The organism is Modicisalibacter sp. MOD 31.J (assembly GCF_020147985.1).
GTDB classification, from domain to species: Bacteria; Pseudomonadota; Gammaproteobacteria; order Pseudomonadales; family Halomonadaceae; genus Modicisalibacter; species Modicisalibacter coralii.
Window position 1 is genome coordinate 1 of the sequence record NZ_JAGXFF010000002.1, and the last position, 223,809, is coordinate 223,809.

The 223,809-nt window shown below is 66.0% G+C and carries 208 protein-coding genes, 6 tRNA genes and 1 pseudogene (1 of these 215 only partly in view); 127 read left to right on the plus strand and 88 right to left on the minus strand.

Going from position 1 to position 223,809, the window contains the following annotated elements; genetic code table 11:
• Positions 1 to 460 precede the first annotated feature (460 nt).
• From KGR00_RS05435 to KGR00_RS05450, 4 genes are all read right to left on the minus strand, one after another.
• Positions 461 to 871 (minus strand): hypothetical protein, encoded by a 411-nt coding sequence (locus KGR00_RS05435; RefSeq protein WP_224417372.1) that lies wholly within the window; start codon positions 869 to 871, stop codon positions 461 to 463.
• A gap of 677 nt (positions 872 to 1,548) precedes the next feature.
• Positions 1,549 to 2,913: a TrkH family potassium uptake protein gene (locus KGR00_RS05440; protein ID WP_224417371.1), complete on the minus strand. Its 1,365-nt coding sequence runs from the start codon at positions 2,911 to 2,913 to the stop codon at positions 1,549 to 1,551.
• A 24-nt stretch (positions 2,914 to 2,937) separates the two neighbouring features.
• Entirely contained in the window at positions 2,938 to 3,594 is a 657-nt protein-coding gene (locus KGR00_RS05445) for a TrkA family potassium uptake protein (protein ID WP_224417370.1), read from the minus strand.
• Positions 3,595 to 3,633: 39 nt separating this feature from the next.
• On the minus strand, positions 3,634 to 4,116 hold the full coding sequence (locus tag KGR00_RS05450) for a MarR family winged helix-turn-helix transcriptional regulator (protein WP_129138266.1): 483 nt from the start codon (positions 4,114 to 4,116) through the stop codon (positions 3,634 to 3,636).
• Between the two features lie 377 nt (positions 4,117 to 4,493).
• On the opposite strand from KGR00_RS05450, the gene KGR00_RS05455 reads away from it, so the two are divergent.
• From KGR00_RS05455 to KGR00_RS05470, 4 genes are all read left to right on the plus strand, one after another.
• Entirely contained in the window at positions 4,494 to 5,954 is a 1,461-nt protein-coding gene (locus tag KGR00_RS05455; protein ID WP_129138267.1) for a sodium-dependent transporter, read from the plus strand.
• A 173-nt stretch (positions 5,955 to 6,127) separates the two neighbouring features.
• Positions 6,128 to 7,006 carry a uroporphyrinogen-III C-methyltransferase gene (gene cobA / locus KGR00_RS05460; RefSeq protein WP_224417369.1) on the plus strand — a complete coding sequence of 293 codons (879 nt, stop codon included), beginning with the start codon at positions 6,128 to 6,130 and terminating at the stop codon, positions 7,004 to 7,006.
• A gap of 67 nt (positions 7,007 to 7,073) precedes the next feature.
• Positions 7,074 to 8,987, plus strand: coding sequence for a putative nucleotidyltransferase substrate binding domain-containing protein (locus KGR00_RS05465; protein ID WP_224417368.1), 1,914 nt, complete (start codon positions 7,074 to 7,076; stop codon positions 8,985 to 8,987).
• Between the two features lie 5 nt (positions 8,988 to 8,992).
• The gene (locus KGR00_RS05470; RefSeq protein WP_224417367.1) at positions 8,993 to 9,715 is read left to right on the plus strand and encodes a 3'-5' exonuclease; all 723 of its coding nucleotides are present in this window, start codon (positions 8,993 to 8,995) and stop codon (positions 9,713 to 9,715) included.
• Positions 9,716 to 9,836: 121 nt separating this feature from the next.
• On the opposite strand, the gene KGR00_RS05475 is transcribed toward KGR00_RS05470, so the two are convergent.
• Both KGR00_RS05475 and KGR00_RS05480 read right to left on the minus strand, forming a co-directional pair.
• Positions 9,837 to 11,468 (minus strand): BCCT family transporter, encoded by a 1,632-nt coding sequence (locus tag KGR00_RS05475; RefSeq protein WP_224417366.1) that lies wholly within the window; start codon positions 11,466 to 11,468, stop codon positions 9,837 to 9,839.
• 214 nt (positions 11,469 to 11,682) lie between these two features.
• Positions 11,683 to 12,147 carry a flavodoxin family protein gene (locus KGR00_RS05480; protein ID WP_129138272.1) on the minus strand — a complete coding sequence of 155 codons (465 nt, stop codon included), beginning with the start codon at positions 12,145 to 12,147 and terminating at the stop codon, positions 11,683 to 11,685.
• Between the two features lie 137 nt (positions 12,148 to 12,284).
• On the opposite strand from KGR00_RS05480, the gene KGR00_RS05485 reads away from it, so the two are divergent.
• The 15 genes and pseudogenes from KGR00_RS05485 (at position 12,285) to KGR00_RS05555 (ending at position 27,892) form a co-directional block, all read left to right on the plus strand.
• The gene (locus KGR00_RS05485) at positions 12,285 to 14,108 is read left to right on the plus strand and encodes an acyl-CoA dehydrogenase C-terminal domain-containing protein (protein WP_224417365.1); all 1,824 of its coding nucleotides are present in this window, start codon (positions 12,285 to 12,287) and stop codon (positions 14,106 to 14,108) included.
• 114 nt (positions 14,109 to 14,222) lie between these two features.
• Positions 14,223 to 15,356 (plus strand): GGDEF domain-containing protein, encoded by a 1,134-nt coding sequence (locus KGR00_RS05490; RefSeq protein ID WP_224417364.1) that lies wholly within the window; start codon positions 14,223 to 14,225, stop codon positions 15,354 to 15,356.
• Between the two features lie 657 nt (positions 15,357 to 16,013).
• Positions 16,014 to 17,321 carry an urea ABC transporter substrate-binding protein gene (gene urtA / locus KGR00_RS05495; protein ID WP_224417363.1) on the plus strand — a complete coding sequence of 436 codons (1,308 nt, stop codon included), beginning with the start codon at positions 16,014 to 16,016 and terminating at the stop codon, positions 17,319 to 17,321.
• A 111-nt stretch (positions 17,322 to 17,432) separates the two neighbouring features.
• Positions 17,433 to 19,055: an urea ABC transporter permease subunit UrtB gene (gene urtB, locus KGR00_RS05500; protein WP_224417362.1), complete on the plus strand. Its 1,623-nt coding sequence runs from the start codon at positions 17,433 to 17,435 to the stop codon at positions 19,053 to 19,055.
• Between the two features lie 3 nt (positions 19,056 to 19,058).
• Complete coding sequence (urtC, locus tag KGR00_RS05505) at positions 19,059 to 20,180, plus strand: urea ABC transporter permease subunit UrtC (RefSeq protein WP_224417361.1); 1,122 nt, start codon at positions 19,059 to 19,061, stop codon at positions 20,178 to 20,180.
• A complete protein-coding gene (gene urtD, locus KGR00_RS05510) occupies positions 20,177 to 21,001 on the plus strand; it encodes an urea ABC transporter ATP-binding protein UrtD (RefSeq protein WP_129138278.1) in 825 nt (274 codons plus the stop codon). Before urtC ends, urtD begins: the two co-directional genes overlap by 4 nt.
• Entirely contained in the window at positions 21,001 to 21,699 is a 699-nt protein-coding gene (gene urtE, locus KGR00_RS05515) for an urea ABC transporter ATP-binding subunit UrtE (protein ID WP_129138279.1), read from the plus strand. Before urtD ends, urtE begins: the two co-directional genes overlap by 1 nt.
• On the plus strand, positions 21,696 to 22,604 hold the full coding sequence (locus KGR00_RS05520; RefSeq protein ID WP_224417360.1) for an urease accessory protein UreD: 909 nt from the start codon (positions 21,696 to 21,698) through the stop codon (positions 22,602 to 22,604). Before urtE ends, KGR00_RS05520 begins: the two co-directional genes overlap by 4 nt.
• A 52-nt stretch (positions 22,605 to 22,656) precedes the next feature.
• Positions 22,657 to 22,959: an urease subunit gamma gene (locus KGR00_RS05525; RefSeq protein ID WP_129138281.1), complete on the plus strand. Its 303-nt coding sequence runs from the start codon at positions 22,657 to 22,659 to the stop codon at positions 22,957 to 22,959.
• Between the two features lie 10 nt (positions 22,960 to 22,969).
• Positions 22,970 to 23,272 (plus strand): annotated as a pseudogene (locus KGR00_RS05530) (urease subunit beta); the annotation flags it as partial.
• Positions 23,273 to 23,376: 104 nt separating this feature from the next.
• On the plus strand, positions 23,377 to 25,092 hold the full coding sequence (gene ureC, locus KGR00_RS05535) for an urease subunit alpha (protein WP_224417359.1): 1,716 nt from the start codon (positions 23,377 to 23,379) through the stop codon (positions 25,090 to 25,092).
• Positions 25,093 to 25,201: 109 nt separating this feature from the next.
• On the plus strand, positions 25,202 to 25,711 hold the full coding sequence (gene ureE, locus KGR00_RS05540) for an urease accessory protein UreE (RefSeq protein WP_129138621.1): 510 nt from the start codon (positions 25,202 to 25,204) through the stop codon (positions 25,709 to 25,711).
• The gene (locus KGR00_RS05545) at positions 25,701 to 26,387 is read left to right on the plus strand and encodes an urease accessory protein UreF (protein ID WP_224419802.1); all 687 of its coding nucleotides are present in this window, start codon (positions 25,701 to 25,703) and stop codon (positions 26,385 to 26,387) included. The genes ureE and KGR00_RS05545 overlap by 11 nt, the downstream gene beginning before the upstream one ends.
• Positions 26,388 to 26,589: 202 nt before the next feature.
• On the plus strand, positions 26,590 to 27,258 hold the full coding sequence (ureG, locus tag KGR00_RS05550) for an urease accessory protein UreG (protein ID WP_224417358.1): 669 nt from the start codon (positions 26,590 to 26,592) through the stop codon (positions 27,256 to 27,258).
• Between the two features lie 28 nt (positions 27,259 to 27,286).
• Positions 27,287 to 27,892, plus strand: a complete 606-nt coding sequence (locus tag KGR00_RS05555; protein ID WP_224417357.1) for a HupE/UreJ family protein — start codon at positions 27,287 to 27,289, stop codon at positions 27,890 to 27,892.
• A gap of 73 nt (positions 27,893 to 27,965) precedes the next feature.
• Here KGR00_RS05555 and KGR00_RS05560 read toward each other — a convergent pair whose 3' ends face one another.
• The 4 genes from KGR00_RS05560 to argF all read right to left on the minus strand — a co-directional run bounded on the left by KGR00_RS05560 (position 27,966) and on the right by argF (position 31,162).
• Positions 27,966 to 28,769, minus strand: coding sequence for a DUF1206 domain-containing protein (locus tag KGR00_RS05560; protein ID WP_224417356.1), 804 nt, complete (start codon positions 28,767 to 28,769; stop codon positions 27,966 to 27,968).
• Between the two features lie 44 nt (positions 28,770 to 28,813).
• Positions 28,814 to 29,221: a hypothetical protein gene (locus tag KGR00_RS05565; protein WP_224417355.1), complete on the minus strand. Its 408-nt coding sequence runs from the start codon at positions 29,219 to 29,221 to the stop codon at positions 28,814 to 28,816.
• Between the two features lie 708 nt (positions 29,222 to 29,929).
• Positions 29,930 to 30,109, minus strand: a complete 180-nt coding sequence (locus tag KGR00_RS05570; protein ID WP_162500799.1) for a DUF2188 domain-containing protein — start codon at positions 30,107 to 30,109, stop codon at positions 29,930 to 29,932.
• 135 nt (positions 30,110 to 30,244) lie between these two features.
• A complete protein-coding gene (argF, locus tag KGR00_RS05575; protein WP_224417354.1) occupies positions 30,245 to 31,162 on the minus strand; it encodes an ornithine carbamoyltransferase in 918 nt (305 codons plus the stop codon).
• A gap of 315 nt (positions 31,163 to 31,477) precedes the next feature.
• Here argF and KGR00_RS05580 point away from each other — a divergent pair, with 315 nt between their 5' ends.
• Positions 31,478 to 31,825: a Grx4 family monothiol glutaredoxin gene (locus KGR00_RS05580; RefSeq protein WP_129138616.1), complete on the plus strand. Its 348-nt coding sequence runs from the start codon at positions 31,478 to 31,480 to the stop codon at positions 31,823 to 31,825.
• Between the two features lie 120 nt (positions 31,826 to 31,945).
• On the opposite strand, the gene rnt is transcribed toward KGR00_RS05580, so the two are convergent.
• Complete coding sequence (gene rnt, locus KGR00_RS05585; protein ID WP_129138615.1) at positions 31,946 to 32,611, minus strand: ribonuclease T; 666 nt, start codon at positions 32,609 to 32,611, stop codon at positions 31,946 to 31,948.
• 215 nt (positions 32,612 to 32,826) lie between these two features.
• Here rnt and KGR00_RS05590 point away from each other — a divergent pair, with 215 nt between their 5' ends.
• The 5 genes from KGR00_RS05590 (at position 32,827) to KGR00_RS05610 (ending at position 36,837) form a co-directional block, all read left to right on the plus strand.
• A complete protein-coding gene (locus KGR00_RS05590; RefSeq protein WP_129138614.1) occupies positions 32,827 to 34,047 on the plus strand; it encodes an argininosuccinate synthase in 1,221 nt (406 codons plus the stop codon).
• Between the two features lie 43 nt (positions 34,048 to 34,090).
• Entirely contained in the window at positions 34,091 to 34,381 is a 291-nt protein-coding gene (locus KGR00_RS05595) for an HlyU family transcriptional regulator (RefSeq protein ID WP_129138613.1), read from the plus strand.
• Positions 34,382 to 34,515: 134 nt separating this feature from the next.
• Positions 34,516 to 35,181 carry a glutathione S-transferase gene (locus tag KGR00_RS05600; protein WP_224417353.1) on the plus strand — a complete coding sequence of 222 codons (666 nt, stop codon included), beginning with the start codon at positions 34,516 to 34,518 and terminating at the stop codon, positions 35,179 to 35,181.
• Between the two features lie 79 nt (positions 35,182 to 35,260).
• The gene (locus KGR00_RS05605; protein ID WP_224417352.1) at positions 35,261 to 36,313 is read left to right on the plus strand and encodes a DUF3524 domain-containing protein; all 1,053 of its coding nucleotides are present in this window, start codon (positions 35,261 to 35,263) and stop codon (positions 36,311 to 36,313) included.
• A gap of 35 nt (positions 36,314 to 36,348) precedes the next feature.
• The gene (locus KGR00_RS05610; RefSeq protein WP_224417351.1) at positions 36,349 to 36,837 is read left to right on the plus strand and encodes a DUF1161 domain-containing protein; all 489 of its coding nucleotides are present in this window, start codon (positions 36,349 to 36,351) and stop codon (positions 36,835 to 36,837) included.
• 25 nt (positions 36,838 to 36,862) lie between these two features.
• On the opposite strand, the gene KGR00_RS05615 is transcribed toward KGR00_RS05610, so the two are convergent.
• Positions 36,863 to 41,143, minus strand: a complete 4,281-nt coding sequence (locus tag KGR00_RS05615) for an ExeM/NucH family extracellular endonuclease (protein ID WP_224417350.1) — start codon at positions 41,141 to 41,143, stop codon at positions 36,863 to 36,865.
• Positions 41,144 to 41,370: 227 nt separating this feature from the next.
• On the opposite strand from KGR00_RS05615, the gene KGR00_RS05620 reads away from it, so the two are divergent.
• Entirely contained in the window at positions 41,371 to 42,315 is a 945-nt protein-coding gene (locus KGR00_RS05620) for a DnaJ C-terminal domain-containing protein (protein WP_129138608.1), read from the plus strand.
• Between the two features lie 3 nt (positions 42,316 to 42,318).
• Positions 42,319 to 42,627, plus strand: a complete 309-nt coding sequence (locus tag KGR00_RS05625) for a chaperone modulator CbpM (RefSeq protein ID WP_224417349.1) — start codon at positions 42,319 to 42,321, stop codon at positions 42,625 to 42,627.
• Here the strand turns inward: KGR00_RS05625 and nth are convergent.
• From nth to KGR00_RS05655, 6 genes are all read right to left on the minus strand, one after another.
• A complete protein-coding gene (gene nth / locus KGR00_RS05630; protein ID WP_224417348.1) occupies positions 42,624 to 43,262 on the minus strand; it encodes an endonuclease III in 639 nt (212 codons plus the stop codon). The two genes, KGR00_RS05625 and nth, sit on opposite strands and share 4 nt — an antisense overlap.
• Positions 43,259 to 44,242, minus strand: coding sequence for an RnfABCDGE type electron transport complex subunit B (locus KGR00_RS05635; protein ID WP_224417347.1), 984 nt, complete (start codon positions 44,240 to 44,242; stop codon positions 43,259 to 43,261). Before KGR00_RS05635 ends, nth begins: the two co-directional genes overlap by 4 nt.
• Before the next feature lie 76 nt (positions 44,243 to 44,318).
• Positions 44,319 to 45,905: a diguanylate cyclase gene (locus KGR00_RS05640; RefSeq protein WP_224417346.1), complete on the minus strand. Its 1,587-nt coding sequence runs from the start codon at positions 45,903 to 45,905 to the stop codon at positions 44,319 to 44,321.
• A 205-nt stretch (positions 45,906 to 46,110) separates the two neighbouring features.
• A complete protein-coding gene (gene metG, locus KGR00_RS05645) occupies positions 46,111 to 48,153 on the minus strand; it encodes a methionine--tRNA ligase (protein WP_224417345.1) in 2,043 nt (680 codons plus the stop codon).
• A gap of 118 nt (positions 48,154 to 48,271) precedes the next feature.
• Positions 48,272 to 49,429 carry a carboxynorspermidine decarboxylase gene (gene nspC, locus KGR00_RS05650; RefSeq protein ID WP_224417344.1) on the minus strand — a complete coding sequence of 386 codons (1,158 nt, stop codon included), beginning with the start codon at positions 49,427 to 49,429 and terminating at the stop codon, positions 48,272 to 48,274.
• A 6-nt stretch (positions 49,430 to 49,435) separates the two neighbouring features.
• Positions 49,436 to 50,635 carry a saccharopine dehydrogenase family protein gene (locus KGR00_RS05655; RefSeq protein WP_224417343.1) on the minus strand — a complete coding sequence of 400 codons (1,200 nt, stop codon included), beginning with the start codon at positions 50,633 to 50,635 and terminating at the stop codon, positions 49,436 to 49,438.
• 357 nt (positions 50,636 to 50,992) lie between these two features.
• Here KGR00_RS05655 and KGR00_RS05660 point away from each other — a divergent pair, with 357 nt between their 5' ends.
• Positions 50,993 to 53,344, plus strand: coding sequence for a DNA polymerase II (locus KGR00_RS05660; RefSeq protein WP_224417342.1), 2,352 nt, complete (start codon positions 50,993 to 50,995; stop codon positions 53,342 to 53,344).
• 91 nt (positions 53,345 to 53,435) lie between these two features.
• Here KGR00_RS05660 and KGR00_RS05665 read toward each other — a convergent pair whose 3' ends face one another.
• Both KGR00_RS05665 and thiI read right to left on the minus strand, forming a co-directional pair.
• Entirely contained in the window at positions 53,436 to 53,954 is a 519-nt protein-coding gene (locus KGR00_RS05665; protein ID WP_224417341.1) for an Hsp20 family protein, read from the minus strand.
• 153 nt (positions 53,955 to 54,107) lie between these two features.
• The gene (gene thiI / locus KGR00_RS05670) at positions 54,108 to 55,583 is read right to left on the minus strand and encodes a tRNA uracil 4-sulfurtransferase ThiI (RefSeq protein ID WP_224417340.1); all 1,476 of its coding nucleotides are present in this window, start codon (positions 55,581 to 55,583) and stop codon (positions 54,108 to 54,110) included.
• Between the two features lie 131 nt (positions 55,584 to 55,714).
• Between thiI and KGR00_RS05675 the strand changes: the two genes are divergently transcribed.
• Positions 55,715 to 56,266, plus strand: coding sequence for a YetF domain-containing protein (locus KGR00_RS05675; RefSeq protein ID WP_224417339.1), 552 nt, complete (start codon positions 55,715 to 55,717; stop codon positions 56,264 to 56,266).
• A 257-nt stretch (positions 56,267 to 56,523) separates the two neighbouring features.
• Entirely contained in the window at positions 56,524 to 57,237 is a 714-nt protein-coding gene (locus tag KGR00_RS05680; protein WP_224417338.1) for a DUF2238 domain-containing protein, read from the plus strand.
• A 9-nt stretch (positions 57,238 to 57,246) separates the two neighbouring features.
• Here KGR00_RS05680 and KGR00_RS05685 read toward each other — a convergent pair whose 3' ends face one another.
• Positions 57,247 to 57,867 (minus strand): rhomboid family intramembrane serine protease, encoded by a 621-nt coding sequence (locus KGR00_RS05685; RefSeq protein WP_224417337.1) that lies wholly within the window; start codon positions 57,865 to 57,867, stop codon positions 57,247 to 57,249.
• Positions 57,868 to 58,023: 156 nt separating this feature from the next.
• Here KGR00_RS05685 and KGR00_RS05690 point away from each other — a divergent pair, with 156 nt between their 5' ends.
• A complete protein-coding gene (locus KGR00_RS05690) occupies positions 58,024 to 58,491 on the plus strand; it encodes a TerB family tellurite resistance protein (RefSeq protein WP_129138593.1) in 468 nt (155 codons plus the stop codon).
• 3 nt (positions 58,492 to 58,494) lie between these two features.
• Here the strand turns inward: KGR00_RS05690 and KGR00_RS05695 are convergent, their stop codons facing one another.
• Positions 58,495 to 59,385 (minus strand): YihY/virulence factor BrkB family protein, encoded by an 891-nt coding sequence (locus tag KGR00_RS05695; protein WP_129138592.1) that lies wholly within the window; start codon positions 59,383 to 59,385, stop codon positions 58,495 to 58,497.
• Between the two features lie 219 nt (positions 59,386 to 59,604).
• On the opposite strand from KGR00_RS05695, the gene KGR00_RS05700 reads away from it, so the two are divergent.
• The 7 genes from KGR00_RS05700 (at position 59,605) to dcd (ending at position 65,351) form a co-directional block, all read left to right on the plus strand.
• Positions 59,605 to 60,180, plus strand: a complete 576-nt coding sequence (locus KGR00_RS05700; protein ID WP_224417336.1) for an exopolysaccharide biosynthesis protein — start codon at positions 59,605 to 59,607, stop codon at positions 60,178 to 60,180.
• Positions 60,181 to 60,233: 53 nt separating this feature from the next.
• Positions 60,234 to 60,590, plus strand: coding sequence for a HopJ type III effector protein (locus tag KGR00_RS05705; RefSeq protein WP_129138590.1), 357 nt, complete (start codon positions 60,234 to 60,236; stop codon positions 60,588 to 60,590).
• A gap of 52 nt (positions 60,591 to 60,642) precedes the next feature.
• Positions 60,643 to 61,056: an alternative ribosome rescue aminoacyl-tRNA hydrolase ArfB gene (gene arfB, locus KGR00_RS05710; RefSeq protein WP_129138589.1), complete on the plus strand. Its 414-nt coding sequence runs from the start codon at positions 60,643 to 60,645 to the stop codon at positions 61,054 to 61,056.
• Positions 61,057 to 61,167: 111 nt separating this feature from the next.
• Positions 61,168 to 62,406 (plus strand): hypothetical protein, encoded by a 1,239-nt coding sequence (locus KGR00_RS05715; RefSeq protein WP_224417335.1) that lies wholly within the window; start codon positions 61,168 to 61,170, stop codon positions 62,404 to 62,406.
• A 165-nt stretch (positions 62,407 to 62,571) separates the two neighbouring features.
• Positions 62,572 to 63,756 (plus strand): Xaa-Pro peptidase family protein, encoded by a 1,185-nt coding sequence (locus KGR00_RS05720; protein WP_224417334.1) that lies wholly within the window; start codon positions 62,572 to 62,574, stop codon positions 63,754 to 63,756.
• Positions 63,757 to 63,852: 96 nt separating this feature from the next.
• Positions 63,853 to 64,671: an iron-sulfur cluster carrier protein ApbC gene (gene apbC / locus KGR00_RS05725; protein ID WP_267899202.1), complete on the plus strand. Its 819-nt coding sequence runs from the start codon at positions 63,853 to 63,855 to the stop codon at positions 64,669 to 64,671.
• 113 nt (positions 64,672 to 64,784) lie between these two features.
• Complete coding sequence (dcd, locus tag KGR00_RS05730; RefSeq protein WP_224417333.1) at positions 64,785 to 65,351, plus strand: dCTP deaminase; 567 nt, start codon at positions 64,785 to 64,787, stop codon at positions 65,349 to 65,351.
• A gap of 212 nt (positions 65,352 to 65,563) precedes the next feature.
• Here dcd and purN read toward each other — a convergent pair whose 3' ends face one another.
• Positions 65,564 to 66,298 (minus strand): phosphoribosylglycinamide formyltransferase, encoded by a 735-nt coding sequence (gene purN, locus KGR00_RS05735; protein ID WP_129138584.1) that lies wholly within the window; start codon positions 66,296 to 66,298, stop codon positions 65,564 to 65,566.
• Complete coding sequence (gene purM, locus KGR00_RS05740) at positions 66,295 to 67,371, minus strand: phosphoribosylformylglycinamidine cyclo-ligase (protein WP_224417332.1); 1,077 nt, start codon at positions 67,369 to 67,371, stop codon at positions 66,295 to 66,297. The genes purN and purM overlap by 4 nt, the downstream gene beginning before the upstream one ends.
• Positions 67,372 to 67,520: 149 nt before the next feature.
• Here purM and KGR00_RS05745 point away from each other — a divergent pair, with 149 nt between their 5' ends.
• The 3 genes from KGR00_RS05745 to KGR00_RS05755 all read left to right on the plus strand — a co-directional run bounded on the left by KGR00_RS05745 (position 67,521) and on the right by KGR00_RS05755 (position 70,160).
• The gene (locus tag KGR00_RS05745; protein ID WP_129138582.1) at positions 67,521 to 68,600 is read left to right on the plus strand and encodes an AI-2E family transporter; all 1,080 of its coding nucleotides are present in this window, start codon (positions 67,521 to 67,523) and stop codon (positions 68,598 to 68,600) included.
• Entirely contained in the window at positions 68,597 to 69,298 is a 702-nt protein-coding gene (gene hda / locus KGR00_RS05750) for a DnaA regulatory inactivator Hda (RefSeq protein ID WP_129138581.1), read from the plus strand. Before KGR00_RS05745 ends, hda begins: the two co-directional genes overlap by 4 nt.
• Before the next feature lie 154 nt (positions 69,299 to 69,452).
• Positions 69,453 to 70,160, plus strand: a complete 708-nt coding sequence (locus KGR00_RS05755; protein WP_129138580.1) for a metal-binding protein ZinT — start codon at positions 69,453 to 69,455, stop codon at positions 70,158 to 70,160.
• A gap of 60 nt (positions 70,161 to 70,220) precedes the next feature.
• On the opposite strand, the gene KGR00_RS05760 is transcribed toward KGR00_RS05755, so the two are convergent.
• Together KGR00_RS05760 and KGR00_RS05765 are read right to left on the minus strand one after the other, a co-directional pair.
• Positions 70,221 to 70,640, minus strand: coding sequence for a secondary thiamine-phosphate synthase enzyme YjbQ (locus KGR00_RS05760; RefSeq protein ID WP_224417331.1), 420 nt, complete (start codon positions 70,638 to 70,640; stop codon positions 70,221 to 70,223).
• 97 nt (positions 70,641 to 70,737) lie between these two features.
• Positions 70,738 to 71,316 (minus strand): carboxypeptidase-like regulatory domain-containing protein, encoded by a 579-nt coding sequence (locus KGR00_RS05765; protein WP_224417330.1) that lies wholly within the window; start codon positions 71,314 to 71,316, stop codon positions 70,738 to 70,740.
• Positions 71,317 to 71,514: 198 nt separating this feature from the next.
• On the opposite strand from KGR00_RS05765, the gene KGR00_RS05770 reads away from it, so the two are divergent.
• On the plus strand, positions 71,515 to 72,894 hold the full coding sequence (locus KGR00_RS05770) for a class II fumarate hydratase (protein ID WP_224417329.1): 1,380 nt from the start codon (positions 71,515 to 71,517) through the stop codon (positions 72,892 to 72,894).
• Positions 72,895 to 72,983: 89 nt separating this feature from the next.
• On the opposite strand, the gene KGR00_RS05775 is transcribed toward KGR00_RS05770, so the two are convergent.
• The 3 genes from KGR00_RS05775 to KGR00_RS05785 all read right to left on the minus strand — a co-directional run bounded on the left by KGR00_RS05775 (position 72,984) and on the right by KGR00_RS05785 (position 76,602).
• Positions 72,984 to 74,057: an endonuclease/exonuclease/phosphatase family protein gene (locus KGR00_RS05775; protein WP_224417328.1), complete on the minus strand. Its 1,074-nt coding sequence runs from the start codon at positions 74,055 to 74,057 to the stop codon at positions 72,984 to 72,986.
• Between the two features lie 71 nt (positions 74,058 to 74,128).
• Positions 74,129 to 75,634, minus strand: coding sequence for a glycerol-3-phosphate dehydrogenase (gene glpD, locus KGR00_RS05780; protein ID WP_224417327.1), 1,506 nt, complete (start codon positions 75,632 to 75,634; stop codon positions 74,129 to 74,131).
• A 164-nt stretch (positions 75,635 to 75,798) separates the two neighbouring features.
• The gene (locus KGR00_RS05785) at positions 75,799 to 76,602 is read right to left on the minus strand and encodes a DeoR/GlpR family transcriptional regulator (protein WP_224417326.1); all 804 of its coding nucleotides are present in this window, start codon (positions 76,600 to 76,602) and stop codon (positions 75,799 to 75,801) included.
• 304 nt (positions 76,603 to 76,906) lie between these two features.
• On the opposite strand from KGR00_RS05785, the gene KGR00_RS05790 reads away from it, so the two are divergent.
• Positions 76,907 to 76,983, plus strand: a tRNA-Val gene (locus KGR00_RS05790).
• A gap of 23 nt (positions 76,984 to 77,006) precedes the next feature.
• Positions 77,007 to 77,083, plus strand: a tRNA-Val gene (locus KGR00_RS05795).
• 120 nt (positions 77,084 to 77,203) lie between these two features.
• Here KGR00_RS05795 and KGR00_RS05800 read toward each other — a convergent pair.
• From KGR00_RS05800 to KGR00_RS05810, 3 genes are all read right to left on the minus strand, one after another.
• Entirely contained in the window at positions 77,204 to 78,160 is a 957-nt protein-coding gene (locus tag KGR00_RS05800; protein ID WP_224417325.1) for an alpha/beta hydrolase, read from the minus strand.
• 94 nt (positions 78,161 to 78,254) lie between these two features.
• Positions 78,255 to 78,731, minus strand: coding sequence for a GAF domain-containing protein (locus KGR00_RS05805; RefSeq protein ID WP_224417324.1), 477 nt, complete (start codon positions 78,729 to 78,731; stop codon positions 78,255 to 78,257).
• Between the two features lie 69 nt (positions 78,732 to 78,800).
• Positions 78,801 to 79,604 carry a MetQ/NlpA family ABC transporter substrate-binding protein gene (locus tag KGR00_RS05810; RefSeq protein ID WP_224417323.1) on the minus strand — a complete coding sequence of 268 codons (804 nt, stop codon included), beginning with the start codon at positions 79,602 to 79,604 and terminating at the stop codon, positions 78,801 to 78,803.
• Between the two features lie 246 nt (positions 79,605 to 79,850).
• Between KGR00_RS05810 and KGR00_RS05815 the strand changes: the two genes are divergently transcribed.
• On the plus strand, positions 79,851 to 80,600 hold the full coding sequence (locus KGR00_RS05815) for a FadR/GntR family transcriptional regulator (protein WP_224417322.1): 750 nt from the start codon (positions 79,851 to 79,853) through the stop codon (positions 80,598 to 80,600).
• Positions 80,601 to 80,774: 174 nt separating this feature from the next.
• On the opposite strand, the gene KGR00_RS05820 is transcribed toward KGR00_RS05815, so the two are convergent.
• The 5 genes from KGR00_RS05820 to KGR00_RS05840 all read right to left on the minus strand — a co-directional run bounded on the left by KGR00_RS05820 (position 80,775) and on the right by KGR00_RS05840 (position 86,224).
• Positions 80,775 to 82,028: a M20 family metallo-hydrolase gene (locus tag KGR00_RS05820; RefSeq protein ID WP_224417321.1), complete on the minus strand. Its 1,254-nt coding sequence runs from the start codon at positions 82,026 to 82,028 to the stop codon at positions 80,775 to 80,777.
• Positions 82,029 to 82,137: 109 nt separating this feature from the next.
• Entirely contained in the window at positions 82,138 to 82,842 is a 705-nt protein-coding gene (locus tag KGR00_RS05825) for a DUF1028 domain-containing protein (protein WP_224417320.1), read from the minus strand.
• 9 nt (positions 82,843 to 82,851) lie between these two features.
• Positions 82,852 to 84,240, minus strand: a complete 1,389-nt coding sequence (locus KGR00_RS05830) for a TIGR00366 family protein (RefSeq protein ID WP_224417319.1) — start codon at positions 84,238 to 84,240, stop codon at positions 82,852 to 82,854.
• A gap of 306 nt (positions 84,241 to 84,546) precedes the next feature.
• Positions 84,547 to 85,200, minus strand: coding sequence for a methionine ABC transporter permease (locus KGR00_RS05835; protein ID WP_129138552.1), 654 nt, complete (start codon positions 85,198 to 85,200; stop codon positions 84,547 to 84,549).
• Entirely contained in the window at positions 85,181 to 86,224 is a 1,044-nt protein-coding gene (locus KGR00_RS05840; protein ID WP_129138551.1) for a methionine ABC transporter ATP-binding protein, read from the minus strand. Before KGR00_RS05840 ends, KGR00_RS05835 begins: the two co-directional genes overlap by 20 nt.
• Before the next feature lie 405 nt (positions 86,225 to 86,629).
• On the opposite strand from KGR00_RS05840, the gene KGR00_RS05845 reads away from it, so the two are divergent.
• The 7 genes from KGR00_RS05845 (at position 86,630) to KGR00_RS05875 (ending at position 92,723) form a co-directional block, all read left to right on the plus strand.
• Positions 86,630 to 87,244, plus strand: a complete 615-nt coding sequence (locus KGR00_RS05845; RefSeq protein WP_224417318.1) for a riboflavin synthase subunit alpha — start codon at positions 86,630 to 86,632, stop codon at positions 87,242 to 87,244.
• Positions 87,245 to 87,447: 203 nt separating this feature from the next.
• Complete coding sequence (locus tag KGR00_RS05850; protein ID WP_129138549.1) at positions 87,448 to 88,761, plus strand: NCS2 family permease; 1,314 nt, start codon at positions 87,448 to 87,450, stop codon at positions 88,759 to 88,761.
• Complete coding sequence (locus KGR00_RS05855) at positions 88,761 to 89,309, plus strand: adenine phosphoribosyltransferase (RefSeq protein ID WP_129138548.1); 549 nt, start codon at positions 88,761 to 88,763, stop codon at positions 89,307 to 89,309. The genes KGR00_RS05850 and KGR00_RS05855 overlap by 1 nt, the downstream gene beginning before the upstream one ends.
• A gap of 81 nt (positions 89,310 to 89,390) precedes the next feature.
• Positions 89,391 to 89,885, plus strand: a complete 495-nt coding sequence (gpt, locus tag KGR00_RS05860; RefSeq protein WP_129138547.1) for a xanthine phosphoribosyltransferase — start codon at positions 89,391 to 89,393, stop codon at positions 89,883 to 89,885.
• Between the two features lie 37 nt (positions 89,886 to 89,922).
• Positions 89,923 to 90,609, plus strand: a complete 687-nt coding sequence (ung, locus tag KGR00_RS05865) for a uracil-DNA glycosylase (protein WP_129138546.1) — start codon at positions 89,923 to 89,925, stop codon at positions 90,607 to 90,609.
• A 122-nt stretch (positions 90,610 to 90,731) separates the two neighbouring features.
• Entirely contained in the window at positions 90,732 to 91,361 is a 630-nt protein-coding gene (gene upp / locus KGR00_RS05870; RefSeq protein WP_129138545.1) for a uracil phosphoribosyltransferase, read from the plus strand.
• Positions 91,362 to 91,472: 111 nt separating this feature from the next.
• Positions 91,473 to 92,723: a uracil-xanthine permease family protein gene (locus KGR00_RS05875; RefSeq protein ID WP_224417317.1), complete on the plus strand. Its 1,251-nt coding sequence runs from the start codon at positions 91,473 to 91,475 to the stop codon at positions 92,721 to 92,723.
• 4 nt (positions 92,724 to 92,727) lie between these two features.
• Here the strand turns inward: KGR00_RS05875 and KGR00_RS05880 are convergent, their stop codons facing one another.
• Positions 92,728 to 93,309, minus strand: coding sequence for a cupin domain-containing protein (locus KGR00_RS05880; protein WP_224417316.1), 582 nt, complete (start codon positions 93,307 to 93,309; stop codon positions 92,728 to 92,730).
• Between the two features lie 233 nt (positions 93,310 to 93,542).
• Here KGR00_RS05880 and mobA point away from each other — a divergent pair, with 233 nt between their 5' ends.
• The 7 genes from mobA (at position 93,543) to KGR00_RS05915 (ending at position 98,791) form a co-directional block, all read left to right on the plus strand.
• Positions 93,543 to 94,130 carry a molybdenum cofactor guanylyltransferase MobA gene (mobA, locus tag KGR00_RS05885; protein WP_224417315.1) on the plus strand — a complete coding sequence of 196 codons (588 nt, stop codon included), beginning with the start codon at positions 93,543 to 93,545 and terminating at the stop codon, positions 94,128 to 94,130.
• 129 nt (positions 94,131 to 94,259) lie between these two features.
• Positions 94,260 to 94,829: a molybdopterin-guanine dinucleotide biosynthesis protein B gene (gene mobB / locus KGR00_RS05890; protein WP_224417314.1), complete on the plus strand. Its 570-nt coding sequence runs from the start codon at positions 94,260 to 94,262 to the stop codon at positions 94,827 to 94,829.
• Entirely contained in the window at positions 94,826 to 96,073 is a 1,248-nt protein-coding gene (glp, locus tag KGR00_RS05895; RefSeq protein WP_224417313.1) for a gephyrin-like molybdotransferase Glp, read from the plus strand. Before mobB ends, glp begins: the two co-directional genes overlap by 4 nt.
• Positions 96,070 to 96,894, plus strand: a complete 825-nt coding sequence (gene moaC, locus KGR00_RS05900; protein WP_224417312.1) for a cyclic pyranopterin monophosphate synthase MoaC — start codon at positions 96,070 to 96,072, stop codon at positions 96,892 to 96,894. Before glp ends, moaC begins: the two co-directional genes overlap by 4 nt.
• Positions 96,895 to 96,896: 2 nt before the next feature.
• Positions 96,897 to 97,349, plus strand: a complete 453-nt coding sequence (moaE, locus tag KGR00_RS05905) for a molybdopterin synthase catalytic subunit MoaE (RefSeq protein ID WP_224417311.1) — start codon at positions 96,897 to 96,899, stop codon at positions 97,347 to 97,349.
• Positions 97,346 to 98,335 (plus strand): GTP 3',8-cyclase MoaA, encoded by a 990-nt coding sequence (gene moaA / locus KGR00_RS05910; RefSeq protein WP_224417310.1) that lies wholly within the window; start codon positions 97,346 to 97,348, stop codon positions 98,333 to 98,335. The genes moaE and moaA overlap by 4 nt, the downstream gene beginning before the upstream one ends.
• Positions 98,336 to 98,503: 168 nt before the next feature.
• Complete coding sequence (locus KGR00_RS05915; protein ID WP_129138536.1) at positions 98,504 to 98,791, plus strand: hypothetical protein; 288 nt, start codon at positions 98,504 to 98,506, stop codon at positions 98,789 to 98,791.
• A 148-nt stretch (positions 98,792 to 98,939) separates the two neighbouring features.
• Here the strand turns inward: KGR00_RS05915 and KGR00_RS05920 are convergent, their stop codons facing one another.
• The gene (locus KGR00_RS05920) at positions 98,940 to 100,526 is read right to left on the minus strand and encodes a ribonuclease J (protein WP_224419801.1); all 1,587 of its coding nucleotides are present in this window, start codon (positions 100,524 to 100,526) and stop codon (positions 98,940 to 98,942) included.
• Positions 100,527 to 100,750: 224 nt separating this feature from the next.
• Between KGR00_RS05920 and purU the strand changes: the two genes are divergently transcribed.
• Positions 100,751 to 101,602 carry a formyltetrahydrofolate deformylase gene (gene purU, locus KGR00_RS05925; RefSeq protein WP_129138535.1) on the plus strand — a complete coding sequence of 284 codons (852 nt, stop codon included), beginning with the start codon at positions 100,751 to 100,753 and terminating at the stop codon, positions 101,600 to 101,602.
• Between the two features lie 73 nt (positions 101,603 to 101,675).
• Here the strand turns inward: purU and dinB are convergent, their stop codons facing one another.
• Together dinB and lexA are read right to left on the minus strand one after the other, a co-directional pair.
• Positions 101,676 to 102,722 carry a DNA polymerase IV gene (gene dinB / locus KGR00_RS05930; protein WP_224417309.1) on the minus strand — a complete coding sequence of 349 codons (1,047 nt, stop codon included), beginning with the start codon at positions 102,720 to 102,722 and terminating at the stop codon, positions 101,676 to 101,678.
• Positions 102,723 to 102,737: 15 nt separating this feature from the next.
• Positions 102,738 to 103,391 (minus strand): transcriptional repressor LexA, encoded by a 654-nt coding sequence (gene lexA, locus KGR00_RS05935; RefSeq protein ID WP_224417308.1) that lies wholly within the window; start codon positions 103,389 to 103,391, stop codon positions 102,738 to 102,740.
• 258 nt (positions 103,392 to 103,649) lie between these two features.
• On the opposite strand from lexA, the gene KGR00_RS05940 reads away from it, so the two are divergent.
• The 6 genes from KGR00_RS05940 to KGR00_RS05965 all read left to right on the plus strand — a co-directional run bounded on the left by KGR00_RS05940 (position 103,650) and on the right by KGR00_RS05965 (position 108,569).
• Entirely contained in the window at positions 103,650 to 104,309 is a 660-nt protein-coding gene (locus KGR00_RS05940; protein WP_129138532.1) for a TetR/AcrR family transcriptional regulator, read from the plus strand.
• 2 nt (positions 104,310 to 104,311) lie between these two features.
• A complete protein-coding gene (locus KGR00_RS05945) occupies positions 104,312 to 104,830 on the plus strand; it encodes a L,D-transpeptidase (RefSeq protein WP_224417307.1) in 519 nt (172 codons plus the stop codon).
• Positions 104,831 to 104,900: 70 nt separating this feature from the next.
• On the plus strand, positions 104,901 to 105,938 hold the full coding sequence (nagZ, locus tag KGR00_RS05950; RefSeq protein ID WP_224417306.1) for a beta-N-acetylhexosaminidase: 1,038 nt from the start codon (positions 104,901 to 104,903) through the stop codon (positions 105,936 to 105,938).
• Positions 105,939 to 105,940: 2 nt separating this feature from the next.
• Positions 105,941 to 107,212, plus strand: coding sequence for a mechanosensitive ion channel family protein (locus tag KGR00_RS05955; RefSeq protein ID WP_224417305.1), 1,272 nt, complete (start codon positions 105,941 to 105,943; stop codon positions 107,210 to 107,212).
• A complete protein-coding gene (locus KGR00_RS05960) occupies positions 107,205 to 107,783 on the plus strand; it encodes a hypoxanthine-guanine phosphoribosyltransferase (RefSeq protein WP_129138528.1) in 579 nt (192 codons plus the stop codon). The genes KGR00_RS05955 and KGR00_RS05960 overlap by 8 nt, the downstream gene beginning before the upstream one ends.
• Positions 107,784 to 107,840: 57 nt before the next feature.
• Positions 107,841 to 108,569, plus strand: a complete 729-nt coding sequence (locus KGR00_RS05965) for an S-methyl-5'-thioinosine phosphorylase (protein ID WP_129138527.1) — start codon at positions 107,841 to 107,843, stop codon at positions 108,567 to 108,569.
• Positions 108,570 to 108,645: 76 nt separating this feature from the next.
• Here the strand turns inward: KGR00_RS05965 and KGR00_RS05970 are convergent, their stop codons facing one another.
• A complete protein-coding gene (locus KGR00_RS05970; RefSeq protein WP_224417304.1) occupies positions 108,646 to 110,358 on the minus strand; it encodes an AMP-binding protein in 1,713 nt (570 codons plus the stop codon).
• A gap of 58 nt (positions 110,359 to 110,416) precedes the next feature.
• A complete protein-coding gene (locus tag KGR00_RS05975) occupies positions 110,417 to 110,863 on the minus strand; it encodes a MerR family DNA-binding transcriptional regulator (RefSeq protein ID WP_129138525.1) in 447 nt (148 codons plus the stop codon).
• A 151-nt stretch (positions 110,864 to 111,014) separates the two neighbouring features.
• Between KGR00_RS05975 and KGR00_RS05980 the strand changes: the two genes are divergently transcribed.
• The 5 genes from KGR00_RS05980 (at position 111,015) to KGR00_RS06000 (ending at position 115,368) form a co-directional block, all read left to right on the plus strand.
• The gene (locus KGR00_RS05980; protein WP_224417303.1) at positions 111,015 to 112,181 is read left to right on the plus strand and encodes an acyl-CoA dehydrogenase family protein; all 1,167 of its coding nucleotides are present in this window, start codon (positions 111,015 to 111,017) and stop codon (positions 112,179 to 112,181) included.
• A gap of 55 nt (positions 112,182 to 112,236) precedes the next feature.
• Positions 112,237 to 113,343 (plus strand): enoyl-CoA hydratase/isomerase family protein, encoded by a 1,107-nt coding sequence (locus KGR00_RS05985; protein ID WP_224417302.1) that lies wholly within the window; start codon positions 112,237 to 112,239, stop codon positions 113,341 to 113,343.
• Positions 113,344 to 113,422: 79 nt separating this feature from the next.
• Positions 113,423 to 114,334 carry a 3-hydroxyisobutyrate dehydrogenase gene (gene mmsB, locus KGR00_RS05990; RefSeq protein ID WP_224417301.1) on the plus strand — a complete coding sequence of 304 codons (912 nt, stop codon included), beginning with the start codon at positions 113,423 to 113,425 and terminating at the stop codon, positions 114,332 to 114,334.
• On the plus strand, positions 114,331 to 114,729 hold the full coding sequence (locus tag KGR00_RS05995; RefSeq protein WP_224417300.1) for a rhodanese-like domain-containing protein: 399 nt from the start codon (positions 114,331 to 114,333) through the stop codon (positions 114,727 to 114,729). Before mmsB ends, KGR00_RS05995 begins: the two co-directional genes overlap by 4 nt.
• 63 nt (positions 114,730 to 114,792) lie before the next feature.
• Entirely contained in the window at positions 114,793 to 115,368 is a 576-nt protein-coding gene (locus KGR00_RS06000) for a DJ-1 family glyoxalase III (RefSeq protein ID WP_224417299.1), read from the plus strand.
• 10 nt (positions 115,369 to 115,378) lie between these two features.
• On the opposite strand, the gene KGR00_RS06005 is transcribed toward KGR00_RS06000, so the two are convergent.
• Positions 115,379 to 116,212 carry a pyruvate, water dikinase regulatory protein gene (locus tag KGR00_RS06005; RefSeq protein WP_224417298.1) on the minus strand — a complete coding sequence of 278 codons (834 nt, stop codon included), beginning with the start codon at positions 116,210 to 116,212 and terminating at the stop codon, positions 115,379 to 115,381.
• Between the two features lie 232 nt (positions 116,213 to 116,444).
• Between KGR00_RS06005 and ppsA the strand changes: the two genes are divergently transcribed.
• Positions 116,445 to 118,817 (plus strand): phosphoenolpyruvate synthase, encoded by a 2,373-nt coding sequence (gene ppsA / locus KGR00_RS06010; protein ID WP_129138519.1) that lies wholly within the window; start codon positions 116,445 to 116,447, stop codon positions 118,815 to 118,817.
• Positions 118,818 to 118,894: 77 nt separating this feature from the next.
• On the opposite strand, the gene KGR00_RS06015 is transcribed toward ppsA, so the two are convergent.
• From KGR00_RS06015 to acnB, 3 genes are all read right to left on the minus strand, one after another.
• A complete protein-coding gene (locus KGR00_RS06015; RefSeq protein WP_224417297.1) occupies positions 118,895 to 120,727 on the minus strand; it encodes a glycerophosphodiester phosphodiesterase family protein in 1,833 nt (610 codons plus the stop codon).
• A gap of 140 nt (positions 120,728 to 120,867) precedes the next feature.
• Positions 120,868 to 121,470: a porin family protein gene (locus KGR00_RS06020; RefSeq protein WP_129138517.1), complete on the minus strand. Its 603-nt coding sequence runs from the start codon at positions 121,468 to 121,470 to the stop codon at positions 120,868 to 120,870.
• A 286-nt stretch (positions 121,471 to 121,756) separates the two neighbouring features.
• Entirely contained in the window at positions 121,757 to 124,360 is a 2,604-nt protein-coding gene (gene acnB / locus KGR00_RS06025) for a bifunctional aconitate hydratase 2/2-methylisocitrate dehydratase (protein WP_224419800.1), read from the minus strand.
• 227 nt (positions 124,361 to 124,587) lie between these two features.
• Between acnB and KGR00_RS06030 the strand changes: the two genes are divergently transcribed.
• The 3 genes from KGR00_RS06030 to KGR00_RS06040 all read left to right on the plus strand — a co-directional run bounded on the left by KGR00_RS06030 (position 124,588) and on the right by KGR00_RS06040 (position 129,634).
• Positions 124,588 to 125,040 carry a DUF1289 domain-containing protein gene (locus KGR00_RS06030; protein WP_129138515.1) on the plus strand — a complete coding sequence of 151 codons (453 nt, stop codon included), beginning with the start codon at positions 124,588 to 124,590 and terminating at the stop codon, positions 125,038 to 125,040.
• A 6-nt stretch (positions 125,041 to 125,046) separates the two neighbouring features.
• On the plus strand, positions 125,047 to 125,673 hold the full coding sequence (locus tag KGR00_RS06035; protein ID WP_129138514.1) for a tRNA-(ms[2]io[6]A)-hydroxylase: 627 nt from the start codon (positions 125,047 to 125,049) through the stop codon (positions 125,671 to 125,673).
• 61 nt (positions 125,674 to 125,734) lie between these two features.
• Positions 125,735 to 129,634: an AAA family ATPase gene (locus KGR00_RS06040; protein ID WP_224417296.1), complete on the plus strand. Its 3,900-nt coding sequence runs from the start codon at positions 125,735 to 125,737 to the stop codon at positions 129,632 to 129,634.
• A gap of 97 nt (positions 129,635 to 129,731) precedes the next feature.
• Here KGR00_RS06040 and KGR00_RS06045 read toward each other — a convergent pair whose 3' ends face one another.
• On the minus strand, positions 129,732 to 130,466 hold the full coding sequence (locus tag KGR00_RS06045) for a UDP-2,3-diacylglucosamine diphosphatase (RefSeq protein WP_224417295.1): 735 nt from the start codon (positions 130,464 to 130,466) through the stop codon (positions 129,732 to 129,734).
• 66 nt (positions 130,467 to 130,532) lie between these two features.
• Entirely contained in the window at positions 130,533 to 131,027 is a 495-nt protein-coding gene (locus KGR00_RS06050; RefSeq protein WP_129138511.1) for a peptidylprolyl isomerase, read from the minus strand.
• A gap of 144 nt (positions 131,028 to 131,171) precedes the next feature.
• On the opposite strand from KGR00_RS06050, the gene KGR00_RS06055 reads away from it, so the two are divergent.
• Positions 131,172 to 132,851 (plus strand): glutamine--tRNA ligase/YqeY domain fusion protein, encoded by a 1,680-nt coding sequence (locus KGR00_RS06055; RefSeq protein WP_224417294.1) that lies wholly within the window; start codon positions 131,172 to 131,174, stop codon positions 132,849 to 132,851.
• A 2-nt stretch (positions 132,852 to 132,853) separates the two neighbouring features.
• Positions 132,854 to 134,236: a cysteine--tRNA ligase gene (gene cysS / locus KGR00_RS06060; RefSeq protein ID WP_224417293.1), complete on the plus strand. Its 1,383-nt coding sequence runs from the start codon at positions 132,854 to 132,856 to the stop codon at positions 134,234 to 134,236.
• Between the two features lie 78 nt (positions 134,237 to 134,314).
• On the opposite strand, the gene mtnN is transcribed toward cysS, so the two are convergent.
• From mtnN to folD, 3 genes are all read right to left on the minus strand, one after another.
• Positions 134,315 to 135,040, minus strand: a complete 726-nt coding sequence (mtnN, locus tag KGR00_RS06065) for a 5'-methylthioadenosine/S-adenosylhomocysteine nucleosidase (RefSeq protein WP_129138508.1) — start codon at positions 135,038 to 135,040, stop codon at positions 134,315 to 134,317.
• A 25-nt stretch (positions 135,041 to 135,065) separates the two neighbouring features.
• Positions 135,066 to 135,530 (minus strand): S-ribosylhomocysteine lyase, encoded by a 465-nt coding sequence (locus KGR00_RS06070; RefSeq protein ID WP_129138507.1) that lies wholly within the window; start codon positions 135,528 to 135,530, stop codon positions 135,066 to 135,068.
• A 63-nt stretch (positions 135,531 to 135,593) separates the two neighbouring features.
• Positions 135,594 to 136,463, minus strand: coding sequence for a bifunctional methylenetetrahydrofolate dehydrogenase/methenyltetrahydrofolate cyclohydrolase FolD (gene folD, locus KGR00_RS06075; RefSeq protein ID WP_224417292.1), 870 nt, complete (start codon positions 136,461 to 136,463; stop codon positions 135,594 to 135,596).
• Positions 136,464 to 136,662: 199 nt separating this feature from the next.
• Here folD and KGR00_RS06080 point away from each other — a divergent pair.
• From KGR00_RS06080 to KGR00_RS06125, 10 genes are all read left to right on the plus strand, one after another.
• Positions 136,663 to 136,739, plus strand: a tRNA-Pro gene (locus KGR00_RS06080).
• Positions 136,740 to 136,826: 87 nt separating this feature from the next.
• Positions 136,827 to 136,903: transfer RNA gene (locus KGR00_RS06085), tRNA-Arg, on the plus strand.
• 68 nt (positions 136,904 to 136,971) lie between these two features.
• Positions 136,972 to 137,046 (plus strand) — tRNA-His (locus tag KGR00_RS06090).
• Positions 137,047 to 137,084: 38 nt separating this feature from the next.
• Positions 137,085 to 137,159: transfer RNA gene (locus KGR00_RS06095), tRNA-His, on the plus strand.
• 281 nt (positions 137,160 to 137,440) lie between these two features.
• On the plus strand, positions 137,441 to 138,796 hold the full coding sequence (gene tig / locus KGR00_RS06100; RefSeq protein ID WP_224417291.1) for a trigger factor: 1,356 nt from the start codon (positions 137,441 to 137,443) through the stop codon (positions 138,794 to 138,796).
• Positions 138,797 to 138,911: 115 nt separating this feature from the next.
• Complete coding sequence (gene clpP / locus KGR00_RS06105; protein ID WP_129138504.1) at positions 138,912 to 139,532, plus strand: ATP-dependent Clp endopeptidase proteolytic subunit ClpP; 621 nt, start codon at positions 138,912 to 138,914, stop codon at positions 139,530 to 139,532.
• Between the two features lie 67 nt (positions 139,533 to 139,599).
• Positions 139,600 to 140,877, plus strand: a complete 1,278-nt coding sequence (gene clpX, locus KGR00_RS06110) for an ATP-dependent Clp protease ATP-binding subunit ClpX (RefSeq protein ID WP_129138503.1) — start codon at positions 139,600 to 139,602, stop codon at positions 140,875 to 140,877.
• 148 nt (positions 140,878 to 141,025) lie between these two features.
• The gene (gene lon / locus KGR00_RS06115; protein ID WP_224417290.1) at positions 141,026 to 143,434 is read left to right on the plus strand and encodes an endopeptidase La; all 2,409 of its coding nucleotides are present in this window, start codon (positions 141,026 to 141,028) and stop codon (positions 143,432 to 143,434) included.
• A gap of 177 nt (positions 143,435 to 143,611) precedes the next feature.
• Complete coding sequence (gene hupB, locus KGR00_RS06120) at positions 143,612 to 143,884, plus strand: nucleoid-associated protein HU-beta (protein WP_129138501.1); 273 nt, start codon at positions 143,612 to 143,614, stop codon at positions 143,882 to 143,884.
• 177 nt (positions 143,885 to 144,061) lie between these two features.
• A complete protein-coding gene (locus KGR00_RS06125; RefSeq protein WP_224417289.1) occupies positions 144,062 to 145,900 on the plus strand; it encodes a SurA N-terminal domain-containing protein in 1,839 nt (612 codons plus the stop codon).
• A gap of 179 nt (positions 145,901 to 146,079) precedes the next feature.
• Here KGR00_RS06125 and KGR00_RS06130 read toward each other — a convergent pair whose 3' ends face one another.
• The 4 genes from KGR00_RS06130 to queC are packed head-to-tail and all read right to left on the minus strand — an operon-like array spanning position 146,080 to position 148,569.
• Positions 146,080 to 146,388 carry a YkgJ family cysteine cluster protein gene (locus tag KGR00_RS06130; protein ID WP_224417288.1) on the minus strand — a complete coding sequence of 103 codons (309 nt, stop codon included), beginning with the start codon at positions 146,386 to 146,388 and terminating at the stop codon, positions 146,080 to 146,082.
• Positions 146,385 to 147,236, minus strand: a complete 852-nt coding sequence (locus KGR00_RS06135; RefSeq protein WP_224417287.1) for a 6-carboxytetrahydropterin synthase — start codon at positions 147,234 to 147,236, stop codon at positions 146,385 to 146,387. Before KGR00_RS06135 ends, KGR00_RS06130 begins: the two co-directional genes overlap by 4 nt.
• The gene (queE, locus tag KGR00_RS06140) at positions 147,236 to 147,877 is read right to left on the minus strand and encodes a 7-carboxy-7-deazaguanine synthase (RefSeq protein WP_224417286.1); all 642 of its coding nucleotides are present in this window, start codon (positions 147,875 to 147,877) and stop codon (positions 147,236 to 147,238) included. Before queE ends, KGR00_RS06135 begins: the two co-directional genes overlap by 1 nt.
• On the minus strand, positions 147,877 to 148,569 hold the full coding sequence (gene queC / locus KGR00_RS06145; protein ID WP_224417285.1) for a 7-cyano-7-deazaguanine synthase QueC: 693 nt from the start codon (positions 148,567 to 148,569) through the stop codon (positions 147,877 to 147,879). Before queC ends, queE begins: the two co-directional genes overlap by 1 nt.
• Positions 148,570 to 148,797: 228 nt before the next feature.
• Between queC and KGR00_RS06150 the strand changes: the two genes are divergently transcribed.
• A complete protein-coding gene (locus KGR00_RS06150; RefSeq protein ID WP_129138495.1) occupies positions 148,798 to 149,208 on the plus strand; it encodes an SRPBCC family protein in 411 nt (136 codons plus the stop codon).
• A 9-nt stretch (positions 149,209 to 149,217) separates the two neighbouring features.
• Here the strand turns inward: KGR00_RS06150 and KGR00_RS06155 are convergent, their stop codons facing one another.
• The 4 genes from KGR00_RS06155 to flgA form a co-directional block, all read right to left on the minus strand.
• A complete protein-coding gene (locus tag KGR00_RS06155; RefSeq protein ID WP_224417284.1) occupies positions 149,218 to 150,681 on the minus strand; it encodes a diguanylate cyclase in 1,464 nt (487 codons plus the stop codon).
• Between the two features lie 165 nt (positions 150,682 to 150,846).
• Positions 150,847 to 151,299, minus strand: coding sequence for a flagellar protein FlgN (locus KGR00_RS06160; RefSeq protein ID WP_224417283.1), 453 nt, complete (start codon positions 151,297 to 151,299; stop codon positions 150,847 to 150,849).
• 61 nt (positions 151,300 to 151,360) lie between these two features.
• The gene (flgM, locus tag KGR00_RS22395) at positions 151,361 to 151,630 is read right to left on the minus strand and encodes a flagellar biosynthesis anti-sigma factor FlgM (RefSeq protein ID WP_129138492.1); all 270 of its coding nucleotides are present in this window, start codon (positions 151,628 to 151,630) and stop codon (positions 151,361 to 151,363) included.
• A gap of 265 nt (positions 151,631 to 151,895) precedes the next feature.
• The gene (gene flgA / locus KGR00_RS06170) at positions 151,896 to 152,636 is read right to left on the minus strand and encodes a flagellar basal body P-ring formation chaperone FlgA (protein ID WP_162500796.1); all 741 of its coding nucleotides are present in this window, start codon (positions 152,634 to 152,636) and stop codon (positions 151,896 to 151,898) included.
• Between the two features lie 180 nt (positions 152,637 to 152,816).
• Between flgA and flgB the strand changes: the two genes are divergently transcribed.
• The 11 genes from flgB (at position 152,817) to flgL (ending at position 163,707) form a co-directional block, all read left to right on the plus strand.
• Positions 152,817 to 153,230 carry a flagellar basal body rod protein FlgB gene (gene flgB / locus KGR00_RS06175; protein WP_129138490.1) on the plus strand — a complete coding sequence of 138 codons (414 nt, stop codon included), beginning with the start codon at positions 152,817 to 152,819 and terminating at the stop codon, positions 153,228 to 153,230.
• A gap of 4 nt (positions 153,231 to 153,234) precedes the next feature.
• The gene (gene flgC / locus KGR00_RS06180) at positions 153,235 to 153,642 is read left to right on the plus strand and encodes a flagellar basal body rod protein FlgC (protein ID WP_129138489.1); all 408 of its coding nucleotides are present in this window, start codon (positions 153,235 to 153,237) and stop codon (positions 153,640 to 153,642) included.
• 176 nt (positions 153,643 to 153,818) lie between these two features.
• Complete coding sequence (locus KGR00_RS06185) at positions 153,819 to 154,502, plus strand: flagellar hook assembly protein FlgD (protein ID WP_224417282.1); 684 nt, start codon at positions 153,819 to 153,821, stop codon at positions 154,500 to 154,502.
• 76 nt (positions 154,503 to 154,578) lie between these two features.
• On the plus strand, positions 154,579 to 155,823 hold the full coding sequence (gene flgE / locus KGR00_RS06190; protein ID WP_224417281.1) for a flagellar hook protein FlgE: 1,245 nt from the start codon (positions 154,579 to 154,581) through the stop codon (positions 155,821 to 155,823).
• A 77-nt stretch (positions 155,824 to 155,900) separates the two neighbouring features.
• On the plus strand, positions 155,901 to 156,635 hold the full coding sequence (flgF, locus tag KGR00_RS06195; protein ID WP_129138486.1) for a flagellar basal-body rod protein FlgF: 735 nt from the start codon (positions 155,901 to 155,903) through the stop codon (positions 156,633 to 156,635).
• Positions 156,636 to 156,658: 23 nt separating this feature from the next.
• Positions 156,659 to 157,441: a flagellar basal-body rod protein FlgG gene (gene flgG, locus KGR00_RS06200; protein ID WP_129138485.1), complete on the plus strand. Its 783-nt coding sequence runs from the start codon at positions 156,659 to 156,661 to the stop codon at positions 157,439 to 157,441.
• Positions 157,442 to 157,471: 30 nt separating this feature from the next.
• Positions 157,472 to 158,161: a flagellar basal body L-ring protein FlgH gene (locus tag KGR00_RS06205; protein ID WP_224417280.1), complete on the plus strand. Its 690-nt coding sequence runs from the start codon at positions 157,472 to 157,474 to the stop codon at positions 158,159 to 158,161.
• Between the two features lie 29 nt (positions 158,162 to 158,190).
• A complete protein-coding gene (locus KGR00_RS06210; protein ID WP_129138484.1) occupies positions 158,191 to 159,315 on the plus strand; it encodes a flagellar basal body P-ring protein FlgI in 1,125 nt (374 codons plus the stop codon).
• On the plus strand, positions 159,315 to 160,412 hold the full coding sequence (flgJ, locus tag KGR00_RS06215) for a flagellar assembly peptidoglycan hydrolase FlgJ (RefSeq protein WP_224417279.1): 1,098 nt from the start codon (positions 159,315 to 159,317) through the stop codon (positions 160,410 to 160,412). The genes KGR00_RS06210 and flgJ overlap by 1 nt, the downstream gene beginning before the upstream one ends.
• Before the next feature lie 94 nt (positions 160,413 to 160,506).
• Positions 160,507 to 162,456: a flagellar hook-associated protein FlgK gene (gene flgK / locus KGR00_RS06220; protein ID WP_224417278.1), complete on the plus strand. Its 1,950-nt coding sequence runs from the start codon at positions 160,507 to 160,509 to the stop codon at positions 162,454 to 162,456.
• Positions 162,457 to 162,477: 21 nt separating this feature from the next.
• Positions 162,478 to 163,707, plus strand: a complete 1,230-nt coding sequence (gene flgL, locus KGR00_RS06225) for a flagellar hook-associated protein FlgL (RefSeq protein ID WP_129138481.1) — start codon at positions 162,478 to 162,480, stop codon at positions 163,705 to 163,707.
• 257 nt (positions 163,708 to 163,964) lie between these two features.
• On the opposite strand, the gene fliR is transcribed toward flgL, so the two are convergent.
• From fliR to fliF, 13 genes are all read right to left on the minus strand, one after another.
• Complete coding sequence (fliR, locus tag KGR00_RS06230) at positions 163,965 to 164,750, minus strand: flagellar biosynthetic protein FliR (RefSeq protein ID WP_129138480.1); 786 nt, start codon at positions 164,748 to 164,750, stop codon at positions 163,965 to 163,967.
• 12 nt (positions 164,751 to 164,762) lie between these two features.
• The gene (fliQ, locus tag KGR00_RS06235) at positions 164,763 to 165,032 is read right to left on the minus strand and encodes a flagellar biosynthesis protein FliQ (RefSeq protein WP_129138479.1); all 270 of its coding nucleotides are present in this window, start codon (positions 165,030 to 165,032) and stop codon (positions 164,763 to 164,765) included.
• A 52-nt stretch (positions 165,033 to 165,084) separates the two neighbouring features.
• Positions 165,085 to 165,816 (minus strand): flagellar type III secretion system pore protein FliP, encoded by a 732-nt coding sequence (fliP, locus tag KGR00_RS06240; protein WP_224419799.1) that lies wholly within the window; start codon positions 165,814 to 165,816, stop codon positions 165,085 to 165,087.
• A gap of 35 nt (positions 165,817 to 165,851) precedes the next feature.
• Complete coding sequence (gene fliO / locus KGR00_RS06245; protein ID WP_224417277.1) at positions 165,852 to 166,307, minus strand: flagellar biosynthetic protein FliO; 456 nt, start codon at positions 166,305 to 166,307, stop codon at positions 165,852 to 165,854.
• Complete coding sequence (gene fliN, locus KGR00_RS06250; RefSeq protein WP_129138477.1) at positions 166,304 to 166,816, minus strand: flagellar motor switch protein FliN; 513 nt, start codon at positions 166,814 to 166,816, stop codon at positions 166,304 to 166,306. The genes fliO and fliN overlap by 4 nt, the downstream gene beginning before the upstream one ends.
• Complete coding sequence (gene fliM / locus KGR00_RS06255; RefSeq protein WP_129138476.1) at positions 166,809 to 167,849, minus strand: flagellar motor switch protein FliM; 1,041 nt, start codon at positions 167,847 to 167,849, stop codon at positions 166,809 to 166,811. The genes fliN and fliM overlap by 8 nt, the downstream gene beginning before the upstream one ends.
• A gap of 6 nt (positions 167,850 to 167,855) precedes the next feature.
• Positions 167,856 to 168,344, minus strand: a complete 489-nt coding sequence (fliL, locus tag KGR00_RS06260; protein WP_224417276.1) for a flagellar basal body-associated protein FliL — start codon at positions 168,342 to 168,344, stop codon at positions 167,856 to 167,858.
• Between the two features lie 200 nt (positions 168,345 to 168,544).
• Positions 168,545 to 169,999 (minus strand): flagellar hook-length control protein FliK, encoded by a 1,455-nt coding sequence (locus KGR00_RS06265; RefSeq protein ID WP_224417275.1) that lies wholly within the window; start codon positions 169,997 to 169,999, stop codon positions 168,545 to 168,547.
• A gap of 11 nt (positions 170,000 to 170,010) precedes the next feature.
• On the minus strand, positions 170,011 to 170,481 hold the full coding sequence (gene fliJ, locus KGR00_RS06270) for a flagellar export protein FliJ (protein ID WP_129138473.1): 471 nt from the start codon (positions 170,479 to 170,481) through the stop codon (positions 170,011 to 170,013).
• Positions 170,482 to 170,544: 63 nt separating this feature from the next.
• Positions 170,545 to 171,954: a flagellar protein export ATPase FliI gene (fliI, locus tag KGR00_RS06275; protein WP_224417274.1), complete on the minus strand. Its 1,410-nt coding sequence runs from the start codon at positions 171,952 to 171,954 to the stop codon at positions 170,545 to 170,547.
• Positions 171,951 to 172,691 (minus strand): flagellar assembly protein FliH, encoded by a 741-nt coding sequence (gene fliH / locus KGR00_RS06280; RefSeq protein WP_129138471.1) that lies wholly within the window; start codon positions 172,689 to 172,691, stop codon positions 171,951 to 171,953. Before fliH ends, fliI begins: the two co-directional genes overlap by 4 nt.
• The gene (gene fliG / locus KGR00_RS06285; RefSeq protein ID WP_129138470.1) at positions 172,684 to 173,679 is read right to left on the minus strand and encodes a flagellar motor switch protein FliG; all 996 of its coding nucleotides are present in this window, start codon (positions 173,677 to 173,679) and stop codon (positions 172,684 to 172,686) included. Before fliG ends, fliH begins: the two co-directional genes overlap by 8 nt.
• Positions 173,676 to 175,451 (minus strand): flagellar basal-body MS-ring/collar protein FliF, encoded by a 1,776-nt coding sequence (gene fliF, locus KGR00_RS06290; RefSeq protein WP_224417273.1) that lies wholly within the window; start codon positions 175,449 to 175,451, stop codon positions 173,676 to 173,678. The genes fliG and fliF overlap by 4 nt, the downstream gene beginning before the upstream one ends.
• A gap of 330 nt (positions 175,452 to 175,781) precedes the next feature.
• Between fliF and fliE the strand changes: the two genes are divergently transcribed.
• Entirely contained in the window at positions 175,782 to 176,117 is a 336-nt protein-coding gene (gene fliE / locus KGR00_RS06295) for a flagellar hook-basal body complex protein FliE (protein WP_129138468.1), read from the plus strand.
• Positions 176,118 to 176,445: 328 nt separating this feature from the next.
• On the opposite strand, the gene KGR00_RS06300 is transcribed toward fliE, so the two are convergent.
• From KGR00_RS06300 to KGR00_RS06335, 8 genes are all read right to left on the minus strand, one after another.
• Positions 176,446 to 179,226 (minus strand): EAL domain-containing protein, encoded by a 2,781-nt coding sequence (locus KGR00_RS06300; protein ID WP_224417272.1) that lies wholly within the window; start codon positions 179,224 to 179,226, stop codon positions 176,446 to 176,448.
• Between the two features lie 8 nt (positions 179,227 to 179,234).
• Positions 179,235 to 179,612: a flagellar protein FlaG gene (locus KGR00_RS06305; protein ID WP_224417271.1), complete on the minus strand. Its 378-nt coding sequence runs from the start codon at positions 179,610 to 179,612 to the stop codon at positions 179,235 to 179,237.
• Between the two features lie 198 nt (positions 179,613 to 179,810).
• Positions 179,811 to 180,362 (minus strand): FlgO family outer membrane protein, encoded by a 552-nt coding sequence (locus tag KGR00_RS06310; protein WP_224417270.1) that lies wholly within the window; start codon positions 180,360 to 180,362, stop codon positions 179,811 to 179,813.
• An 11-nt stretch (positions 180,363 to 180,373) separates the two neighbouring features.
• Entirely contained in the window at positions 180,374 to 181,033 is a 660-nt protein-coding gene (locus KGR00_RS06315; RefSeq protein WP_129138464.1) for a hypothetical protein, read from the minus strand.
• A 370-nt stretch (positions 181,034 to 181,403) separates the two neighbouring features.
• Positions 181,404 to 182,234 (minus strand): hypothetical protein, encoded by an 831-nt coding sequence (locus KGR00_RS06320; RefSeq protein WP_224417269.1) that lies wholly within the window; start codon positions 182,232 to 182,234, stop codon positions 181,404 to 181,406.
• Positions 182,234 to 182,821: an acyltransferase gene (locus tag KGR00_RS06325; RefSeq protein ID WP_224417268.1), complete on the minus strand. Its 588-nt coding sequence runs from the start codon at positions 182,819 to 182,821 to the stop codon at positions 182,234 to 182,236. Before KGR00_RS06325 ends, KGR00_RS06320 begins: the two co-directional genes overlap by 1 nt.
• A gap of 51 nt (positions 182,822 to 182,872) precedes the next feature.
• Positions 182,873 to 185,743 (minus strand): tetratricopeptide repeat protein, encoded by a 2,871-nt coding sequence (locus tag KGR00_RS06330; protein WP_224417267.1) that lies wholly within the window; start codon positions 185,741 to 185,743, stop codon positions 182,873 to 182,875.
• Positions 185,744 to 185,907: 164 nt separating this feature from the next.
• Positions 185,908 to 187,095, minus strand: coding sequence for a FliC/FljB family flagellin (locus KGR00_RS06335; protein ID WP_224417266.1), 1,188 nt, complete (start codon positions 187,093 to 187,095; stop codon positions 185,908 to 185,910).
• A gap of 302 nt (positions 187,096 to 187,397) precedes the next feature.
• On the opposite strand from KGR00_RS06335, the gene KGR00_RS06340 reads away from it, so the two are divergent.
• Positions 187,398 to 187,637 (plus strand): DUF2835 family protein, encoded by a 240-nt coding sequence (locus KGR00_RS06340; protein ID WP_224417265.1) that lies wholly within the window; start codon positions 187,398 to 187,400, stop codon positions 187,635 to 187,637.
• A 180-nt stretch (positions 187,638 to 187,817) separates the two neighbouring features.
• On the opposite strand, the gene KGR00_RS06345 is transcribed toward KGR00_RS06340, so the two are convergent.
• From KGR00_RS06345 to KGR00_RS06360, 4 genes are all read right to left on the minus strand, one after another.
• Positions 187,818 to 188,861, minus strand: coding sequence for an asparaginase (locus tag KGR00_RS06345; protein ID WP_224417264.1), 1,044 nt, complete (start codon positions 188,859 to 188,861; stop codon positions 187,818 to 187,820).
• 133 nt (positions 188,862 to 188,994) lie between these two features.
• Positions 188,995 to 189,579, minus strand: coding sequence for a hypothetical protein (locus KGR00_RS06350; protein ID WP_224417263.1), 585 nt, complete (start codon positions 189,577 to 189,579; stop codon positions 188,995 to 188,997).
• Positions 189,580 to 189,807: 228 nt separating this feature from the next.
• On the minus strand, positions 189,808 to 190,422 hold the full coding sequence (locus KGR00_RS06355) for a CBS domain-containing protein (protein ID WP_224417262.1): 615 nt from the start codon (positions 190,420 to 190,422) through the stop codon (positions 189,808 to 189,810).
• Between the two features lie 62 nt (positions 190,423 to 190,484).
• Positions 190,485 to 190,988 (minus strand): hypothetical protein, encoded by a 504-nt coding sequence (locus tag KGR00_RS06360; RefSeq protein WP_129138455.1) that lies wholly within the window; start codon positions 190,986 to 190,988, stop codon positions 190,485 to 190,487.
• 236 nt (positions 190,989 to 191,224) lie between these two features.
• On the opposite strand from KGR00_RS06360, the gene fliD reads away from it, so the two are divergent.
• The 25 genes from fliD to KGR00_RS06500 all read left to right on the plus strand — a co-directional run bounded on the left by fliD (position 191,225) and on the right by KGR00_RS06500 (position 219,670).
• Positions 191,225 to 192,631, plus strand: a complete 1,407-nt coding sequence (gene fliD, locus KGR00_RS06365; protein WP_224417261.1) for a flagellar filament capping protein FliD — start codon at positions 191,225 to 191,227, stop codon at positions 192,629 to 192,631.
• A gap of 18 nt (positions 192,632 to 192,649) precedes the next feature.
• Positions 192,650 to 193,045, plus strand: a complete 396-nt coding sequence (gene fliS, locus KGR00_RS06370; RefSeq protein WP_129138453.1) for a flagellar export chaperone FliS — start codon at positions 192,650 to 192,652, stop codon at positions 193,043 to 193,045.
• Positions 193,046 to 193,051: 6 nt separating this feature from the next.
• A complete protein-coding gene (gene fliT, locus KGR00_RS06375; protein WP_224417260.1) occupies positions 193,052 to 193,414 on the plus strand; it encodes a flagellar protein FliT in 363 nt (120 codons plus the stop codon).
• On the plus strand, positions 193,411 to 194,586 hold the full coding sequence (locus KGR00_RS22485) for a flagellar hook-length control protein FliK (RefSeq protein ID WP_224417259.1): 1,176 nt from the start codon (positions 193,411 to 193,413) through the stop codon (positions 194,584 to 194,586). The genes fliT and KGR00_RS22485 overlap by 4 nt, the downstream gene beginning before the upstream one ends.
• Positions 194,587 to 194,600: 14 nt before the next feature.
• Positions 194,601 to 194,885: an EscU/YscU/HrcU family type III secretion system export apparatus switch protein gene (locus KGR00_RS06385; RefSeq protein ID WP_224417258.1), complete on the plus strand. Its 285-nt coding sequence runs from the start codon at positions 194,601 to 194,603 to the stop codon at positions 194,883 to 194,885.
• Positions 194,886 to 195,184: 299 nt separating this feature from the next.
• Positions 195,185 to 195,523, plus strand: a complete 339-nt coding sequence (flhD, locus tag KGR00_RS06390) for a flagellar transcriptional regulator FlhD (protein WP_129138627.1) — start codon at positions 195,185 to 195,187, stop codon at positions 195,521 to 195,523.
• A gap of 3 nt (positions 195,524 to 195,526) precedes the next feature.
• Complete coding sequence (gene flhC / locus KGR00_RS06395) at positions 195,527 to 196,135, plus strand: flagellar transcriptional regulator FlhC (protein ID WP_129138449.1); 609 nt, start codon at positions 195,527 to 195,529, stop codon at positions 196,133 to 196,135.
• Between the two features lie 92 nt (positions 196,136 to 196,227).
• Entirely contained in the window at positions 196,228 to 197,100 is an 873-nt protein-coding gene (motA, locus tag KGR00_RS06400) for a flagellar motor stator protein MotA (RefSeq protein ID WP_129138448.1), read from the plus strand.
• Complete coding sequence (gene motB / locus KGR00_RS06405; RefSeq protein ID WP_224417257.1) at positions 197,097 to 198,041, plus strand: flagellar motor protein MotB; 945 nt, start codon at positions 197,097 to 197,099, stop codon at positions 198,039 to 198,041. The genes motA and motB overlap by 4 nt, the downstream gene beginning before the upstream one ends.
• Positions 198,042 to 198,058: 17 nt before the next feature.
• Positions 198,059 to 200,212 (plus strand): chemotaxis protein CheA, encoded by a 2,154-nt coding sequence (gene cheA, locus KGR00_RS06410; protein ID WP_224417256.1) that lies wholly within the window; start codon positions 198,059 to 198,061, stop codon positions 200,210 to 200,212.
• Positions 200,209 to 200,733, plus strand: coding sequence for a chemotaxis protein CheW (cheW, locus tag KGR00_RS06415; protein WP_224417255.1), 525 nt, complete (start codon positions 200,209 to 200,211; stop codon positions 200,731 to 200,733). The genes cheA and cheW overlap by 4 nt, the downstream gene beginning before the upstream one ends.
• Before the next feature lie 289 nt (positions 200,734 to 201,022).
• Entirely contained in the window at positions 201,023 to 202,711 is a 1,689-nt protein-coding gene (locus KGR00_RS22400) for a methyl-accepting chemotaxis protein (protein ID WP_224417254.1), read from the plus strand.
• A 149-nt stretch (positions 202,712 to 202,860) separates the two neighbouring features.
• On the plus strand, positions 202,861 to 205,044 hold the full coding sequence (locus KGR00_RS22405; RefSeq protein ID WP_275423119.1) for a methyl-accepting chemotaxis protein: 2,184 nt from the start codon (positions 202,861 to 202,863) through the stop codon (positions 205,042 to 205,044).
• Positions 205,045 to 205,100: 56 nt separating this feature from the next.
• The gene (locus tag KGR00_RS22410) at positions 205,101 to 207,266 is read left to right on the plus strand and encodes a methyl-accepting chemotaxis protein (protein WP_275423120.1); all 2,166 of its coding nucleotides are present in this window, start codon (positions 205,101 to 205,103) and stop codon (positions 207,264 to 207,266) included.
• A 77-nt stretch (positions 207,267 to 207,343) separates the two neighbouring features.
• Positions 207,344 to 208,168: a CheR family methyltransferase gene (locus tag KGR00_RS06445; RefSeq protein ID WP_224419798.1), complete on the plus strand. Its 825-nt coding sequence runs from the start codon at positions 207,344 to 207,346 to the stop codon at positions 208,166 to 208,168.
• Between the two features lie 63 nt (positions 208,169 to 208,231).
• On the plus strand, positions 208,232 to 209,293 hold the full coding sequence (locus tag KGR00_RS06450; RefSeq protein WP_129138441.1) for a chemotaxis response regulator protein-glutamate methylesterase: 1,062 nt from the start codon (positions 208,232 to 208,234) through the stop codon (positions 209,291 to 209,293).
• A gap of 37 nt (positions 209,294 to 209,330) precedes the next feature.
• Positions 209,331 to 211,028, plus strand: coding sequence for a methyl-accepting chemotaxis protein (locus KGR00_RS22415; RefSeq protein WP_343232790.1), 1,698 nt, complete (start codon positions 209,331 to 209,333; stop codon positions 211,026 to 211,028).
• Between the two features lie 45 nt (positions 211,029 to 211,073).
• Complete coding sequence (cheY, locus tag KGR00_RS06465; RefSeq protein ID WP_129138439.1) at positions 211,074 to 211,463, plus strand: chemotaxis response regulator CheY; 390 nt, start codon at positions 211,074 to 211,076, stop codon at positions 211,461 to 211,463.
• 25 nt (positions 211,464 to 211,488) lie between these two features.
• Positions 211,489 to 212,151, plus strand: a complete 663-nt coding sequence (gene cheZ, locus KGR00_RS06470) for a protein phosphatase CheZ (RefSeq protein ID WP_129138438.1) — start codon at positions 211,489 to 211,491, stop codon at positions 212,149 to 212,151.
• A 225-nt stretch (positions 212,152 to 212,376) separates the two neighbouring features.
• Positions 212,377 to 213,543, plus strand: coding sequence for a flagellar biosynthesis protein FlhB (gene flhB, locus KGR00_RS06475; RefSeq protein WP_224417253.1), 1,167 nt, complete (start codon positions 212,377 to 212,379; stop codon positions 213,541 to 213,543).
• Positions 213,540 to 215,621 (plus strand): flagellar biosynthesis protein FlhA, encoded by a 2,082-nt coding sequence (gene flhA / locus KGR00_RS06480; protein ID WP_129138436.1) that lies wholly within the window; start codon positions 213,540 to 213,542, stop codon positions 215,619 to 215,621. The genes flhB and flhA overlap by 4 nt, the downstream gene beginning before the upstream one ends.
• Positions 215,618 to 217,903, plus strand: coding sequence for a flagellar biosynthesis protein FlhF (gene flhF, locus KGR00_RS06485; RefSeq protein WP_224417252.1), 2,286 nt, complete (start codon positions 215,618 to 215,620; stop codon positions 217,901 to 217,903). Before flhA ends, flhF begins: the two co-directional genes overlap by 4 nt.
• A gap of 2 nt (positions 217,904 to 217,905) precedes the next feature.
• The gene (locus tag KGR00_RS06490; RefSeq protein WP_224417251.1) at positions 217,906 to 218,430 is read left to right on the plus strand and encodes a hypothetical protein; all 525 of its coding nucleotides are present in this window, start codon (positions 217,906 to 217,908) and stop codon (positions 218,428 to 218,430) included.
• Positions 218,427 to 218,828, plus strand: coding sequence for a flagellar protein FlhE (locus KGR00_RS06495; protein ID WP_224417250.1), 402 nt, complete (start codon positions 218,427 to 218,429; stop codon positions 218,826 to 218,828). The genes KGR00_RS06490 and KGR00_RS06495 overlap by 4 nt, the downstream gene beginning before the upstream one ends.
• A 131-nt stretch (positions 218,829 to 218,959) precedes the next feature.
• Positions 218,960 to 219,670 carry an RNA polymerase sigma factor FliA gene (locus tag KGR00_RS06500; protein ID WP_129138432.1) on the plus strand — a complete coding sequence of 237 codons (711 nt, stop codon included), beginning with the start codon at positions 218,960 to 218,962 and terminating at the stop codon, positions 219,668 to 219,670.
• 51 nt (positions 219,671 to 219,721) lie between these two features.
• Here KGR00_RS06500 and KGR00_RS06505 read toward each other — a convergent pair whose 3' ends face one another.
• Genes KGR00_RS06505 through KGR00_RS06515 form a run of 3 tightly spaced genes read right to left on the minus strand, consistent with a single transcriptional unit; the run spans position 219,722 to position 223,272 of the window.
• Entirely contained in the window at positions 219,722 to 220,339 is a 618-nt protein-coding gene (locus tag KGR00_RS06505) for a PqiC family protein (RefSeq protein WP_224417249.1), read from the minus strand.
• A 16-nt stretch (positions 220,340 to 220,355) separates the two neighbouring features.
• Positions 220,356 to 221,999 (minus strand): intermembrane transport protein PqiB, encoded by a 1,644-nt coding sequence (pqiB, locus tag KGR00_RS06510; RefSeq protein ID WP_224417248.1) that lies wholly within the window; start codon positions 221,997 to 221,999, stop codon positions 220,356 to 220,358.
• Complete coding sequence (locus KGR00_RS06515) at positions 221,992 to 223,272, minus strand: paraquat-inducible protein A (RefSeq protein ID WP_224419797.1); 1,281 nt, start codon at positions 223,270 to 223,272, stop codon at positions 221,992 to 221,994. Before KGR00_RS06515 ends, pqiB begins: the two co-directional genes overlap by 8 nt.
• A gap of 253 nt (positions 223,273 to 223,525) precedes the next feature.
• Between KGR00_RS06515 and KGR00_RS06520 the strand changes: the two genes are divergently transcribed.
• Positions 223,526 to 223,809, plus strand: partial view of a calcium/sodium antiporter gene (locus KGR00_RS06520; RefSeq protein WP_224417247.1) — the 5' portion only. 691 nt of this gene lie beyond the right edge of the window; only the first 284 of its 975 coding nucleotides appear in the window; the start codon lies at positions 223,526 to 223,528; its stop codon lies beyond the right edge, outside the window.

A 223,809-nucleotide genomic window follows, 5' to 3' on the forward strand; every position in this document is an offset into this window, starting at 1 on the left:
ACTCAGCAGTGAAACCGCTCAGCGCCGATGGTAGTGTGGGGTCTCCCCATGCGAGAGTAGGTCATCGTCAGGCATCTTTTCGGAAAACCCCAGCCAATCGGCTGGGGTTTTTGCGTTTCGGGGCGGCGAAAGTGCGCGTCAGGCCCATGAGCCGGGTACCCCCTGCGAGAGTCCCGGAGCGCCGGCCGCCGGAGCGCCGGCCGAGACATCGTCAGGCATCTTTTCGGAAAACCCCAGCCAATCGGCTGGGGTTTTTGCGTTTCAGGGCAGCGGAAACCGCGGGCCGGCCCTGGTGACCGTCGTTGCTTGAAGTTTGCGAGATTTCTTACATCGGCTGTGAGAGATCTCGGACAGCCCATGTCCCGAGCATCCCGTATCGTGACCCCGAGCGAGGGAGATGCTCAGGGAAAGTCCTCGGCCGGGATGGCTGAGGCACTACCCATCTCTGGCCTGCCGGCGGCTATCGCCGCGGTATCTCATCGAGCCCGGCCGCACGGAACAGCGCATTGAGCGTCTCGAGCAGCATCGCGTACTGGCGTTCCTCATGGGGCGTATCGGCCATCGCTAACAGGGTTTCCTGCGTCATCTCCGGCGGGATGCCGCCAAACCCGACGATGCGACGGCACAAGCGGTTGTACCAGCTTTCGAGTCTTTCATTGTCACGACCGCGCTCCGGTCGACGGGTAAGCGTCAGGCTCCTGGCCATCTGACGGAGGATCGCGGCGTAGGACGTCATGGTCAGGCCGTCGTGAGGTGCCAGTAAGCAGCGTGCAGCCTCGCTATCCGGGTGGCAGACATCGGCGATTTCCCCGTCTGGCGTATGAGCCGCCTGGCTGCGGTGCGGGGAAGCCTCGTCCTGCTGCGGAGTCATGTCGATCGTTTGCCGGACCATTGCCGAACATCCCTTTGTTGTATGACCTTCAATTCGCCTCGAGGTAATAATTGCGATAAGAAAAGATTCTTAGTGTAATCATTTGTCAGCATGATTGGCCAATCTACCGATGTCCTGGTTACCGCCTGCTGCCGATCGAGTCCGTCGATGCGGCGTGAGTTCTCAGCTCAGCCGTGTAACGCATTCGCGTCACGCAAAGACAAGGTCTCCGTGCGCCGACAGCTCAGGCAGGTGACGCAGGTGAGGGTACCGATGAGGGGCTGATGTTCGAACCTTGCCCACCGATGCGGCTCTCCGTTGGCAGGCTCCCGATTACCGCAGTCGCACATGAGTATCGGATTGCCCTGCGGATCGTAACTACTGACGATGCGTTTCATGGCGGTCCTCTCCCTGGTCATGGGGAGAGACTACGCGTGTTGCCGATAAGGTGTTGTCAGCCAGGGGCGGGAGAAAATGTAGGCGATTTCCTACAGATCGTTCGGGAATTCTCCTATCCTCTCCGGGCGCGTTATGCGCCATGATGTCATTGATCTGTCTGGATCAGGGCTTTCGAATGTGTCAGAAAGCTCAACGGCTTGAGTCCCTTTCTTGCCCCGCCTTCATGGCGGGGCTTTTTATTGACGGGATATTGCCACTGGTGTCCGCGCGAGGAGCGATCAGCCGATCTGTACGGAGCCGCGGGCGTACTTGAGTCCCCGCTGGCGGCGGGCTGCCATGAAATAACCCAGCGACAGAGGGCCGACACGGCCCAGCAACATGGTCACGATGAGTGCCAACTGACCCGGCATGGACAACTCCCCGGTGACGCCCCGCGACAGGCCCACGGTGCCGAAGGCGGAAACCGTCTCGAATGCCAGATCGAGAAATGGCTTGCCGGGTTCCGTCATCGTCAGTACGAACAGGCAGGTGAAGATCAGCAGCATCCCGGCCAGGGCCACGGCAACCGCCTTGATGACCGTCTCCTGGGGGATCGAACGACCGAAGACCACCGGCTGGGCGTTGCTGCGCAGGAAGGCACGCGCCACCAGCAGCAAAACGACGAAGGTCGTGACCTTGATCCCGCTGGCCGTGGAACCCGACCCGGCACCGATGAACATCAACAGCATGGTCAGCAGGGTCATGGGGTCGGTCAACGAACCGGTGTCGAGGGTATTGAAACCGGCCGTGCGTGGCGTGACGGCCTGGAACCAGGCGGCCTGAAGCTTGGCCCCGAGACCGTCCAGGGCTCCGAGCGTGGCGCTGTTGTCCCATTCCAGCAGCAGCATGGCTGCCATGCCGGCCAGAGACAGCCACAGCGTGGCATGCAGCACGATGCGTGCATGCAGGGAAAGCGATCGACCGCGCCGCCATTCGAGCAGTTCGCCGATCACCGTGAAGCCCAGTCCGCCGACGATGAACAGGGCGCTGACGACGACGTTGATCAGTGGATTGGCCACATGGTCGGTCAGGCTGTCGGGCCAGACCGAGAAGCCGGCATTGTTGAAGGCGGAAACGGCGTGAAAGAAGCTGACCCACAAGCCTCTTTGCAGCCCGTATTGTGGCACCCAGCTCAAGGCCAGCAGGGCGGTGCCGATGGCCTCGGCGATCAGGGCGAAGGCGATCACCAGACGCACCAGGCTCATCAATTCACCGAAGGAGGTGTGGTTGAGGCTCTCCTTGACCAGGTTGCGTTGATAGAGCGGCAGGCGCATGCCCATCAGGGCCAGCGTCAGTGCCGCGAACGTCATGAAGCCAAGACCGCCGACCTGGATCAGGCATAGCAGCACCCACTGGCCGAACAGGGTCAGGTCGGCGGCCTTGACCACGCTGAGACCGGTCACGGTGACGGCGGATGTGGCGGTAAACAGTGCCTCGTGCCAGGACAACGGGTCGCTCGCCGACATCGGTAACCATAACAGCAAGGTACCGATGCCGCTGAGCAGGGCAAAGCCGAGCAGCAGGATCTCGGGTGGCGAGAGCTGAATGATGCGACCGTGGGGCAGTTGACGCAGCGGATGGGCAATGCGTTGGCGATATCTCATGGTGGTGTATGGCTCAGATCGGCATCAGAGCTTCTTGCCCAGTTCGCGCAGATCATCGAGGTCGCCCATCAGCACCAGATGATCCTTGTCGTGAAGTTCCGCCTCGTTGCTCGGCGCGTGAAGGACCTCCTTGCCGCGCTTGATGGCGACCAGGGCCAGGTTGGCCTTGTCGAGTTCCAGGTCGGCTACGGTGGGGCAATTGTCGTTGAGCTTTTCGGTGGTCTGCAGTTCGACGATGAACTGGCGATCGCCGAGCTGAATGAAATCCACCATGGCACGATAGTGCAGGCTTTCGGCGACGCGCAGGCCGGTATCGTACTCGGGGTAGACGACATGGTCGGCCCCGATGTGCTTGAGCAGGCGATAGTGAGTATCGGAGTGGGCCTTGACCCAGATCTCCTGAGCGCCCTGCTCGCGGGCCAGCAGCGTGCAGATCATGCTGGCCTCGATGTTGTCGTCGACATCGACCACCACGGCGTCGTACTCACCGAGGGAGAGTTCGGCGAGTGCCTTCTCGTTGGTCACGTCGGCGACCACGGCATGGGTGAGCAGGTCGGACAGCGCATTGACGCGATCCTCGCTGTGGTCGACGCCGAGCACGTCGTTGTGTTGGCGACGCAGCTCCTGGGCAACGGTGACGCCGAAATAGCCCAGCCCCAGAATCGCGAACTGATGCGTCATGTGAACTCCTTTCGTCCCTGATGAGATGGCAGCGACCGGCTAGTCGTCGGGGATCGCCGGTGCCCGGGAATCCAGTCCGGCTTCGAGCTTGGCCAGCAGGCGGAAAAAATCACGATACTCCGCCTCGCTCAAGGTCGCCACCAGATCGCTTTCCCAGGCCAGGGCGCTGGGGATCACCGAGTCGAGCAGATCGTGGCCGGCATCGCTCAGGGTCAGCCAGCGCGTGCGCTGGTCGGCCTCGTCGCGGCGTCGCTGGATCAGGTCGCGCGCGAGCAGTTGGGCAACGGCGCGGGACACCCGGGCCTTGTCCATGGCCGTCAACTGGCAGATCCGCTTGGCAGTGAGCGGTTGAGATTGTTGCAACCAGGCCAGCACCCGCCACTGAGCGATGGTCAGATCGTACCGCTCGGCGTAGATGGTCGACAGTGCCTGGCTGATGCGTTCGGCCAGGTTGGCCAGGCGGTAGGGGAGAAAGGTCTCGAGGTCGAGTTCACTGCGCGGGGTCGACGGTGTCGGGGGCAAGTCACCCTCCTGAAAGCCGGTATCATGAACGTTACCCGAGTGTAGTGGGCGGTTCGGGGTGTGGCAGACGAGCCTCTCGATCGTATCAAAAACTTGACACTGGCGGGGCGTTTCTACGACCAACGGTAGACGCGGTTGGCTTGTGGCCGGCGCTGTCTTTCCATATGGTTTCAGATGAAACTTTATCGGGCGCTCGATGGGGCGCAGCCTGAACCGATGCCGTGCAGCTAGCGTTTTTCGCTGCAAAAGGTTCAAGTTCTGGCAAGACGGTGCGCTGCATTGGTGCACGATTCCCGGAAGGCGCTACAATCGGCGGCTTGTGCGCAAAAACGTGTTGGCGAGATTTGGCACAACAACAAAACCCGCAAGGTGTTTCTATGACGACGAGAGAGAAACCTCAGAACCTCTGGATAGGCCGCTGGGGCTTCGTGCTGGCGGCGACCGGCTCCGCGGTAGGGCTGGGCAATATCTGGAAGTTCCCCTACATGACCGGTGAGTACGGCGGCGGCGCCTTCGTGCTGGTCTATCTGCTGTGTATCGCCGCCATCGGTATCCCGATCATGATGGTCGAGATCGGCTACGGGCGCCGGGGGCGCGGCAGTCCCATCGACGCCATCCGCCGGGTGGCGCGTGAGTCGGGGCAGAGCGCGGGCTGGTCGCTGATCGGCTGGATGGCCATGCTCTGCGGCTTCATGATCCTGTCCTTCTACGTGGTCGTGGCCGGCTGGTCGGTCTCCTACCTGTGGAAGACCGTCACCGGCGGGCTGACCGCGGACAGCGTCGACGGCATGGCGGCGATCTTCGGTGCCAACAATGCCAATCCCCTGAACCTGGGCTTCTGGAGTACGCTGGTGACGGTGGTCACCATGCTGATCGTCGGCAAGGGCGTTCAGGAAGGCATCGAACGCAGCGTGCGCTGGATGATGCCCGGCATGGTGATCATGCTCGGGATCATGATCGTCTACGCCATGTTCTCCGGCGGTTTCGGTCAGGCGCTCGACTTCCTGTTCGCCTTCGAGATCGGCAAGCTCTCCAGCGCCGGTCTGCTGGCGGCCATGGGGCACGCCTTCTTCACGTTGTCACTGGCCTCGGGGGCGATCCTCACCTACGGCTCCTACCTGCCCGACGGCAAGTCGATCGCGCGCACCACCTTCACCGTGGCGGTCTGCGATACCCTGGTCGCCCTGATGGCGGGCCTGGCGATCTTCCCGGTGATCTTCGCCAACGGGCTGGATCCGGCGAGCGGCCCGGGGCTGATCTTCATGAGCCTGCCACTGGCCTTCGAACAGATGCCGCTGGGCCGGGTGCTGGAAGCGATCTTCTTCGTCATGCTGACCATGGCCGCGTTGACCTCGGCGATCTCGATGATCGAGGCCACCGTCGCCTGGCTCAACGAGAGCAAGGGCATCCCGCGCGCCAAGGCGGCGTGGGGCACCGGCATCGTGCTGTGGATCGTCAGCACGCTGGCCATGCTGTCGTTCAACATCGGCGCGGACTGGACCCTGGCCGGCAAGAATTTCTTCGACTGGCTCGACTATCTGACCTCGCGCTGGATGATGCCGCTGGGCGGTCTGGGCATGGCCATCCTGGCCGGTTTCGTGCTGCGTAACGAGATCTTCAAGTCCGAGCTGGGCCTGAGCGATGCCCAGCACGCCCTGTGGCTGTTCATGATCCGTTATGTCAGCCCACTGGGCATCGTGGTGATCTTCATCGATGCGCTGGGCCTGATGTCACTCGACATGGCCAGCCAGTGGCCCTGGTTCCTGGGGATCCTGGTGGCGATCACCCTGATCGGCGAGACACTCAGCCCACGGCTGCGTCGTCAGTCCGCCAAATGACGATCGCGCCACCCCTGTGTCATCGTGCCCCGGCCACGTGCCGGGGCACTCTTGCATTCGGACGTTGCGTTATAAGCTGGCAACCAGACGTTACTGGCAATCCACCCGGTTGATCATTATTTTGGCGTCTAAAGCAGGTTTTTCTCCTTTGATTTCGTTATATAGGCCGATCGATGACCCGGACGTCCTTCTCACCGGAAACCGCTTCGACCCCGACTCGGCTCGCGGCGCTCCGCGACTTTCCGCGGGGGCAGGTGTGCCTGGTGGGCGCCGGCCCGGGCGACCCCGAGTTGCTGACGCTCAAGGCCTTGAAGCGTCTCCAGGCCGCCGAGGTGATCCTGCATGATCGCCTGGTGAGTGGCGAGATCCTGGCCATGGCCAACCCGCGGGCGCGCTGTTTCTACGTGGGCAAGGCCCGCTCCCGGCACAGCCTGCCCCAGGAGGGGATCAACCGGGCGCTGGTCGACTGGGCGCGGCAGGGCAAGCGTGTCGTGCGCCTCAAGGGGGGGGATCCCTTCATCTTCGGCCGCGGCGGCGAGGAGCTGCAGACCCTGGCCGAGGCAGGTGTCGACTTCGAGGTGGTGCCGGGGATCACCGCGGCGTCGGGGTGTGCCGCCTATGCCGGGATTCCGTTGACCCACCGCGATCACGCCCAGTCGGTGCGCTTCGTCACCGGGCATCTCAAGAGTGGCAGCTGCGACCTGGACTGGGCGACGCTGGCCCGACCCGGTCAGACACTGGTGTTCTACATGGGGCTGGGCAGTCTCGAGACCATCCGTCGCGAACTGCTGGCCCACGGTCTCGCCGCCGAAACGCCGCTGGCGCTGATCGAGCAGGGCACCACGGCGCGCCAACGGGTACACGTCGGCTCGCTGTCGAGCTGGCCGCCGGGCTTCGACCGCGAGCGGGTCAAGCCGCCGACGCTGATCGTGGTCGGCAGCGTGGTCGCGTTGCACGAGTCGCTCACCTGGTTCGACGACAGCCGTTCGGCCAGTCGGGGCTGGGAAGAGGGCAAGCATCCCACGCCGCTGAACGATGCCGATAGCGCCTGAGCGGCGCGACATTGACGCCGCCGCAGGCGCTCCCGAGAATGAGGGTATCAGGGAAGTGGAGGGCGGCATGAACGTCGAACAACTGGATATCCGGGACCATCTGGCGCGCTACGCGCCGTTCGATAGTCTCCCCGACGCCTTGCTGGATCGCATCGCCGAGGGTATCGAGGTGCGCTATTTCCAGGCCGGTACCGATCTGCTGGTCAAGGACCAGGCGGTCGAGGAGCTCTGGTACATCCGTAGCGGTGCCGTGGAGATGTTCCAGCGTAGCGGACGGCTATTCAACCGCCTGGGCGAGGGCGACGTCTTCGGTTATTCGGATCTGCTGCGCAATCGTCGCGTGCGCTACCCCGTGCGGGCGCTCGAGGACACGCTGATCTATTTCATCCCCGCCGCGATCTTCGATGAGGTCTGCGAGCAGGACGACGACTTCGCCGAGTTCTTCGATACCGGCGGTCGGCGGCTCAAGGCCACGGTGGAGCAGCATCGCGACGACAGCGACATGATGTCCACCCGCGTTCGCAAGCTGATCGATCGCCCGCCGGAGATGGTCGACGTCGACACACCGCTGCAGACGGCCGCTCAGCGCATGCGCGACACCAATGCCACCAGTCTGCTGGTCCTCGATACGGCGCTGGAAGCGTCGGCGCGGACCTTCACCGACCGCGACGGTCACAATCGCCAACTGGTCGGCATTCTCACCGATCGCGATTTCTGCGCCCGGATGGCGGCCGGAGGGCTCTCGCCGGACGTGCCGGTGGGCGAGGTGATGTCCCGACGGGTGATCGTCGTGCAGTCCGACGAAACGGTGCACGAGGCCATGCTGAGCATGCTGCGCAACCAGGTGCACCACCTGCCGGTGCTGCATCGCCGGCAGCCGATCGGTGTGCTGCACATCTCCGACATCGTCCGCTACGAGACCCCCACCAGTCTGTTCCTGGTCAACAACATCTTTCTCCAGAACGACATCGATCAACTGGCCCGGCTGTCCGGTGAAGTGCGTACCGCCTTCGCGCGCATGGTCGCCGACGGCGCCAACTCGGAAATGGTCGGTCGTTCCCTGGCAACCATCGGCCGCAGCTTCACCCATCGCCTGATCGAGCTCGCGGAAGCCGAGCTGGGGCCGCCGCCGGTGCCGTACTGCTTCATGGTGCTGGGCTCGATGGCGCGTGACGAGCCGACCATCACCGCCGATCAGGACAATGCCCTGGTGCTCGACGATCGCTTCGATCCCGAGCAGCACGATGCCTATTTCGCGGCACTCGCCAAGTTCGTCAGTGACGGCCTGGCGGCCTGCCGCTACCCGTACTGCAAGGGCGACGTGATGGCCACCAACCCGCGCTGGCGTCAGCCCCTGGCGGTCTGGAAGCGCTACTTCACCGAGTGGATGGACGAGCCCAATCCCGAAAGCCTGCTGCACAGCTCGATCTTCTTCGACCTGGCGGCGGTACATGGCGACGAACCGCTGGTCGAGGCCCTGCAGGATCTGATCGCCGAACTTGCCCCCAAGCGGCCCTACTTTCTCGCCGCCATGGCGCGCAACGCCCTGGGGCGTACGCCACCGCTGGGCTTCTTCCGCACCTTCGTCATGGAACAGGACGGCAAGCATCGCAAGTCGATCAATCTCAAGCGGCGTGGCACCGCGCCGCTGGTCGATCTGGTGCGCGTGCACGCGCTCGCTTGCGGTTCCAAGGCGCAGAATACCTTCGCCCGGCTGGACGACATTGCCAGGACCCGGCTGCTGGCGGACGGCGTCAACGATCGGCTGCGCTACGCCTTCGAGTTTCTTTCCATGGTACGCATTCGCCATCAGGCCCATGACATCGAGCAGGGCGACGAGGCGGACAACAACGTCGAACCCGAGAACATCGCCAGTCGCGAACGTCACCACCTCAAGGATGCCTTCGAGATCATCAGTCATGCCCAGAAGTTCCTGGGCTTTCGCTATCCGATGCCCTCGAAGACCAAGAAGGCCCGCTGATCGACATGAGCAACGCGATGCGATTCGGCGAGCAACGCCCCGATTGGCCCGAATACCTGGCCGGACGGGCCAATCAGACCCGCAACCGGAAGCTGGCCGACTATTTCTCGACGGGCTCGCTTTCCGCCGACATGGCGATCGGCGAGGCACCGCTGGTGGCGCTGGATCTCGAGACCACCGGCCTCGACGCCACGCGCCACGACATCGTGAGTATCGGGGTGATGCCCTTCACCCTCGAGCGTATCCGGGTCAGCGACGGCCGTTACTGGGTCCTCTCGCCGCGCCGCGCCCTGAGCGACGAGTCGGTGGCCTTCCACCACATCACCCATACGGAAGTGGCCCAGGCGCCGGACTTTGCCACGATCATCGACGAACTGCTGGCGTGCCTGAAAGGACGCCTGGTGGTCGTGCACTACCGACAGCTCGAGCGCAGTTTCATCGATGCGGCGGTTCGCGAACGGCTCGGCGAGGGCCTGCTGTTCCCGGTGATCGACACCATGTCGCTGGAGGCGCGCATTCATCGTCAGTCATGGTGGGCACGACTGCGTCGCTGGGCGGGGCGGCCGGTTGCCTCGATACGGCTGCACGAGAGCCGGCTGCGCTATAATCTGCCGGCCTACACGGGTCACCATGCGCTGGTGGACGCCCTGGCCACCGCCGAGTTGCTCCAGGCGCAGATCGCTCGCCACTATCGCTGGGAAACGCCGGTCGGTGAACTCTGGCGCTGACCGGCCCGATCCTCCCTCGACGTCCGGTGGCCCCGGCCCAACTACTCATCAGGCCTGTCTGGCATAAAAAAGGAGCGGCCCCGAAGGGCCGCTCCCGCTGGTGATGCCAGGACGGCGAACGTCAGATCTTGGGTTCGGTGCGCAGTCCCTGGATGATGGCGTAGCAGGCCGCCAGCAATACCAGGGTGAAGGGCAGGCCGGTCGAGATCACCGCGGCCTGCAGGGCCGTCAGCCCGCCGCCGAGAAGCAGCGCGATGGCGATGGCGCCCTCGATCAGGGCCCAGAACACCCGCTGTGACTTGGGCGCGTCGACCTTGCCGCCGGCGGTGATCGAGTCGATCACCAGCGAGCCGGAATCCGACGAGGTGATGAAGAACACCATCACCAGCACGATGCCGACGAAGGAGGTGATGGCGGTCAGCGGCAACTGACCGAGCATGGTGAACAGCTGCAGTTCCAGCGCCGCATCCTTGACCCCCTGGAAGCCGTCGTTGACCAGCTGGCTGATGGCCGTGCCACCGAAAGCGGTCATCCACAGTACCGAGACCAGCGACGGTACCAGCAGTACCGCGATCAGGAACTCGCGCACCGTGCGGCCGCGACTGACGCGGGCGATGAACATGCCGACGAACGGTGACCAGGAGATCCACCAGGCCCAGTAGAAGGCGGTCCAGCCGTGCACGAAGTTGACGTCGTCACGCCCGAACGGATTGGACAGGGCCGGCAGGTATTTCAGGTAGGAGAACAGGTTCTCGAAGAAACCGGTGGCGATCATCAGCGTGGGGCCGACGAAGATCACGAAGGCCAGCAGCAGGAAGGCCAGGGCCATGTTGAGCTGCGACAGTCGTTGCACGCCCTTGTCGACGCCAGCGACCACCGAGCCCAGTGCCACCAGGGTGATCCCCATGATCAGGATGACCATGACCACGTTGTTGTTGGGCGTGTCGAACAGGTAGTGGAGCCCCGCGGACGCCTGGGTGGCGCCGAGCCCCAGCGAGGTCGCCAGACCGAACAGGGTGGCGAACACCGCCAGGATGTCGATGATGTGGCCCGGCCAGCCCCAGACGCGCTCACCCAGGATCGGGTAGAAGATCGAGCGCATGGTCAGTGGCAGCCCCTTGTTGTAGGAGAACAGTGCCAGAGCCAGCGCGACCACGGCGTAGATGCCCCAGGGGTGCAGGCCCCAGTGGAAGATCGTCGCGGCCATGCCCATCGAGATGGCACCCTGCTCGTTGCCCTGGGCGCCGCCCAGCGGGGCCCAGGAGTCCCCGGAGAGAGAGGTGCCGAAGTGGGTGATCGGCTCCGACACGCCGTAGAACATCAGGCCGATGCCCATGCCGGCGGCGAACAGCATGGCGAACCAGCCGGCGTAGCTGAAGTCCGGCCTGGCATGCATGCCGCCGATACGCACCTTGCTCAACGGCGTGAAGATCAGCACCACCGCGAGGATGACGAAGATATTGGCGGCCAGCAGGAAGAGCCAGCTCAGGTTGCTGGTCAACCACTGGCGAGTGCCGTTGAAGATCGGCCCCATCTGATCGGGCAGTGCCAGCGTGATGATCACGAAGAACAGGATCAGCAGCGACGAGATGGTGAAGACCTTGCCATGCAGGTCCACATCGAAGCCGAACTTTTTGGTGGTGATGTTGTCCTGACCGATCACGTAATCGGTATCGATGAGATTGGAAGGGCCTTCCGGCGCAGGAACGCCCTCCTGAGGCGGTTCCGGCTGGTTGTTGGTATTTCGATCCACGGGACTTCTCCGTTTTTCTGTACGATGTGCAAAGCGCCAAGCTCGAGACGGAATGCCGTCTTTGCAGGCCTCGCCGGGTCTCCTGGCTCGTCTCCGGCAAGGGCGCAGTAACAACAGGGATTATCCTGAAGCAATCTCTCGTCGCATGCCACCGCCAAACGCCTGACTGGCGCGATCGGCGATGAAGCGTGTCGCTGTCGGGGTTACCCGGTCGCTAGACGATGCCGGCGTCCAGCGCGGCGGCCAGATAGAGACCGAGTTCCTCCGTCTGGTCCGCGAAGGACGGCTGCCACTCCCCGCGCAGTCGCAGAGGCGGCTGCACCCACTGCCAGCCGAGGCCCGCCACGATCGCTTCCACCGCGCGACAGGTGCCGGTGCCGTCGTGACCGGCACGCACGTAGAGGGCACAAGGCAACCCGCGACATTCCTCGAGCAGCGGGTAGTAGCTGCGGTCGAAGAAGTCCTTGAGCGCGCCGCTCATGGTTCCCAGGTTCTCGGGGGTACCCAGCAGGATGCCATGGCAGCCCAGCACGTCGTCGGGGCCGGCCTCGAGCGGGGCTCTGACCGATACCGATACCCCCTCGATGGCCTCGTGGCGAGCCCCTCGCTCCGCGGCGTCGCGTAGCCGGCGGGTGTTGGGCGAGGGCGCATGGGCGACGATCAGCAGATGCCTGGACATGCGCCCATGGTGGCACGTCGCGGCCCGATGTCCAGCCAGGGCGCCACCGGCGTCGGCATGGGCGGGTGACGCTTCCCGGGGTTGTGGGCTATATTCAAGCGATCGTTTGAATACAGTCGTCCGGGAGAACAACAGCCATGGCTTACTATCAGGCGCCGTTGCGCGACATGCGTTTCGTGCTCAACGAGGTCCTCGAGGCCGGTGACGAGTGGGCAGCCATGCCCGCTACCGCCGAGGTCACCCCCGACCTTGCCGATGCCATTCTCGAGGAGGGCGCGCGGGTCACCCGGGCCGAACTGTTCCCGCTCAACCAGAGTGGCGATGCCGAAGGCTGCCGGTTCGAGGGCGGTCGCGTCAACACCCCATCGGGTTTCAAGGCCGCGTTGCGTACCCTGGCCGACGGTGGCTGGCTGGGGCTGGGCGGCAATCCCGATCACGGCGGACAGGGGCTTCCCAAGCTGTTGACCGTGGCTTTCGAGGAGATGCTCTACGCCACCAATGCCAGCTTCGCGCTATATCCGGCGCTGAACACCGGCGCCACGCTGCTGCTCGATCAATACGCCCCCGAATCGATCAAGCGCGTCTACCTGCCACGCATGTACGCCGGTGAATGGCTGGGCACCATGTGCCTCACCGAACCGCACTGTGGTACCGACCTGGGGCTGATAAAGACGCGTGCGGTGCCGCTCGACAAGGCCGGCGGCGAAGGGCCGAAGCGTTACGCGATCACCGGCAGCAAGATCTGGATTACCGGCGGTGAGCACGACATGGTCGACAACATCGTGCATCTGGTGCTGGCCAAGCTGCCCAATGCGCCGCCCGGGACCAAGGGCATCTCGTTGTTCCTGGTTCCCAAGTACCGGGTGAACGCCGATGGCGAGCCGGATGCCCCCAACGGGGTGAGTTGCGGGGGGCTGGAACACAAGATGGGCATCCAGGGCAGCGCCACCTGCGTGATGCATTTCGAGGGCGCCGAAGGGGTCCTGATCGGCGAGCCGCACCAGGGGCTGGCGGCAATGTTCACGATGATGAACTATGAACGTCTGTCGATCGGTCTCCAGGGGCTGGGGCTCGGCGAGGTGGCCCATCAGAGCGCCATGGATTTCGCCCGCGAGCGGCGCCAGAGCCGGGCGCCGGGCGGCGCGAAGGCACCCGATGCCGATGCCGACCCCATTCTGGTGCATCCCGACGTGCGTCGCATGGCGCTCAATGCGCGGGCCTGGAACGAGGGCGGCCGCGCCTTCGCCGCCTTCGTCGCCAGCCAGCTCGACCGCGCCAAGTTTCATGCCGACACCGAGGTGCGCGACGAGGCCGAGGCGCTGGTGGCGTTGCTCACGCCGGTGGCCAAGGCGTTTCTCACCGATCGCGGCTTCGACACCACGGTGGAGTCCCAGCAACTCTACGGCGGCAGCGGCTACTGCGTGGAGTGGGGCGCCGAGCAGTACGTGCGCGATGCGCGAATCGCGATGATCTACGAAGGCACCAACGGCATCCAGGCCATGGACCTGGTGGGGCGCAAGCTGTTCCGCAATCAGGGGCGTTACGTCAAGCGCTTCGCGAGTCTCATGCAGGCCGATCTGGGCGAGCGCCCCGACCCCGCGCTGGCCGATGCCCACACCCGCGCGACGCTGGCGCTGGTACTGCTCGAGAACGTCACCGTCGATCTGCTGCAACGCGCCAAGAATCGTCCCGAGGAACTGGGCGCCGCGGCCGCCGACTATCTCTCGCTGTTCGGCCATGTCGCCTATGCCTGGATGTGGTGGCGCATGATGCGCGCGGCCCAGCACGGTCTGGAGACTCAGGGGCCCTCCGGCGAGGCCTTCTACCGGGCCAAGCTGGCGGTGGGGCGTCACTATCTGACCCGCATGCTGCCGCGTATCGAAGCCCTCGAGCGTCAGATCGAGGCGGGCGCCGAGCCGCTGATGGCCCTGCCCGAGGAGGCCTTCCATCCGCAGGGCTGAGACGCCATGATCCCGCGCCCGAGACTCCATTAGCGGGGCGTGTTATAACGACGTCGGACTCGAGACGGCAGGCAGGGCGGGCCGACGGTGATCTGAGCGATGGGGCGGCGGGACATGGTGACAACGTGGCGGCGAATCCAGGCGGCGTGCTGGCGGCTCGTGGCGGGCGAGGCCTTGTCGCCGTTGCAACGCATGCACCTGGCTTTCCTGTTCGTCGCCGCCTTGACCGCCGCCATCTCCGGGGTCTTCAACGTCATCGTCGGGCTGAGTTCGCCGACCTATGCCCTGGTGCTCGAGGGCATCGCCCTGGCCGTGCTGTGGATGTGGTATCGCTCGCGCTGGCATGGCGACGTGGTGCGCATGGCCTGGTGGTTCTGCCTGCTGGCGATCTTCGGCATCATGCCGCTGAACTGGTTGTTCAACCAGGGCATGAGCGGCCCCACCTCGATGTTCTTCCTGATGGGCGCGGCCTACGCGCTGGGTGTGATCCCGTCCTGCGGCTTCCGGCGCTGGGTCGTGCTGGCGGGAATCGTGGGCATGCCGCCGCTGATGATTCTGCTCGAGTATCACCACCCGGGTTGGGTGACGGATTATCCCGACCGGTTTTCCCGGGCACTGGACCTGGGGGTGAGCTATCTGATGAACGTGGCCATTCTGCTGATCCTGGTCAGCGGTCATCTGAAGCGGGTCCGTCGCGAGCAGCGAGTGAGTCGCCGTTACGCCGAGCGGCTGCGGGAACTGGCACGACGCGACAGCCTGACGGGGCTTCTCAATCATGCGGCCTTCCACGAACGGGTCGCCATCCGGCAGGGCGAGTGTCGACACGAGGGCACCTCGGCGGCGCTGCTGACCTACGATCTCGATCATTTCAAATGGCTCAACGATACCCATGGCCACCCCTATGGCGACACGGTCATCGTCCGCTTCGCCGACTGTCTGAACGACGTCGCGCGCGATTTCGGTGCCGTGGTGGGGCGTTGCGGCGGCGAGGAGTTCTCGGTCCTGATCGCGCCGGCGACACCGGCGGAGATGCTGGCCTTCGATACCCGATTGCGTGAGACGTGTCGGGCGCGGCCGCTCGCCCACGGCGATATCCGGTTCAGCGGGGGTGGCGCCCTGCTGGAAACGGACGGGCCGGTCAGCCGCTGGTTCGAGCGGGCCGATCGCTCCCTGTATGCCGCCAAGTCGGCGGGCCGACAGCGTTTCTCGATGGATGACTCGCTGGATAACGAGTGCCTGCCCGGATAAGAGGGTGCTTACAAATTAGGCGAGCGAAGGCAAGACAAGGCAAAATCGGCCGAAAAAGCGGAGTTTACACGGGGTAAATGAGCATTTTGAGGCCGATTTTAACGCCGTATTGTCGAGCGCAGGCATTTTGTAAACACCCTCTAAGAACGCCTCTCACAACCGATAGACGAAGTGAGCTTCTCCGGCGGCAGGACGTCGCGAGGGCGCTGTGAACCCCTCCCTGGGCGCTACCTTTGCCATCCATGGCAAAGGACCCTCGCTTTGCCCCGCCACCGGTGCCCATCATCAGAGGGTTTGGAGATGCATTCCAAGCCCTCCTGCTCCTTTCCAGCCCTTGCCGTGGACGCGCCCGAATCCCCCGCGTTACCGGGGCGGGTGCGTCTTTCCAGGACGCCCGGCCGTCGCTGCACCACCATGGCGCGACGCGCTGCCCGATTTCGGGCGCTTTCCGAACCCGAGGCACACACCATGCACCATCATGGGGCGTCGAGGGGCCGCAGTGTGACTGTCATGATTCTGTAAGTCTCTAAATTCAAAGAGTTAATGGAGGATTCCAGGAGGTTGGCATGCCCCTTGCGCTTTGTGAGGTGATGGCTCCGTGAATGGGGGCGCTCGTCGCTGGACACGATGAACAACCATAAACGCAAGGAGACTCAAGTGAACGCATCCAAGTCCCATCGCTGGATCGCCGCCGGCCTGCTCGGCCTGGGTATCTCGGTTCCCGCCCTGGCCCAGGAGGACACCATCAAGGTCGGCATTCTCCACTCGCTGTCGGGCACCATGGCGATCAGCGAGTCGACGCTCAAGGACGAAATGCTGATGCTGATCCAGCAGCAGAACGACCAGGGCGGCCTGCTCGGCAAGCAGCTGGAGCCGGTGGTGGTGGACCCGGCCTCGGACTGGCCGCTGTTCGCCGAGAAGGCCCGTCAGCTGCTGGCCAAGGACAAGGTCGACGTGATCTTCGGCAACTGGACCTCGGCCTCGCGCAAGGCGGTCCTGCCGGTGGTCGAGGAACTCGACGGTCTGCTGTTCTACCCGGTGCAGTACGAGGGCGAGGAGTCTTCCGAGAACATCTTCTACACCGGCGCGGCGCCCAACCAGCAGGCGATTCCGGCCGTCGACTACCTGATGAACAATGTCGGCGTGCAGCGCTGGGTGCTCGAGGGCACCGATTACGTCTACCCGCGCACCACCAACAAGATCCTCGAGACCTATCTCAAGGAGCACGGGGTCGCCGACGACGACATCATGATCGACTACACCCCGTTCGGTTATTCGAACTGGCAGAACATCGTCTCCAACATCAAGCAGTTCGGCAGCCAGGGCAAGAAGACCGCCGTGGTCTCGACGATCAACGGCGACGCCAACGTGCCGTTCTATCGTGAGCTGGCCAACCAGGGCATCGACGCCGCCGACATCCCGGTCATGGCCTTCTCGGTGGGCGAACAGGAGTTGTCGGGTATCGATACCGCGCCCTTGGTCGGTCAACTGGCGGCCTGGAACTACTTCATGAGCGTCGATACCGACGCCAACTACGACTTCATCGACGACTGGATCGCCTACAACGACGGCGACGACACCGTGGTCACCAACGATCCGATGGAAGCCCATTACATCGGCTTCAACATGTGGCTGCAGGCGGTCAAGAAGGCCGGAACCACCGACGTCGATGCGGTCAAGGACGCGATCATCGGGGTCACCGTGCCCAACCTGTCGGGTGGCTACGCGACGATGATGCCCAACCACCACATCACCAAGCCGGTGATGATCGGCGAGATCCAGGACAACGGGCAGTTCTCGGTGGTCTGGCAGACGCCGTCCACCGTGGCCGGCGATGCCTGGTCCGACTACCTGCCGGGCTCGCGGGATCTGATCAGCGACTGGCGCAAGCCGCTCGAGTGCGGCAACTACAACGTGGTCGAAAAGACCTGCGGCGGCAGCGCCGAGGAAACCGCCAGTCAGTAAGACGGGCGCGATCCCCCGGCCGTGCCCGTCACGGCCGGTCCCGACAACCGTCGGAATCGGCAGCGTGCCCTCGGTGCCAATTCCGCGACACGCCACTCGAAGGATTCCCGCATGACGCTCTTGCGGACCATTACCGCGACCCTGATGCTGGGTTGTCTCATCGCCCTGGGCACGGGCAACGCCCTGGCTCGGGACGCCGCCTCGCCCCAGCAGGCGCCGGACGAATTGCGCGCCCTGGCCGCCGATTCCTACGCCGCCAAGGCCCGGGCCATCAAGGATCTCGTCGCCAGTCAGGCGCCGCGTACCCGCGTCTGGCTCCAGGCACTGCTCGACGGCAAGCTGCAGCGGCTGGAGGAGGACGGTCGCTTCGTGATCGTCACCGACAACCGAGGCCGTGACTGGACGGTAATCGATGCCGTCGACGACGCCCCGCTGGGCGAGGTCTCGCGGCGCCACATCGACCGCATCACCATCAACAACGCCCTGCGCAATCAACTGCGCAGCGCGATGGCGATTCTCGATCTCGATGCCGATGATCCGGCCGAACGCCTGGCCAGTGCCGATCGTCTGATCGGCGAGGTCGACGCCGACCTGGCCGAGCCCCTGGCAGCACGCCTCGACGCCGAGAGCGACGGCGACGTGCGCGCCAAGCTGGCCCAGGCGCTGGCCCTCTACCGATTGCAGTCGGGCGATGCCGCGCAGATCGATGCCGCCATCGACACCCTCTCCGGCAGCCTCAATCCCACCGTGCGCGCCGCGCTCGCCCAGGTCGCCCGGGGCGACGGCGAGGCCGCCGAGGCGGCCCGCCAGGCGCTGGCCGGCATCGAGCAGGCGCTCAAGCTCAACCACGCCGCCGAGACGCTCTATTTCGGCCTCAGCCTGGGCTCGGTGCTGGTGCTGGCGGCGATCGGCCTGGCGATCACCTTCGGCGTGATGGGCGTGATCAACATGGCCCACGGCGAGCTGATCATGCTCGGCGCCTACACCACCTGGATGCTCCAGCAACTGCTGCCCGGCCAGCCCGGCCTGGCGCTGATCCTGGCGATCCCCGCCGGCTTCCTGGTGTCGGCGCTGGTCGGCGTGATCATCGAGCGCAGCGTGATCCGCTTTCTCAAGGGGCGGCCGCTGGAAACCTTGCTGGCGACCTTCGGCGTCAGCCTGATCCTGCAGCAACTGGTGCGCACGGTGATCTCGCCGCTCAACCGTACCGTGGTCACGCCGGAGTGGATGAGCGGCTCGCTGGTGGTCAACGAGGCGCTGTCGCTGACCCTCAACCGGCTCTACGTGCTGGGCTTCGCGCTGGTGGTGTTCGCGGCGCTGATGCTGGTGATGCGCCGCACCCGGCTGGGCCTGGAAGTGCGCGCGGTGACCCAGAACCGCACCATGGCCCGGGCCATGGGGATTCACGCCACCCGCGTCGACATCCTCACCTTCGCCCTGGGCTCCGGGGTCGCCGGACTCGCCGGGGTGGCGCTGTCGCAGCTGACCAACGTCGGCCCCAACCTGGGCCAGAACTACATCATCGATTCCTTCATGGTGGTGGTGTTCGGTGGCGTGGGTAACCTGTGGGGCACGCTGGTGGCCGGCATGTCGCTGGGCGTGATCAACCAGGTGATCGAGCCCTGGGCCGGCGCGGTGCTGGCCAAGGTGATCGTACTGGTGTTCATCATCCTGTTCATTCAGAAGCGCCCGCGCGGGTTGTTCCCGCAGAAGGGCCGCGCGGCGGAGGGCTGAGCCATGAACTGGTTTCTCAAGCCGGCCACGGAGCGCTCGACGCAATGCTTCGTCGGCGTGCTGATCGTCGCCCTGGCGGTGGTCTGCGTGCTCAACCTGGCGCTGCCGACGGCCAATCCCCTGCATGTCTCGACCTACACGGTGGCACTGCTCGGCAAGTATCTGTGCTATGCGCTGCTCGCCGTGGCGGTCGATCTGGTGTGGGGCTACCTGGGCATCCTGAGCCTCGGCCACGGCGCCTTCTTCGCCCTCGGCGGCTACGCCATGGGCATGTACCTGATGCGCCAGATCGGCGATCGCGGCGTCTACGGCGATCCGGTGCTGCCGGATTTCATGGTGTTCCTCAACTGGGATCACCTGCCGTGGTACTGGCAGGGCTTCGACATGGCCGGATTCGCCTTCCTGATGGTGCTGCTGGCGCCGGGTCTGCTGGCGCTGGTGTTCGGCTTCCTGGCGTTTCGCTCGCGGGTCACCGGGGTGTATCTGTCGATCATCACTCAGGCGTTGACCTTCGCGCTGATGCTGGCGTTCTTCCGCAACGAGATGGGCTTCGGCGGCAACAACGGCCTGACCGACTTCAAGGAACTGCTGGGCTTCCCGATCAGTGCCGACGGCACCCGCCTGGGCCTGTTCCTGGCTTCCGGCGTTGCGCTGGGGCTCGGCTACTGGCTGTGTCGGGCGATCGTTGCCAGCAAGCTGGGGCGGGTCTGCGTGGCGTCGCGGGATGCCGAGGCACGGGTGCGCTTCATCGGCTATCGGGTCGAGCGCGTGCAGCTTTTCGTGTTCGTCGTCTCGGCGATGCTCGCCGGTGTCGCCGGCGCGCTCTACGTGCCGCAGGTGGGGATCATCAACCCCAGCCAGTTCTCGCCGCTGTTCTCCATCGAGATCGTCGTCTGGGTGGCGCTGGGCGGCCGCGCCACGCTCTACGGCGCGGTGATCGGGGCGATCCTGGTCAACTACGCCAAGACGGTGTTCACCGGGGTGATGCCCGATGCCTGGCTGTTCGCCCTGGGCGGGCTCTTCGTGGTCTGTACCGTGCTGTTGCCGCGCGGCCTGGCGGGCCTGATGCAGTGGCGCCGCAACGCGTCACGCCATGACGAGCGGACGACGGAGGCGACGGCATGAGCATCCTGCAATCACTGGCCGATCGCGAACGGGTCTTCGATTTCCTGATTCCCGACGCCTCGCCGGTCGACGTGCGCCACGGGCCGATCCTCTATCTCGAGGACGTCAGCGTCAGCTTCGACGGCTTCAAGGCGATCGACGATCTCAACCTGACCATCGACGACGGCGAGCTGCGCTGCATCATCGGCCCCAACGGGGCCGGCAAGACCACCATGATGGACATCATCACCGGCAAGACGCGGCCCGATCGCGGGCAGGTGTGGTTCGGCAGCCGCCACAACCTGCTGACGATGAACGAGCCCGAGATCGCCACCCTGGGAATCGGCCGCAAGTTCCAGAAGCCCACGGTGTTCGAGGCGCTCGGCGTGTTCGAGAATCTCGAACTGGCGATGAGCGCCGACAAGCGCGTGCTGCCGACGCTCACCGCGCGACTCTCCGGCGCGGCCCGCGATCGCATCGACGAGGTGCTGTCGCTGATCGGCCTCGATGCCCAACGCCGCCGACCGGCGGGAATCCTGTCCCACGGCCAGAAGCAGTGGCTGGAGATCGGCATGCTGCTGATGCAGCGCCCGCGCCTGCTGCTGGTCGACGAGCCGGTGGCGGGCATGACCGAACAGGAGATGGAGCGTACCGGCGAGCTGCTCACCAGTCTGGCCGGCAAGCAGTCCGTGGTGGTGGTCGAGCACGACATGGGCTTCGTGCGCTCGATCGCCCGCAAGGTCACGGTACTGCACCAGGGCAGCGTGCTGGCCGAGGGCAGCATGGATCAGGTATCCAGCGACCCGCGGGTGGTCGAGGTCTATCTCGGGGAGGAGGCGTGATGCTGGCCATCGACACGCTCAACCAGTTCTACGGCGAGAGCCACACCCTGTGGGATCTGTCGCTCGACGTGCCCAGTGGGCAATGCACCTGCGTGATGGGCCGCAACGGGGTGGGCAAGACCACGCTGCTCAAGTGCGTGATGGGCGAAGTGCCGATCAAGACTGGCGAACTCACCTATGATGGAGAGATCCCGCTGACCCGCCGGCGTCTCGAGGATCGCTCGCGCCTGGGGATCGGCTACGTGCCCCAGGGCCGCCAGATCTTCCCGCTGCTGACGGTGGAGGAAAACCTGCGCACCGGGCTGGCGGCGCGCCGCGACGGCGCGAAGCGCATCCCCGAGCGGATCTACGAGCTGTTTCCGGTGCTCTGGGAGATGCGCCATCGCCGTGGCGGCGATCTGTCCGGCGGCCAGCAGCAGCAGTTGGCGATCGGCCGGGCTCTGGTGCTCGAGCCTCGGTTGCTGATCCTCGACGAGCCGGGCGAGGGCATTCAGCCCAATATCGTCGCCGAGATCGGCGAGGTGATCCGCAAGCTCAATCGCGAGGACGGCATGACCGTGCTGCTCGCCGAACAGAAGCTGCCGTTCGTGCGCAAGTACGCCGATCGCTTCGTGATCCTCGATCGCGGCCGGCCGGTGGCGCAGGGCGCCATCGACGAGCTCGGCGACGACCTGATCAAACGACACCTGACCGTATGACGCTGTTTCACGATCTCACCCCGGCGCGATGCGCCGTCGCCCGCCACGACTCGGGCCATCGTTTCGATGCCGAGCGGCGCTGGGCGGCCTCGCTCGAACTGGGGTTCGCCGCCGGCGAGCGGGGTACGCGGCTGATCAAGACACGCCACGCCGGCCCGTTGCGCGTCCAGCGCCCCTTCTATCCGGAAGGGCGCGACGCCGGAGCCCCTTGCCATGTCTACCTGCTGCATCCCCCGGGCGGGCTGGTGAGCGGTGACGCCCTGGCCATCGACGTGGACGTCGCGGGGAATGCCCACGCGCTGCTGACCACGCCGGCCGCCGCCAAGCTCTACCGCGCCGACAGCCAGGGCGTGAGCTGGAGCCAGCACGTCCGGCTGGGGGTCGCCGAGGGCGGCACGCTGGAGTGGCTGCCCCAGGAGACCCTGGCCTTCGACGGTTCGCGTGGCAGTCAGTCGACGACCATCGAGCTCGCCGGTGGCGCCCGTTGCCTGGGTTGGGAGCTCATGGCGCTGGGCCGGCCGGCCAGCCGCTTGCCGTTCGCAAGCGGCCGGGTCGAGCAACGCTTTCGCCTGACCCGCGACGGCCTGCCCTTGTGGCTGGAGCGTCAGCCCCTCGATCCCCGGCATCCGCGTTTTCAGGGGCGCTGGGGGCAGGGCGGGGCGACGGTGCAGGCCACGCTGTGGGCGGTGGGCCTCGACGCGCCGCGCTCGGCCGTCGAAGCGTTGCGCGAGGCATTACCCGCGTCAGCGTGCTGGGCGGCGACCCAGCGCAACGACGTGCTGCTGCTGCGCTATCTCGGCGACTCCCGCAACGCCGCCTGGGATCTCTGCCGGCGCGCCTGGGAATGCCTGCGTCCGCGCCTCGTCGGCCGCGAGGCGCAGGCGCCGCGCATCTGGGCCACCTGACCCGACACGCCAGTATCAATCACGCAGAACAGCGACGAGAGGAACGATCACCATGGAACTCACGCCCCGCGACAAGGACAAGCTGCTGCTGTTCTCCGCCGCGCAGCTCGCCGAGCGCCGCCGCAACCGTGGCCTCAAACTCAATTACCCGGAGGCCGTGGCGCTGATCAGCTTCGAGATCCTCGAGGGTGCCCGCGACGGCAAGAGCGTCGCCGAGTTGATGAGCGAGGGTCGCGAGATCCTGACCCGTGACGACGTGATGGACGGCGTGGCGGAAATGGTCGACGAGGTACAGGTCGAAGCGACATTTCCGGATGGAACAAAGCTCGTGACCGTGCATAACCCAATTGTCTAAGGAGCTCGCCATGATTCCCGGTGAATACCAATTGAAGGACGGTGAGATCGAGCTCTGCGCGGGACGCAGCCGGATCACCGTCGAGGTCGCCAATACCGGTGACCGGCCGGTCCAGATCGGCTCGCATTACCATTTCGCCGAGGCCAACCCGGCGCTGGTCTTCGATCGCGCCGCCGCGCGCGGCTATCGTCTCGACGTGGCCGCGGGCACGGCGATTCGCTTCGAGCCCGGCCAGAGTCGCGAGGTCACGCTGATTCCCTACGTCGGTCGGCGGCATGTCTACGGCTTTCGCGGCGAGGTCATGGGCTCGCTCTCTAACGCGCCCGAGGCCGCGCGAACTGACGCGCCCGAGGCCGCGCGAACTGACGCGCCCGAGGCCGCGCGAAAAGCGCAAAAGCCTGATGAAGGAGGCCAACCATGAAGCCTGCTAGCACGATCACGCGCCAGGCCTATGCCGACATGTACGGCCCGACCGTGGGCGATCGCGTGCGCCTCGGCGACACCGAGCTGTGGATCGAGGTCGAGCGGGATCATACCCATTACGGCGACGAGGTGAAGTTCGGCGGCGGCAAGGTCATCCGCGACGGCATGGGCCAGAGCCAGCGCAACGACGCCGCGGTGATGGACACCGTGATCACCAACGCGCTGATTCTCGACTGGTGGGGCATCGTCAAGGCCGACGTGGGGGTCCAGGGCGGGCGCATCGCCGCCATCGGCAAGGCCGGCAACCCCGATACCCAGCCGGACGTGACGATCGTCATCGGCCCCGGCACCGAGGTCATCGCCGGCGAGGGCAAGATCCTCACCGCCGGCGGCATCGACGCGCACATTCACTTCATCTGTCCGCAGCAGGTGGAAGAAGCCCTGATGAGCGGCGTGACCACCATGCTCGGCGGCGGCACCGGCCCGGCCACGGGGTCGAACGCCACCACCTGCACGCCGGGCGCCTGGCACATCGGCACCATGCTCCAGGCGGTCGACGAACTGCCCATGAACATCGGCCTGCTCGGCAAGGGCAACGCCAGCCTGCCCGAGGCGCTGGAAGCGCAGCTCGAGGCCGGCGCCATGGGCCTCAAGCTCCACGAGGACTGGGGCACCACGCCGGCCTCGATCGACAACTGCCTGAGCGTGGCCGAGCGTTACGACGTGCAGATCGCCATTCATACCGACACGCTCAACGAATCGGGGTTCGTCGAGGATACCCTGGCGGCGTTCAAGGAGCGCGGCATTCACACCTACCACACCGAAGGGGCGGGGGGCGGCCATGCCCCGGACATCATCACCGCCTGTTCCAAGGACTACGTGCTGCCGTCGTCGACCAACCCCACCCGGCCCTACACGGTGAATACCATCGACGAGCATCTCGACATGCTGATGGTCTGCCACCACCTGGACCCCAACATTCCCGAGGACGTGGCCTTCGCCGACTCGCGCATCCGCCGCGAGACCATTGCCGCCGAGGACATCCTCCACGACCTGGGGGTGATCTCGATGATCGCGTCGGACTCCCAGGCCATGGGGCGGGTCGGCGAGGTGATCTGCCGCACCTGGCAGACCGCGCACAAGATGAAGGTCCAGCGCGGCCTGCTGGCGGAAGACGCCGAACGTGGCGCCGACAATGTCCGCGCCCGGCGCTACATCGCCAAGTACACCATCAACCCGGCGATCACCCACGGCATCGCCCACGAGGTCGGTTCGGTGGAGGTCGGCAAGCTCGCCGACCTGGTGCTCTGGTCGCCGGCCTTCTTCGGCGTCAAGCCGGCGCTGATCGTCAAGGGCGGGATGATCGCCGCCGCGCCGATGGGTGACGCCAACGCCTCGATCCCCACGCCGCAGCCGGTGCATTACCGGCCGATGTTCGGCGCCTTCGGCAAGGCGGCCAGTGCGACGCGACTGAGTTTCGTCAGCCAGGCCGCCATCGATGCCGGGATCCAGGCGCGGCTGGGGCTGGCAAGCCGCCTTTCGGCGTGTCGCGACGTACGTGGCGTGCGCAAGGGTGACATGAAGCTCAACGACGCCTGTCCGCAGCTCGAGGTCGACCCGCAGACCTACGAGGTGCGCTGCGACGGCGAGCTGCTGACCTGCGAGCCGGCCACCGAGCTGCCGCTGGCGCAGCGCTATCACTTATTTTAAAGCCACCACGCTCGAGGTTCGGTGGGAGGGAACTCGTTCCCGACGGTTTGACTGGCCAAATCGCGAATAAATTCGCTCCCGCACCTGACCTGCGGTGATGAGGTGAAACATGTGGAAACTGATCGAACGGCTGGGCCCCGTTGCCGCTGACGAGGCGGCCGATACCCTGACGTTGACCTATGAGTTGCGTATTCGCGGGCGTCTGCGGGCGACCAGCGATGGCGGACGCGATCTGGGGTTGTTCCTGGATCGCGGGCCGGTGCTGCGCGACGGCGAAGGGCTCCGCGCCGAGAGCGGCGAGATCGTGCGGATCGTTGCCGCCCCCGAACCGGTCGCCACCGCCTGGGTCACGGCGGGGCTGCCCCTGGCCAGGCTGGCCTATCACCTGGGCAATCGTCACGTGACGCTGGCGCTGGGCGGCGACGACCGCCAGGGCTGGGTGCGTTTCGCGCCGGATCACGTGCTGGAGGAACTGGCGCAACGGCTGGGCGCGCGGATCGAACACCACGCGGCGCCGTTCGATCCCGAACCCGGCGCCTACACGCTCGGTGGGCATTCTCACGGCCATGGGCATTCCCACGACCATGATCACGACCGGGCGCATGACCATGCCCACTGAGGCGCCACGTGATCCGTTGGCGCTGGCCGGGCTGCTGCAGCTTGTCAGCCCGGCGCTGCCGATCGGCGCCTTCGCCTGGTCGCAGGGGCTGGAAAGTGCCTTCGAGCTCGACTGGGTCCGCGACGAAGCCACGCTCGAGGCCTGGCTCGCCGGCGTGCTCGATGACGGCCTGACGCGTTGCGAGCTGCCGGTACTGGCCCGGGCGCAGCGCGCCTGGGCGGCGGGCGATGGCGAGGCGCTGGTCCATTGGAATGTCTGGCTCGCGGCCAACCGGGAAACCGCCGAACTGCTCGAGGAGGAGCGCCGCCTGGGTGCCGCGCTGGTCCGCCTGCTGGGGAATCTGGACCTGCTGCCCCGGACGGCACCGTTACCCGAGTCACCGGGTTATGTGGTGATGTTCGCCGCCGCCGCCGAGCGGCGCGGCGTGGCCATCGAGGAGACGCTGCTGGGGTTCGCCTGGGCCTGGCTGGAGAACCAGCTGACGGTGGCCTGCAAGGCACTGCCGCTCGGCCAGACCGCGGCGCAACGCATCATCGAGCGCCTGCGTCCGCGACTCGCCGAGGCGGTCGATACGGCACTCGCGCTCGACGACGAGGAACTCGGTCCGGCACTGCCGGGGCTGGCGCTGGCCAGCGCCCTGCACGAGACGCAGTATTCGCGACTGTTTCGAAGCTGATGATGCTGGGCGTTAAAAAAAGAGGGAAGAGGGAAGAGGGAAGAGGGAAGAGGGAAGAGGGAAGAGGGAAGAGGGAAGAGGGAAGAGGGAAGCCAGGCGAGTTCCGGATGTGAAGCGCCGTTCTGTCTTCTTCTCGCGGCATCGCCGCGCTTTCTTCATTTCTGTCTCTTATCGATGTGATATTCATGTAAGGAGCAAGACCATGACTCATTGTCTGCGTGTCGGCGTCGGCGGCCCGGTGGGCTCGGGCAAGACGGCGCTGCTGCGTCAGCTGTGCCTGGCGCTGCGCGAGTATTACGACATCGCGGTGGTCACCAACGATATCTATACCCGCGAGGATGCCGACTTCCTGCTCAAGCACGAGGCGCTGCCCGCCGACCGCATCCTCGGGGTCGAGACCGGCGGCTGCCCGCACACCGCGATCCGCGAGGACGCCTCGATGAACCTCGCCGCGATCGACGATCTCCAGGCACGCCATCCCGATCTGGAACTGGTGCTGGTCGAATCCGGGGGCGACAACCTCTCGGCGACCTTCAGCCCCGAGCTGTCCGACCTGACGCTCTACGTGATCGACGTCTCGGCCGGTGACAAGATCCCGCGCAAGGGTGGCCCCGGGATCACCAAGTCGGACCTGCTGATCATCAACAAGATCGACATCGCCGAGTACGTCCATGCCTCGCTGGAGGTGATGGATCGCGATGCCCGCACGATGCGCGGTGAACGGCCGTTCGTGTTCACCAACCTCCACGACGGCGTGGGGCTCGAGACCATCATCGCCTTCATTCTCGAACGCGGCATGCTGCCGGAGCGCCGGCCGCCGGAGCGCCGTCCGGAAGCGACCGCCGATTCGCGCACCACCGCCATCGACTGACACCGATTGACCCGACAAGGAGCTCGACATGCCCTCGCAAGCCCTCTCATCGCGTACCCTGGCCCGGTTTCTGGCCCCCGCGGCCCTGTTGGTCAGTGCCTCGGCTCTCGCCCATCCCGGCGCCCTGGGGCACACCCACGGCGGCAGTTTTCTGGCGGGATTGCTGCACCCGCTGACCGGGCTCGATCATCTGCTGGCGATGGTAGCCATCGGGCTGTGGAGCGTCCGTCAATCGTCGACGTTACGCCGCGTCATGCCGCTGCTGATCGCCCTGGGCATGATCGCCGGCGCCGCTCTTGCCTGGGCCGGCGTGCCGCTGGTGGGGGTCGAGTTCGGCATTGCCTCCAGCGTGTTGCTGGCCGGCATTCTGGTCGCCTGCCTGGTGCGCCTGCCGACGCTGGCCGGCGGCACGCTGGTGTTCGCCTTTATCCTGCTCCACGGCCATGCCCACGGCAGCGAGCTGGCGCCGGGCGCCTCGGCGCTGACCTATGCGGCGGGTTTCTTGATCGCCAGTGTGACGATCACCCTCGGCGGCAGGCTGCTGGGCGGTTGGCTCGAGCGGCATGACAGCCGCTGGGTGCGCGGCCTGGGCGTTGCCATCGCCGGCGCCGGTGGTGCGATGCTGATGAGCTGAGGGCCCCGCCGCTATACAAGGCCCCCTGCAAGGCCCCGGCTAGAGGATCGTCGCCGGGGCGTAGGCATCCGGTTCAGCGGCTCACGTCGCGAAAGCGCGCGTTGACGAAACAGTAGATGGCGTAGGCCATCAGCCCCAGGGCTACCAGCCCCAGCAGCCAGGGGCCGAAGGGCTGGCGCGCCAGGACGTTCAAGGCACCGCCGAGGCCCTGGGCCTGGCTGGGGTTGGCCTGGATGGCGGCGACGACCAGGAAGCCGCCGATGATCAGGAATACCGCTCCCCGGGCGCACAACCCCCAGCGAGTGGCTGCCTCGGCCAGGCGCTGCTGAGCCTCGCTCATCTCGATCATGTGCCAGTTCTTGAGATAGGAACGCTTGATCGCCCGCCAGACCTGGCGCAGGCCGACGCCGGCAAAGCCGATACCGATCGCCAGCACCAGCAGCACGCCGCCCGGGTGGCTCATCAGCTCCGCCGTACGGTCGGTGGTCGAGGTGCTGCCGGTGACGGCGTTACGCAGCAGGTTGGCGCAGTACAGTGCCAGCCCGGCATAGATGCCGCCACTGATCAGAAAGCCCAGTCGCGTGGCCAGGCCGCGAAGGCCATGCCCCAGATGCTCGGTATCCAGCAGGGCCTGAACCGCGCGCCAGATGGCGTAGCCCAGCAGGCCGATGCCCAGCAGGGCCAGCATCACGCTGCCGAAGGGCTGCCCGGCCAGGTGATTGATGGCCTCCTTGGTACCGACATTGCTGCCGCCGAGCCCGGCGGCAGCAAGGCTGGCGAGACCGCCGACGATCAGGTAGACCACCCCCTTGGCCACGTAACCGCAGCGGGCGATGACCTTGATGGCCGGCATCATGACGTGCGAATGAAGATTCACAAGCGCTCCTTGCTTGGTATCGTCCTTGCCTTGCCACGGCGAACTCAGGCTTGGCCGGCACCGGCGCCGCCACCGTCGGCCACCCAGCGCTTGTGGGTCGCCAGTGGCTGCAACAGGTCCAGGACGATCAGATACTCGGTGAGGTTATCGTCGACCAGCACATAGAAGCCCGACTGGGTGTCGGCCTTCACCTCGATCAGGTAGCGGACCCCCTCCAGCGCCGTTCGGTAGGCATCGTTCGGGAGTGCCTCGCCGGTCGACACGTGCACGGTATAGGCATCGGCGACGGTTTCATAGGGCCGGTACCCGGCCTTGTCGAGAAAGGCCGAAAACGACATCGGCTCGTTGGTCGGTTCCTCGTGGACCAGCTCGGCCAGGGTGTTGCAGCGTTTGACCAGCTTGCCGTCACTGTGGCGATAGACGCCCCAGCCCGGTACGTCGTCTCTCAGCATCGTCATTCTCCGGCAGCGTCAGGGTCGTTTCAGTGTAAGTGTCGCCGTGGGGCCGCACAAAGGGTGGTTTTCACGCTGGCAACCGACGGGCGCGCCTCGTCGCGAGTTGGCCACGACGGGATACGCGATTGCCACAAGGGTTCGTGTCGCCAGGGGGAGACATTGCAAGTCGTTGTTTTAGAGAAGATTAATCGATGGTTCATGGAGGGCGTCCTGTCCCGGCAACAGAACTTCGACCAAAGGCGAAAATACGTGGCTCAAGCGAGAGTCTTTGTAGCGATTTTTAATTTTAAATCATTGTTTTTATTGTTTTATTAAGGTTTCTGGCATGGCTTTCGCTATAGGTGGGGTGAGCGGCGAGGCGATGGCCCGGGTGTTACGCAAGACCCCGAAATCGCGTAGCAACTCGAGTGGTCGTCCTCTCGTTCATTGCGATGTGTGACTTAGGTTGCGATGAGACGGCACCGCCTTCGGGCAAGGAATGGTGCTTCGGGAACGGATTCCCCGGCAAGGACGCCACCCCGAATTGCAATGTCCCGCCCATGGCGGGGCGGCAATGGAAGCGTCGACATCTTCGGCGTTTCACCGGGCTTCGGCCCTCAGACATCCCGTTAGTCCCGGGGTGTATCGTGACCCTTCAGTTCCCTGCGTACCTGGGACCGCCACTTGGCGGTCCTTTTTTTCGTTGTCTCGAGACCTCTCGCACGGCTACTCGCGCCCGGGCTTTTCCCGCACCGTCCCATGGGGGCCATGAATCACCAGGTCGACGCCATCGCGCTCGGCCCAGGCCCGACCCTGGGCGATTGCCTCGGCGGGATCCGCGAAGTGCTCTTCGCGTCGTTCGACCTCGCCCTGACGAACGTCCCATTCCTCGTCGTGTGCTGTCACGTGGACTTCCGCTGTCATCTCACGGCCTCCCTTGACCGGTTGCGCAATGCTTCCAGCGTGGTTCGCCTGATCCGACAAGGCTGTAGCGATTTGTCAGCTGCGGGTTGAAATGGGTAAGCCGACACAGCGGTCGGCTTATTCCACGCGACCCAGCAGCAGGAATTCGAGCAGGGCCTTCTGAGCATGCAAGCGGTTGCCGGCTTCCTGCCAGACCACCGCACGCGGGTCGTCGAGCAGGGTCTCGCTGATCTCCTCGCCACGGTGGGCGGGCAGGCAGTGCAGGAACACCACGTCGTCGGCGGCGGTGTCGAGCATCGCCTCGCTGACCTGGAAGCCGGCGAAGGCCTTGGCCCGCTTGGCCTGCTCCTCCTCCTGACCCATCGAGGCCCAGACATCGGTGGTCACCAGGTCGGCGTCGATCACGGCCTGGCGAGGGTCGCGCAGGATCGTGACACGCTCGCCCGCCGTGGCGAGGATCGCCGGGTCGGGGTCGTAGCCTTCCGGGCAGCAGACGCGCAACTGGAAATCGAACTGGCGGGCGGCATTGATCCACGAATGGCACATGTTGTTGCCATCGCCGATCCACACCGCGGTCTTGCCTCGGACCGCGCCGCGGCACTCGGTCCAGGTCATCACGTCGGCAAGCAGCTGACAGGGATGGTAGTCGTCGGTCAAGGCGTTGATCACCGGCACCGTGCTCGCCGCGGCGAACGTCTCGAGGCCGGCATGCGAGAAGGTGCGGATCATCACTGCATCGACCATTTCCGAGAGCACCCGGGCGGTATCGCCGATCGGCTCGCCGCGGCCGAGCTGGGTATCCCGGGAGGAGAGAAACAGCGCATGGCCGCCGAACTGGGCCATCGCCGTCTCGAACGACACCCGGGTACGGGTCGAGGATTTCTCGAAGATCATCGCCAGGGTGCGGTTGGAAAACGGCGTATAGGTCGGGCCGTGGGTCTTGAGGCCGTTCTTGATGGTGATCGCCCGGCGGATCAGGTAGCCGAGTTCCTCCGGGGAGAGATCCAGCAGGGTCAGAAAGTGACGTGTGGCCATGGCAAGCTCCTGTGATCGGCGTGCCGCTAACGAAAAGGGCGCCGAGGGGGCTGGCCTGCCAGCACCTCTCGGCGCCCCGGCCGGAATCGAGAGCCGGCCGCGCGAAAAACGATCATCCTAGCGACAGCCGTGGGGCGGCGCAACGCCGGGACGCCTTTGCGGCACGCGCGAGGAGGCTGACGCGGGAAAGCAGGCGCGGGCCGCAGCAGGGCTGTTTTCAGGCCATTGCCCGCGTAGAATGGGGGGTATCGCGCAATCACTCATCACAAACGCGGCCGGCCGACGCTGTCGGCTGCCCCGGCAAGGAACGAGTTCATGAGCACTACCCTCGAGAACATCCAGCAGCAGATCAGCGAGAACCCGATCCTGATCTACATGAAGGGGACGCCGCAGCTGCCCCAGTGCGGTTTCTCGGCACAGACGGTGCAGGCGCTGATGGCCTGCGGCGAGCGCTTTGCCTTCGTCAACGTGCTCGACAATCCGGACATTCGCGCCGAGCTGCCCAAGTACGCCAACTGGCCCACCTTCCCGCAGTTGTGGGTCCATGGTGAACTGGTCGGCGGCTGCGACATCGTCGTCGAGATGTACCAGAACGGCGAGCTGGAAACGCTGATCAAGGACGCCGCGGCCAAGGCCAAGGCGGAGACCGGCGACGACGCCTGACCGGCATCGCCGTCGGCAAGTCGTCGCATCACCCCCGGCCAGTCGTACTGGCCGGGGGTGTTTTTTTGCTGTCACACGCCGCCATTCTCTTCTTACGGCTTACGGCTTACGGCTTACGGCTTACGGCTCGCCGACGCCCTGTTCGCGCTGGGCGAGGTCCCAGCCGCCGAGGTCCTTGAAGCGATTGACGATGGCGCAGAACAGCTCGGCGGTGCGTTCGGTGTCGTAGCGCGCCGAATGCGCCTCGGTGTTGTCGAAATCGATGCCGGCGGCCCGACAGGCGCGGGCGAGCACGGTCTGGCCGTAGACCAGCCCGGACAGCGTGGCGGTATCGAAGCTCGAGAACGGATGGAAGGGGTTGCGCTTGATGCCGCAACGGGACACCGCGGCATTGAGAAAACCGTGATCGAAGGCGGCGTTGTGGCCGACCAGGATCGCCCGGGTGCAGCCGCTGGACTTGATCGCCTTGCGCACCGGACGAAAGATCTCGCCGAGGGCCTCGCTCTCGGGCATCGACACCCGCTGGCGCAGCGGATTGTCGAGATCGATGCCGGTGAAATCCAGCGCCGCCTGATCGATGTTGGCACCTTCGAAGGGGTCGACGTGAAAGGCGTAGGTCTCGTCGGGCATCAGGTTGCCCAGCGGGTCCATGGTCAGGGTCACCGCGGCGATCTCGAGGATCGCGTCACGCTCGGCATTGAAACCACCGGTTTCCAGATCCACCACCACCGGCAGGAAACTGCGAAAACGCTGGGACATCAGCCCGGGGGCGTTCGCTTCGGCCATGCATCTCTCCCGTCAGAGTCGATTCCCTCGCGGTCGCCCCGCGTCACAATGGCCGGGAGTTTAGCATTTTGCACCACGGGCGTCCCCACCGGCGGTGTTCGCCACCCGGGCTGGACGCTATAATCGCTCGCATCTGCACGCGTCCCGGCTGCCGGCCGGCGCCCGTCGTCATCGCGTGCGACGATTCATTGATGACCCCAAAAGGAGCCCCCCTGATGTCCGATGTGAAAAAGGTAGTCCTCGCCTATTCCGGCGGTCTGGACACCTCCGTGATCGTCAAATGGTTGCAGGAGACCTACGACTGCGAGGTGGTGACCTTCACCGCGGACATCGGTCAGGGCGAGGAGGTCGAGCCAGCGCGCGCCAAGGCGCAGGCCCTGGGCGTCAAGGAAGTCTATATCGAGGACCTGCGCGAGGAGTTCGTCCGCGATTACGTCTATCCGATGTTCCGCGCCAACACCATCTACGAAGGCGAGTACCTGCTGGGCACCTCGATCGCCCGCCCGCTGATCGCCAAGCGGCTGATCGAGATCGCCAACGAGACCGGCGCCGACGCCATCTCTCACGGCGCCACCGGCAAGGGCAACGACCAGGTGCGTTTCGAACTGGGCGCCTACGCGCTCAAGCCGGGGGTCAAGGTGATCGCGCCGTGGCGCGAGTGGGACCTGACCTCCCGCGAAAAGCTGATGAACTACTGCGAGCAGCACGACATCCCGGTGGACTTCTCCAAGAGCAAGACGAAGTCGCCCTACTCGATGGATGCCAACCTGCTGCACATCTCCTACGAGGGCGGCATTCTCGAGGACCCGTGGGCCGAGGCCGAGGAAGACATGTGGCGCTGGAGCGTCTCGCCCGAGGCCGCCCCGGATCAGCCGACCTACATCGAGCTGACCTATGAAAGGGGTGACGTCGTCGCCATCGATGGCGAGCGCCTGGCGCCCCACGACGTGCTGTCCCGTCTCAACAAGCTGGGCGGCGACAACGGTATCGGGCGTCTCGATATCGTCGAGAATCGTTACGTGGGCATGAAGTCGCGCGGCTGCTACGAGACCCCGGGGGGCACCATCATGCTGCGTGCTCACCGTGCCATCGAATCGATCACCCTGGACCGCGAGGCTGCCCACCTCAAGGACGAACTGATGCCCAAGTACGCCGAAGTGATCTACAACGGCTACTGGTGGAGCCCGGAGCGCCGGATGCTCCAGGCGGCGATCGACGAGACCCAGACTCACGTCAACGGCGTGGTACGCATCAAGCTCTACAAGGGCAGCGCCACCGTGGTGGGCCGCAAGTCCGACGAGTCGCTGTTCGACGAGTCCATCGCCACCTTCGAGGATGACGCCGGCGCCTACGATCAGAAGGATGCCGAAGGCTTCATCAAGCTCAACGCCCTGCGCCTGCGGATTGCCGCCGGCAAGGGCCGCAGCGCGAACTGAGGCGTCCGCCCCGACTCGTGCGGGGCGAACGCGGGGAGGTGACATGCTCAAGAAACTGATCGGCGGGCTGTTTCGTGGCGGCGACGTCAACGACGAGGAGATGCCCGCCACCGACTATCGCGGTTACCTGATCACGCCCGACCCTCAGGACGCCGGCGGTCAGTACCGTGTCAGCGGCTGGATCCGCAAGCCCGTCGAGGGCGGCGAGACGCTGGAGCATCGCTTCGAGCGCTCCGACGTCCTCGCCTCGCGAGACGCCTGCGTCGAACTCACGGTGCACAAGGCCGAGCGTTTCATCGACGATCTGGGCGACGAGATCTTCGACAAGCGTTGAATGCCGGAGGCTGCTCCCGAAACGGCGCTTCGGCGCCGTTTTTTTCGTCTCGGGAATCGGTGGGCTCGCCGCTGCCGGCGATTGCCGTTAGAGTCGGACCTTGAAGTCGCGCCGACACCGACAGGGGGACGGGCATGATCGAGGTTCATCATCTGGAAAATTCTCGCTCGCAGCGCGTGTTATGGCTGCTCGAGGAGCTGGAACTCGAGTACCGGGTGGTCGAGTACCGCCGCGACCCGCAGACGATGCTGGCGCCGGATTCGCTCAAGCGGGTACATCCCCTGGGCAAGGCGCCGGTGGTCGTCGACGGCGACGTGACCCTGGCCGAATCCGGGGCGATCATCGATTACCTGGTCGAGACCTACGACACCGCGGGCCGGCTGACACCGACCCCGACGACCCCGGAGTGGCGGGCCTACCGCTACTGGCTGCATTATGCCGAGGGATCGGCGATGCCACTGCTGGTGATGTCGCTGGTCTTCACCCGGCTGGCCAAGCCGCCGGTCCCGGCATTGATGCGCCCCTTCGGTCGGCTGCTGGGCAATGGCGTCAAGGCCCAGTATCTGGAGCCCCGGCTTCGCGAGCATCTGGACTTCTGGGAGCAGACGCTGTCGGCGACGACGTGGTTCGCCGGCGAAACCTTCAGTGCCGCCGACATCCAGATGAGCTTTCCGCTGCTGGCGTGTGAATCGCGGGGCGGCCTGGGGAAACGGCCGCATCTCGAGGCCTTCATGGCGCGCATGCGCGAACGGCCGACCTACCGCCGGGCGGTGGAGAAGGGCGGGGAGTTCTCTCTCTGACGATGGTTCGCCAAGGGGACGTTTTTCACCCCGGATCACGACGGGATACGCTGGCCCGGCGTCCGTCGAGGAGTTCCACGTGAAAGCCCTGTTGCTCTCCGCCTATGCTGCCGTCAGCCATCGCCAGTGGGCGAGCGGACTGCAGGCCCAGTTCCCCGACATCGACTGGCAGGTGCTGGAACTGCCGCCGCGTCACTTTCAATGGCGCGTGCGCGGCAATCCGCTCACCTGGCTGGTCGAGGCGGGGGACACATTGAGCCAGGCCTACGACCTGGTCCTGGTGACCTCGATGGTCGATCTGGCGACGCTGATCGGGCTCTGCCCGTCACTGGCCCGGGCCCGCAAGGTGGTCTACTTCCACGAGAACCAGTTTGCCTTCCCGCTCGCCGAGGGGCAGACGCTGCGTCCCGAGCCGCTGATGGTCAATCTCTACAGCGCCCTGGCGGCGGATGTGGTGGTCTTCAACAGCGCCTACAATCGCGACAGCCTGGTCGACGGGGCCCGGCGCTTTCTCGCTCGCATGCCCGAACGACTGGCCGTCGACGCGCGTCTCGCCGAGATCGCCGCAAAGTCGACGATCCTGCCGGTCCCCTTGCCCGAGCGCCGGCCGACTGCCGCGTCGCCGGGCAACCGGCTGGTCTGGAACCATCGCTGGGAGTACGACAAGAACCCCGAGACCTTCTTCGCCGCCCTCGAGCGACTCGCCGAACGGGGCGTCGACTTCGAGGTGGCGGTGATGGGCCAGCAGTTCCGCCAGCGCCCGGCGGTCTTCGATGCCGCCCGCCAGCGCCTGGGCGAGCGCGTGGTGTGCTGGGGCGAGCAGCCCGGCGCGGCCTATCGCGAGATGCTCGAGGCCTCGGCCATCGTGGTCTCGACCACGCACCACGAGTTCCAGGGGCTGGCGATCATGGAGGCGGTCGGCCACGGCTGCCTGCCGCTGGTGCCCGACCGGCTGTGCTTCCCCGAGTACTATCCCGAGGCCTGCCGCTACGCCGGCGACCGGGCCGCGCTGGAGGCGCGGCTCGCCGAGTGGCTGACCCGGCCCGAGCGGCGCCCGGCGCTGCCCGACGCTCGGGCCTGGCAGTGGCCGGCCTGGCGCGACGGCTATGCCGCCGTGCTGGGGAAGCGTTGAATCAATCGGCGAGACGGAGAGATCAAGGAGTCATCATGCGTACCCCGACAGCAACCCTCATCGCCATCATCGGCGGGCTCTGCCTGGTCCCGACCACGGCCTGGACGCAGACCGAGTCCGGCAGCGCGACGTCCGGTCAGCCGCCGCAAACACGCCTGGCGTGCAGCAAGCTGCAGGCGCAGATCGAGCAGACGATTCGTGCCAATGGCGCGCGCCACTTCCTGCTGGCGATCGTCGACAACGCCCAGGTCGCAGACGGCGTGGTGCGGGCCGGCGAACCGTACGCCGGCGCCGAGGTGGTCGGCAGTTGCGATGGCGGCACGCACAAGATCGTCTATAGTCGCCACGCGGCGACCCGGAGCAGCGCGCCGGTGCCGGATACGGCCGTGGGCACCACGGCTGCGGCGTCAGCCGGTACCCAGCCGGATGGCGCGACGTCCGCCGGCGAACCGCCCGATGACAGGGGCCGCCAGGGCCCTGACGGGCGGGTGCGCGATACGCTGACGCCGGCCTCGTCGCCCTGAGGCAGGCGTCAGCGGGTGTGGCACGCTAGCCGATCATGGTGGCGGTTTCGGCGCTGCCGCCCAGATCGAGACCGACGACCACCGGGTCGTGATCCGAGGCGCGGTAGGGGCCGTCATCGTAGAAGGACGCCACCTGTGCGTCGGACTTGTACTCGGTGTTGTAGTCCAGCACCGTCGGCTCGTCGGCATTGATGTGCCAGGTGGTGGTGCCGGTCACCTGATCGGCGAGCGACGCGCTGGCCAGGGCGTGATCGAGCGATCCCCACTGGCCGTCGTAGCTGTACGAATAATCATCGTCGAGCAGCGTGAAGCCATCGTCCTCTAGTGTGGTGATCGGATCTTCGCTGGCGTAGCTGTTGAAGTCGCCGATCAGCAGTACGTCGCTGTCGCCACTGTCGGTCGGATCGCTGACGACCCACTCGGCGAGCTGCTCGGCGGCCTCGACGCGCGCCGGATTGTTGTTGCCCTGGCCGTCGCCGATGGCGTCCTGTCCGTCGATCACGCTGCCCTTGGACTTGAAGTGGTTGACCGCCACCGAGACGGTCTCGCCGGTGGCGTTGTCGCGGAAGGTCTGCAGGATCGGCACGCGGCTGCCCTCGGCGAAATCGCCGTCGTAGCCCGCGGCATTGCCTGCCGGCGTGACCGAGTCCGCCTTGTAGATCAGGCCCACGGCGATGGCATCGCCGCCCGGTGCCGCGATGTCGCCGTCGGCGTCCTTCGGCGTGACGTAGCGCCACTCGGCAGCGGGGTCGGCGGCATCGAGCGCGTCGACCAGGTGGGCGATGGCACTCTCGTCACCGTAGCCATCGTTCTCGATCTCCATCAGTCCGACCACGTCGGCATCGCTGGCGTTGATGGCGTCGACGATCTTGGCCTGCTGGCGGGTCAGTTCCAGGGCACTATCGGCGCCGCGCGGGTCGTGTTCGGTGCCCGCCGGGGTGGTGACGCTGTTGCCGTTCTCGTCGAGCGTGGTGAAGTAGTTGAGCACATTGAACGAGGCGACCTTGAGGGTGGCCTCGCCCAGCGCATCGGCGTCGGGCGTCTCCGGGCGGGCATTGCTGGGCCGGAAATCCTGGCCCTCGCTGCTCTGCAGGCGCCACTGCTGATGAGCGAAGTCGAGCACCCCGGTCGCCCGATCCAGGGTGTCGCCGCCGCGCAGGGTGTTCTCGGCGGAGAGGGGCTCGCCGTGGCGGGCGAAGATCACCTCGGCGGGGTTCTGCACGTTACTGGCGTCGTCGAGCACGATGGAGCGGCTGTCGCTGTCGTCCAGCCACTGCTGGTAGCCGGCCTGGTCGGGGGCGTGGTGCTCGGTGTATTGCTCGAGACGACCGCCGCTGGAGAGCGTGACGCTGCCGTAGCGGCCGAGCTCGTAGGTGTCGGTGACGGAGAGCGGCGAAGTGTCCTCGCCGGTGATGGCCACGCGCATGCCCTCGAAGGCGGCGAGCGTCGACTTGTCGGCGATGGGCAGCGTCACCTCGGTGATCGAGGGCAGGGCCTGATCCCGGGCCTGGACCTGCAAGTCGCCGACATCGGAGAGCTCGGTCTTGCCCTGGTACTGGGTCACGGTACCGGAGAGACGGACCCGGTCGCCAAGGGCGACATCGTCGGCGTTCGGCGCATAGACGAACAGGCCTTCGGCGGTCTGGGCGTCAGCGTCCCGATCGGCGTCTTCTTCCTGGATGAAAAAACCATCCAGTCCGTCCTGAGCGTCCAGGGTGACGATGGCATCGAGGGTGACCTGCCGGCCTTCCAGCGGGCTGACCATGCCGGTGCCCTGAACCTGGGAGATCAGGGTGACATCGCTCGTCGCGGGCGGGGTGTCGCTGCCGACGAGCCGGCCCGGCGTGGCGAGCGCCGGGGTTGCGTCGTCGTCACCGCCGAGGGCATCGCTGGTGACGCCACCGGCGTCGCGGGTGGTGAAACGCTGATTGGCGACGTCCCAGGAGGCCGCGTCGCTCTGCCGGGTATCCGGGTAGGCCTCGGTCGCCGCCAGGGTGGCGCGGCCCGGCTCGCCGAGCCACAAGGTGACCTGATCGCCGCCACCGCCGAGGCCCGCGGCACTGCCGGTATGGCCGATCTCCACGCCATCCAGGTCGGTGTCCGAACGCCATGCCTGACGGAATTCATCGGCCGCCGCGGCGTCGCCGTCGACCATCACGATGGCGGTGGCACCCGGCGCGAGGGTCGTCAATCCCTGAACCTGGACGGCGTCTTCGGGATCGGCGCTGTCATCGTCGTAGTAGAGCGGTGTCCGGCCGAAATCGATTGTCGAGTCGCCGGTGTTGGTGATCTCGAACCAGTCCTCGGTGACATCGCTGCCGGCCTGGCCGGGCCAGATTTCGCTGACGGCGATGCCGAGATCCCGAGCCTCGGGGTCCCCCAGCGGGGCATGGCCGGTCGCGACGCTGAAATCCGGGTTGCCGTCCGGGGCGTCACCCGCCTGCCAGGCAGCGGCGTTGCTCAGTTCCTGCCGCAGTGCCTCGGCAGTCCCCGCCGTGGCGCCGCTGTAGTGACCGCTCACACTGTCCGGCGGCAGGGTGAGGTCGGCAGCGTTATCGGCGCTGTTGCCGACCCGATAGAGGGGGGCGCCATCGGCGTCGCGGACCGTCACGCCGTCGGCGAGCGACAGGGTGAATGCGCCGTCGAATTGGTCGGCGTGGGTGGTCGTGTCGATCACGCTGCCGGCGGCCACGCCCTTCTGTGGCGCGGTCCAGGTGACCCGGCCGTCGGCGCTCTCGAAGACCAGCACGGCCCCCGGCGTGATCGCTTCCAGGGCGACGAAGCCGAAGCTCGCGTCGCTTTCGTCGAGTGCCGTGAAGGCGATGTCGCCGGCCTGCGGGGCGAGGCTCGGCAAGGCGTCGATACTGATCGTCGAGGAGGTGAAGGTCTGGATGGCGTCGTCCAGGTCCTTGGACTCGGTGCCGGTATCGGACCAGTCGGTGGTGCCGTTGTCGTAGTCGACATCGACGCTGACCGAGCCGTCGGCATGGACCTCGATATCGCTCAGCGTCTCGGCGGTGCCGCCGGTCGCCTCGGCATTGGTGTCGAGATCCACGCCGGCGACCCGAGCGGCCTTGTGGGCGCCGTCCCAGCGGTAGAGCTGGAAGTCGTCGTTGCCGTCATCGCCATCCTGGTCACCGGGGTTGGCGGGGCCGGCGCTGACCAGCCAGGTACCGTCGCCGACCGCCTTGATGTCGCGAATGGTGCGACCGCCGAGATCGAGCCCGAGCGCCTCGCCGAATCGGGCTTCGTCCGCGCTGCCCGCGGCCATCAGTGCATCGACGTTGGTCACCGGCAGCACCAGGGCGCGGCCGTCGCTGTCGATGGGCGCACGCAGGCCGAGATACAGCGTGCCATCCCGGTAGGCGGAACCCTCCACCTCGAAATCGTCGAAATCCAGCGCCGGGCGGTGGTCGGCGGCCCAGCCCATGACCGCCTCGTCGAGGCCGCTGAACTGCCCGGTCACCTCGACCTGCAGCGAGTCGGCATCGTGGCCGGTGATGCGCGTGCCGAAGACCATCGAGCGCTCGCCGTTGGACAGCGAGCCGAGCCAGTAGTAGGTAGCGTTGCCGGCATCGACCACCGATTCGATGTCGACTTCATCGCCGTCTTCGAGGCCGAGCGCCGCATCGAGATCGAAGCGTTCGAGCGGGGCGCCGGAACGGTCGTGGTCGTAGAGCCGCAGGGTCTGGTCTTCATCGTCGCCGACCAGGATCAGGCCGTCGCCGATCGCGATGGCCGCCGAGGTGTCCGAGGCGCCGGTATGAAAGCGCGCCGCGTTGTTGGTAGCGGTGCCGTCGGCGGCGGCGTAATCCAGCGTGTAGCGCGTCTCTTGCTCGCCGTCGTCGACGGTCACCGTGATGGTGGCCTCGCCGGCGCTCACCGGGGCGATACGCAGCACGTCGTCGTCGTCCAGCGCGGCGCGGGCGACGCTGGGATCGCTGCTTGCGACGCTCACCGTCAGGTCGCGGCGCGCGGTATCCGCATCGGCGATCTCCAGGGCGATGCCTTCGGTCAGGGCCGGGTCGGTGGGGTCACCGACCACGCCGCGAATCTCGCCACCGTCATCGGTCAGTGGCAGACGTTGCGTGGCCGTCTCGGCGAGATGGATGGTCGGCGCGGCGGGCTCGGCGGGCGTCTCCCCCGGGGTGCCGTGCCACCAGTCGAACAGGTCGTCCAGGAAACGCTCGACTCGCTCGAACAGGTCGTCGATCAGCCACTGGCCGTGCCAGGAAGCACCACCGAAAGTGGCCGTCGTGGCGTCGTCGTGAAAGCGGTAGGGCGAGGTGAGAGAGAACAGCGACATGACGGAATCCTTGTGTACGCGGCGAAATCAGGAGTGCACGCTTCACTTTGGACTCTAGGCCGCCAATGTTGTAACCCTGTTGCAGTGACATGAACGCGGCGCCGGCTGGCGAGCCTGTATCGCCGGGCTGGTCCGTCGGCCGTTGACCTGCATCAAGGCGCGACACGACGGCGGCGATGCACGATAGTGAAAACCGGGCCGACTCGGGCCGTGCGCGGGAAGGTGACATGGAATTCAAGGACTACTATCGGGTTCTGGGCGTCGAGCGCGACGCCTCGCAGGACGACATCAAGCGCGCCTATCGCAGAATGGCGCGCAAGTATCACCCGGATGTCAGCCAGGAGGCCGACGCCAGCGAGCGCTTCAAGGAGGTGGGCGAAGCCTACGAAGTGCTCAAGGACCCCGAGAAGCGGGCGGCCTACGATCAGCTCGGCCGGCAGTGGCAGCCGGGCGAGGAGTTCCGCCCGCCACCGGACTGGGATGCCGGCTTCGCCTTCTCGGGCGGTGGTTTCACCGAAGGCGACATGGGCGGGTTCAGCGATTTCTTCGAGACCCTGTTCGGTCACGGCTTTTCGCCGGGGGCACGTCGCGGCGGTTTCCACGCCCATGGCGAGGACCGTCACGCGCGCATCGAGATCGATCTCGAGGACAGCTATCGCGGCGCCAGTCATGTCATCACCCTGCGCCTGCCGCAGCACGAGGGACACGGACGGGTGACCTGGCACGAGCGCAAGCTCAACGTCACCATCCCCAAGGGGGTCGCCCCGGGCCAGCATATCCGTCTGGCCGGGCAGGGCGAACCGGGAATGGGCGAGGGCCGGGCCGGCGACCTCTATCTCGAGGTCGTCTTCCGGCCCCACCTGCTCTATCGCCTGGAGGGGCGCGACGTGCTGCTCGAGCTGCCGGTGGCGCCCTGGGAAGCGGCGTTGGGCGGGCCGATCAAGGTGCCCACGCCCAAGGGCAGCGTGGAGGTCAAGATCCCCGCCAACGCCACTCACGGCAGCCGGCTGCGCCTCAAGGGCCGCGGCCTGCCGTCGACGACGCCCGGCGATTTCCTGGTCGTGCTGAAGATCGTCCAGCCGAAACTGGAGAGCGAGGCCGATCGTGACGCCTATCGGCGTCTGGCCGAGCACTTCGCCACCTTCAAACCCCGCGCCCGGCTGGGAGGATAAGCGATGAGCGAGTCATCGAGCGTGACCGGCGAGATTCTCGAGGAGCAGACCGCACTGAGCCTGGCCGATCTGAGCCGGGCCTGCGCGGTGCATGCCGAGGCGATCGTCGAGCTGGTCGACGAGGGCATTCTGACGCCTAGCGGCCCCGCGCCCCATCGCTGGCGCTTCAGCGGACGCCATCTGGTCCGCGCCCGCGTGGCCCTGCGCCTGCAGCAGGATCTGGGGGTCAACCTGCCCGGCGCGGCGCTGGCGCTGGAGCTGATGGACGAGATCGAGCAACTGCGCCGGGGCAGTGTTGAACGGCGTGGTTAGACTGGTTCGGTCTTGTCCGGATATTCACACAGATCCTCGATCACGCAGCTGCCACAGCGGGGCTTGCGCGCCACGCAGGTGTAGCGGCCGTGGAGGATCAGCCAGTGATGGGCGTCGCGGCGAAATTCGCGGGGCACATGGCGCAGCAGCTTCTGTTCGACCTCGACGACGTTCTTGCCGGGGGCGATGCGCGTGCGATTCGCGACCCGGAAGATATGCGTATCCACGGCGATGGTCGGCTGGCCGAAGGCGGTGTTGAGGATCACGTTGGCGGTCTTGCGACCGACGCCGGGGAGGGCTTCCAGCGCGGCGCGGGTCTGAGGAACCTCGCCGTCGTGCCGGTCGACCAGGAGCCGGCAGGTCTTCATCAGGTTCTCGGCCTTGGTGTTGTACAGGCCGATGGTCTTGATGTAGCCCTTCAGCCCCTCGATCCCCAGGTCGAGGATCGCCTGCGGGGTGTTGGCCACCGGGAACAGTCGGGCGCAGGCCTTGTTGACACCGACGTCGGTGGCCTGGGCGGAGAGCAGCACGGCGACGAGCAGTTCGAACGGCGTCGACCAGTCGAGTTCGGTGGTGGGCTCGGGGGTGTGTTCGCGCAGGCGGGCGAAGATTTCGTGGCGTTTCTGGGCGTTCATGACGTTCCGGGACCGGGAGAGGGGGCGATGCGTTCTTCACGGGCGGCGTCACGCATCGTGCGGGCCTGTTCGCATTGCTCGCGGGCCGCGACGATGGCGGTCTCGTCCCCCTGGCGCTCGGCGTGGGCGAGCTGCGCGCGGGCGCGGCGCAGGGCCTGTTCGGCGGCGTTGATCGCCATGCGCCGGCGATGGGCCTGGCCCGTGGCGGCGGGCGCTGCGCCGTCGGCAAGCTGGCGCTCCACCGTTGCCAGACGCTCGCGATACTCGGCGAGTCGCCGCTCGATGTCGCCGGCCTGGGCGTCGTCGGTCTGCCGGTGCTGCCGCTCGAGGCGCTTGATGGCTGCCGTCAGTGTCGCGCGGGTGGTCTTCAGCGTCTGCACATCGGGCGCCGTATCGCGTGCCGGGGCCGGCCGGGGGGAGGCCGCGTGCGAGCGCATCGCCTGACGGCGTGCGCGGCGCGCTTCGGCCTGCTCGGCGAGGCGACGCTCGCGGGCCGCGTGACGGTGGCGGCCGAGCTCGGCGCGACGCGCCAGAAAGGCATCCTGCGCGGCGCTCGTCCCGGCCACCAGCCAGTCGGGATGGGGGACGATGTCGATGCAGTCCACCGGGCAGGGCGCCACGCACAGTTCGCAGCCGGTGCATTCGCCCGCGATGACGGTGTGCATGCGCTTGGCGGCACCGAGAATCGCATCCACCGGGCAGGCCTGAATGCACTTGGTGCAACCGATGCACTCTTCCTCGCGGATCACGGCGACCTGCGGCGACTCGGCCGGGCGTTCCAGCGGTGTCGCCGGCTGACCGGTGAGGTCGGCCAGCCGCCGCAGGGTCCGCTCGCCCCCCGGCGGGCACTTGTTGATCGCTTCGCCCTCGGCGATGGCTTCGGCATAGGGGCGACAGCCGGCGTGTCCGCACTTGCCGCACTGGGTCTGCGGCAGCTCGGCATCGATACGCTCGACACTGATGACGGCGGAATCGGGCAACGGCAGGCTCCTCGGTGAAAAGTCGCCATTGTAACCCCGCGTCGACGTCGCTTCGAGAGTGGCGCGGGCCGAGGCGTCAGGCCGTGGTGCCGTCCGCCGCCACGCGACTGGTGTTGCGCCCGCCCTGCTTGGCGGCATACAGCGCCGCATCGGCGGCGGCGATCAGACGGCTGGTCTGGCAGGGGGCCAGGGGCGAGTAGAGCGCCACGCCGAGGCTGATCGTCACCACACTGGCGATCGGCGAGTCGGCGTGAGGCAGGCCCAGCGCCTCGACGGCGCGGCGCAGGGCTTCGGCGGCATGCAGTCCCGACCCCTTGGCGTAGCCGGGGAGAACGATCATGAACTCTTCGCCGCCGGTACGTGCCACCAACTGGCCGGGCTGGTCGAACTGTCGCTGCATGCACTGGGCGATCGCTACCAGGCAGCGGTCGCCGGCGGGATGGCCGTAGCGGTCGTTGTAAGCCTTGAAGTGGTCGATATCCACCATCACCAGCGCGAGCCAGCTGCGGGTGCGGGCGGCATGGTCGAGGGCCTGGGTCAAATGGTCGTCGAACAGGCGCCGGTTGGCCAGCCCGGTCAGCGGGTCGTGCTGGGACAGGGCGACCAGCGACGAGGTCTGGCGTTGCTGGTGGTCGAGCAGGTGGCGAAATTCGCGCGACAGGATGCCGATCTCGTCGTTCCGCGTTTGCGCGATGAACGATATCTCGCGACTGCCATCGAGGCGGGCCTGCTGGGCGAACGTGGCGAGGCGGCGCAGGGGGGCGAGAATCATGGTCTCCAGCAGGACCAGGACCACGACGAGAACCACCATCAGCAGGCCCAGGGTCCAGTAGAGCGCGAAACGAAAGGTCTCGAGACTGGCCCGGAAACTTTCGCGGGGCAGGCGTGCGAGCAGTTCCAGATCGAAGGGCTTGGGATCGGCCTCGAGGCGGCGTGTCGCCAGCATGGTCTGGGTATCCGGGCGCGACAGGGTGGGGCCGAGACGGTGCGGGCCGAGTGACGAGACCGCGGTGAGGGATAGATCGACCCCGCTGCTCTGGTTCAACCGGGCGAGCCAGTCATCGTCCATTACCCGGATCATGGCCAGCCAGCCGGCACTGGGGCCGCCGCCGTCACTCTCGAGAATCGGCCACATGCTGACCATGGCCCGCTCGGGCTTGCTGATCAGCCAGGTGGCGCGGGAATCGTCGAACCCTTCCCGGGTCCGGCGGCGTACCGAGTCGACGAGCGGGGCGGCCCAGCGGCACGGCCCGTCGAGTCGGTAGCAAAGATGATAGGCGTCGTCGTCGGGGGCGAGGCCGGCCGCCAGGTAGAGTGACCCGTCCGCATGCAGAAAGACCATCATCCGCAGCTTGTCCTCCTCGAAGACCAGGCCGTCGGCGAGATTGCTGTCCAGATAGTCGGGTCTTTGCCCCTGAACGAACTCATAGCTGGCGTCCCAGTACGCCCAGTCCTTGGTCAGCAGGCTGAGATGGTCGAGCTCGCTGTCGATGGCCCGCTGGGCGCGATCGAGTTCGGCGCCAGCGTATTCGCTTTCCTTGTCGAGCAGTGCCGGCACCACCAGCAGCTTGGCGATCACGGCGAGTGCCATCACCGCCAGCAGCAGCACGCCCCCGAGTGCCAGGAAGAAACGACAGCGCAGTGAGGACAGCCTTCGTGACATGGCGGATCATCGTCGAGAAATGGAGCGAGTTTTGTAAGAGATTTCCTACAAACTCACTATCCTTATCGGCGACCGAGCGGGGAAGTTGAGTTGCGATTGGGGGCGGAAAGGCAAACAAGCGTGACAAGACGCCGTGCCCGACCGGTCGGTGGCGCGTGACGGCAGCCGGTGGCGAAACCGCCACCGGCCGGCGGGCGATCGCCCGTCAGGTCACGCGCTGGCCAGGTTCGGCGCCGCTGTGCGGTTCGAGCAGGTAGATGCCGTTGTCGTCGCCGGCGGCGAGCACCATGCCTTCGGAGATGCCGAAGCGCATCTTGCGCGGTGCCAGGTTGGCGACCATCACCGTGAGGTGGCCTTCCAGGGCCTCCGGGGCGTAGGCGGAGCGGATGCCGGAGAACACCGTCCGTGTCTCGCCGCCCAGATCCAGGGTCAGCTTGAGCAGCTTGTCGGCGCCCTCGACGTATTCCGCCTTGGCGATGCGCACGATGCGCAGGTCGACCTTGGCGAAGTCGTCGAAGCCGATCTCGTCGGCGATGGGGTTGTCGGCCAGCGGCCCCTTGGGGGTTTCCTTGAGTTGCTTCTCCACCGCCAGATCCTCCTTCGAGGTCTCGATCATCTGATCGATCCTGTCGCGTTCGATGCGCGTCATCAATGGCTTGAACTTGTTGATGGCGTGATCCTCGAGCAGCGTGTGACGGCTCTCCCAGTCGAGGCTGTCGAGGTTGAGGAAGGCCCGGGCATCTTCGGCCATGGCCGGAACCACCGGGGCGAGATAGACCATCAGCTGGCGGAACAGGTTGATGCCCACCGAACAGATGTCGAGGACCTCCTGCTCGCGCCCCTCCTGCTTGGCCAGTACCCAGGGCTCGGCCTCGGCGATGTAGGTATTGGCCTCGTCGGCGATCTCCATGATCAGGCGCATGGCACGGCCGAACTCGCGGTCGTCGTAGTGCCCGGCGATCTCGTCGCCGGCGTCGATGGCGCGTTGCAGCAGTTGCGGCTGGGTGCAGGTGGCGGAGAGCCGCCCGCCGCCGAGCTTCTTGACGAAGCCGGCACAGCGGCTGGCGATGTTGACCACCTTGCCGACCAGGTCGGCATTCACGCGGTAGGCGAAATCGTCGAGGTTGAGGTCCAGGTCGTCGACACCGGCGGTCAGCTTGGCGGCGAAGTAATAGCGCAGATACTCGGGATTCAGGTGTTCGGCGTAGGTCGCGGCCTTGATGAAGGTGCCGCGCGACTTGGACATCTTCGCCCCGTTGACGGTGACGAAACCGTGGCAGTTCACCGCGGTCGGCGTGCGCATGCCGGCGCCGTGCAGCATGGCCGGCCAGAACAGCGCGTGGAAGTAGACGATGTCCTTGCCGATGAAGTGATAGACCTCAGCGTCGGCGCCTTCGCGCCAGTAGGCGTCGAAGTCCAGTCCCTCGCGCTCGCACAGGTTCTTGAAGCTGGCCAGGTAGCCGATGGGCGCATCCAGCCAGACGTAGAAGTACTTGCCCGGGGCGTCGGGGATCTCGAAACCGAAGTAGGGCGCGTCGCGGGAGATGTCCCACTCGTTGAAGCCGGACTCGAACCACTCCATCAGCTTGTTGCGGATCTGCGGCTGGACGTGGTCGTCGTTGATCCAGCCCTGCAGGAAGGCCGCGAAGTCGGGGAGCTTGAAGAAGTAGTGGGTGGAGCTGCGCACCTCGGGCGTGGCGCCGCTGATCGCCGAGACTGGATCGATCAGCTCCGCCGGGGTGTAGGTGGCGCCGCACGCTTCGCAGTTGTCGCCGTACTGATCCGGCGTCCGGCACTTCGGACAGGTGCCCTTGATGAAGCGATCGGCGAGGAACAACCCCTTGACCGGGTCGTACATCTGCTCGATGTCGCGGGTCGCGATATGGCCCCGATCGCGCAGCCGGGTGTAGATCAGCTCGCTGAAGTGGCGGTTTTCCTCGGAATGGGTCGAGTGATAGTTGTCGAAGGCGACCCCGAAGCGCGCGAAGTCGGCCTGATGCTCCTCGCTGACACGGTCGATCAGCGCCTGGGAGGTGATGCCTTCCTGTTCGGCACGCAGCATGATGGCGGTGCCGTGGGCGTCGTCGGCGCAGACGTAGTGGCACTGGTGGCCGCGGCTCTTCTGGAAGCGCACCCAGATATCGGTCTGGATGTATTCCAGCAGATGGCCCAGGTGAATGGCGCCATTGGCGTAGGGCAGGGCGCTGGTGACCAGGATCTTGCGCTTGGCGTTCGCGGTAGTGGGCATGGCGGCTCTAGTAGCTGATTCGCAAGGACATGAGCGTCGCTGTGGACGAAAGGCACGATTGTAGCCCGCTTGCTCGTCGGCTGCATCCGGGAGGCGGCCGGACCGCCCCCGGATACGCTCAGCTCAGCCGTTGCATGTAGTCCACGTAGCCGAAGGTCCTGACCGTACGCACCTCGCGGCTCGTCTCGTCGACCCGGCAGATCGACGGCAGGCGGATGCCGTTGAAGGTGGTGGTCTTGACCATGGTGTAGTGGGCCATGTCGGTGAACACCAGGCGGTCGCCGATGGCCAGCGGCGCGTCGAAGGCGTAGTCGCCGATCACGTCGCCGGCCAGGCAGGTGGTGCCGCCCAGGCGGTAGGTGTGGGCCTTCTCGCCGGGCATGGCGGCGCCGATGATCTCGGGCCGGTAGGGCATTTCCAGCACATCCGGCATGTGCGCGGTGGCGGAGGTATCGAGGATCACGTTGGGAACGTCGTCGTCGATGACGTCCAGCACGCTGCACACCAGAAAGCCGGTGTTCAGGGCGATCGCCTCGCCGGGCTCGAGATAGACCTCGAGATGCGGATGGCGCGCCTTGAAGTCGCGGATCAGCCGCACCAGCCGCGCCACGTCGTAGTCGGCACGGGTGATGTGGTGCCCGCCGCCGAAGTTGACCCAGCGCAGGTCGGCCAGATACGGCCCGAACCTGGCCTCGAAGGCCGCCAGCGTCGCCTCGAGGGCGTCGCTGTTCTGTTCGCACAGGGTGTGGAAGTGAAGCCCCTCCAGCCCGTCGAGGTCGCCGGGGCCAAGGTTCGCCGCGCGGGTGCCCAGCCGCGAGCCCGGCGCACAGGGATCATAGAGCGCCACCTTGCCGGTGGAATGCTCGGGATTGACCCGCAGCCCGCAGGAGACCCGGCGCGGCGCCGCCGCGACGGTGTCGCGAAAGCGCCGCCATTGGCCCGGCGAGTTGAAGCTCAGGTGGTCGGCGTAGCGCAGTACCACGTCCATCTCCGGCGCGGTGAACGCCGGCGAATAGACGTGGACCTCGCCGCCGAAGGTCTCGGCGCCGAGGCGGGCCTCGTCCTGGCCGCTGGCGGTGGTGCCCACCAGGTACTCACGGACCAGCGGGAAGGCGTCCCACAGGGCGAAGCCCTTCAGCGCCAGGAGAATTTTCGCGCCGCTGTCCGCCTGCACCTGGCCCAGCCGCTCCAGGTTGCGGCGCAGCAGGGCGTCGTCGACCACGTAGGCCGGCGAGGGGCAGGCCTGAATGTCGAACGGGATGTCGTGATTCGCCATCGTCGATCAGGCCAGCGGGTCGGCGTCGGGGTCGAGCTCGACCACCTGCCACGGCAGGCCCATGTCGGCGATGCGCGCCATGAACGGGTCCGGATCGAGCTGCTCGACGTTGAACACGCCGTCGCCCTTCCACAGCCCTTCGAGCATCAGCATGGCGCCGGTCACCGCCGGCACGCCGGTGGTGTAGGAGATCGCCTGGGACTTGACCTCCTGGTAGCACTGCTGGTGGTCGCAGATGTTGTAGATGTGCACCTTGCGGCGCTTGCCGTCCTTGATGCCGTCGACGATCACGCCGATGTTGGTCTTGCCCTTGGTGCGCGGGCCGAGCGAGGCCGGGTCGGGCAGCACCGCCTTGAGGAATTCCAGCGGGGCGATCTCGCAGCCGTTCACGGTGATCGGCTCGATGCTCGTCATGCCGACGTTCTCGAGCACCTTGAGGTGGGTGATGTACTTCTCGGAGAAGGTCATCCAGAAACGGATCCGCTCCAGCCCCTTGATGTTCTGGGACAGCGATTCGAGCTCCTCGTGGTAGAGCAGGTAGATGTCCTTCTCGCCGATGCCGTCGAAATCGAACCGGCGCGACTCGGCCAGCGGCTCGGTCATCTTCCACTCGCCCTTCTCCCAGTAGCGACCGTTCGCGGTGATCTCGCGAATGTTGATCTCCGGGTTGAAGTTGGTGGCGAACGGGTAACCGTGGTCACCGCCGTTGGCATCCAGGATGTCGATGGTGCGGATCTCGTCGAACAGGTTCTTCTGCGCGTAGGCGCAGTAGATGTTGGTCATGCCCGGGTCGAAACCGCAGCCCAGGGTGGCCATGTTGCCGGCGCCCTTGTAGCGCTCCTGGAAGGCCCACTGTTCCTTGTACTCGAACTTGGCCTCGTCCGGATGCTCGTAGTTGGCGGTGTCCAGGTAGGGCACGCCGGTACGCAGGCAGGCCTCCATGATGGTCAGGTCCTGATAGGGCAGGGCCACGTGAATCAGCACGTCGGGTTCGAACGACTCGATCAGCGCCACCAGCGCCTCGACGTCGTCGGCGTCGACCCGGGCGGTCTGGATGGGGCGATCCAGCTGGTCGGCGATCGCCTTGCATTTCGCCTCGTTGCGGCTCGCCAGGCAGATCTCGCTGAACACCTCGGGGTGCTGCGCGCACTTGTGGGTCACGACACCGCCGACGCCGCCGGCACCAATAATCAGGACTTTGCTCATGAGTTCGCTTCCAGATCGGGTAAAGTCAACAGTGAAGGTCTTATCGGTAGTGGGCAACTCACCTGTCATGCAGATGCAGCGCACCCCGACCCGATGCCACCCCGGTCTCGATCCCTCGGCCGTTCAAGCATGCCGAGAGGGCGCCGATAATGGCCTCGTCCGGGGCCGCTCTCAAGTATTTTTCACCGCCAATATGAAACGGCGTTGACGCCAACCCTAGCACAGGCGTTGCCGGCGGGTACCCGTGCGGGCGGCCTGGATCGGCGGGGCGGTCGATACGGGGCGCGCCGTGAATCGCTTGGGTCGGATGACGTGGCGGTTTACCCTTCTTCGCAAACCCTGGAGCGATCGAACCGCGTGGAACGACTGGGCTTCGTCCTGACCCGCCATTGGCGCGACACCCCCGACGGCATCGAGGTCGATCTCTGGCTGGCGACCGACGCCGGGGCGCAGCGTCTGCGCCTGTCCGGACAGACGGCGGTGGCGTTCGTGCCGGCCGCGCAGCGCCGCCGGGCCGAACGGATGGTCAACGGCGAGCCGGGCGTCGAACTGCGGGCGCTGGACCTTCGCGACTTCCATCGGCGCCCGGTCGTGGGGCTCTATTGCCGTCAGTATCGTCAGTTGCTGGGCCTGGAGCGCCGGCTGAGGGAGGCGGGCGTCAGCGTCTACGAGGCCGATGTCCGGCCGCCGGATCGCTATCTGATGGAGCGCTTCGTCACCGCACCGGTGGCCTTCGCGGACCACGGCGCGCCGAGCGGAACGCAACTCAGGCCCGCCCCGGACTATCGACCGCGGCTGCGCTGGGTGTCGCTGGATATCGAGACCAGCGAGCGCGGCGAGCTGTACTCCATCGCCCTGGAGGGCTGCGGCGAGCGTCAGGTCTATATGCTCGGACCCGCCAACGGGCCGGGCGACGCCGGTGGCGGGTTTTCGCTGGACTACCGCGACAGCCGGGCGGAACTGCTCGGGGCGCTCGATGCCTGGCTGGCGCGTCACGATCCGGACGTCATCATCGGCTGGAACCTGGTGCAGTTCGATCTGCGCGTGCTGCAACGCCATGCCGAGGCGCTGGGCACGCCACTGCGATTCGGGCGGGGCGGCGAGGCGCTGGAATGGCGCGCCCACGGCCACAAACCGGGATACTTCTTCGCCTCGGCGGCGGGGCGGCTGATCGTCGACGGCATCGAGGCGCTGCGCTCGGCGACCTGGCACTTCGATTCCTTCAGCCTGGAACACGTCGCCCAGACCCTGCTGGGCGAGGGCAAGGCGATCGACAACCCCTATCAGCGCATGGCCGACATCAAGCGCATGTTCGCCGAGGACAAGCCGGCCCTGGCGCGCTACAACCTCAAGGACTGCGAGCTGGTCACGCGGATCTTCGCGCACACCCGGCTGATCGACTTCCTGCTCGAACGCGCCGCCGTCAACGGCCTGCCCGCCGATCGCAGCGGCGGCTCGGTGGCGGCCTTCTCGCATCTCTATTTGCCGCAGATGCACCGGCTGGGCTTCGTCGCCCCCAACCTGGGTGACACCCGGGGCGAGGCCAGCCCCGGCGGCTACGTGATGGATTCGCGTCCCGGGCTCTACGACTCGGTGCTGGTACTCGACTTCAAGAGCCTCTACCCGTCGATCATTCGCAGCTTTCTGATCGATCCGGTGGGGCTGGTCGAGGGCCTGCACCAGCCGGACGAGGCCCACTCGGTGGCGGGCTTTCTCGGGGCGCGCTTCTCGCGCACGCGTCACGCTCTGCCGGCGATCGTCGAGCGGGTCTGGCAGGGTCGCGAGGCCGCCAAGCGCGACGGCAATGCACCGCTCGCCCAGGCGCTGAAGATCATCATGAACGCCTTCTACGGCGTGCTGGGCTCCCGGGGTTGCCGTTTCTTCGACCCGCGCCTGGCGTCGTCGATCACGCTGCGCGGCCACGCCATCATGAAGCGCACCCGTGAACTGATCGAGGCGCAGGGATATACCGTCATCTACGGCGATACCGACTCGCTGTTCGTGTGGCTGGGGCGAGCCCACGAGGAGACCGAGGCGGCACGCATCGGCCGGGGGCTGGTGGATCGGGTCAACACCTGGTGGCGCGAGCGGCTGCGCGAGGACCACGCACTGGAGAGCGCCCTGGAGCTGCAGTTCGAGACCCACTACCGGCGGTTCCTGATGCCCACCATCCGCGGCGCCGAGGCGGGCAGCAAGAAGCGCTACGCCGGGCTGATCCGCGAGGCCGATGGCAGTGAACGAGTGGCGTTCAAGGGCATGGAGACGGTGCGTACCGACTGGACGCCGCTGGCCAAGGTCTTCCAGCAGGAACTCTACCGGCGCGTGTTCCTCGGCGAGCCGTATCGTGACTTCGTGCGTGACTACGTCGATCGCACCCTGGCCGGCGAATTCGACGAGCGACTGGTGTATCGCAAGCGACTGCGGCGACGCCTCGACGACTATCAGCGCAACGTGCCGCCCCATGTGCGTGCCGCGCGCCTGGCCGACGCCGTCAACGATCGGCTGGGTCGACCGCGCCAGTATCAGAGTGGCGGCTGGATCCGCTATCTGATCACCATTGCCGGCCCGGAGCCACTGGAGGCGCACCGATCGGCCATCGATTACCCGCACTACCTGGATCGTCAGCTCCAGCCCATCGCCGACGCCATCCTGCCGTTCGTCGGCGACGACTTCGCGGCGCTCGTCGACCGGCAGATGGGGCTGTTTTGAGCGGTTGCAAAAAACATGGCCCCGCCGAAGCGGGGCCCGATTCTGTCGTCGGCGTGCTTGCCGACGCAGCCTGTCTCGTGGGTCGAGACGTTCAGACCGAGGCGCGCTCGCGCAGCGGTTCCTCGAGCGGCTCGGTCGTGGCCTCTTCCAGTCGCCTGACCCCTGAGCCATCGGATTCGCTGGAGCCGATGGCAATGCGCCGCGGCTTCTCGGCCTCCGGGATCTCGCGGCGCAGGTCGATGGTCAGCAGGCCGTTTTCCAAGTGCGCGCCCTGCACCTCGATATGGTCCTCCAGCCGATAGGTCAGCTTGAAGGAGCGCTGGGCAATGCCCTGGTGCATGTAGCGGACCTTGGTATCGTCCTGGCTGGCCTGCGGCTTGGCGCCGGAGACCGTCAGCACGCCGCCTTCGAGCTGGATGTCGAGATCCTGCTCGCTGAAGCCGGCCACCGCCAGCACGATGCGGTAGTCGTTGTCGCCGTGCTTCTCGACGTTGTACGGCGGGAAGCCGGTACTGGCGTTGCCGTCGAAGGCGCGTTCGAACAGGTCGTTGAAACGGTCGAAACCGATCGAATGGCGGAAGAGCGGTTCCAGAGAAAATGCGCTACTCATGGTCGTCACCTCCTACTCGTTAGCGAAGTTCGGCCTTCCCGACGTGGAACCCGCTTGGCGGCATCCCTGGGGAAGGCATTGCCGCTTGGCAATTCATGAAGTAGGGGCGGGTGCAACCGTTTCAAGTCGCCTTTTTGTAAAAAAATGTAACCATCATTGAGTGTGGCGATAGACGCCGAAGTGGCGCAGTCCGCGGTCCGCGAGGTGCATGGCCTGCATGCGACTCATTACACCCTGGGCGCAGTAGAGCAGGTAGCGGCGATCGTCCGGCAGCGTCGGCGCGCGCTCGGCCAGTTCGAAGAAGGGGATCGCCAGCGGTTCGCCGTGGGGCAGTTCCAGGGGAGCGGCGTCGCGCTCGTCGGGATGGCGAATGTCGATCACCGTGGCGTCGTCGGCCGCGATCAGCGCCCGGGGCGAGTCGATCTCGACGATCTCGGGCAGCGCGGTGCGACTCGTCGCCAGCCGGTCGCTGCGGGTCAGGGTGGCCGCCTCGACCGCGGCGTCGAGCACCGCGAGATCGAAATCGGCCTCGCCGCGTTCGACCTGATCGGCACGCGGCTTGACGTTGGGGCGCCGGGACATCGCACCGCAGTATTCCGGCAACCCCTCGGCGATCTCGGCGGTACCGATGTGCCGGGCCTCGGCGATGATCGTCTGCTTGTCGCTGGCGATCAGCGGGCGCAGGATCGGGCGCTCGCTGACCGCGTCGATCAGCCCCAGGTTGACGAGGCTCTGGCTCGAGACCTGCGCCAGGGCGTCGCCGGTGATCAGCGCCGGGATGCCCGCGCGCTGGGCCACGCGGTTGGCGGCGCGCAGCATCATGCGCTTGAGCACCACGCCGGCCACGCCGTCGGGCACCCGGCGCTGGATCTCGTCGACCACGGCGTCGAAGGGCACGCTGATGAAATTGACGCGGTGCGAGGCGCCGTAGCGTCGCCACAGGCGATGCACGGCCTCGCGTACCGCCCGTTCGTGGGCCGGCCCGCCCAGGTTGAAGAACACGAAGTGGACCTTGAGACCGCGGCGCAGCAGGCGCCAGGCGGCGACCGGCGAATCGTAGCCGCCGGAGATCAGCGCCAGCGCCTGACCCTGGGTTCCCATCGGATAGCCGCCGAGCCCGGGCAGGCGGCGAGTGACCAGGCGCAACTGGCGGTCGGTGAGTTCGACGCGCACGTCGACCTCGGGGCGCTCGAGATCCACCGAAGCGCCCTCGGCGGCGGCGAGCAGCGCGCCGCCCAGACGGCGTTCGAGATCCTCGGAGGTGAAGTCGTGTCGGCCACGGCGCTTGACGCTGACCCGGAAGCGCTTGCCGGCCAGCGCGTCGCGCCACAGCGCGACCAGTCGCTCGGCGGCCGCGTCGCCGGTGGTGAACGGGTGCGATTCGACCACCTGCACCTCGTGGATGCCGGAAATGCGGGTCAAGGCGCTTTCCAGCGTCTCCCGGGTGGCATCGTCGAGGGCCTCGCGGGGGCGTACCTCGAGGGCATCCCAGCAATCGGGGACGCGCACCTCGATGCCGTGGCGGGCGAGGGCGTTGCGGATGTTGTTGCGCAGGCTGCGCACCATCTCGCGACGGACCGAGCGCGACTTGATGACGATTTCCGGAAACAGCTTGACCCGATAGCGCATGGAGGTGTCGGTGGCGGTCAGGATGGGCGGTACAGGGTAACAAGCCGCCGGCCGCGGCTCCACCGCGCGGCTTTCGCCATCCCGGCGTGGCGCTTAGGCTGAGTGGACGATGAGCATCGCAGGGAGGCGTCATGGATCCGATCTTCTTCGACGGCGGGGCGGCGTTGTGGCGCGTCGCGCTGTCCAGCGTGCTGGCCTACATCGGTCTGGTGGCGATGCTGCGCGTATCGGGGCGGCGCACGCTGTCGAAGATGAATGCCTTCGACCTGGTGGTCACCGTGGCGCTGGGCTCGATTCTCGCCTCGATCGTGTTGAGTCGCGACGTGACTCTGGCTCAGGGCGGGTTGGCCCTGGCGCTGCTGATCGGCATGCAGTATCTGGTGACCTGGAGCAGCGTGCGCCTGCCGTGGGTGCGTCGGCTGGTGACCGGCGAACCGGCCCTGCTACTGCATCGCGGCGAGCTGCTGCCCGGCGCGCTGCGCGTTGCCCGGGTGACGCCGGCGGAGATCCGCGCGGCGGTGCGCTCCGCCGGTCTGGCCTCGCTGGACGAGGTCGAGGCGGTGGTTCTCGAGACCGACGGCGAGCTGAGCGTGGTCGGCCGCGTCGAGGGTGACGAGGCGTCGAGCCTGGCCGACGTGACGCGTCCCGGTCGGCGCGCCGATCGCGCCCGCCGAGCGCCGTGAACGACCCGGGCACGCGGGATGAGGCGCGATGGCGGGCGGCGAGTCCCGAATGGTCGCGTGCCCCGGCGCGGGGTAGACTGCTCGGCTAAGGAAATGCTGAATAAATCGACGAGCGGGATGAAGCGCGAGGCGCATGGAACGCAGAAAACGAGACATAACATGAAGTTAGGCGAGTTTTCGAGTACCACGCAACGAAGCGATTCGCTCGCGCAGGCATTTATGCAGCGTTTCCCTAATCATGGCCAGGGGCGAAGACGATGATCGGACGCGGGTATCGGGGAATCGTGCTGGGGATCTTCGTCGGCGTATCCGCGTGGCTCGCCGTCGCGCCGAGCGACCGCGCCGACTGGGCGCTGGAAAACGTCCTGGTCGTGCTCTTCGTGATGCTGCTGGGGCTGTCCTGGCGGCGCTTTCCGTTATCGCGGGTTTCCTACACGCTGATCGCGGTGTTCCTGACCCTTCACGAGATCGGCGCCCACTACACCTACTCGAACGTGCCCTATGACGCCTGGTGCCGGCAGTGGCTGGGATTCAGCCTCGACCAGGCGCTGGGCTGGCGGCGCAACAACTTCGACCGTGTCGTTCACTTCGCCTACGGCCTGCTGCTGACCTACCCGATCCGCGAGTTCTACTTTCGCGTGGCGGATTCCCGTGGCGTATGGGGCTATCTCCTCCCGCTGCAGTTGGTGATGGCCACCTCGATGCTCTACGAGCTGTTCGAATGGGGGGCCGCCGAGTGGTTCGGCGGCGATCTCGGCATGGCCTATCTGGGCACGCAGGGCGATATGTGGGACGCCCAGAAGGACATGGCGCTGGCCAGCCTGGGGGCGTTGGTCGCCATGCTGATCACGCTGGGCATCAATCTGGCGACCCAGCGTGACTTTCATCGCGAGTGGCGCCGCAGTCTCGCCGTCAAGTATCCCGAGCCGCTCGGCGAAGAGGCGATCCGGCGCCGCCTGTCCGGGCAGTGACGCTGCGGCTCACAAACCCACTTGCTGGAGGAAGTGCGGCAGGGCGACCGGATCGAGCAGCAGGATGATCGCCACGCCGCCGATGGCACCCCCGAGATGCGCCTCGTGAGCGAGCCCCCCGGCCTGGCCGGGGCCCCGATGGCTCATCGCGTACATCGAGACGGCGACGAAGCCGATGGCGAAGAGAATGGCGGGAATCGGGATGGCGAAGAACAGGTACAGCATCCGGAACGGCTCGTAGACGCAGAAGGCGAACACGATGCCGGTGATCGCCCCGGAAGCGCCCACCGCGGAGTAGCGGCGGTTGCTGCGCTGAATGATCAGCGCCAGCCCCTGGGCGGCGAGGTCGGCGCCGAGGTACAGGATCAGATAGCGCAGCGGACCCAGGTACAGTTCGAGCCAGGGGCCGAAGAAGTACAGCGTCAGCATGTTGACCAGCAGGTGTGCGCCATGGACGTGCAGGAAGCCGGCGGTCAACAGCCGGTAGAGTTCGCCGTGGCGCAGGATGCGCTCGGGCTTGAAGGCCAGCTTGTCGAGCCACCCGGGCCGGCGGTGCAGCACGTAGAGGCTCGCCACCACGTTGATGACGATCAGCACCAGGGTGACCGGGGTACGGGTCAGGTCGATCATGGAATCTCCATTCGAGTCGATGTTGCCCCGACGATACCCGCCGGTGCGCTCCTGGCAAGCGTGTCATGCCGGGGAGCGGTCAGTGGCGCCCGTCATGCAACATCCCGGGCTCGCGTCGGTCGTATAGGATACGACGCCCGAGGAGGAGACCGACGCATGCTCGACGCCATTCAGGACTTTTTCCACCGTGCCCTGGCGGTGCCCGACGACCACGGTCAGCGTGAACTGACGCTGGAACTGGCCACCGCCGCGCTGTTCTGCGAGATCGTGCGCGCCGATAATCACTTCGATGACCGTGAGCGTCGGGCGCTGCGCGAGATGCTCATGGCGCGCTTCTCGCTGTCCGCTACGGCGGTCGACGAATTGGTGCAACTCGCCGAGGATGCGACGGACCAGGCGGTGGATCACTTCCAGTTCGTGCGGCTGGTCAACGAGCACTACGGCTACGACGACAAGGTCGCCCTGGTCGAGCTGATGTGGCGCCTGGCCTACGCCGATGACGAACTGGACGCCCAGGAGGAGCATCGCATCCGCAAGCTGGCGGATCTGCTGTTCGTGCGCCACAGCGATTTCATTCGCACCAAGCTGCGGGTCCAGGAGGCGCGGGGCCCGTCGCGCCATTGAGTGTCAATGGCCGGGCCGGTGCCGCGGCGTCTCGTACCAGTGCAGGCCGGCGCGCGCGCTGGCTTCCAGTTCGGCGATCACCTGGGCGCCGAGCAGCAGGATGATCGCGCCGATCTCGAGGCTCAGCAGCACCACGATCAGGGTCGCCAGCGAGCCGTAGACGGCGTTGACGTAGGAAATATTGGCGAAGTAATAGCCCAGCACCAGACGCACGCTCTCCCACAGCAGGGCGGCGACGAAGCCGCCGATCAGCGCTCGGCTGGGGGCGATGCGCACCACGGGCATGATCTTGTAGATGGCGCTGAACAGACCGACCAGCCCGATGAAGCTGAGCAGATTCAGGGTCACCGTGGCAACGATCGCCGACGGAAGCTCGACGTCGTACAGCGCCAGCAGCAGCTGGTTGAAGGCATCGCCCATCGCCAGCAGCACGGTCAGCGCCAGCAGCCCGGCACCGAGTACCAGCATGAAAGCGTAGGGCAGCAGGGCGGAGACCCAGAAGCGACGCTTCTTCGGGTCGTCGGGCTGATGGAAGATCAGCGCGATCGAGTCCTCGAGCATGCGAAAGGCGAAGGAGCTGAAGAACAGCAGCACCAGCGTGCCGACCACCCCCACCACGTCGCGTGAATCGACCAGGGTGCGTACCGAGTCGAGGATCACGTCGGCGTGGGCCGGGGCGAGATGCTGGGCCTGAATGGCGATGATCTCGAGCAGGCGCTGCTCGCTGACCACGTGGGTCAACAACACGCAGAGCATGGCGAACAGCGGTACCGTCGACAGCAGCACGTTGTAGCCGACCCCGCCGGCCAGCAGGATGCCGCGATTCTTGAAGAAGGCGCCCAGGACTCGCAGCGAAAAGCGCCAGAGCCGGGCCGTCAGGACCAGACGTTGCATCGCATTTCCTTTGCAGGCGGTTTCCGCCACCGGAAGAATGGGCCGGATGCCGTGGCGGCGTGTCCCGGTTCTTGCCTCAGTATCCGACACGCCGGGCGTTACCTCCAAGCCCGGTGCCGGGGTGGCCCCGTGAAATCGTGGGCCGAGTCGTCCGGCGAGCGGTCGTCGAGCGGCCGGGTGAGGCGTCGTCCGGACGCGATGGACAGGGAGATGCGCAGGATGAATGGACTCGAGGCATTGTTGACGCGACTGTTGGCCAGCGCCGAAGGCGAGGGGGATGTCACCCTGGAGCGCATGCTGGCGGCGCTGGGCGAGCGGGCATTCGGCCCGGTCATGCTCTTCGCCGGGCTGGTCACGGTGATGCCGCTGCTGGGTGACATCCCCGGCGTGCCGACCCTGATGGCACTGCTGGTCGCCCTGACCGCCGGGCAACTGCTGTTGCAGCGGCGGCGCTTCTGGCTGCCGCGCTGGTTGCTGCGCCGCTCGATGGCGAGCCGCCATGTACGCAGCGGTGTACGGCGTCTGCTGCCGCTGGCGCGCCTCATCGACCGCGGATTGCGGCCGAGATGGTGCGTGCTGACCGGCGAGGTCGGCAGTCATCTGATCGCCGTCGCCTGCCTGGCGATCGCCGCGGCCATGCCGGTGATGGAGTTCATCCCTTTCTCGGCGACCGGCGCCGGTATCGCCCTGGTCGCCTTCGGGCTGGCGCTGGTGGCCCGCGACGGGGTTCTCGCCCTGCTGGCCCTGGCCTGCACCGGGGTGACGGCGGGGCTCGTCGGCCACTGGCTGTGGTGAGCGCGGGGCGTCTTGCGTAGAGTACGGGCTTTGCCCGTTGGCCGGATACGCCCATGACCCTCGACGATTTCCTGCATCGCCTGCGCAACGCCCCCGACACGCTCGCCTTCGCCGACACCCTGGCGGTGATCGATCGCCATTACCGCTTCACGCCGGTGGGGTTTCGCAACGGCGAGGTGACCAATGCCCCCGGCGAGAACGCCGGTTCCTGCCGGGTGCTGGCCTTCGCCCGCCGGCATGAGCTGGACGTCGAACAGACGCTGCACTGCTTCGGCGAGGTGTATCGTGATGAGGTACTGGGCGATCCGCAGGGCCACGGCCATCGCAATATCCGCGAATTCCGCCGCCGGGGCTGGGCCGGCGTGGCGTTCGACGCCGAGCCCCTGGCGCCCCGCGATGGCGCCGAGTGAGGTCGACGTCTCGCCCCGGCGGGAAACGCATCGCTATCCAGAAGGTTATTCCATGTTGCAGATATCTAGGCAGGTCAGCCTGCCCGACGACGAGATCGAGATGCAGGCGGTCCGCGCCCAGGGGGCCGGTGGCCAGAACGTCAACAAGGTGGCCTCGGCGGTGCACCTGCGTTTCGACATCGCGGCTTCCTCGTTGCCGGCGGTCTACAAGGAGCGCCTGCTGGCGTTGCGTGACCAGCGCATCACCCGTGACGGGGTGGTGGTGATCAAGGCCCAGCGATATCGCACCCAGGAGCAGAATCGCGCGGACGCCCTCGAGCGGCTGCACAGCCTGATCCGCGGTGTGGCGGTACCGGCCAAGAAGCGCATTCCCACGCGCCCCACCAAGGCGTCGAAGCGGCGCCGGCTCGATGCCAAGAGCCGCAAGGGTCAGCGCAAGGCGCTACGTGGCAAGGTGGACCACTGAGCGCCGTCCCGGGCTCTGCCGCGACAGCTCGACTAGAGATTTCGTCTTGCCCCGAGGGACGGAGATGGTCATGGTGTAAGACGGTACGCCTCGAACCAGAAGGAGACATCCATGGCAGAGCCGTCTTCGACCCCGGCCGATCCGCAGCCGGGCCAGCCGTTCAAGGACAATCGGGTCCGCGCCGTCGTCGTGGTCGCCGTGGTGGCGGTCATCGCGGCAATCTATATCGCCTCCAGCGCCAGTTCCCAGGAGGACCAGTGGGAGAAGCAGCGGGCGTCGCTGGAATCGCAGATCGACGACCTGCAGAACCAGAAGCAGGCCCTCGAACAGCGTAACGCCAGCTTCGAGAAGGCCTACGCCAGCGTCGAGCAGGCGCAGGACGCCCAGAAGTCGCTGCAGCAGCAGAACACCCAGGCGCAGCAGCAGCTCGAGCAGGTGCAGTCGCAGCTCAACGACGCCAAGCAGCGTCTCAGCGAGCAGCAGAGCCAGATCCAGACGCGCGATCAGCAACTGCAGTCGCTGCAGGGCCAGGTCGAGCAGACCCAGTCGAAGCTCGACGATCTCAATGAGCAGGTCGACAGCGGCCAGCAGAAACTCGCCCAGGCTCAGAAGGATCTCCAGCAGGCTCAGGACAAGACCGCCGAGGTCGAGGGGCGTCACGCCGAACTGCAGAAGAAGGTGCAGTCCCAGGAAGATCGCCTGAGTGCGCTCGAGAAACAGGTCAAGACGCGGGAATCCGAACTGGCCGATCTGCAGGGCCAGACCGCCGAGGCCAAGGAGAACCTCGAGCAGGTTCGTCAGTCTCTCGAGGAAACCCGCCAGCAGCAGCAGTCGCTGGCTTCCCAGGTCGACGAGACCCGCCAGCGTCTCGATCAACTGAATGCGCAGATCCAGACCCGGGTCCAGCGTCTCCAGGCCCTGCAGGATCACCTGGGCAACGTCCAGCAGGAGCTCTCCAGCATCGTCGGCATGCAGCAGACCCTGAAGCAGTTGTCGCAGCGCATCGACAGCGTGCAACAGGAAACCGGCAGCGACCAGTCCGAGGCGGCGGGCGAGGAGCCGGACGCCGCTCAGGGCCAGAACCAGGGCGGACAGACTCAGAGCGGCCAGTCCAGCGACCCGAAGACGACTCGAGATCAATCGCCGTCGAGCGAATCGCGGGATCAGACCCAGGGCCAATCGAATGGGAGCGAAAGCACCCAGGGCCAACAGGGGCAGGACGCGTCGGGCTTTTCTGAGCAAGACGACTCTGAGCAAGGCGGCGAGCAGTCCCAGAACGAGAGCGCGCCGGATGACGCGAGCACGTCGCAGCAAGAGGACGCGCCCGCCGCTTCCGCGCCATCCTCCTGATAGCGCCTCGCGACGCACGCTGCATCGACACCGGCCGGGCTTGCCCCGGCCGGTGTCTTCTTGTGGGGCCTTTCTCGTCCCGGGTGTGCGGTGGTCTTGGCGAGTCAGGCCCGCCAGCGTCTAGGCTGGGGAAGATGGTCGCCAGCCACGACGAGGAGATCAGCCATGGAGCATACGGGATATCGCCGCCAGCTCGAGCCGCTCGCCGGCAGCGAGTGCGTGTTTCCGCGGGCCGAACTGCAGCGCCGGCGAGACGCGGTGCGACAGGCGATGCAGGCCGCCGAGGTGGAGGCCCTGCTGCTCACCGCACCGGCCGACATCTTCTACCTGACCGGTTACAGCACCTTCGAGGTCTCCGTGCACACGGCGCTGGTGGTGACCCTGGATCACCTGATGCTCCAGGTGCCGTCGATCGAGGTGGGGCCGGCGGTCACCTGTACCCGGGTCGACGACATTCGCAGCTATCGCTGGGAGAATCTCGCCGAGGTCATCGAGCCGCTCGCCGAAGTCCTGGCCATGGCGACCGGGCGTATCGGCATCGACCCCTGGCACGGGTCCTTGCGCCAGGGCGTGCTGGCGGGGCTGCGCGAACGACTGCCCGGTCGTGAGTTCGTCGATGCTGCCGATCTGCTGCACGGCGTGAAGCTCGTCAAGTCGCCGCTCGAGCTCGACTATCTCGGCGAGAGCGCGCGGATCACCGGCACGGGCATCGCCGCGGCGGCCGAGGCCGTGCGTGCCGGGGCCACGGACAGCGAGATCGCCGCGACGGGCGCTCGGGCCATGCACGAGGCCGGCAGCGAATTCATGAGCATGCAGCCGATCGTCGTCGCCGGCGCGCGCAGCAGCGTGGGGCATCTCAACCATCGGCGGCGCCCGGTCGGTATCGACGAATCGGTGTTCATGGAGTTCGGCTCGGCCTGGAACCGCTACACGGCGCCGATGATGCGCACCGTGGTGGCGGGCCGGCCGAGCGCGCGGATGATCGAGGTCTTCGATACCTGTCGGCGGATCTACGACGCCCTGCTCGGCGCCATGCGTCCCGGGCGGTCCTTCGAGAGCGCCGCCCGGGCCGCGGAGCAGGCCTTCGCACCGCTGAGCGACGATGCCTATATCTCGGGCGTCTACGGCTATGCCGTGGGGGCGCAGTTCCCGCCGTCCTGGGTCGAGGGCTCGGGGTTCATCGCCCGCGGTCAGACCCGCTGCTTTGCACCGGACATGGTCTTCCACCTGCCGATCTGCCTGCGCCTGCCGGGGCAGTGGGGTATCGGCTGCAGCGACACGGTGCGCGTCACCGAAACCGGCGGCGTGGCGCTGACGGCCAACCCCTGGTCGCTCGGCGTCGACGCTTGACCCGAAAAGTCGACTATCCTGCTTGGTTATGCCCGGCGACGGCGGGTTATACTGGCGTCGGCGAGGCGTGAGCATGTTCGGCGCCGATACGTTGCAATCAAGGAGTCAGTCGTGATCGAGGGAGTCAAGCATATCGTCGCCGTGGCCTCCGGCAAGGGCGGGGTCGGCAAGTCCACGGTGACCGCCAACCTGGCGCTGGCGATGGCCGCCGAAGGCTATCGGGTCGGCCTGCTGGACGCCGATATCTACGGGCCCAGCCAGGCGCAGATGCTGGGTATCGCGGAAGGGACGCGTCCCGAAGTGGTGGGCGAGAAGAGCTTCAAGCCGATCCAGGCCCACGGTCTCCAGGCGATGTCGATGGCGCTGATGGTCGACATCAGCGAACCCATGGTGTGGCGCGGGCCGATGGTTTCCGGTGCTTTCCAGCAGCTGCTCAATCAGACGGTGTGGGACGATGTCGACTACCTGTTCATCGACATGCCGCCGGGCACCGGCGACATCCAGTTGACGCTCGCCCAGAAGGTGCCGGTCTCGGGGGCGGTGATCGTCACCACGCCGCAGGATATCGCGCTGCTCGACGCGCGCAAGGGCATCGAGATGTTCCGCAAGGTCAACGTGCCGGTACTCGGCGTGGTCGAGAACATGAGCCTGCACATCTGCTCCCACTGCGGCCATAGCGAGCCGATCTTCGGCAGCGGCGGTGGCGAGCGCATCGCCGAGCAGTACGACACCCGCCTGCTGGGCCAGCTGCCGCTGCAGTTGTCGATCCGCGAGCAGGCGGACGGCGGCCGGCCCAGCGTGGTCGCCGAGCCGGACGGCGAGGTCGCCGCGACCTTCCGCGCGGTGGCCAGGGAGGTGGCCGCCGGGGTCGAGGGCCAGAGCGACGAAGGGCCCAGCATCTCCTTCAGCGAGTGATCGCGGGGCGAGAGGCGCGTCGCGCGCTTTCACCGAGCCGACGGGGTCGTTATGATAACGGCCCCGTTTTTCGACCGCGGGCCCCTGACCGTGGCAGTGCAAGGACTTCCCCGATGAGCATCAAATCCGACAAGTGGATTCGCCGCATGGCCGAGCAGGAAGGCATGATCGAGCCGTTCGAGTTCGATCAGGTCCGTCACGTCAATGGCCAGCGGGTGATCTCCTACGGGACCTCCAGCTACGGCTACGACGTGCGCTGCGCCGACGAGTTCAAGGTCTTCACCAACATCCATTCGGCGGTGGTCGACCCCAAGGGCTTCGACGAGAAGAGCTTCGTCGACATCAAGGGCGATGCCTGCGTGATCCCGCCCAATTCCTTCGCCCTGGCGCGCACCGTCGAGTACTTTCGCATCCCGCGCAGCGTGCTGACCATCTGCCTGGGCAAGTCGACCTACGCGCGCTGCGGCATCATCGTCAACGTCACGCCGCTCGAGCCCGAGTGGGAAGGGCACGTGACACTCGAGTTCTCCAACACCACCAACCTGCCGGCGCGCATCTACGCCAACGAGGGCGTGGCGCAGATGCTGTTTCTCGAATCCGACGAGGAGTGCGCGATCTCCTACAAGGATCGCGGCGGCAAGTACATGGGCCAGCGCGGCGTGACCCTGCCGCGGACCTGACCCGGCTTCGCCGGGAGCCGTAAGTCACAAGCCTGGATCTGTAAGAAAAAGTGACCCCTATCGGCCTTGTGGCGATGGGGGGCACTTTTGATTATCTGGTTTACCGCTTACCGCTTACCGCTTACCGCTTACCGCTTACCGCTTACCGCTTACCGCTTACCGCTTACCGCTTACCGCTTACCGCTTACCGCTTACCGCTTACCGCTTACCGCTTACTCCTCGATATCCTCGTCCAGTTCCTCGGCGGCGTCCTCGTGGGAAAGACGCATGCCCTGGGGGGGCAGCGGCACGCCGTCGAGCGTCGGCCCCTCGGCGCCGAGCTGAAGGCGGCCTTCGAGGAACCAGCGCACGGCGATCGGGTAGATCAGGTGCTCGCGGGCGTGAATGCGCTCGACCACCGTCTCTTCGCTATCGCCGGGGCGGATCTTGAGTGCCGCCTGCATCACCACCGGGCCGCCGTCGAGTTCCTCGGTGACGAAGTGCACGCTGACGCCGTGCTCCTCGACGCCGTCGGCCAGTGCCCGGGCGTGAGTGTTCAGTCCCTGGTAGGCGGGCAGCAGCGAGGGGTGGATGTTGAGCAGCCGGCCGTTGAAGCGGTGCACGAACATCGGAGTGAGGATGCGCATGAAGCCGGCGAGCACCACCAGGTCGGGCTCGTGGCGTTCGATCACCTTGATCAGGGCGCCGTCGAAGGCGTCGCGGCTGTCGTACTCGCGGTGCGGCAGCGCCACGGCCTCGATGCCGGCGTCATGGGCGCGCTTGAGGCCGTAGGCATCGGCCTTGTTCGAGATCACCGCGACGATCTCGCCGCCCAGCTCGCCGTAGGCCTGGGCGTCGATCAGCGCCTGCAGGTTGCTGCCGTTGCCGGAGATCAGCACCACCACGCGCCGCGCGTCGGCCGGCTCGGCGGTGAAGTCGTTGAGGGTGTCGGTGGTCTCGTCGGTCATGCCTCGAGGTTCTCCAGTCGCACCTGTTCCTCGTCGCCCTCGCGGGAGACGATCTCGCCGAGGGTGACGACCCGCTCGCCGGCAGCCTCGAGATGCGCGCGTGCCGCCTCGGCCTGGGCCGCGGGCACCACCACCACCATGCCGATGCCGCAGTTGAGCACGCGATACATCTCGCGAGCGGCCACATTGCCCTTTTCCTGCAGCCAGTCGAACACCGCGGGGCGCTGCCAGGCGCCGACGTCGACGCGGGCGGCGAGCGAGTCGGGCAGCACCCGCGGCAGGTTCTCGGTCAGCCCGCCGCCGGTGATGTGCGACAGGGCGTGGACCGCGACGCCGCTGTCGCGGATCAACGAAAGCAGCGGCTTGACGTAGATGCGCGTCGGCGCGAGCAGGGCGTCGCCCAGCGGCCGGCCGTCGAGGTCGGCGTCGAGGTCCGCGCCGCTGACCTCGAGGATCTTGCGAATCAGCGAATAGCCGTTGGAGTGCGGGCCGGAGGAGGTCAGGCCGAGCAGCACGTCGCCTTCGCCGACCCGGCTGCCGTCGAGGATCTCGGACTTCTCGACCACGCCGACGCAGAAGCCGGCCAGGTCGTAGTCGCTGCCCTCGTACATGCCGGGCATCTCGGCGGTCTCGCCGCCGACCAGCGCGCAGCCGGCCTGCAGGCAGCCCTCGCCGATGCCGGCGACGACGTCGGCGGCGATGTCGACATCCAGCTTGCCCGTGGCATAGTAGTCGAGGAACTGCAGCGGCTCGGCGCCGGCCACCACCAGGTCGTTGACGCACATCGCCACCAGGTCGATGCCGATGGTGTCGTGGCGCTTCAGGTCCATGGCCAGGCGCAGCTTGGTGCCCACGCCGTCGGTGCCGGTGACCAGCACCGGCTGACGATAGCCGGCGGGCAGTTCGCACAGGGCGCCGAAACCGCCCAGACCGCCCAGCACTTCGGGGCGATGCGTGCGCTTGGCCACGCCCTTGATGCGTTCGACCAGGGCGTTGCCGGCGTCGATGTCCACGCCGGCGTCCTTGTAGCTCAGAGAAGGGGGCTGTGAAGAGTCGGCGTCGCTGGGGTTCATGGCGCGTCCTGTGATGACCTGTCGTGGAAGCCTTTCGGCGAGGGCCCGATAGCCTGGAGCCTAGAGGTGAAAGCGCGCGCATTGTAGCATCGCGCTTGGCGCGGTGCATCGACGTGCGGCGCCCCCCCATTTCCTGCAAGGGCGATTCGATGACACGTCTGCAAGTCTGGACACTACTGGGCCTGGCCGCCGTGATCTGGCTGCTGGTGCTGCTCGAGCCGATCCTGATGCCGTTCTTCGTCGGCTTGATCCTCGCCTACCTGGGCGATCCCCTGACCGACTGGCTCGAGGCACGCGGGCTGTCGCGACGGCTGGCGGTGAGCGTGGTGTTTCTGGTGCTGTCGCTGGTGCTGATCGCCGGCGTGCTGGTGCTGGTACCGCTGCTGGGGCGCCAGCTGACGCAACTGATCGAGGCGCTGCCGGCGGTCTTCAACTGGGTTCAGGTCAGCGTCCTGCCCTGGGTGCGCGACGTCTCGGGGGTCGACTTGAGCACCGATTTCGAGTCGCTGCGCCAGACGCTGATGGCCAACTGGAAGGAAACCGGCACCTTCGCCGCCGGGGTGCTGGCCAAGGTCTCGCGCTCGGGGCTGGCGCTGGCGATCTGGATCGGCAACCTGGCACTGATCCCGGTGGTCACCTTCTACCTGCTGCTCGACTGGGACCGTATCAAGGCGCAGGTGCGCGATCTGCTGCCGCGGCGCTTCGAGCCCACCGTGACGCGGCTGGCGGGGGACTGCGACGAGGTCCTGTCGGCGTTCTTGCGCGGCCAGTTGCTGGTGATGCTGAGCCTCGGCGTGGTCTATGCGGTGGGGCTGACCCTGGCGGGCATCCAGTTCGGCGTGCTGATCGGCCTGATCGCCGGGCTGGCGAGCATCATCCCCTACCTGGGGGTGATCGTCGGGCTGGCGATCGCCGCGCTGGTGGCCTTCTTCCAGTATGGCGATCTCGTGCATCTGCTCGCCGTGGCCGCGGTCTTTGCGGTGGGGCAGATGCTCGAGGGCATGCTGTTGCAGCCGCTGCTGCTGGGCGACAAGATCGGCCTGCATCCGGTGGCGGTGATCTTCGCCGTGCTGGCCGGCGGGCAGCTGTTCGGTTTCACCGGCATTCTGCTGGCGCTGCCGGTGGCGGCGATGATCATGGTAGTATTGCGCGACCTTCACGAGCGCTACAAGAACAGCCGCCTATACGATGCCGGGGAGCGCCTCCCGGACGACGGGGACCAGTCATGAGCACGGGGCCGGCGCAGTTGCCACTCGGCGTGGGGCTGCGCGACGATGCGACCTTCGCCAACTTCCTGCCGGGCGACAACGCCGCCCTGATGGGCCGCTTGCGCGCCCAGCTCGACGACGACGGCGAGTCCTTCCTGTTCCTCTGGGGCGGCGAGGGCTCGGGGCGCAGCCATCTGCTCCAGGCGGCCTGTCACGAGGCCAGCGCCCGCGACAAGCGCGCGCTCTACCTGCCGTTGGACGATCTCGGCCATTTCCCCCCGCACATGCTCGAGGACATCGAGCGGCTCGATCTGGTGGCGATCGACGATCTGGATGCGGTGATCGGGCGTCGGCGCTGGGAGGAGGGGCTGTTTCATGGCTTCAACCGCCTGCGCGATGCCGGCAAGCGACTGGTGATCGCCGCGTCCGCGGCGCCCCGGCAACTGCCGGTTCAGCTTCCCGACCTGGCGTCGCGGCTGACCTGGGGGGTGACCTTCCACCTGCACCGCCTCGACGATGCCCAGCGCTTCGATGCCCTCCAACTGCGCGCCCGGGGCCGTGGCATGCAACTGCCCGACGAGGTGGCGCGCTACATCCTGCATCGCGGCCCCAGGCAGCTCAACGAGCTGTTCGCCACCCTCGAGCGGCTCGACCGCGCCTCGCTCACCGCGCAGCGCAAGCTGACCATCCCCTTCGTCAAGCAGGCGCTCGGCTGGTAGCCGGTCCTCCCGGGGCGACACCCCGTTTTCGACGTTGACACCCAGGTATGGGTGGCGATCCGTCTCGTCGGATTGCTAATCGTTATGTTATAACATATCTTGTGCGGCGTGACGTCAATCACGGCGCATGCAATCAGACAGAAGAGGTACGGCAATGCAGCAAGGGTTCAAGAAAGCGCTGGGCCTGTCGGCCATCGGTGTGCTGCTGATGGGTATCGGCCAGGCGGTATCGGCCTCGCAAGACGAGGCAGGGCATTCGGCGAACCACGATCATGGGCACGATCACGGCCATGCGCACGAACACAACCATGGGCACGACCAGGATGACGCGATCCGCGCGGGCTATTTCAAGGACGCCCAGGTCGAGGATCGGTCGTTGGCCGACTGGCAGGGCGACTGGCAATCCGTCTATCCCTATCTGAAGGACGGCACGCTCGACCCGGTCTTCGCCCACAAGGCCGCCCATGATGCCGCGAAAACCGCCGAGGCGATCAAGGAATACTATGCAACGGGATATCGCACCTCGGTTCAGCGCATCGAGATCGACGGCGACCGGGTGACCTTTCACGAGGGCGACGACGTTCGCTCGGGAACCTATGCCTACGACGGCTACGAGATTCTCACCTACGAGGCCGGGAACCGCGGCGTGCGCTACGTCTTCGAACGCCAGGACGGCGCTGCGGCGGCGCCGCGCTTCATCCAGTTCAGCGATCATCACATCGCCCCCACCGACGCCGGCCACTACCACCTGTACTGGGGCGATGATCGCGACGCCCTGCTCGACGAGGTGACCAACTGGCCCACCTATTACCCCTCGGCCATGAGCGGTGACGAGATCGCCCACGAGATGCTGGCGCACTGAGCGTGACGCGCCGCCTGGCAGGGGCGTCCAGCGGGCGCCATCAAGGGAGCCGGCGTGGCGTCACTCGCCGTTGACGGTGATGACCAGACGTCGGCTGCCGCCGTGGTTGCGGTGTTCGCAGAGATAGATGCCCTGCCAGGTGCCCAGATTGAGACGCCCGCGGGTCACGGGGATCTGCACGCTGGGTCCGAGGAGGCTGCTCTTCAAGTGAGCGGGCATGTCGTCGCTGCCCTCGAAGACGTGCTGGTAGTACGGCGCGTCCTCGGGAACCGCGTGATTGAAGAAGCTCTCGAAGTCGGCCCGGACCGTCGGGTCGGCGTTCTCGTTGATGGTCAGCGAGGCCGAGGTGTGCTTGATGAACACGCTGACGAGGCCGGTCTGGATACCGCCCAGCCCGGCGAGGGCGTCCTCTATCTCGTCGGTGATCAGGTGAAAGCCGCGTGGCCGGGCCTTGAGAGCGATTTCCTGCTGCATCCACATGCTCGACTCCCGTTGGGATGAGTGTCGTCTTTCTCGGGGTGACCGGGCGCGTTTTCAAGCCGCTCGGAGCTGGCGATCGCCGCTGCCCGGCGTCGCGTCACGTGGCGAGTCGCGAACGCCCGTGCACCGGCGGGCGACCGAGATCGACATGCCGGCTCAAGGCAAGGGAGAGCGTGTCGCCGGCTTCCAGCCGGACGCGCCTGACGATCGCTTGTCGACGATGGTTGGCCCCCGGCAGGCTGACGCTGCCGGCCACGAAGTAATCGCCGGCGGGCAGGTCGCCGACCGTGAAGTAGCCGTCGTCGTCGGTTTCGGCATAACGGGTGTGTTGGCGGGCGCGCGGGTCGGGCGGCTCGATCGTCAGGCCGGCCTCGATGGCCCGGACCTCTTCTTCGGCGTAGCGCGTCGCCGGAGCGATGGCCACCGTCTCGCCGACGCTGGGCACGCACTTGCCGCACGGGTGATGCAGGAACAGCCGGCCGCGCAGGACGCCATCGCCCCTCGTCGCCAGACGGGCGTATTCCTCGGCGGGGAAGGGCTCCTTGCGGCGCAGTGTCGGGGTCTCGCCCTCCAGGGTGGTATCCACGTGCGCGTCATCGGGGTCGCCTTCGGCGCGCAGGGTCTGGTGACTCGAGAGTACCAGGCCCAGCGTGACCGCCATCAACCATCTGAACATTGTTGTCTCCCTGGTCGTCGGGTTGCCGCGCGCGGTTTGCGATGCCCCCTTAGAGGGCAATTGTCCGGCGAGGTTCGCTGCGAGCCTCCTTCAGGCGACGATTCGGGATCATGCGACGGCGTGGACCGGGTTCGGGGTTTGCTCCTATGCTTAGGCTCCGAACGGATTTTCTTTTTTCATCAACGATCCGAGGTTGCCATGAGCGAGACCCGCATCGAGCGCGACAGCATGGGCGAGCTGGAAGTCCCGGCCAATGCCCTCTACGGTGCCCAGACCCAGCGTGCCGTGAACAATTTCCCGGTCAGCGGCCAGCCGATGCCGGTGGCCTTCATCCGGGCCGTGGCGCGGATCAAGCGCGCCGCCGCCGAGGTCAACCGCGACCTCGAGCTACTCGATGCCGAGCGCGCCGAGGCAATCGTCGCCGCGGCCCAGCAACTGATCGATGGCGAGCATGGCGATCAGTTCCCCATCGATATCTTCCAGACCGGCTCGGGCACCTCGTCGAACATGAACGTCAACGAGGTGATCTCGCACCTGGCCTCCCGGGACGGCCTGGAGGTCGGCCCCAACGACCACGTCAACATGGGCCAGTCGAGCAACGACGTGATACCCACGGCGTTGCATCTCGCCGCGGCGCTGATGGTCAAGGAGCACCTGCTGCCGGCGATGGAGTATCTCAAGGCGACCATCGAGCGCAAGGCCGACGAGCTCGACGATGTGGTCAAGACCGGGCGTACCCATCTGATGGATGCCATGCCGGTGCGCATGAGTCAGGAACTGGGCGGCTGGGCGAATCAGGTCGGCCAGGCGATCGAGCGCCTGCACGACGTTCTGCAGCGGCTCGGCCGGCTGGCCCAGGGCGGCACCGCCGTGGGCACCGGGGTCAACGCTCATCCCGAGTTCGCCCGGCGCATGGCCGACGCGCTGGGCGCCCAGACCGGCCTGGATCTGCGTCCCAGCGACAGTTTCTTCGCCAGCCTCGGCTCGCAGGACACCGCGGTCGAGCTTTCCGGCCACCTCAAGAGCTACGCTTGCGCGGTGATGAAGATCAGCAACGATCTGCGCTGGATGAATTCCGGTCCGCTGGCCGGGCTCGGCGAGATCGAACTCGAGGCCCTGCAGCCGGGCAGCTCGATCATGCCCGGCAAGGTCAATCCGGTGATTCCCGAGTCGGCGGCGCAGGCGGCGGCGCAGGTGATCGGCCTGGACAGTGCGATCACCGTGGCGGGGCAGAGCGGCAACTTCCAGCTCAACGTGATGCTGCCGCTGATCGCCAGCAACCTGCTGACCTCGCTGACGCTGATGACCAATGTCAGCCGCTTGCTCGCCGACAAGGCCATCGCCACCTTCAACGTGCGCCGCGAGAGCGTCGCGGAGCCGCTGTCGCGCAACCCGATCCTGGTCACCGCGCTCAATTCGGTGATCGGTTACAACGCCGCGGCCCAGGTCGCCAAGAAGGCCTATCAGGCGGGGCGGCCGATCATCGATGTCGCCGAGGAGGAGACCGACCTGTCACGGGATGAGCTCCAGCGGCTGCTCGACCCGGCGAAGCTCACCGAGGGCGGGATCCCCGAATGACGTGAGCGCGCACCGTCACGCCACGCGATCAAAGAGCCGGCGTTTGCGCCGGCTCTCGTGTGTCTGGCAACTGATAGCGCCATCGGGCGTCAGCAGGCCTCGCCGTCGCCCTCGCGACGCGCTTTCTGGATGGTCTCGGCGGCCTGTTCGCGCTCCTCGCGATCGGCCTCCGGGGTGTCGTTCTCGTCGGCGCGGCCCGGGCGGTAGCAGAGGGTGGCGAGGATCGGAAAGTGATCCGAGCCGAAGGCTTCGAGGCGTCGCATCCCGCGCAGGGTGAAGTGTTCGCTGACGAAGATGTGGTCGAGCGGCCAGCGCAGAAAGGGGTAATCGGCGTGGAAGGTGCTGTGCATGCCGCGCCCCCGGCGCGGGTCGAGCATCCCGCTGATATGGCAGAAGCGCCGGGTGGTGCCCGACCAGGCGACGTCGTTGAGGTCGCCGAACAGCAGGGTGGGCTGCTCGTGCTGGTGGATACCCTTGCCCACCAGCAGCAGTTCGGCATCCCGCCACAGCGACTCGTCGCTCTCGCTGGGTGCCGGCGGGCGCGGATGCACGGCATGGATGCGGATCTTCGCGCCGCAGGCCATCCGTAGCCAGGCATGGATCGACGGGATGTCGCTCTGGATCAGCCATTTGACTTCGACGTCCTCGAGCGGCTCGCGCGAGAACAGGTGCATGCCGTAGAGGTTGTCCAGCGGCACCTTGACGCTGTAGGGCCAGTCGCTGTCCAGCGAGTCGCCGAGCTGCTCGCCCCACCAGGCGTCGGATTCCAGCGTCAGTACCAGGTCGGGACGTTCGGCCTGGATCTGGCGCAGCAGGCCTGCGGCGTTGCGATTGGGGGTGAGCACGTTGGCGACCAGCAGCGTGAGGTCGCGCCAGTCACCGTCGTCGCTGGCATCGGTGACCTGCTTGCGCCACAGCGGCGTCCAGGGAAGGATATGCCTGCCCTGGATGGCGATCACCAGCAGGCAGGCGGCGATCGTGCCGATACGCCAACTTCCCGTACTCAGCCAGAGCGCGAGCAGGCCGACCACGAGCCCCGCCACGGCCAGCTGCAGGCGTGGGAAATCGAAGCCCCGCACCCACCAGTGTCGCAGGTGCAGGAAGGGTATGAGCGTGGCGATCAGCAGTAGCGCGGCGACGATCGCCAGGCCGGCGTCGATCATGGTGGGCTCCCGGGCGGGCGTGACAGGGTTGGACGCTCACCAATAACACGAACGCCGGCGCGCTGTAACCGTCAGGCGACGCACGAAGCCTGCGGCTGCCGCTCGCGGAGGTATTGCGCGACACGGGCACGTTGCGCCGTGTCCAGCCGCAGGTAGAGCTTGCTGCGGCGCCAGAGCACGTCCTCGGCGCTGGCGGCCCATTCGCGATCGACCAGGTAGTCCACTTCCCGCCGGGTCAGGCCGGCACCGAAGTCCTCGCCGAGGTCTTCCTGCGACGTGCAGCCATCGAGGAATTCCCGGCACAGCGAGCCGTAACTGTGGGCGAAGCGCCGTGCGCGGGACTTGCCGAGGAAGGGGTAGTCGCGTTCCAGATACGCCTGGAACGCGGCGGCGTCGCCGATGTCGCCGCCGGGCAGCGGTGCCTCGGCCGTCCAGGCCTTGCCCATGTGGGGCAGCGTGGTCTCCAGGGTGCCCAGCGCCGCCTCGGCCAGTCGGCGGTAGGTGGTGATCTTGCCGCCGTAGATCGACAGCAGCGGGGCGCCCCGCTGGTCCAGGTCGAGCGTGTAGTCGCGGGTCATCGCCGAAGGCGAGGTGGACTCGTCGTCGCACAGCGGGCGCACCCCGGAGAAGCTGGCGATCACCTCGTCGCGGCTCAACTGACGCACGAAGTGCCCGTTGACGACATCGAGCAGATAGTCGATCTCGTCGTCGGTGATCGAGACCTGGGCGGGATCGCCGCGATAGCGCACGTCGGTGGTGCCGATCAGGCTGAAATCCTCTTCGTAGGGCAGCACGAAGACGATGCGCCCGTCGCGGTTCTGCAGGATGTAGGCCCGTTCGTCGGTATTGATCCGCGGCACGACGATGTGGCTGCCCTGGATCATGCGAATGCCGTACTGCGATTGCCGCTGGGCGTTTTGCTTGACGAAGGACTCCACCCAGGGCCCGGCGGCGTTGATCAGCACCCGGGCGTGGCGTTCGAAGCGGCGGCCGCTGGAGGTGTCCTCCAGGGTCAGCCGCCAGTGGCCGTCGACCTCGCGGGCCTCGACACAGCGCGTGCGAACCAGTACCTCGGCGCCCTTGTCGCGGGCCTGCATGGCGTTGAGTACCACCAGACGGGCGTCGTCCACCCAGCAATCGGAGTATTCGAAACCGCGGCTGATCGACGGCTGGAGCGGGCTGGTCGCGCCGAAGCGCAGGCTGGTGGAGCCCGGCAGGCTGTCGCGCTTGCCCAGGTGATCGTAGAGGAACAACCCCGCTCGCAGCATCCACGCCGGGCGCAGGTGCGGGCGGTGGGGCAGGATGAAGCGCAGCGGCCAGATGATGTGCGGGGCCTTGGCGAGCAGGACTTCACGTTCGCGCAGGGCCTCGCGGACCAGCCGGAATTCGCGGTGCTCGAGATAGCGCAGGCCACCGTGAATCAGCTTGCTGCTCGCCGAGGACGTGGCCTGGGCCAGATCGGCCTGTTCGCAAAGTGACACGGACAGGCCGCGCCCGGCGGCGTCATTGGCGATACCCGCCCCATTGATGCCGCCGCCGACGACGAAGACGTCGAGAAGTGGTTGTGAGGTGCCCATGATCGCTCCGCTTGAGTGAGGTGGCGGACGAGGCGCGTCCCGGCCTCGCTGTTGTTTTCGTTTATGAACTTATACTAGTCGAAAACGAACATCAATGCTCGCATGAGGTCGGGCGGCGGTGGTAGGCCGCCGTCTGGGGTGGGGAACCGGGAAGCGAGGACGCGTCAGGCCAGGGCCGGGGCGTCGTCGACGCGGGGCGCGAGGGAGGCGTCGGCGATATGCAGCGCCACGTCGTGTGCCTCGATCAGGCGCAGGATCGGCTCGGGGGGCTGGCGATCGGTGAACAGGGCGTCGATCTGGCTGATATTGCCCTGGCGGACGACGGCATTGCGATGGAATTTCGAATGGTCGGCGGTCAGGAATACCTGACGCGAGTTGCGGATGATCGCCTGGGCGACGCGCACCTCCTGATAGTCGAACTCCAGCAGCGAGCCGTCCTCGTCGATGCCGCTGATGCCGATGATGCCGAAGTCGACCTTGAACTGATTGATGAAGTCGATGGTCGCCTCGCCGATGATGCCGCCATCCCGGGAGCGCACCTGGCCGCCGGCGACGATCACGTTGAAATCCTCGTTGTGCTGCAGGATCGCCGCCACGTTGAGGTTGTTGGTGATCACTTCCAGGCCGCGATGCGCACGTAGCGCCTCGGCCACGATCTCGTTACTGGTGCCGATGTTGATGAACAGCGAGGCGTGATCGGGAATCTGCGCGGCGAGCAGGTCGGCGATGCGCCGCTTGGCCTCGAGATTGAGTGTCTTGCGCGTGGTGTAGGCGGTGTTGACGGTACTCGATTCGAGCCCGGCGCCACCGTGCACGCGGCGGATGAGGCCTTCGTCGGCGAGGGCGTTCAGGTCGCGACGAATGGTCTGCGGGGTGACGCCGAAGTCGCGGGTGAGCTGCTCGATGGAGGCATAGCCCTGGCGCTTGACCAGGGCGATGATGGCATCGTGACGTTTCTGCTGGGTCATGACGAGAGGCCGCGTCGTTGAATGGGGCGTTGTGCGTCGCATCCCATCTTATCAGGGCCCGTCGTCCGTGGGGATGGGCGATGACGCGCGCCGGCCGGGAGGTGGCGGCGTCGATGGCGGTGTCACGTGTGTTCGGAAACGAACATTTCGCGTTCCGCCCGGCCTGGCCGCTGCCCGCGTCGCCGGGTATCGCCAAGCGCTTGAGTTACGACGAGAAAGCGTGCTTGAGGGGTTGCATTTCCGCTGGGCATGGGTAGAATACGCATCCGTTGCCGGCGACGTCTCGCCGACAGCGACTGCCCGAAGGACCGTAGCTCAGTTGGTTAGAGCGCCACGTTGACATCGTGGAGGTCAGCGGTTCAAATCCGCTCGGTCCTACCAGGGCATCGAACAATCCGCTTTGCAGGACCATAGCTCAGTTGGTTAGAGCGCCACGTTGACATCGTGGAGGTCAGCGGTTCAAATCCGCTTGGTCCTACCAGTATCGCCGAAGACGCCCGATTCGCCTGTCGAATCGGGCGTCTTTGCGTTGGGCGTCCCTTGACGCTTCCTTCGCGGTCTTTCCTTGCTCCGCCCCAACGTCCTGCGCTCAGGCGGTGCTTCAGGTGCCGAGATGCGTGTCGGCAAACTCGGCGATCTCCTCCAGGGCACGGTTGGCCGGCGCCAGCAGCGGCGCAAAGCCGACGAAGACGTGGGGCATGTCGTCCCACAGGCTGAGTGTCACCGGGCTGCCGCTCTGCTGGGCCTGTTCGGCGTAGCGCCGGCTGTCGTCGAGCAGGATCTCCGCCTCGCCGCACTGGATCAGCGTCGGCGGCAGGCCCGTCAGGTCGCCTTCGAGCGGCGAGACCCGCGGGTCGTCGGTCTTGGCGGCCGGTGTCGGGCCGAGATAGAACTGCGAGATCAGCGGCAGCAGGTCGGGATCGAGGATCGCCTCGACCCGGGCCTTGCGATGCAGTGAATCGCTCTCCCAGTTGAGGTCGGTGGCCGGTGAAAAGGCCATGGCCGCGTCGGGCATACGGCGCTGCTCTTGCTTGAGGACGTTGAGGCAGGCCAGCGTCAGGTTGCCGCCGGCGCTGTCGCCGGCGAGCAGCAGGCGGCCCTGCGGATAGCTGTCGCACAGCCACTGCCAGGCATCCAGGCAGTCCTCGAGCCCGGCGGGGAAGGGGGCCTCGGGGGCCAGGCGGTAGTCGACGGCGATCACCTCGGCGCGACAGGCACGCGCCAGACGCGCGGTCAGCGGTCGGTGGCTGGCCGGACTGCCGGCCATCCAGCTGCCGCCGTGCAGGTACAAGAGCCGACGCCCCGAGGCGAGATCGACGTCGTCGGGGCGTACGCGCTCCGCGGCGATCACTTGCCGGCCCTGGGTGGGGATCAACAGTGGCTCGACCCGACAGCCGGCATCCAGGATCGACGCATCGGCGGCGAAGTACAGGTCCAGCAGGCGCCGCTTGACGGCGAGGTTGTTGCCGCTCTGGGCGTTGAGCGTGCGCAGCCGGTCGAGATGGGCGAGGACGGCGTCGAGCCCCGTGGGGGTGACGCCGGAGGGCGGGGTAGACATCGGCTCTCCTCGATGTTCGATGAACTCAAGGGACAAGCATGGTGGCGATCGCTGCATTCGGCAATGTGGACCCCGGCAGGGCGACCGCCGGCTATCAGTCTGTCGCCAGATCGCTGGCCGCCAGGTCGCTGGCCGCCACGAAGACGGCGACCAGCCGTTCGAGGCCGGCCTGGTCGGCGGCGTCGAAGCGGGCGGGATGCGGACTGTCGAGATCGAGCACGCCCCATAGCCGGTCATCGGCGACGATCGGCACCACCAGCTCGGAACGCGACGCGGCATCGCAGGCGATGTGATCGGCCACGGCATCGACGTCGTCGACACGCTGGGTCGCCCGGGTGCGGGCCGCCGCGCCGCACACGCCCTTGCTGAAAGGGATCGGGTTGCAGGCCGGTTTGCCCTGGAAGGGGCCGAGCACCAGGGTCTGCGGGCGGCGTTGCAGATAGAAACCGGCCCAGTTGAGTCCCTCGACTTCCTGCATCAGGAAGGCGCAGGTCTGGGCGGCATTGGTCAGCCAGTCGCGGGTGTCGAGCAGTGCCTGCAATTGGCGCTCGAGCAGGGCATAGTCGGTCATTTAGCCTCCAGGAAAACGCACCGGGCCGGCGATGGCCGGCCCGGTCTGACATAGGTCGTGAGCGCTGGATTATTTCCAGCCGGGCACGGCGCCACCCTTGAACAGCTCCTCGGCCTTATCGATCACCGCCTGGCTGTGATAGGCCTCGACCAGCTCCTTGATCGCCTCGCGATCCTGATCGCCGCCACGCACCACGATCAGGTTGACGTAGGGCGACTCGGGGCCTTCCTTGATCAGCGCGTCGTCCAGAGTCAGGCCGGCGGGCTGGGCGAAGGTATTGTTGATGAAGGCCATGTCGACGTCCGGCAGGATGCGCGGCAACTGGGCGGCCTCGATCTCGCGGAACTCGAAGTCGTGCGGGTTCTCGGCGATGTCGATTGGCGTGGCCTCGAGATTGGTCGGGTCGTTGAGCTGAATCAGCCCCTTGTTGTGCATCAGGATCAGGGCGCGGCCTTCGTTCGACGGGTCGTTGGGCAGGGCGATGGTGGCGCCGTCGGGCAGCGCGTCGATGCTGTCGTACTTCTCGGAATAGGCGCCGATCGGGTAGACGAAGGTACGCCCGGCGATGGCGAAGTCGTAGCCGCGGTCGCGCACCATCGACTTCATGTACGGCTCGTGCTGGTAGGCGTTGGCGTCGAGGCTGCCGTCGGCCAGCGCGGCGTTGGGCGTCACGTAGTCGGTGAACTCGACGATCTCGACGTCGAGGCCGTACTTGTCCTTGGCGATCTGCTTGGCGACCTGCATGACGTCGGTTTCCGGGCCGGCCACGGTGCCGACCTTGATCTGATCGTCGGCGGCGTTGGCGGTGCCGGCGAGCAGCCCCAGCCCGAGCAGTGTGGCGGTTCCCAGCGTCTTGGCGATAGCCTGTTTCATGGTGCGTCTCCCTTGCGGTCCGGCGAGCGGACATCGGCCTGAAGGTGAATCGTGATACGCGATTTTACGCTATAAGTAGAAAATTTCTAATGCCTTTTTGTTATGGGGTCGATCGTTCGGCCCCGTTGCCGCCGTTCGCCGGATTCCGCGCCGTGGGGCGCGGCGAGCAATGCACGACGCGTGTCGAGGCACGGGCGCCGAGCTTTGTTATCCTCGGGGTTTTCCTTCATGAAGCGGATAGGCTGCATGGCAAGCGTGGCTGCGAGGCGACGGCCCTACCGGGTCGCGGAAACGATCAAGAGCTGGATCGTCGACAGGCAGCTCAAGCCGGGGGATCGCCTGCCCAGCGAAGCGGAGCTGATCGAGACGCTGCAGGTGTCCAAGGGCACGATCCGCGAGAGCACCCGCATCCTCGAGGCCCAGGGCCTGGTGGAGACCCGCACCGGGCCGGGCGGGGGGGCCTTCGTGCGCGAGATGAGCGAAGCCAAGGCGATCGCACTGCTCAGCAATTACCTGTTCTTCCGCGATATCTCGATCGGCGACATCTACCAGATCCGTCTCGCCCTTGAGCCCGAACTGGCCGCGTCGCTGGCGGGCCAGGTGGATGCCGAGGACCTGGCCCGCCTGCGCGCCAGCCTGCACAGCTACGCCGGGCCCGCCGGCAATGACGAGGAGGAACGCCAGCAGCACATCGACTCGCTGAATTTCCACCTGATGCTCGCCGAGCTGGCGGGCGGCAACCCGCTGCTGTGTTTCATCATCCGCTTCACCACTCAGGTGCTGTCGGACCTGACCATCTACCGGCGCCTCTACGAGCCCGCCACCCACGACCTGGGGCAGTCGGGCTGTCGCTATCACGCGGCGATACTCGATGCCATCGAGGCCGGTGACGCCCGGCGCTCGCGTGAGATGATGCGCGAGCACCTGCTTTCCGCTCAGGCGGTGATGAACGAGCAGGAGGCGCAGGTACGCCGAGGGTTCCTGGCGGAGACCTGAGAGGGCGTTAACAAAATGTCTGCGCTCGACAATACGGCGTTAAAATCGACCTTAAAATGCTCATTTACCCCGTGTAAACTCCGCTTTTTCGGCCGATTTTGCCTTGTCTTGCCTTCGCTCGACGACTTTGTAAACGCCCTCTGAGCCGCGTCTGGAGCGTGGCGAAGTGGGCGATCAGCCCCGGGGCAGGCGCCCGGGCAGGGCCTGGAGGAACGTCATCAGCACCCGCGTGGCCGCGTCGGCGTCGGCGGCGCTGATGGCCTCGTCGGGGTGGTGGCTGAGGCCGTCGCGACAGCGCACGAAGAGCATGCCGATGTCGGTCAGCGCGTGCATCGCCAGGCCGTCGTGGCCGGCGCCGCTGAACAGCCGTTCGGCGGGCTCGCCGCTGGCCTCGCAGGCGGCCTCGAGGGCCTCGATCAGCCAGTCGGCACACTCCACCGCTTCGGCCTGGTAGGTCGACTCGATCGTCACCTCGAGATCGCGCTCCGCCGCCAGTCGCCGGCAGTCGTCGAGAATCGCCTCGCGGCCGTGGTGTCTCACCTCGGCATGCGGCGAGCGAAGTTCCAGGGTGAAGGTCGTCTCGGCGGGGATCACGTTGACCGCGTCGGGGCGTACCGCGAGCTTGCCCACCACGCCGACGAGGTCGTCGGTGGCATTGAGCCGGCGGTCGGCCGCGACGACCATTTCCGCCGCACCGACCAGGGCGTCGCGGCGTCCGGCCATCGGCGTGGTGCCGGCATGGCCGGCCTTGCCGGTCACCGTCACCCGGTGGCGCTCGATGCCGGTCAGCGACGTGACGATTCCCACCGCGTGATCGCGGCGTTCCAGTACCGGCCCCTGTTCGATGTGTACCTCGCAATAGCCCAGTACCGAGGCCGGGTCGCGGGCCAGGCCCGGGATGCGCTCGGGGTCGCCGCCAAAGTCGGCAAGTGCCTCGCCGAGACTCGTGCCATCGGCATCGCGGGCCGCGAGGCTCGCGGGATCGAAACCGCCGGCCAGTGCCCGGCTGCCGATCAGGGTCGACTGGAAGCGCGTGCCCTCCTCGTCGCCGAAGGCCACCACCTCGATGCCATAGGGCAGCGTGATGCCGGCCTCGCCGAGTGCCTCGAGAGCCAGCAGCGGCAAGGCCACGCCGAGCATGCCATCGTACTTGCCGCCCTCGATCACGGTGTCCTGGTGCGAACCGAGGATCAGCGTCTTCTCGCCGGCCTGGGCCCGCGGGCAGCGGCCGACCAGATTGCCGGCGGCGTCGAGTTCGGGGCTCAGCCCGGCCCGGCGCATCCACGCCTCGATCAACGTCAGCACGCCGCGATGCTCCGCGGAGCAGAACAGCCGCGTGACACCGGGGCCGGGCTGGGAGTGGCGTGCGGCTTCGTCGAGCCGCGCGATCAGGGTCTCGCCGAGGGGCGCAACGGAGCTCGTGGTCATGGTATCTCCTCGAATGGCAGGCGCCGGTGGCGATGATGGGCCGGGCCCGGCGCCGTGAAAGGGGATGGATGTCGCGTGACGGCCGGTGTCGTGGTCGCCGGCGCGGCGGTCATCGCCGCGGCAGGGCATCCAGAAAACGGCCGAAGTCGGGATCGCGAACGCGCGCCGCCAGCGCGCGAAGCGCGTCGATCGGGTCGGGTTCGGCCCAGTCGACGCGCAGGTCGATGGGCGCGGCGTGGAAGGACTCGATGCGCAGTGCCGCCGAGCGGGTGCCACGGACGTCGCCGCCGGCAACCAGCGCCGCTTCCAGGGCGTCGATCAGGGTTTCGAGCAGGGTCGTCTGGTAGCCGTCGCGATAACGCGGTGCGGTAGCGTTCTCGATCACCGCGTCGGGGTCGTCGCAGGTCCGTTCGAGGAAGCGCCGCAGCAGGGCATCGATGACCCCGGGGCCGGCGAGCAGGTTGCCGGCCGCGGCGAGGCCCGGATAGCACGCGCCGGCCACCACCGGGTGGTTGCCGGTGCCGCTGTGCAGGGCGGCCCGGCCCCGGGCGTCCATCACCAGGCATTGCCGGCAGTCGGCGCCGTCATCGGCGCTGACCACGCCGTCCAGCGCGTCGCTGGCCGTGGCGCCGGTTTCCAGGGCCCGGCGCACGCCGTCGGGATACCAGGGGTTGGTGTACAGCCCCTGGGTGGCGCAGGCGCCCAGTCCGCGCCAGGCGTGGTGGACGTAACCGCCCACCGCCACGCCGCCGGTGGCGGTCAGGGCGGCGGCGGTGCCGCTCGCCGGATCGACATGCAGCAGGGACAGGGTCATGACGCCCTCTCAGTAGCCGGTCATGTGGCCGATGATCAGCCCCACCCAGGACAGGCCGTAGACCAGCACCATGAAGGGCAGGATCGCCTTGAGCCACTTCTCGTAGGAGACCCGGCCTAGGGCCAGCATCGCCAGGGTGCCGCCGGAGGTGGGCACGATCAGGTTGGTCAGGCCGTCGCCGACCTGGAAGGCGGTGATCATCAACTGCCGGCTCATGTCCACCAGGTCGGCCACCGGAATCAGGATCGGCATGGTCACCAGCGCCTGACCGGAGCCTGACGGCACGAACAGGTTGATGACTCCCTGGACGACGCTGGCCATGATCGCCGAGAAGACCGGCGGAATGTCCTGGATGAGCCCGCTCAGGGCGTGGACGATGGTGTCGATGATCTGGGCCTGCTGCAGGATCACCTGGATCGAGGCCGCGACGCCGATCACCAGTGCACCGGGCGTGACGCTGGCGGCCCCTTCCATCATCTGCTTGACGATGCCGTTGGCCGAAAGGCCGTTGATCGCGCCGATCAGGATCGCCAGCAGCAGGAACATGCCGGCGATCTCGTTGATGTACCAGCCGGCGGTGAACACGCCGACCAGCATCGCCGCCAGCCCGCCGATGAATACCAGCAGGGTCAGGGCATCGCGCCGCGACAGGCGGTAGGCGTCGAGCGACTGGCTCATCGCCTTGCTGTCATCGGGTTCGGTGAAGTCCATCTTCACCACCCACTTGCAGATGTACAGCGACAGCAGGCCCAGCGAGGCCACGACCATCAGGGTGCGGAGCCAGGCGCCGGAGAAGGTCGGCAGCTCGGCGATCCCCTGGGCCACGCCCACGGTATAGGGGTTGATCGGCGACAGGGCGAAGCCCACGCCGATGCCGCCCACCGCCATGGTGGTGCCGACCAGGCTGGAGCAGCCGATGGCGCTGGCGATCAGCACGGCGATCGGTACCAGGGCGATGTTGTTCTCGAAGCCCACGGCGACGCCGAAGAAGCCGTAGATGAAGGTGCCCACGGTGATGATCAGGTTGCGGCGTTCGACGCCGACCTTGTGGACCGCCACGCCGATGGCGTTCTCCAGGGCGCCGCTGCGCTGCAGGATGTGGAACAGCCCGCCGGCGATGAACACGATGAACAGGTATTGCGACGCCGCGATGAGCCCCTTGGGCACGGCGACGAAAATGTCGAAGGGCGGAATGGCCGCGATGTCGGAGAGGTAGTGAAAGGAGCCCGGGACCACCGCGGTGCGGCCGTCGCGCGCGACGCGCTCGAACTCGCCGGCGGGGATGAAGAAGGTCAGTACGTAAGTGGCCACCAGGATCAGAAAGATCAGGACCATGGGGTCGGGTACCGTGCGGTACCACTTGGCGCGCCGGGGCAGCGCCGGATCTTGGGGTTTCATGTGATTGTCCTTGTTGGAAACTCGCTCGCGAGGGTTGCCCGGTCGATGGCCAGGGCGGTCGCCATCGCCGGCCGGGACGGCGTGCGGCAACGGGTCGCTCTGCCGGCCGCCGTACGCCGATCTGTCTGGCAATTTATCATGATAAATTGTCGGGTCAAGGCGGAGCCCGGGAGAGGAACCGAGAGAGGGCCGAGAAAGGGACGCGCAAGGCCGGTGCCTCGAGGCGCCAGGGAGGGGGAAGATCAGTGGGGCGGCGCGTCACGCGCGATGACGCGCCGCCGAAAGGGCGGTGTCAGCCCTCGGCGGTCACTTGTGGTCGCTCTTGCGGACCAGATAGTCGCCGAGCATCTGGAAGCCCTGCACCAGCACCACCAGGATCACCACGGTGATCAGCATGATGGTGGGGTTGAAGCGGTTGTAGCCGTAGCGGATGCCCAGGTCGCCGAGACCGCCGCCGCCCACCGCGCCGGCCATCGCCGAGTAGCTGATCAGGGTCACCACGGTGATGGTCAGGCCGGTGATGATCCCGCCGCGGGCTTCCGGCAGCAGCACCTTGGTGATGATCTGCAAGGGCGTGGCGCCCATCGACTGGGCGGCCTCGATCAGCCCCGGCGGCACCTCGTTGAGGGCGCCCTCGACCAGCCGGGCGACGAAGGGGATGGCGGCGATGGTCAGCGGCACGGCGGCGGCGTTGGTGCCGATCGAGCTGCCCACCAGGGCTCGCGTGAAGGGGATGATCGCCACCATCAGGATGATGAAGGGGATCGAACGGCCGACGTTGGTGACGATGCCCAGCACCCGGTTGGTCAGCGGCTGGGCGAGAATCTGGCCCGGGCGGGTGACGTAGAGCAGCACGCCCAGGGGCACGCCCAGCGCGGCGGCAATGAGTCCCGAGACGGCGACCATGTAGAGGGTGTCGAGGGTGGCTTCGAGGATCAGTTCAAGCATCGCGCTGGACATGGCCGAGCACCTCCACTTGCAGGTCGTGGGATTCCAGGTAGGCGAGTGCCTCGCGGGTCTTCTCGGCGCTGCCGATCAGTTCGGCGATCATCAGCCCCAGGGTGCGGTCCTGGATCGACTCGACCTTGGCCTCGAGGATGCTGACGTCGATCGCGCAGTCCCGGGCGAGCCGCGAGATCAGCGGCGTCGACACCGAATCGCCGGTGAAGGCCAGGCGTACCACCGGATGGGTGTCGGGGCCGGGCCGCGCCTCGAGGCGTTCGACCAGCGCCTGCGGCGGTTCCAGCTCGAGGAAGGCATTGAGGAAGTCGCGGCCCAGGCGGGTCGCCGGGGCGGTGAAGAAATCGCCGACGTCGGCCTCCTCGACCAGTTCGCCGCCCGAGATCAGCCCGACCCGGTGACAGATCGACTTGACCACCTCCATCTCGTGGGTGATCAGCAGGATGGTCAGGCCCAGCTTGCGGTTGATGTCCTGGAGCAGCTCGAGGATCGCGGTGGTGGTCTGCGGGTCGAGCGCCGAGGTGGCCTCGTCGCAGAGCAGCACCTTGGGGCGGCTGGCCAGCGCCCGGGCGATCGCCACGCGCTGCTTCTGGCCGCCGGAGAGCTGGGCCGGGAACATGTCGCGCTTGTCGGTGAGCCCGGTGAGTTCCAGCAGCGGTTCGACGCGCTCGCGGATCTCGCGCCGGGGGACGCCCATCAGTTCCAGCGGCAGGGCGACATTGGCGAACACGCTGCGCGACGAGAGCAGGTTGAAGTGCTGGAAGATCATGCCGATGCGGTGGCGGGCCCGGTTGAGGGCCGCCGTGTCGAGGGCGGACAGCTCCTCGCCGTCGACGAACACCCGGCCGGTGGTGGGGCGTTCTAGCAGGTTGACGCAGCGGATCAGGGTCGACTTGCCGGCGCCGGAGAGGCCGATCACGCCGTGAATCGCGCCCTGGGGAACGTGCAGGTCGGTCGGCTTGAGGGCACGCACCGCGCGGTCGCCCGTGCCGTAGGTCTTGGAAACGTTGTCGAGTGTGATCATGGTCCGGGTCGAGTCGCGGCGACGATCGGGGACCGGTTGGTACGGGCGAAGCGAGGGCGAAAAAAAGGCCACCCAAATGGGTGGCCATCAACGCTGGACACACCCTTTTAGCTGCACTTTCCGAGACATGGGCGTCGCAACGCCGGCCTCGGAGGCGCCCGCAATCCGGGAACAAATCGGCGCCTGAAGAAGATTCGCGAAATTCTAGAGAGCGCCTTCGGGACTGTCAACGACTTTGGTATAAGCTGCAAGAGTGGGCGCAGAATCGCAGAAAAAACGCATGCCAGGAGCGCCATTATCGGTCGTTTGTTCTGCCTGATGCTGACGGGCTCGCCGTGGCACGGCGGAATGGACGCCCGCGGGCGGTTTTCCTAGACTGGCCGCCTCGTCACGGGGAGGCAAGACATGTTCACGGGTATCGTGCAGGGCACCGCCGAGCTGGTCGCGGTGGAAGAGAAACCGGACTTTCGCACTCATGTGCTGGCGCTGCCGGCCGGCTGTCGCGAGGGCCTCGAGCTGGGCGCCTCGGTGGCACACAACGGCTGTTGCCTGACCGTGACCGCCATCGACGGCGAGCGGGTCAGCTTCGATCTGATGCGCGAGACCCTGCGGCTGACCAACCTGGGGCAGCTGGCCATCGGCGATCGCGTCAACATCGAGCGTGCGGCACGCTTCGGCGACGAGATCGGCGGCCACGCCATGTCGGGCCACGTGATCGCCATGGCCGAACTCTGCGAGATCGACGAGGCCCCCAACAACCGGCGGTTATGGTTCGAGCTGCCGCCTCCCTACGGACGTTTCCTGTTCGAGAAGGGCTACATCGGTGTCGACGGCATCAGCCTGACCATCGGCGAGGTGCGCGAGCGGCGCTTCTGCGTCAACCTGATTCCCGAGACCCTGGCGCGCACCACCTTGGGCGACCGGGCTCCCGGGGACCGGGTCAATATCGAGATCGACCCGCAGACCCAGGCGATCGTCGAGACCGTCGAACGGGTCCTGGCGGCGCGTCAACTCGGCTGATCCCCTTCGCCGTCTAGCGTGGCCACGGCGTTGACTGCCGGCGTGGCGCGTTCGCATGACCTGTCGCTACAGTCACTGTTTCGAGCCATGGCCGGCAGCGGCGGGTGCCGGCCACGGCTCGCGTCGCCCCGGGCCATTGGGTACCATAGGCGGCTTTTCGTGCTGCTCCCCGAAACCAGAGTTCGACTGCGCAGGGTTGACCCATGTTGAAACGACAACTGAACAATTATTTCAAGCTGGACGAACACCACACCGATATCCGCACCGAGGTCATCGCCGGTATCACCACCTTCCTGACGATGGCCTACATCATCTTCGTCAACCCCAGCGTGCTTTCCCAGGCGGGCATGGACCAGGGCGCGGTCTTCGTCGCCACCTGTCTGGCCGCGGCGATCGGCTGTCTGATCATGGGGGCCTGGGCCAACTATCCGGTCGCGCTGGCCCCGGGGATGGGGCTCAACGCCTTCTTCACCTACTCCGTGGTGATGGGCATGGGCAAGAGCTGGGAGGTGGCGCTGGGAGCGGTCTTCCTGTCGGGGGTGACCTTCTTCCTGCTCAGCGTGTTCCGTATCCGTGAATGGATCATCAACTCGATCCCGCTGTCGTTGCGGCTGGGGATCGCCGCCGGGATCGGGCTCTTCCTGGGGATCATCGCCCTGGAGAACGCCGGCATCGTCGTCGCCCAGCCGGCGACCCTCGTGACCCTGGGCGATCTCTCGCAGCCGGCGGCGCTGTATACCCTGGGGGGCTTCTTCGCGATCACCGCGCTGTCCCACCTGCGGGTCACCGGCGCGGTGATGATCGGCATCCTCGGCGTCACCCTGGTCGGCATCCTGCTCGGCCACAACCAGTTCGGCGGCCTGGTCTCGGCGCCACCCTCCATCGCGCCGGTGATGTTTCACCTGGATATCGCCGGGGCGCTCGACGTGAGCATGCTCAGCGTGATCTTCGCCTTCCTGTTCGTCGATCTCTTCGACACCGCGGGGACGCTGGTGGGCGTCGCCCATCGCGGTGGCCTGCTCGACAAGGAGGGCAAGCTGCCGCGGCTCAACCGCGCGCTGATGGCCGACAGCACCGCGACCATCAGCGGTTCGCTGCTGGGTACCTCGTCCACCACCAGCTACATCGAGAGCGCCTCGGGTATCGCCGCGGGCGGGCGCACCGGCCTGACCGCGGTGGTGGTGGCGATCCTGTTCCTGGTCAGCCTGTTCTTCGCGCCGCTGGCCGGCTCGATCCCGGTCTACGCCACCGCCGGCGCGCTGCTCTACGTCGCCGTGCTGATGTGCGGCAGCCTGGCCCACGCCGACTGGGACGACGTCACCGAAGCGGCACCGGTGCTGATTGCCGCGCTGGCCATGCCGCTGACCTATTCTATCGCCAATGGCATCGCGCTGGGCTTCGTCAGTTTCACCCTGATCAAGCTGTTCTCGGGGCGTTATCGCGACCTCAACCCGGCGGTGGTGGTGCTTTCTGTGCTGTTCATTGGCAAGTTCTTGTTCCTCGATGGAGGCCATTGATGAGTAGTATCTACGGGGACTACATCAAGTCCGTGATCCGCACCGTGCCCGACTGGCCTCAGCCGGGGGTGAACTTCCGCGACATCACGCCGGTGCTGCAGAACAGCGCGGCCTTTCGCAAGTTGATCGACAGCTTCGTGCACCGCTATCAGGAGATGGATCTCGACGCCATCGCCGCGATCGACGCGCGGGGCTTCATCATCGGCGCGCCGGTGGCCTATGAGCTGGGCTGCAGCTTCGTGCCGGTTCGCAAGAAGGGCAAGCTGCCGTTTCGGACGCTCAGCGAGACCTACACGCTGGAGTACGGCGAGTCGACGGTGGAGCTGCACTCCGACGCCTTCCGCGAGGGCGATCGCATCCTGGTCATGGATGATCTGATCGCCACCGGTGGGACCATGCTGGCCGCCGCCAAGCTGATCCAGCGCAGCGGCGGTCAGGTGGTGGAAACCGCGACGATCATCGACCTTCCCGAACTGGGCGGTTCCCAGAAGATTCGCGACGCCGGCCACGGCGTGTTCGCGGTGTGTTCCTTCCTCGAGAGCGACTGAGTCCGACTCGGCGCTCGATTGACTCGACCACCCGGGGTAGGCATGCCGGGGGTCGAGCCTTGCCAACAGGTGACTCTCGTCATGTCAGCCAATCGCTACCAGCAGCATTTCACCGTCTCCTGGGATCAGCTCCACCGCGACGTGCGCGCGTTGTGCCACCAGCTCGTCGAGCGCGATTTCGCGGGGATCGTCGCCATCACCCGTGGCGGCCTGATCCCCGCGGCGCTGATCGCCCGTGAACTCAATGTGCGGCTGATCGATACCGTGTGCATCAAGAGTTACGACCACATGGACCAGAGCGAGCTGGACGTGGTCAAGGGTGTCGACCACGACGGCGAGGGCTGGTTGCTGGTCGACGACCTGGTGGATACCGGCAAGACGGCCCGGGCGGTGCGCGAGATGCTGCCCAGGGCGCATTTCGTGACCGTCTACGCCAAGCCGGAAGGGCGCCCGCTGGTCGACCAGTACCTGACCGAGGTGGCCCAGGATTGCTGGATCCAGTTCCCCTGGGACATGGGCATCGCCTATGTCGAGCCGCTGGTCGATCAGGTGCGCAGCGCCGCCACCGACGATTGATCCTTCGAACGAGCCAACGCCAAACGCGAGGCAGGCGATGACGCAGGTTCCCCTTCCCGAGAGCTGGGCCCGCCACCTAGGCGGTGAATTCGATGCCCCCTACATGCACGCGCTGCGCGATTTCCTGGCGCGCGAGAAGGCGGCGCGCAAGGTGATCTATCCGCACTCCGCGAACTGGTTTCGTGCCTTCGAGCTCACGCCGCTGGATCGCGTGCGGGTGGTGGTGCTCGGCCAGGATCCGTATCACGGCCCCGGCCAGGCCCACGGGCTGTGCTTTTCGGTCCGCCCCGGCGTGCCCACGCCCCCCTCGTTGCAGAACATCTACAAGGAACTCGCCGCCGACGTCGCCTTCGCGCCGGTCGATCACGGCTTTCTCGAGAGCTGGGCGGAGCAGGGCGTGCTGCTGCTCAACAGCGTGCTGACCGTGGAGCGCGGCAATGCCGGGTCGCATCGCAATCAAGGTTGGGAGACCTTCACCGACCGCGCCATCCAGGTGGTCAACGAACAGTGCGACGGCGTGGTCTTCCTGCTCTGGGGCAGCTACGCCCAGAAGAAGGCTTCGTTCGTCGACCGTCACAAGCATCGGGTCCTGCACGCCCCGCATCCCTCACCGCTGTCGGCGCATCGCGGCTTCTTCGGGCAGCGCCATTTCTCGCGCGCCAACGCCTTTCTCGCCGAGCGCGGGCGCGGCGCCATCGACTGGCAGTTGCCGGCCGTCGTCTGATCGCGTCGGGCGAGCCGGCGATGGCGACTTAACCCGCCGGCCCCGGCGCGCTAGAATGGCGCGCGATTTCGGGGCCCCGGCCCCGACCCGCTTTCCAACCTGCCTCGCAAGGGACCCCCGCCATGAGCGTTCATGCCATCCAACACCCGCTGGTCAAGCACAAGCTCGGCCTGATGCGCGCCGCCGAGATCAGCACCAAGAGCTTTCGCGAACTGGCCGGCGAGGTCGCCAAGCTGTTGACGTATGAAGCGACCCAGGATCTCGACCTCGAACCGCAGACCATCGAGGGCTGGAACGGCGGGCCGATCGAGGTCGAGCAGCTCAAGGGCAAGAAGGTCACCATCGTGCCGATCCTGCGCGCCGGGCTGGGCATGCTCGAGGGGGTCACCGACCTGATCCCCAGTGCGCGCATCAGCGTGGTGGGGCTGTATCGCAACGAGGAGACCCTCGAGCCGGTGCCCTATTTCGAGAAGTTCACCAACGACCTCGACGAGCGTCTGGCGATCGTCATCGACCCCATGCTGGCCACCGGCGGCTCGATGGTCGCCACCCTGGACATGCTCAAGGAGCGCAACTGCCCGCTGATCAAGGTGATCGTGCTGGTCGCCGCGCCGGAGGGCCTGCGCCGGGTCCAGGAAGCGCATCCCGACGTCGAGATCTACACCGCGGCGATCGACGAGCGACTCGATGAAAATGGCTATATCGTGCCCGGCCTCGGGGATGCCGGCGACAAGATCTTCGGCACCCGCTGACAGCGCCCGCCAAGCCCCATTCGCGCCCCACCGTCCTCGACGCCTGGGGCGTTTTTTCGACTCAAGCCCGAGCCGCTTCGCGAGAGAGCGGCCGACACCGACGGAGCCTTCATGTCATCCGATAGCGTTGCCCCGGCCTCCCGGGCCGATTCCCCGCTGCGCACCCTGATCACCGGCGCGCAGATGCTCTTCGTCGCCTTCGGCGCCCTGGTGCTGGTGCCGCTGCTGACCGGGCTCGATCCCAGCGTGGCGCTGTTCACCGCCGGAGTGGGCACGCTGGTCTTTCATGGCGTGACGCGCCGTAGCGTGCCGGTCTTCCTGGCCTCGTCGTTCGCCTTCATTGCCCCCATCCAGGGCGCGGTGACGAATTTCGGCATCCCGGCGACGCTGGGCGGGCTGTTCGCCGCCGGGCTGGTCTATGTGGTGATCTCGCAGTTCGTGCGCCTCAAGGGAACCGGCTGGCTGCATCGGCTGCTGCCGCCGGTGGTGGTGGGGCCGGTGATCATGGTGATCGGCCTGGCGCTGGCGCCGGTGGCGGTGGACATGGCCACCGGCGAGACCAGCGAGGCCATCGGTTATGGCCAGGCGATCGTCCTGTCCATGGCCAGCCTGCTGGTGACGCTGCTGCTGGCGGTGTTCGGCCGCGGTCTGCTGCGGCTGGTGCCGATCCTAGGCGGCATCCTGGTCGGCTATTCGCTGGCCCTGGTCATGGGGGTGGTCGACCTCGGTGCGGTGCACCAGGCGGCGTGGTTCGAGATACCTTCCTTCGTCGCGCCGAGCTTTCACCTGTCGGCGATCCTGTTCATGCTGCCGGTGGCCATCGCCCCGGCGGTCGAGCACATCGGCGACATGATCGCCATCGGCTCGGTGACGCGCCGCGACTATCTGGTCAAGCCGGGGCTGCACCGCACCCTGCTGGGTGACGGCCTGGCCACGTCCACCGCGGCGCTGTTCGGCGGGCCGCCCAACACCACCTACTCCGAGGTGACCGGGGCGGTGACCCTGACCCGCAACTTCGACCCCCGGGTGATGATCGTCGCCGCTTTCGTGGCGATCCTGCTGGCCTTCGTCGCCAAGCTCGGCGCGCTGCTGCAGAGCATCCCGGCGCCGGTGATGGGCGGCATCATGACGCTGCTGTTCGGCTCGATCGCGGTGGTCGGCATGAACACCCTGGTGCGCGCCGGCCAGGCGCTGACCGCGCCGCGCAACCTGGTGATCGTGTCGTTGATCCTGGTCTTCGGCATCGGCGGCATGCAGATCGGCGGCGGCCAGTTCGCCCTGCAGGGCGTGAGTCTCTCCGCGGTGGTGGGCATCCTGCTCAATCTGGTGTTGCCGGCGGCAGAGGAGGAGGCGGCGCCCTGACAGCTCAGCGGTGATGGCGTGTGTCGCCCCCGTCGGTGAAGCTCGGCGGGTTGTTGGCACTGACGATCACGCAGTCCTCGTCGCCGACATTGCGGAAGCGGTGGGGCCGGCGCGAATCGAAGTAGTAGGCGTCGCCGGCGTGTAGCCGGCGGGCTTCGCCGTCGACCCACAGTTCGATCGAGCCCGAGACCACCACGCCGCCTTCCTCGCCCTCGTGGGTGAGCATGTCCTCGCCGGTATCGGCGCCGGGCGGATAGTGCTCGTGGATGATCGACATGCGCCGCTCGGCGCGTCCGGCGGCGACCAGGCGCCAGGAAAGCACGCCGTCGCCGATGTCGATCAGGTCCTCGGCGGCGTAGAACACCGGCTCGCGCTCGCGCGTCTCGATGGCGAAGAACTCGCTGATCGACAGCGGCATGGCGTCGAGGATCTTCTTCAGCGAACTGACCGAGGGACTGACGCTGTTCTGTTCGATCAGCGAGATGGTGCTGTTGGTCACCCCGGCGCGCTTGGCCAGCTCGCGTTGGGAAAGACCCCGGGCCTGGCGCAGTTGCCGCAGCCGGGCGCCGACATCGAAACCGCTCATGGGTGTGCCTTGTGCATTATCCTCGACGGCATGATAGCCGGTTTACCCGAGGCGACGAAGACTGCCATGCTCCGTTCGGTCGGTAGCCGAGCACGCCGCCCGGCTGGACGCGCGGGGCCGAAGGCAGCCATCCTGAGGGCCATGGCCGGCGGTGTTCGCGAGTGTCGACTGGCCCGTCCGGACCATTGCTGGCGCCTGCGAGTCGGGCCATCGAAACGGTGACAGGCAGAACCATGGAGCATCCAGAGATTACCGGCGTGGTGCTCGCCGGCGGCCAGGGCCGACGCCTGGGCGGCGTCGACAAGGGCTGGTATCGCTTTCAGGGCCGGCCGCTGATCGAGCACGTCGTGACCCGCCTCGAGACGCAGGTGCCGCGCTTGATGATCAACGCCAACCGCTCGCTCGAGGCTTACCGCGCGCTGGGCTTTGCGGTGATCGAGGATCGCCGGCCCGGCTTCGCGGGCCCGTTGATGGGCATCTGGAGCGCGCTGTGCGCCGCCGACACGCCCTGGGTGGTGGTGGTGCCCTGCGACACGCCGTGTCTGCCCGATGACCTGGTCACCCGCCTTCACCAGGGGATCGGTGGGAAGGCCATCGCCGTGGCCCACGACGGCACGCGAGCGCACCCCGTGATCGCCCTGATCCGTCGCGATCTGGCCGACGACCTGGCGATCGCGCTGGCGGCGGGAGAGCGCAAGGTCGCGCGCTGGTACGCGCGTCACCCCTGTCGTTACGTGAACTTTGCCGAGGGCCCGGCGGCCTTCGCCAATCTCAACACGCCGCAGGACGGGGCGGCGCTGGCGCCGGATGCGACACAGTGACTCGCCGGCGTCCATGCCCCGCAACGCGGCCCCTGGTGCCGGCGATTTCCGGTATCCTTGGCCGATGGCCCGTGTCGGGCGCCACGATCAGCCGCGGTCCCGCTGCGGGCCGTCAATTCCGGGAGTGCCATGCGACTCGATCTCGACAACGAATCCCTGCCGCTGCTGGGCATCGCCGCCTGGAGCGGGACCGGCAAGACCACCCTGATCGAGGCCCTGCTGCCGCGATTGCGTGACGCCGGGCTAGCCGTGGCGGTGATCAAGCACGCCCACCACGACATCGAGGTCGACCGGCCGGGCAAGGATAGCCATCGCCTGCGGATGGCGGGTGCCGCGCCGATGCTGGTCGCCTCGCGGGAACGCCTGGCGCTGACCATGGAAACCCCCGATCGGGCGGCTCCGGACCTTGCCCGGTTGATCGACCAGGTGCGTCCGTTCGAGCCCGACCTGGTGCTGATCGAGGGCTTCAAGCGCTGGCCGTTGCCGCGGCTGGAACTGTACCGGGCGTCGCTGGGCCGACCGATGCTGGCCGTCGGGGACCCCTGGGTCCGGGTGGTGGCCAGCGATGCCGCCGTCGAACTGCCCCCGGGAGTGACGCGTCTCGAACTCGACGACATCGAGGCGCTGGCCCGCTACATCGCTGCCTGGCCGGCACGCTGGCCGGCGTGCCGTCATCCGCGCGGGGAGGTCCCGGCATGAGCCTGTCCTGTTTCGACCTCGGCGAACGGCTTCTGAGTGTCGAGGAGGCCCAGGCGGCGCTTGGCGAGTTGACGCCCGCCCCGCTGGGCACGGAGACGCTCGATCTGGCCGTCGCGCTCGACCGGGTACTGGCCGAACGCGTGTCGTCGCCGATCGACGTCCCCCAGAACACCAATTCGGCCATGGACGGCATCGCCGTGGCCTGGACGGGCAGCGAGACGTTGCGGCTGGTCGGCGAGGTGCTGGCCGGTTCGCGTTTCGCCGGGACGCTCGAGGCCGGCGAGGCGGTCACCATCACCACCGGGGCGCCGCTGCCGCGCGGCGCGGACAGCGTGATCATGCGCGAGCAGCTGGACATCGATGCCGCGACCGCGCGGGTGCGGGTCCGCGAGCCCGATACCGTGAGGCGCGGTCAGAACGTGCGTCAGGCCGGGGAGGACATCGCCCGCGGCAGCCTGGCGGTGGCCGCCGGCACCCGGCTCAGGCCGCAGCACCTGGGATTTCTGGCCTCGCTGGGGCGCGCGCGGGTGACGGTCCATCGCCGGCCGCGCGTGGCGCTGTTCTCGACCGGGGACGAGGTCACCGCGCCGGGGGCGACGCTACCCGACGCCGGCATCTTCGACGCCAACCGCTTCTCGCTGCGCGGCCTGATCGAACGGCTCGGCGGCGAGGTAGTCGACCTGGGCATTCTCGCCGACGACTGCCGGGCGATTCACGACGCGCTCGAGGCGGCCGTGCGCGATGCCGACATGGTGATCACCAGCGGCGGTGTGTCGGTGGGCCAGGCGGACTGGGTCAAGATGGCGCTGCAGCGTCTGGGCCGGCTGGGCTTCTGGCGTATCGCCATGCGCCCGGGCCGGCCGCTGGCGTTCGGCGTGCTGGGCCCACGCGAGGTGCCGTTCTTCGGCCTGCCGGGCAATCCGGTGTCGGCGATGGTGACCTTCCTGCAGTTCGTTCAGCCGTTGCTGCGCCGCCTGCAGGGCGAAACGGCCTGGCGTGCCCGGCGGCTGGTCGCCGTGGCCGACGAGCCATTGTCGAGTCGCGCCGGGCGGGTCGACTTCCACCGTGGCATCTATACGGGCGGTTCGGACGGTCGACTGTCCGTGACGACCACCGGGCCCCAGGGGTCGGGCATGCTGTCGTCGATGCTGGCCGCCAACTGCCTGATCGAAATCGACGCCGCGCGGGACCACGTCGCCGCGGGCGATACCGTGACCATTCAACCCTTCGGGGAACTGACATGAGCCTGACTCATCTCAACGTACGCGGCGAGGCCCACATGGTCGACGTCGGCGACAAGGCCACGACGCAACGCGAGGCGGTGGCCTCGGGGCGCGTCCACATGCGCCCCGAGACCCTGGCATTGCTTGCCGACGGCGGGCTGCCCAAGGGGGACGTGCTGGCTACCGCGCGCATCGCCGGTATCCAGGCGGCAAAACGCACCCATGAATTGATCCCGCTGTGCCATGCTCTGGCGCTGACCAAGGTCACTGTCGACTTCGATCTCGACGAGGCATCGAGCTGCGTCGAGGTCTCGGCGACCTGCCGCCTGGCTGGACGGACCGGGGTCGAGATGGAGGCGCTGACGGCGGTCTCGGTGGCCTGTCTGACGCTTTATGACATGTGCAAGGCCGTCGACAAGGCGATGATCATCGGCGACATCCAGCTCGAGTCCAAGCGGGGCGGCAAGTCGGGCGACTACACGCGTGCCGAGTCATCGGAACCGCTTGCCGGGGGCCGTGAGGCGGCACCCATCGTTACCGGCGAGTGCCAGGAAGGCTGCATCGAGGTCACGCCGCGCACCGGCGAGCCCGTGATTCGCGTCAAGTGTCTGGCGGAACTGCGCGAGCGGCTGGGGATCGGCGAGCTGGACATGCCGCTGGAAAGGCTGCGCTCCAGTGACGTCGCCGGGCTCAAGGCGGCGCTGGCCGAGCATGACCCGCGCTTTGCGCTGCTCGCCGAGCGGCGCGTGCTGTGTGCCGTGAATCAGGTGATGAGCGGTGAGGAGACCCAGCTCACCGATGGTGACGAGGTGGCCTTCTTTCCGCCGGTGACCGGAGGTTGAGCATGATTCGTATCCAGACCGAACCGTTCGACCCGGGCGTCGAGCAGGCGGAATTGCTCCGCCGGCGTCATGACATCGGGGCGGTCGTCTGCTTCACCGGCCTGGTGCGGGACTTCAACGAATCCCCGGATGTCACGGCGCTGACGCTCGAGCATTATCCCGGCATGACCGAGGCCTCCCTCGGCGAGATCGTCGCCGAGGCCGGGCGTCGCTGGGCGCTCGATGGCGTGCGCCTGATCCACCGGGTCGGACGCCTCGAACCCGGCGACCCCATCGTGCTGGTCGCGGTGGCCAGCGCTCACCGCCGTGCGGCCTTCGAGGCCTGCGATTTCATCATGGATTATCTCAAGACACGTGCGCCGTTCTGGAAGAAGGAACACACCACGCACGGCCACTATTGGGTGTCCGAACGCGATACCGATCACGCCGCCGCCAGGCGTTGGGAGGAAAGATGACGGCATTGATCGACGACTTTCAGCGAGCCGTTCGCTACGTGAGGATTTCGGTCACCGACCGCTGCGACTTCCGCTGCGTCTACTGCATGAGCGAGGAGATGACGTTCCTGCCGCGCGAGCAGGTATTGACGCTGGAAGAACTGGCCTTGGTGGCACGGGCCTTTACCGAGCTGGGGGTCGAGAAGATTCGGCTGACCGGCGGGGAACCGCTGGTTCGCCGCGGCATCACCGATCTGGTCGACGAGATCGGCCGGCTCGACGGACTGCGCGATTTCACCATGACCACCAATGGCGCCGGGCTCGGCAAGCATGCCCGGGCGCTGCGCCAGGGCGGGCTCGATCGGCTCAATGTCAGCCTCGATTCACTGGATCCCGAGCGTTTTCGGCGACTGACCCGCACCGGTAACCTCCAGCGGGTGATCGATGGCATTCGTGCCGCCCAGGATGCCGGCTTCGAGCGCATCAAACTCAATGCCGTGATTCTCAAGGGGCGCAACGACGACGAAGTGCTCGACCTGGTCGACTTCGCCCGTCGCGAGCGACTCGATATCAGTTTCATCGAGGAGATGCCGCTGGGCGATGTTTCCGACCATTCGCGCGGCGAGACCTACTGCTCCAGCGACGAGGTCCAGCGGCTGATCGAGACGCGATACACCCTGATTCCGACCACCGAATCGACCCTGGGGCCGTCGCGCTATTTTTGCATGCCCGGCAGCCAATCACGGGTCGGGTTCATCTCGCCGCACAGTCACAACTTCTGCGCGACCTGCAATCGTGTCCGGGTCACGGTCGAAGGGCGCTTGCTGCTGTGCCTGGGCAATGAACACTCGGTCGATTTGCGCTCGGTCATGCGGCGTTACCCCGGTGACATCGAACCCCTCAAGGAACGCATCATCGCGGCCATGCCCCTCAAGCCCGAGCGCCATCATTTCTCCACCGATGGCGACGTCCAGGTCGTACGATTCATGAACATGACGGGTGGCTAATTGCCACTCGCCTCTTTCTCCTCCTGAAAAACTCGTGATCGCCGATGCCGGTGTCGTTCAACGATACCCGGCAATCAACTTCACTTGCTTATTACCTGCTCACGAATATACTTTTTACATTCCCATGCCGTTTTGGGTTTTTTACATCGCTTTGAATGGAGGAGGATGATGTCCAGCGAATCCCTGGAAAAGATTGCTCGCAACAAGAATGTGGCGCGGGCAGCCGCGCGTCAGTTGAGCATGGAACAGTTGCACAAACTGGCGGAAGTCATTGGCGAGGTCATCGAGCAGAAGCAGGAAGAAGAGCGGCGTCGTCAGGAAGAGGAGTCGGTCAAGGCGCGTAAGCTGGAAGAAATTCGCGAAGCCATCAACGATGCGGGTCTGTCGCTCGATGATCTGGTTTCCGAGCAGCCCAAGCGGCGTCGTGGTCGCCCCCCCAAGAACGAAAAGGCCTGAGTGTCGGGCCCATGCCCCGGTGACGAATCGCTTCGTTGCCGGGGCGTCCCAGGCCGGGAAAAAGCGGACGTCGATGTCCGCTTTTTTCGTGCCGGCGGGACGGGCAGTGTCGACTGTGACGAAAGGGCGGGGCGCCCCGGGGCGGGCGTCAGCTGAAAGCTTCGGCGGCCGAGAGTTGCAGGTGTACCGCCGGCGGCCGACGCACATGGTCCGCGAGCCAGTTCCGCAGGCGTGCCTTGAGCTGGGCGCGCAGTTCGGCCAGCGTTTCGCTGTCCGCTTGTTCGAGGGTGTCGTCGAGCCAGACGACGAACGCGGTTTCGTCGAGCGGCGACGGGCCGCTGTAGTCGAGCAGCAGCCGACCCACGCGCTGCCAGCCCCCGGATTCCAGGGCGATCACGGGCAGTACCAGGTGCAGATCGCCCTCGCGGGCATGGCGGTCCTGGGGGGCGCTCTCCAGATCGCGGAGTGAATGCACGTTGTCCTGATGCACGATACGGGGGGTCAGGGCGATGTGTCGCTCCACGCTCAGCCCCTGTCTGTCGAGGCGGATCAGATCACCGTTACCGGGTAGCAGCGGGGCGTCGATGCCCAGTTCCTCGGCGATCTCCCGGTGAGCCTGCTGGTGGCGGTGTTCGCCGTGCACGGGCAGCAGCCGGCGCGGCCGGACCCACTCGTAGAAGGTGCGCAGCTCGTCGCGTGCCGGATGACCGGAGGCATGCAGTGCCGGGTACCGGGATTCTTCCAGGACCGTCACGTCGAGGTGTTTCAGGCCGCGCTGCAGGCGCTCGATATGGCGCTCGTTGCCGGGGATCGCCTTGGCCGAGAAGATCACCGTGTCGCCGGGCTGGAGTTCCAGGTCCGGGTGGGCGTGGCGGGCCAGGCGCGACAGCGCGGCGCGCGGCTCGCCCTGGCTGCCGGTGGCGATGATCAACACCTCCTCGGCCGGCAGGTAGCCCATGTCGCGGACCGGCACGAGGGGCGGGAAATCCTCGAGATAGCCCAGGCTTCGGGCGATGCGCACCATGCGCTCCATCGAACGCCCCATCAGGCCGACGCGACGTCCGCAGCGTTTCGCCGCCCTGCCCAGCGCCAGCACCCGCGCCAGGTTGCTGGCAAAACACGAGACGATCACCCGTCCGGGGCATTCGGCCAGGGTGGTCTCGAGGGCGCGGGCCACGTCGCCTTCGCTCCCCGACCAGCCGGGTTGCAGGGCATTGGTGGAATCGCCCACCAGCAGGTCGACGGGGGCGATGGCGCGAAAGCGGGTCTCGTCGACCGGTTCACCGATCAGCGGCTCGGGGTCGAGTTTCCAGTCGCCGGTGTGCAGGACGCGGTGTTGCGGCGTGGACAGCAGCAGCGCGCAGCTCTCGGGAATCGAATGGGTCACCGGCAGGTAGCGCAGCATGAACGCGCCGCACTCCAGGGCGTCGCCGGGCTCGACGACATGGATCGCCTCGCTCGACAGGCCGCGCTCGTGAAACTTGGCGCGCAGCAGACCGGCGGCGAGCGGCGTGGCGTAGACCGTACAGCCCCACTGCGGCCACAGCCAGGCGGCGGCGCCGATGTGATCCTCGTGGCCGTGGGTGATGACCAGCGCTCGCGGCACGATGCCCAGGCCCGACAGCGGCTCGATATCGGGGACTTGCAAGGGGCCGTCGGGGAGGTCCTGACGAATCATCATCCCGCAATCCACCGCCAGCCAGTCGTCGCGATAGCCGTAGAGATTGAGGTTCATGCCGATTTCGCCGCTGCCTCCCAGCGGGAAGAAATACAGCGGTGGGCGCGGGCGGGGACGGACATGGACTCGGGAGTGCAGCATTATCGACACGGTATCGTCATGGAGATTGCACTATACGGGATGGCCCGCCGGGCCCACAACGAACGTTAGCCAAGCGGCGGCGATTCGTTACAATGTCGCCTCTTCATCATCGCCTCTTCAGCCGATTCAACGGATCATTCATGGCTCATTTCTATCGTCTCGTCGTTTCCTGCCCCGACCGCGTGGGTATCGTGGCTCGCGTTTCCGGTTTCATCGCCGCCCAGGGCGGCTCCATTACCGAAGCCAATCAGCATTCGGATCTGGCCACCGGGCGTTTCTTCATGCGCTACGAGATCCGTTTCGATTCGCCGAGCGACGCCGCGGCATTGAAAGCGGCCTTCGAGCCGATCGCGGACAGCTTCGAGATGACCTGGGCGCTCAACGACATTGCCCGGCGCAAGCGCGTGGTGCTGATGGTCTCCAAGGCATCGCACTGCCTGGTCGACCTGCTGTATCGCTGGAAGACCGGCGAACTCGATTGCGAGATTCCCTGCGTGATTTCCAACCATGACGATCTGCGCCCCCTGGTCGAATGGCACGATATCCCCTTCCATCATGTGCCGGTCGATCCGCTCGACAAGGCCAGCGCATTCGCCGAGACCCAGCGACTCATCGAGGCGGTGGACGCGGACAATGTGGTACTGGCGCGTTACATGCAGATCCTGCCGCCGTCGCTGTGCGAGCGCTACGCCGGTCGGGTGATCAACATCCACCACAGCTTCCTGCCCTCGTTCGCCGGGGCGCGTCCCTACCATCAGGCCTACGACCGTGGCGTCAAGCTGATCGGTGCGACCTGCCATTACGTCACCCAGGAACTCGACGCCGGGCCGATCATCGAACAGGACGTGCATCGTATCTCGCACTGTCATACCGCCGAGGATCTGGTGCGTTTCGGGCGCGACATCGAGAAGGCCGTCCTGGCTCGCGGGTTGCGCTGGCACCTGCAGGACCGGGTGCTGATCCACGGCAACAAGACGGTGGTCTTCGCCTGAAAACCCGCGTGTTCGCGCCCGTACTCAAGCCACTGAAGTGCGGGCGTGGTGATGCCGTCCGCTCGCCGCCCGGTCAGGAAAACAGCGTCAACTGACGGGCATCCTCGGGCGGGCGCAGGCGGACCCCGACGCCCAGCAGACGCACCGGGCGACTGCCGCGCGCCCAGGCCTCGTCGAGTAGCCCGGCATAATGCCCGGGATCGACGCCGTGGCCGGGCGCCTCGAGGGTGGTCAGGGTGAAGTCGTTGAAGCGCACCTTGACGAAGACCCCCTTGATCGCCGGATTGCCGTGACGTTCGAGGCGCGTCTCGAGGCGGGTGATGAGCTCGGGCAGGGCGGCCTGGCAGGCCGCGAGATCGGGCAGGTCGTGGTGGAAGGTGTTCTCGGCGCTCACCGACTTGCGTTCGCGCTCGACCCGTACCGGGCGTTCGTCGATGCCGCGGGCGAGTTCGAAGAGGCGGCGGCCGAACTTGCCGAACGTGTCGATCAGCGATTCCAGCGGCCAGGTCTTCAAATCGGCGCAGGTGCGGATACCCAGGGCCTCGAGACGGGCCGCGGTGGCCGGGCCCACGCCGTGCAGCTTGGCGACGGGCAGGGCGGTGATGAAGTCGTCGACGGCCTCGGGGGTGATCACCGTCAGGCCGTCGGGCTTCTCCCAGTCGCTGGCGATCTTGGCGAGAAACTTGCTGGGTGCCACGCCCACCGACACCGTGATACCGGTGCGCTCGAGCGCTTGTTGCTTGATCCAGCGGGCCATCCAGGTGGCGCTGCCGCGAAAGCGCTCCACCTCGCTGACGTCGAGATAGGCCTCGTCGAGCGACAGGGGCTCCACCAGCGGGGTGAGTTCGTGGAAGATCGCCTGAATCGCCTGCGAGACCGCGCGATAGCGGGGAAAGTCCGGCGGCAGCACCGTCAGGCCGGGGCACAGGCGCAGTGCCCGCGCGGTGGGCATCGCCGAGCGCACGCCGAAGGCGCGCGCCGGATAGTTGCAGGTGGCGATCACGCCGCGCTGCGCAGTGGTACCGCCGATGGCCAGGGGGATGTCGCGCAGGGCCGGGTCGTCGCGCATCTCCACGGCGGCGTAGAAGCAGTCGCAGTCGGCATGCAGGATCTTGCGCATGCGCGGACGATCGCCTCAGCCGAGCGCCTGGCCGTTGCCGCCGCGAATCACGCCCACCCCGACACCCTCGATTTCCAGGTGATCGTGGCGCAGGTCGACCTCGATCGGCGCGAAGTCGGCGTTCTCGGGCAGCAGGGTGACGCGATGCCCGTCGCGGCGAAAGCGTTTGACGGTGACGTCGTCCTCGAGCCGGGCGACCACGATCTGGCCGTCGCGGACCCGATCGGTGCGGTGCACGGCCAGCAGATCGCCCTCGAAGATCCCCACGTCGCGCATCGACAGCCCGCGCACCCGCAGCAGATAGTCGGCGCGGGGCGAGAAGAAGTCCGGCGACAACGGGCAGTAGCGATCGATGTGCGCGGCCGCGAGGATCGGGCTGCCGGCGGCGACCTCGCCGACGATCGGCAGGCCGCTGTCGAGTTCGGCCTCGGCGGCGGTGGCCGGTTCCGTTTCCTGTGCCGGCAGCCGGATACCGCGTGAGGTGCCGGGGATCATGCGGATCGCCCCCTTGCGATCGAGCGCGCGCAGGTGCTCCTCGGCGGCATTGGGAGAGCGAAAGCCCAGGGCGCGGGCGATTTCCGCGCGGGTCGGCGGATACCCCAGCTCGTTCATGGTCTTGACGATGAAGTCGTAGACGTTCTGCTGGCGCGGGGTGAGTGAGCGGGTCATGCGGCCTCCGCTGGTCGCTGGAATCGAAGCTGTGGCTGGGCGTGTGGTTAAGTATACAGCATGGAATTGTATCCAGTAATTCTCGCCGGGGAAATCAGGGGCGGTACGAAAAGTCGTCGAGTGCGGTCAGTTTGCCTACCCAGCCCAGTCACGGCGATCCGATGCGTTTAAAACAGCTTGGATTGTTGTCACTGTGTAAGCAGCGTAGAATTTCGGAAATGTTTTAAACAATCGTTTATAAGCAAGCAGAGATATGCCATGGCCCAGACCGATACGGTGACCCGCATCCTCAATACGGCCGAGGTGCTGTTCGCCGAGCGGGGATTCGCCGAGACCTCGCTACGCAACATCACCAGCAAGGCCAAGGTCAACCTGGCGGCGGTGAACTATCACTTCGGTTCGAAGAAGGCCCTGATCCAGGCGGTCTTCGCCCGCTACCTGGACCCGTTCACCGAACGTTTCCACGCCACCCTGGATGCGCTCGAGGCGGAGTACCACGGCAAGCCGATCCCGCTCGAGGTCCTGCTCGAGAACATGGCCCGCACGGTCCTCGAGGTGCCGGCCGAGCGCAACAGCCTGAAGGTCTTCATGCGTCTGCTCGGGCTCGCCTATACCCAGGCCCAGGGGCATCTGCGCGGCTACATCCAGCAGCACTACGGCAGCGTCTTCACCCGCTTCGCCGAACTGGTGCGCCGGGCCACGCCGGAGTTGCCGGACGCCGAGCGTTTCTGGCGGTTGCACTTCATGCTGGGCACGGTGATCTTCACGCTGTCGGGTCTCGACGCCCTGCGCGACATCGCCGAGCAGGATTACGGTGAGCACGTCAGCGTCCGTGAGCTGATCCGTCGCCTGCGGCCGGTGGTCGTGGCGGGCATGAACGCACCCCTTCCCGAGCCGCCCCAGGCGTTGGCGGGGTAAGCATGCGCACGCCCCGACTCGATGAATTGCCGCCCGAGGCGGGCCCCTGGCTCGAGGTCGATGTCGAACGCCAGTGCCTGACGCTGTGGCAGGGGCGCGAGGCGCTCGAGACCCATGCGGTGTCGACGGCCGCCGCCGGCCCGGGGCAGCGTGAGGGCAGCGGCGGTACGCCGCTCGGCTGGCACTACGTGCGGGCGGTGATCGGCGGCGACCAGCCCCTGGGCAGTGTCTTTCGCGGACGCCGGCCCACCGGGGAGATCTTTTCCCCGGCGCTCGCCGAGGCCCATCCGGGGCGCGACTGGATCCTGTCGCGCATCTTCTGGCTGTGCGGCCTGGAGCGCGGTATCAATCGTGGCGGTGTCGTCGACTCGCAGCGCCGCTATATTTACCTTCACGGTACCCCGGGCAGCGAGCCGATGGGCCGTCCGGCGTCCCACGGCTGCGTCCGTGCCCGGGATGCGACGCTGGAGCGTCTCGTCGCGTTCGCCGAGCCGGGGACGCCGGTATGGCTGCACGACTGACGGCAATGGCTGTTGCTCGGCGACGCCATTGGTCTAGAATCGGCTCCCTTCACAGCCAAGGACATCGACCATGACCCAACCGATCGGTCCGGTGATGCTGGATCTCGAAGGCACCACCCTGACCCGTGCGGAGCGGGAACTGCTGGCGCGACCCGAGGTGGGCGGCGTGATCCTCTTCTCGCGCAACATCGTCGACGCCGCTCAGGTGCGCGAACTGTGTGCCGCGGTGCGCGGCGTGCGCAGCGATCTGCTGCTGGCCATCGACCAGGAAGGCGGGCGTGTCCAGCGCCTGTGCGAGGGCGTCACGCGCTTGCCGTCGATGGGCCGACTGGGGCGCTGTTATCCGGACGATCCGCAGCGCGCGCTGCAGTTCTGCCACGATGCGGGCTGGCTGCTGGGGCTCGAGATGGCGGCATGCGGGCTGGATCTGACCTTTGCGCCGGTGCTCGACGTCGATACCGGCCTTTCCAGCGTGATCGGCGATCGCAGCTTCGCCGCCGACCCGCAGGCGGTGGCGGCGATGGGCGGGGCCTTCGTCGAGGGGCTGCACGAGGCGGGCATGGTCGCGGTGGGCAAGCATTTCCCCGGCCATGGTGGGGTGGCCGCCGATTCCCACCGCGAGCTGCCGGTCGATGCGCGGCCGCTGGACGCGCTGCGCCAGCACGATCTGATCCCCTTTGCCGCCCTGGCCGGGCGCCTCGAGGGGGTGATGCCGGCGCATGTCGTCTACTCGGCCTTCGACAGCCGGCCTGCCGGATTCTCGCCGAACTGGCTGGGCATGCTGCGCGAGGAGCTGGGCTTCAAGGGCGCGATCTTCTCCGACGATCTGTCCATGGCCGGGGCGCATGTCGCCGGCGGACCCGCCGCACGAGCGCTGGAGGCGCTCAAGGCCGGCTGCGACATGGTGCTGGTGTGCAACGATCGCCAGGCCGCGCTCGAGGTCGTCGAGGCCTGTACGGGACACGCCTCCAAGCGGCCGGCCAAGCTGCGCTACGGGCGGGCACGCCCCGAACTCGACTCGTTGCCGGCGCTGAGTCGCTGGCGGCGGATTCACGCGCGCCTCGAGGCGCTGGTCGAGACGCCACCGGGTAACCCGCAGGATCGCTGAGCATGCTGGAACTGCTGTCGCCCCTCGAGCAATGGGTCGAGACGCGTACGGGCCTGCCGGCGCCGCTGGTGACGCCGGCGGTGATCCTGGTGGTCGCGCTGGCCGCCGACCTGTTCACCCGACTGGTCATCTGGCGCTCCGTCCATCTGCTCGAGAAGACCCGCAATCGCTGGGACGATACCCTGCTGCTGGCCTTGCGGCGCCCGCTGTGGGTGAGCATCTGGGGGATCGCGGTGATCGCCCTGGCGGCGCTCGCCGCCCAGCGGCTGGACAACGCCTGGCTGACCGGGCACGCGCCCACCGCCCTCTGGCTGTTCGTGCTGGCGATGATCGGCTGGTTCGGGATTCGTCTGACCCGGCAGATCGAGCGGCGTCTGGTGTTCCCGCCGGCGCGGCATCCCGGCACGCCGCTGGATGCCTCGACGGCGTCGGCGATCAGCAAGCTGGTGGGGGCGACGATCCTCACCCTGGTCACGCTGGCCGCCCTGCAGGCGCTGGGCATGTCGCTGTCGGGGCTGCTGGCCTTCGGTGGCGTCGGCGGTCTGGTGGTCGGGTTCGCGGCCCGCAACGTGCTGGCGAATTTCTTCGGGGGGCTGGCGATCCATCTCGACAACCCGTTCAAGGTCGGCGACTGGATCTGCTCGCCGGACCGCGAGATCGAGGGCGTGGTCGAGGATATCGGCTGGCGCCTGACGCGGATTCGCACCTTCGACTCGCGGCCCTTGTACGTGCCCAACATGATTTTCGGCTCGATCGCGGTGGTCAATCCCTCGCGGATGCTCAACCGGCGCATCCACGAGAGCGTCGGCCTGCGCTATCGGGATCTCGACCGGATCGGCGACGTGGTGGGGCGTATCCGCACGATGCTCGAGCAGCACGAGGGCATCGATCGGGACAATCTGCTGCTGGTCAATTTCCAGACCTATGGCGCCTACTCGCTGGATATCCTGATCCATGCCTACACCCGCACCACCGACTGGGGCGAGCACCAGGCGATCAAGCAGGAGGTGCTGCTGCGCGTCGCCGACATCGTCGACGAGGCCGGCGCGGCGATCGCCATGCCCGCGCGGGAGTTGCACATGGCCGATCCCTTTCCCGGACAGGCGTCCGCGACGGACGACCGGGAACCCAACCAACAAGAGGCGCACGCGCACCCCACGCGCGGCGAACGCCCGCCTTCCACGCTGGATACATCGCGCCGCCAGTCCGCTCCCGAGGAGCGTCGCGCTCGCGGCCCCCTAGCCAGAGATACCGACCAGGATGCCGATGTCTGAATTCGATACCCACCACCACGATTCGCTGAACGCCATGCGCGAGATCATGGACAACGCCGACTGTCTGATCACCCAGGAGGACGTCGAGATGGCGCTGGATCGCATGGCCGCCTCGATCACCGAGGCGCTGGGCGACACCTTGCCGGTCTTCTACTGCGTGATGAACGGTGGGCTGATCACCACCGGCCATCTGCTGACCCGCCTGGGCTTTCCGCTCGAGGTCGACTACCTGCACGCTACCCGTTACCGCGGCGGGTTGCGGGGTGGTGAGCTGTTCTGGCGCGTCTCGCCGGAGATCCCCATGGCCGGCCGCCACGTGGTGATCGTCGACGACATCCTCGACGAGGGGGCGACGCTGGCGGCGATACTCGATTACTGTCACGAGGCGCAGGCGGCCAGCGTCTCCACCGCGGTGCTGGTGGACAAGCGCCACGAGCGCAAGGCGGTACCGGGGCTCAAGGCCGATTACTGCGGCCTGGAGGTCGAGGACCGTTACGTGTTCGGCTTCGGCATGGACTACAAGGGCTACTGGCGCAACGCGCCGGGCATCTTCGCGCCCAAGGGGCTGTAATAGAAGCGGCAGCAACGCAAGCGGCGTTCAGCGAACGACCATCAGCGAGGTGACAGCATGCTGGCGATCATCGGCGGTACCGGTCTCACCGCCTTGCCCGGGCTGGAAGTGATCAAGCGCCATTCGGCGGAAACGCCGCTGGGGGCGGCGTCGGCGGGAGTCGTCCAGGGCGCGCTGCAGGGCCGTGAGGTGCTGTTCCTGGCGCGTCATGGTCACCCGCACAAGCTGCCGCCGCACCGCATCAATTACCGGGCCAACCTCTGGGCGCTCAAGCAGGCCGGGGCCTCGGGCATCGTCGCCGTCAATGCGGTGGGCGGTATCGACCCGGCCCTGGCGCGGGGGGCCCTGGTCGTGCCCGATCAACTGATCGATTACACCATGGGGCGTGAATCGAGCTATTTCGATGGCCGTTTCAAGCCGATGAAGCACATCGATTTCTCCTGGCCCTACAGCGAGACGTTGCGTGAACGCCTGCTCGAGGCCGGCGCCACCGCGGGTGAGCCGCTGGAGGACGGGGGCGTCTACGGCTGTACCCAGGGGCCGCGGCTGGAGACCGCCGCCGAGATCGCCCGCATGGCGATGGATGGCTGCCGCCTGGTGGGCATGACCGGCATGCCCGAGGCGGCGCTGGCCCGGGAGCTGGAGCTTGCCTATGCCTCGCTGGCACTGGTGGTAAATCCGGCCGCGGGGGTGAGCGATCGCGAGATCGACATGACCGACATCGATGCCGTCGTGGCGGCGGGGATGGCGCGGGTGCGGCGCGTCATCGAAGCGTTGCTCGCCTGAGCCACGAGCCGGCGTCGGTTGACGCCGGCTCGATGATTGCTGCTTCACTGTTGCCGCAGCTCGCAGCTCGCAGCCGTTAGAGCCCCAGTTCGTGGGTGGCCACCTCGCGCATCTTGAACTTCTGGATCTTGCCGGTGACGGTCATCGGGAAGGCATCGACGAACTTCACGTAGCGCGGCACCTTGTAGTGGGCGATGCGGCCCTGGCAGAAGGCGCGCAGTTCCGCCTCGTCGAGGTCGGCACCGTCGACGAGCTTGACCCAGGCCATCACCTCCTCGCCGTACTTGTCATCGGGGACGCCGATCACCTGGACGTCGGAGATCGCCGGGTGGGTATAGAGAAAGTCCTCGATCTCGCGCGGGTAGATGTTCTCGCCGCCGCGGATGATCATGTCCTTGATGCGTCCGACGATCGCTACATAGCCGTCGTCGTCCATCTGCGCCAGGTCGCCGGTATGCATCCACCCGGCGGCGTCGATCGACGCCTCGGTGGCCGCCGGGTTGTCCCAGTAGCCGAGCATCACGCTGTAACCGCGGGTGCACAGTTCGCCGCGTTCGCCACGCGGCACGATGCGCCCGGTGGACGGATCGATCAGCTTGACCTCCTGGTGGGGGTGGATGGTGCCGACGGTGGTCACGCGCTTGTCGAGCGGCGCATCGGTCTGGGTCTGCAGGCTCACCGGGCTGGTCTCGGTCATGCCGTAGCAGATGCTGACTTCCTTCATGTGCAGCTTGTCGATCACCTGACGCATCACCTCGATCGGACAGATCGAGCCGGCCATGATTCCGGTGCGCAGCGACGAGAGATCGAAGCGGGCGAACTCGGGATGCTCGAGTTCGGCGATGAACATCGTGGGTACGCCATAGAGGGCGGTAGCCCGCTCCTCGGCGACCGCGGTCAGCGTGGCCAGGGCGTCGAAGCCTTCGCCGGGGTAGATCATCGCCGCGCCGTGGGTCATGCAGCCCAGGTTGCCCATCACCATGCCGAAGCAGTGATACAGCGGTACCGGGATCACCATGCGATCCTCGGCGGTGAGGTTGATCCGCTCGGCGACGAAGAAGCCGTTGTTGAGAATGTTGTGGTGCGACAGCGTGGCGCCCTTGGGCGCGCCGGTGGTCCCCGAGGTGTACTGGATGTTGATCGGCTCGTCGAACTGCAGCGAGGCCTGCAGCGCTGCCAGGCGGTCGGCATCGACGGCGTCGCCTTGCGCCTGCAGGGCGTCCCAGGTGAGCATGCCGGGCAGCGCCCAGTCGTCGTCGAGACATACCACGCGCGCGAGCTCGGGCAGGCGTTCGCCGGCCAGATCGCCATCGTGGGCGGCGTTCAGCTCGGGCACCAGTTCGGCGATCATGTCGGCATAGCGCGAGGTCTTGAAGGCCCCCTGCAGGATCAGGGTCGAGGTACCCGACTGACGCAGCGCGTATTCCAGCTCATGGGTGCGATAGCTGGGGTTGATGTTGACCAGGATGGCACCGATCTTGGCGGTGGCGAACTGGGTGATCGCCCATTCGGCGCGGTTGGTGGCCCAGATCCCCACCCGGTCGCCCTTGGCGACGCCGACGGCGAGCAGGGCGCGGGCCGTCCGATCGACCGCCGCCTTGAGCGTTGCCCAGGTGTAGCGCAGGCCCTGATGACGGCTGATCAGGGCCTCGCGATCCGGGTAGCGTGCCACGGTGGCATCGAAGCAGTCGCCGATGGTTTCGCCCTTGAGCGGCAGGTGGCCGATACCGCTGAGATAGCTGACCGGGGGCCGGTTGCTGGGCTGGGGCTGGCTGGCTTGGCGTGTCATCTCGTGATTCCTGCTTGTTGTTGTCCGCAAAGGGAAGCATCGTCGATGGGCGTAGGCTTCAGGCGTCGGCCCGCTGCCGGGCCAGGGCATCCAGCGACTCGCGGCAGCGCGCTTCGACGTCGTCGAGTTCGTGCTGCAGAGCGCGGATGTCCTCCATCTGGCGCTCGAGGGCCTGGCGCTTGTCGGCGAGGATGTCGAGCATGCGCTGCAGCTGGCGCTCGTCGCCGTCCGGCGCCTGATCGTAGAGCTGGATCACCTCGCGAATCTCGGCCAGCGAGAAGCCCAGCCGCTTGCCGCGCAGGGTCAGCTTGAGCCGCACCCGATCCTTGTCGTGGTAGACCCGGGTCTGGCCGCGTCGCTCGGGCTCGAGCAGGCCTTCCTGTTCGTAGAAGCGGATGGTCCGCGGGGTCACCGCGAAGCGCTTGGCCAGTTCCCCGATAGTGTAGGTGCGGCGATGGCGGGCGTCCTCCTGCCGGGAAGTGCGGGACGGGCGTGTGTCGGGCATGCGGCTATCCTCGGTTCGATGGCGAAGGTGTCACCGGGATCGAAGCGCTAGGCTAAATGGCATTGACGTTTACGTAAAGTAGACCATAAGTCGTCTTGTCGAGCGGCCACGCGCTGCTAGGTTGATAGCGAATCGGCCGGAGGAGACGACCATGGACTTTTCCCTCAGTGACGACCAGCGGGCCCTGCAGGATGCCGCGGCGGACTTCGCCAGGGCGGAACTCGCGCCCCATGCGGCCGAGTGGGATGCGACCGCCCATTTCCCGGTGGACGTCATCAAGCGCGCCGGCGAGGCGGGCTTTCTGGCGCTCTACGTCGCCGAGGACCACGGCGGCCTGGGGCTGTCGAGGCTCGATGCCTCGCTGATCTTCGAGCAGCTCGCTCAGGGCTGCGTGTCGACCACCGCCTACCTGACCATCCACAACATGGCGACCTGGATGCTGGCCGAGTGGGGCAGCGAGGCGTTGCGCGAGACCTGGATGCCGTCGTTGGTCGTCGGCGAACGTCTGGCGTCGTATTGCCTGACCGAGCCCGGGGCCGGCTCCGATGCGGCGAACCTGCGTACCCGTGCGGTGCGCGATGGCGACGACTACCGGATCACCGGCAGCAAGATGTTCATCTCCGGTGCCGGTGCCACCGACCTGCTGGTGGTCATGGCGCGCACCGGCGAGCCCGATTCAGGGGCCTCGGGGGTATCGACCTTCGTGGTTCCCGCCGACAATCCCGGCATCGAGTACGGCAAGAACGAGGACAAGATGGGCTGGAAGAGCCAGCCGACCCGGCTGGTCAGCTTCGACGACGTCAGGATCCCGGCGGGCAATCGCCTGGGCGCGGAGGGCGAAGGTTTCAAGCTGGCCATGCGCGGGCTCGACGGCGGCCGCCTGAACATCGCCAGCTGTTCGCTGGGGGCGGCCCAGCAGGCGCTGACGCTGTCCCGCGATTACCTGCACGAGCGCCAGCAGTTCGGCCGCGAGCTGGCGGCCTTCCAGGCCTTGCAGTTCAAGTTCGCGGACATGGCCACCGACCTCGTCGGCGCCCGGCTGATGGTGCGCCATGCTGCCTGGCAACTCGATCGCAAGGACCCGCAGGCGAGCGCGCACTGTGCGATGGCCAAGCGCCTGGCGACCGATGTCGGTTTTGCCGTGTGCAACGAGGCGCTGCAACTCCACGGCGGCTACGGTTACATCAAGGAGTATCCGCTCGAGCGTCTGGTTCGCGACACCCGGGTTCATCAGATCCTCGAGGGCACCAACGAGATCATGCGCGTGATCACCGCCCGGCGCCTGTTCGAGCCCGGTGCGCTCGAGGCACTGCAGTGAGTCGGGGGAAGAAAATGCCTCATCCGTTCCAGTCCCACCGGGAGATGATTGTCTCATGACCGAACCGCTCGTCCATTTCGAGGAACTCACCGGCCACGGCGATGCCCGGCTGGGCATCGCCAGGCTCGAGGCGCCACGCTCGCTCAACGCCCTGTCGCTGAGCATGATCGAGCGGCTCGAGGCACAGCTCGAGGCCTGGGAGGCGGACCCGGTGATCGCCGCGGTCTGGCTCGAGGGCAGCGGCGACAAGGCCTTCTGTGCCGGCGGCGACGTGGTCGCCCTGTATCACGCCATGAAAGGGGATGCGCAGACGCCCGGCGATGACTTTCCGACCCGCTATTTCACCGCCGAGTACCGCCTCGACTACCGCATCCATACCTATCCCAAGCCGCTCGTGGTATGGGGCGACGGTATCGTCATGGGCGGCGGCCTGGGGCTGATGGCCGGGGGTGGCGAACGGGTGGTCACCGAGACCTCGCGGATCGCCATGCCGGAGATCACCATCGGCCTGTATCCGGACATCGGCGCGAGCTGGTTTCTCAATCACATGCCCAGCGGGGTGGGGCGCTACCTGGGGCTCACCGGTGCCCAGTTGAACGCGCGGGATGCTTTGTCTCTGGGGCTGGCGGACCGTTTCATTCCCCGCGAGCGTCGCGATGCGCTCATCGCCGCCCTGCGCGAGGCGGACCTGAGCCGGCCCGCGGCGGCGGTCGCCGAGGTGCTCGGCCGCTTCGAGCATCGCGAGCAGGCGCCGCCGGGCCAGGTGCTGGCGTACTTCGACACCCTCCAGGCGCTGGCCGACGTCGCCGACGTCGCCGAGGCCGTGCGGCGGATTCTCGACGATACCCGCGACGATGCCTGGCTCGCCGCCAATCGCGCGCGGCTGGCCGCCGGCTGTCCGGTGACGGCCCATCTGGTCTGGGAGATGCAGGCGCGTCACCGTCACACCAGCCTGGCGGACGCCTTCCGCGACGAGCTGAACCTGTCGGTGCAGTGCACCCGACACGCCGATCTCGCCGAAGGCGTCCGTGCCCTGCTGATCGACAAGGACAAGCAGCCACGCTGGTCGCATCGCGACGTCGCTGCGGTGCCGCGCGCGGATGTCGACGATTTCCTGGCGCCCTTGTGGGCACCGGAGGAACATCCGTTACGAGCTCTCTGAGCGCGCCTTTGCGAAGGTCCGGCGCGGGGGCAAGGCGTGCGAAGTCCGCCATTCACAACAACCAGCAAAGGAACACGTCATGCAAATCGCATTCATCGGCCTGGGCAACATGGGCGCTCCGATGGCCGTCAATCTGGTCAAGGCCGGGCATTCGGTGGTGGTCTTCGATCTGGTGGAGGCGGCCATGCAGGTCGTCGAAGAGGCCGGTGCGCGGCGTGGCGCCTCGGCGCGCGAGGCCGCCGACGGTGCCGAGGTCGTGGTATCGATGCTGCCCGCCGGCGAGCACGTCAAGGCGCTGTATCTGGGCGGCGACGACCAGCCCGGCCTGCTCGACGAATTGACCGAGCGGCCGCTGCTGATCGATGCCTCGACCATCGCCCCCGAGGACGCCCGCGAGGTGGCCGGGGAGGCCGCCCGCCGCGGTCTGAGCTATCTGGACGCGCCGGTGTCGGGTGGCGTCGGCGGCGCCAGGGCCGGGACCCTGACCTTCATCGTCGGCGGCAGCGACGCGGGCTTCGCCCAGGCCCGACCGGTGCTCGAGGCGATGGGCAAGAACGTCTTCCACGCCGGCGACAGCGGTGCCGGTCAGGTCGCCAAGATCTGCAACAACATGCTGCTCGGCATCCTCATGAGCGGTACCGCCGAGGCGCTCGCACTGGGCGTCAAGAACGGCCTCGATCCGGCGGTGCTCTCCGAGATCATCAAGCAGAGCTCCGGCGGCAACTGGGCACTCAACGTCTACAATCCCTGGCCGGGGGTGATGGAGCAGGCGCCGGCCTCCAACGACTACCAGGGCGGTTTTCTGGTCGACCTGATGAACAAGGACCTGGGCCTGGCGACGAGTCTGGCCCTGGCGTCGCGTGCGCCGATCCCCATGGGCGGGCAGGCGCGCAATCTCTATGCGCTACATGCCAGCCAGGGCAGCGGCCGGCTGGATTTCTCGAGCATCCAGCGGTTGTATCGCGCCGGCGAGGAGGGCGAGACATCGTGACGTCCCGCATCATGGGGGTCGCCGAACTGGTGGCCCAGGCCGAGCGCGAGATCGAGACGCTGAGCGTCGACCAGGCATTGGCGCTGCACGGCCGCGACGGTGTCACCTTCGTCGACATTCGCGACGTGCGCGAACTCGCCCGCGAAGGACGCATTCCCGGCGCCGTGCACGCGCCGCGCGGCATGCTCGAGTTCTGGGTCGATCCGGCCTCACCGTATCACCGCGAGGTGTTCGCCAGCGGCGACCGCTTCGTGCTGTTCTGCGCCCTGGGGCAACGCTCGGCGCTGGCCGTCCAGCAGTTGCAGCGCATGGGGTTCGGCCCGGTGTGCCACATCGGCGGCGGTTTCAGCGCCTGGCGCGAGGCGCGGGGGCCGGTCACGCGAGATGGCGATTGAACGCCGTTGCTGGACTTCTATCCTGAGGGGAGTGGTGTAACCGACCCTGGAGGAGACGATTCCATGGCGAAGGTATTGCTCGCGGTGGCCGACGGAAGCGAGGACATCGAGACCGTCACCCTGATCGACGTGCTGCGGCGCGCCGATGTCCGGGTCACGGTGGCATCGGTGATGGCAGAACCGGTCGTGACGCTGTCTCGCGGCACGCGGCTGGTCGCCGACACCCGGCTCGAGGCGCTGGACGAGGACGCGGACTTCGATGCCATCGTCCTGCCCGGCGGCATGCCGGGGGCCGAGCACCTGCGTGACACCGGACACCTGACCGCGTTGCTGCAACGTCAGCGCGATGGCGGCGGCTGGATCGCGGCGATCTGTGCCGCGCCGGGCATCGTGCTGGCGCGGCACGACCTGGTGCGCGGTCACGTGGTCACCGGCTACCCGGCCTTCCAGGCCGCGCTGGAAGACGCCGGCGGTCACCTGTCCCAGCAGCCGGTGGTCGAGGACGGCCGGCTGCTGACCAGTCAGGGGCCGGGGACGGCGATGGCCTTCGCCCTGCATCTGGTGCGCCTGCTGGTCGACGATGCCACGGAGCGGCGGATCGCCGAAGGCTTGTTGATGGAGCTGGCCGGGCAGTATTGAGCGGCCGGCGTCAGCGCGGGCTGAAGCGCCGCTGCAGGCCGGTTTCGGCGATCAGGCGGGTGGATATCTCCTCGATCGAGAAGCGCGTGGTATCGATGTAGGGGATGTGGTGACGCCGGTAGAGCGCTTCGGCCTGCTGGATCTCCTGCAGGCACTGGTCGATGGAGCAGTAGCGGCTGTTGGGGCGGCGCTCGCTGCGAATCGCCGCCAACCGGCGCGGGTCGATGGTCAGGCCGAACAGCTTGTGACGGTGGGGTGCCAGGGCGCGGGGCATCTTCAGCATGCCGTCCTCGTCCAGGTCGTCCTCGGTGAGCGGGTAGTTGGCGGCGCGAATGCCGAACTGCAGGGCCAGGTAGAGCGACGTGGGCGTCTTCCCGCAGCGCGAGACACCGATCAGGATCACGTCGGCGGTGTCGTACTGATGGATCCGCGCGCCGTCGTCGTTGTCCAGCGCGAAGTGTACCGAGTCGATGCGGTGCATGTAGACGTCGTCCTGGCCGATGGCGTGGGTGCGGCCCACCGAATAGGACGAATGGACGTTGAGTTCCTCCTCCAGCGGGGCGAGAAAGGTCGTGAACACGTCCACCTTGAAGCCCGGCGCCCGGCTGATGATCTCGCGGATCGCCTGATCGACGATGGTGTCGATGATGATCGGCTTCTCGCCGTCGCGCACCGCGGTGGCCTCGATCACCGCGGCCAGGTTCGCGGCTTTCTCGGTGGAGTCGATGTAGGGCTTGGTGACCATGCGGATCTCGAGACTGGCGAACTGGGCGAGCAGGCTGCGGCCCAGGGTCTCGGCGGTAATGCCGGTGCCGTCGGAGATGAAGAAAGCGGTGCGGGTCATGCCGGGATTCTCGCGGGAAGTTCGCGATATTGTCGCGGTTCGCGGGAGGGGCGACAACCGAGTTCGCTGGCCCGACTACAGGAAAGCACCGCAAACGCCCGGTGTTGTAAAAATACTCCAGTGACTTCGCTATTAGACTAATGGCTAATAAGGGGTCGTCTTGGTACCGTGTCGTCCATCTGGCAAGCACGGCGCACTCGGCGCCGGCACCGCATTGGATCAAGGGGGTCTCTTGGAACACTACATCGAATGGTTCGATCGCCTGGGCATGGACGACGTCGATCGGGTGGGCGGCAAGAACGCGTCACTGGGTGAAATGATCTCCAATCTCGCCGATGCCGGTGTCACCGTGCCCGGCGGTTTCGCCACCACGGCCCACGCCTATCGTCAGTTCCTTGCCCACGAGGGGCTCAACGAGCGCATCAACGCCGCACTCGCCAGGCTCGATGTCGACGATGTCGGCGAGTTGACCCGGGTCGGGCGCGAGATTCGCCAGTGGGTCATCGACACCCCCTTGCCGCCGGAATTCGAGGCCGCGCTGCGCGAGGCCTATCGCGAGCTCGAGTCGCGCCATGCCAACCTCAAGGTCGCGGTGCGCTCGTCGGCGACCGCCGAGGATCTGCCCGATGCGTCCTTCGCGGGCCAGCAGGAGACCTTCCTCAATATCGAAGGCTTCGACAACGTCAAGCGTGCCGTCCACGAGGTCTTCGCCTCGCTGTTCAACGACCGCGCCATCTCCTACCGCGTGCATCGTGGCTTCGATCATGCCCAGGTCGCGCTGTCGGCGGGGATCCAGAAGATGGTGCGCTCCGAAACCGGCGCCGCCGGGGTGATGTTCACCCTCGACACCGAATCCGGCTATCGCGATGCGGTGTTCGTCACCGGTTCCTGGGGCCTCGGCGAGACCGTCGTCCAGGGGGCGGTCAACCCCGACGAGTTCTACGTCCACAAGCCGACCCTGGCCGCCGGACGCCCCGCCGTGCTGCGCCGCACGCTGGGGTCCAAGCTGATCAAGATGACCTACACCGACGAGGCCTCGGCGGGCAAGTCGGTGCAGACCGTGGACGTGCCGCTGGGCGATCGGGCCCGCTTCTGCATCAGCGACGAGGATGTCATGGCGCTGGCCCGGCAGGCAGTGATCATCGAGCAGCACTACGGCCGGCCGATGGACATCGAGTGGGCCCGCGACGGTGATGACGACAAGCTCTACATCGTCCAGGCGCGTCCCGAGACCGTGGTCTCCAATCAGGAGGGCGGCAAGCTCGAGCGCTTCCAGTTGAAGGAGAAGGGGCGCCAGCTGATCGCCGGTCGGGCGATCGGCCAGCGCATCGGCAGCGGCGCCATCAAGGTGGTCGAGTCCACCGAAGAGATGGACAAGATCAATCCCGGCGACGTGCTGGTCACCGACATGACCGACCCCGACTGGGAGCCGGTCATGAAGCGCGCCTCGGCGATCGTCACCAACCGCGGCGGGCGCACCTGCCACGCGGCGATCATCGCCCGCGAACTGGGCATCCCGGCGGTGGTGGGTTGCGGCGATGCCACCGAGGTCCTCGAGGAGGGCCGCGAGGTCACCGTCTCCTGCGCCGAGGGTGACACCGGCCACGTCTACGACGGCCTGCTCGACTACGACTGCAAGACCACCAGCGTCGACAGCATGCCGGAGCTGCCGTTCAAGATCATGATGAACATCGGCAATCCCGACCGCGCCTTCAACTTCGCCGGTCTGCCCAGTGCCGGGGTCGGCCTGGCGCGTCTCGAGTTCATCATCAACCGCATGATCGGCGTACACCCCCGGGCGCTGATCGATTACGCCACCCTGCCCACCGATCTCCAGCAGATCATCGACGTGCGTACCGCCGGTTACGACGACCCGGTCTCCTTCTACGTCGACAAGCTGGTCGAGGGCATCTCGACCCTGGCGGCCTCGTTCCATCCCAAGCGGGTGATCGTGCGCCTGTCGGACTTCAAGTCCAACGAGTACGAGAACCTGATCGGCGGCAAGCTCTACGAGCCGGGTGAAGAGAACCCGATGCTCGGCTTCCGCGGCGCCTCGCGCTACATCTCCGAGGACTTCCGGCCCTGCTTCGAGCTGGAGTGCCGCGCGCTCAAGCGTGTCCGTGACGAGATGGGGCTCGACAACGTCGAGATCATGGTGCCGTTCGTGCGCACCCCGGAGGAGGCCCGCCAGGTCGTCGACCTGCTCGCCGCCAACGGCCTGAAGCGTGGCGAGCGCGGCCTCAAGGTGATCATGATGTGCGAGCTGCCGGCCAACGCGCTGCTCGCCGAGGAATTCCTCGAACACTTCGACGGCTTCTCGATCGGTTCCAACGACCTCACCCAGTTGACGCTCGGCCTGGATCGCGATTCGGGGATCGTGGCGCACCTCTTCGACGAGCGCAATCCGGCGGTCAAGAAGCTGCTGTCGATGGCCATCGCTGCCTGCCGGGCGCAGGGCAAGTACGTGGGGATCTGCGGCCAGGGGCCGTCGGACCATCCCGACCTGGCCAAGTGGCTGATGGAGCAGGGTATCGACTCGGTGTCGCTGAACCCCGATGCGGTACTCGAGACCTGGTTCATGCTGGCCGGCGAAACCCTGGGCTGAGCCTCACGACGCAACACCTCCCCCTGCCCGGTCTCGCGAGAGGCCGGGCTTTTTTCGTCTTGGATTCGGGGACGCCCTCAAGAGTGTAACCAGCTGCGCAGCTTCAACAGCAGCAATTCGCCGTCGCTGAGATCGTCGCGCTCGCGCAGCACCTCGCGAAGCAGGGCCGGTCGGTCGGTGATGATGTTGTCGACGCCCAGGTCGATCAGCCGGGCCATCTGCCGGCGATCGTTGACCGTCCAGGCATGCAGGGCGTAGCCGCGGCGATGCGCGGCCTCGACGCTGTGTTCGGTGATCCGGTTGTAGCGCAGCCCGAGGGCGTCGATGGGTCCCAGGTAGAGCCCGCCGCGAACCAGGAACTGGGCGAACAGGGTGGTGCGCAGTGTCGGGGCGCGGCGCTCCACCGCGGCAATCGCCCGCGACGAGAGCGAGGCGATGACGATCTCGTCGTAGCGCTCCCGCGGCAGGCGCTCGAGGACGGCGTCGACCAGCGCCTCGGCATTGCCGCCCACCGGCTTGAGCTCGATGTAGAGCTTGACCCGACCCCGGGTCGCGTCCAGCACCTGGCTCAGCGACGGAATGCGCTGCCCGCGATAGGCGTCGCCGAACCAGCTGCCGACATCGATGCGCTGGATGTCGGCCCAGGCCATCTCGCTGATGCGCTGCGATGAATCGATGAGGCGGCGCAGGCTGTCGTCGTGGGAGACCACCACCCGATCGTCCGCCGACAGGCGCACATCGAACTCGATGTAATCCGCGCCGTCGGCGATCGCCCGATCGAAGGCCGCCAGGGTGTTTTCCGGTGCCTGGGCGGCGCTGCCACGGTGCGCGGTGACCGTGACCGTGTCGTGGATCTCGAAGCTGTTGAGTACCGACCACGCCTGCCAGGCGGCGAACGCCAGCACCAGGGCCTCGGCGCCCCACGCCACCCAGGCCGGATGATCGTGCGAGGTCGGGGTCGGCGGCCGCGGTCGCCGGTGGGCCAGGCGCAGATAGACGCAGCCGCCGAGCAGACTGTTGATCGCCGCCCCGATAAAGGTCGCCGTCAGGGCCAGCAGGCCGTAGAGCGTGAGATAGCCGAGCATCGCCGGCATGAGCACCGCCACCCGCTCGGGCAGCCACCACAGCAGCGGTGTGAACAGGGCGTCGAACAGGGCGGACGCCGCTACCGGCAGGGCGATGATCAGCACCGCCGGGAGCGCGACGGGCAGCAGCAGGTGACGGTGGCGGCCCCGGGTCAGCGTCCGGCTGCGCCTCAGGGCGCTCAGGGCGGAGCGATCCTCGAGCATCAGCACCGCCAGCGCCTGTGACCAGCGCAGATGGAGGCTGGCCGCTGCCCACAACCAGAGCAGCAGGGGGGCGATGCTCGCCGCGAGGAAGCCCCACAGGGCCGGCGGATGGGTCTGGGAGATGACATAACTCTCCATGTCGCCCAGGCACAGCTGGTAGAGCCCGGTCAGCGCCAGGATCATCGGCAGGGCGATTGCGACCTGGGCGCCGGTCTGTACCAGGGTCAGCAAAGTCAACCCCGGCAGGCGGCGGCCGACGCCCCACAGGGCTTCCAGGGCGAGGCGGTAGCGATTGGCGGCGGGGCGGGTCACCACCAGCAACATGCCGGCCTGCTGCAGTACCAGCAGCAGGCTGGCGAGACCGATCGCCACCAGCATCCAGAGCAGTCCCAGCGGGGTGAGGATGGTGTCGAGGAGTTGCGTGCCGGTGAGCAGCGGACGGCCCAGCCGCTTGAGCAACGCCGCCAGCAGTGTGGCGCCGATCGGCAGCAGGAGCGTCGTGGCGAGCAGGGTGAAGAAGAGCTGGTAGGCGACCAGCGGCCGCCAGTGTTCGCGCAGGGAGCGACCGACTGCCAGCCCCAGGGCGCGGGGCGCCAATGCGCCGGAGGTTGTCTCGAGCATGCCTTCAGACTGTCACCGTTCCCGGGGCGCTGGCAAACCCGTCCACCTGGCCAGCGGACGCGGTGCCCCGGGATACGCGCTGTCGGTGAACGAACGACGCCGGGCGGGGCCCGGCGTCGCGTGACGATGTCGCGGTGGGCTCAGAAGCGCCAGCCGGCCGATGCGGTGAAGGAGTCGATCTGGTAGTCGCTGTCGAAATCGTAGCGTTCGTATTCGGCGCGGATCAGGAAGGGGTCCAGGTTGAACTGGGCGCCGACGCCGTAGACCGGGTCGGTACCGTCCTGATCTTCCAGATCGACGTTGGCGTTGCCCAGGTTGCCGTCGACGTCGGTCTCCCACTTGGCGATACCCGCCTTGGCGAAGGCGGTGAACCAGGAGGTGATCGGCAACTGGCCGACCGCGCTCACCCCGTAGGCGCTGGACTCGAGATCGGTGTTGGCGCCGTTGTTGCCTTCCAGGCGCGTACGGCCCAGATCGGCGTAGAACACTTCGGTGGCGAAGTAGGGGTTGAACTCATAGCCGACGAAGCCCTTGAAGACGTTGTCGTCATCGTCGACATCGAAATCCTCGCTGCCGGACTCGATGAAGTTATCGATCTCGTCGTCGTCATTCTTCAGCGAACTGAAACCGGTGCCGATCCCCAGATACAGCCCCTTGCCGTCGTCGGCGGCGAGGGCCGGCGTGGCGGCGACGAGCAGGCCGGTGGTGGCCAGTGAGGCGGTCAGCAGTGTCCTGATGGTCATGCGTGTTCTCCTTGAAAGCAGCGTCGCGGGTCGCGAGCGGTGCGTGGGAAGACTCGCGAAGCCCGAGCAGCGGTGGCTGATTCGTTGGCGTTCGGAGTGGCATCCTGCCAATGACATGCGATGTGACACACGGTTGAACGAGACGTCATGAAATTAAGTCGAACGCTGTTCGATATCAAGTATCGCGAGGTAACGCCTTGTAAGCGTTCGTATAAAAAAGCGCCCCGCTCGGGGCGGGGCGCTTCGGTCATCGATTGACGATGTTGCGAGCATCGGAATCGAAGGATCAGGCTTCCTCGACGAGAGGAATCACGTTGGAGGCCGCCTTCTGGAACTCCTCGATCTCGTGGAAGTTCATGTAGCGGTAGATCTCCCCGGCCATGGCGTTGAACTCGCCCATGTAGCCCTGGTATTCCTCGACGGTCGGCAGGCGACCCACGACCGCCGCCACGGCGGCCAGTTCGGCGGAGGCCAGGTAGACGTTGGCCCCGTCGCCCAGACGGTTGGGGAAGTTGCGAGTCGAGGTCGACACCACGGTGGACTTGGGCGCCACGCGCGCCTGGTTGCCCATGCACAGCGAGCAGCCGGGCATTTCCATGCGCGCACCGGCACGACCGTAGATGCCGTAGTAGCCCTCTTCCGTCAGCTGATGCTGATCCATCTTGGTCGGCGGTGCAAGCCACAGGCGCGTCTTCAGGCTGCCGGCCGGCTGTTTCTCGAGCAGTTTGCCGGCGGCGCGGAAGTGGCCGATGTTGGTCATGCACGAGCCGATGAAGACTTCGTCGATGGTCTCGCCGGCGACCTCGGAGAGCCGGCGAGCGTCGTCCGGGTCGTTGGGCGCGCAGAGCATCGGCTCGGTGATGGTATCCAGGTCGATCTCGATCACCTCGGCGTATTCGGCGTCGGCATCGGCGCGCATCAGGCTGGGGTTGGCCAGCCACGCTTCCATGCCCTGGATACGCCGCTCGAGGGTGCGACGGTCGCCGTAGCCCTGGTCGATCATCCACTTGAGCAGGGTGATGTTGGACGTGAGGTATTCACTCACGCTGTCTTCCGACAGGGTGATGGTGCAACCCGCGGCGCTGCGCTCGGCGGAGGCGTCGGACAGCTCGAAGGCCTGCTCGACGGTGAGATCCTCGAGGCCCTCGATCTCCAGCACGCGGCCGGAGAAGGCGTTCTTCTTGCCGGACTTCTCGACGGTCAGCAGGCCCTGCTGGATGGCCTGGTAGGGGATCGCGTGAACCAGGTCGCGCAGGGTGATCCCCGGCTGGCGCTTGCCCTTGAAACGCACCAGGATCGATTCCGGCATGTCCAGCGGCATGACGCCGGTGGCGGCGGCGAAGGCCACCAGCCCGGAACCCGCCGGGAAGGAGATGCCCATCGGGAAACGGGTGTGCGAATCACCGCCGGTGCCCACGGTGTCGGGCAGCAGCATGCGATTGAGCCAGGAGTGGATGATGCCGTCGCCCGGACGCAGCGAGACGCCGCCGCGGTTCATGATGAAGTCGGGCAGGGTGTGATGGGTCTCGACGTCGACCGGCTTGGGATAGGCGCTGGTGTGGCAGAATGACTGCATCACCAGGTCGGCCTGGAAGCCCAGACAGGCCAGATCCTTGAGCTCGTCGCGGGTCATCGGCCCGGTGGTGTCCTGGGAGCCCACGGTGGTCATCTTCGGCTCGCAGTACATGCCGGGACGCACGCCGTCCATGCCACAGGCCTTGCCGACCATCTTCTGCGCCAGGGTGAAACCGCGGTCGGAATCGGCCGGCTGCTCGGGGGTCTTGAAGACATCGGACGGGCCCAGGCCCAGCTCGCTGCGCGCCTTGTCGGTCAGGCCGCGACCGATGATCAGCGGGATGCGCCCGCCGGCACGCACTTCGTCGAGAATCACGCGGGTCTTGAGCGCGAAGGTGGAGATCACCTCGTCGCTGTCGTGGCGGGTCACCTTGCCGTCATACGGATAGACGTCGATGACGTCGCCCATCTCGAGTCGGGAGACGTCGAACTCGACGGGCAGGGCGCCGGCGTCTTCCATGGTGTTGAAGAAGATCGGCGCGATCTTGCCGCCGAACACGAAGCCGCCGGCGCGCTTGTTGGGCACGTGGGGAATGTCGTCGCCGAAGAACCACAGCACCGAGTTGGTGGCGGACTTGCGCGAGGAGCCGGTACCCACCACGTCGCCGACGTAGGCCACCGGATGGCCCTTGGCCTTGACCGCCTCGATCTGGGCCAGCGGGCCCTTGCTGCCCGGCGCCTCGGGCTCGATGCCGTCACGCGGGTTCTTGAGCATGGCGTTGGCGTGCAGCGGGATGTCGGGGCGCGACCAGGCGTCGGGGGCGGGAGAAAGATCGTCGGTGTTGGTTTCGCCGGGGACCTTGAACACCGTCAGGGTGATCTTTTCGGCCAGCGCCGGCTTGGCCAGGAACCATTCGGCATCGGCCCAGGACTGCAACACGTCCTTGGCCACGGCGTTGCCGGCCTTGGCGCGTTCGGCGACGTCATGAAAGGCGTCGAACATCAGCAGCGTGTGCTTGAGCTGCTCGCCGGCTTCCTTGGCCAGGGTCTCGTCGTCGAGCAGTTCGACCAGGGTGGCGATGTTGTAGCCGCCCTGCATGGTCCCCAGCAGCTTGACCGCGTGCACCTTGTCGAGCAGCGGCGATTCGGCGTCGCCCTTGGCGATGGCGGTCAGGAAACCGGCCTTCACATAGGCTGCCTCGTCGACGCCGGGAGGAACGCGGTCGGTGATCAGTTCGAGCAGGAACTGTTCCTCGCCGGCCGGCGGGTTCTTGAGCAGTTCGACCAGTTCGGCGGTCTGCTCGGCGTTGAGCGGCTTCGGCGGGACGCCTTCGGCAGCGCGTTCCTCGACATGTTGGCGGTAGGCTTCAAGCACGTTGGGGACCCTCATCGATTATCGGAATCCAGCAGGGGCAGGAAATGGGGGGTGATCGTCCGTGAACATCGCGGTTTTCCTGCGTCCTCCGGCCCTGTCTGAGCCGCGCGCATTCTACGGGAAACTGTCGACAATGTTAAGTCGGGCGCTGCCGGGCCCGTCCCGGCGCCAGACTATCGTCGGTCGTCGAGTGCCGCGTTACCATGGGGCGTCTTGCCGGAGGTGCCATGTCAAAACGAATCGTCTCGCCCTGCGTCGGGCTCTGTTCCACCACGGTCGGCGACACGGTGTGTCGCGGTTGCCAGCGCAACGACATCGAGATCCGTGACTGGTTCCGCTACGACGACGACGAGCGTCGCGCCGCCATGCAGCGCCTGGACGCCTGGCGCGAGACGGCGGCCGGGCGCTATCTGCGGGTCACCGATGCCGACCAGCTGCAGGCTCAGCTCGAGCGCCACCGCATTCGCTTTCGCCACGATCAGCCGTCGCTGTCGCGCGCCGTCGAACTGCTGCGCGTGGGCCGCGACCGGATTCGCGACATCCGCCGTTACGGCCTGGAGCCGAGGGGTCAAGGAAACGGCCTGGCGGCCGATGAACTCCATGAGGCGATATCGCGAACGCTGATGGCCCAGGCGCGGGCCCACCGGCAGAGTCTCGATACCGATCCATCCACGACGTGAACGCTCATGCCCGATACCTGTGAAACCCTGTTGCCCGCGGACCTGCAGGCCTTCCTGCCGTGCCCCACGCCCGATGCCTGGGTCGCGGCGGCGCTCGCCAACCCGTCACTGTTGCTGATCGACCACGCCCAGTGCGAGAAGAAGGCCGCCTCGACGGCGATGAGCCTGATGTATCGCTACGTCGACCGGCCGTTGCTGCTGGTCAAGATGTCGCAGCTGGCCCGCGAGGAACTCCTGCATTTCGAGCAGGTGGTCAAGCTGATGGAGGCCCGCGGCGTCGACTACCGGCATATCGGGGCCTCGCGCTACGCCGAGGGGCTGCGCCGCCACGTGGCGCGGGAGGACCCGGAGCGGCTGATCGACGTCCTGATCGTCGGCGCCCTCATCGAGGCGCGCTCCTGTGAACGCTTCGCGCGGCTGATTCCGCACCTGGACGATGAACTTGCCAAGTTCTACCGCTCTCTGGTTAAGTCGGAAGGGCGGCACTATGAGGATTACCTGATGTTGGCCCGGCGTTTCGCGGTATCGCCGATCGAGTCACGCATCGCCTTCTTCGCCGAACGCGAGCGCGAGCTGATCGAATCGCCCGACGACATGTTTCGGTTCCACAGCGGAATACCCGCGGTGGCTTGAGGGAGAGCACAGGGAAGGGGTGCTCGCTGTCGCTGACAGAACGACGCAGGAACTGATAACAATGGCACGGACTTTCTCCGGCACTACCCAGTTGACGCTGTTCGGTCATTTCTCGCTGTGTCTGGGCGAGGACACCCTCACCCAGTTCAGCTACGACAAGGTCAAGGCGTTGCTGGTTCACCTGCTGCTGCAGGGCCAGCCCGTCAATCGTGCCGCGCTGGCCGAGCTGCTGTGGCCCGATCAGGGCCTTTCCTCGGGACGTACCAATCTGCGTCATGCCCTGCATTGCCTGCGCCAGAGCCTGGGCGACGAGGCCGACAGGACGCTCAGCGTCTCGCGCCAGACCATCGCCTTCGAGCTGCCGAGTGACTGGGGGTTCGATCTGCGGCGCCTGGATACCTTGATTGCCGAGCCGGCCGATGTCGCACACCTCGAGCACGTGCTGACGCTCTATCGTGGCGACCTCGTCGAGGACCTGCAACTCGCCCAATGTGCGGAATATCAACGCTGGCTGGTTCGCGTCCGTGGCGAGTGGCGTCAGCGGGTGCTGGGCTATGCCGAACAGGTGCTGGAGAGCGGCGAGGAGGTGCCCGGCAACCTGCTGCGGACCCTGGTCAGCCGCTTTTCCGGTTATGCGCCTTTCCACGAGCGGTTGATCCGCCAACTCATCGAGCAGGGGCAGTCGGCCGCGGCCCACGAAGAGTACAACGCCTATCTGCAACTGCTGGCGCTGTCCGGTCAGCAGCCCGAGCCGAGCATTCTCCAACTGGCGCGCTACTGGTCGGATGGCGGCAGCGAAGGACGGCCGGTGACCCCCCAGGGCGCCTATTCGCGGACCCTGGCCGACGACTCCCGACCGTTGCACGACGACGAGATCGAGCACCGCCAGCTATCGGTGATGGCGATCCGGCTGCGGCTGCGCGGCGAATGGGAGGAACGCGGCGAGGCCCGGGACTGCCTGGCGCTGCAGATCGAGCTGCTGCGCTGGCTCGAGCGTCAATGCCATCATCTGGGTGGCTTCTGGCTGCCCGGCGCCACCGGCGGCCTGGGCCTGGCCTGTTTCGGGACGCACGGGCCGGCACACCAGCTCGCCGAGCTGGTGGCGCTCTACGAACATTGTCGGCGTGCGCTGCCCGACGAGATCGCACAGCACTGGTGCGGTGAGGGCGACGCGCCGCGTTTCGAACTGGCGGCGGGGCTCGACAGCGGGCGGGTGCTCTACCTGCCCGAACGGCAACTGGTCGACCCACTGGGCCAGGTCACGCAGCGGGCGCTGGAGTTGATGAGCGCGGCCGAAGGCAGTGAGCTGGTGATCTCCCAGGACGCCAGCCAGCACATGCCGCCGGCGCTCGATCTGCAACCGCGGCTGTCGTCGCGCCTGCTGGCCAGCGACGGCAAGGTGCGTCTGCGGGCGCTGGTGCTGGGCGCCGACGAGGGCGGGCGCAGCACGATCCCCCCCAGCCTGATCGGTCGCGAGAGCCCCTTGCGCAAGCTGCGCGATGCCCTGGCCCGTGCCGGCCTGGGGTTGCGCCAGAGCCTGCTGGTCCAGGGGGCCTCGGGCATGGGCAAGTCGGCCCTGATGGTCAATTTCCGCCAGCGGGTGCAAAGCGAGGACGTCTCGCTGTGCTGGCAGTCGACCACGCGCATGTCGATGCAGGAACCGTTCGGTCTGGCGCGCATGCTGCTGCGCTGGCGCTGTGGCGAGGGCTACGACGGCGACAACGTCAATCGCCTGCTGGTCGAGCAGCATGACGAAGCGGTGGTCGAGGATCCCTCGCATTGTCAGTTGCTGCACCAGGCGCTGGGGCTGGCCACGATCGATGATACGGCGGCCGTCGCCCAGAGCGGCGAGGCGGTCGAACTGCTGGTCGGGGTGCTGCATCGGCTGATCGAGCGCGCCACCGCCGACAAGCCGCTGGTGCTGATGATCGACGATCTGCAGTGGATCGACGAGCCGTCGTTGAAACTGCTTTGTGGTCTACAGGCCCGGCTGCCCATCAATTGCGGTTTCCTGCTCGTCGCCAGCCATCACGGCCGCGAGCCACTGCCCGTCAAGCTCCACTGGGATCAGCAGATCGTGCTCGACAAGCTCGACGCGATGCAGTCCGCGCGCCTGCTTTCGCAGCTGGCGCGTCGCTATCGTCTGCATCTCAGCCCACGCTTGCGCGGTCAGCTCATCGAGCGTTGTGAAGGGGTGCCGCTCTACCTGCAGGAGATCTGCCGACGCCTCGACATGGACCGCCGCGAAGGTCGCAAGGTCCAGGTCGACGAGTTGCCTCGCGGGCTGCTGGGGCTGCTGGCCAGCCGTATCGATCAGCTCGACGGCGATCGGCACGTCACCCATGTGGCGGCGGTGCTGGGGCGGCAGTTTCGCTTCGACTTTCTCCGCGAGTGCAGCCAGGTCGACACCGATCGGCTCAAGCAGGCACTGGACCACATGCGCCGGCTGGAGATCATCGAGCGCTGCGACGCCCACAGCGAATACGAGTATCAGTTCACGCATCCGCTGCTCCAGGAGGCCGCCTACCTGTCCTGTCCGCGGGACGTGCGCACGCGCATTCACCAGCAGGTGGTGGGGCTGATCGAGGAGCGTTTCCCGATGTGGATCAGCCGCCATCCCGGGGATTTCGCCACCCATCTGCGGCGCAGCGGGCACTACACGCGTGGGGCGCGCTACTTCGAGCTGGCGGCGCGCGAGGCACTCAAGGTCAGCGCCAATCGCACCGCGCTGCGCATGGCCGACCTGGGGCTGGCCAGCCTGCGTCAGGTGGAGGGACAGGCCGAGCGCGAGATCAGCTTGCTGACCGTGCGCGGCCAGGCTGCCTTCGCCCTGGAAGGGCACGGCTCGCCCACCGCCCACGAGAGTTTCGTCAAGGCGCGGGAGCTCATCGACTGTGCCCCTGGCGACGACGAGGAGACCGAGCTCGAGCAGCGTTTCCTGGTCAAGTGGGGGCTCTGGGTCGGCTGCAGCCAGCGTTTCGCGCATGCCGATGCCTTTTCTCTGGCCTCGGCGATGGCCGCCGTGGCCGGGCAGTTGCCCGATCCCCGCTATCGTCGCCTGGCCGATTATGCCCGGGCCCATTGCGAGTACTGGGCGGGACGGGTGCGCCAGGCCCACGACCATCTCGAGGAGATCGACCCGCTCCATCAACCCATGATGCTCGAGTGGTTGCCGTTCTCCGATCATCCTCAGGTGGCCGCGTCCTGCTATCAGGGCTGGGCGATGTGCCTGCGTGGCGATTACCGCCGCGCCGAGCAGCAGGTCGAGGCGGCGATCCGTCTCGCCGAGGCGTTCAACCACCCCGGCTCGCTGGCGCTGGCGCTGCTGAGCGCCGCGTCGACCTATCGCCAACTGGGCCATGTCCACCTGGCGGGGGCGCGTGCCGAGCGGGCTCTCGAGCTGACGCGCACGCCGGATCTGCATCTCTGGCACGTGACCGCCCAGTGTGCGCTGGGATGGCATCGCGCCCTGACCGGGGATCGTGCCGGGCTGACGATGATCGAGTCGGGACTCGAGGAGTTTGCCGAGCTGGTCGGCCGCGATCGCCATCAGCGGCCGATGCTGTGGTACGTCGATGCCTGCATGGCGCTGGACGAGTTGACGCTGGCCGAAGATTACCTCGATCAGTGTCTGATGATGGCGCGTGAGCGCAACGTGCTCTTCGTCCCGGAGCTGTCGATTCAACTGGCGCGGGTCTACCAGCGTCTGGAGCGCTCGCCGGAGATGATTCGCCGCCTGGTCGAGCAGGCCATCGAGCAGGCCCGCGAACACGACAACGTGCATCATCAGTTGCATGCCCTGGAGTTCTGGCTGGAGAGCGTGGCGCCGGGCGACGAACGGGCGGGTGAAACGCTGCGTCACATGCTCGGTGAAATCACCCAGACCGATGCACCGGTGCTGCTGCGCTGGCGGACCCTGCTCGACCAACAGTTATCCAGTTCGGCGGCCTTCGAGTCCTGAGTGAGTTGCCGCCGGGCCGCCGGATCGCCGGGCCGCCGGATCGCCGGCCGCCGGATCGCCGGCGGCAAGGCGCTGGGCCGGGTGGCGAGCCGGTGGATCAGGCGTCGAGCGGGAAGTCGCGCAGCACCGGTTCGCCGTCCGCCTCGACGCGGATCTCCCAGCCGCGATCGGGCTGCCAGTCGCCGAGCACGATCCGCCGTGCCGGCTCGCCGGCGATTTCGAGCGCATGCACGGCCGGGCGGTGGGTGTGGCCGTGGATCAGCGTGCGAACCCCGTGCTCGGCCATCACGCGTGTCACCTCCTCGGGGGTGACGTCCATGATGTCCTCGGCCTTGTTGGAGTTGGCCTCGCCGGACTGACGGCGCAGGTCCTGCGCCAGTGCCAGACGCTGTTCGACGGGCAGGGCGAGGATCTGTGCCTGCCACTGGGGGTCGCGTGCCTTGGCGCGAAACGCCATGTAGGCGGCGTCGCGCGTGCACAGGCTGTCGCCATGCATCAGCAGCGCGCGTTCGCCGCCGAGTTCGATGCTGATCGGGTCGGGGAGCAGGGTCGCGCCGGTCGCCTCGGCGAAGCCCTCACCGATCAGGAAGTCGCGGTTGCCGTGCATGAAATAGAGCCGCGTTCCCGTGTCGCTCAGGCGGCGCAGGGCGTCGAGGATCGTCGCCTCGAAGTCGCCCTGGTAGTCGTCGCCGATCCAGGCTTCGAACAGGTCGCCGAGAATGTACAGGGCGTCGGCGCCGGCGGCGTGCTCGGTCAGGTAGCGCTTGAAACCCTCGGCGATGTCGGGGGCCTGGGGATGCAGGTGCAGGTCGGAGATCAGCAGTGTCGTCATGGGCGGTCGACGGTCGGTGGATGAGGCTGGCTCGAGGCGGCCCGTGAGCACGGGCCGCAGGCGGTGTCAGTCGCGGATCTCGGCGCGCTGGATGACGACGTCCTCGGCGGGCACGTCGGCATGCATGCCGCGACGGGTGGTGGGCACGGCACGGATCTTGTCGACCACGTCCATGCCGGCGACGACCTGGCCGAAGACGCAGTAGCCCCAGCCCTGCAGGTTCTTGCCGCGATGATCGAGGAAGTCGTTGTCGGCGACGTTGATGAAGAACTGCGCGGTCGCCGAGTGCGGGTCCTGGGTACGGGCCATGGCCACGCTGCCCTTGCGGTTCTTCAGGCCGTTGTCGGCCTCGTTCTCGATCGGCTCGCGGGTGGGCTTCTGGGAGAAGTCGCTGTCGAAGCCGCCGCCCTGAACCATGAAACCATCGATCACCCGGTGGAAGAGGGTGTCGTCGAAGTGGCCGTCGCGGACGTACTGTTCGAAGTTGGCCGCGGTCTTGGGCGCGTTGTCGTGATCGAGTTCCAGGTGGATCTCGCCGTAGTTGGTCTGCAGGACGATCATGGGAGCTTTCCGAACTGTCTGGATGGTGCGCCTTGGCGAAGCGCGCTGGCGTCACGCTATAATAGCCGCTTTCGAGCGACGCGCGAAGCCGTCGGCTTCAAACCGCGCGCGACACCCGAACATCAAGAGGTTCTCCGACGTCCCATGACCCACGAGAGTAGCAGCGCCCCGAACTTCATCCGCAACCAGATTCGCGAGGAAGTCGACGCGGGTACGGTGGACACCGTCGTCACCCGGTTTCCGCCGGAACCCAACGGCTTTCTGCACATCGGCCATGCCAAGTCGATCTGCCTGAACTTCGGGATCGCCGAGCAGTTCGGCGGGGACTGCCACCTGCGCTTCGACGACACCAACCCGGCCAAGGAGGAGCAGGCCTACATCGACGCCATCAAGACCGATGTCGAATGGCTGGGCTTTCGCTGGGCCGGCGAGGTGCGCTATGCCTCGGACTATTTCGACCAGCTCTATGCCTGGGCGCAGCATCTGGTGCGCGAGGGCAAGGCCTACGTGGATGACCTGTCGCCGGACGAGATTCGCGACTACCGGGGGACGCTGACCGAGCCGGGGCGGCCGAGCCCCTATCGCGACCGTTCGGCCGACGAGAACCTCGATCTGCTCGAGCGGATGCGGCGTGGCGAGTTCGCCGAGGGCGAGAAGGTGCTGCGCGCCAAGATCGACATGGCCTCGCCCAACATCAATCTGCGCGACCCGATCCTCTACCGGATCCGCCATGCCAGCCATCATCAGACCGGCGACAAGTGGAAGATCTACCCCTCGTACGACTTCACGCACGGCCAGTCGGACGCCATCGAGGGTGTGACGCATTCGATCTGCACCCTGGAGTTCGAGGATCATCGGCCGCTCTACGAGTGGTTCCTGAACAACCTGCCGGTGCCCAGTCGCCCGCGCCAGATCGAGTTCGCGCGGCTCAACCTCAACTACACCGTGACCTCGAAGCGCAAGCTCAAGCTGCTGGTCGACGAAGGGGTGGTGGATGGCTGGGACGACCCGCGCATGCCGACCATCTCGGGCATGCGGCGGCGCGGCTACACGCCGGCGTCGATCCGCAAGTTCTGCGAGATGATCGGCGTGACCCGTGCCGAGGGCGGCATGGTCGACATCGCCATGCTCTACCACGCGATCCGCTCCGATCTCGAGGACAACGCGCCGCGGGCGATGTGCGTGCTCAAACCGCTCAAGGTGGTGCTGACCAACGTCGGCGAGGATCATGACGAGGTCTTCGAGGTGGCGGGACATCCCGCCCGTGACGACATGGGCGTGCGTCGTCTGCCGTTGACCCGCGAGATCTGGATCGACGCCGACGATTTCATGGAGGAACCGCCCAAGAAGTTCTTCCGCCTGGCGCCGGGCAAGGAGGTGCGCCTGCGCAACGCCTATGTGATTCGCTGCGACGAGGTGATCAAGGGGGCTGACGGCGAGATCGAGGAACTGCGTTGCTCGGTCGACTTCGACACCCTCGGCAAGAACCCGGAAGGGCGCAAGGTCAAGGGCGTGATCCACTGGGTCAGCGCCGCGCATGCGGTGCCGGTCGAGGTGCGTCTCTACGACAACCTGTTCCAGGTCGAGGCGCCCGACAGGGATCGCGACGTCGACTTCCTCGAGCATCTCAACGACGCGTCGCTGAGCGTGGTCGAAGGCTACGCCGAGCCGAGCCTGGCCGACGTCGCGCCGGAAACGCGCTATCAGTTCGAGCGGGTGGGCTACTTCTGCGCCGACCGCTATGCCGTCGCCGAGGGCAAACGGGTCTTCAACCGCATCGTCGGACTCAAGGACACCTGGGCCAAGATCCAGAAGAAGGGCTGAGCATGCAGATCTACAACACCCTGACTCGTACCAAGGAAACCTTCGTTCCGCTCGAGCCGGGCAAGATCCGCATGTATGTCTGCGGGATCACCGTCTATGACTACTGCCACATCGGCCACGCCCGGGTGATGGTTGCCTTCGACGTGATCACCCGCTACCTGCGCTCGCGGGGCTTCGAGGTGACCTATGTGCGCAACATCACCGACATCGACGACAAGATCCTCAAGCGCGCCGAGGAGAACGGCGAGTCGATCGCCGCGCTCACCGAACGCATGATTGCCGCCATGCACGAGGACGAGGGGCGTCTCGGCGTGCTGCGTCCCGATCTCGAACCGCGCGCCACCGGCCACGTCGACGCGATCACGGCGATGATCGCGACGCTGATCGACAAGGGCTATGCCTATCGGGCCGACAACGGCGACGTCTACTATCGGGTGCGCCGCTTCGCCGACTACGGCAAGCTCAACAATCGCGACCTCGACGAGATGCGCGCCGGCGCCCGGGTCGACGTCGAGGCGCACAAGGAGGATCCGCTCGACTTCGTGCTGTGGAAGGCGGCCAAGCCGAATGAGGCGAGCTGGCCCTCGCCCTGGGGTGAAGGGCGCCCGGGCTGGCACATCGAGTGCTCGGCGATGTCGACGCGCTGCCTGGGCGAGACCTTCGACATCCATGGCGGCGGGCCGGACCTGACCTTCCCGCACCACGAGAACGAGATCGCCCAGAGCGAGGCGGCGACCGGCAAGCATTACGTCAATACCTGGATGCACGCCGGGGCGGTGCGCGTCGATCAGCAGAAGATGTCCAAGTCGCTGGGCAACTTCTTCACCATCCGCGACGTGCTGGCGGTGCACGACCCGGAGGTGGTGCGTTACCTGCTGGTGGCGAGCCACTACCGCAGCCCGATCAACTATGCACCGGACGCGCTCGACGACGCGCGCCGTTCGCTGGAGCGCTTCTACAACGCCCTGGCGGGCGTCGAAGCGATCGAGGGCGAGGTCGACACCGACCATGCCGCGCGCTTCACGGCGGCGATGGACGACGACTTCAATACCCCCGAGGCCCTGGCGGTGCTCTTCGACCTGGCGCGCGAGCTCAACCGCGCCAAGGCCGACGGTGACGAGCGAGCCGCGGCGCTGGCCTTCGAGCTCAAGCGGCTCGGGGGTATCCTGGGGCTCTTCGGTCAGCAGCCGGAAGCCTTCCTGCAGGGGGGCGAGTCGGCGCTGCCGTTGCCGGAAGCGGAGATCGCTGCGCGCATCGCCGCGCGTGCCGAGGCCAAGAAGGCCCGGAACTTCGCCGAGGCCGACCGTATTCGCGACGAGCTGGCGGCGCTGGGCATCGTGCTCAAGGATTCCCGCGAGGGCACGACCTGGGTACTGGATCGATAAGCGGTATCGCCGCCGGCCGACAAAAAAACCGCGCCTCGTCAGCGCGGTTTCTTGTGCCTCGCAGGTCTCTCGGCCGGGTCAGGCCTCGTGGGGCTCGTGGCGCGGCGTGCCGAGGCGCACGATCATCGCCTCGACCATTTCGGCCGAGTGACGGGCCGCCTGATCGATGAAGGCGGTGAAGGAGAGGTTGGATTCCTTGCCGGCGATGTCCGACAGCGCGCGAATCACCACGAAGGGGCAGCCGTAGAGATGGCAGGTCTGGGCGATGGCGGCGGCTTCCATCTCGGCGGCGAGCATCGTCGGGAAGCGTCCACGGGTCCGCTCGACGGCGTCCGGACAGGCCATGAAGGCATCGCCGGTGGCGATCAGGCCTTCGTGAACACGCAGGTGGCCGAGGCCCTCGATGCACTCCCTGGCCACGCGCACCAGGCGCTCGTCCGGCAGGTAGGCGGCGGGCATCTGCGGCACCTGGCCGTGCTCGTAGCCGAAGACCACGGCATCGACGTCGTGATGGCGCACCTCGCTGGAGATCACCACGTCGCCCACCTCGAGGCCGGCGCCGAAGCCGCCCGCCGAGCCGGTGTTGATGATCGCCTCGGGGTGGTACATGTCGAGCAGCAAGGTGGTGCCGATGGCGGCGTTGACCTTGCCGATGCCCGACTGCAGGATCACCACCTCGACGCCCTGCAGGCGGCCGATGTAGAACGTCGAGCCGACGTGATGGCGGATTTCGCAGCCTTCCAGGCGCGAGGCCAGCAGCGCGACCTCCTCCTGCATGGCGCCGATGATGCCGATCTTGTGCATGCGCTGAATCGTCTCCCGTCGCGGCTCAGGCAAAGACCTGACCCCATTCGTCACGTTTGGCGAGGAAGTCGCGGGCGAGCTGCTGGGCGCCTTCCAGGCTGTGGCTGGCCGCCCAGCCGCACTGCATCTCGTTGCAGGCGGGGACCTCGTCGGCGTCGAGGATGTCCTTCAGGGTGGCCTCGAGCAGGTCGAGCACGCCGTCATAGTCGTCGTGGTTGAGCATGGCGACGTAGAAGCCGGTCTGGCAGCCCATCGGGCTGATGTCGACCACCTTGTCGCTGTGATTGCGCGAGAGCTCCGCCATCAGGTGCTCGAGCGAGTGCAGGGCGGGCATCTCCATGTGCGCCTGATTGGGCTGGCAGAAACGCATGTCGTACTTGTGAATGCTGTCGCCGTGCTCGCCGGTCTTGACGCCGGCCAGGCGGACATAGGGGGCCTTGACCTTGGTGTGGTCGAGGTTGAAGCTCTCGACGTTCATCTGATCGCTCATCCAGGACTCCACGGGTTGCTGTTGAAGGATCGGGTAATTCGTTAGGGGCGAAATTATATACGTTCAGTCCCGGCTCTGCATGGCGTCGTGCAGCTCGGCCGCGAAGAGGGTGTTCTCGAGCAGCGACGCCACGGTCATCGGCCCGACGCCGCCCGGCACCGGCGTGATCAGGCTGGCGCGCTCGGCGGCCGGGGCGAATTCGACGTCGCCGACCAGCTGGCCGTCGTCCTGGCGATTGATGCCCACGTCGATCACCACGGCGCCGGGTTTGACCCATTCGCCCTTGACCAGATCGGGAATGCCCACAGCCACCACCAGAATATCGGCACGTTCCACATGCGACTTGAGGTCCCGGGTGAAACGGTGGCAGACGGTAGTGGTGCTGCCGGCCAGCATCAGTTCCAGCGCCATCGGGCGGCCGACGATGTTGGAGGCGCCGACGATGGTGGCGTCGAGTCCGCGGACCTTGACGCCGCTTTCCTGGAGCAGGGTCATCACCCCCTTGGGTGTGCAGGGGCGCAGGACCGGCAGGCGCTGCGCGAGCCGCCCGAGATTGTAGGGATGAAAGCCGTCGACGTCCTTGTCGGGGTGGATGCGCTCGAGAATCGGCCGGGCGTCGAGGTGTTCCGGCAGGGGGAGTTGCACCAGGATGCCGTCCACGGCCGGGTCGGCATTGAGGCGATCGACCAGCTGCTCCAGCTCGCTCTGGCGGGTGTCGGCCGGCAACGAATGACGAAAGGACAGAATGCCCGCCTTGTCGCACGCCTTGTGCTTGTTGCGGACGTAGACTTCCGAGGCCGGGTCTTCGCCGACCAGGACCACGGCGAGGCCGGGGACCCGGGCCCCCGACTCACGGCGGGCTTCGACCTGTCGGGCGACCTGTTGGCGGACGTGCGCGGCAATGGCCTTGCCATCGATCAATTGGGCGGTCATCGGGGATTCCTTTGATACTTGGCGGCGCTGGGACGGAGCCGAGAAAGAAAGGCGCTGATTTTCGCATGCAATGCCCGCCAGTCAAAGCGGCCGATAGCGAGGGTGTTCGCTAAAGGCTTGACCCGCGGAGGAAGTTGCGTAAAATATGCAGCGCTTGACGAGGCCCGGTGGCAAGCGTCAAGGCCGTGTATCTCGCCGGCGGGGTATAGCGCAGTCTGGTAGCGCGCCTGCTTTGGGAGCAGGATGTCGGGGGTTCAAATCCCTCTACCCCGACCATCTGTTGCAGGCAGGTTGGCCCGCTTCAGCTGGAACTCGCGCCGTAGTGAACGAAGCGGCGGTGTGAGAGCTAGGCCATGGCAAAGCGCGCCTATAGCTCAACCGGATAGAGCAACGGCCTTCTAAGCCGTAGGTTGCAGGTTCGAGTCCTGCTGGGCGCGCCAGATTGGTGGCCGGCTGGCCCGGGAACCCGCACCCTGGGGTCTCGTCGAACGATCGATGCAGGGCAGTGGTGGATGTAGCTCAGTGGTAGAGCCCCGGATTGTGGCTCCGGTGGTCGTGGGTTCGATCCCCATCATCCACCCCATTCGCCTGCTTCGATGCTAGCGCCTGATACGAGTCGTGGTGGATGTAGCTCAGTGGTAGAGCCCCGGATTGTGGCTCCGGTGGTCGTGGGTTCGATCCCCATCATCCACCCCATCTCGTCGGCGTGCGTTTTTCCTTCCCTCTTCCTGTTTTGCCTTCGACAACGACGGACTTCGCCCACGCGTGGTGCGTAGGTGCAGTCGGGCCGTTTGCGTCTTGTCGGCGCGTGTCTCCAGTCCCGCTTCGGGATATTCGTGCCTCATCCCTTGCAAGTGGTGCCTCGCGTCCCCATATCCGGGTCAAAGGTTGGGCGCGCTTGCCAGGGCGCGCGGGGATTCTTAAAATCCTCTTCTTTTGAACGCACTTCACAAGCCCTAGTCGGTAGAGGACCATTCATGCAAGTTTCCGTCGAAACGACTTCCCCGATCGAACGCCGCGTCACGGTGCAGATACCGGCCGACGAGGTCGATCAGGCCGTCAGCGAACGCCTCAAGGATACCGCCCAGCGCGTCCGTCTGAACGGGTTCCGTCAGGGCAGGGTGCCGATGGCGGTCGTGAAGCAGCGTTACGGGCGTGACGTGCGCAACGAAGTGGTCGGCGAAATTATGCGCCAGCACTACGTACGTGCGATCACCGAGCAGAGCCTCAACCCCGCGGGCTACCCCTCCATCGAGCCGACCGTCGACGAGACCGGTAAGGATCTGGAGTTCATCGCCACGCTGGAGGTCTATCCCGAGATCGCCCTGAACGGCATCGAGGGTGCCGAGGTCGAGCGCCCGGTCGCCGAGGTGACCGATGCCGACATCGACCAGATGATCGAGACGCTGCGCAAGCAGAATGCCTCCTGGGAAGCCGTCGACCGCGAAGCCGCCGAGGGCGATCAGGTCAAGATCGACTTCCAGGGCTTCATCGGTGACGAGCCGTTCGAGGGTGGCGAGGCCGAAGGTCACGAGCTGGTGCTGGGCTCCGACAGCTTCATTCCGGGCTTCGAGGATCAGCTGGTCGGCACCAAGGCCGGCGACGAGACCGAGATCCGGGTGACCTTCCCGGAAGACTATCAGGCAGAGCACCTGGCGGGTCAGGAAGCGACCTTCAAGGTCAAGGTCCACCAGGTCAGCGAGCAGCAGCTTCCCGAAGTCGACGCCGCCTTCGTCGAACGTTTCGGCGTCGAGAACGGCGATCTCGAGCAGTTCCGCGCCGAAGTGCGCAAGAACATGGAGCGCGAGATCAAGCAGGCCGTCGACAACCGGGTCAAGCAGCAGGTGCTCGAGGCGCTGCAGCGCGCCAACGACATCCCGGTTCCGGCCTCGCTGATCGAGCAGGAGACCGATGCGCTCAAGCGCCAGGCCGCCCAGCAGTTCGGCCTGGGCGATGACTTCGATGTCTCGCAGCTGCCCAACGAACTGTTCGCCGATCAGGCCAAGAGCCGGGTACAGGTCGGTCTGCTGCTCGGCAAGGTGATCGAGGATCACGAGCTCGACGCCAGCGACGACGAGATCAAGACCAAGGTCGAGGAACTCGCGCAGCAGTACCAGCAGCCCGAGCAGGTCGTCGAGTACTACCTCCAGGACGAGCAGATGAAGAACCAGGTCAAGTCCGCCGTCCTCGAGGAGAAGGCGGTTGACAAGCTGCTTGGCCAGGCACAGGTTAAGGACGTCGAGATGTCCTACGAGCAGGCGCTTCAGGCCGCCCAGCAGCAGGGCGGTGCCGAAGACGAGGACGGCGAGGAGCCGGCCGACGATAAAGCCTGACTGCGTTGCGGCTGACTGGCGCTGACCCGGCCTCGTGCCGGGTCTCTAGTCACTGAACCGTCACATCGACGACGTGGTAGAGCTATCCAATCACCGGATTGAAGGGTGTCACGCAATGGGCAACGAGTTCGATATTCAAAACGCCGGCGGCCTGGTCCCGATGGTCGTCGAGCAGAGCGCGCGCGGTGAGCGGGCGTACGACATCTACTCCCGCCTGCTCAAGGAGCGTGTAATCTTCCTGGTGGGTCCGGTGGAAGACTACATGGCCAACCTGGTGGTGGCGCAGCTGCTGTTCCTCGAGTCCGAGAATCCGGACAAGGACATCCACTTGTACATCAACTCGCCGGGCGGCTCGGTGACTGCGGGGATGTCGATCTACGACACCATGCAGTTCGTCAAGCCCGATGTGTCCACCGTCTGCCTGGGGCAGGCGGCCAGCATGGGGGCGTTGCTGCTCGCCGGCGGCACGGCGGGCAAGCGCTTCTGCCTGCCGCATTCGCGGATGATGATCCATCAGCCGCTCGGCGGCTATCAGGGGCAGGCCTCGGATATCGAGATCCACACCAAGGAAATTCTCAATATCCGCCATAAACTGAATCAGATCCTGGCCGATCATACCGGACAGGACATCGGTACCATCGCCAAGGATACCGACCGCGACAATTTCATGGACGGACATCAGGCGGTGGAGTATGGCCTGATCGACGCGGTGCTGGATAAGCGTCCGGCATCCTGATAGCGTAAATCCTATCCATGCATATCCTGGCGGTCCGTGCGGGCCGCCGCCGTAAAGAGGTACGCGAATGGCCGACGGCAAAGGCAAGGACGAGGGCAAGCTGCTGTATTGCTCGTTCTGTGGCAAGAACCAGAATGAGGTACGCAAGCTGATTGCGGGTCCCTCCGTCTATATCTGCGACGAATGTGTCGACTTGTGCAACGACATCATTCGCGAGGAAGTCCTCGAGGCCGATGCAGAGGGCGACGAGGATCGCCTGCCGGCTCCGCGTGAGATCCGCAACACTCTCGACGACTACGTGATCGGCCAGGACCGCGCCAAGATGGTGCTGTCGGTGGCCGTCTACAACCATTACAAGCGTCTGCGGGCCGGGGTGAAGTCCGAAGACGTCGAACTCGGCAAGTCCAACATCCTGCTGATCGGCCCGACGGGCAGCGGCAAGACCCTGCTGGCCGAGACGCTGGCGCGGTTGCTGAACGTGCCCTTCACCATCGCCGACGCGACCACGCTGACCGAGGCGGGCTACGTGGGCGAGGACGTCGAGAACATCATCCAGAAGCTGCTGCAGAAGTGCGACTACGATGTCGACAAGGCCCAGAAGGGGATCGTCTACATCGACGAGATCGACAAGATCTCGCGCAAGTCGGACAACCCGTCGATCACCCGGGACGTCTCGGGCGAGGGCGTGCAGCAGGCCCTGCTCAAGCTGATCGAGGGGACCACGGCGTCGGTGCCGCCTCAGGGGGGGCGCAAGCATCCCCAGCAGGAGTTCCTGCAGGTCGATACCGGCAACATCCTGTTCATCGTCGGCGGGGCCTTCGCCGGCCTGGACAAGGTGATCCGCGATCGCGCCGAGAAGGGTGGCATCGGCTTCAACGCCTCGGTGAAGAGCAAGGATACCGACAAGGGCGTGGGTGACATCCTGGCCGGTGTCGAGCCGGAGGATCTGGTCAAGTTCGGTCTGATCCCCGAGTTCGTCGGGCGTCTGCCGGTGATCGCCACGCTCACCGAGCTGACCGAGGACGCGCTGATCGAGATCCTCACCCAGCCGAAGAACTCGCTGATCAAGCAGTACGCGAAGCTCTTCGAGATGGAGAACGTGGAGCTCGACTTCCGCGAAGACGCCCTGCGTGCCGTGGCGCGCAAGGCCATGGCGCGCAAGACCGGGGCACGCGGGCTGCGCTCGATTCTCGAGTCGGTGCTGCTCGATACCATGTACGAGGTACCGTCGCTGGAAGGCGTGACCAAGGTGGTGATCGACGATTCGGTCATCGCCGGCGAGAGTGATCCCTTGTTGATCTACTCCTCGCAGGACGAAGGCAAGGTCGCCAACAAGGACGGCTGAGCCGTTCGCGATCCAGTGGGGGCCGCAAGGCCCCCTTTTCGTTTCTGCCCCGGCGCCGGTTGCAAAACCCGCTCGCCGCCCCCATCTTCCGTACCAGCCTGAGCCGCCCGGGCGGCCCAACCATCCGATTCGTGAGGAACTGTCTGCAATGCAGCAGAACACCCAACAGACACAGAGTCTGCCCCTTCTTCCTCTGCGGGATGTCGTCGTCTACCCGCAGATGGTGATCCCGCTCTTTGTCGGGCGCGAGAAGTCCATCCAGGCCCTCGAGGCCGCGATGGAGGCCGACAAGCGGGTGCTCCTGGTCGCGCAGCGCGAGGCCGGGCAGGACGACCCGGAGGTCGGTGACCTGTTTTCGGTGGGCACCGTGGCCGATATCATGCAACTGCTCAAGCTGCCCGATGGCACCGTCAAGGTGCTGATCGAGGGCACCTCGCGGGCCGACGTGCGTGACGTCAGTCACGCCGACGCCGGTTACAGCATGGCGACGATCTCCCTGCGCGAGAGCCAGCCGCTCTCCGAACGGGAGCAGGAGTCGCTGGTGCGTGTGCTGCTCAACCAGTTCGAGCAGTACGTCAAGCTGTCCAAGAAGGTGCCCAACGAGGTCCTCAATTCGCTGTCGGGCATCGAGGATCCCAGCCGCCTGGTGGACACCATCTGTGCTCACCTGTCGCTGAAGATCGGTGACAAGCAGGAACTGCTCGAGATGGATCGGGTGCGTGATCGCATCGAGCATCTGATGGCGCTGATCGAGTCCGAGATCGACCTGCTGCAGGTCGAGAAGCGGATTCGCTCGCGGGTCAAGGAGCAGATGGAGAAGTCCCAGCGCGAGTACTATCTCAACGAGCAGATGAAGGCCATCCAGAAGGAGATGGGCGAGCTCGAGAACGTGCCCAACGAGGCCGAGAAGTACGAGCAGCTGATCAAGGACTCGGGCATGCCCGCCGAAGCGGCCGAGAAGGCCAACCAGGAACTCGGCAAGCTCAAGATGATGGCGCCGACCTCCGCCGAGGCGACGGTGGTGCGCTCCTACCTCGACTGGCTGGTCTCGGTGCCCTGGAAGAAGCGCACCCGGGTCCGTCACGATCTCGGTCATGCGGTCAAGGTGCTCGACGAGGATCACTATGGCCTCGAGGAGGTCAAGGAGCGCATCCTCGAATACCTGGCGGTCCAGAAGCGGGTCAAGAAGCTCAAGGGGCCGGTACTCTGCCTGGTCGGGCCGCCCGGGGTCGGCAAGACCTCGCTGGGGCAGTCGATCGCTCGCGCCACCAACCGCAAGTACGTGCGTCTGGCTCTGGGCGGGGTGCGCGACGAGTCGGAGATTCGCGGCCATCGGCGTACCTATATCGGTTCGCTGCCCGGCAAGGTCGTCCAGCGCATGAGCAAGGCCGGGGTTCGCAACCCGCTGTTCCTGCTCGACGAGGTCGACAAGCTGGGGATGGACTACCGCGGCGATCCGTCGTCGGCGTTGCTCGAGGTGCTCGACCCCGAACAGAACGACAAGTTCAGCGACCATTACCTGGAGCTGGATTACGATCTGTCCGACGTGATGTTCATCTGCACCGCCAACTCGATGAACATTCCCGGGCCGTTGCTCGATCGCATGGAGGTCATTCGTCTGCCGGGTTACACCGAGGACGAGAAGCTGGCGATCGCCGATCGCTACCTGGTGACCAAGCAGCTCAAGGCCAACGGCCTGAAAGAGGACGAGTTGAGCTTCTCGGACGAGTCGCTCCTGGAGCTGATTCGCTACTATACCCGTGAAGCGGGTGTCCGCGAGCTCGAGCGTCAGATCGCCAAGGTCTGCCGCAAGGTGCTGCGCGAGCGTATCGAGAAGGAGGCCCAGGAAGGCGCGCAGGCGCCGCGGCTGCTGTCGGCGGCCGACATCGAAGAGTATGCCGGCGTGCGCCGTTACAGCTACGGTCTGGCCGATCAGGAGCACCAGGTGGGGCGGGTGACCGGCCTGGCCTGGACCTCCGTGGGCGGCGAGCTGCTCAACATCGAGTCGGTGGTCACGCCCGGCAAGGGGCGTGTCAACAAGACCGGGTCGCTGGGTGACGTCATGAAGGAGTCGGTGGACGCCGCCCACACCGTGGTGCGCGCGCGTGCCGTGCCGATGGGCATCGACCCCGAGCGGTTCGAGAAGGAGGATCTGCACATCCACGTGCCCGAGGGCGCCACGCCCAAGGACGGCCCGAGTGCGGGGATCGCCATGGTGACCGCCATGGTGTCCGCCTATACCGAGCGCCCGGTTCGTTGCGACGTCGCCATGACCGGCGAGGTCAACTTGCGCGGTGAAGTGATGCCCATCGGTGGGCTCAAGGAGAAATTGCTGGCGGCACGGCGCGGTGGTATAAAGACGGTGCTAATTCCAGAGGAGAACCGTCGGGATCTCAAAGAGGTGCCCGACAACGTCAAGGACGCTCTGGAAATACGGCCCGTTCGTTGGATCGACGAGGTGCTCGACGTTGCGCTGGTTGATATTTCCGGCGGTGATGGCGATGATAGCCGACTCGAAGATGCGGCTTCTTCCCGCAGTATGATAAGCACGCATTGACCTGATTTTGTCCTCATGCCGGGGCTGAAACCCCGGTATGGCGGGCCTTGGCGCCGATGGTTGGTTGACAGTCGTTCCTGCACGTTGCTATAAATTGCGTTTTGCTGTGATCGTGCAAAGCCACCCGCGAAATCGCGCCGATTTCCAGTCATTTCCGAAACAGTCAAGGGGTGAAGTGTGAATAAATCCGAGCTGATCGAAGCCATCGCCGCGTCCGCCGATATTCCCAAGGCGGCTGCCAGCCGAGCGCTGGATGCGATGATCGATACTGTGACCGATTCACTGAAGAAAGGCGATTCCGTTGCGCTGGTGGGCTTCGGTACCTTCACCGTCAAGGAGCGCGCGGCGCGTACCGGTCGTAACCCCCAGACCGGCCAGCCGATCGAGATCAGTGCGGCCAAGGTTCCCAGCTTCAAGGCCGGCAAGGCTCTCAAAGACTCGGTCAACTGAGTCTCGTAGCTACAGGATTATCGCGGGGCCTGGCAGCGATTTTCAGGGCGCTGATGACCGACTCATGACGTTGAGCATCCCCACCTTGCCGGTAGCTGCCCCCACGTCCCTGTTGCCAGGCGCATCGCGAAAGCGGTGCGCCTTTTTCGTTCAGGACCACCAGCATCCGAGGCCAGCATGCTGCAACAAATTCGGGATCGCTCCCAGAGTATGGCCGCCAAGGTCATCGTCGGTGCGGTCATCGTCACCCTTGCGTTTTTCGGGATCCAGTCGCTAGTCAGCCTGTTTTCCCAGGGCAGCGATGAGGTTGCCGAGGTCAATGGCGAGCCCATCGGCCGTCAGGCCGTCGAGATGGCGGTGCAGCGAGCGATCCGTTCCGGCCAGGTGCCGGCCGATCAGGAGCGCCAGCTGCGCAGCCAGGTGATCGACCAGATGATCACCCAGACCTTGCTCGACCAATACGCCGACAAGGGCGGTATCTACCTCTCCGATGCCCAGCTCGATCAGGTGATCGTCAACCGCGCGGAATTCCAGGACCAGGACGGCCACTTTTCCGCGGACCTGTTTCGCAACCGCCTGGCCGGCGCCGGCTACACGCCCTTGTCGTTTCGCCGTCAGCTCAAGCAGGATCTGCAACGCCAGCAGGTCCAGCAGGGCCTGATCAGCAGTGAGTTCATGCTCCCCAGCGAGCGCGACGAACTGCTGGCCTTGCAGAACCAGACCCGCAGCTTTCGTTACCACATCCTGAGCAAAGACGACCTGGAACAGCCGGTGAACGTCTCGCCCCAGGATGTCGAACGCTACTACCAGCAGCATCAGGCGCAATTCAAGCGGCCGGAGCAGATCAAGCTCAATTATATCGTGCTCGATCAGGCAGCGCTGGCCAAGGATGTCGATGTGTCCGACAAGGCCCTGCAAGAGGCCTATCAGAAGCGTCTCGCCGACGCGCCCCGGCGGATATCGCACATCATGGTCAGCTTTGGCGACAAACGCACGCGTGATGAGGCCAGGGCCCGCCTGCAGGAGGTCCAGCAGAAGCTGGAGCAGGGACAAAGCTTCAGCGACCTGGCGGCAGAGTATTCCGACGATGCCACCTCCGCCGACAAGGGCGGTGACCTGGGGGTGATCAATCGTGGCTTCTTCGGCAAGGCGTTCGAGGATGCGGCCTTTTCACTGGACAAGGGGCAGGTTTCAGGCATCGTCGCCACCGACAACGGCCTGCATCTGCTCAAGGCGACGGCAATCGACGCGCCGTCGTTCGACGAGATGCGCGACGAACTGCGCCAGCAACTCGCGCTTGACAAGGCCAAGGACCGCTTCAACGAGCAGGCCCAGAAACTGATCGACCAGAGCTTTTCCGCCGACGATCTGCAAGGTGTCGCCAAGGACCTGGGGCTCGAGATCCAGCACAGTGGCTGGGTCTCGCGCGACGACGTCACCGGGGTGCTTGCCGAGCCAGGCGTCATGGAGGCCGCCTTCCAGCCGGACGTGCTCGACAAGGGCTACAACAGCGACGTGATCGAGCTCGACGATCAACGGCGTCTGGTGCTGCGTGTCGCCGATCATCGTCAGGCGACGACCCTGCCGCTGGACGAGGTTCGCGATCAGGCACGAGCCGCGGTCGAGGCCGACATGACCCGCGACGCCTTGCAGGCACGGGCCGCCGAACTGGCCAAGGCCTTCGAATCCGGGCAGGCGCCGTCTCTCGACTGGCAATCGGTCAACGCCGTCACGCGCCATGCGTCGGGCGAGACTCAGGTGCCGAAGCCGGTTCTCGAGCAGGCCTTCCGCCTGCCGCAGCCGAGCAGCGGCAAGCCGGTCTTCGGGCGGGCGAACACCGAGTCAGGGGTGGCCCTGATCGCGCTGGACAAGGTCGAATCCAGTGATGCCGCCTCGGGGGACGCGTCCGGCGACGGGCAGTTCGTCGTCCAGTTGGCCGATCGGCTCAGGGCACAGGCCGCCATCCAGGGGCTGCTGGAGTCGCTGCGCAACAATGCCGAGATCGACCGGCGCTAGCGCCGGATCATCGGGAACGCAAAAAGGCGCGGCTCAGGCCGCGCCTTTTTCGTACCCGGTTGGGGCTTGGTCCGCACCGGTTTCGGTGAGGGGGCGCCGGCCCAGAAAGATGGGCGTCGTTTCTTATCCCGTCATCTTTTGCCTGCCTCGTTTCTCCATCGAATCCTGGGAGCCCAGTGTCAGGTCAGGGATTCCAGTCGCGTGATGCGCGCCAGTGCGTCGTCGCGATGGGTGCCGCACAGGTCGGCGTCGAAGACGAAGCGATGACACGCCGCAGGACGGCGTGGGTCGCCGAACAAGCGGCACAGGTTGTTCTCGTCGAGCTGGATGCAGCGCACACCCGCGGGCTTGCCGTCAGGCATGCCGGGGATCGCCGAGCTGATCGACGGGGCAATGCAGCAGGCGCCACAGCCGGGGCGGCATTCGCCCGCTACCCCGTCATTGGTCTCGGCCGAGGCCGTGGCCTGGCGGGCGATGAGCCGGCTCATGATCTCGCCTCGGCGATGGCGCCCTTGTCGATACCCTCGAAGGCCTGGACGCGCACCTTTTGCCCCGGGGCATGGTGGCGGGCGATCTGCTCGGCCAGCCAGCCGGCGATGTGCTCGACGGTGGTCGGGCAGGGCAGTCGCTCGCAACGTTCGCTGGGCAGGCTCAGACGAAAGGTGCCCTGGGGCGCCGTGTACTGGATGTTGCTCGTCGCCTGACGGGCGACTTCCCCGCCAGCGACCACGTCCTCGTCATGCGCCAGATAGCGGCCATCGAGATAGTCGGCCCAGTGGGCCTCGAGGCGGGGCTGACGCTGGCCGTCGCACCACACCCTGAGCCGGGAGCGATGGCCGTGAGCGATGCGCTGACAGTTGCCGCGATGATGCTTGAGACCGTGACTGTATCGGTAGGCGGCGCCGTCGATGGCCTCTTCGCGAAAGCGCAGGCGTACGGCCTCGACCCGAGCCGGGGCGTGTCGCGTGAGCTTGGCGCCGAGATGGCCGGCGAGACGCTCGGCGTCGATCCGGTGCCAGGGGAGCAGCGTGAATGCCTGGCGTGGTGCACGGATCTCCATGGGATAGGGCAAGGCGGCGCGCACGGAAAGGCCTTCGGCGCATTCGCTGACCGTGATCCCCGGTGCCTGGCTCGGGACCAGCAGGGTATGGTCCGGGCCGTCGTCGATCGCCGTCTTGATCCAGGGTTTCACCTCTCCGAAGTCGAAGAGCATGCCGTCCTCGCCGAGCTCGCCGTCGAGCTCGATGTCGACGTGCCAGCTGACCCCGACCAGGCCCTGGTCCGGGCACCAGAGCGAGGCGTCGAGATGGCTCAGTCCATTGACGAAGAGAGGCATCAGTCGATCTCCAACAGCTTGTGAGTCTGCAGCGATAGCGACCATTGCGGGTTTGCCAGGCAATAGGCCAGCGTCGCGCCGAGGGTTTGTCGCGGTTCCAGGGCGGCGGTGTCCATCGGCTGCAGATAGAAGTGCGCGAAGTCGAGATCGATGAACCGTTCGGGCGGGGCATCCGCCTGGGGGTAGACCAGCTTGAGCTCGTTGCCGCGTGTCACGACCAGTGTCGTCGTGCCCTTGGGGCTGACGCAGAGCCAGTCGATCCCGGGGGGTGGCGGGACGGTACCATTGGTCTCCACCGCCACCTCGAAGCCGCGTGCGTGCAGGGTCTCGATCAGTACGTCGTCGAGCTGCAGCAAGGGTTCGCCGCCGGTGAACACGACGTAGCGCCGTGCGCGCTCGTCCCCTTCGGGCCACAATCCCGCCAGATGGTCGGCCAGTCGATTCGCCTCGGCGAAGCGTCCGCCGTTCTGCCCGTCGGTGCCGACGAAGTCGGTATCGCAGAAGCGGCACGCGCTGGTGGCGCGATCCCGTTCGCGGCCGGACCAGAGGTTGCAGCCACTGAAGCGGCAGAACACGCTGGGGCGGCCCGCCCGGGCGCCTTCGCCCTGCAGCGAATAGAAGGCTTCCTTGACACTGTACATCAGGCCGTCCCGGTGCTGGCGTAGGCGAGCGGGTCGGCGAGGCCATGCGCAGCGAAGGCGGCCAGGCGTTCATGGCAGCTGCCGCAGCGGCCGCAGGCGTGTTCGCCACCCTGATAGCACGTCCAGGTATCGGCGTAGTCGAGCCCCATGGCCAGGCCGTCGGCGAGGATGTCGGCCTTGTCGGCGCGCAGATAGGGGGCCTCGATGGTGACCGGCGAGAAATTGGCGATGGCGGCCACGGCGTTCATCCGTTCGACGAATTCGGGGCGGCAGTCCGGGTAGAGGACGTGGTCGCCGCCATGGGCGCCGTAGAAACAGATCCCGGCACCGATGTTGACGGCCTGGGCGATGGCCAGCGAGAGCAGGATCATGTTGCGGTTGGGGACGACGGTCGCGGCCAGGTTGTCGCCGGCGTACGCGCCCTCGGGCATGGGGCGCTGGGCATCCGTCAGTGCCGAGCCGTCGATCAGTGAATGAATCGACTGGATGTCGACGACCTGATGCGCGATGTCCAGGCGTCGGCAGACACGCCGCGCCACGTCGAGCTCTCTGGCATGACGCTGGCCGTAGTGAAACGACAGGGCGTGGACCTCGTAGCCCTGACGCAGGGCGCGGTGGAGGACGGTGAAGGAGTCCATGCCGCCGGAGTAGATGACGACGGCCTTGGGTGCCGGATTGGCTGAATCAGACATGAGCGGTTTTCCTGCCGGAGAATTTATGCCCGTCGTGACGGGTCCGGGGTCCGGGCGTCCGGATTGGCAACAGCGGGTGCCTCAGAGAGGCGCTGTCGCGGCGCGCATTGTAGCGCCCGAGCCTTTCAGGCTCCAGCGCGCGTTCGACACCGCCGCGGGTGCGGACTGGCGGAGGACGGACGCTATGGTTACCCTCGGGGACTTTGGATCACGGGAACAGGCAAGCTCATGTCGACCATCGAACACAGCGCCATCCTGCACGCACCACCGGCGCGGGTCTATGCACTACTCGAGCGTATCGAGAACTTTGTCGATTATTCCGACATGATCGAGGCGATCGAGCCGCTGGGGGATGACCGCTATCGCTGGTACCTGCATGTCATCGGGCGTGACTGGCAGTTCGATGTCCAGGTCACCGAGCGACATGCCCCGCATACATTGGCCTGGGAGTCGCTGCAGGGGGTCGCCAATCAGGGGCGTTACACGCTCGTCGAGGTGCCCGAGGGGACGCGCGTCGAGCTCAGCGTCAGCTATCAGATTCGCAACCGCCTGCTGGCAAAGGCGGTCGACAAGGCGGCCAAGCCGCTGGTCAATCAGGTCAGCCGCCAGATCCTGGGACGGGTCGAAGAACGCTTGTGAGAGGTGACGTCACGCCAGGGTGACGCGATTGCGGCCGGACCGCTTGGAGAAGTACATGCGCTGGTCGGCGATGTGCACCAGTTCGTCGGGTGATTCGCATTGGTCCGAAAGTCGGCTGGCCACCCCCACCGAGACCGTGACATGGATCGGCGTATCCTCGTGGACCAGCAGTGGGCCATTGCGCAGGGTGCGGCAGATCGCTTCGGCAAAGTGCGCGGCATCGTCGCGATTGCGTCCCGGCAGCAGAATCAGGAACTCTTCCCCGCCGAACCGGCCGACATGGGCGTCCTGACGACTCATGCCCTTGAGCAGGCCGGCGAACGCCTTGAGGACCTCGTCGCCCAGCGGATGTCCGTGCTGATCGTTGATCTGCTTGAAATGATCCAGATCGAGAAATACCAGGCCCAGATCCTCCTGTTCGGCATCGGCGAAATGCCGGTCGAGCAGGTTGATGAGATGTTGTCTGTTGTAGAGTCCGGTCAGCGGGTCGTAGCGGACGGCACGATCGAGCTGGCTGTTGCGGGCTCGCGCGCTTTCCAGCTCCTCGTCGCGTTGACGTACCTGGGCCTGGAGCTGAAGGTTGCGTTGAACCAGCAACTGCTTGGCTTCCATCAGCAACTGTGTGGGATCGAGTTCGTGGGGCGTGCGAATCTCGAAGAGCGAGGCCATCTGCGGCAGGCGCCGCTGGATGCTGCCGATCAATTCGCTGCGGAAGCGCTCGTCGCCCAGCCAGGGCTCCAGTTCGGCGACGGTCTCGTGGCCGTTGGGCGCCAGCCAGATGTCGGCCAGGCGTCCCGAGAGCATGAGGCATTCCTTGATCTCGAGCCCTTCCTCGTGGACCGGTCGGTCGTGGCTGTAGCGAATCCAGTCGCTGCAGCTCGGCGACAGCCCCCAGCGGCGCGTCAGCCAGGCACCGATCTCGGCATGGTCGGCGCCGTAGGCGAGCCGTTCCTCGAGAGCGAGGTCGTCATGACTCTTGGCGCGCGAGACGACCTCGGTATAACGCTGTGCATCGATGGCATGCAGGGCGAGCATGCCGATGTCCTGCAGTAGCGCGGCCGTGCCGAGAGTGCCATGGTCCGACAGTTGCAGGGCGGATGCCAGTTCCTGAGCGGCGATACTGCTGGTCAGGGCGCGTTGCCAGAAATGCTGCAGGTCGAACCCCCGCGGGTCGGCATTCGCGCTGTCGACTGACAGGCTGAAGCCCATGGCTAGAGCGACGGTCATGTCCATGCCCAGTCGCTCGATCGCTTCACTGAGCGTCTCGGCGGGTTGCAGGTGGCTGTAGTAGACCACGTTGGCCAGCGAGATCAGGCGTGCCGTGAGGGCCGGGTCCTGATTCAGTGTTGCCACGATCGCCGGCAGCGGGGTCTCGGGATTGGCTGCCTGAGCGATGACTTCCTGTACCACGGCGGGGATGGACGGCAACGACGGACAGTCGATCAGTGCCTGGCGAAGCGCCATGTTGACCATGGGCTTACTCCACGCCAGCGATGAAATCGGCGAAGCCTTGCCTGAGGCGCGGGGCTTCACGGAGCGGGACGGCTGTCACGAGTACCTCCGAGCATTGAACGTTCGCCGATTGTAACGCAATATTACCTGTCGGTTACAATCCGGTCGGGGCGTAATGCAATGTCGTCAGGCCTGCGAGGCAACGCCGCCAAACCCGCGTCGGCGGGATTGTCCGTTGGGGCCGTAGAGGGTCTTGCCGGCGGCTTCGTTGAGGAAGTACAGGATGCGTTGATTCTGGGCCATGCGCGATTCGATCAGGATCCCGTTGCGCTGGTTGAGCAGCTTGGCGTGCAGGGCTCGCTCCAGAAAGGCCGTCCACTGTTCGTGGCAGCCGGCATCGATGGCGGCCTGCTCGGCGGCCTGACGGCCCGGGCCGTAGCCGAGTTTCTCGAGGACGTTGCGCCGTTGTGTCTCCAGGGTCTCGAGACGTTCCAGATGGGCCTGTTTGTCTGCCGCCTGCTGCCTGAGATGTGCGCCATCGACGTCGACCTGCGACAGGGCGTCATGCTCGGCGTCGAGCAGGGCGATGAAGGCGTCGAGATGGCGATGTTCACGTTCCAGATGCTGGGCCAGGCTCATGCGGAGACTCCATGAAAAGGGTGGGCGGCGAGCATTCGCGCGCCCGGGCTGTCAATGACGCTTAACCCAGCAGCTCTTGCACGCTTTCCAGCAGGCCGTCGGCGATCCGTTCCGGACGGATCTCCAGCGTGCCGTCGCTGATGGCCTGACGGATCTCGGCGACACGCGCGGTATCGATGTCGCGTGTGGCATCCTGGGCCTTGCTGCTCAGGTGAGCGACCGAGGCGGGGCTCGATGTCGCTTCGGTGCCCGTGTCGGTGACTGTCTGCTGGGGCTTGGTGGCATCGCTCTGAGTGGGGCGATGCAGGGGCTGGCTACCATCGATCTTCACGGGGGCGTCCTCTTGAAACGTCGGCTTTCCCTGATGATCGGCGGGAGACACGAAAACTTTAGGCGCCGATCGAGGGTTTCTGTGCCTATGGTTTGTACGAAAAGTCGACGAGCTAAGGCAAGACAAGGCAAAAATCGGCGAAAAAGCGGAGTTTACGGGGTGTAAATGAGCATTTTGACCGGGCTGGCGCTCCAGCCGATTTTTAACGCCGTATTGCCGAGCGCAGACAGTTTTCGTACAGCGCCTAGTCTAGTGGCCCGGGATACTAGAAGTCGATGGCCAGTCTCCGTGATCCGACGACCCGCGCCTGGAGTCGCTCGCCCTGTCCCGTCCGCAGGCGGACTTCGTCGCCCAGGGCGCCATTGTCCAGCGCCTTGGCCTCGCGGCTGACCTGAAACCCCGCCCCTCGGGCCACCACCGTCACGCGCTGACCACGCTCGACCAGGTTCTGCCGATGCAACTGGTAAGCCTGCAGTGTCGTACCCGCGGGCAGGTTGCGCACGGCGACCTGGCCAATGGCCGCCTCTTCGGCGCGCAGCGCATGACGCGGCAGCTCGTCGAGCAGGCCACTCTGCCAGCGCAGATCCGCCGCCGACAGCGGGTCGCCGCGACGCACGTCACGCGCGGTGACCAGATAGCGAACCTGGACGTCGACTTGCGCCTGCAGATAGCGCACCCGGGCAGTCTGCCCGGCACAGCGAACACCCACCGCCACACGCCCATACACCCGCTGACCCTCGCGTGGGAGGAAGGGCTGCGGATCCTGACACGTCGGCAGCTGGACCGAGGGGGCGAAGACCTTCACCTTGACGACGTCGCCGAGATCGCCCGCCTGTTGCGTCAGGAAGTCCGCCACGCGCTGGTCGAGCAGGCTCGGGGGTGTCGTGCCAGTGCTGGCGTAGACCGGCTGCCCGAGCAGCAGCGCCACCGCCAGCCCCAACAGCCCCAGACAGAGCCGGCGTAGCCGCAGGCCGGGCCTGAACGTCGTGCTGGAAACGGTATCCATGTGTCGGGCTGCTTCGCGCATCCATCACCCCCATTGCTGATGGAGCCGATTCTAGAGATCGGCGGGTCGGGGCAAGCGTGGAAATGATGCGCAAACCGAGGGCTGTTTCGTCGTTTGCCATGACAGGCTGGCGTCTATTCTCCACCCTGAACTTTCCCCCAGCCGATTCAGGGGCCGATGATGATCGACAAGCTTGATGGGGCACTGCGCTTTCACCAGGAGGCGCTCAACCTTCGCGCGGAGCGCCAGAAGGTCCTGGCCAGCAATATCGCCAATGCCGACACGCCCAACTACAAGGCGCGCGACTTCGATTTTGCCGGCGAGCTCTCGCGGGTCATGGAGCAGGGGCGCAGCACGCAGGGCGGGCTGGCGCTGGCGACCACCTCGAGCCGTCATATTCCGGCCCAGGCGCCGTCACGCGGTTCGCTCGATCTGCAATATCGCGTTCCCGACCAGCCGAGCCTGGATGGTAACACCGTCGACATGGATCGTGAGCGCTCGAACTTCGCCGACAACGCGGTCCGCTACGAGGCCGGGCTGACCGTGATGAATCGCAAGATCCAGGGCCTGAAAACGGCCATGCAACCGGAGTGATCCGATGTCCATGTTCAGCATCTTCGATATTTCCAGCTCGGCGATGAGCGCGCAGGCCAAGCGCATGAACGTCACCGCCAGCAACCTGGCCAACGCCGACAGCGTCGCCGGGCCCGATGGCCAGCCCTACCGGGCCAAGCAGGTGATGTTCCAGACCCGCTCGCAGGTGGCCAGCGGCGTCGGTGGCGTGCAGGTCAGCGGGGTGGTCGAAGACCCCAGCCCGATGCGCCGCGAATATCGTCCCGACAGCCCGGCGGCCGATGACCAGGGGTATGTGACCATGCCCAATGTCGAGCCGGTCGACGAGATGGTCAACATGATTTCCGCATCCCGTTCCTACCAGGCCAACGTCGAGGTCATGAACACCAGCAAGCAGCTGATGATCAAGACCCTGACGTTGGGTGAAGGCTAAGGAAATGCTGAATAAATCGACGAGCGTGATGAAGCGCGAGGCGCATGGAACGCAGAAAACGAGACATAACATGAAGTTAGGCGAGTTTTCGAGTACCACGCAACGAAGCGATTCGCTCGCGCAGGCATTTATGCAGCGTTTCCCCAAGTCCAGCTTGCTGGCCCCCAGGAGAGCCCATGTCCAATAGCATCGATACCAGCCTGCTCAACAGCCTGAATCAGACCACGGCGAAGCGCGGCAACGCGGCGACTTCCACCGACGATCTCGGCGACAGCTTCATGACGCTGCTGGTGACGCAGCTCAAGAACCAGGATCCGACCAAGCCGATGGAAAACGCCGAGATGACCTCGCAACTGGCCCAGATCAACACGGTCAACGGCATCAACGACCTCAACGAAACGCTGCAGGGCATCACCCGTCAGATCGATGCCGGCCAGTCGCTGCAGGCCTCGGCGTTGATCGGCAAGGGCGTGCTGGTCCCCGGTAACGAGGTTCGCAAGGGCGACGACGCCACCACGCCGTTCGGCATCGAACTGGATGCCCCCGCCGACGACGTGACGATCTCCATCGTCAGTGCTTCCGGTGAGGTCGTGCGCCAGTATGGCGCCGATGACGTCGGCTCCCTGGACGAGGGGGTCCACTCCTTCTCCTGGGACGGCAAGGACATGAACGGTCAGCCGGCCGAGAACGGCGTCTACCATGTCCGGTTCGAGACCGCTCAGGGCGGTGAGTCCGTGCCCGCGACGGCTCTCAACTATGCCCCGGTGCAGGGTGTCTTGACCGGCGATGAAGGGCCGCGGCTCGACCTGGGCGCGATCATGGGGCAGGTCGGCCTCGACGCCGTCCGCCAGATTCTCTAATGGCTGCCTGTTGCAGCCAAGCATTGACCAAGAATCAATTACGTAGCGGGCGCCTTGGCTCGCAGGGAGACTAGAAATGGGTTTTTCACAGGCATTGAGCGGCGTCAACGCGGCTTCCCAGCAGCTCGACGTCGTCGGCAACAACATCGCCAACTCGCAGACCTCCGGCTTCAAGAGCTCGTCGGTGCAGTTCGCCGACGTCTTCGCCAACAGCCAGATCGGTCTGGGTACCCGGGTGTCCGGTGTGCTCCAGGACTTCAGCAACGGCAACCTGGAAACCACCGGGCGCAACCTGGACCTGGCGATCAGCGGCACCGGTTTCTTCCGCTTCGAGCAGAATGGTCAGGTGGGCTACTCGCGTAACGGCCAGTTGACCATGACCGCCGAGGGTGATCTGGTCAATGCCCAGGGCGCCAAGATCATGGGCTACGGGCTTTCGGCTGGACCGTTCTCGGCCGTCGTGCCGGGCGGGCAGCCCGTTCCTCTGAACATCCCGGCCGATGACATGCCGGCGCAGGCCACCGGCACGGAGACCGGCGTGCAGGCCTCCTACAATCTCGACCAGTCCACCGACGAAACCGATGCGACGGCTCGCAATACCGTTAACCTGGACGACGGCAATCCCGGTGGTTTCGATGTCGACTACCACTATTCGAACAGCTTCACGGTCTACGACTCGCTGGGCAATCAGCGCAACACCACGATGTATTTCGAGAAGACCGCCAACCCCAACGAGTGGAATGTGAAAGTGGGTCTCGATGGCGTCTATGACAGCGCCAACGACTTCACCCTCACATTTGACAATGATGGCCAGTTGAGCAGCGCGGCCGAGCAGAACATCACTTTCACGACGGCCCAGTTGGGTGGCGACCCGGCGGACTTGAACTTCACGCTGGACCTGAAGGGAACCACTCAGTTCGCCAACGACTCCACACAGAACTCACTGGTTCAGGATGGTTACAGCTCCGGCTCGTTGATCGGCATCAGCATCGCCGATGACGGTACCGTGATGCGTAACTACACCAACGAGAAGTCGGTGTCAGCGGGGCAGATCGTGCTGGCCAACTTCCGCAACCCGGAAGGACTGAAAGCCTCGGGCGACAATATGTGGGCGGCAACGTCCGGTTCCGGTGCGGAAGTCGTCGGGACGGCGGGTGTCGGTCAGTTCGGCTCCGTCGAGGCCGAAACCCTGGAGTCGTCCAACGTCGACCTGACCTCCGAGCTGGTCAACCTGATCATCGCCCAACGCAACTATCAGGCCAACACCAACTCGATCCGGACCCAGTCCGAGGTCATGGATCAGATCGCCCAGTTGCGCTGATAACCCGCCGGATTCGGGCCGACTTCCGGGCTTTGCCCGGCGGTCGGCTCCCTGATACTCGTCGAGAGTGAAACACCATGGATCGCATTCTCTATACCGCCATGAGCGGGGCCCGACAGAGCATGGACCAGCAGGCGGTGGTCAACAACAACCTGGCGAACGTCGCCACGCCGGGGTTCCGCGAACAGCTCAGCGCCATGCGCGCGGTGCCGGTGCAGGGCGAAGGTCTGCCGACGCGCACCGTGACCATGGCCACGACGCCGGGTAGCGACTTCTCGCCGGGCGCGCTCTCCACGACGGGTCGCGAACTCGACGTGGCGGTCGACGGCGACGGCTGGCTGGCGGTACAGACCGACAACGGCGAGGCCTACACCCGCCGCGGCGATCTGCAGGTCGACGCCAATGGGGTGGTCAACATCCAGGGCAATCCGGTCGTCGGCGACGGCGGACCGATCATCGTGCCGCTGGGTGCCGATGTCAGCGTGGGCGTCGACGGGACCCTGAGCGCGTTGACGCCCGGGGCGGACCTGACCACGCGCGGGCCGGTCGGTCAGCTCAAGCTCGTCGATCCGGGTGACGGCGCCTTGGTGCGCGGCGACGACGGTCTCTTCCGCACCCCGAATGGCCAGGCCCTGCAGGCCGATGACGGCGTTCGCGTGGTCAGCGGCGCGCTGGAGGGCAGCAACGTCAGTGCCACCGAAGCGATGGTGGCGATGATCGACACCTCCCGGCGTTACGACATGCAGATGAAAGTGATCGAGAGCGCCGATCAGAACGCCGAGCGCGCCAACAAGTTGTTGTCCGTCAGCTAGATATCTTCCCGAGGTAACCAACCATGATTCGATCGCTGTGGACCGCCAAGACCGGTCTGGAAGCCCAGCAGACGCAGATGGACGTCATCGCCAACAACCTGTCGAACGTCAGCACCAATGGCTTCAAGCGTTCCCGGGCGGTATTCGAGGATCTGCTCTATCAGAACCTGCGCCAGCCGGGTGCCCAGGCGAACGTCCAGGACAACCTGCCGTCCGGCATGCAGATCGGTAGCGGTGTGCGTCCCGTGGCGACCGAACGCCTGCACACCCAGGGCAACCTCGAGAATACCGGCAACTCCCACGATCTGGCGATCCAGGGGAAGGGCTTCTTCCAGGTGCTGCGCCCCGATGGCACCACCGCCTACACCCGCGATGGCAGTTTCCAGGTCAACCAGAACGGTCAACTGGTCACCGCCAGCGGCTATCCCATCGAGCCGGCGGTGTTCGTCCCTGCCGATGCGCTCACCGTGACGGTGAGTCCGGACGGCATCGTTTCGGTCACCCAGCCGGGAACGACCCAGTCCAACCAGGTCGGCCAGTTGACGCTGGCATCGTTCACCAACCCGGCGGGGCTGCAGAGCATCGGCGAGAATCAATATCTCGAGACCGACGCTTCCGGCCCGGCCAACCAGAACACGCCGGGGCTCAACGGGGCCGGCACCCTGATGCAGAACTATGTCGAGACGTCCAACGTCAACGTCGTCGAGGAAATGGTCAGCATGATCCAGACCCAGCGTGCCTACGAGATCAACAGCAAGGCCGTGAAGTCCTCCGACGAGATGCTGGCAAGGCTCTCGCAGCTTTGACGGGAGTGGACCAATGAAGCGAGGCGAGCGGTGATCAAGGTGTCGAAGAAAGGCTCTCGGTATGTCGGGCTGTTGCTGGTCGTGGCGACTCTGCTGCTGAGCGGCTGCGCGCAGTTGCCGCGCCCGTCGATCACCGGCGAGCAGGAGAAGGTCGCGCTCCAGCCGCCGCCGCCGCCGGAACCCAATGGGTCCATCTATCAGCCCACCACGGGCTATCAGCCGTTGTTCGAGGATCGCCGGCCGCGGATGGTCGGTGACATCCTGACCATCGAACTCGATGAGCAGGTCAGTGCCAGCAAGAGTTCGTCGGCCAACGCCGGCCGTCAAGGCAGCGCGAGCCTGACACCCACCACGCTGCCCAAGGGGCTGACCAGGCTGGGCGATTACGGCTTCGACCTCGAAGGGGAGAACGATTTCGATGGCAGTGGGGGTGCCAATGCCAATAACAGCTTTACCGGCACGCTCACCGTGACCGTGGTCGACGTGCTCTACAACGGCAACCTCAAGGTGCAGGGCGAGAAGCAGATCCTGATCAATCAGGGCACCGAGTTCATCCGCTTCTCCGGCGTGGTCAATCCGCGCACGGTCAGCGGTGCCAACACCGTGCAGTCGACACAGGTGGCCGATGCGCGTATCGAATACGTCGGCGACGGTTACATCAACGAGGCGCAGACCATGGGTTGGCTGCAGCGCTTCTTCCTCAACGTGTCCCCGTTCTGAGCAGCGGAAGGTAGTTCATCTCGATGATCATGCGCATTCATTCTCGTGACTGGGTTGCCGGACGCTGGTGGCTCGGAATGCTGCTGTTGTTGCTGCTGACGATGCCGGCCCGGGCCGAGCGCCTGCAGGACCTGGCCTCGTTCGCCGGGGTGCGCGACAACGCCCTGGTGGGCTACGGCCTGGTCGTGGGGCTCGACGGGTCCGGCGACCAGACCACCCAGGCGCCGTTCACCACCCAGAGCCTGACCAACATGCTCTCGCAGCTGGGCATCAGCGTGCCGGCCGGGACCAACATGCAGCTCAAGAACGTCGCCGCCGTCATGGTGACCGCCGATCTGCCGCCCTTCGCCCGGCGGGGGCAGGACATCGATGTCGTGGTCTCCTCGGTGGGCAATGCGCGTAGCCTGCGTGGCGGTACCCTGTTGATGACCCCGCTCAAGGGCGCCGACGGCAATGTCTATGCGATGGCGCAGGGCAACGTCTTCGTGGGCGGTGCCGGGGCCGAGGCGGCCGGCAGCAGCGTGTCGATCAACCAGCAGGCCGGGGGCAGCATCAACGGCGGTGCCACCGTCGAGCGCGAGGTGCCGTTGGCACTGGGTCGTGACGGCACGCTCGACCTGCAACTCGATGAATACAGTTTCGACACCGCCCAGCGGGCCGTCGACGCCATCAATCGCGAGTTCGGCGAGCCGGTCGCCGCGGCGGTCGACGGCCGCGTGATTCGCCTGCGGGCGCCGATGAACAGCAACGATCGCGTGCGCTTCATGGCGCGTGTCGAGAACATCGATCTGGCACTCGGTCAGGAGCCTGCCAGGGTGGTGATCAATTCCCGCACCGGGTCGGTGGTGCTGACCAGCAGCGTGACGCTGCATCAGGCGGCGGTCGCGCACGGCAACCTGTCGGTGACCATCGATTCCAACCCGCAGGTCAGCCAGCCCAACGCCTTTTCGCAGGGCCAGACGGCCGTGGTTCCCAATGCCGACGTGTCGGTCACCCAGGAAGGCGGTTCGTTGCAGATGCTCGAGACCAGTGCCGATCTCGCCCAGGTGGTCAAGGCACTCAATGCGCTGGGCGCGACGCCCCAGGATCTGATGTCGATCCTGCAGGCGCTCAAGGCGTCCGGCTCGCTGCGCGCCGAACTGGAGATCATCTGATGGCGATGCAGGACATGGGGAGTCAGTTCGCCCTCGACATGCAGGGGCTACAGCGGCTAAAGCACACCGCCAGCGTGAAGCCCCAGGAGGGCGCCCGGGCGGCCGCCAAGCAGTTCGAGGCGATCTTCATCCAGATGATGCTCAAGAGCATGCGTGAAGCGACGCCCAAGGAGGGCCTGCTGGATAACCAGCAGACCGAGCTCTATACCTCGATGTACGACCAGCAGCTGGCGCAGACCCTCTCCGGCCGGGGGCTGGGATTCGCCGACATGCTCGTCCAGCAGTTGCAGCATCGCGGCCTGGTGCCCGGCGATGCCGACCGTGGTGATTCACTCATCGCCGGCATCCCGCACGGCACGCCACGGGTCCTGACCGGTGGTCTGATCGCCGGCGAGACGGCGGCAACGGCGTCCAGCGACACCCGTAGCGAGACGGCGCGGCGATTCATCGACGACCTGGCGTTCGAGCCCGATGCCGGTGCCTACGAGACGAATGCTGTTGCCGAGCGGAATGCCGACCGCCACCCGGCCCACGTCGCCGAATTCCTCGAGCAGCTCTCGGAACCGGCCCGGGCGGCCAGCCGCACCACCGGGGTGCCGGCGGAATTGATTCTCGCCCAGGCGGCCCTGGAAACCGGGTGGGGGCGTCACGAGATTCCCACCGCCGAGGGCGGCAACAGTCACAACCTGTTCGGTATCAAGGCCGGCAGCCAGTGGCAGGGCAGGACCACCGACGTCACCACCACCGAATACGTGGACGGCCGTCCGGTCAAGATGGTGGATACCTTCCGGGTCTATGACGATTTCGAGCAAGCGTTCACCGACTATGCCCGCCTGATCGGTGACAACCCGCGCTATGCCGGGGTCGTCGCGGCAGGCAATGCCGAAGGGGCCGCTCGGTCGCTCCAGGCGGGTGGCTATGCCACCGACCCCGCCTACGCCGACAAGCTGATCGCCGTGATGCACACCATGGGATTCGATGCGACGCAACGCACGGCGCGCCTCGAGCCGGGTGAATCGGCGCAAGTCGCCGGACGCGACCCGAGCGCCGCTCTCGATGCCTACGCCCTCGACAAGGTGCCGACCCGCATCTTCTGAGGGCAATGAACGCGGGATAAAACGGTCGACGGGCTCAAGTTGCTGATGCGAAGGCCGATAAACCCAGATAACAGCGAGATCGGGATTTGATCACATGAGCCTCTTTTCCACTGGCCTGAGTGGCCTGAATGCGGCACAGGCCGCGCTGCAGACCAGCAGCACCAACATCAGCAACGTCTATACGCCGGGCTACAACCGTCAGGTGACCCAGCTCGGCGAGACGTCACCGGCCGGTGGCGGCGTTCAGGTGAACGACATCGAGCGTCAGTTCAATCAGTACATCGCCTCGCAGCTCAATGCCTCGACCAGCCGTTCCAGCGCCCTGGATACCTACAATACCCAGGTCAGCCAGATCGACAACCTGCTGGCGGATACCGACTCCGGTCTGGCGCCGCTGATGCAGGGGTTCTTCTCCTCGATGGAGGATTTGGCCAGCGCGCCGTCCGATCCGGCGGCCCGCCAGGGCGTGCTCGGCAGCGCCGATACGCTGACGGCACAGTTCCGGGCCTTCGACAATTATCTCGACGACATGCAATCGGGCATCAATGGCCAGGTTCGCGACGAGGTGACGCAGATCAACAATGCCACCGACCAGCTCGCCAAGCTCAATCGTCAGATCGCCCTGTCCAAGGCCAAGCTCGGCGAGGCCCCCAACAACCTGCTCAACCAGCGTGACCATCTGATCAACGAGATCAGCCAGCGGGTCGATGTCAAATTGAGCATTCAGGACGGCGGTACCTACAACCTGACCATCGGCAACGGTCAGCCGCTGGTCGCCGGCAATCGCAGCTATTCGCTGGAGGCCGTGCCGTCCTCGGCCGATCCGTCGCGTACCGTGGTCGCCTACAACGACCCGGGCGGCAGCAAGATCGAACTCGACGAGTCGACCTTCCAGGGCGGTACCCTCGGCGGACTGATGACCTTCCGCCGCGAGACGCTGGACACGACCCAGAACCAGATCGGTCAGGTGGCGCTGTCACTGGCCGAGGGCTTCAATGCCCAGCATCGGGCCGGGCAGGATCTCAACGGTGACATGGGTGGCGATTTCTTCGCCATCGGTTCGCCGACGGTGTACAGCAATGACGCCAATGGCGGCAATGCCTCCTTCTCGGCGGCGTTCAGCGATTACAGCCAGGTGACGAGCAGCGATTACCGCATCACGGCCACCGATAACGCCGGCAATTTCGAGGTGGTGCGCAGCGACAGCGGTGAAACGGTCGGCGTGACCACGGGCACCGATGGTAGCGGCAACGCGACACTAACCTTCGACGGCATCACCTTGACGCTCGACGGGACCGCCAACCAGGGCGACTCCTTCGCCCTGCAGCCGACCCTCCATCTGGCCGGGGAGCTGGAGAACGTGATCCACGACACCGCCAAGATCGCCGCGGGCGCGCACGTTGCCGTGACCCCCGCGAGTGGTAACGCCGGCAACCTGTCGGTCGACGATGTCAGTGTCGGGGAGGGCTTCAGCCTGCCCGCGCAGGGTTCGCCGTTGTCGCTCAGCGTGCAGAGCGTCAACCCCGATGGCAGCTTCGTCCTGCAGAACGCCAGCAACCCCGGCACCGACGACCTGGGCAGCCAGGTCCTGGTCAACGGCGAACCGGCGGCCGATGCCGCCAGCGTGCAACTGAGCGCCGGGGACACGCTGACCATCGACGGCATCAGCATGACCTTCGACGGCGTTCCCGCCGCCAACGACGAACTCACCATCGCCCAGGATCCGGCGGCCGGGGACAACACCAATGCCCTGGCCATGCAGAACCTGCAGGATGCCAGCCTGGTGGGCGCCAGGGCGACGCTCAACGATGCCTATGCCGGCCTGGTGGGCGATGTGGGCAACCGCACCAATATCGTCAAGGCCAACCTGAGTGCCCAGGACGTGCTCACCGAGCAGTTGACGCAGGTCCAGCAGTCCGAATCCGGCGTCAACCTCGACGAAGAGGCCGCCAACCTGATTCGCTTCCAGCAGTTCTATCAGGCCAACGCCAAGGTCATCCAGACCGGCAGCACTCTGATGGATACCATCCTGGGCATTCGTTAATCCGTTCATCGAGGCAGCGTCATGCGTATCAGCACCCTGACCATGTTCGAATCCAGTCTGTCGGCGATGAACCGGCAGCAGAGCGCCTTCATGGAAGTCGGCCAGCAGATGGCCAGCGGCCGGCGTGTGGTCAACCCGTCCGACGACCCCCAGGCCGCCTCGCAGGCGGTGGGCGTCTCTCAGTCGATTGCCGTCACCGCCCAGTACAACGATTCGCGGATTTCCGCGCGTAACGCCCTGTCCCAGGAGGAGAGCGTCCTGGGGAGCGTCAGCAATGCCCTGACGAGTGCCAAGACGCTGATGGTGCAGGCCGGCAACGGAACCTTGAGCGACGCGGATCGCACGTCGCTGGCCAGCCAGTTGCAAGGCGTCTACGAGACACTGATCGGCCAGGCCAACACCACCGATGGCAATGGCAGCTATCTGTTCGGGGGGGTCAAGGACAGCGCGCCGCCCTTCGTCAAGCAGAACGGTGCCATCGACTACAAGGGTGCCGATACCGTCCGACGCCAGCAGGTCGATTCCTCGCGTCAGATGCCGGTCGGCGACAGCGGTCGGGAGGTGTTCTTCGGGGTGCATCATGGCGCCAAGTACGTCGCCCAGGCGGATACCGACACGGCCGGCGGCAGTACCCTGACCTTCTCCGGGCCCGCCGTGGAGGACGTCTCCGATCCCGATTACGGCAAGAGCTTCACCGTCGACTTCTACGACAACGCGGGCACCATGGCCTATCGCGTGCTCGACGAGCAGGGCAATGCGATGACCATCAACGGCCAGACCAGCTTCGATTACGACAGCGCCACCGGCGGTTTCGTCGAAGTGGGTGGCATTTCCCTGAGCCTTCAGGGCGATCCTCGGGCCGGTGATCAGGTCGAGATGACCAAGGGCCGCGAACAGAACGTCTTCACGAGTCTCGAGAATGCCCTGAAGGCGCTCGACAGCTCCACCGATTCGCCCGCCGACAAGGCGCATCTGGCCAACACCCTGGCGTCCGTGAGCCGCCAGCTCGACAACAGTCTGGATAACGTCCTCACCGTGCGGGCGTCGGCCGGGGCGCGGCTCAATGAGCTGGACGTGCTGGACCAGGTCGGGGGCAATCGTGCCGTCAATTACGAGGCGACACTGTCGGATCTCGTCGATCTGGATTATTCCAAGGCCGTCTCCGACTACACCTTGCGCCAGGTCGGGCTGCAGGCCTCGCAGCGCGCCTTCGTCGACATGCGCGGCATGTCGCTGTTCGAGATGCTGTGAGTTCGCGAGCCGTCGACGAGATGGCAATAGTTCGATGCCACGCCCCGGTCACGCACCGGGGCGTTTTGCATTCGGGCTTTCGATATAGAGTTCACTTCCAACCCCCTGAGGATGAGCGCCGGAGGCAGGGCACAGCGAGGGTCCTTTGCCATGGAGGGCAAAGGTAGCGCCCAAGGAGGGGTTTACAGCGCCCTCGCGACGCCCTGCCGCCGGAGAAGCCCACTTCGTCTAGAGGCCATTCATAGTGACGCGTACGCTCAACCGGCCAGGACCGAGAGCATCTGGCGCATGAAGACGAAGCCGTTCTGCAGCAGCGTCTCCAGGAAGCGCCCCAGGTCGGTCATCAACACGGCCAGCAGTATCAGCCCGGTGGTCAGGGTCATGGGGAAGCCGATCGAGAAGATCGTCAACTGTGGCGAGGCGCGGTTGAGAATGCCCAGGGACAGGTTGATGATCAGCAGCGCGGCGACGACCGGCAGGGCCAGCAGCATGCCGGCCTCGAAGACGGTACCGCCGTAGCGGACGATCATCTCGAAGGCCTCGGGATTGAGCGGTCGCGGGCCGATCGGCAGGGTCGTGAAGGAGTCGGCCAGGATCTCGATGACCACCAGGTGCGCATTGAAGGCGAGCAGCATCAGCAGAGTGATCATGTACAGAAAGCGCGAGAGCACCATGGTGTTGGCGCCGATGTCCGACGAGAAGAAGGTCGCGAAGGCCAGGCCCATCTGCAGACCGATGTACTCGCCGGCGGCCATCACCACGGCCAGCGTCACGCGCATCACCATGCCGATGGCGATCCCGATCAGCATCTGTTCGACGATGATGCCGAGGCTCGCCCAGGAAACCAGCGGCACCTCGGGCAGCGGTGGCAGCGAGGGGGCGATGACATAGGCCAGCAGGGCGGCCAGGGCGATCTTGCTCTGGCGGGGGATGCTGTCGTGCCCCCAGAGCGGAGCGGCCATGATGAAGGCGGCGAGCCGTACGAACGGCCACAGGAAAGCGGCGATCCAGGCCTGTAGTTGATCGAAGGTGACGTCGATCATCGGGCCGGTCGCCTAGCCGAGCATCAGCGGGATGTTCTGGAACAGTTCCGTGGTGAACTGGACGATCGTCTGCAACAGCCACGGGCCGGCCAGCACCATGGCGGCGAACACGCCGAGGATCTTGGGAATGAAGGTCAGGGTCATTTCGTTGATCTGGGTGGCGGCCTGGAACAGGCTGACCAGCAGGCCGATCGCCAGCGCGGTGAGGATCAGCGGGGCGGCCAGGAACAGCGTCACCTTCATGCCTTGATAGGCCAGGCTCATTACCATTTCCGGGGTCATTGCAGTCCCTCCAGGCGAGGTCGGCACCGGGTGCCTGTCCCGGTCCTCGCGATCAAAGGTGGAAGCTCTGTGCCAGCGAGCCGATCAGCAACTGCCAGCCGTCGACCAGTACGAACAGCATCAGCTTGAAGGGTAGCGAGATGGTCGCCGGCGGCACCATCATCATCCCCAGCGACATCAACACACTGGCCACCACCAGATCGATGATCAAGAAAGGGATGAAGATGGTGAAACCGATCTGAAAGGCGGTCTTGAGCTCGCTGGTGACGAACGACGGCAGCAGCACGCGCATCGGCACGTCCTCGGGCCCCTGCATCTCGCCGACGTTGGCCAGCCGCGCGAACAGTGCGATGTCCGGCTCGCGGGTCTGGGCGAGCATGAATTCGCGAAACGGCTGGCTGGCGCGCTCGACGAAGGTCTCCATGCCGATCTGCTGGTCGGAGAAGGGCTGCCAGGCCTGCTCGTAGGCCTCGTGCAAGGTCGGCGACATGATGAAGAAGGTCAGGAACAGCGCCAGTCCCAGCAGCACCTGGTTGGGCGGAGCGGACTGGGTCCCCATGGCGGTGCGCAGCAGGCCCAGCACGATGATGATCCGCGTGAAGCTGGTCATCATCAGCAGGATCGCCGGCAGGAAGGCCATTGCGCTGAGCAGCAACAGCGTCTGCAGGCTCAGTGACCACTGCTGGCCGCCATCCTCCAGCGGCTGACTGGTGAGGCCGGGAATCGACTGGGCCGCTGCCGACTGCGAGAGCAGCAGCAGAGCGATCGGCAGGAGGCGACGCAGCCACGGGCGAAGCGGGCCGCAGGGAGAGCGAGCGATCACGACTCCCCCTTGCGATCCGGGGAATCGTCAGACGATCGACGACTCAGGGTATCCCGCGTGTTCTGACGCAGGGCCGCGGCGAAGCGCGATGCGAAGCCCTGGGGATCGGTGTTCGAGGGCGCCGGTCGGGGCGGCTCGTCGGGCGCTTCCATGCGGTGCAGGGCATTGACCTGGCCGCCACCCACGCCGAGTACCAGCCAGGTGTCCTGTACCTCGACGATCACCACACGTTCCTTCTGGCCCACCGCGGCGCTGCCCACCACCTTGAGATGCTGGCCTGCCTGGCCGCGCCCGGCATTGAGCCGGCGCAGCAGATAGCTGCACAGCAGGATCACGCCGATCACCACCAGCAGCGCCAGCACGGTCTTGCCGAGCATCGCCAGGCCCATCAGGTCGCTCGGGGAGCCGCCGAGGGTCTCGGCGGCGCCTTGCGTCGCTGCCGTCTCGCTCATCGGTTGAGTTTCTGGACCCGCTCGGACGGGGTGATGATTTCGGTGATACGGATGCCGTACTTGTCGTCGACCACCACGACCTCGCCCTGGGCGATCAGATAACCGTTGATCAGGATGTCCATGGGTTCGCCGGCCAGGCCATCGAGCTCGATCACCGAGCCCTGGGCCAGCTCGAGGAGTTGCTTGATGGTGATTCGGGTGCGGCCGAGCTCCACGGTCAGCTTGACCGGGATGTCCATGATCATCTCGAGATCGCGCATGCCGGCATTGCGCGCCACGGTCGGCGCGTCGAGCGGCTTGAACACCGATTCGCCCGCGGCCTGCGCATGCGGGCTCTCTTCCGGTTCCTGCGCGCTCTCGTCGGCCTGGTGCTCGGCCTCTTCCTGTTCGGCGAAGGCCGCCGCCCACGGATCGTCGTCGGCCGCCGACTCCTCGCTGGCCTGTTCGGCCATCGCTTTCGCCCAATCGTCGTCGGTGCTGGAGTGATCGGGTTTGTTGGGATCAGTCATTGTCGGATTCCTTGACTCCGGTAAGGCCGGGGGCAAACTTGGCGTTGGACTGGATATGGTCGATCAGGTGGCGAACGCGCAGCGCCCGCTGACCGTGCTGGCTCCCGTATTCGCAGCGCATCACCGGGACGCCGTCGACGCTGGTGGTGACGATGTCCGGCAGCTCGATGGGCAGCACGTCGCCCTTCTTGAGCGACATGACCCGGCCCACGGTGGTGGCCACGTCGACGAAGTCGGCGATCAGTTCGACCTGCGACTCCTTGATCTCGCCGGCCATGCGCTGGCCCCAGACGCGATCTTCCTCGGCGTTGCTGTCGGTCAGCGGACCGGAGAGCAGGTCGCGGATCGGTTCGATCATCGAGTAGGGCATGCAGATTTGGAAATTGCTCGCCAGATTGCCCACCTCCAGATGGAAGGTGCTGTTGACCACGATCTCGTTGGGCGAGCTGGTGATGTTGGCGAAGCGCACCTGCATCTCGGAACGGGTGTAGTCGATCTCCAGCGGATAGACCGACTGCCAGGCATCCTGGTAGGCATCGATGGCCAGGTTCAGCAGGCGCTGGATGATCCGCTGCTCGGTGTGAGTGAATTCACGACCTTCCGACTTGGTCAGAAAGCGCCCGTCGCCACCGAAGAGGTTGTCGACCACCATGAACACCAGGTTGGGTGGGAACACCACCAGCGCGGTGCCGCGCAGCGGTTTCATGGAGATCAGGTTGATATTGGTCGGCACCGGTATGTGCCGCGAGAAATCGCTGTAGCTCTGGTAGCGGACGCTGTCGACGGTAATGTCGGCACTGCGCCGCAGCAGGTTGAACAGGCTCATCCGGAACTGGCGGGCGAAGCGCTCGTTGATGATGTCCAGCGCATGCAGGCGCTCGCGGATGATCCGGTGCTGTGTGGCCGGGTCGTAGGGGCGCACCCGGGAATCCCCCCCCTTGGGGGCATCGCCGGCGTTGCCTTCGTCCTCGCCACTGACGCCCTTGAGCAGGGCATCGATCTCATCCTGCGAAAGCAGATCGTCTTGAGCCATGGTGTCCTATTGCACGATGAAGTCGGTGTAGAGCACGTCGTCCACGTTCAGCGGCGGCTGCGGGTCCGAGAACGGCTTGTCGAACAGGGCCAGGATCTCGCCGGTCAGCCGCTGCTTGCCTTCCGGCGTGACCAGGTCGTCGGCGTTCTGGCTGGACAGCAGCATGAGCAGGCGGCTGCGCACCTGGGGCATGTGCGACTCCAGCAGATCCTTGGAGGCCTCGTCGGCCACCTTGATCGACAGGCCGATGTACAGCAACCGCTGCGAGTAGTCATCGCTCTGAATGTTGACCGTGAACGGCTTGACGGTCACGAAGATCGGAATCTCGGGTTCGACCGGTTCCGCGGCCTGGGCGGACTCGGCACCGGCCCCGGAGCCGCGTGACTCGAGCAGGAAATACACGCCCGCCGAACAGGCTACCGATATCAGGATAATCAGAAGACCCAGCAGCCACCAGGGCTTGCGTCTCTTGCCGTCAGTCTGCGTCTTGGCCATCGCTTGTGTCTTTCTCGCGTTTGAGTGGGAGAAGTATGAGGCCGGCTCCGCTCCGGGGATGGGAGGAAAAGGCTGCCCATACCGGGTCATCTCATGGTTTTGCCGTCGTGAAAACGCCGGGCCGTCGTTGACGGCGAGAGCCGACTCGGGGAGTCGGCTCTCGTGGGGTTATCGGCGCGGAATCGGCAAATCTGAAGGGGTCACGCGTACAGATCGACCCCGTTCGCCTCCAGCGTCAGCGGCGTCATCGGGATGCCGGATGCCTCGGAGGAATCGCCGTCGAAGGCCAGTGTCCCTCTCTGGGAAGAGCCCCCGGGGTTCCCGTCGCCGTTGCGCTCCTGCTGCTGTGCCTGATCGCCGACCGTGGTGTCACCGAGCTGGATGCCGGCCTCGCCGAGGGCCGCCCGCAACTGGGGCAGGGCCTGCTCAATGGCTGCCCTGACATGCGGGTTGTTCGAGAGGAACTGCGCCTGGGCCAGCTGGTCGTCGACCTTCAGATGTACCGACAGCGGGCCGAGTTCGGCGGGGTGCAGGTGCAACTGGACCTGCTGGTCGCCACGTTGATGCAGGTTGACCAGTTGCTGGCCGAGGCCCTGCTGCCACTCACCGGAGCCGAGGGGCGCCGCGAGCGTCGCGCTGGGCAGGCCGCCGGTCATGGCCGTCGTGGGCGAAGCGACGCCATTGCCGGCCTGCAGCGCGCCGGCTTGGTGCGGTGCGTGGCTAGCCAGCAGTGACGGGCTGACGGCATCGGCACCCTTGCCGGACGATTCCGGCACCTTGCCCGCCGGCGCTCTTGTCTCGAACTGGGCGGCGAGCTGGGCGCTGGTCAGCGCGGTGTTCGCCGCGGCGTCCTGGCCGGAGCGGTGTGTCGCGGTGCCGCCGTTATTGATCGTCTGCAGCGACTGGATGAAATCCTGGGATGGCGACCTGTCGGCAAGGGTGTTACTGCCGCCAGCGCTCGTGCTGGCGTCGCCCGCGACAGGAACGGTCGTTGCCGTGGTCCGCGTATCGGGGGTCAAGCGGCCAGCAGCCGTGTCATCGATGCCGGCAATGCGACTCGCGAGCACGGCGTTCGCGGCACCCATGGCCTGTGCATTGCCAGCGTTGGCGGTGTTCGCCTGAGCGGCCCGGGCGACGGCCTGGGACAGCGGCTGGATCGGTGCCTGCGACTGACCGAGTGCTCCGGCGATGGCATCGAGGCGTTCGCGGATGCCGTCGAGATTGCCCGGCTCACCGAGCTCCTTGCGCAGTGTGGCCAGCGTGTCCGCGCCCTGGGAAGGCGAGTCCTGCAGGGTCTCGAGCAGACTCGCGAGCAGCTCGCCGGGATCGCTTTCCGCGCCCTCCTGGGTCGAGCCGTCGAGTCCGGCCTGGCGGTCGAGCAGCGCTTCGAGCTGTTGGGTCAGTTCGTCGCCTTCCGGGGCGGTTTTCAGAGCCTGGAGCATGGCTTCGAGATCGCGGGCCGAGGTGCTGATCTCGCCAGTGGCGCCGAGGGACTCACTGCCGCTGTCCGGCGTGTCCTGGCCGCGCGCGAGCTTGCCGGTGCTGGCCATCAGCTGGGCGAACAGGTTTCCGTTCGAGGCCGACTCGCCACCGCGGGGAGTACCCGGCGTCGAGGAGGTCGTCGCGGAGACGGATGGCAGGGAAGTGGGTGCCATGGGGCGGCCTCCTAGTGGCTGGTCTCGTGACGCGATTCCTGCGTCTGGCGACGCAGCAGCTGATTGCTGGCCATTTCATCGCTCTGACGTTGTTCGCGTCGGTTGATGCGCTGTTGTTCACGCTGTTCGCGGCGGTCCGCCAGGGTGTCGTAGGCGGAGAGCTTGCGCTGCTCCTGCTGCCAGTGCTGCTGGCCTTGCCCGAGCTTCGACTCGCGATCCTGAAGGGTCTTGCGCGCCCGGTCGATGGCGCCGTCCAGCGACAGCAGGAATTGCTGGTAGTTGCGCCAGCTGTCCGGGCCGATGCCATTCTCCATGGCGCGCTGGAGTTTTTCCCGGTATTCCTGGCGATACTGCTGCAGGGTCTCGAGCTGGACCTGGGCCTCCTGGCGCGCGCGACGCAACTCGACGAGCTTGACGTTGGCGCTGTCGCGAGCGTCGCGCGTCAGGGAAATCAAGGTGTCGAGCGGCGAAGCGTGGGTCATGATGGATCACCTCATGTCGACCGGACGGTCGGATTCAGCCATTGTGCGCAAAGCCTAACGGATTCAGGGCGACACCAATGTGTTCAATACCCGCCGTGTTTCGTCGATATTCGCGCGTTCGTCGATCCGCTGCTGGAGGAATTGCTCCAGTGACGGGAACATCGAGACCGCCTGGTCGAGCTGAGGGTCGTGCCCCGGGGTGTAGGCACCCACGCTGATCAGGTCGCGATTTCGCTGGTAGCGCGAGACCAACTGCTTGAAGCGCTGGGCCTGACGCCACTGGTCGCCGTCGACGATCGCGGTCATCGCACGGCTGATCGAGGCCTCGATGTCGATCGCCGGGTAGTGACCGCTTTCGGCCAGGGCCCGCGAGAGCACGATATGGCCGTCGAGGATTGCCCGTGCCGAGTCGGCGATCGGGTCCTGCTGGTCGTCGCCTTCGGTGAGCACGGTATAGAAGGCGGTGATCGAGCCGCCGCCCCGGGGGCCGTTGCCGGCACGTTCGACCAGGCCGGGCAGCTTGGCGAACACCGAGGGCGGGTAGCCCTTGGTCGCCGGCGGTTCGCCGATCGCCAGGGCGATCTCGCGCTGGGCCATGGCGTAGCGGGTCAGCGAGTCCATGATCAGCAGCACGTTGCGTCCCGCGTCGCGAAAGTCCTCGGCCAGCCGGGTGGCGTAGGCGGCGCCCTGCAGGCGCTGCAGCGGCGAGGTATCGGCGGGGGCGGCGACCACCACCGCGCGACGCCGGCCCTCCTCGCCGAGGATGTTGTCGATGAAGTCCTGGACCTCGCGTCCACGCTCGCCGATCAGGCCCACCACGATCACGTCGGCCCGGGTATAGCGGGCCATCATGCCCAGCAGTACCGACTTGCCCACGCCCGATCCGGCGAACAGCCCCATGCGCTGCCCGCGGCCCACGCTCAACAGACCATTGATGGCCCGAATGCCGACGTCGATCTGCTCCTCGATCGGGGCCCGCGACAGTGGATTGAACGGCGGTGTGGCCAGCGGTGCATGGGGGACGTCGAGCAGCCCATCCTTGCCGTCCAGTGGCCGCCCGTTGCCGTCGACCACGCGCCCCAGCAGGCTGTCGCCCAGCGGGAAGCGGCGCGCACTGCTGTTGGCGTCGCGACCCTCGCCGAGGGGAAAGACCCGGGCGCCCGGCAACAGGCCGCTGACCTCTTCCAGCGGCATCAGGAAGAGTTTCTCGCCGGAGAAACCCACGACTTCGGCCTCGGCGTAGCGCGGCGACTGCGCGGCGTCGATCCCGCTGCCCTGGGGGGAAACCTCGATGCGACAGGCGCTGCCCAGCGGTATGCGCAGCCCCACGGCCTCGAGCACCAGCCCGGTGGCACGCACGATGCGGCCGCTGGCCCGGTAGCCCGGCAACGAGGCGACACGCTGGCGCACCCCGCCGAGCGCCTCCTGCCAGTGCCGCTGGTGGCGGTTGGAAAGGGCGTCCGCCGAGGTCATTCGCTGTCCTCCGGTGGCGTATCGGGAGTGTTGCGGCGACGAACCTGGGCGACGATCGAGGCCCAGCGCGTTTCCAGCGTGGCATCGAGATCGCCGCTGGCACTGGTCGCGCGGCAGCCGCCCCGGCTGATGGTGTCGTCGGGTTGCAGTTGCCAGCCGGCGGCCTCGAATTCATGGCCCAGATGGGCCTTGACCAGGGTCAGGTCGGCGGGGTGCAGCCATAATCGCGGACGCCCCGAAAGGGCCGGCTCGACATGCAGCAGTTCGCGGACGATGTCGAGGATCTCCTCCGGGCGGGCCTCGAGCGCCTCGCCGGCAAGCCGGCGGCCGGTGGCCAGGGCCAGGTCGACCAGCCGCTCGGCGACTTCCTCGTCGAGCGTGGCCAGGGCGGCGTCGAACTGTTCGGCGAGCGGCAGCAGTGGGCGCAGCGTGGTCTCGGTTTCCTGGCGCATCTGCGCCTCGCCGGCCTCGAAGCCTTCCTGCAGCCCCTTCTTGTAGCCTTCCTCGCGACCCTGGGCGAAGCCTTCCTCGTGCCCCTGGCGCCAGGCTTCCTGGCGGGCCTGTTCGCGCATGGCGTCGAGCTGGGCCTGATGCTCCCGGGCGCGGCGCCGGATCGCCTCGCGACGTTCCTGCTCGTGCCGCGCGCCGTTGCCGCCGCCGGCGCTGCGCAATTCGTCCATCTGCCAGCGTTCCCAGGCCCCGTCGTCGTGCTCGGGCTGAACGAGACGATCAGACATAGCTGTCGTCTCCGCCGCCGAGGACTATCTCGCCGCTGTCGGCCAGACGCCGCACGACCTGCAGGATCGCCTTCTGCTCGGCTTCGACCTGCGAGACCCGGATCGGGCCGCGCGCCTCGAGATCCTCCTGGAGCATCTGTGCGGCGCGCTGCGACATGTTGGCCATGAACTTCTCGAGCAGCGCGTCCGGCGCGCCCTTGAGCGCGACCACCAGCGAGTTGGTCTCGACCTCCTTGAGGATCAGCTGGATGCCGCGATCGTCGATGTCGAGCAGGTTCTCGAACAGGAACATCTCGTCGATGATCTTCTGGGCGAGATCCTCGCTGTGCGCGCGGACGTTCTCGATGACCACCTCTTCCTGCGAGGAGTTCATCAGGTTGAGGATCTCGGCCGCGGTCCTCACGCCGCCCATCTTGCTGCGCTTGAGATTCTGACCGTCGAGCATGCCGCCGAGGACCTCGGTGAGCTCCTGCAGCGCCGCCGGCTGGACGCCGCTGAAGGTGGCGATGCGCAGCACCACGTCGTTGCGCAGCTTGTCGTCGAACAGTTGCAGGATGTCGGCCGCCTGGTGACGCTCGAGATGGACCAGGATGGTGGCGATGATCTGCGGGTGCTCGTCGCGGATCAGCTCGGAGACCATCGAGGGTTCCATCAGGTTCAGCGAGTCGATGCCCGAGCTGGTGCTGGTGCTCTCGAGGATGTCCTCGATCAGGCTCGACGCCCGCTCGCTGCCCAGCGCCTTGGTCAGCACCGAGCGGATGTGGTCGCTCGAGTGCAGGTTGATGGCGGTGAACTGCTCGGCCTCGTCGTGGAACTCGGCCAGCACCTTGCTCATGTCCTCGTGGGAGACCTGGTCGAGACCGGCCATCTCCATGCTGATCTCCTGTACCTCCTTGGGCGAGAGGTACTTGAAGACTTCGGCTGCACTGTCCTCGTCGAGAGAGAGCAGCAGGATCGCGCCGCGGCGGGCGCCGCTCATTTCGCTCATTGTTCGCTCATCCAGCTTCTGACGATCATGGCCACCAGGCGCGGGTCTTCCTGGGCCATCTCGCGGGCATCCTTGAGGTTCTGCTCATAGGCCGTCGAGCGGCGGCGGCGGCGCTGCGGCGGCGCCTCGGGGGTGTCTTCCGCCGACTCCTCGCCATCGCCCTCGATGGCGGCCACGCCGGCCTGGCCCGCCGTCGGGCCACGCAAGGCCGGTTCCGCGGCGGAGGGCAGGCTATTACGCTTGATCAGCGGGCGCAGCACCATGAACCACAGGAACAGGGCGGCCAGTGCGACCAGCAGATAGCGACCCAGCGTCAGCGCCAACTGGATCACCTCGGGCGACTTCCACCATGGCACTTCCGGAACGCTGTCATCGCGCTCGGCGAACGGCGAGTTGACCACCTCGACGGCATCGCCGCGGTTTTCCGAGAAGCCCATCGCCTGACGAACGAGGCGCTTGATGCTGGCCATCTCCTCGTCGCTGAGTGGCTTCTTGACCGGCTCACCGGCGTCGTTCACGCCATCCCGGTAGTCGACGACCACCGCCACCGACAATCGCTGGACGTCGCCGCGCTCGAACTGCACGTGCTCGACCTGACGATCCACCTCGTAGTTGATGGTGTCGTTGCTCTGCAGGCGGCTGGGCGGCGTGTCGTTGCCGGCCTGGGTATTGGCCCCATTCTGCCCGTTGGCGGCGTTGGCCTGATCCTGGGCGTTGTTGCCATCCCCCTGGGCGTCGTTGGCCTGGCCGTTGTCGATCGGCGAGGCGGCCGCGCCCGGCGGGGTGTTGGACAGGGCGCCGGGAACCCCGTTGGCCAGTTCATCGCCACCGGTGTAAGTCTGGTTCAACTGACGGCTGCGCACGGCGGCCTGGTTGGGCGGCTGGTTGGGCTGGTAGCGCTCGGCGGTCTGTTCGCGCTTCGAGAAGTCGATCTGTGCCGCGACCTGGGCGCGCACGTTATTGGCCCCCAGGATCGGCGCCAGGATGCGCTCGATGCGTTGCTGATAGGTGTTCTCGACTTCCTGGATGTAATCCAGTTGGGTGCCGTCGAGGCCCGTGGTGCCGCCATCGCTGCGCGACAGCAGGCGACCGTTCTGGTCGACCACGGTGACGTTGTCCGGCGCCAGATCCGAGACACTGCTCGAGACCATGTGAACGATGGCATTGACCTGACCGTCGCCAAGGGCACGGCCGGGCTCGAGCGTCAGGATCACCGAGGCCTTGGCGGGCTGGCTCTCGCGGACGAAGACCGAGGGCTTGGCCAGCGAGAGATGAACCCGCGCCGCGGCGACCGGTCCCAGGGCCTTGATCGACTGGGAGAGCTCCCCCTCGAGCGAACGCTGGTAATTGACGTGCTCGGCGAACTGGCTGATGCCGAAAGCCTGGTTGTCCATCAACTCGAAGCCGACATCGCCGCCCTTGGGCAGGCCCTGTTCGGCGAGCTGCAGGCGCAGCGGGTGCACCTGGTCGGCGGGGACCAGCAATGCGCCGCCGCCCTCGCTGAACTGATAGGGGATACCGCGCTTGTCGAGTTCGCTGATGATGCGCCCGCCATCGGCGTTGGTGAGGTTGCTGTAGAGCACGCGATACTCGGGGCTGCGCGCCCACAGCAGCAACGCGGCAATGATCGCGATCGCCGCGGCGGCAGCGATGATCAGGGGGATCCGGGGATTGCCGCGCAACTGGGCAAGCAGGCCCTGTGCGGACATGCCGGTAGTGTTGCCAGTGGCCGCGCGGTTGGCGTTCGGCTGCGACGAAGCGGCGTCGCTCATGCGCGCCTCCTCGGGAAGGTGAGGCCCGGCAGGGCGATGTCGTCAGTAGTGGCCCGGGCGATCCGGGGCGCTGCAAGTCGCATGGTTATGTCCGGCTCCAGCATCCATTTCGAGGGCGCGTCCAGCGGGGCGGGTAATGTCGTTGTCGGGGGCATTCAAGGTCGAAAACCCCGGCCGCGAGGACGGTCGTGTGATGGGGGCCATTATCCGGAGCCGCTGTCAGCCTAAAGGCGAGAAAAGCCCGATTTTTGCGCGTCATTTGGTGCCATGGCCCTGGCTCGGCGCTTGGTAGGCTTGCCATCACCCAATCCTTATGCGAGAGGAATTGCCATGAGTAGCACTCCTGCCATGCAGGCGGCACTCCAACAGATGCAGAGCCTGGCCACGCAGGCCGGCGCCGCGCAGGAGGCCCGAGGGCAGCAGGTGGCCACCAGCGTGGGGCAGGGCGGCTTCGCCGATGCCCTGCAATCCTCGGTCGAGCGCATCAATCGCCTGCAGAAGAAAGCCGACGCCGGTATCAAGGCCTTCGAGGCCGGCGAGCCGGGTGTCGCCTTGAACGACGTGATGGTCGACATGCAGAAGTCCAGCATCGGCTTTCAGATGGGCGTGCAGGTGCGCAATCGCCTGGTGACCGCCTACAAGGACATCATGAACATGCAGGTGTAAGTCGCCGGCGGCTGGTGTGGCCTGGAAGCGAACTCATGGGTCATGAAACGACCTGCATGCCATCAGGCCACCGCCGTCGGGAATGCATTCCTCTCGCCAACGTGGCATACGGCATCGGAGGGGACAGGTGGGAGCGAACTTGTTCGCGATAAAACGATCTTCATGCCATCAGGCTCACCGTCGTCGGTAATGAATCCCCTCCCACGGAAGCGGATGGATTGCCTCTACGCGCCCCGCCGTCGGCAAAGACTTTCCCGCCAATCGATCGATGGCGCGGGAAGTCGGTCTCGGTTTCTTCTCGATCAGGACCCCGCGGTAACGCGAGGTCTCATTGAAACGGCGATTCGATGACCAGTTCGGGCCCCGGGCGACCCAGCAGGTAGCCCTGGGCCCGCGTGCATTGCAGGCGACGCAGGAAGTCGAGCTGGGCCGGTGTCTCGATGCCCTCGGCGCAGACGCGACGGCCGAAGCCCCGGCACAGCGTCAGCAGCGATTCGACGATGGCCCGGTCCTCGGTGGAACTTGGCAGGCCGGCAATGAAGGACTTGTCGATCTTCACCGTGTCGAACGGGAACTGCTTGAGGTGCGACAGCGACGAGAAACCGGTGCCGAAATCGTCGAGAGCGATGGCGATCGACTGCTGGTGCAGGGCATCGAGTTGCTGTTCCACGCGCAGCGGGGACTGGATCAGGGCGGTTTCGGTGACTTCGAGTTCGAGTACCGAGGCCGGCAGTCGCCGTACCCGCAGGGCTTCGGCGACGAAGTCGGCGAAGTTTCGGTCGTCCATCAGCTGCACGGCACTGACGTTGATACTCACGAAGAAGCCGTCGGCCAGTCGCTCGCGTGCCGCCGCCACGGTGTCCAGGCTGCGTTCGACGATCCAGCGACCCACCTCGACCATCAGGCCGCTGTCCTCGAGTATGGGAATGAAGACGTCGGGGCCCACCACCCCGAGATCGGCATCGTGCCAGCGCAGCAGCACTTCCGCGCCGCACGGGAATGACAGATCGTCCAGGTTCCATTGCGGCTGGAAGTTGAGCAGAAAGTCCCCGCGCTTGAAAGCGCCGGCCAGTCGCCGCTCGATGACATCGTCGCGGCTGGCTTCATCGAGCATGCCGGTGAGGTATTGTCGAAAGCGGTTGCGCCCGCTGCGCTTGGCACGCACCAGCGCCGCGTTGGCGCGCCGCAGCAATTCCTCGGCCGGGATTTCGTCCTGCCAGTCGGTGGCGACACCGGCGCTGACCGTCAACTGCAAGCCATCGATAGCGTTGAAACGATGATTCTCGACGGCCTGCCGCCAGCGATCGGCGAGTTCGAGGGCCTTGCGGGTATTGTTGACCCGCAGGCTGACGGCGAACTCGTCGCTGCCCAGGCGTCCAAGCAGTGCCTGCGGATACTTGTGGAGCAGTTGATTCAGTTGTTGCGCCAACTCTTTCAGGATGGCGTCGCCCTGCTGGGTGCCATGGGCGTCGTTGATGCGCCGAAAGCGGTCGATCCCGAAAATGACCACCATGTGCAGCCGCTGGGTATCGTCGGCAGCCGCGGCGCGCTGCTCGACGGCGCGCAGAAAGCCGGAGCGGTTGAGCTGGTGGGTGAGCGCGTCGTGATGGGTGATCCAGTCGATCTCGCGCTGGGCCTTGAGGGTCTCGCGAAGATCGCGAGCGACGATGATGTAGTGGGTGCGACCGGTGGCGTGGTGGTTGATGCGCTGTACCACGGCCTGCACCGGCAGACCGCTGCCATCGCGGCAGCGCAGGGTGGTGTCGAGGCGCAGGGACGTGACGTCGCCGGCCAGCGAGGCCAGGCGGTTGTTCATCGAATCGACATCGAACGCCTCGTTCAGCGTGCTGGCCGGCAGGGCCAGAAGCTCGGTCTCGGGGTAGCCGAGCTGGGCCAGGGCGCCCTGGTTGCAATAACTCAACCGGCGCGTCTGCTCGTCGACGATCAGGATCAGATCGAGGGTGGCATCCAGGGTGGCACGAAATTCCTCGAGTCTGGCCTGTAGCGAGGCACGTTGCTGGGCATCCTGATGGGCGCGGACGAGGCGTCCGCCCAGTACCTGCAACGGGGTGAGCTCGTCGATCAGGCTTGCCTCGGGCAATGACGCCAGATTGGCGATGAGCAAGAGGCCGTTGCGCCGATCATTGCGCAGGAAGGGCACGATCAGGACGTTGTCCAGCCGGGGGTGGCCGGGCGGCAACTTGGCCTGGTTCAGCGCGGTGAGGTCCGCCTCGTCGAGGAACTGCACGGCACGACGACTGAGTCGGCCGCGGCTCACCGTGTCGAGGCGTTCCAGGCACAACCGTCGGCCGCTTTGCAGAAAGAACTCCTGGATGGCGGGCGAGGTCTCCACGCTGGACAAGCCGAGTATCTTCAGCGTGCCGCGGCCCTCGTCGCCGGGTTCGAGACTGCCGACCAGGCCGTACTCCCCCTGCACATGGTCGAGCAGTTCATCCAGCAACTCGGAAAGCACCACACGCGGGGTATCGCCGGCGACATGGCGACGCTCGCTGTGACGAAGCAGTTCCGGAACGAATGGCGGGCGAGTGATATAGCGCTGGTGACCCTCGCCGATGGCGTGCGAGGCAGCGGTTTCGACGCCACGCGTGATCTCGAGGCTCGTCAGCCGCGCCAGACCCTCTAGGGTCTCGCGTTCGCAGTCACTCAGCGTGCGAGGCCGCTCGTCGAGAAGGCAGAAGGTCCCGAGTATCATCTCGTCGGGGCCCTGGATGGGCGCTCCGGCATAGAAACGGAGAAAGGGCGTGTCGCTGACCGACGGGCTGTCGGCGAAACGCGGGTCCTGGCTGGCATCCTCGATGACCACCAGCGATTCCCTTGCCAGGGTGTGGGCGCAGAACGAGCCCTTGGCCGCGATCTCGCGCAGCGGCGTGCCGCAGGCGGACTTGAACCACAGGCGCTGACCATCCAGCAGGGTGATCAAGGCAACCGGTACGTCGAAGACCCGGCAGGCCAGCCGCGTCAGGCTGTCGAAACGTTCTTCGCTCGCCGTGTCGAGCAGTCTGGTCGCCTCGAGCGCTGCACGTCGCCGGGGGTGTCGTGCCCAGGCGTCGAACGTGCTGCCGCTGTCGTGTAACGTCGGGGGTGTCATTGCCGGTGTCAGGCTTCCAGATGGATCAGGCGGCCCTGCATTTCCGCCAGGCTCCTGGCGATCCGCAGCACTTCCTCGCTGGGGATCTGGCGAATCGTGTCGCCGCTCTCCCGGTCGACGATGCGCGTTATCACGCGGCTGTCGTACTCCTGAATTTCGAACTCGACCCCATAGTTACGCATCACGGCATTGATGCGTTGCACCGGCTCGGCCAGGTCGCTCTGGGTGGCGGCGCTGGTCTGGTTGCTTTCCTCGGTGGTCTCGTCTTCCTGCGGTGCCAGATGCGCCAGCACGCGCTCGAGCCGCTGCTGCGGCGTCGTCGAAACGGAGGGCGACGCCGAGGAAGCGGCAGCGGCGGTCGTCGAATCGGCTAGCGGAGTGCTCATTGGCAAGGCCTCATGCAGGTGAACGGGGACCATCACGTGGTGATTGTTTTCCTTTATCGAGGGCTGTCTCTGCTGTCCTTCATCGCGCAAAGCATGGCGTCGGCAATCCTTCGACAAAAAAACGGGGCGGACCGTCCGCCTGACCTGTCTTCGTTATCGGCCCCTGGCTCGACAACTTGAGGCGAGTGGCGGCGTGCGCTACCACTGAGCCGGAAACATGGCCCGTGTATTGTAGTCCAGCGGAATCTGCAGGCTGGAAGCGCCGAGGATGGCATTGTCGCGGGTGCGCACCAGGCGCACGTTGACGTAGGCCATACTCTGACCGCGAGCATAGGTTCCCACCAGAATCGCCTGGGCATCGTGCGAGACCGAGAGGCGGCGAATGTCCCGCGACAGCACCAGTTCGCCTCGGCGCTCCTCGATGAACAGGCTGTCGCGCATCTTGACCTCGATCATCGGCAATCCGGCGCGCGCCAGGTACGAGGCGAACGTTTCCGAGAGGATGCGGCCGAAAGTCGACGACACGCGCAGGTCGTCGATATCGACGAAGGAGGCCGCCACCACCGGCTGGCTCGGGTCCAGCCCATGGGTGTTGGCGAGCAGGTCATCGACGGCGTGCTGGACCAGGCGAGGGACATCGATGTCATCGCCACCATTGACGACCTGACCATCCGATGAGGTCGCGCAGCCGCTGACCAGCGGCATGATCGATAAGGCAGCAAGCAGCAAGAGGGATCTGAGTGGCGACATGAACGGTGTCCTTACCAGCTATCGGTGACGGGCAGTGGCTTGGAAGCGGCATACTGCCCTGCATCGCCACCGTTGATGTAGTAGATGTGCGACGAGGAATACAGGATGCGACCGTCTTCGGTGACCTGGGTGGTGATCACGATCTCCTGATTGCTGAGGCGTTCCCAGCTGCCGCTGAACAGGTCCACCAGCGCCGCGCCGGGGATCAGCGCGAGTGTCGGCTCGCCCCAGTGATTGATGGGCATCGTCGCCACGGCGATGCCCGAGGCCAGCGCCGTCCACATGCCCTGCGGCGCGCGGACGACGTCGCGGTCCGTGTGCTCGACGAGCCGTACCCGGTAATTCACCTGGGCGGCATTGATCGGGTCGGTGCGAACCAGGGCGCCATTGGCTACCAGTTGGCTGGTCAGCAGGTCCTGGAAACTCCTGGCGAAGGTGGAGTTTTCGCCGGTGGCGTTGATGAACAGCGATTTGCCGCGCAAGGCGCGGCTGCGCAGCATGCCGGCCGCTTCGTATTCGGCCAGTACGTCCCAGTGATGGGCCGCCTGCATGGTCCGCTGCTCGCTGTAGGGGTAGGTGGTCGCCATCGGCGCCTGGCTGGTATTGACGGCAAAGCAGCCGCTGAGCAGCCATGCACTGCCGGCGCTGGCGAATAACAATCTGCGTACCATGGGCGAGCCTTGTTTACAGGGAGTTGGCCGACACTGTGTTCGCGAGCGCTGAAAGTGTCGTTTCAGGCATCTATCGGCAGATAACGCGCAAGCTTTACCTCGAGTCGCCATGTCGGGTCATCGATGCGGCCGAGCGGACGTGGAAGCGTCCCGGCTCGAGGTGCGCCCGGGCCCCTTGCGGGGCCCGTGGTTCTCTGTGCCCTCGATATCTGGTAGCGGCAAGGTCAGGTAGGGCAAGCCGGGGCATGAGGCTGAACATTCCCTGTCCATTGCCGTGTTTCGGTTGGCTCCGACGGCCGGTTCGTGCATGGCCCCTGGTGTCCAGACGAGACTTCTCCGAGTGCCGGACATGAAAAAGATTTCGAGAATGTCAGTCGGAAAAGCCGAAGGCCGCTTTGACTGACCCGTCCATGAAGCGGGAATTGAGGGCCTTCTCGATGACAATGGGCCTGTAGTAGGCAATTCTGTCCAGCACGGCGATCTCCTCTTCGTCGAGTGATGCCGGTAGTGACGCCTTGCTCGATGATCTGTTGGGGTTGTGATGCTTGGCCTTGATGGCATCGTGCTGCTTCTTGGCGGCATCCTCGTTGCCGATGCTCAGGCCGAATGTGGCTCCAACGCTCTTCAGGAAGTCAAAGTCGTGGAAGTCGCCAGAGGCGGCCCAGCGGTAGCACGAGCAATCCTGGCCATCATAGATGTCAGCGGCCTGTAGCTGCCTGGCGAAGGCGTCCAGGACCCCCCAGTAGCATAGTTGGTAATCGCTGAGACTGTCGGGCGAGTAGATCGGCAAGCTGTCAGGGACGCTGGGGTCGGCGGAAAAGTGCTGACCCATCTTTGTCCGCATCGGGGTGCTACCTCTCTGGAAGAGGCTGGTTGCGGTTTTTCTGAAATTCCTGTTCAGGAGGACCAGGTTGGGGGTGATACCCATTCGCAGCAAAGGGATGAAGAAACCCTTGCCGAAGACATTGCTGGTTTCCACATAATTGGCTTCCCGAATCCCATCGATATGCGACAGCTTCTGCTTCAGGAAGTCGATGGCATGGCGTGGGTCCTGCTTGACGAGAGGGAGGTGGTTCGCATAGTTCGGCTCCGGCTCGTGGACGGAAAGAGTGTCCTCGAAGACCTTGAATGCCTCGGTCAGGAAGGTCGTCCCGGTGCGACCGTGCGTGATCGTGAAAGTCAGGTTCTTGGTGGTGACCATTACAACGCTTCTCCATCGATCGTCTTGACCGGTTTCGCCGGGCGGCCGGCGACGATAGTGTTGTCGGCGACATCCCCCGTGACGAGGCTGCCGGCGGCCACGACGGCATTCTTGCCGATCACCGCCGGGCCGAGCACCGTCACCCCGGACCCCATCCAGACGCCTTCCTTGACATGAATGTCGCGACCTTCGTCGGGAACGGCCTTCAGCCTTTCCATACCCGTCTTGCGGTAGTCATGGGTCCCCGTGAGAAGCATGCACCGATGCCCGAAGAAACAATGCTCGTCGATGGTGACATGCCCCGAGCGCGTGTTGACGAGCAGGTCATTGACCGAAATCGTCGCCCTGTCCAGATGAACGCGCGACTTGTCGCCCCATATTCTGAGCTGTTTCAACTCATGGTCGGCAATGAACGGCATCAGCAGCTTCGCCAGGACATTCAGGTCCTGTTTTCGGGCAGTCCTCAGCAACTGCAGGAATTGGCTTTCCATGCCGTTATCCGAAACGGCTGGAGCCGCCGCGGCCGGTGTATCGCGAGGTGCGGCTGAAGTATTCGTTGGCGTCGATGAATCGATGATCGGAATCATGGGCAATCTCTTTAGCGGATGGTGGCGTTCGTTGTTTTCATTTGCTACCGGTCAATGCTGCGATAGGAGGCGATCGATTTCATGACTGATCGTATCCTCCCGATGTGGCGGCCTGGTGACCTCATTGGGGGCGCTGCTAGGCATGTCACGGGGTGCTGGGGCGTTTTCTCGCAAGCTCGTCAGATAGCGATCGGCGGTATCGTCATCCACGTATTGCAGGATTTTGTACGATAGGTCCCGGATGCCATACGCTGTGTGCAGGATGAATGACAGCTTCAACAATTGGCCGTCATCCAGTGCCTCCAGCCGTTCGCGGGTCGGTAGAAAGATGGCCTCCGCACTGACCAGCTCCGTGGCCTGATGCAGTGTTTCCTGCGCCATACTATCCGCCGCGCTTCGATGGCGGGGGTGATGCAGGCGGTAGAGCCGGAATCCATGCCGACTCCCCCAATGCTGCAACTCTGCCAGGTTGGGCTGGCGCTCGTGGGTTGGCTGAAAGGCGACCCTGGCCTGAATCAGCAGGGTGTCACGTAGCGCGGATTCACCCTGGTCGAGAATCGTCGCGCTGTCGTTGCGTGCATCCAGAACCAGCCAGTCGATGCTCGGTAGTCCCTCGATCCTGTCCAGCGCCACCGTGCCAAGGGGTAGGCGCGTCAGTACCTTGCGACCCTGCAATACCGTATCCGGTTGGTCGGTGTCGTCCAGAGGGGCAAGAGAGCCGCTCATCGCGGGATCGAGACAGGCATGCAGGGTGGCTGGCTGGCCATCGCCGAGGGTAACGTTCGGGTAGTAATGCACGCCGTCGTGATGCTTGAGAGAGTCCTCGGCGGCATCGCCGGTCGGGTCGAAGGCAATGAGTTCGAGGCTGCCCGTGGCAAGCATCTGACCAATCGTGTCGCTCCCCAGCAATCGGCCGCCGTTGTCGATGGCAACGATCTTGCCCTCGAGCCGCCAGTGGAAGCCTTCCTCGTGTCGCGAGGGTTGTGGGAACTCGAGGTCGAGCGGTTGGCCGTCGTCCTCGAACCAGGCCCGGCTGTGCTTGTCGAAGGTCAGCGCCTCGGGGGCCTTGTCCGCGCAGTGGCGTTGCCAGATGGCACGCATGGCCATGGTGAAATGGCCGGCGAAGCGGCGTGCGTCGCAGACCGGCGATTCGAGGAGGACCTGACGCAGGTGGCTGCGGATGGTGGCGAGGCTGTCGAGATCGCTGGCGAGTTCCAGGACCCGGGCGCGATATTCTTCCCAGGAGGTGACGACGAGTTCGGGCATGCCGGCGTTGACCAGGTGCGTGGCGCTGTGGCGGCCGGCAAAGGTTGGGCCTGGCAGGGTTACCACCGGTACCCCCATCATCAGCGCCTCGCAGGTGGTCAGTCCGCCGGAGTAGGGCCAGGGATCGAGGGCGATGTCGACGCGATTATAACTTGCTAGGAGCTGCTGGTGACCCGAGGGACCTTCGATAAGTAGGCGTTCACTTTCAATGCCTTCTCGTTCCATGACGGACCGAACCCGATCACAGAGTTCCTCGCTGCTGAACTGCTGCCCTTTTAGGAACAGGCGGGAGTTGGGCAGGGCATGCATGGTACCCGCCCACTCTCGAAGGACTGTGTCATTGATTTTCGTGGGGTTGTTGAAGCAGCCCAAGGTGACATAGCCGTTCTTCAGGGCGGGAGGCAGCGACCCCTCCGGGGTATAGCTCGGAAATTCATAACAAATGTAGTCGTTTGGCAGCCGGATCAGCTTCTCAGTATAGAGCCCATCAACGCCAGGAGGGGTCTCGACAGCATCGCATATCAGGTAGTCGATGGCCTCGATGCCGGTGGTGTTGATGAGTCCCCCCACCCATTTGACCAACAATGGCGCAGGCTGGCTGGCCATGGCGCGCATACGATTGCCAGCGTTGTGACCGCAAAGGTCGACTAGAATGTCGATCTCGTCGGCGACGACTAGCTCGGCGAACTCTTGGTCCGGCAGATGTTGGACAGGTTTCCACTCGCTTGCGAGCGCTTTGAAGCGTTGGGTGATGCTGTCTTCGGCGTTGGTGGTGCTGTAAAGATAGAACTCGATCTGCTCGGCTGGCACCTTTTCCAGCGCGGCGATCGTCATTCGCCCCACGGGATGGCCACGAAAGCCGTCGGAGAACATGCCAATGCGGATACGCCGCTCCGGCGTCAGATCATCCGGTCTGGGGCGAATTGGGGAACTGACCGGCGCGAAGCGCGAATTCCACTCTTTGCAGGTCGTGAAGATCTCTTCAGCGCCGTAGCCGGGATGATAGTGCAACGTGGTGATGAGGTTGGAAAAGGAGACGATTGCTTCAGGGTTGACCTTCAGTGCCTGACGATAGTCACTCAATGCCTCATCGAGTAGCCCAACATCCTTCTTGGCATTCGCTAGGTTGTTCCATGCGTAGTATTTCTTCGGGGCCACCTGAGCGGCTGTCTGAAACGCCTTGATGGCATCCCGGTGACGATGGTGCTTGATCAGGATATTGCCCTTCGTGGTCAGGTACTCGTCGTTCTCCGGCTCTGCACGGCATGCCGTCTCGACATGCTCCAGGGCTCTTTCAAAGTCATCACGGCTGTAGAGTAGATACGACAGGTAGTGATGTGCCCTCGCATAGTCCGGTTTGAGCTCCAGAGCCTTCTCCACTGATGCGACCGCCTCTTCGAACTGACCTTGCCGATGAAGGACCTTAGCGGCGATGGCTGGCACCTCGTGGTCCGCGGCATTCAGCTCGCGAGCGAACTCGAGCGCAGAGTTTGCTTCGTCGAGGTGGCCCTGCTCGACCAGCAGTGCCGCGAGCTTCTTCCAAGCAAAAGCGTTACTGGGTTGCTGCTGCGTCAACTTGCGGTAATCTTCGAGGGTGATTGGCTGCTGCCGGGGGCTGGCATTGTGGCGAAGCTTGCGCTTGCTTGGCTTGCTCATGGAAAGAACCTGTAAGAGACGATGGCGTTACTCTACAGAGTACTCATGAGAAGCGAGGTTAAATCGCCGAAAAGCCGCTATTAAAAGGGGGTCATTAAAAAAAAAGGCTGCCTTGCGGCAGCCTTTCGGTAGGCTCTCTAAGGAGAGAGCTTTCAGCTAGATGCTTAGCCCAGCAGGGAGAGGGCGCTCTGCGGCATCTGGTTGGCCTGGGCGAGGACGGAAGTACCTGCCTGCTGAAGAATCTGGCTACGCGTCATGTTCGCCACTTCGGTTGCGTAGTCGGCATCTTCGATACGCGAACGTGCCGCAGAGAGGTTGGTCTCGTTGGTTTGTAAGTTGGTGATCGCCGACTCGAAGCGGTTCTGAATGGCACCCAGATCGGAGCGGAAAGTGTCGACCTGGCTCAGTGCCGAGTCCAACGCTGCCATCGGGTCGTCGGTGGCGCCGGTGACCAGGCTGGAGGCGCTAATGCTAGTGCCGTCCACTGTGAAGGAAGCTGTGGTGTTGGTGGTCACGTCTGCATCTTGCGGGTCCAGTGCGATGCTGAAGGTCACTGAGTCGCCGCTTCCTACGCTGATGCCTTGTGCCTCGAGGGTGCGGGACTCTGCTTCGCTTCCGGCGGTGATGGTCACCTGCGAGTACCAATTGCCGGACTCGTCTACGTAGGCGTCGGCAGTATCAGCTGCCACAGAACCCGTGGCGATACCCAGGGTGGTGGCAAGGTCGTCGCCGTAGTCGTTGACGCTGCTGTCGGCGATGGAAGTGGAGTCACCGTAGGCATCTTTGAAGTTAGTTGCTGCTGCGGCGGCGGAAGTACCTTGCGGGCCATTAACGTTGAAGCTGTCCATGCCCAGTGTCTTGGAAGTGATCTCCTTCAGGCTGATTGAGATCGACTCACCATCGTTAGCACCGACTTGGATCGACAGCTTGGTGTCTTCGGCAAGCACCTTGGTGCCGTTGAAGTCAGTTTGTGAAGAGATGCGGTCGATCTCGGTCAGGCGCTGATCGATCTCGGCCTGAATGGAGGCGCGGTCGTCGGCAGAGTTGGTGTCGTTAGCGGCCTGCACGCTCAGCTCGCGGATACGCTGCAGGTTATCGTTGACCTGGTTAAGCGCGCCTTCGGCAGTCTGGGCGACGGAGATACCGTCGTTGGCGTTACGCTGAGCCTGGCCGAGACCGGTGATTTGGCTGCTCATGCGGTTGGCGATGGCCTGACCGGCGGCGTCGTCCTTGGCGCTGTTGATGCGCAGACCGGAAGACAGACGCTCCATGGAGGTGGTCAGGTCGCTCTTGGAACTGTTCAGGTTCTGCTGAGCGATCATTGAAGTGATGTTGGTATTGATAACGGACATCGTCGTTCCTTCCTTTCTTAGGGGGCTCGAGCGGTGAGCCGGACTTCCGGTCTTTCCACCGCAACGGCACCGTTGGCCGTTACCCCTGTTATCGACGCTTGACGGGATAGCTTTAGGGACTTGTGCGATTTTTTTGTGGGCGGGGCAGCAAGGCGGCTGTTCGGGGCATTGTCGCGAACACCGTCGTTCCCACAATACTGCGGGCTGCGGGCTGCGGGCTGCGGGCTGCGGGCTGCGGGCTGCGGGCTGCGGGCTGCGGGGGCGATACGGTTGGGGTACTATCGCGGCTTTCCCGATGCGTGATGAGTATCGACGTGCCGAGCATCGACATCGTCCTGGAACTCACTGCCGAGCAGTGCCTGGCCCATTATCAGGGAGCCGCACAATGGGTGCATGCCCATAGCGTGACCGGCAGGAAGGTGGCCTTTCCCGCCCGGGCGTTGCGGCGCATCGTCGGTCCCGACGGGGTGCACGGGATCTATCGGCTGCGGTTCAGCGAAGAAGGGCGGTTCGAGGCGTTGATTCCGCTGAGGACGCGCTGAGTTTGTGGCAAGCGAGTTTAGGCTCTGTGCGGAAACTGTCTGCGCTCGGCAATACGGCGTTAAAATCGGCCTCAAAATGCTCATTTAACCCCGTGTAAACTCCGCTTTTTCGGCCGATTTTGCCTTAGCTGCGCGCCCCGGTCTGGCCTTCGCTCGCCGACTTTGTAAACACCCTCTGAGTCAACGTTCGCCGACCAATGATGTCAGGAAGCGTTGACGTCGCTCGGCCTCGCTCAGTGGCTGGGCCAGCAGATGGACCAGCTTGGTGATGGCGGCTTCGGGGGTCATGGCGTCGCCGCTCATGACGCCGGCATCGAGCAGCCCCTGGCCGGCGGCATAGGTGCCGATCGCCACCGGGCCGTGCGGGCACTGGCTGATCGCGGCCAGTAACTTGCCCTCGCCGCTGGCGCGGGCGAGCACTTCCAGCAACGCCGGGTCGTCGGGGATGTTGCCGCTGCCCCAGACTTCGAGCAGCCCTGCGTGGATGTCGTCGTCCAGCAGCCAGCGTTCCAGCAGCCGCGTCGATAGTCCGGGCCAGAGCGCGATACGTGCCACCGGGGATTCACGCGAGCCGCCGTCGTTCGTCAATTCGAAGCGCGGGAGGCCGCGCTGCTGGTCGTCGAGCCCGCGGGCGGCATACAGAATCGCCTGGCCAGCGACCATTTCTCCCAGCAGCGGATAGTTGGGGCTGGCGAAGCCGTTGGTGGCATGGGTGTCCCACTTGCGGGTACGCACACCGCGCAGCAACTTGCCGGCAAAACAGACCGCGACTTCCTGTAATGCGGGCAGTGCCGCGAAGCGCAGCGCGGCTTCCAGGTTGGCGAGGGCATCGCTGTCCTCGGCTTCCAGCGGCTTCTGGGAACCGGTGACGACCACCGGCCGGTCGATGCCTTGCAACTGGTAGGCGAGGCTCGAGGCCGTCCAGGCCAGGGTGTCCGTGCCGTGGATGACGACGAAACCGGCGTAGCGCTGCTCGGCATAGGCGTTGGCGAGTTCGCGAGCCAGACGCTGCCAGTCGAGCGGGGTTGCAGCGCTGGAGTCGATGGGGGTGGCGGCTTCCCGAACCTCGAACGACGGCAGCGATGCCTGCCGGGCGGGGGGCAGGCCGGTCAGCGCTTGCTGGATGCGACGGGCGATATCGCCGCCGGGGACGAGCCCCCGGGGGCTCTCGATCATGCCGAAGGTGCCGCCGGTATAGAGGATGAGCAGGGGGGCTTCGGTCATGGGGCGCTCCGCGTCGTCGATGGGGGAGGCGCGATGATAACCAAAAGCGCCGCATCGCCGATACCGAATGTCGGTCTCGGCGCCGGCGCGAGCGGGGCCAGGGCAGTCTCGGTTCGCCAGAGCCCGGGAGGTCTCAATCGTCGCTTTCGCGGTCTGAGCGCCGGGGGGCGTCGGAGGGGGCTGTCGTCAGCGATTGCAGGCCATAAAACCGCGAGGCTGGGTGGGGTGATTGCGCCTTGGCACGTATGCCGCTGACGTCCTCGATACTGACCCAGCGGGTCTGCCCGTCGAGTCGGCTGGGCTGGATCGTCAGGGGGCCGGTGTGTAGCCAGCAGCGTTGTGGCGTCCAGGCGATGTGCCACTGCCGGTTTCGCCACCGGGCGGTACGTTCGTCGACCAGATCGAGGGATGTGTCGGGAATCAGGGCCGCGAATTGAGCGGCATTGAGAATCTGGCCGTTTTCCCGCATGCGCACGGCGCCATGGAAGGTGTCTGCCTCGAGGGCGGCCATCAGTTCGGCGGCCGTGCCTTTCGTCTCGATCGTCGCCTGGCCACAGAGATGCAGCAGATCCTCGTCGATCTGCTTGACGGCCCACACGGAAATGTCGGGCTTGCGCTTGCGTTTGAACCAGTTGCCTAACGCCAACGAATCATTTCCTTGTTGATGGCAGGTCGTACCCGAGCGCGGCATCGCGTCTCTCGTCGGTATCCGGTCCATGTTATAAGCCTGGAACGCCGTATTCCAGCGGTAACCGGTTTTCGTTCGCGCGACACCGCATAATGGAGGCATCGCGCAACCGGTAGACGAAGTGAGCTTCTCCGGCGGCAGGACGTCGCGAGGGCGCTGTGAACCCCTCCCTGGGCGCTACCTTTGCCATCCATGGCAAAGGACCCTCGCTTTGCCCTGCCACCGGCGCTCATTATCCGAGGGTTTGGAAATGCATTCTTAAATCTCGTGGCCGAGAATCACCTTGCAGATGGTGGCGAAGTTGCGCGCCTCCGGCGGCCGATCCAGGGTGATGCCCAGGGCGCGGCCCACGTCGGCCGCCGAAATCAACCCGCGCACGCACTGAACGCCCTGTTCGTTCTTCTCGGTGATCAGCAGGTGCTGGTCGCCGAAGGCCTCGAGTGCCTTGACCAGCTCACCGACGGTGATCTTCTCGAGACGGGATAGCGGCAGGGCGTGCAGTTCCTGGCGGGGCGTCTGGACCATTTCCACCGTGACCTCGGAGCGCTCGACCTGGTGGCGGTGCATGGCGAGGGTGACGCGGCGTCCGCCGATCAGCTCGCGGGCGTTGACCACCCCGGTGAGCTGTCCCGCCGCATTGAGCACGAAGAGCAGGCGGACACCGCCCTGTTTCATGATTTCCAGGGCCTGGGTGATCGAGTGCGACGCGGGGATCGTGAAGGCGCCGGTATACGCGAAATCGGTCAGCAGGGCACGCGCCGGGCTGTCGACGTCGAGACTGGCCACGGTCGTGGGCCGGCGGATCGTCACCTGGGGATCGAGTGATTCGAGCGGCAGGGCAAGGCCTGCAATCTGTGGTGAAGCCGTATTCATGAAGAGCTCCTTGTTCAGGGGGCGCAAAGGCCGGAGTGTGACATCGCCAGCCGTACCTCTCGCTACTTCAGGTAGCGAGTCAGGTCACCGCGCACGCTATCCAGAAAGGTGACGAAGTGCGTGTCGCGGTCATCGTCATGACGGTCGATACGGCAACCGAGGGTCATGTCGCGTTGGACCAGAATTTCATCGAAAATCTCCAGGGTGACCTTGTAAGCCGACGCCTGGTCGGGGGCGATGGTCCCCGTTTCCAGCGTGAACCCCTCGAGCAGCGTGGCGCGAACGCGGGTGGTGCCACCTTCGGCGAGAACGCGACGCACCAGTAGCCAGCCCTCGCAGGCGGCCACGTCACCGGTCTCCCGCCGACGGCGGAACAGGGTCCGATAACAGGCGCTTTCCGAGGCACTCTTTTCCGCCATGCTGCGGTAGCCTTGGGTGACCCGCGATGCCATGGCGCCGGATTCGGCAAGCTTGCGCAACGCGGCCCGGTGTTCGCGCTCCAGTTGGTCCTGACGCTGAAAGCGCTGCCAGCGTTGGTAGTCGGCGAAGAGCGTAGTCGCGTCCATGGGGGTCCTTGGTTCTGGTATGTGTTCGTCATGCGGACAAGGCTGTTGCCCGCCGAGTCCCATGATGGCGCAGGCCGTGGCCCTTGACCAGCCGCTAGCGACTCGGGTGCCCCGGCGGGCTAAAGTTCACGGTTCAACGGCCGATAGCGTGAAGTAGTCACCAAACATCGGCCTTTTCGCCCGCTCAGCCTGGGTGTTCGGTTGGTATAAAGGTCGCACGGGTTAGGGAGCCAAGCATGGCAAGCATTTCTTCACTGGGGATTGGGTCCGGCCTGGATCTCAATGGCCTGCTGGATCAGCTGAAGTCGTCGGAGCGTCAGCAACTGGCGCCGATCACCCAGCAGCAGTCCAGTTACAAGGCCAAGATTTCCGCGTTCGGCAAGCTCGAGTCGGCGCTGGACAAGTTCCAGCAGGCCGCCGCCAAGCTGAAGGAGGCCGATACCTATCAGGCCGTGTCGGTCAACGTCACCGGCGAAAAGGGGCCTTCGGCGAGCGCGGGCAAGTCCGCGGTGCCCGGCAGCTACCAGGTTCACGTGACGGCCATGGCTCAGGGTCATTCCCTGTCCAGCGTCTCGATCGCCGACAAGACGGCGGCCGTGGGGGCCGGTACTTTCACGATCAGCCAGGCCGGCGCCGACGACATTCAGGTGGACGTGTCGGGGAACGACTCCCTGGAGGACCTGCGCGATGCGGTCAACGACGCCGATGGCGGTGTCTCGGCCTCGATCATCAACGATGGCAGCGGCTATCGACTCGTCCTGAGCTCCAAGGAGACCGGGGCCGAGTCGACGATGAGCGTTTCGATGGTGGCCGGCGACGGCAGCACCGACGACCGTTTCACGTTCGACCCGGCGACCTTCGATCCGAACGTCAATGACGGCTCCAACGGCATGATCCAGACCGTCGAGGCCCAGGATGCCCAGCTGACGGTCAACAACATCGCGATCACCAGCGCTTCGAACCACGTCGAGGAGTCCATTCAAGGTGTCGCGATCGACATCACCCAGGAAAGTGTGGGCAGTGACTCGACGGTGACCGTGTCGCGAGACGAATCGACGATCAAGAAGGACGTGCAGTCGTTCGTCGATGCCTACAACTCGCTGCAATCGACCATCGGCGGCTTGACCGCTTTCAACAGTGAAACCGGGGTCGCGGGTCAGTTGCTCGGCGACAGTTCGTTGCGCAACGTGGAAACCCAGTTGCGCCGCACGATGAGCGGGGCGGTGGAAGGCGGTGAGTTCAGCATGCTCTCGGATATCGGCGTCGAGCTGCAGCTTGACGGTACCCTCAAGATCGACGACGACAAGCTCGACGGCGCGATCTCGGACAACCTCGGCTCGCTACAGGACTTTTTCGTCGGCAGTGGCGATGAAGCGTCCGGCCTGGCGGTTCAGCTCGACGACACCTTGTCAACGCTCCTCGACGATGACGGTGTCATCGATACGGCCACCACGGGCTATCAGGATCGCATCGACCGGCTGAACGAACGTTATGACGCCATGGAAAGTCGCATCGATGCCACCGTCGAGCGTTACCGCAAGCAATTCGCGGACATGGACTCCATGGTGGCGAAGATGAATTCGACGATGAGTTACCTGTCGCAGCAATTCCAGGCCATGAACGCTCGAACGAGCTCGAACTGAACATAGGGGAACAACGTCATGAGTGCGCTGCGCGGTGCCAATGCCTATGCACGGGTGGGGGTCGAGACCGGCGTGATGTCGGCCAGCCCTCACCAGCTGATCGTCATGTTGTTCGAGGGCGCGCAGAGTGCCTTGCGGGCGGCTCGGCTGCATTTGCAGGAGGGCAACATGGCCGAAAAGGGCAAATCGCTCTCCAAGGCGATCGATATCGTCAACAATGGGCTGGCAGCAGCCCTGGATCACGACAAGGGTGGCGAGATCGCCGCCAACCTGGCGTCGCTTTACGACTATGTGGTGCGCTTGCTCATGCAGGCCAATCTGCACAATGACGAGAAGCGGATCGACGAAGCAGCGCGTCTGCTCGAAGACATCGGAACGGCCTGGCGCGAGATCGCACCCCAGGCAAGGAGTTGACCCTGAATGATGGCGGCTAGCGAAGTGCTGGCGGGTTACGAGCAGCTACTCCAGCGCTCATCGGCCATGCTCGAATTGGCGCGTGGCGGTGACTGGCCTGAGTTGGTTGCCGAAGAGTCCGCCTATGTGACCGCCGTGGAGACGCTCAAGCGCCTCGAGGCGGATTGCCGGCTGGGCGAGACCGAGGCACAGCGCAAGGCGGAACTGCTCGAGCGGATTCTCGAGCAGGACGTCGAGACGCGGCGCCGCCTGGAGAGCCGGCGCGACGAACTCAGCGCATTGATCGGCAACACTCGGCGGAGTCAGGACGCCAATCGTGCCTATCGCGATGGCGGGCAAGCGGTGCCGTTTCGTCAGGGGCACGAGTGAGTGGTGTCATCACGCCGCTGATCGACACGCTGCTGCATCAGGTCCTGGGCAAGCGTGGCGAGGCACCGGTCTTTCGCGACATGCCGCAGCCGGTCAAGCCGATGGCGCCGGGTTCGGCGCCGAGGGCCGTGCATAGCGATTCGCGGCTCGAGTCGGGGCGAGCCGGGGCTGCGGTCGTGCAGCCCCGGCTCGTTGCCGATGGGGAAGGGCGACCCGCCACGGCGGGATCGCCCTTGTTGCCATCATCGACCGCCACTCACTTCAGCCCGGCGGCGCGCACCATCGCCGATGTCCTGCTCAAGTTCCCGGCTCCGCCATCGGTCCTCACCGCGTCCACGCCGTTGGTCGCAGACCCCGCGTCGGTATCGGCCTCCCAGGTGGCCAACCGCCTTCAGGGGAGCATCGCAAGCAGCGGCCTGTTCTACGAATCCCACCTGGCAAGCTGGTTTCGCGGCAACCTGACGCGCGGCGATCTTCTGCGCGAACCCCAGATGCAGTTCGCTCCGCCGCCGGCGGCGCACAAGGGCAATGCTCGACCCGCCGGCCCGTCATTGACGCCGATGAACGAGCAGGCGGCAGCGTCGCGATCCGGCGTCCCTGCGCTGGCTACTGCCACCTTCAGACCGGTCGCTGGGCCGGTGGCGGCGGTCGTCGGCGATGCGGGCACGCTGGCATCTCTCGACCTCGACACGGCTGACGTGGACACCCGTCACGGCCCGGTTGCCGCGCGCGCCGACGACGCTCTCCAGCATCTGGTGCGTCATCAACTGGAATTGCTGGTCACACCGACGTTGCGCTGGGAGGGGGACGTCTGGTCGGGACTGTTCATGGCACTCGCCCTGCACATGCCCGCGGGTCTGGAGGAGCGTGATTCCCGGCAGGGTGACGGTTCTCAGCAAGGCGAGGAAGAGCTGGTCTGGCACAGCGAGATGACCCTGCGCCTGCGGCGGCTCGGGGAGTTGGATGTACAACTGCGACTCCGTGACCGAGCGGTGTCGCTCGAGATACGCGCTGACGATGCCGCGACGCTGGACTCCCTACAGAGCGGCAAGGCGGAGTTCGAGTCACGGTTGCGCCGCTGCGGCCTCGACGAGGTGCGTGTCGATGTGCTGCCCGCCGTTGCATCGCGTGACGAGGCAGCGGTGGACGAGAACCGGGAGCGCCACTCATGAAGGATCACAGGTCGATGGATTCCCGCCGCCAGGCGGTGGCCTTGGCTTACCAGGAGGGCGACAAGGCACCGCAGGTCGTCGCCAAGGGGTACGGCGAGCTGGCCGAGCGGATCGTTGCCGAGGCGCGTCGCCAGGGAATCTTCGTCCACGATGCGCCCGAACTGGTGGGGCTTTTGATGCAGGTGGATCTCGATGCACGGATTCCACCGATGCTCTATCAGGTCGTCGCCGAACTGCTGGTCTGGGTTTACGGCCTGGAGCAGCAGGCCGAGGACGGCCCGGCCTCGGCGAATCGTTGAACCCTGCCTGCGGTTTTTAACGAAGTCATTTCACGCCACGTCGCTTCTTTTCATGGGTTAACCCGTCGCAGGTTCGAAAAATCTTTGACGACATGGGGTTAACATTTCATTACTGATGTGGATCAGGTTTTCTGCGTCGCGTCTGAGTTTTCTGAACCGGCAGGTTGAAGTTCGTCATAAAAACGCCTCACAATTAGGGTACATTATAAGTGACGAGCACCCCGGTATCCGGAGGCTCGATAAAAAGCCGGACGGCCTTGTACTGTCCAGCATACGCAACGCAGGGAATGTCAATGACGATGCCTATCGATAGTCTCCTGAGTGATATTCAGGACACCAATCTGTCTTATCTGTTGCTGGTCCAGCGGCTGATCAACGAGGACCGCCCCACCGCCATGTTTCGCCTCAAGTTGAGCGATGAAATGGCGGATCTGCTGGCGTCTCTCTCGGTCAAGCAGCTCAGCCAGCTGGCACGCTCCAATCAACTGCTTTGCCGGCTTTGCTTCGACGAGCCGGAGCAACTGACGAAACTCATCGAGGATCCTCGCGACCAGGGACTGGGTCAGATACATGCGGCACTGCTGATGGCTTCGGCCGCGGAGTCGCGTTCTGATTCGTCCACCAACGGCCGGAGGTAATCCATGGCTGACAAGAGCCTGGTCACCGAGATGCAGCAGGTGCAGATGGCCATCGAGTTGATCGAACTCGGGGCGCGTCTGCAAGTTCTGGAAACCGAAACCGATCTGAGTCGGGCGCGCCTGATCAAGCTTTACAAGGAGGTGCGCGGCATGTCGCCCCCCAAGGGGATGCTGCCGTTCTCGACCGACTGGTTCATCACCTGGCTGCCGAACATCCATTCGTCGCTGTTCTACAACATCTATCAGCGTCTGCTCGACGACTACGGCTGCGAGCGCATGACGGCCTTCGTCCGCGCCTTCAAGCTCTACCTCGAGCAGATCTCGCTGGAAGCCGATGCCGAGCCGGTGCTGGGCCTGACGCGGGCCTGGACGCTGGTGCGCTTCTTCGAGAGCGAGCTTCTCGAACTCTGCGAATGTACCAGTTGCCACGGCCGGTACGTCGTTCACGCCCACACGCCGTCGCGGGATTTCGTCTGCGGCATCTGTCAGCCGCCCTCGCGTGCCGGCAAGACGCGCAAGCGTCGTGAAGCCGCCAGTCAGGCCCGCCAACAACAGGCCTCGGGCAGTGCTCCCGCCCTGGTGGAGGTCGCTTCGGCGCGCCGCCAAGCCTGACGAGAAGTTTTCAGCCATTCCCCTCAAGCCGCCGGGGCCTCTGCCGATATCGGGTTAGAGGCCCCGTTTCATTTCAGGCGAAGGAATTCAATGTGCTCATCCCCCTAGGCTATCTGATCGTTATCGGGTCCGTGTTTGGCGGCTACATGATGGTGGGCGGCCATCTCGGCGCACTCTATCAGCCGGCTGAGCTGGTGATGATTGGCGGTGCCGCGGTCGGCGCCTTCATTGCCAACAACAACGGCAAGGCCATCAAGTCGACGCTCAAGAGCTTCTCGAAACTCAAGCGCACCACCAAGTACAACAAGGCGATGTACATGGAACTGCTGGCGCTTCAGTACAAGCTGCTCTCCAAGGCGCGCCGTGATGGCATGCTGGCGATCGAACGCGACATCGACGAGCCCCAGAACAGTGCCCTGTTCGCCGATTATCCGAAGATCCTCGCCGATCCGATGATCATGGCGTTCCTGACCGACTATCTGCGCCTGATGGTCAGCGGCAACATGGATCCGTTCGAGATCGATGCGCTGATGGAGCACGAGATCGAGACCTTCCAGCACGAAGCGGAAGTCCCGTCTCACGCCCTGCACGCGGTCGGTGACGGCCTGCCGGCCTTCGGCATCGTCGCCGCTGTCATGGGCGTGGTGCATGCCCTGGGGTCCGCCGATCAAGGGGCGGGCGAGATGGGCATCCTGATCGCCCACGCCCTGGTGGGGACCTTCCTGGGGATCCTGCTCGCCTACGGCTTCGTCAACCCGGTGGCCGGGCGCATCATGCACCAGGTCACCGAGGCGGTGAAGATGCTGCAGTGCATCCGCGTGACCCTGATGGCCAGCCTCAATGGCTATGCGCCGCAACTGGCCGTGGAGTTCGGCCGCAAGGCCCTGTTCACGGCCGAGCGACCGACGTTCAATGAGCTCGAGGATCACGTGCGTTCGACCAAGAGTTCGACGGGTGGTTCATGAGCGACCATCGGCCCATCATCGTCAAGCGCAAGAAGGTCAAGGCTGCCGGTCATCATGGCGGCGCCTGGAAGATCGCCTACGCCGATTTCATGACCGCCCTGATGGCGCTGTTCCTGGTGCTGTGGATTCTCTCCACGGCGAGCAAGTCCGAGCTGCACAGCATCGCCGAATACTTTCGTACCCCCTTACCGGTGGCCATGGCAGGCGGCGACAAGAGTAGCGCCAGCACCAGCGCCATCCCCGGTGGCGGGCCCGACCCGACGCACAGCGACGGCGAGCGTCAGCGCATCGACGAACGTCTCCAGACCCGTCCCAGCGACGAACAGCGTCGCCTGCTGGGTCTCGAGAAGCGTATCGAATCGGTGATCGAGAAAGAGCCGCGCCTGCGCGATCTGCGCTCGCAACTGCGCATGGAGCTGACCCCGGAAGGGCTGCGTATCCAGATCGTCGATTCCGAGAAGCGACCGATGTTCGAACTCGGCAGCGACAAGGTCGAGCCCTACATGCATGACATCCTGCAGGCGATCGCTCCGGCACTCAACGAACTCCCCAATCGCATCAGCCTCAGTGGGCATACCGATGACATCCCGTATGTCGGTGGCGAGAAGGGCTACAGCAACTGGGAACTCTCGGCGGATCGGGCCAATGCCTCGCGGCGTGAGCTGGTGGCCGGCGGCCTGGATGCGGACAAGCTGCTGCGCGTGGCGGGCATGGGTTCACGGGTACCACTCAATCCCGACGATCCGGGCGATCCGGTCAATCGGCGAATCAGTATCGTCGTGCTCGACAAGCACACCGCCGACGTGATTCAGAATCAGAGTGGCTTCGAGTCCGTGAAACCGCCGCAGCCCGGCAAGTCGCTGTTGCCCGAAGAAATGCAAACCGAGTCTGTTACGAACCCGGCGTTGCCGGCCGCTGATGCCGAGCGCAATGCCCCTTGACCCGAGTGGATTAGAACATGGATATCACCGATTTCTATGACACCTTTTTCGAGGAGGCCGAGGAGCTTCTGGGTGACATGGAGCGCCACCTGCTCGATCTGGATGTCGATGACCCCGACCCGGAGCAGCTCAATGCCATCTTCCGAGCGGCGCACTCCATCAAGGGCGGGGCCGGGACGTTCGGTTTTGTCGTTCTGCAGGAAACGACCCACATCCTCGAGAACCTGCTGGATCACACCCGTCGCGGCGAACTCACCTTGCGTCGCGATATCGTCGATACCTTTCTGGAAGCGAAGGATATGTTGCATGACCAACTGGACGCCTATCGCAACGGCGCCGAGCCGGACCCGGAGGCCTTCGAGCGCATTTGCCGCACCCTGAAGCAACTCGCCCTCGATGAGCTGGGCAAGTCGATGGGTGGCGACACGGCCGCACCGGCCCCCGCCGCGCCCCCCAAGGCCGAGCCCGAACCCGCACCGGCCCCCACCGCCGATGAGCCCGTGGCCGAGGCCGGTGAGAGTGGCGGAGACGCCGGCGAGCGACGTCTGTGCATCTCGTTGCTCGATGTCGGTGACAAGGACCGCCAGCTGCTCGTCGAAGAGTTGGGCCAGCTTGGCGAGATCGCCAGCCAGAGCGGTGATGCCAAGCGCTACGACGTGCATCTGTCCACCGGCGTCAGCAACGACGACATCGAAGCGGTGATGTGCTTCATCGTCGAGCCCGAACAGCTGAAAATCGTCGACGAGGGCAGCGCCGGTTCTCCGGCGGCCGCCACTGAGTCGTCAGACGCGTCCACGGCCTCGGCGCCTGCCGAGCCGGCGGCCGGGGACAAGACGGCCGCCGAAGACGCCCCTGCCGCGTCGGCCCCGGAGAGCGGCGCTGTCAAGGCGTCCGACAAGCCGGCCAAGGCCGCGGCGAAGCCGGCCGCCAAGCCGAAGGGTGGCGGCGCCGAGTCGAGTTCGATTCGCGTGCCGGTGGACAAGGTCGACCAGATCATCAACCTGGTCGGCGAGTTGATCATCACCCAGGCGATGCTCGATCAGACGGCGAGCGAGATCGACGGCGTGACCCACAGCTCGCTGCACAACGGCCTCAATCTGCTCCAGCGCAACGCCCGTGATCTGCAGGAAGCGGTGATGTCGATCCGCATGATGCCCATGGACTACGTGTTCAGCCGCTTTCCGCGTCTGGTCCGCGACCTGGCGGCCAAGCTCAACAAGGAGATCGAGCTGGTCACCGAGGGCAAGTCCACCGAGCTCGACAAGAGTCTCATCGAGCGAATCATCGACCCGCTCACGCACCTGGTGCGCAACAGTCTCGACCACGGGATCGAGCTGCCCGATGCCCGCGAGACGGTCGGCAAGCCGCGTGTCGGCAGGCTGACGCTCTCGGCACAGCATCAGGGCGGCAACATCCTCATCGAGGTGATCGACGACGGTGCCGGGCTCTCGCGCGAGAAGATCCTCGCCAAGGCCGAGAAGAACGGTCTGTCGGTCTCCGACAGCATGAGCGACGACGAGGTCTGGCAGTTGATCTTCGCGCCCGGGTTCTCCACCGCCGAGCAGGTCAGTGACGTCTCCGGGCGTGGCGTGGGCATGGACGTGGTCAAGCGCAACATCCAGTCGATGGGCGGCCACGTCGAGATCATGTCCCGTTACGGTCAGGGCACCACGACACGGATCGTCCTGCCGCTGACACTGGCGATTCTCGACGGCATGTCGATCAAGGTCGGCGAGGAGGTCTTCATCCTGCCGCTGGGTGCGGTTCTCGAGTCCCTGCAGCCCTCGCGCGACGACCTCTACTCGATGGCCGGCGACGATCTGCTGCTCAAGGTGCGCGACGAGTACCTGCCGGTGATCGCCCTGCATCATGTGCTGGACGTCGCCGAGGCGCGCACCGAGCTGACCGAGTGCATCGTGGTGATCGTCCAGGGCGAAGGCCGTCGTTATGCGCTGGTCGTCGACGATCTCATCGGTCAGCAACAGGTCGTGGTCAAGAACCTCGAAACGAATTACCGCAAGGTCCCGGGGATTTCCGCGGCGACCATTCTTGGTGATGGCAGTGTCGCGCTGATTCTCGATATCGCCGATCTGCATCGCTTGAGCCGGCGCAAATCAGGCAAGCGCGCGGCCGTGTCAACCCCGTCCGCCCAGGAGGTGCTTCCTTCATGACAACGACTACCGTGCCCCAGACACCCACCGCCGTCGACAAGGCCCAGGCGGCCACCGACGTGCACAGCCAGGAATTCCTGGTGTTCTCGCTGGGTAGCGAGGAATACGCCGTGGACATTCTCAAGGTCCAGGAAATTCGCGGCTACGAGAACGTCACGCGCATCGCCAACGCGCCCGACTTCATCAAGGGGGTCACCAACCTGCGCGGGGTGATCGTGCCGATCGTCGACCTGCGCATCAAGTTCCACCTGGAGAACGTCGAGTACGGCGGCCAGACGGTGGTCATCGTGGTCAACGTCGGCGAGCGCATCGTGGGGATCGTCGTCGACGGGGTGTCCGACGTCATGACCCTGTCCCCCGAGCAGATCAAGCCGGCGCCGGAGTTCGGCGTGACGCTGTCGTCGGACTACCTGAGCGGTCTCGGCAGCCTCGAGGACCGGATGCTGGTTCTGGTCGACATCGACAAGCTGCTGACCAGCGAAGAGATGGCGCTGGTGGACAGCAGTACTGCCAAGAAGTAACGCCGGGGCGCCGCCCTCGCCATGGCCGTGACGGATCCGTCACGGCCTTTTTTGTATCTGGCGGCGTCCGGCACGGCATCGGCCGAGCGCTAATCGGGACTCAAGAACCCGCGCGGCTTGCCGATATCCTTCAGTGGCACCCGACGGGCGCGAATTCATCGATAACGCCGCGTAGGGCCGACGAGACCATGAGGCGGCCCGAGCGCGATAAAAAAGAGCGACAGACACCGCCGTCGGGATCGATTCCAGGTTTCTGGTGCAAGGGGGCAATGTGAAACGATTCAATGACATGACCGTCAAGACCAGTTGGATGCTGGTCCTGGTGGTGTTCACGGCATTGCTGGTCGGGGTGAGTGCCCTGGGCTGGTATGCCGTTCACTACAGCCAGCAGGCATTGGGTACGCTCAATCAGGTCAATGTCGAACAGCAAGCGACGCTGAATCGGGCCAATACGCAACTGCTCAACCTGCGACTCGCGATTCAGAATCAGTATGCCAGCCTGACCGGTTCGACGTGGGGCAACGATAGTGGCGATGCTGCCGACCTGGCTCAACAGCTCGAGTCCCTGCAGAAGACCTTTGCCGAGTTTCACGCCATTCCCGTCGAGGCGAAGTACCAGGGGCTGATCGGCGAGGTCGAGTCGCGTTTCCAGCGTCTGATCGAGGAAGGCCTGGCGCCCCAGGTCAAAGCGCTTCAGGACACTGATCTGGCCGCCTACAGCGAGGCGACCCAGTCGGTCCAGGCGCTCAACGATGCCTTCTATGACAGTGCCACCGACTTCTTCGTCACCGCCGAGAACGACGGCCATACGCTCTTCGACGATTTCGAGGGCATGGCGCTGATGCTCAAGATGGCCATCGGCGCGGCACTGGTCGCGGCACTGATCATGATCCTGGTCGTGCTGTGGGGTATCACCCGCAACGTCATTCAGCCGTTGGGGCGTGTCGTCGAGCACTTCGAGCGCCTGGCCGCGGGCGATCTGTCCGCCGACATCGAACGGCGCGGCGACAACGAGATCGGCAAGCTGTTTGCCGCCCTGCGGCGTACCCAGGAGGGGCTGTCGCGGACGGTGGGCAGTGTGCGGCGCAGCAGTCAGGCCATCTACCGTGATTCCCAGAGCATCGCCAACGGCAACAACGACCTGTCCTCGCGCACCGAGCAGCAGGCATCGTCCCTGGCCGAAACGGCCTCGAGCATGGAGCAGTTGACCTCGACCGTCGATCAGAACGCCGACAATGCCCGCCAGGCCAGCCAACTCGCCGAGAGTGCCGCGCAGACCGCCGAACGCGGCGGCAATGTGGTCGGCGAGGTGGTCGAAACCATGCGCGACATCAGCAGCAGCTCGCACAAGGTCGTCGACATCATCGACGTGATCGACTCGATCGCCTTCCAGACCAACATCCTGGCGCTCAACGCCTCGGTGGAGGCGGCGCGCGCCGGTGAGCAGGGCCGCGGTTTCGCCGTGGTGGCCGGCGAGGTGCGCAACCTGGCCAGTCGCAGCGCCGATGCTGCCAAGGAGATCCGCGATCTGATCGAGGCTTCGGTCTCGCGGGTCGACGCCGGCTCCCGGCTGGTCGATCAGGCCGGCTCCACCATGAGCGATATCGTCGCCTCGGTGCAGCGGGTCAACGACATCATGGACGAGATCGCCGCGGCCTCCCAGGAACAGAGCAACGGCATCGGCCAGACCAATCAGGCCATCAGCCAAATGGATCAGGTCACCCAGCAGAACGCCAGCCTGGTGCAGGAATCGGCGCTCGCCGCCAACGCCCTGGCCCGCGAAGCCGAGGTGCTGAGGGAGTCGGTCGCCCAGTTCCGCCTGGCCGCGGGCCAGGACGATGGCGAGGCCATCGCGCATCAGCCGGCAGCAGGGCGCGCGCGCCAGTCATCGACGAAAACCACGGCGGCATTGCCGAGCCGCAAGCCCGATGGCGAGACGACGCGCGAGAGCAACGAAGCCGAGTGGGAAACGTTCTGATCGGGGAGCCACCCGGTCATGCCGCGCCGCCCCGGCAAATCCTGGCGGCACAGAGTGCGATGAGGGCTGGGGGCCGCGAGGCCCGGCCACCACCACTCAGGACATAACGAAAAACGAGTACGCGAAAGCACTCAGTGGGGAACCAAGACATGCGCGACAACCAGCCCGTCACCCAGCGTGAATACCCTCTCAACGACGAGCATTACCTGATTACGCGGACGGACCTCAAGGGGCGGATCACCTATGCCAACCCGGCCTTCGTCGAGGTCAGTGGCTTCAGCCGGGACGAACTGATCGGTGCGCCGCACAGCCTCGTTCGCCACCCGGACATGCCCGAGGCGGCCTTCGCCAACCTCTGGGAGACGCTCGAGGCCGGTGAATCCTGGCAGGGGCTGGTCAAGAACCGGCGCAAGAACGGCGATCACTACTGGGTCGAAGCCAGCGTGACGCCGATCTACGAGAACGGCGAGGTCCAGGGCTACGCGTCGGTCAGGGTGCAGGCCGACGGCGAAGCGGTCCGGCGCGCCGAGCGCATCTATGCCCAGATGCGTGCCGGCCAGGCGAAGAAGGTGCGTCTCGAGCGGGGGCAGATCGTGCGTCGCGGCCTGTGGGCACGCCTGCGTCGCATGCGTTTGCGTTCGTTGCAGGGCCGGATGATCGGGATGGTCGTGCTGTCGCTGGTGCTGTTGGGGATCAGTGGCGGCATGGGCCTGTATGGGGTCAACGAGGCCGGCGAACGCACTCAGGCCTTGCAGCGCGATGGGCTCGAGGACGTCGCGCGCCTGCAGCAGATCGGCCAGTTGGCGACCCGGGGCTATCAGATCCTGTCCAACAACGAGCGCATGACGTTGATGGATCAGCGTCTCGACTACGCCAAGCGGCTTCAGGAGCTCAGCGCACGCATCGATGACACCTGGACGGCGTACAGTGCCCGAGCGGTCAACGATACCGCGGAGGCGCGCGCCTTTGGCGAGCAGCTCGAAGCCTACCTGAAGCAGGGGCTGGGCAGCATCGCCGAGGCGTTTTCCGGCGACGAGGCCTTCGATGCCTTCGTGGCGCTGCGCGACCACCTGGGGGACCTTCAGAAGCAGGGCGCGGCGCTGTCGACCAGTGTCAACCAGCTGATCGAGGCGAAGCAGGCCGATGCCCGGGAACTGGCCGCCACGGCGCAGGCGCAGCGTGATCAGACGATGATCGTGCAGAGCGTGTTGCTGGCGATCGGCCTGGTGCTGCTGGTGCTCATGGGCGCGGTGAGCGTGCGCGCGCTTCGCCGGCCGATCAAGGAATCCCAGCAGTTCACCCTGCAGATTTCGGCGGGCAACCTGGGTTCCACCATGCCCAGCCGGCGCAACGACGAACTCGGCGATCTGATGCTGTCGCTCGACGCGATGCGCAAGAGCCTGGGCAGCATCGTCAAGGACGTCGACCAGAGCGTGTCGGTGGTGCGTCCGGCCTCGCGGGACATCGCGGCAGGCAACGAGGATCTGTCGTCGCGCACCGAACAGCAGGCCGCCTCGCTCGAAGAAACCGCCTCGAGCATGGAGCAGATCACTGCCACGGTGAAGCAGAACGCCGCCAATGCCCGTGAAGCCAGCAATCTGGCCGGCAACGCGGTCGGCTCGGTCCGCGAGAGCGGCGAGGTGATGGGCCAGGTGGTCGACACCATGGGCCGGATCACCGACAGCTCGCGCAAGGTCTCCGAGATCATCGGCGTGATCGACTCGATCGCCTTCCAGACCAACATCCTGGCGCTCAACGCCTCGGTGGAGGCGGCGCGGGCCGGCGAGCAGGGTCGGGGCTTCGCGGTGGTCGCCGGCGAGGTACGCAACCTGGCCAGCCGCAGTGCCGAGGCCGCCAAGGAGATCCGCGCGCTGATCGACGGTTCGGCCCAGGAGATCGACGGCGGGGCGGAACTGGTCAAGCGCGCCGAGGCGTCGATCGAGAGCGTGGTCGGCGCGGTGACCAAGGTCAACGACATCATGGGCGAGATCGCCTCGGCCTCCGACGAGCAGACTCGCGGCATCGAGCAGATCAACCAGGCGGTGGCGCAGATGGACGAGGTCACCCAGCAGAACTCGGAGCGGGTCCAGACCTCGGCGCGGGCCGCCAGGCAGCTCGACGAGCAGGTGGTGCGTCTGGCCGAGGCGATGGCGGTACTGCGCCTGCGGGGCAGCGGCAAGGAGAGCGTCGATCGTCAGGCCCGCTTCCAGGCCGCCGCGGCACGCCGTCAGGCCGGCGGCGGAGCACCGGCCCTGGGGCGTGACTCCGCCCGTCAGAAGTCGGCACCGCGCGCGCTCGCGGCGGACGGTGGCAACGATTGGGAAGCGTTCTAGGACGCGCGAACAACACAATAAGCCTATTGACGGCCAACACCAGGGGAAACGATGACATGCGAGACAATCAGCCGGTCACACAGCGTGAATATCCGCTCGACGACGAGCACTATCTGATTTCCCGTACCGACCTCAAGGGGCGGATCACCTATGCCAACCCCGCCTTCGTCGAGGTCAGCGGCTTCTCGCGGGAGGAGCTGATCGGCGCCCCGCATAGCATCGTCCGCCACCCGGACATGCCCGAGGCGGCGTTCGCCAACCTCTGGGAAACGCTGGAGGCCGGCGAACCCTGGCGCGGGCTGGTCAAGAACCGTTGCAAGAACGGCGATCACTACTGGGTGGATGCCAGCGTGACGCCGATCTACGAAGAGGGTGAGCTCCAGGGTTACGCCTCGGTGCGGGTCAAGGCCGACCCCGAGGCCTGTCGGCAGGCCGAACAGGTCTACGCTCAACTGCGTGCCGGCAAGGCTCGGGGCGTGCGACTGGCGCAGGGCAGGATCGTTCGCCGCGGGCTGTGGGCGCGGTTGCGACGCCTGCGCCTGCGCACCCTGCAGGGTCGCATGGCGTCGATGATCGGCCTGGCCCTGGTGCTGCTGGTCGCCGGGAGCGGGCTGGGTATCTACGGCCTGCAGGCCTCGTCCGAGCGGCTGCATGACGTCAACAGCAATGGCCTCAAGGACGTCGCGCGTCTGCAGCAGATCGATCAATTGATGGGCCGGGGGCGCGATCTGGTCGCCGACCCGGTCAGCAATCCGATGTCCGGCGACCTCGACAAGGTCACCCAGCAGGTCAAGACGATCGATACCGATCTCGATCGCCTGTGGGGAGAATTCATGGACCGCGGCGTCAACCATTCCGAGGCGGCGCAGTCCTTCGGCGACGGTCTGGCCACCTACCGCAAGGCGCTGGACCAGGTCATCGAGAGTCTCAACAACGGGGACTTCTATCAGGCCTACACCGCTTACAACGAGACCCTTTTGACCGAAGGCGAAAAGCTCAGCGGGGTACTCAACCAACTGGTTTCCAACAAGCAGGCTCAGGCCGAGGCGCTGGTCGAACAGGCCGAGGCCGAGAAACAGCGGATTCTCATGGCGCAGCTCGGTCTGATCGCGCTGGGCCTGGTGCTGCTGGTGATCATGGGCGTGGCGAGCATGCGCGCGATTCGCCGGCCGATCAAGGAATCCAAGCAGTTCACCCTGCAGATTTCGGCGGGCAACCTGGGGGCCACCATGCCCAGTCGGCGCAACGACGAGATCGGCGAGCTGATGGCGGCCCTCGACGTGATGCGCAAGAGCCTGGGCAGCATCGTCAAGGACGTCGATCACAGCGTGTCGATGGTGCGTCCGGCCTCGCGGGACATCGCGTCGGGTAACGAGGATCTGTCGTCGCGCACCGAGCAGCAGGCGTCGTCGCTGGCCGAGACGGCCTCGAGCATGGAGCAGATGACCGCCACGGTGAAGCAGAACGCCGCCAACGCCCGTGAAGCCAGCAGCCTGGCCGGCAATGCGGTCGGCTCGGTCCGCGAGAGCGGCGAGGTGATGGGCCAGGTGGTCGACACCATGGGGCGGATCACCGACAGCTCGCGCAAGGTCTCCGAGATCATCGGCGTGATCGACTCGATCGCCTTCCAGACCAACATCCTGGCGCTCAACGCCTCGGTGGAGGCGGCGCGGGCCGGCGAGCAGGGTCGGGGCTTCGCGGTGGTCGCCGGCGAGGTACGCAACCTGGCCAGCCGCAGTGCCGAGGCCGCCAAGGAGATCCGCGCGCTGATCGACGGTTCGGCCCAGGAGATCGACGGCGGGGCGGAACTGGTCAAGCGCGCCGAGGCGTCGATCGAGAGCGTGGTCGGCGCGGTGACCAAGGTCAACGACATCATGGGCGAGATCGCCTCGGCCTCCGACGAGCAGACCAGCGGCATCGAGCAGGTCAACCAGGCGGTGGCGCAGATGGACGAGGTCACCCAGCAGAACGCCGAGCGGGTCCAGACCTCGGCGCGGGCCGCCCAGCAGCTCGACGAGCAGGTGGCCTACCTGGCCAACGCCATCGCCGTGCTGCGCCTGAGCGGCAGCGGCAAGGAGAACGTCGACCGCCAGACGCGCTTCCGGGCCGCCGCGGCACGCCGTCAGTCCGACAGCGAAACGCCGGCACTGGACCGACCCAGGACCGAGCGGCAGGACCCTGCCGCCGAAACCGCGAGTGAGAGCGAATGGGAAACCTTCTGAACACGCCCCCGGGGCCTGCCGACGCCGCAGGCACGGCGGCCCGCTCGGGCGGCACCCCGCTCGAGCGTGACCTGACCATGACCGATGGCGATTTCGAGCGCGTGCGCAAGCTGATCTATCAGCGGGCGGGTATCGTGCTTGCCGAGCACAAGCGGGAAATGGTCTACAGCCGTCTCGCCCGGCGTCTGCGGTTGCACAAGATGACCCACTTCTCGGAATACCTGGCGCGGCTCGAGCGTCAGCCCGATGCCAAGGAGTGGGAGGCATTCACCAACGCGCTGACCACCAACCTCACGGCATTCTTCCGCGAGGCGCACCACTTCCCGTTGCTGGCCGATCATCTCAGCGGCCGCAGTGGTCCGGTGCGTATCTGGTGTGCCGCGGCCTCGACCGGCGAGGAGCCCTATTCGATCGCCATGACCCTCAGCGAGGTGCTGGGGGCCAAGGCCCGCGAGTCACGGGTGGTCGCCACCGATATCGACACCGATGCCCTCAACCGTGCACGGGAGGCGGTCTATCCGCTGGAGCAGGTTCTCAAGCTCAGCGAAGAGCGACGCAAGCGCTTTTTCCTGCGCGGGGGCGGCACGCGAGCCGGTCTGGCGAGAATTCGTCCCGAACTCACGGCGATGGTCGAGTTTCGTCAGCTCAATCTGCTGGCGCCGTCCTGGCCCCTGGACGGACCCTTCGATGCGATCTTCTGCCGTAACGTGATGATCTATTTCGACAAGACGACCCAGGCCAAGATTCTCGATCGCTTCGTGCCGCTGCTCAAGCCCGATGGTCTGCTGTTTGCCGGCCATTCCGAGAACTTTTCCTATATCAGTCAGGCGTTTCGACTGCGCGGTCAGACCGTCTACGAACTGGCCGGCGCACCCTCAAGTCGTGCGTCAGGCCGCCGATAGAGAACATGACTGCCCGGCCGAGCATCAATCGTGACGGCTGGGCACAGGAAAGGAGAACCCCTCTTGAGTGGCCCGAAGATCAAGGTGTTGTGTGTCGACGACTCGGCGCTGATCCGTGACCTGATGAGCGAGATCATCAACTCGCACCCCGATATGGAAGTCGTGGCGACGGCGCCCGACCCGCTCGTGGCACGCGATCTCATCAAGCGCACCAATCCCGACGTGCTGACCCTCGACGTCGAGATGCCGCGCATGGACGGCATCGACTTTCTCGAGCGGCTGATGCGCCTGCGGCCGATGCCGGTACTGATGGTGTCGTCGCTCACCCAGGCCGGCTCCGAGGTCACCCTGCGGGCGCTCGAGCTGGGCGCCGTGGACTTCATTGCCAAGCCACAGCTGGGGATCCGCAGCGGGATGCTCGACTACGGCGAGATGATCGCCGACAAGATTCGTGCCGCCGCCCGTTCGCGCCCGCGTGCCGCGCCGCGCACGCCGCCGGCCCCCGCCGCGCCGCTCAAGGCGCCGCTGATTTCCAGCGAGAAGCTGATCATCATCGGGGCCTCCACCGGCGGTACCGAGGCGATCCGCAACGTCCTCGAGCCGCTGCCGGCCAACACCCCGGCCATTCTGATCACCCAGCACATGCCGGGCGGTTTCACGCGGTCCTTCGCCGAGCGACTCGACCGTATCTGCCGGATCAGCGTCAAGGAAGCCGAGGACGGCGAACGGGTTCTGCCGGGACATGCCTACATCGCGCCCGGCGATCGTCACCTGAAGCTGGCCCGCAGCGGCGCCAATTACGTGGTCCGCCTCGACGATGGCGACCCGGTCAACCGGCATCGCCCCTCGGTGGACGTGCTGTTCCATTCGGCGGCGCAGAACGCCGGGCGCAACGCGATCGGCGTGATCCTCACCGGGATGGGCAAGGACGGTGCCGCCGGACTGCTGGAAATGCGCCAGGCCGGCGCGCATACCCTGGCGCAGACCGAGGCGACCTGCGTGGTCTATGGCATGCCCCGGGAAGCCGTGGCCCTGGGGGGCGCGGTGGAAAGTGTCGACCTCGATCAGATGGCGGCACGCATCATGAATCAGGTCGCCGCGTCGGGCCGCGCCCAGCGGGTCTGAACCGCCATTATTCCAAGTAAAGCAGGGAGACCGCATTGTGAAGCGCCTACTGGGCAATATTTCCATCAGTGCCTTGCTGACGTCGGTGTTGGTGTGTGTCGGGCTCTTCTTCCTCATCCTGGAAGGGCTGTCGTATACCGCCAACCGGAGTGCCGAGGCATCGATCGATACCGTCAACCGGATCAACGTCAAGCAACTGAGTGAAATCTCCCGCGCCGACGTGCTCAAGCTGCGAGCCAACCTCGCCCTGGAAGGCGCGTCGAACGCCCTGTATCTGGGCAAGACGGAGCGCGCCGCCACCCAGGTGGCCAAGGCCGGCGATCTGCTCGAGCGTTCCCGTGCTCGCTTCGAGACGTTCAAGGCCCAGCCCAAGACAGAGCAGGGGCGTGAACTCAGCGCGGCCGTCGTCGACAACTTCGGCAGCGTCCTGGATATTCTGGACAAGCAGCGTCAGGCACTCGCCGACGGTGACGTGACGACCTATCGCGACCTCAAGACACGCCTCGACACCTACGATACGCCGCTCAACACGGCGATGACCGACTTCGTGCATTATGCCAACGCGCGCGGTGAGGACTTGATGACCGCCTACCATGATCAGGTGCGTCTGTTCGAGATCATCGGCGTGGTCATCGTGGTTCTCGCCCTGCTGATGCTGGTCGCGGTGCGCTTCGGTCTGTCGCGGATGGTCGTGCGTCCGCTCGAGGCGGCGGTCGAGCACTTCCAGGCGATCGCCAATGCCGATCTGTCCCGTGACATCCGGGTGTCGAGCAACAACGAGATCGGCCAGCTGTTCGCCGCCATGCGCGAGATGCAGCAGGGGCTGGCGACGACCGTTCGCACGGTGCGCGAGGGCAGCGGCTCCATTCATACCGGCACCCGCGAGATCGCCGGCGGCAATGCCGATCTGTCGTCGCGTACCGAGCAGCAGGCGGCTTCGATCGCGGAAACCGCCGCCAGCATGGAAGAACTGACCGCCACGGTGAAGCAGAACGCCGACAACGCCCGCCAGGCCAGCACCCTCGCCAACGATGCCTCGACGACCGCGGGACATGGCGGCGAGGTGGTCGATCGGGTGATCGACACCATGCAGGGTATCTCGACGAGTTCGCGCCAGATCGCCGACATCACCGGCGTGATCGACTCGATCGCCTTCCAGACCAACATCCTGGCGCTCAATGCGTCGGTGGAGGCGGCACGGGCCGGCGAGCAGGGCCGCGGCTTCGCGGTGGTCGCCGGCGAGGTACGCAACCTGGCCAGCCGCAGCGCCACCGCCGCCAAGGAGATCCGGGAACTGATCGACAACTCCGTCGCCCAGGTCGAGCAGGGGTCGACGCTGGTCGAGGAGGCCGGCGACACGATGCGCGAGGTGGTCGCCTCGGTGAAGCGTGTCACCGACATCATGGACGAGATATCCGCCGCCTCGCAGGAGCAGAGCGACGGCATCGACCAGGTCAGCCAGGCCGTGACGCAGATGGACGAGGTCACCCAGCAGAATTCGGCGCTGGTTCAGCAGGCCTCGGCGGCCGCCGCTTCGCTGGAGGAGCAGGCCACCCGCCTCGAACAGGCCGTTGCACTGTTCCGTCTGGCCAACGCCGGCCCGACGCCGGCCGGCGCCGCGCAGTCCGCCGCGTTGCCGCGTTCGTCGGCGACGAGCGAAACCGCTCAGACGGCCACCCCACGAATCGACTCACGTTCCGCGGTATCCGCCGAGAACGACTGGGAAGAATTCTGACACAACCCGATATATCCGATTGACGACGAAAGACGAGGAACGACGATGTCCGACAAGAACATGAGCATTCTGGTGGTCGATGACTTTCCCACCATGCGGCGTATCGTGCGCAGCCTGCTCAAGGAACTGGGTTACAACAACGTCGAGGAGGCCGAAGACGGCCAGGACGCGTTGGGCAAGTTGCGCGGCGGCGGTTTCGAATTCGTGGTGTCCGACTGGAACATGCCCAACCTCGACGGCCTCGAGATGCTCAAGCAGATCCGGGCCGATGACGCCCTGAAATCGCTGCCGGTACTGATGGTCACCGCCGAAGCCAAGAAGGAGAACATCATCGCCGCCGCGCAGGCCGGCGCCAATGGTTACGTCGTCAAGCCGTTCACGGCGGCCACCCTGGAAGAAAAGCTCAACAAGATCTTCGAGAAACTGGGCAAATAAGCATAATTGTGAAGGAGGGTGAGCCATGAGTGCTGAAGCACAGCACACCGGAACGCAGGGCGGCGACGATCTGGTCCAGCGAATCGGTCAACTGACTCGCATGCTGCGTGACAGCATGCGCGAACTGGGTCTCGACAAGGAGATCGAAAAGGCCGCGGAAGCGATTCCCGATGCCCGCGATCGTCTCAGCTATGTCGCCTCGATGACCGAGCAGGCCGCCGAGCGGGCGCTCAACGCCATCGACCGCGCCCAGCCGCTGCAGGAAGCGCTCGAGGCCCGGGCGACCGAACTCGATGCCCGCTGGGCGGAGTGGTTCGCCGAGCCCAAGGAGCTCGACGAGGCCAAGGCGCTGGTTCAGGACACGCGCAACTACCTCAGCGATGTCCCGGCACAGACCAAGGCGACCAACGCCGAACTGTTCGAGATCATGATGGCCCAGGATTTCCAGGACCTGACCGGCCAGGTGATCAAGCGCATGATGGACATGGTCCGCGAGATCGAGCATCAACTGGTCCAGGTCCTGCTCGACAGCGTTCCCGACAGCCAGGATCGTCAGGAGCTGCGCCGTTCCATGGAAAACGAGCGCAGCCAGTCGTTGCTCAACGGCCCGCAGATCAAGCCCGAGGGCGAGGACGTGGTCAACAGTCAGGATCAGGTGGACGACCTGCTGGATTCGCTGGGGTTCTAGGGTTTCCGCGTCGCTGGCGGGGTGCCCGGTCAGGGCGACCCGGCCCGCGTACCGGTAGGGGCGCGTCGGTTCCTGCCGGTTTGTGCCCCCTTTGCGCTCCCCTCCGTGTGCGCGACAATCGTGGATTAACGTCCGATTCGTCGCGCTTTTTCGCTGTTCGTCGACAACGCCCCCCGCGCAGAATAAGCCTCGACCGATGTGTGGCCGATGCACGGCGTGGAGATCATGGCCGACGATAGCAGCGACGAAGAAAAGACCGAAGACCCGACACCACGACGCCAGGAAAAGGCGCGTGAAGAGGGCCAGATCGCGCGCTCGCGCGAACTCGCCACCTTCATGATGCTGCTCGCCGGGGTCGGTGGCCTGTGGTCGATGGGCTCGCTGCTCTACGACGACCTGGGCGCGATGATGGAGCAGGCCTTCCTCTTCGACCGCGGCATTGCCTTCGACACCACGCGCATGATGGCCCACCTGTGGGCCCTGGGCACGCATTCCCTGGAAGCCGTGTTGCCGCTGTTTCTGCTGCTCACCGTGGTGGCCGCGGTGTCGCCGGCATTGCTGGGTGGCTGGCTGATTTCCGGCAAGTCGCTCAAGCCCCAGCTCTCCAAGCTCAATCCCGGCAAGGGCCTCAAGCGCATGGTCTCGTCCCAGGCGCTGACCGAACTCGCCAAGGCGATCGCCAAGTCGGTGCTCACGGGCAGCGTCGCGGCAACGTTTCTATGGCTCAAGCGAGGCGAGCTGCTGGCCCTGATGGATCAGCCCGTCGAGCAGGCGCTGTTCCATGCGCTGCGGCTGGCGGCGGTCTGTTGCGGCCTGATCGTGTTGTCCCTGATCGTGGTGGTGTTGATCGACGTGCCTTACCAGCTGTGGAGCCACAACAAGCAGCTGCGCATGACCAAGGACGAGATCAAGAAGGAGCACAAGGAATCCGAGGGCGACCCGCAGATCAAGGGCCGGATCCGCCAGCAGCAGCAGGCCATGGCCCGCGGACGCATGATGAGCAAGTTGCCCGAGGCCGACGTGATCGTCACCAACCCCACGCATTACGCGGTGGCGCTGAGCTACCGCGACGGCGAGATGGGCGCGCCGCGGGTGATCGCCAAGGGCGCCGATGCCGTGGCCGCGCGCATCCGCGAGATCGGCGACGAGCATCGGATCCCGCGCCTCGAGGCGCCGCCGCTGGCGCGAGCGCTGTATCGTCACGTCGATCTCGACCGGGAGATTCCGGTCGCCCTTTACACGGCCGTCGCCGAGGTCATGGCCTGGGCGTTCCGCCTGCATCAGGTCCGTCGCGAGGGCGGTGAGATGCCCGAACCGCCGCGCGATCTGCCCATCCCCGACGATCTGGCGGTCGGCCCTGATGCCGCTTCGTCCCACGAGGAAACGCAATGAGTCTGATGGACACCCTGGGGCGCCAGAGCTGGCTGGGCAACACCCAGATGAAGTTGCTGGCCGGTCCGGTCCTCATCGTCATGATCCTGTCGATGATGATCCTGCCGTTGCCGCCGTTCGCCCTCGACATGTTCTTCACCTTCAACATCGCCATGTCGATCATGGTGCTGCTGGTGAGCATGTTCACCCAGAAGCCGCTGGATTTCGCGGCCTTCCCGGCGGTATTGCTGTTCACCACCTTGCTGCGACTGTCGCTGAACGTGGCCTCGACCCGTGTGGTGCTGATGAACGGCGACGAGGGCGGCGACGCCGCGGGCAAGGTGATCGAGGCGTTCGGCGAGTTCCTGATCGGCGGCAACTTCGCGGTGGGCCTGGTGGTGTTCCTGATCCTGGTGATCATCAACTTCATGGTCATCACCAAGGGCGCCGGGCGTATCGCCGAGGTCGGCGCCCGTTTCACCCTCGACTCCATGCCCGGCAAGCAGATGGCCATCGATGCCGATCTCAACGCCGGGCTGATCGGCGAGGAGGACGCCAAGCAGCGGCGTGCCGAGATCGCCCAGGAATCCGATTTCTACGGCTCGATGGACGGCGCCAGCAAGTTCGTGCGCGGCGATGCCGTGGCCGGGCTGATCATCATGGTGGTCAACCTGATCGGCGGGCTGCTGATCGGCGTGCTGCAGCACGACATGAGCTTCGGCAACGCCGCGCGCACCTATGCGCTGCTGACCATCGGCGACGGCCTGGTGGCCCAGATCCCCGCGCTGGTGATCTCGACGGCGGCGGGTGTCACCGTGTCGCGGGTCAATACCGACCAGGACGTCGGCCAGCAGATGATCTCCCAGTTGTTCAACAACCCCCAGGTGCTGGTGCTCGCCGCCTGCGTGATGGGGCTGCTGGGGCTGGTGCCGGGCATGCCCAACCTGGTCTTCCTGCTGTTCAGCTCGGTGCTGGGGGTACTGGCCTGGTGGATGGTCCGCCACCGCGACAACAAGCTCGCCGAGGAGACGGTCAACCGCGAGCCACCGCCGGCCCCCGAGGCGCCCGAGGCCAGTTGGGACGACGTGCAACTGGTCGATACCCTGGGGCTCGAGGTCGGCCATCGCCTGATCCCGCTGGTCGATCACCGCCAGGATGGGGAACTGCTGGGGCGAATCAAGAGCGTACGCAAGAAGTTCGCCCAAGAGGTCGGCTTCCTGCCGCCGGTGGTGCACATTCGCGACAACCTGGAGCTCGGCCCCAATACCTACGTGATCACCCTCAAGGGGGTCGAGATCGGTCGCGCCGAGGCCTACCCCGGAAAATGGCTGGCGATCGATCCCGGCCAGGTCTCCGGCCACCTGGAGGGCACGCCCACCGAGGACCCGGCCTTCGGTCTACCGGCGGTGTGGATCGACGGCGGCCAGCGCGAACAGGCGCAGGTCTACGGTTATACCGTGGTCGATGCCGGCACCGTGGCGGCCACCCATCTCAACCATCTGCTACATCGCCATGCCGGCGACATGCTGGGTCGCCACGAGGTCCAGCAACTGCTCGACAAGCTCGGCGAGGAGAACAAGGCGCTGGTCGAGGACGTGGTGCCCAAGCTGGTCTCGCTGACCACCCTGCAACGCATCCTGCAGAATCTGCTCGAGGAGGAGGTGTCGATTCGCGACATGCGCACCATTCTCGATACCCTGGCGGAACATGCCACGCCGCAGAGCGATGCCCACGATCTGACCGCGGTGGTCCGCGCGGCGCTGGGCCGGGCGATCACCCAGCAGTGGTTCCCGGGGCAGGGCGAATTGCACGTGATCGGTCTCGATGCCAACCTCGAACAGGTGCTGAGCCAGGCGATGAACGGCGGCGGGGCCATCGAGCCGGGGCTGGCCGATACCCTGATGACCCAGACCGAAGCCGCCGTCTCGCGTCAGGAGGCGCTCGGCGAACCCACGGTGCTGGTCGTTCCGCACGGCTTGCGCGCCTTGCTGGCGCGATTCCTGCGCCGTCGTCTGCGTCATCTCGTGGTGATGTCGCAGGCCGAGATTCCGGATGACCGGACGATTCGAGTCACCACGCTGGTCGGAGGCCGTCAATGAGCGTACAGCGATTCATCGGAGCCAACAGCCGTGACGCCATGCGTCAGGTACGCGCGGCACTGGGCGACGATGCCCTGATCCTGGCCAACCGCCGGGTCGACGAAGGTGTCGAGATCCTGGCCCTGGCCGAGGAGATGCCGCCGACGCCGCCGGCCGAGACCCGCTCGGCACCGCCGGCTCCGGTGCGCCCTTCACCGCCGGCCGGCCGGGGTGGCGAACCGCCCGCGGCTGCCCCGGAACGCGCTCCCGCCGCGCCACGGCCGCCCGAACCGCCGGCCGCCCCCACCGGGGGCGCGCCGGCGGATTTCTCGGCATTCACCGAACGCTTGCTCGGCGAGATGCAGGATCTGCGCTCGCTGCTGGTCGGCCAGGCGGCGGCCCAGGGCAACGGTCAGGAGGACAATCGCCGGCGGCTCAACCGGCGACTGCAGGCTGCCGGCTACGGCAATGCCCTGGCCCGCGAGCTGCTCGATTCGCTGCCCGTGGAACTGATTCACGCCGACGGCAGCGAGGCCCTGGCCTGGCTCGAGCGACAACTCGCCACGCGTCTGGCGGTGCTCGACGACGAGCGGCGCCTGCTCGACGAGGGCGGTGTCTTCGCCCTGCTCGGGCCCACCGGCGTGGGCAAGACCACCACCACCGCCAAGCTGGCGGCGCGCTACGTGATGCGGCACGGGGCCGGCAGCGTGGCGCTGGTCACCACCGACAGCTACCGGATCGGCGCCCATGAACAGTTGCGTATCTATGCGCGCTTGCTGGGGGCCGAGGTCCATGCCCTCGACGCCGAGGCGCCGCTGGGCGAGCTGCTGGAAACGCTCGCCGACAAGCGGTTGGTGATCATCGATACCGTCGGCATGAGCCAGCGCGACCAGCGTCTGGTCGACCAGGTGGCGCGGCTCGGCGGAACGCCGCGCCCGGTGCGACGTCTGCTGTTGCTCAATGCGGCCAGCCACGGCGAGACGCTGGAAGACGTGGTGGTCACCTATCAGCGTGCCTCGCGGGCCGCCGGGGCGCCGCTGTACGGGGCGATTCTCACCAAGGTCGACGAGGCGCCGCGGCTGGGCGCGGTGCTCGACATCGCCATCCGTCACGAGCTGTGCCTGCACTACGTGTCGCACGGCCAGCAGGTCCCCGAGGATCTGCGGCTCGCCGACCGTCAGGCGCTGGTCAGTCGCTCGCTGGCGGTGAACGACGAGGACTCGTCGTTCGTCGGCGAACCGCTGGACTGGCAGCCGGGCCCGTCGGCCCAGCGCTGGCGCGCGTTGTCGCGCAGCCTGCTGGGGCAGGGGCGGACCCTGGCGGCGGTCTTCGACCAGTTGCGCGAGCGCGTCGGCGGCTTTGCCAATCTGGAGACCGCCTGGCCGCTGCTGGGCCTGCCTCTCGATCATCAGCGAGCCAGGGTCGCCGGGCTGATGGCACTGCCGTCGACGTCGTCGACGGCTTTCGTCGAGCCGCCCCGGGGCATCCTCTGGTCGCGCACGGCACCGCTCAAGGGCAGCGACTGGCGCTTGCCGGCCATCGCCCTGAACGGTGACGATCTCGCTCAGGTGGCGCCGTGGCCGGCGCACCGCCAGTCGGCGGGCGAGACGGAGAAGCTGGTCGAGGTCGCGGAGGAGGGGGCGTTGCGCCGACACTTCCTGCCGCGCTGCCCCTCCTCGGCAGCCCGTCGCTACCTGGGGGCCGCGGGGGATCTCTGGGTGGCCCAGGCCCAGGCCAACAGTCGCGTCGCGTTCGACGGGGCACGTCGGACCCTGAAGGAGCTGGCCGACGATGCCCAACCCGTCGGGGATATCGACATCCGTCATCGGGGGCGGCCGGTGCGGCTTGGCGTGCGGCGGTTGAGCGTGGAAGGGGATGAGGCGATGCCGCTGACCGCCTGGTTCGCCGCTCTGGTCGATCCCGATACCGGGCGTCGCCTCGGGCAGCGCTACTGGTTCTCGGCAGCGCCCGACCTGCCGCTGGCCACGCTGGCCACCCACCTGGCCCACGACGAGCTGGCCACGCTGGCCCGGCGGGCCTGGCAGTGGCTGGAGCCGGACGCCGGTGAGGTCGATGGCGAATTGCGGGTCTGGCTGGCGGCGTCGCTGGCGGCACTGGCGGTGCGTCTCGACCAGGAGGGCGCCGAGTGGGCGATGGACCTGCGGGGTCACCTGCTGGCGCTGCTCGGCGGTAACCGCAAGCGTAGTGCCGCGGCCTTGCTCGAGGCATTGTGGCACCTGTTCGCCGCCCGCGACGCCTTTCTGCTGGCCGGCGGCGCGCGCGAGCCGATGGCGAGTCGTTGAGCATGAGCGGCGGAGATCAGGCGGCCGGATTGCGCCGCTGGGCCGAAACGCTCGCCCCGGACACCGCGCAGGCGATCATCGACGATACCGCGACCTTGACCGCCGTCGAGTCGACGCCGACACGGGTCTTGATGGTCGTGGGCCTGCCGGGCGGTGACCAGGCCTCGACGACACCGGTGGTCGAGGCGCTCCAGCGCTGGCACGCGCAGGGGCAGCGCTGGGTCGGCGATCCGCTCAACTGGCGGGTGGTGCCGACCCAGGCCGACAGCCCGCATCTTGCCGCACTCGTTGCCCAGCAGCGTCACTGGGCGCTCTGGGTCGGACGTGACGGCGAGGCCTTCCGGCGCAGTTACCGGCTGCTCAAGCAGCTTGCCGAGCATGGCGGGCCGCGTCGCCTGTTGCTGGTGCATCCGCCGCTGGCGTCCCGCTCGGGGCTGCTCGCCAATCTCCAGCAGGCGGCGGCGGGCTTTCTGGGCTTCGAGCTGTGGATCGTGCCGGCGAATCGTCGCGAAGGGCAAGAGGCGTGAAGCGCCGTCACTGGCTGATGGCCGTGGGATGGCTGATGGCTCTGCCGGCCTGGGCCGGTGCGCCGGGAAGCTGGGTCGGCGATGCCCGCGCGGTCCGCGTGTTCACGCCGGGGCGGCTCGTCGATTCACGGGCCATCGAGCCGCCGGCCGCCGTTCGCGGCGAGATCGCCTCGGTTGCCTGGCGCTTCGATGTCCCCCCCGGGGCGGTCGGGCTGCGGGCCTGGTTGTGCCATCCGCAGCGTTGCCTCGCGCTCTCCGCGGCGCGCGGGCGCAGCAAGGGCCTCGCGGGGCTGGCGGCCGATGCGCCACTGCGTTTCCGCTTCGGGCTGGTGCGGGGGCATCAACCGACACGACCGCTGCGTATCACCGGCCTTCAGGCGATCGTCGATTACCGCTGAGGCCGCAAAAGCGGAAATAACCTGACAAGCGGCCGGGTATTTACCGCTTGGCACCTCGCCGATGCAGGCAATAATGCCACCATCGGCAGCCATCTCTGCGCTGCCCCCGGTAATGGGGTCGAGACGAACGGATGTACACGGCACAGGGTAAAATCGATCAGCAGGCCTTGCTCGACCAGTATCTGCCCGTGGTGCGTCGGCAGGCACTGGCCCTTCAGGTTCGCCTGCCCGCCAGCGTCGACCTGGACGACCTGATCCAGGCCGGCATGGTGGGCCTGCTCGATGCGCTCGGACGTTACAACGCCGCGCAGGGCGCCAGCCTGACCACCTACGCCAGTCAGCGCATTCGCGGTGCCATGATCGACGAACTGCGCAGCCGCGACTGGGTACCGCGCAGCGTGCGTCGTCATGCACGCGAGATCGACGAGACCATTCGTCGTCTCGAGCAGCAGTTCGGACGACCCGCGGAAGAGCGCGAGATCGCCGAGGCGCTGTCGCTGGACCTCGACGATTATCGCCAGCGCCTCGCCGATACCAATGGCGGGCATCTGCTCGGCTTCGAGGAGATGATCGAGGAGGGCGGCGAGCCCGAGGGCGGTGACGGCGCGCCACAATCCCCCTTCGAGGCGCTGGCCGGCTCCGAGCAGCGCGAGCGGCTGATCGCCGCGATCGAGCAATTGCCCGAGCGCGAGAAGCTGCTGCTGGGCCTCTACTATCAGGAAGAGCTCAACCTCAAGGAGATCGGCGCCGTGCTCGGCGTCAGCGAATCCCGGGTCTGCCAGCTCCATAGCCAGGCCGTGGCACGGCTGCGCGCTCAGTTGAAGGCCGACGCCGAGGACTGATCGGCCGGTGGCCCCGCGTATTGGCGTCGGGGCCTTTTCCTCGGGCAGCGGCTAGCCGCCGGCCCGATAGCGGCGGATACCCTCGGCGATGCGTGCCGCCACGTCGTCCCAGTTACTGCCCAGGGCGTGCACCAGCGCCGGGTAGCCATCCTCGTCGAGGGTCGTGGTGACCGCAAACGGTGTCACCTCGACGATCTCCCCCGACGCATCGCGTAATTCCCAGCGCCCGCTGGTCACCGCCACGCCATCGTAGCGCCCCTGGAACCGATCGACCTCGACGCTCAGATGCAAGGCGCCACTCGGGTTGCCGCCATCGAGCACTCGGGTAGCGGGCAGCCGTTGACTCAGCCGGTCGCGCAAGCCCCGCCACAGCTGTCGGTTCAGCGGCTCCGCCCACTGGTGATTGCTGGCCTGGTGCAGGCGGATGGCGTCGGTCTGCAGCACGATGCCCGGGTCGTCGAGATAGCGGCTGACCGTCACCCCGTCGATGACCAGGGTGTCGCGTACCGGCGCCGGGGGTGCTTCGCCGGTCGGTTCGGGCCCCGGCAGCATGTAGCGCGGGGCGGCGTCGCTACCCCCGCCGGTAGCGCAGCCGGCGAGGGCGATCAGCAGCGCGAGCGCAGCGATCCAGCCGCCACGACGCCCGGCTTTCACTCCTTGTATCGGCATGGCGATTCCTTCCGTGTCATGGTTTGGGGGCCCGCGGGATCGGGTCCTGGCCGGCGCTGTGATCGAAGATCAGCGCATTGGGCTGCTCGCTGAGCGTCTCGGCCAGCGGCTGCAGGTCGCGGACCAGGCGCTCGATGCTTTCCAGCGTGTCGTCGAGCTTGCGATAGGCCTTCGAGTCGGGCGAGAGGCCGTCGAGCGCGCGTTGCAGATTCTCGAGCGTGGCGTTGAGGTTGCCGGGAATCTCGCGGGTCGCCGGGTCGTCGAGCATCTGGCGCAGGGTTTCGGCGCTCTGGCGCACCTCCTCGAGAGTCGCCTGCGAGGTCGCCATGGTCTTGTCGAGCTTGTCGAGGATCGGCTCGACCTGCAGCTCGTTGAGCTTGTCGAGCAGGTTCGAGACCTTCTGCTCGATCTGCGCGAAGCCGCCCGCGGTGGTCGGGAAGACCGTCTTGCCCTCGAAGGTTTCCGGCTGGTACTGGCCGCGCTGGTCCTTGTCGAAATTGAGGTCGACGAACAGCGCTCCAGTGAGCAGGTTACCGTTCTTGAGCGAGGCCCTCAGGCCATAGCCGAACATGCGCGTGAAGCGTTGACGCCACTCGTCGAGATCGATCGGCTGGTTGTCGAGGGTCAGGCGCTGTGGCTCGATACGGATCAGCACCGGGATCGCGAAGCGCTGCCGCGAGTCGGGCTGTGGCGCGGTGAAGTGCCAGGGCACGCTGACCACCGTGCCCACGCGCACGCCGCGATACTCCACCGGCGAGCCCTTGGAGAGGCCGCGCACGGTGTCGTCGACCAGCAGCACGTATTCCAGGTTGCTGTTGTAGGTACCCTGCAGGGCGCTTTCCTCGTCGGCATAGAGCGTGTAGGTGCTGTCCGGCTCGGCCTTGGGACCCGGCGGAATGTCCTCGGGGATGCCGAAGGTCACGCCGCCGCCGACCAGGGCCTCGAGCGATTCCATCTGCACGCTCACGCCCTCGGAATCGAGATCGACCTTGATCCCCGAGGCCGACCAGAAGCGGGTGGCCTCGGTGATCAGGGTATCGTAGGGCGATTCGATGAACAGCCGATGGTGCATCTCGCGATCGTCGGGATCGAAGGTGGCGTCCTCGACGCGGCCGACGGTGAAGCCCTGATAGGTGACGGGGTCGCCGACGCGCAGCGAACTGCCCAGCTTGCTGACCAGGTTGATGCGCACGCCCTCGGCGCCGGGCGGGGCGACCGGCGGCTGGTCGAGGACCTTGAAATGGTACTTGCGCTCGTCGTCCTGGCCGGGCTGGAGCTGGATGTAGGCCCCGGAGAGCACGGTGTTCAGGCCGCTGATGCCCTCGCGGCCGATGCGCGGCTTGACCACCCAGAAACGTGTGCCCGCGTTGAGCATGCGTTCGGCGTCCTCGCTCATCCGCGCGGTGACCACGGTGTGCGAGAGATCGTCCGACAGGCGCACGCTCTCGACCCGGCCGACCTCGACGTTGCGGGTCTTGATCAGTGTCTTGCCGGCCTCGATGCCTTCGGCGTTGGGCATCTCCAGGGTGATCTGCGGGCCGCGCCGGCTGACGTTGTCGTAGACCAGCCACAGGCCGATCAGCACGGCGACCAGCGGAACGATCCAGATCGGCGAGATGCGGGACTGCACCTGGCGTTGGGCGCGGTGCGCTTCAGGCATGAGAGGCTTCCTTGACGGACGACGGGGATTGCCACAGCAGGCGTGGGTCGAAGGTGATCGCCGCCAGCATGGTCAGCACCACCACGGCGGCGAAGGCCAGGGCCGCGGGGCCCGGGGTGATCGACATCAGCGTCCCGGCGCGGATCAGTGCCACCAGGATCGCCACCACGAAGACATCGACCATCGACCAGCGGCCGATCAGCTCGGTGACCCGGTACAACCGGGTGCGCACGGTACGGTGCTCGCCGGTCCGGTAGCGGGCGGCGATGCACAGCCAGCTCAAGGCGAGCAACTTGCCCACCGGGACCAGCACGCTGGCGACGAAGATCACCCCGGCCACCGGATAGGAGCCCATCTGCCAGAGCTGCACGACCCCGCCGATGATGGTCGACGGGCTGGCGTCGCCCAGGTACGTGGTCGTCATGATCGGATAGAGGTTGGCCGGCACGTACATCACCGCCGAGGCGGCGAGCAGCGCCCAGGTGCGTTGCAGGCTGTTCGGCACGCGGGCGTGGAGTGGCTCGCCGCAACGCCGGCAGCGCCCATGGCCGTGCGTGTCGAGGGTATTGACCAGGCCGCAGGTCGGGCAGCCGGCGAGCCCCTGTTCGGCGGCCGTGGTGCCGGTGCGGCTGTGCGCCGGGGCCAGTGGCTCGCCGGCCAGCGAGAACCACATCCAGTCGTTGTCGATCGACTGGGTGGTCACCAGCAGCAGCACGGCGAAGGCGCAGAAGGCCCAGAAGGAGATGCCCAGACTGACCTCGGCCAGCCCGGCGACCTTGATCAGGCTGACCAGCGTGCCGACGATGAACACGTCGGCCATCATCCAGGGGTGCATGTGGACCAGCGAGCGCGCGATGCCGCGGCTGAAGGGCAGTGGTTCGCGACGCAGCAGGCCGACGTGCAGCCAGACGACGCTGGCCAGGTAGAGGGCCGGCAGCACGGCGATGCCCAGTAGCACGCAGACCGCCACCACGGGCTGATGGAAACCGATCAGTTGCGTGGTGGTCTCGAACAGTTCGATGCGATTATGGATACCGCTGAACTCGAAACTGATGAACGGAAAGGAAACGGCGATCGCCAGGGCCACCAGCGCCGCCAGCGACAAGGCCAGGTTGCGTTCGGCCGGGTGCGAGCGACGCTGGGCCAGGGTATGGCCGCAGCGCGGGCAGTCGGCCTTCTCGCCGGCGCGCAGCGGCGGCAGGGCGACCAGCCAGTCGCACTCGTGGCACACCCGCAACCGGCGGCGCGTGCGCCGGGGGTGCCGAGCGTCCAGGTGGGGGCGCGCGTCCCTGCTGTCAGCCGTGGTCGATTCCACTCGGTCGTCCCGTGATTCGTGGTGTCATGCGGTCAAGATTTCCAGTGTAACCGCTTCCCGGTCGGGGGCGAACGGCGTTTCTCGATCCGTCGCGAATTCCCATCATGAAGGTACGGACCCCGAGCGGACCTGGCAACTGGCCGTGCCGCGACGACTCGGGCATCATGCGGGCAAACTCATGCAGCGTGTCCGCTGAGGCGGGGGAGGCCTTGTGCTACTGGCGATAGCAGCCATCGTTGTCGGTTTGATTCTGCTGGTCTGGAGTGCCGACCGTTTCATCGACGGCGCCGCGGCGACGGCGGGCCATCTCGGCTTGCCGTCGCTGCTGATCGGGATCCTGGTGATCGGCTTCGGTACCTCGGCGCCGGAGATGATGGTCTCGGTGCTGGCGGCCGCCCAGGGCAATCCCGGCCTGGCGCTGGGCAACGCCTATGGCTCGAACATCGCCAACATCGGCCTGATCCTTGGCGTGACGGCACTGTTCAGCCCGCTCGC

What these genes read in the sequence shown, in the direction of transcription:
- KGR00_RS06340 (WP_224417265.1), top strand. Translation starts at nt 187,398, where the DNA reads ATGAGTATCGACGTGCCGAGCATCGACATCGTCCTGGAACTCACTGCC.
- KGR00_RS06150 (WP_129138495.1), top strand. Translation starts at nt 148,798, where the DNA reads ATGTCGACCATCGAACACAGCGCCATCCTGCACGCACCACCGGCGCGG.
- glpD (WP_224417327.1), bottom strand. Translation starts at nt 75,634, where the DNA reads ATGGGCACCTCACAACCACTTCTCGACGTCTTCGTCGTCGGCGGCGGC.
- KGR00_RS05840 (WP_129138551.1), bottom strand. Translation starts at nt 86,224, where the DNA reads ATGATCACACTCGACAACGTTTCCAAGACCTACGGCACGGGCGACCGC.
- KGR00_RS05435 (WP_224417372.1), bottom strand. Translation starts at nt 871, where the DNA reads ATGACTCCGCAGCAGGACGAGGCTTCCCCGCACCGCAGCCAGGCGGCT.
- KGR00_RS05815 (WP_224417322.1), top strand. Translation starts at nt 79,851, where the DNA reads ATGGCAAGCGTGGCTGCGAGGCGACGGCCCTACCGGGTCGCGGAAACG.
- tig (WP_224417291.1), top strand. Translation starts at nt 137,441, where the DNA reads ATGCAAGTTTCCGTCGAAACGACTTCCCCGATCGAACGCCGCGTCACG.
- KGR00_RS05745 (WP_129138582.1), top strand. Translation starts at nt 67,521, where the DNA reads ATGACACGTCTGCAAGTCTGGACACTACTGGGCCTGGCCGCCGTGATC.
- fliH (WP_129138471.1), bottom strand. Translation starts at nt 172,691, where the DNA reads ATGTCTGATCGTCTCGTTCAGCCCGAGCACGACGACGGGGCCTGGGAA.
- lon (WP_224417290.1), top strand. Translation starts at nt 141,026, where the DNA reads ATGCAGCAGAACACCCAACAGACACAGAGTCTGCCCCTTCTTCCTCTG.
- flgE (WP_224417281.1), top strand. Translation starts at nt 154,579, where the DNA reads ATGGGTTTTTCACAGGCATTGAGCGGCGTCAACGCGGCTTCCCAGCAG.
- KGR00_RS05695 (WP_129138592.1), bottom strand. Translation starts at nt 59,385, where the DNA reads ATGCAACGTCTGGTCCTGACGGCCCGGCTCTGGCGCTTTTCGCTGCGA.
- KGR00_RS06265 (WP_224417275.1), bottom strand. Translation starts at nt 169,999, where the DNA reads ATGGCACCCACTTCCCTGCCATCCGTCTCCGCGACGACCTCCTCGACG.
- mobB (WP_224417314.1), top strand. Translation starts at nt 94,260, where the DNA reads ATGCGACTCGATCTCGACAACGAATCCCTGCCGCTGCTGGGCATCGCC.
- KGR00_RS05590 (WP_129138614.1), top strand. Translation starts at nt 32,827, where the DNA reads ATGTCCGATGTGAAAAAGGTAGTCCTCGCCTATTCCGGCGGTCTGGAC.
- KGR00_RS06135 (WP_224417287.1), bottom strand. Translation starts at nt 147,236, where the DNA reads ATGCCTCTCTTCGTCAATGGACTGAGCCATCTCGACGCCTCGCTCTGG.
- KGR00_RS05880 (WP_224417316.1), bottom strand. Translation starts at nt 93,309, where the DNA reads ATGAGCGGTTTCGATGTCGGCGCCCGGCTGCGGCAACTGCGCCAGGCC.
- KGR00_RS06035 (WP_129138514.1), top strand. Translation starts at nt 125,047, where the DNA reads ATGCCCGATACCTGTGAAACCCTGTTGCCCGCGGACCTGCAGGCCTTC.
- mtnN (WP_129138508.1), bottom strand. Translation starts at nt 135,040, where the DNA reads ATGCACAAGATCGGCATCATCGGCGCCATGCAGGAGGAGGTCGCGCTG.
- KGR00_RS05845 (WP_224417318.1), top strand. Translation starts at nt 86,630, where the DNA reads ATGTTCACGGGTATCGTGCAGGGCACCGCCGAGCTGGTCGCGGTGGAA.
- KGR00_RS06155 (WP_224417284.1), bottom strand. Translation starts at nt 150,681, where the DNA reads ATGGTCAACATGGCGCTTCGCCAGGCACTGATCGACTGTCCGTCGTTG.
- fliG (WP_129138470.1), bottom strand. Translation starts at nt 173,679, where the DNA reads ATGAGCGAAATGAGCGGCGCCCGCCGCGGCGCGATCCTGCTGCTCTCT.
- KGR00_RS06015 (WP_224417297.1), bottom strand. Translation starts at nt 120,727, where the DNA reads ATGCTCGAGACAACCTCCGGCGCATTGGCGCCCCGCGCCCTGGGGCTG.
- KGR00_RS05875 (WP_224417317.1), top strand. Translation starts at nt 91,473, where the DNA reads ATGTCATCCGATAGCGTTGCCCCGGCCTCCCGGGCCGATTCCCCGCTG.
- mmsB (WP_224417301.1), top strand. Translation starts at nt 113,423, where the DNA reads ATGCAAATCGCATTCATCGGCCTGGGCAACATGGGCGCTCCGATGGCC.
- KGR00_RS06030 (WP_129138515.1), top strand. Translation starts at nt 124,588, where the DNA reads ATGTCAAAACGAATCGTCTCGCCCTGCGTCGGGCTCTGTTCCACCACG.
- KGR00_RS05985 (WP_224417302.1), top strand. Translation starts at nt 112,237, where the DNA reads ATGACCGAACCGCTCGTCCATTTCGAGGAACTCACCGGCCACGGCGAT.
- KGR00_RS05835 (WP_129138552.1), bottom strand. Translation starts at nt 85,200, where the DNA reads ATGTCCAGCGCGATGCTTGAACTGATCCTCGAAGCCACCCTCGACACC.
- urtD (WP_129138278.1), top strand. Translation starts at nt 20,177, where the DNA reads ATGAGCATCCTGCAATCACTGGCCGATCGCGAACGGGTCTTCGATTTC.
- KGR00_RS06040 (WP_224417296.1), top strand. Translation starts at nt 125,735, where the DNA reads ATGGCACGGACTTTCTCCGGCACTACCCAGTTGACGCTGTTCGGTCAT.
- flhF (WP_224417252.1), top strand. Translation starts at nt 215,618, where the DNA reads ATGAGCGTACAGCGATTCATCGGAGCCAACAGCCGTGACGCCATGCGT.
- KGR00_RS05525 (WP_129138281.1), top strand. Translation starts at nt 22,657, where the DNA reads ATGGAACTCACGCCCCGCGACAAGGACAAGCTGCTGCTGTTCTCCGCC.
- cheW (WP_224417255.1), top strand. Translation starts at nt 200,209, where the DNA reads ATGACAACGACTACCGTGCCCCAGACACCCACCGCCGTCGACAAGGCC.
- KGR00_RS05800 (WP_224417325.1), bottom strand. Translation starts at nt 78,160, where the DNA reads ATGTCTACCCCGCCCTCCGGCGTCACCCCCACGGGGCTCGACGCCGTC.
- folD (WP_224417292.1), bottom strand. Translation starts at nt 136,463, where the DNA reads ATGACCGCCCAATTGATCGATGGCAAGGCCATTGCCGCGCACGTCCGC.
- mobA (WP_224417315.1), top strand. Translation starts at nt 93,543, where the DNA reads ATGGAGCATCCAGAGATTACCGGCGTGGTGCTCGCCGGCGGCCAGGGC.
- KGR00_RS06130 (WP_224417288.1), bottom strand. Translation starts at nt 146,388, where the DNA reads ATGAGCCGGCTCATCGCCCGCCAGGCCACGGCCTCGGCCGAGACCAAT.
- KGR00_RS05700 (WP_224417336.1), top strand. Translation starts at nt 59,605, where the DNA reads ATGAATGGACTCGAGGCATTGTTGACGCGACTGTTGGCCAGCGCCGAA.
- KGR00_RS06000 (WP_224417299.1), top strand. Translation starts at nt 114,793, where the DNA reads ATGGCGAAGGTATTGCTCGCGGTGGCCGACGGAAGCGAGGACATCGAG.
- KGR00_RS05600 (WP_224417353.1), top strand. Translation starts at nt 34,516, where the DNA reads ATGATCGAGGTTCATCATCTGGAAAATTCTCGCTCGCAGCGCGTGTTA.
- purN (WP_129138584.1), bottom strand. Translation starts at nt 66,298, where the DNA reads ATGACCGACGAGACCACCGACACCCTCAACGACTTCACCGCCGAGCCG.
- KGR00_RS05960 (WP_129138528.1), top strand. Translation starts at nt 107,205, where the DNA reads ATGTCTGAATTCGATACCCACCACCACGATTCGCTGAACGCCATGCGC.
- dinB (WP_224417309.1), bottom strand. Translation starts at nt 102,722, where the DNA reads ATGCGCAAGATCCTGCATGCCGACTGCGACTGCTTCTACGCCGCCGTG.
- KGR00_RS06310 (WP_224417270.1), bottom strand. Translation starts at nt 180,362, where the DNA reads ATGTCGCCACTCAGATCCCTCTTGCTGCTTGCTGCCTTATCGATCATG.
- moaA (WP_224417310.1), top strand. Translation starts at nt 97,346, where the DNA reads ATGACGGCATTGATCGACGACTTTCAGCGAGCCGTTCGCTACGTGAGG.
- KGR00_RS05785 (WP_224417326.1), bottom strand. Translation starts at nt 76,602, where the DNA reads ATGACCCAGCAGAAACGTCACGATGCCATCATCGCCCTGGTCAAGCGC.
- KGR00_RS06355 (WP_224417262.1), bottom strand. Translation starts at nt 190,422, where the DNA reads ATGAATACGGCTTCACCACAGATTGCAGGCCTTGCCCTGCCGCTCGAA.
- KGR00_RS05455 (WP_129138267.1), top strand. Translation starts at nt 4,494, where the DNA reads ATGACGACGAGAGAGAAACCTCAGAACCTCTGGATAGGCCGCTGGGGC.
- KGR00_RS06330 (WP_224417267.1), bottom strand. Translation starts at nt 185,743, where the DNA reads ATGAGCAAGCCAAGCAAGCGCAAGCTTCGCCACAATGCCAGCCCCCGG.
- flgB (WP_129138490.1), top strand. Translation starts at nt 152,817, where the DNA reads ATGATCGACAAGCTTGATGGGGCACTGCGCTTTCACCAGGAGGCGCTC.
- KGR00_RS05555 (WP_224417357.1), top strand. Translation starts at nt 27,287, where the DNA reads ATGCCCTCGCAAGCCCTCTCATCGCGTACCCTGGCCCGGTTTCTGGCC.
- KGR00_RS06300 (WP_224417272.1), bottom strand. Translation starts at nt 179,226, where the DNA reads ATGACACCCCCGACGTTACACGACAGCGGCAGCACGTTCGACGCCTGG.
- KGR00_RS05680 (WP_224417338.1), top strand. Translation starts at nt 56,524, where the DNA reads ATGATCGGACGCGGGTATCGGGGAATCGTGCTGGGGATCTTCGTCGGC.
- KGR00_RS05810 (WP_224417323.1), bottom strand. Translation starts at nt 79,604, where the DNA reads ATGAAACAGGCTATCGCCAAGACGCTGGGAACCGCCACACTGCTCGGG.
- KGR00_RS06320 (WP_224417269.1), bottom strand. Translation starts at nt 182,234, where the DNA reads ATGGTCACCACCAAGAACCTGACTTTCACGATCACGCACGGTCGCACC.
- KGR00_RS22410 (WP_275423120.1), top strand. Translation starts at nt 205,101, where the DNA reads ATGCGAGACAATCAGCCGGTCACACAGCGTGAATATCCGCTCGACGAC.
- KGR00_RS06325 (WP_224417268.1), bottom strand. Translation starts at nt 182,821, where the DNA reads ATGATTCCGATCATCGATTCATCGACGCCAACGAATACTTCAGCCGCA.
- KGR00_RS06125 (WP_224417289.1), top strand. Translation starts at nt 144,062, where the DNA reads ATGCTGCAACAAATTCGGGATCGCTCCCAGAGTATGGCCGCCAAGGTC.
- KGR00_RS05825 (WP_224417320.1), bottom strand. Translation starts at nt 82,842, where the DNA reads ATGACCCTGTCCCTGCTGCATGTCGATCCGGCGAGCGGCACCGCCGCC.
- KGR00_RS06050 (WP_129138511.1), bottom strand. Translation starts at nt 131,027, where the DNA reads ATGATCGTCCTGCAGACCAACTACGGCGAGATCCACCTGGAACTCGAT.
- flgL (WP_129138481.1), top strand. Translation starts at nt 162,478, where the DNA reads ATGCGTATCAGCACCCTGACCATGTTCGAATCCAGTCTGTCGGCGATG.
- KGR00_RS05940 (WP_129138532.1), top strand. Translation starts at nt 103,650, where the DNA reads ATGGCCCAGACCGATACGGTGACCCGCATCCTCAATACGGCCGAGGTG.
- urtE (WP_129138279.1), top strand. Translation starts at nt 21,001, where the DNA reads ATGCTGGCCATCGACACGCTCAACCAGTTCTACGGCGAGAGCCACACC.
- KGR00_RS05760 (WP_224417331.1), bottom strand. Translation starts at nt 70,640, where the DNA reads ATGTGGATGCAGCAGGAAATCGCTCTCAAGGCCCGGCCACGCGGCTTT.
- flgC (WP_129138489.1), top strand. Translation starts at nt 153,235, where the DNA reads ATGTCCATGTTCAGCATCTTCGATATTTCCAGCTCGGCGATGAGCGCG.
- moaC (WP_224417312.1), top strand. Translation starts at nt 96,070, where the DNA reads ATGAGCCTGACTCATCTCAACGTACGCGGCGAGGCCCACATGGTCGAC.
- fliN (WP_129138477.1), bottom strand. Translation starts at nt 166,816, where the DNA reads ATGACTGATCCCAACAAACCCGATCACTCCAGCACCGACGACGATTGG.
- urtB (WP_224417362.1), top strand. Translation starts at nt 17,433, where the DNA reads ATGACGCTCTTGCGGACCATTACCGCGACCCTGATGCTGGGTTGTCTC.
- fliI (WP_224417274.1), bottom strand. Translation starts at nt 171,954, where the DNA reads ATGACCTCGGCGGACGCCCTTTCCAACCGCCACCAGCGGCACTGGCAG.
- fliD (WP_224417261.1), top strand. Translation starts at nt 191,225, where the DNA reads ATGGCAAGCATTTCTTCACTGGGGATTGGGTCCGGCCTGGATCTCAAT.
- nspC (WP_224417344.1), bottom strand. Translation starts at nt 49,429, where the DNA reads ATGGCGAATCACGACATCCCGTTCGACATTCAGGCCTGCCCCTCGCCG.
- KGR00_RS06360 (WP_129138455.1), bottom strand. Translation starts at nt 190,988, where the DNA reads ATGGACGCGACTACGCTCTTCGCCGACTACCAACGCTGGCAGCGCTTT.
- KGR00_RS06335 (WP_224417266.1), bottom strand. Translation starts at nt 187,095, where the DNA reads ATGTCCGTTATCAATACCAACATCACTTCAATGATCGCTCAGCAGAAC.
- KGR00_RS05755 (WP_129138580.1), top strand. Translation starts at nt 69,453, where the DNA reads ATGCAGCAAGGGTTCAAGAAAGCGCTGGGCCTGTCGGCCATCGGTGTG.
- KGR00_RS05615 (WP_224417350.1), bottom strand. Translation starts at nt 41,143, where the DNA reads ATGTCGCTGTTCTCTCTCACCTCGCCCTACCGCTTTCACGACGACGCC.
- clpX (WP_129138503.1), top strand. Translation starts at nt 139,600, where the DNA reads ATGGCCGACGGCAAAGGCAAGGACGAGGGCAAGCTGCTGTATTGCTCG.
- fliM (WP_129138476.1), bottom strand. Translation starts at nt 167,849, where the DNA reads ATGGCTCAAGACGATCTGCTTTCGCAGGATGAGATCGATGCCCTGCTC.
- KGR00_RS05850 (WP_129138549.1), top strand. Translation starts at nt 87,448, where the DNA reads ATGTTGAAACGACAACTGAACAATTATTTCAAGCTGGACGAACACCAC.
- KGR00_RS05915 (WP_129138536.1), top strand. Translation starts at nt 98,504, where the DNA reads ATGTCCAGCGAATCCCTGGAAAAGATTGCTCGCAACAAGAATGTGGCG.
- KGR00_RS05705 (WP_129138590.1), top strand. Translation starts at nt 60,234, where the DNA reads ATGACCCTCGACGATTTCCTGCATCGCCTGCGCAACGCCCCCGACACG.
- KGR00_RS06500 (WP_129138432.1), top strand. Translation starts at nt 218,960, where the DNA reads ATGTACACGGCACAGGGTAAAATCGATCAGCAGGCCTTGCTCGACCAG.
- KGR00_RS06055 (WP_224417294.1), top strand. Translation starts at nt 131,172, where the DNA reads ATGACCCACGAGAGTAGCAGCGCCCCGAACTTCATCCGCAACCAGATT.
- KGR00_RS22405 (WP_275423119.1), top strand. Translation starts at nt 202,861, where the DNA reads ATGCGCGACAACCAGCCCGTCACCCAGCGTGAATACCCTCTCAACGAC.
- KGR00_RS05770 (WP_224417329.1), top strand. Translation starts at nt 71,515, where the DNA reads ATGAGCGAGACCCGCATCGAGCGCGACAGCATGGGCGAGCTGGAAGTC.
- glp (WP_224417313.1), top strand. Translation starts at nt 94,826, where the DNA reads ATGAGCCTGTCCTGTTTCGACCTCGGCGAACGGCTTCTGAGTGTCGAG.
- flgG (WP_129138485.1), top strand. Translation starts at nt 156,659, where the DNA reads ATGATTCGATCGCTGTGGACCGCCAAGACCGGTCTGGAAGCCCAGCAG.
- hda (WP_129138581.1), top strand. Translation starts at nt 68,597, where the DNA reads ATGAGCACGGGGCCGGCGCAGTTGCCACTCGGCGTGGGGCTGCGCGAC.
- KGR00_RS06045 (WP_224417295.1), bottom strand. Translation starts at nt 130,466, where the DNA reads ATGACGACACTGCTGATCTCCGACCTGCACCTGCATCCCCAGGCCCCC.
- KGR00_RS06020 (WP_129138517.1), bottom strand. Translation starts at nt 121,470, where the DNA reads ATGACCATCAGGACACTGCTGACCGCCTCACTGGCCACCACCGGCCTG.
- KGR00_RS05945 (WP_224417307.1), top strand. Translation starts at nt 104,312, where the DNA reads ATGCGCACGCCCCGACTCGATGAATTGCCGCCCGAGGCGGGCCCCTGG.
- KGR00_RS05765 (WP_224417330.1), bottom strand. Translation starts at nt 71,316, where the DNA reads ATGTTCAGATGGTTGATGGCGGTCACGCTGGGCCTGGTACTCTCGAGT.
- KGR00_RS06185 (WP_224417282.1), top strand. Translation starts at nt 153,819, where the DNA reads ATGTCCAATAGCATCGATACCAGCCTGCTCAACAGCCTGAATCAGACC.
- nagZ (WP_224417306.1), top strand. Translation starts at nt 104,901, where the DNA reads ATGACCCAACCGATCGGTCCGGTGATGCTGGATCTCGAAGGCACCACC.
- KGR00_RS05490 (WP_224417364.1), top strand. Translation starts at nt 14,223, where the DNA reads ATGGTGACAACGTGGCGGCGAATCCAGGCGGCGTGCTGGCGGCTCGTG.
- fliJ (WP_129138473.1), bottom strand. Translation starts at nt 170,481, where the DNA reads ATGACCCACGCTTCGCCGCTCGACACCTTGATTTCCCTGACGCGCGAC.
- KGR00_RS05665 (WP_224417341.1), bottom strand. Translation starts at nt 53,954, where the DNA reads ATGAGTAGCGCATTTTCTCTGGAACCGCTCTTCCGCCATTCGATCGGT.
- cheA (WP_224417256.1), top strand. Translation starts at nt 198,059, where the DNA reads ATGGATATCACCGATTTCTATGACACCTTTTTCGAGGAGGCCGAGGAG.
- ung (WP_129138546.1), top strand. Translation starts at nt 89,923, where the DNA reads ATGACGCAGGTTCCCCTTCCCGAGAGCTGGGCCCGCCACCTAGGCGGT.
- purU (WP_129138535.1), top strand. Translation starts at nt 100,751, where the DNA reads ATGGCTCATTTCTATCGTCTCGTCGTTTCCTGCCCCGACCGCGTGGGT.
- KGR00_RS06350 (WP_224417263.1), bottom strand. Translation starts at nt 189,579, where the DNA reads ATGGACCGGATACCGACGAGAGACGCGATGCCGCGCTCGGGTACGACC.
- gpt (WP_129138547.1), top strand. Translation starts at nt 89,391, where the DNA reads ATGTCAGCCAATCGCTACCAGCAGCATTTCACCGTCTCCTGGGATCAG.
- flgF (WP_129138486.1), top strand. Translation starts at nt 155,901, where the DNA reads ATGGATCGCATTCTCTATACCGCCATGAGCGGGGCCCGACAGAGCATG.
- KGR00_RS05970 (WP_224417304.1), bottom strand. Translation starts at nt 110,358, where the DNA reads ATGACACGCCAAGCCAGCCAGCCCCAGCCCAGCAACCGGCCCCCGGTC.
- fliQ (WP_129138479.1), bottom strand. Translation starts at nt 165,032, where the DNA reads ATGACCCCGGAAATGGTAATGAGCCTGGCCTATCAAGGCATGAAGGTG.
- KGR00_RS05675 (WP_224417339.1), top strand. Translation starts at nt 55,715, where the DNA reads ATGGATCCGATCTTCTTCGACGGCGGGGCGGCGTTGTGGCGCGTCGCG.
- KGR00_RS05655 (WP_224417343.1), bottom strand. Translation starts at nt 50,635, where the DNA reads ATGAGCAAAGTCCTGATTATTGGTGCCGGCGGCGTCGGCGGTGTCGTG.
- KGR00_RS06305 (WP_224417271.1), bottom strand. Translation starts at nt 179,612, where the DNA reads ATGAGCACTCCGCTAGCCGATTCGACGACCGCCGCTGCCGCTTCCTCG.
- KGR00_RS06210 (WP_129138484.1), top strand. Translation starts at nt 158,191, where the DNA reads ATGCGCATTCATTCTCGTGACTGGGTTGCCGGACGCTGGTGGCTCGGA.
- cobA (WP_224417369.1), top strand. Translation starts at nt 6,128, where the DNA reads ATGACCCGGACGTCCTTCTCACCGGAAACCGCTTCGACCCCGACTCGG.
- KGR00_RS05545 (WP_224419802.1), top strand. Translation starts at nt 25,701, where the DNA reads ATGCCCACTGAGGCGCCACGTGATCCGTTGGCGCTGGCCGGGCTGCTG.
- KGR00_RS05470 (WP_224417367.1), top strand. Translation starts at nt 8,993, where the DNA reads ATGAGCAACGCGATGCGATTCGGCGAGCAACGCCCCGATTGGCCCGAA.
- KGR00_RS05610 (WP_224417351.1), top strand. Translation starts at nt 36,349, where the DNA reads ATGCGTACCCCGACAGCAACCCTCATCGCCATCATCGGCGGGCTCTGC.
- KGR00_RS05830 (WP_224417319.1), bottom strand. Translation starts at nt 84,240, where the DNA reads ATGAAACCCCAAGATCCGGCGCTGCCCCGGCGCGCCAAGTGGTACCGC.
- KGR00_RS05625 (WP_224417349.1), top strand. Translation starts at nt 42,319, where the DNA reads ATGAGCGAGTCATCGAGCGTGACCGGCGAGATTCTCGAGGAGCAGACC.
- KGR00_RS22400 (WP_224417254.1), top strand. Translation starts at nt 201,023, where the DNA reads ATGACCGTCAAGACCAGTTGGATGCTGGTCCTGGTGGTGTTCACGGCA.
- KGR00_RS05565 (WP_224417355.1), bottom strand. Translation starts at nt 29,221, where the DNA reads ATGCTGAGAGACGACGTACCGGGCTGGGGCGTCTATCGCCACAGTGAC.
- argF (WP_224417354.1), bottom strand. Translation starts at nt 31,162, where the DNA reads ATGGCCACACGTCACTTTCTGACCCTGCTGGATCTCTCCCCGGAGGAA.
- metG (WP_224417345.1), bottom strand. Translation starts at nt 48,153, where the DNA reads ATGCCCACTACCGCGAACGCCAAGCGCAAGATCCTGGTCACCAGCGCC.
- thiI (WP_224417340.1), bottom strand. Translation starts at nt 55,583, where the DNA reads ATGCGCTATCGGGTCAAGCTGTTTCCGGAAATCGTCATCAAGTCGCGC.
- flhD (WP_129138627.1), top strand. Translation starts at nt 195,185, where the DNA reads ATGCCTATCGATAGTCTCCTGAGTGATATTCAGGACACCAATCTGTCT.
- KGR00_RS05820 (WP_224417321.1), bottom strand. Translation starts at nt 82,028, where the DNA reads ATGACCACGAGCTCCGTTGCGCCCCTCGGCGAGACCCTGATCGCGCGG.
- flgJ (WP_224417279.1), top strand. Translation starts at nt 159,315, where the DNA reads ATGGCGATGCAGGACATGGGGAGTCAGTTCGCCCTCGACATGCAGGGG.
- KGR00_RS05855 (WP_129138548.1), top strand. Translation starts at nt 88,761, where the DNA reads ATGAGTAGTATCTACGGGGACTACATCAAGTCCGTGATCCGCACCGTG.
- clpP (WP_129138504.1), top strand. Translation starts at nt 138,912, where the DNA reads ATGGGCAACGAGTTCGATATTCAAAACGCCGGCGGCCTGGTCCCGATG.
- cheZ (WP_129138438.1), top strand. Translation starts at nt 211,489, where the DNA reads ATGAGTGCTGAAGCACAGCACACCGGAACGCAGGGCGGCGACGATCTG.
- ureC (WP_224417359.1), top strand. Translation starts at nt 23,377, where the DNA reads ATGAAGCCTGCTAGCACGATCACGCGCCAGGCCTATGCCGACATGTAC.
- KGR00_RS05975 (WP_129138525.1), bottom strand. Translation starts at nt 110,863, where the DNA reads ATGCCCGACACACGCCCGTCCCGCACTTCCCGGCAGGAGGACGCCCGC.
- KGR00_RS05965 (WP_129138527.1), top strand. Translation starts at nt 107,841, where the DNA reads ATGCTGGCGATCATCGGCGGTACCGGTCTCACCGCCTTGCCCGGGCTG.
- KGR00_RS05980 (WP_224417303.1), top strand. Translation starts at nt 111,015, where the DNA reads ATGGACTTTTCCCTCAGTGACGACCAGCGGGCCCTGCAGGATGCCGCG.
- flhC (WP_129138449.1), top strand. Translation starts at nt 195,527, where the DNA reads ATGGCTGACAAGAGCCTGGTCACCGAGATGCAGCAGGTGCAGATGGCC.
- KGR00_RS06385 (WP_224417258.1), top strand. Translation starts at nt 194,601, where the DNA reads ATGGATTCCCGCCGCCAGGCGGTGGCCTTGGCTTACCAGGAGGGCGAC.
- fliR (WP_129138480.1), bottom strand. Translation starts at nt 164,750, where the DNA reads ATGATCGACGTCACCTTCGATCAACTACAGGCCTGGATCGCCGCTTTC.
- queC (WP_224417285.1), bottom strand. Translation starts at nt 148,569, where the DNA reads ATGTCTGATTCAGCCAATCCGGCACCCAAGGCCGTCGTCATCTACTCC.
- KGR00_RS05920 (WP_224419801.1), bottom strand. Translation starts at nt 100,526, where the DNA reads ATGAACCTCAATCTCTACGGCTATCGCGACGACTGGCTGGCGGTGGAT.
- KGR00_RS05595 (WP_129138613.1), top strand. Translation starts at nt 34,091, where the DNA reads ATGCTCAAGAAACTGATCGGCGGGCTGTTTCGTGGCGGCGACGTCAAC.
- KGR00_RS05690 (WP_129138593.1), top strand. Translation starts at nt 58,024, where the DNA reads ATGCTCGACGCCATTCAGGACTTTTTCCACCGTGCCCTGGCGGTGCCC.
- KGR00_RS05685 (WP_224417337.1), bottom strand. Translation starts at nt 57,867, where the DNA reads ATGATCGACCTGACCCGTACCCCGGTCACCCTGGTGCTGATCGTCATC.
- urtC (WP_224417361.1), top strand. Translation starts at nt 19,059, where the DNA reads ATGAACTGGTTTCTCAAGCCGGCCACGGAGCGCTCGACGCAATGCTTC.
- KGR00_RS06160 (WP_224417283.1), bottom strand. Translation starts at nt 151,299, where the DNA reads ATGAGCCTGGCCCAGCATCTGGAACGTGAACATCGCCATCTCGACGCC.
- flgK (WP_224417278.1), top strand. Translation starts at nt 160,507, where the DNA reads ATGAGCCTCTTTTCCACTGGCCTGAGTGGCCTGAATGCGGCACAGGCC.
- fliO (WP_224417277.1), bottom strand. Translation starts at nt 166,307, where the DNA reads ATGAGCGAGACGGCAGCGACGCAAGGCGCCGCCGAGACCCTCGGCGGC.
- KGR00_RS05775 (WP_224417328.1), bottom strand. Translation starts at nt 74,057, where the DNA reads ATGATCGACGCCGGCCTGGCGATCGTCGCCGCGCTACTGCTGATCGCC.
- KGR00_RS05640 (WP_224417346.1), bottom strand. Translation starts at nt 45,905, where the DNA reads ATGTCACGAAGGCTGTCCTCACTGCGCTGTCGTTTCTTCCTGGCACTC.
- KGR00_RS05445 (WP_224417370.1), bottom strand. Translation starts at nt 3,594, where the DNA reads ATGACGCATCAGTTCGCGATTCTGGGGCTGGGCTATTTCGGCGTCACC.
- lexA (WP_224417308.1), bottom strand. Translation starts at nt 103,391, where the DNA reads ATGACCCGCTCACTCACCCCGCGCCAGCAGAACGTCTACGACTTCATC.
- upp (WP_129138545.1), top strand. Translation starts at nt 90,732, where the DNA reads ATGAGCGTTCATGCCATCCAACACCCGCTGGTCAAGCACAAGCTCGGC.
- KGR00_RS05485 (WP_224417365.1), top strand. Translation starts at nt 12,285, where the DNA reads ATGGCTTACTATCAGGCGCCGTTGCGCGACATGCGTTTCGTGCTCAAC.
- fliS (WP_129138453.1), top strand. Translation starts at nt 192,650, where the DNA reads ATGAGTGCGCTGCGCGGTGCCAATGCCTATGCACGGGTGGGGGTCGAG.
- flgA (WP_162500796.1), bottom strand. Translation starts at nt 152,636, where the DNA reads ATGGATACCGTTTCCAGCACGACGTTCAGGCCCGGCCTGCGGCTACGC.
- rnt (WP_129138615.1), bottom strand. Translation starts at nt 32,611, where the DNA reads ATGGCCGAAGCGAACGCCCCCGGGCTGATGTCCCAGCGTTTTCGCAGT.
- KGR00_RS06505 (WP_224417249.1), bottom strand. Translation starts at nt 220,339, where the DNA reads ATGCCGATACAAGGAGTGAAAGCCGGGCGTCGTGGCGGCTGGATCGCT.
- ureE (WP_129138621.1), top strand. Translation starts at nt 25,202, where the DNA reads ATGTGGAAACTGATCGAACGGCTGGGCCCCGTTGCCGCTGACGAGGCG.
- KGR00_RS06490 (WP_224417251.1), top strand. Translation starts at nt 217,906, where the DNA reads ATGAGCGGCGGAGATCAGGCGGCCGGATTGCGCCGCTGGGCCGAAACG.
- fliE (WP_129138468.1), top strand. Translation starts at nt 175,782, where the DNA reads ATGAGTAGCACTCCTGCCATGCAGGCGGCACTCCAACAGATGCAGAGC.
- fliF (WP_224417273.1), bottom strand. Translation starts at nt 175,451, where the DNA reads ATGAGCGACGCCGCTTCGTCGCAGCCGAACGCCAACCGCGCGGCCACT.
- KGR00_RS05620 (WP_129138608.1), top strand. Translation starts at nt 41,371, where the DNA reads ATGGAATTCAAGGACTACTATCGGGTTCTGGGCGTCGAGCGCGACGCC.
- queE (WP_224417286.1), bottom strand. Translation starts at nt 147,877, where the DNA reads ATGTACAGTGTCAAGGAAGCCTTCTATTCGCTGCAGGGCGAAGGCGCC.
- pqiB (WP_224417248.1), bottom strand. Translation starts at nt 221,999, where the DNA reads ATGCCTGAAGCGCACCGCGCCCAACGCCAGGTGCAGTCCCGCATCTCG.
- KGR00_RS05465 (WP_224417368.1), top strand. Translation starts at nt 7,074, where the DNA reads ATGAACGTCGAACAACTGGATATCCGGGACCATCTGGCGCGCTACGCG.
- moaE (WP_224417311.1), top strand. Translation starts at nt 96,897, where the DNA reads ATGATTCGTATCCAGACCGAACCGTTCGACCCGGGCGTCGAGCAGGCG.
- KGR00_RS05715 (WP_224417335.1), top strand. Translation starts at nt 61,168, where the DNA reads ATGGCAGAGCCGTCTTCGACCCCGGCCGATCCGCAGCCGGGCCAGCCG.
- KGR00_RS05520 (WP_224417360.1), top strand. Translation starts at nt 21,696, where the DNA reads ATGACGCTGTTTCACGATCTCACCCCGGCGCGATGCGCCGTCGCCCGC.
- KGR00_RS05480 (WP_129138272.1), bottom strand. Translation starts at nt 12,147, where the DNA reads ATGTCCAGGCATCTGCTGATCGTCGCCCATGCGCCCTCGCCCAACACC.
- flhB (WP_224417253.1), top strand. Translation starts at nt 212,377, where the DNA reads ATGGCCGACGATAGCAGCGACGAAGAAAAGACCGAAGACCCGACACCA.
- KGR00_RS05580 (WP_129138616.1), top strand. Translation starts at nt 31,478, where the DNA reads ATGAGCACTACCCTCGAGAACATCCAGCAGCAGATCAGCGAGAACCCG.
- fliL (WP_224417276.1), bottom strand. Translation starts at nt 168,344, where the DNA reads ATGGCCAAGACGCAGACTGACGGCAAGAGACGCAAGCCCTGGTGGCTG.
- KGR00_RS06445 (WP_224419798.1), top strand. Translation starts at nt 207,344, where the DNA reads ATGACCGATGGCGATTTCGAGCGCGTGCGCAAGCTGATCTATCAGCGG.
- KGR00_RS06315 (WP_129138464.1), bottom strand. Translation starts at nt 181,033, where the DNA reads ATGGTACGCAGATTGTTATTCGCCAGCGCCGGCAGTGCATGGCTGCTC.
- KGR00_RS06070 (WP_129138507.1), bottom strand. Translation starts at nt 135,530, where the DNA reads ATGAGCGATCAGATGAACGTCGAGAGCTTCAACCTCGACCACACCAAG.
- KGR00_RS05440 (WP_224417371.1), bottom strand. Translation starts at nt 2,913, where the DNA reads ATGAGATATCGCCAACGCATTGCCCATCCGCTGCGTCAACTGCCCCAC.
- KGR00_RS05955 (WP_224417305.1), top strand. Translation starts at nt 105,941, where the DNA reads ATGCTGGAACTGCTGTCGCCCCTCGAGCAATGGGTCGAGACGCGTACG.
- KGR00_RS05720 (WP_224417334.1), top strand. Translation starts at nt 62,572, where the DNA reads ATGGAGCATACGGGATATCGCCGCCAGCTCGAGCCGCTCGCCGGCAGC.
- flhA (WP_129138436.1), top strand. Translation starts at nt 213,540, where the DNA reads ATGAGTCTGATGGACACCCTGGGGCGCCAGAGCTGGCTGGGCAACACC.
- motB (WP_224417257.1), top strand. Translation starts at nt 197,097, where the DNA reads ATGAGCGACCATCGGCCCATCATCGTCAAGCGCAAGAAGGTCAAGGCT.
- fliT (WP_224417260.1), top strand. Translation starts at nt 193,052, where the DNA reads ATGATGGCGGCTAGCGAAGTGCTGGCGGGTTACGAGCAGCTACTCCAG.
- ureG (WP_224417358.1), top strand. Translation starts at nt 26,590, where the DNA reads ATGACTCATTGTCTGCGTGTCGGCGTCGGCGGCCCGGTGGGCTCGGGC.
- arfB (WP_129138589.1), top strand. Translation starts at nt 60,643, where the DNA reads ATGTTGCAGATATCTAGGCAGGTCAGCCTGCCCGACGACGAGATCGAG.
- cheY (WP_129138439.1), top strand. Translation starts at nt 211,074, where the DNA reads ATGTCCGACAAGAACATGAGCATTCTGGTGGTCGATGACTTTCCCACC.
- purM (WP_224417332.1), bottom strand. Translation starts at nt 67,371, where the DNA reads ATGAACCCCAGCGACGCCGACTCTTCACAGCCCCCTTCTCTGAGCTAC.
- cysS (WP_224417293.1), top strand. Translation starts at nt 132,854, where the DNA reads ATGCAGATCTACAACACCCTGACTCGTACCAAGGAAACCTTCGTTCCG.
- dcd (WP_224417333.1), top strand. Translation starts at nt 64,785, where the DNA reads ATGAGCATCAAATCCGACAAGTGGATTCGCCGCATGGCCGAGCAGGAA.
- KGR00_RS06005 (WP_224417298.1), bottom strand. Translation starts at nt 116,212, where the DNA reads ATGACCCGCACCGCTTTCTTCATCTCCGACGGCACCGGCATTACCGCC.
- KGR00_RS05805 (WP_224417324.1), bottom strand. Translation starts at nt 78,731, where the DNA reads ATGACCGACTATGCCCTGCTCGAGCGCCAATTGCAGGCACTGCTCGAC.
- nth (WP_224417348.1), bottom strand. Translation starts at nt 43,262, where the DNA reads ATGAACGCCCAGAAACGCCACGAAATCTTCGCCCGCCTGCGCGAACAC.
- KGR00_RS06345 (WP_224417264.1), bottom strand. Translation starts at nt 188,861, where the DNA reads ATGACCGAAGCCCCCCTGCTCATCCTCTATACCGGCGGCACCTTCGGC.